The organism is Thermomicrobiales bacterium (assembly GCA_037045155.1).
In the GTDB taxonomy this organism is placed as follows: domain Bacteria; phylum Chloroflexota; class Chloroflexia; order Thermomicrobiales; family CFX8; genus JAMLIA01.
In genome coordinates, this window is sequence record JBAOIG010000003.1 from 1,035,630 (window position 1) to 1,266,315 (window position 230,686).

General features: G+C 64.5%; 203 protein-coding genes, 2 tRNA genes, 1 pseudogene and 1 riboswitch (2 of these 207 only partly in view). Of the genes and pseudogenes, 114 read left to right on the forward strand and 92 right to left on the reverse strand.

The window, feature by feature from the left end; translation table 11 throughout:
* Nucleotides 1-223 carry the start of a branched-chain amino acid transaminase gene (locus V9F06_08080; GenBank protein MEI2617572.1) on the reverse strand. Its footprint begins 704 nt before the window's first position, so only the first 223 of its 927 coding nucleotides appear in the window; its start codon is at nt 221-223; its stop codon lies off the left edge, out of view.
* Between the two features lie 286 nt (nt 224-509).
* Here V9F06_08080 and dprA point away from each other — a divergent pair, with 286 nt between their 5' ends.
* Nucleotides 510-1,622, forward strand: coding sequence for a DNA-processing protein DprA (dprA, locus tag V9F06_08085; GenBank protein MEI2617573.1), 1,113 nt, complete (start codon nt 510-512; stop codon nt 1,620-1,622).
* Between the two features lie 66 nt (nt 1,623-1,688).
* Nucleotides 1,689-2,780, forward strand: coding sequence for a mannose-1-phosphate guanylyltransferase (locus V9F06_08090; protein MEI2617574.1), 1,092 nt, complete (start codon nt 1,689-1,691; stop codon nt 2,778-2,780).
* A 34-nt stretch (nt 2,781-2,814) separates the two neighbouring features.
* Here V9F06_08090 and V9F06_08095 read toward each other — a convergent pair whose 3' ends face one another.
* Nucleotides 2,815-3,153, reverse strand: a complete 339-nt coding sequence (locus tag V9F06_08095; GenBank protein ID MEI2617575.1) for a hypothetical protein — start codon at nt 3,151-3,153, stop codon at nt 2,815-2,817.
* On the opposite strand from V9F06_08095, the gene topA reads away from it, so the two are divergent.
* From topA to V9F06_08150, 11 genes are all read left to right on the forward strand, one after another.
* A complete protein-coding gene (gene topA, locus V9F06_08100) occupies nt 3,131-5,275 on the forward strand; it encodes a type I DNA topoisomerase (protein MEI2617576.1) in 2,145 nt (714 codons plus the stop codon). The genes V9F06_08095 and topA overlap by 23 nt on opposite strands.
* Nucleotides 5,276-5,437: 162 nt before the next feature.
* Nucleotides 5,438-6,070, forward strand: a complete 633-nt coding sequence (gene hslV, locus V9F06_08105; protein ID MEI2617577.1) for an ATP-dependent protease subunit HslV — start codon at nt 5,438-5,440, stop codon at nt 6,068-6,070.
* A complete protein-coding gene (gene hslU, locus V9F06_08110; GenBank protein MEI2617578.1) occupies nt 6,067-7,446 on the forward strand; it encodes an ATP-dependent protease ATPase subunit HslU in 1,380 nt (459 codons plus the stop codon). Before hslV ends, hslU begins: the two co-directional genes overlap by 4 nt.
* A 36-nt stretch (nt 7,447-7,482) precedes the next feature.
* Nucleotides 7,483-8,220: a glycosyltransferase family 2 protein gene (locus V9F06_08115; GenBank protein ID MEI2617579.1), complete on the forward strand. Its 738-nt coding sequence runs from the start codon at nt 7,483-7,485 to the stop codon at nt 8,218-8,220.
* A gap of 28 nt (nt 8,221-8,248) precedes the next feature.
* Nucleotides 8,249-9,208 carry an ROK family protein gene (locus V9F06_08120; protein MEI2617580.1) on the forward strand — a complete coding sequence of 320 codons (960 nt, stop codon included), beginning with the start codon at nt 8,249-8,251 and terminating at the stop codon, nt 9,206-9,208.
* Between the two features lie 382 nt (nt 9,209-9,590).
* Nucleotides 9,591-10,532, forward strand: a complete 942-nt coding sequence (locus V9F06_08125) for an ABC transporter permease (GenBank protein MEI2617581.1) — start codon at nt 9,591-9,593, stop codon at nt 10,530-10,532.
* Nucleotides 10,533-10,535: 3 nt separating this feature from the next.
* On the forward strand, nt 10,536-11,465 hold the full coding sequence (locus V9F06_08130; protein MEI2617582.1) for an ABC transporter permease: 930 nt from the start codon (nt 10,536-10,538) through the stop codon (nt 11,463-11,465).
* 75 nt (nt 11,466-11,540) lie between these two features.
* Complete coding sequence (locus V9F06_08135; GenBank protein ID MEI2617583.1) at nt 11,541-12,581, forward strand: ABC transporter ATP-binding protein; 1,041 nt, start codon at nt 11,541-11,543, stop codon at nt 12,579-12,581.
* 40 nt (nt 12,582-12,621) lie between these two features.
* Nucleotides 12,622-13,635, forward strand: coding sequence for an ABC transporter ATP-binding protein (locus V9F06_08140; protein ID MEI2617584.1), 1,014 nt, complete (start codon nt 12,622-12,624; stop codon nt 13,633-13,635).
* Nucleotides 13,636-14,211: 576 nt separating this feature from the next.
* Nucleotides 14,212-16,074, forward strand: coding sequence for a peptide ABC transporter substrate-binding protein (locus tag V9F06_08145; GenBank protein MEI2617585.1), 1,863 nt, complete (start codon nt 14,212-14,214; stop codon nt 16,072-16,074).
* A 223-nt stretch (nt 16,075-16,297) separates the two neighbouring features.
* The gene (locus V9F06_08150; protein MEI2617586.1) at nt 16,298-17,251 is read left to right on the forward strand and encodes a branched-chain amino acid transaminase; all 954 of its coding nucleotides are present in this window, start codon (nt 16,298-16,300) and stop codon (nt 17,249-17,251) included.
* 84 nt (nt 17,252-17,335) lie between these two features.
* On the opposite strand, the gene V9F06_08155 is transcribed toward V9F06_08150, so the two are convergent.
* A complete protein-coding gene (locus V9F06_08155; protein MEI2617587.1) occupies nt 17,336-18,697 on the reverse strand; it encodes an aminotransferase class III-fold pyridoxal phosphate-dependent enzyme in 1,362 nt (453 codons plus the stop codon).
* 190 nt (nt 18,698-18,887) lie between these two features.
* Here V9F06_08155 and V9F06_08160 point away from each other — a divergent pair, with 190 nt between their 5' ends.
* From V9F06_08160 to def, 3 genes are all read left to right on the forward strand, one after another.
* The gene (locus tag V9F06_08160) at nt 18,888-19,880 is read left to right on the forward strand and encodes a D-cysteine desulfhydrase family protein (protein ID MEI2617588.1); all 993 of its coding nucleotides are present in this window, start codon (nt 18,888-18,890) and stop codon (nt 19,878-19,880) included.
* Between the two features lie 63 nt (nt 19,881-19,943).
* Nucleotides 19,944-22,424 (forward strand): primosomal protein N', encoded by a 2,481-nt coding sequence (priA, locus tag V9F06_08165; GenBank protein ID MEI2617589.1) that lies wholly within the window; start codon nt 19,944-19,946, stop codon nt 22,422-22,424.
* A gap of 69 nt (nt 22,425-22,493) precedes the next feature.
* Nucleotides 22,494-23,048: a peptide deformylase gene (gene def / locus V9F06_08170; protein ID MEI2617590.1), complete on the forward strand. Its 555-nt coding sequence runs from the start codon at nt 22,494-22,496 to the stop codon at nt 23,046-23,048.
* Here the strand turns inward: def and V9F06_08175 are convergent.
* The gene (locus V9F06_08175) at nt 23,023-23,703 is read right to left on the reverse strand and encodes a guanylate kinase (protein ID MEI2617591.1); all 681 of its coding nucleotides are present in this window, start codon (nt 23,701-23,703) and stop codon (nt 23,023-23,025) included. The two genes, def and V9F06_08175, sit on opposite strands and share 26 nt — an antisense overlap.
* 97 nt (nt 23,704-23,800) lie before the next feature.
* Here V9F06_08175 and V9F06_08180 point away from each other — a divergent pair, with 97 nt between their 5' ends.
* Nucleotides 23,801-25,594: an NFACT RNA binding domain-containing protein gene (locus tag V9F06_08180; GenBank protein MEI2617592.1), complete on the forward strand. Its 1,794-nt coding sequence runs from the start codon at nt 23,801-23,803 to the stop codon at nt 25,592-25,594.
* A 57-nt stretch (nt 25,595-25,651) separates the two neighbouring features.
* On the opposite strand, the gene tatC is transcribed toward V9F06_08180, so the two are convergent.
* The 13 genes from tatC to recG form a co-directional block, all read right to left on the reverse strand.
* Complete coding sequence (tatC, locus tag V9F06_08185) at nt 25,652-26,467, reverse strand: twin-arginine translocase subunit TatC (protein MEI2617593.1); 816 nt, start codon at nt 26,465-26,467, stop codon at nt 25,652-25,654.
* Nucleotides 26,468-26,711: 244 nt separating this feature from the next.
* On the reverse strand, nt 26,712-26,951 hold the full coding sequence (acpP, locus tag V9F06_08190) for an acyl carrier protein (GenBank protein ID MEI2617594.1): 240 nt from the start codon (nt 26,949-26,951) through the stop codon (nt 26,712-26,714).
* 184 nt (nt 26,952-27,135) lie between these two features.
* Complete coding sequence (gene nusB / locus V9F06_08195; GenBank protein ID MEI2617595.1) at nt 27,136-27,609, reverse strand: transcription antitermination factor NusB; 474 nt, start codon at nt 27,607-27,609, stop codon at nt 27,136-27,138.
* Nucleotides 27,610-27,653: 44 nt separating this feature from the next.
* Entirely contained in the window at nt 27,654-29,051 is a 1,398-nt protein-coding gene (accC, locus tag V9F06_08200) for an acetyl-CoA carboxylase biotin carboxylase subunit (protein ID MEI2617596.1), read from the reverse strand.
* A 75-nt stretch (nt 29,052-29,126) separates the two neighbouring features.
* Entirely contained in the window at nt 29,127-29,873 is a 747-nt protein-coding gene (gene fabG, locus V9F06_08205; GenBank protein ID MEI2617597.1) for a 3-oxoacyl-[acyl-carrier-protein] reductase, read from the reverse strand.
* A gap of 8 nt (nt 29,874-29,881) precedes the next feature.
* Complete coding sequence (fabD, locus tag V9F06_08210; GenBank protein ID MEI2617598.1) at nt 29,882-30,781, reverse strand: ACP S-malonyltransferase; 900 nt, start codon at nt 30,779-30,781, stop codon at nt 29,882-29,884.
* An 8-nt stretch (nt 30,782-30,789) separates the two neighbouring features.
* A complete protein-coding gene (locus V9F06_08215; GenBank protein MEI2617599.1) occupies nt 30,790-31,800 on the reverse strand; it encodes a beta-ketoacyl-ACP synthase III in 1,011 nt (336 codons plus the stop codon).
* Between the two features lie 100 nt (nt 31,801-31,900).
* Complete coding sequence (gene rpmF / locus V9F06_08220; GenBank protein ID MEI2617600.1) at nt 31,901-32,107, reverse strand: 50S ribosomal protein L32; 207 nt, start codon at nt 32,105-32,107, stop codon at nt 31,901-31,903.
* A gap of 40 nt (nt 32,108-32,147) precedes the next feature.
* Complete coding sequence (locus tag V9F06_08225; GenBank protein ID MEI2617601.1) at nt 32,148-32,684, reverse strand: DUF177 domain-containing protein; 537 nt, start codon at nt 32,682-32,684, stop codon at nt 32,148-32,150.
* A 140-nt stretch (nt 32,685-32,824) separates the two neighbouring features.
* Nucleotides 32,825-33,340, reverse strand: coding sequence for a hypothetical protein (locus V9F06_08230; GenBank protein MEI2617602.1), 516 nt, complete (start codon nt 33,338-33,340; stop codon nt 32,825-32,827).
* Nucleotides 33,312-33,863: a pantetheine-phosphate adenylyltransferase gene (gene coaD, locus V9F06_08235; protein ID MEI2617603.1), complete on the reverse strand. Its 552-nt coding sequence runs from the start codon at nt 33,861-33,863 to the stop codon at nt 33,312-33,314. Before coaD ends, V9F06_08230 begins: the two co-directional genes overlap by 29 nt.
* 3 nt (nt 33,864-33,866) lie before the next feature.
* Complete coding sequence (locus tag V9F06_08240) at nt 33,867-34,472, reverse strand: RsmD family RNA methyltransferase (protein ID MEI2617604.1); 606 nt, start codon at nt 34,470-34,472, stop codon at nt 33,867-33,869.
* A gap of 3 nt (nt 34,473-34,475) precedes the next feature.
* Nucleotides 34,476-36,956, reverse strand: coding sequence for an ATP-dependent DNA helicase RecG (gene recG, locus V9F06_08245; protein ID MEI2617605.1), 2,481 nt, complete (start codon nt 36,954-36,956; stop codon nt 34,476-34,478).
* Nucleotides 36,957-37,309: 353 nt separating this feature from the next.
* Here recG and infA point away from each other — a divergent pair, with 353 nt between their 5' ends.
* Nucleotides 37,310-37,510: a translation initiation factor IF-1 gene (infA, locus tag V9F06_08250; GenBank protein ID MEI2617606.1), complete on the forward strand. Its 201-nt coding sequence runs from the start codon at nt 37,310-37,312 to the stop codon at nt 37,508-37,510.
* Nucleotides 37,511-37,681: 171 nt separating this feature from the next.
* Here the strand turns inward: infA and ggt are convergent, their stop codons facing one another.
* The 4 genes from ggt to V9F06_08270 form a co-directional block, all read right to left on the reverse strand.
* Nucleotides 37,682-39,358: a gamma-glutamyltransferase gene (gene ggt, locus V9F06_08255; GenBank protein ID MEI2617607.1), complete on the reverse strand. Its 1,677-nt coding sequence runs from the start codon at nt 39,356-39,358 to the stop codon at nt 37,682-37,684.
* An 82-nt stretch (nt 39,359-39,440) separates the two neighbouring features.
* Complete coding sequence (locus V9F06_08260) at nt 39,441-41,042, reverse strand: amidohydrolase (GenBank protein MEI2617608.1); 1,602 nt, start codon at nt 41,040-41,042, stop codon at nt 39,441-39,443.
* Nucleotides 41,043-41,099: 57 nt separating this feature from the next.
* A complete protein-coding gene (locus V9F06_08265) occupies nt 41,100-42,095 on the reverse strand; it encodes a uroporphyrinogen decarboxylase family protein (GenBank protein ID MEI2617609.1) in 996 nt (331 codons plus the stop codon).
* Between the two features lie 16 nt (nt 42,096-42,111).
* On the reverse strand, nt 42,112-44,067 hold the full coding sequence (locus tag V9F06_08270) for a S9 family peptidase (GenBank protein MEI2617610.1): 1,956 nt from the start codon (nt 44,065-44,067) through the stop codon (nt 42,112-42,114).
* 135 nt (nt 44,068-44,202) lie between these two features.
* Here V9F06_08270 and V9F06_08275 point away from each other — a divergent pair, with 135 nt between their 5' ends.
* The 4 genes from V9F06_08275 to V9F06_08290 all read left to right on the forward strand — a co-directional run bounded on the left by V9F06_08275 (nt 44,203) and on the right by V9F06_08290 (nt 48,427).
* Nucleotides 44,203-45,141, forward strand: coding sequence for a pyridoxal-phosphate dependent enzyme (locus V9F06_08275; GenBank protein ID MEI2617611.1), 939 nt, complete (start codon nt 44,203-44,205; stop codon nt 45,139-45,141).
* 27 nt (nt 45,142-45,168) lie between these two features.
* The gene (locus V9F06_08280) at nt 45,169-45,705 is read left to right on the forward strand and encodes a DinB family protein (GenBank protein ID MEI2617612.1); all 537 of its coding nucleotides are present in this window, start codon (nt 45,169-45,171) and stop codon (nt 45,703-45,705) included.
* An 88-nt stretch (nt 45,706-45,793) separates the two neighbouring features.
* Entirely contained in the window at nt 45,794-47,059 is a 1,266-nt protein-coding gene (locus V9F06_08285) for an FAD-binding oxidoreductase (protein MEI2617613.1), read from the forward strand.
* 246 nt (nt 47,060-47,305) lie between these two features.
* Nucleotides 47,306-48,427 (forward strand): GDSL-type esterase/lipase family protein, encoded by a 1,122-nt coding sequence (locus V9F06_08290; GenBank protein MEI2617614.1) that lies wholly within the window; start codon nt 47,306-47,308, stop codon nt 48,425-48,427.
* Between the two features lie 21 nt (nt 48,428-48,448).
* On the opposite strand, the gene V9F06_08295 is transcribed toward V9F06_08290, so the two are convergent.
* The 4 genes from V9F06_08295 to V9F06_08310 all read right to left on the reverse strand — a co-directional run bounded on the left by V9F06_08295 (nt 48,449) and on the right by V9F06_08310 (nt 52,281).
* Nucleotides 48,449-49,387 (reverse strand): arginine deiminase family protein, encoded by a 939-nt coding sequence (locus tag V9F06_08295; GenBank protein ID MEI2617615.1) that lies wholly within the window; start codon nt 49,385-49,387, stop codon nt 48,449-48,451.
* Nucleotides 49,388-49,427: 40 nt separating this feature from the next.
* Complete coding sequence (gene ricT / locus V9F06_08300) at nt 49,428-50,306, reverse strand: regulatory iron-sulfur-containing complex subunit RicT (GenBank protein MEI2617616.1); 879 nt, start codon at nt 50,304-50,306, stop codon at nt 49,428-49,430.
* A gap of 173 nt (nt 50,307-50,479) precedes the next feature.
* On the reverse strand, nt 50,480-51,529 hold the full coding sequence (locus V9F06_08305) for a hypothetical protein (protein MEI2617617.1): 1,050 nt from the start codon (nt 51,527-51,529) through the stop codon (nt 50,480-50,482).
* The gene (locus V9F06_08310; protein MEI2617618.1) at nt 51,526-52,281 is read right to left on the reverse strand and encodes a nuclease-related domain-containing protein; all 756 of its coding nucleotides are present in this window, start codon (nt 52,279-52,281) and stop codon (nt 51,526-51,528) included. The genes V9F06_08305 and V9F06_08310 overlap by 4 nt, the downstream gene beginning before the upstream one ends.
* A 216-nt stretch (nt 52,282-52,497) precedes the next feature.
* Between V9F06_08310 and V9F06_08315 the strand changes: the two genes are divergently transcribed.
* From V9F06_08315 to V9F06_08345, 7 genes are all read left to right on the forward strand, one after another.
* Nucleotides 52,498-53,403, forward strand: a complete 906-nt coding sequence (locus V9F06_08315) for a glycosyltransferase family 2 protein (GenBank protein ID MEI2617619.1) — start codon at nt 52,498-52,500, stop codon at nt 53,401-53,403.
* 2 nt (nt 53,404-53,405) lie between these two features.
* Complete coding sequence (locus V9F06_08320; protein MEI2617620.1) at nt 53,406-54,164, forward strand: glycosyltransferase family 2 protein; 759 nt, start codon at nt 53,406-53,408, stop codon at nt 54,162-54,164.
* Nucleotides 54,161-55,093 carry a glycosyltransferase family 2 protein gene (locus V9F06_08325; GenBank protein ID MEI2617621.1) on the forward strand — a complete coding sequence of 311 codons (933 nt, stop codon included), beginning with the start codon at nt 54,161-54,163 and terminating at the stop codon, nt 55,091-55,093. Before V9F06_08320 ends, V9F06_08325 begins: the two co-directional genes overlap by 4 nt.
* Nucleotides 55,093-56,187 (forward strand): glycosyltransferase family 4 protein, encoded by a 1,095-nt coding sequence (locus V9F06_08330; protein ID MEI2617622.1) that lies wholly within the window; start codon nt 55,093-55,095, stop codon nt 56,185-56,187. Before V9F06_08325 ends, V9F06_08330 begins: the two co-directional genes overlap by 1 nt.
* Entirely contained in the window at nt 56,184-57,701 is a 1,518-nt protein-coding gene (locus V9F06_08335) for a glycosyltransferase family 39 protein (GenBank protein MEI2617623.1), read from the forward strand. Before V9F06_08330 ends, V9F06_08335 begins: the two co-directional genes overlap by 4 nt.
* A 126-nt stretch (nt 57,702-57,827) precedes the next feature.
* The gene (locus tag V9F06_08340) at nt 57,828-58,871 is read left to right on the forward strand and encodes a L,D-transpeptidase family protein (GenBank protein MEI2617624.1); all 1,044 of its coding nucleotides are present in this window, start codon (nt 57,828-57,830) and stop codon (nt 58,869-58,871) included.
* A gap of 65 nt (nt 58,872-58,936) precedes the next feature.
* Nucleotides 58,937-59,170, forward strand: coding sequence for a hypothetical protein (locus V9F06_08345; protein MEI2617625.1), 234 nt, complete (start codon nt 58,937-58,939; stop codon nt 59,168-59,170).
* 15 nt (nt 59,171-59,185) lie between these two features.
* Here the strand turns inward: V9F06_08345 and V9F06_08350 are convergent, their stop codons facing one another.
* The 4 genes from V9F06_08350 to lysA form a co-directional block, all read right to left on the reverse strand.
* Complete coding sequence (locus tag V9F06_08350) at nt 59,186-59,434, reverse strand: YggT family protein (protein ID MEI2617626.1); 249 nt, start codon at nt 59,432-59,434, stop codon at nt 59,186-59,188.
* 109 nt (nt 59,435-59,543) lie between these two features.
* Nucleotides 59,544-60,977, reverse strand: a complete 1,434-nt coding sequence (obgE, locus tag V9F06_08355) for a GTPase ObgE (GenBank protein ID MEI2617627.1) — start codon at nt 60,975-60,977, stop codon at nt 59,544-59,546.
* A 92-nt stretch (nt 60,978-61,069) separates the two neighbouring features.
* Nucleotides 61,070-62,728, reverse strand: a complete 1,659-nt coding sequence (gene rpoD, locus V9F06_08360; GenBank protein ID MEI2617628.1) for an RNA polymerase sigma factor RpoD — start codon at nt 62,726-62,728, stop codon at nt 61,070-61,072.
* A gap of 69 nt (nt 62,729-62,797) precedes the next feature.
* A complete protein-coding gene (gene lysA, locus V9F06_08365; protein MEI2617629.1) occupies nt 62,798-64,138 on the reverse strand; it encodes a diaminopimelate decarboxylase in 1,341 nt (446 codons plus the stop codon).
* 242 nt (nt 64,139-64,380) lie between these two features.
* On the opposite strand from lysA, the gene V9F06_08370 reads away from it, so the two are divergent.
* Complete coding sequence (locus V9F06_08370) at nt 64,381-65,808, forward strand: class II fumarate hydratase (GenBank protein ID MEI2617630.1); 1,428 nt, start codon at nt 64,381-64,383, stop codon at nt 65,806-65,808.
* Nucleotides 65,809-66,132: 324 nt separating this feature from the next.
* On the opposite strand, the gene V9F06_08375 is transcribed toward V9F06_08370, so the two are convergent.
* Nucleotides 66,133-69,078, reverse strand: coding sequence for an AAA family ATPase (locus V9F06_08375; protein ID MEI2617631.1), 2,946 nt, complete (start codon nt 69,076-69,078; stop codon nt 66,133-66,135).
* A 190-nt stretch (nt 69,079-69,268) separates the two neighbouring features.
* Between V9F06_08375 and V9F06_08380 the strand changes: the two genes are divergently transcribed.
* Nucleotides 69,269-70,153, forward strand: a complete 885-nt coding sequence (locus V9F06_08380; protein ID MEI2617632.1) for a polyphosphate kinase 2 family protein — start codon at nt 69,269-69,271, stop codon at nt 70,151-70,153.
* Between the two features lie 7 nt (nt 70,154-70,160).
* On the opposite strand, the gene dnaE is transcribed toward V9F06_08380, so the two are convergent.
* From dnaE to V9F06_08395, 3 genes are all read right to left on the reverse strand, one after another.
* The gene (dnaE, locus tag V9F06_08385) at nt 70,161-73,727 is read right to left on the reverse strand and encodes a DNA polymerase III subunit alpha (GenBank protein ID MEI2617633.1); all 3,567 of its coding nucleotides are present in this window, start codon (nt 73,725-73,727) and stop codon (nt 70,161-70,163) included.
* Nucleotides 73,728-73,861: 134 nt separating this feature from the next.
* On the reverse strand, nt 73,862-74,155 hold the full coding sequence (locus V9F06_08390) for a hypothetical protein (GenBank protein MEI2617634.1): 294 nt from the start codon (nt 74,153-74,155) through the stop codon (nt 73,862-73,864).
* 21 nt (nt 74,156-74,176) lie between these two features.
* A complete protein-coding gene (locus tag V9F06_08395) occupies nt 74,177-75,403 on the reverse strand; it encodes a DNA polymerase Y family protein (protein MEI2617635.1) in 1,227 nt (408 codons plus the stop codon).
* 187 nt (nt 75,404-75,590) lie between these two features.
* Between V9F06_08395 and V9F06_08400 the strand changes: the two genes are divergently transcribed.
* On the forward strand, nt 75,591-77,594 hold the full coding sequence (locus V9F06_08400) for an ABC-F family ATP-binding cassette domain-containing protein (protein ID MEI2617636.1): 2,004 nt from the start codon (nt 75,591-75,593) through the stop codon (nt 77,592-77,594).
* Between the two features lie 68 nt (nt 77,595-77,662).
* Nucleotides 77,663-78,280, forward strand: coding sequence for a dephospho-CoA kinase (gene coaE, locus V9F06_08405; GenBank protein MEI2617637.1), 618 nt, complete (start codon nt 77,663-77,665; stop codon nt 78,278-78,280).
* A 27-nt stretch (nt 78,281-78,307) separates the two neighbouring features.
* Here coaE and V9F06_08410 read toward each other — a convergent pair whose 3' ends face one another.
* The gene (locus V9F06_08410) at nt 78,308-79,525 is read right to left on the reverse strand and encodes a hypothetical protein (protein MEI2617638.1); all 1,218 of its coding nucleotides are present in this window, start codon (nt 79,523-79,525) and stop codon (nt 78,308-78,310) included.
* A gap of 101 nt (nt 79,526-79,626) precedes the next feature.
* The gene (locus V9F06_08415; GenBank protein ID MEI2617639.1) at nt 79,627-79,977 is read right to left on the reverse strand and encodes a hypothetical protein; all 351 of its coding nucleotides are present in this window, start codon (nt 79,975-79,977) and stop codon (nt 79,627-79,629) included.
* A gap of 167 nt (nt 79,978-80,144) precedes the next feature.
* On the opposite strand from V9F06_08415, the gene prfB reads away from it, so the two are divergent.
* Nucleotides 80,145-81,264 (forward strand): peptide chain release factor 2 gene (gene prfB / locus V9F06_08420; GenBank protein MEI2617640.1). Its coding sequence is split into 2 segments (ribosomal slippage): nt 80,145-80,213 and nt 80,215-81,264, totalling 1,119 coding nucleotides; the frame shifts between segments, so codons are not numbered across the junction.
* Nucleotides 81,254-82,522: a peptidase MA family metallohydrolase gene (locus tag V9F06_08425; GenBank protein ID MEI2617641.1), complete on the forward strand. Its 1,269-nt coding sequence runs from the start codon at nt 81,254-81,256 to the stop codon at nt 82,520-82,522. Before prfB ends, V9F06_08425 begins: the two co-directional genes overlap by 11 nt.
* Here the strand turns inward: V9F06_08425 and V9F06_08430 are convergent.
* The 4 genes from V9F06_08430 to V9F06_08445 all read right to left on the reverse strand — a co-directional run bounded on the left by V9F06_08430 (nt 82,519) and on the right by V9F06_08445 (nt 89,099).
* Nucleotides 82,519-83,571, reverse strand: a complete 1,053-nt coding sequence (locus V9F06_08430; GenBank protein MEI2617642.1) for a M20/M25/M40 family metallo-hydrolase — start codon at nt 83,569-83,571, stop codon at nt 82,519-82,521. The two genes, V9F06_08425 and V9F06_08430, sit on opposite strands and share 4 nt — an antisense overlap.
* A 160-nt stretch (nt 83,572-83,731) precedes the next feature.
* Nucleotides 83,732-86,329 (reverse strand): DNA mismatch repair protein MutS, encoded by a 2,598-nt coding sequence (mutS, locus tag V9F06_08435; protein ID MEI2617643.1) that lies wholly within the window; start codon nt 86,327-86,329, stop codon nt 83,732-83,734.
* Between the two features lie 210 nt (nt 86,330-86,539).
* Complete coding sequence (locus V9F06_08440; GenBank protein MEI2617644.1) at nt 86,540-88,921, reverse strand: SMC family ATPase; 2,382 nt, start codon at nt 88,919-88,921, stop codon at nt 86,540-86,542.
* Complete coding sequence (locus V9F06_08445) at nt 88,857-89,099, reverse strand: AAA family ATPase (protein ID MEI2617645.1); 243 nt, start codon at nt 89,097-89,099, stop codon at nt 88,857-88,859. The genes V9F06_08440 and V9F06_08445 overlap by 65 nt, the downstream gene beginning before the upstream one ends.
* A gap of 234 nt (nt 89,100-89,333) precedes the next feature.
* On the opposite strand from V9F06_08445, the pseudogene V9F06_08450 reads away from it, so the two are divergent.
* Together V9F06_08450 and V9F06_08455 are read left to right on the forward strand one after the other, a co-directional pair.
* Nucleotides 89,334-90,224: pseudogene (locus tag V9F06_08450) on the forward strand (hemolysin family protein).
* Between the two features lie 18 nt (nt 90,225-90,242).
* Nucleotides 90,243-90,566, forward strand: a complete 324-nt coding sequence (locus V9F06_08455) for a transporter associated domain-containing protein (protein ID MEI2617646.1) — start codon at nt 90,243-90,245, stop codon at nt 90,564-90,566.
* A gap of 6 nt (nt 90,567-90,572) precedes the next feature.
* On the opposite strand, the gene V9F06_08460 is transcribed toward V9F06_08455, so the two are convergent.
* Complete coding sequence (locus V9F06_08460) at nt 90,573-90,848, reverse strand: DUF5808 domain-containing protein (protein MEI2617647.1); 276 nt, start codon at nt 90,846-90,848, stop codon at nt 90,573-90,575.
* 251 nt (nt 90,849-91,099) lie between these two features.
* Between V9F06_08460 and rny the strand changes: the two genes are divergently transcribed.
* The 8 genes from rny (at nt 91,100) to V9F06_08500 (ending at nt 97,587) form a co-directional block, all read left to right on the forward strand.
* The gene (gene rny / locus V9F06_08465) at nt 91,100-92,632 is read left to right on the forward strand and encodes a ribonuclease Y (protein MEI2617648.1); all 1,533 of its coding nucleotides are present in this window, start codon (nt 91,100-91,102) and stop codon (nt 92,630-92,632) included.
* Between the two features lie 642 nt (nt 92,633-93,274).
* Nucleotides 93,275-93,559 carry a stage V sporulation protein S gene (locus tag V9F06_08470; GenBank protein MEI2617649.1) on the forward strand — a complete coding sequence of 95 codons (285 nt, stop codon included), beginning with the start codon at nt 93,275-93,277 and terminating at the stop codon, nt 93,557-93,559.
* An 11-nt stretch (nt 93,560-93,570) separates the two neighbouring features.
* Nucleotides 93,571-94,431, forward strand: a complete 861-nt coding sequence (locus tag V9F06_08475) for a PHP domain-containing protein (protein MEI2617650.1) — start codon at nt 93,571-93,573, stop codon at nt 94,429-94,431.
* A 111-nt stretch (nt 94,432-94,542) separates the two neighbouring features.
* On the forward strand, nt 94,543-95,256 hold the full coding sequence (gene ispD, locus V9F06_08480; protein ID MEI2617651.1) for a 2-C-methyl-D-erythritol 4-phosphate cytidylyltransferase: 714 nt from the start codon (nt 94,543-94,545) through the stop codon (nt 95,254-95,256).
* Entirely contained in the window at nt 95,253-95,735 is a 483-nt protein-coding gene (ispF, locus tag V9F06_08485; protein MEI2617652.1) for a 2-C-methyl-D-erythritol 2,4-cyclodiphosphate synthase, read from the forward strand. Before ispD ends, ispF begins: the two co-directional genes overlap by 4 nt.
* Entirely contained in the window at nt 95,732-96,184 is a 453-nt protein-coding gene (gene dtd, locus V9F06_08490) for a D-aminoacyl-tRNA deacylase (protein ID MEI2617653.1), read from the forward strand. Before ispF ends, dtd begins: the two co-directional genes overlap by 4 nt.
* A gap of 24 nt (nt 96,185-96,208) precedes the next feature.
* Nucleotides 96,209-96,553 carry a hypothetical protein gene (locus tag V9F06_08495; protein ID MEI2617654.1) on the forward strand — a complete coding sequence of 115 codons (345 nt, stop codon included), beginning with the start codon at nt 96,209-96,211 and terminating at the stop codon, nt 96,551-96,553.
* Nucleotides 96,550-97,587 carry a hypothetical protein gene (locus tag V9F06_08500; protein ID MEI2617655.1) on the forward strand — a complete coding sequence of 346 codons (1,038 nt, stop codon included), beginning with the start codon at nt 96,550-96,552 and terminating at the stop codon, nt 97,585-97,587. The genes V9F06_08495 and V9F06_08500 overlap by 4 nt, the downstream gene beginning before the upstream one ends.
* An 87-nt stretch (nt 97,588-97,674) precedes the next feature.
* On the opposite strand, the gene dnaK is transcribed toward V9F06_08500, so the two are convergent.
* From dnaK to V9F06_08520, 4 genes are all read right to left on the reverse strand, one after another.
* Nucleotides 97,675-99,588: a molecular chaperone DnaK gene (gene dnaK / locus V9F06_08505; GenBank protein ID MEI2617656.1), complete on the reverse strand. Its 1,914-nt coding sequence runs from the start codon at nt 99,586-99,588 to the stop codon at nt 97,675-97,677.
* Between the two features lie 55 nt (nt 99,589-99,643).
* On the reverse strand, nt 99,644-100,186 hold the full coding sequence (locus tag V9F06_08510; GenBank protein MEI2617657.1) for a nucleotide exchange factor GrpE: 543 nt from the start codon (nt 100,184-100,186) through the stop codon (nt 99,644-99,646).
* A gap of 22 nt (nt 100,187-100,208) precedes the next feature.
* Entirely contained in the window at nt 100,209-101,249 is a 1,041-nt protein-coding gene (gene hrcA, locus V9F06_08515; protein ID MEI2617658.1) for a heat-inducible transcriptional repressor HrcA, read from the reverse strand.
* 117 nt (nt 101,250-101,366) lie between these two features.
* The gene (locus tag V9F06_08520; protein MEI2617659.1) at nt 101,367-103,583 is read right to left on the reverse strand and encodes a bifunctional (p)ppGpp synthetase/guanosine-3',5'-bis(diphosphate) 3'-pyrophosphohydrolase; all 2,217 of its coding nucleotides are present in this window, start codon (nt 103,581-103,583) and stop codon (nt 101,367-101,369) included.
* A gap of 358 nt (nt 103,584-103,941) precedes the next feature.
* Between V9F06_08520 and V9F06_08525 the strand changes: the two genes are divergently transcribed.
* The 8 genes from V9F06_08525 to V9F06_08560 all read left to right on the forward strand — a co-directional run bounded on the left by V9F06_08525 (nt 103,942) and on the right by V9F06_08560 (nt 113,881).
* Nucleotides 103,942-105,891: a molybdopterin-dependent oxidoreductase gene (locus V9F06_08525; protein ID MEI2617660.1), complete on the forward strand. Its 1,950-nt coding sequence runs from the start codon at nt 103,942-103,944 to the stop codon at nt 105,889-105,891.
* Nucleotides 105,892-107,778 carry an NAD(P)H-dependent oxidoreductase subunit E gene (locus tag V9F06_08530; protein MEI2617661.1) on the forward strand — a complete coding sequence of 629 codons (1,887 nt, stop codon included), beginning with the start codon at nt 105,892-105,894 and terminating at the stop codon, nt 107,776-107,778.
* On the forward strand, nt 107,775-108,761 hold the full coding sequence (locus V9F06_08535; GenBank protein ID MEI2617662.1) for a 2Fe-2S iron-sulfur cluster-binding protein: 987 nt from the start codon (nt 107,775-107,777) through the stop codon (nt 108,759-108,761). The genes V9F06_08530 and V9F06_08535 overlap by 4 nt, the downstream gene beginning before the upstream one ends.
* Nucleotides 108,745-109,614: a formate dehydrogenase accessory sulfurtransferase FdhD gene (fdhD, locus tag V9F06_08540; GenBank protein ID MEI2617663.1), complete on the forward strand. Its 870-nt coding sequence runs from the start codon at nt 108,745-108,747 to the stop codon at nt 109,612-109,614. Before V9F06_08535 ends, fdhD begins: the two co-directional genes overlap by 17 nt.
* Nucleotides 109,615-109,774: 160 nt before the next feature.
* A complete protein-coding gene (glp, locus tag V9F06_08545) occupies nt 109,775-111,025 on the forward strand; it encodes a gephyrin-like molybdotransferase Glp (GenBank protein MEI2617664.1) in 1,251 nt (416 codons plus the stop codon).
* Nucleotides 111,022-111,489: a hypothetical protein gene (locus V9F06_08550; GenBank protein MEI2617665.1), complete on the forward strand. Its 468-nt coding sequence runs from the start codon at nt 111,022-111,024 to the stop codon at nt 111,487-111,489. Before glp ends, V9F06_08550 begins: the two co-directional genes overlap by 4 nt.
* Nucleotides 111,486-111,890 (forward strand): hypothetical protein, encoded by a 405-nt coding sequence (locus V9F06_08555; protein MEI2617666.1) that lies wholly within the window; start codon nt 111,486-111,488, stop codon nt 111,888-111,890. Before V9F06_08550 ends, V9F06_08555 begins: the two co-directional genes overlap by 4 nt.
* Nucleotides 111,891-111,913: 23 nt before the next feature.
* Nucleotides 111,914-113,881, forward strand: a complete 1,968-nt coding sequence (locus tag V9F06_08560; protein ID MEI2617667.1) for a S9 family peptidase — start codon at nt 111,914-111,916, stop codon at nt 113,879-113,881.
* Nucleotides 113,882-113,886: 5 nt separating this feature from the next.
* Here V9F06_08560 and V9F06_08565 read toward each other — a convergent pair whose 3' ends face one another.
* The gene (locus tag V9F06_08565) at nt 113,887-115,551 is read right to left on the reverse strand and encodes an AarF/ABC1/UbiB kinase family protein (GenBank protein ID MEI2617668.1); all 1,665 of its coding nucleotides are present in this window, start codon (nt 115,549-115,551) and stop codon (nt 113,887-113,889) included.
* Between the two features lie 159 nt (nt 115,552-115,710).
* Here V9F06_08565 and mptB point away from each other — a divergent pair, with 159 nt between their 5' ends.
* The gene (mptB, locus tag V9F06_08570) at nt 115,711-117,240 is read left to right on the forward strand and encodes a polyprenol phosphomannose-dependent alpha 1,6 mannosyltransferase MptB (GenBank protein MEI2617669.1); all 1,530 of its coding nucleotides are present in this window, start codon (nt 115,711-115,713) and stop codon (nt 117,238-117,240) included.
* Here mptB and V9F06_08575 read toward each other — a convergent pair.
* The 4 genes from V9F06_08575 to V9F06_08590 all read right to left on the reverse strand — a co-directional run bounded on the left by V9F06_08575 (nt 117,206) and on the right by V9F06_08590 (nt 121,224).
* A complete protein-coding gene (locus tag V9F06_08575; protein ID MEI2617670.1) occupies nt 117,206-117,811 on the reverse strand; it encodes a phosphatase PAP2 family protein in 606 nt (201 codons plus the stop codon). The genes mptB and V9F06_08575 overlap by 35 nt on opposite strands.
* 123 nt (nt 117,812-117,934) lie before the next feature.
* Nucleotides 117,935-119,389: a M20/M25/M40 family metallo-hydrolase gene (locus tag V9F06_08580; GenBank protein MEI2617671.1), complete on the reverse strand. Its 1,455-nt coding sequence runs from the start codon at nt 119,387-119,389 to the stop codon at nt 117,935-117,937.
* Nucleotides 119,390-119,512: 123 nt separating this feature from the next.
* Nucleotides 119,513-120,217, reverse strand: a complete 705-nt coding sequence (locus V9F06_08585; GenBank protein ID MEI2617672.1) for a MoaD family protein — start codon at nt 120,215-120,217, stop codon at nt 119,513-119,515.
* Between the two features lie 104 nt (nt 120,218-120,321).
* Nucleotides 120,322-121,224: a YihY/virulence factor BrkB family protein gene (locus V9F06_08590; GenBank protein ID MEI2617673.1), complete on the reverse strand. Its 903-nt coding sequence runs from the start codon at nt 121,222-121,224 to the stop codon at nt 120,322-120,324.
* 106 nt (nt 121,225-121,330) lie between these two features.
* Here V9F06_08590 and V9F06_08595 point away from each other — a divergent pair, with 106 nt between their 5' ends.
* Nucleotides 121,331-121,612 (forward strand): hypothetical protein, encoded by a 282-nt coding sequence (locus tag V9F06_08595; protein MEI2617674.1) that lies wholly within the window; start codon nt 121,331-121,333, stop codon nt 121,610-121,612.
* Nucleotides 121,613-121,631: 19 nt separating this feature from the next.
* On the opposite strand, the gene V9F06_08600 is transcribed toward V9F06_08595, so the two are convergent.
* Nucleotides 121,632-121,704 (reverse strand) — tRNA-Arg (locus V9F06_08600).
* 160 nt (nt 121,705-121,864) lie between these two features.
* Between V9F06_08600 and V9F06_08605 the strand changes: the two genes are divergently transcribed.
* A complete protein-coding gene (locus tag V9F06_08605; GenBank protein MEI2617675.1) occupies nt 121,865-122,905 on the forward strand; it encodes a lysylphosphatidylglycerol synthase transmembrane domain-containing protein in 1,041 nt (346 codons plus the stop codon).
* On the opposite strand, the gene V9F06_08610 is transcribed toward V9F06_08605, so the two are convergent.
* The 5 genes from V9F06_08610 to V9F06_08630 form a co-directional block, all read right to left on the reverse strand.
* Nucleotides 122,894-123,250, reverse strand: coding sequence for a hypothetical protein (locus V9F06_08610; protein ID MEI2617676.1), 357 nt, complete (start codon nt 123,248-123,250; stop codon nt 122,894-122,896). The genes V9F06_08605 and V9F06_08610 overlap by 12 nt on opposite strands.
* Nucleotides 123,251-123,282: 32 nt before the next feature.
* Complete coding sequence (locus V9F06_08615; GenBank protein MEI2617677.1) at nt 123,283-123,999, reverse strand: metal-dependent hydrolase; 717 nt, start codon at nt 123,997-123,999, stop codon at nt 123,283-123,285.
* 33 nt (nt 124,000-124,032) lie between these two features.
* Nucleotides 124,033-125,628: an amidohydrolase gene (locus V9F06_08620; protein ID MEI2617678.1), complete on the reverse strand. Its 1,596-nt coding sequence runs from the start codon at nt 125,626-125,628 to the stop codon at nt 124,033-124,035.
* 61 nt (nt 125,629-125,689) lie between these two features.
* Complete coding sequence (locus V9F06_08625) at nt 125,690-126,091, reverse strand: endonuclease domain-containing protein (GenBank protein MEI2617679.1); 402 nt, start codon at nt 126,089-126,091, stop codon at nt 125,690-125,692.
* A gap of 69 nt (nt 126,092-126,160) precedes the next feature.
* Nucleotides 126,161-127,789, reverse strand: a complete 1,629-nt coding sequence (locus tag V9F06_08630; GenBank protein ID MEI2617680.1) for an amidohydrolase — start codon at nt 127,787-127,789, stop codon at nt 126,161-126,163.
* A gap of 161 nt (nt 127,790-127,950) precedes the next feature.
* Between V9F06_08630 and V9F06_08635 the strand changes: the two genes are divergently transcribed.
* On the forward strand, nt 127,951-128,499 hold the full coding sequence (locus V9F06_08635) for a YIP1 family protein (GenBank protein ID MEI2617681.1): 549 nt from the start codon (nt 127,951-127,953) through the stop codon (nt 128,497-128,499).
* 52 nt (nt 128,500-128,551) lie between these two features.
* Here V9F06_08635 and V9F06_08640 read toward each other — a convergent pair whose 3' ends face one another.
* From V9F06_08640 to V9F06_08660, 5 genes are all read right to left on the reverse strand, one after another.
* Nucleotides 128,552-128,962: an RDD family protein gene (locus V9F06_08640; protein MEI2617682.1), complete on the reverse strand. Its 411-nt coding sequence runs from the start codon at nt 128,960-128,962 to the stop codon at nt 128,552-128,554.
* A 251-nt stretch (nt 128,963-129,213) separates the two neighbouring features.
* Nucleotides 129,214-129,876 carry an RDD family protein gene (locus V9F06_08645; GenBank protein MEI2617683.1) on the reverse strand — a complete coding sequence of 221 codons (663 nt, stop codon included), beginning with the start codon at nt 129,874-129,876 and terminating at the stop codon, nt 129,214-129,216.
* Nucleotides 129,877-129,880: 4 nt separating this feature from the next.
* Nucleotides 129,881-130,684, reverse strand: a complete 804-nt coding sequence (locus tag V9F06_08650) for a polysaccharide deacetylase family protein (GenBank protein MEI2617684.1) — start codon at nt 130,682-130,684, stop codon at nt 129,881-129,883.
* On the reverse strand, nt 130,685-131,512 hold the full coding sequence (locus tag V9F06_08655) for a creatininase family protein (GenBank protein MEI2617685.1): 828 nt from the start codon (nt 131,510-131,512) through the stop codon (nt 130,685-130,687).
* Between the two features lie 61 nt (nt 131,513-131,573).
* Complete coding sequence (locus V9F06_08660) at nt 131,574-132,761, reverse strand: aminotransferase class I/II-fold pyridoxal phosphate-dependent enzyme (protein MEI2617686.1); 1,188 nt, start codon at nt 132,759-132,761, stop codon at nt 131,574-131,576.
* A 143-nt stretch (nt 132,762-132,904) separates the two neighbouring features.
* Between V9F06_08660 and V9F06_08665 the strand changes: the two genes are divergently transcribed.
* Both V9F06_08665 and V9F06_08670 read left to right on the forward strand, forming a co-directional pair.
* Entirely contained in the window at nt 132,905-133,897 is a 993-nt protein-coding gene (locus V9F06_08665; GenBank protein ID MEI2617687.1) for an ADP-ribosylglycohydrolase family protein, read from the forward strand.
* The gene (locus tag V9F06_08670) at nt 133,894-134,589 is read left to right on the forward strand and encodes an HAD family phosphatase (GenBank protein ID MEI2617688.1); all 696 of its coding nucleotides are present in this window, start codon (nt 133,894-133,896) and stop codon (nt 134,587-134,589) included. Before V9F06_08665 ends, V9F06_08670 begins: the two co-directional genes overlap by 4 nt.
* A 28-nt stretch (nt 134,590-134,617) precedes the next feature.
* Here the strand turns inward: V9F06_08670 and V9F06_08675 are convergent, their stop codons facing one another.
* Nucleotides 134,618-135,103, reverse strand: a complete 486-nt coding sequence (locus V9F06_08675; GenBank protein MEI2617689.1) for a phosphoribosyltransferase family protein — start codon at nt 135,101-135,103, stop codon at nt 134,618-134,620.
* A 202-nt stretch (nt 135,104-135,305) separates the two neighbouring features.
* Here V9F06_08675 and dnaJ point away from each other — a divergent pair, with 202 nt between their 5' ends.
* The 15 genes from dnaJ to thiL all read left to right on the forward strand — a co-directional run bounded on the left by dnaJ (nt 135,306) and on the right by thiL (nt 150,562).
* Nucleotides 135,306-136,445, forward strand: a complete 1,140-nt coding sequence (gene dnaJ, locus V9F06_08680) for a molecular chaperone DnaJ (protein MEI2617690.1) — start codon at nt 135,306-135,308, stop codon at nt 136,443-136,445.
* 58 nt (nt 136,446-136,503) lie between these two features.
* Nucleotides 136,504-136,574, forward strand: a tRNA-Gln gene (locus V9F06_08685).
* 58 nt (nt 136,575-136,632) lie between these two features.
* Nucleotides 136,633-138,075 (forward strand): bifunctional UDP-N-acetylglucosamine diphosphorylase/glucosamine-1-phosphate N-acetyltransferase GlmU, encoded by a 1,443-nt coding sequence (gene glmU / locus V9F06_08690; protein ID MEI2617691.1) that lies wholly within the window; start codon nt 136,633-136,635, stop codon nt 138,073-138,075.
* Between the two features lie 15 nt (nt 138,076-138,090).
* The gene (locus V9F06_08695; GenBank protein MEI2617692.1) at nt 138,091-139,029 is read left to right on the forward strand and encodes a ribose-phosphate pyrophosphokinase; all 939 of its coding nucleotides are present in this window, start codon (nt 138,091-138,093) and stop codon (nt 139,027-139,029) included.
* Between the two features lie 32 nt (nt 139,030-139,061).
* Complete coding sequence (locus V9F06_08700; protein MEI2617693.1) at nt 139,062-140,381, forward strand: hemolysin family protein; 1,320 nt, start codon at nt 139,062-139,064, stop codon at nt 140,379-140,381.
* Entirely contained in the window at nt 140,378-140,917 is a 540-nt protein-coding gene (locus tag V9F06_08705) for a biotin--[acetyl-CoA-carboxylase] ligase (protein ID MEI2617694.1), read from the forward strand. The genes V9F06_08700 and V9F06_08705 overlap by 4 nt, the downstream gene beginning before the upstream one ends.
* 162 nt (nt 140,918-141,079) lie before the next feature.
* A complete protein-coding gene (locus V9F06_08710) occupies nt 141,080-142,297 on the forward strand; it encodes an acyl-CoA dehydrogenase family protein (protein ID MEI2617695.1) in 1,218 nt (405 codons plus the stop codon).
* A gap of 111 nt (nt 142,298-142,408) precedes the next feature.
* Nucleotides 142,409-143,599, forward strand: a complete 1,191-nt coding sequence (locus tag V9F06_08715; GenBank protein ID MEI2617696.1) for an acetyl-CoA C-acetyltransferase — start codon at nt 142,409-142,411, stop codon at nt 143,597-143,599.
* A 100-nt stretch (nt 143,600-143,699) separates the two neighbouring features.
* Nucleotides 143,700-144,236 (forward strand): gamma carbonic anhydrase family protein, encoded by a 537-nt coding sequence (locus V9F06_08720; GenBank protein MEI2617697.1) that lies wholly within the window; start codon nt 143,700-143,702, stop codon nt 144,234-144,236.
* A 30-nt stretch (nt 144,237-144,266) separates the two neighbouring features.
* Nucleotides 144,267-145,043: an enoyl-CoA hydratase-related protein gene (locus V9F06_08725; GenBank protein MEI2617698.1), complete on the forward strand. Its 777-nt coding sequence runs from the start codon at nt 144,267-144,269 to the stop codon at nt 145,041-145,043.
* A 62-nt stretch (nt 145,044-145,105) separates the two neighbouring features.
* Nucleotides 145,106-145,858 carry an electron transfer flavoprotein subunit beta/FixA family protein gene (locus V9F06_08730; protein ID MEI2617699.1) on the forward strand — a complete coding sequence of 251 codons (753 nt, stop codon included), beginning with the start codon at nt 145,106-145,108 and terminating at the stop codon, nt 145,856-145,858.
* A 100-nt stretch (nt 145,859-145,958) separates the two neighbouring features.
* Nucleotides 145,959-146,939 (forward strand): electron transfer flavoprotein subunit alpha/FixB family protein, encoded by a 981-nt coding sequence (locus V9F06_08735; protein ID MEI2617700.1) that lies wholly within the window; start codon nt 145,959-145,961, stop codon nt 146,937-146,939.
* A 23-nt stretch (nt 146,940-146,962) separates the two neighbouring features.
* Nucleotides 146,963-148,264: an FAD-dependent oxidoreductase gene (locus V9F06_08740; protein MEI2617701.1), complete on the forward strand. Its 1,302-nt coding sequence runs from the start codon at nt 146,963-146,965 to the stop codon at nt 148,262-148,264.
* A 93-nt stretch (nt 148,265-148,357) separates the two neighbouring features.
* Nucleotides 148,358-149,503 (forward strand): glycosyltransferase family 1 protein, encoded by a 1,146-nt coding sequence (locus tag V9F06_08745; protein MEI2617702.1) that lies wholly within the window; start codon nt 148,358-148,360, stop codon nt 149,501-149,503.
* Nucleotides 149,504-149,524: 21 nt separating this feature from the next.
* Nucleotides 149,525-150,562, forward strand: coding sequence for a thiamine-phosphate kinase (gene thiL, locus V9F06_08750; protein ID MEI2617703.1), 1,038 nt, complete (start codon nt 149,525-149,527; stop codon nt 150,560-150,562).
* A 7-nt stretch (nt 150,563-150,569) separates the two neighbouring features.
* On the opposite strand, the gene V9F06_08755 is transcribed toward thiL, so the two are convergent.
* Nucleotides 150,570-150,902 (reverse strand): hypothetical protein, encoded by a 333-nt coding sequence (locus V9F06_08755; protein MEI2617704.1) that lies wholly within the window; start codon nt 150,900-150,902, stop codon nt 150,570-150,572.
* A 452-nt stretch (nt 150,903-151,354) separates the two neighbouring features.
* Between V9F06_08755 and V9F06_08760 the strand changes: the two genes are divergently transcribed.
* The 4 genes from V9F06_08760 (at nt 151,355) to V9F06_08775 (ending at nt 153,907) form a co-directional block, all read left to right on the forward strand.
* Nucleotides 151,355-151,687, forward strand: coding sequence for a hypothetical protein (locus tag V9F06_08760; protein MEI2617705.1), 333 nt, complete (start codon nt 151,355-151,357; stop codon nt 151,685-151,687).
* Between the two features lie 188 nt (nt 151,688-151,875).
* Nucleotides 151,876-152,163 carry a hypothetical protein gene (locus tag V9F06_08765; protein ID MEI2617706.1) on the forward strand — a complete coding sequence of 96 codons (288 nt, stop codon included), beginning with the start codon at nt 151,876-151,878 and terminating at the stop codon, nt 152,161-152,163.
* A 137-nt stretch (nt 152,164-152,300) separates the two neighbouring features.
* The gene (locus V9F06_08770) at nt 152,301-152,711 is read left to right on the forward strand and encodes a hypothetical protein (GenBank protein ID MEI2617707.1); all 411 of its coding nucleotides are present in this window, start codon (nt 152,301-152,303) and stop codon (nt 152,709-152,711) included.
* Nucleotides 152,711-153,907 (forward strand): AAA family ATPase, encoded by a 1,197-nt coding sequence (locus tag V9F06_08775; protein MEI2617708.1) that lies wholly within the window; start codon nt 152,711-152,713, stop codon nt 153,905-153,907. Before V9F06_08770 ends, V9F06_08775 begins: the two co-directional genes overlap by 1 nt.
* 204 nt (nt 153,908-154,111) lie before the next feature.
* Here the strand turns inward: V9F06_08775 and V9F06_08780 are convergent, their stop codons facing one another.
* Nucleotides 154,112-154,366: a hypothetical protein gene (locus V9F06_08780; protein MEI2617709.1), complete on the reverse strand. Its 255-nt coding sequence runs from the start codon at nt 154,364-154,366 to the stop codon at nt 154,112-154,114.
* Nucleotides 154,367-154,493: 127 nt separating this feature from the next.
* Here V9F06_08780 and V9F06_08785 point away from each other — a divergent pair, with 127 nt between their 5' ends.
* A complete protein-coding gene (locus V9F06_08785) occupies nt 154,494-155,621 on the forward strand; it encodes an FAD-binding oxidoreductase (GenBank protein MEI2617710.1) in 1,128 nt (375 codons plus the stop codon).
* Nucleotides 155,622-155,803: 182 nt separating this feature from the next.
* Here V9F06_08785 and ileS read toward each other — a convergent pair whose 3' ends face one another.
* The 3 genes from ileS to V9F06_08800 all read right to left on the reverse strand — a co-directional run bounded on the left by ileS (nt 155,804) and on the right by V9F06_08800 (nt 161,120).
* Complete coding sequence (gene ileS / locus V9F06_08790; GenBank protein ID MEI2617711.1) at nt 155,804-159,034, reverse strand: isoleucine--tRNA ligase; 3,231 nt, start codon at nt 159,032-159,034, stop codon at nt 155,804-155,806.
* Between the two features lie 518 nt (nt 159,035-159,552).
* Nucleotides 159,553-159,822, reverse strand: coding sequence for a GlsB/YeaQ/YmgE family stress response membrane protein (locus V9F06_08795; protein MEI2617712.1), 270 nt, complete (start codon nt 159,820-159,822; stop codon nt 159,553-159,555).
* A 95-nt stretch (nt 159,823-159,917) separates the two neighbouring features.
* Nucleotides 159,918-161,120 (reverse strand): amidohydrolase, encoded by a 1,203-nt coding sequence (locus tag V9F06_08800; protein MEI2617713.1) that lies wholly within the window; start codon nt 161,118-161,120, stop codon nt 159,918-159,920.
* Nucleotides 161,121-161,539: 419 nt separating this feature from the next.
* Between V9F06_08800 and V9F06_08805 the strand changes: the two genes are divergently transcribed.
* Nucleotides 161,540-162,709 (forward strand): YgeY family selenium metabolism-linked hydrolase, encoded by a 1,170-nt coding sequence (locus V9F06_08805; protein MEI2617714.1) that lies wholly within the window; start codon nt 161,540-161,542, stop codon nt 162,707-162,709.
* Entirely contained in the window at nt 162,706-163,377 is a 672-nt protein-coding gene (locus V9F06_08810; protein ID MEI2617715.1) for an NUDIX domain-containing protein, read from the forward strand. The genes V9F06_08805 and V9F06_08810 overlap by 4 nt, the downstream gene beginning before the upstream one ends.
* Nucleotides 163,378-163,396: 19 nt before the next feature.
* Here V9F06_08810 and V9F06_08815 read toward each other — a convergent pair whose 3' ends face one another.
* The 3 genes from V9F06_08815 to V9F06_08825 all read right to left on the reverse strand — a co-directional run bounded on the left by V9F06_08815 (nt 163,397) and on the right by V9F06_08825 (nt 165,290).
* Entirely contained in the window at nt 163,397-164,650 is a 1,254-nt protein-coding gene (locus tag V9F06_08815; GenBank protein ID MEI2617716.1) for a hypothetical protein, read from the reverse strand.
* A gap of 61 nt (nt 164,651-164,711) precedes the next feature.
* Nucleotides 164,712-165,026: a matrixin family metalloprotease gene (locus V9F06_08820; GenBank protein MEI2617717.1), complete on the reverse strand. Its 315-nt coding sequence runs from the start codon at nt 165,024-165,026 to the stop codon at nt 164,712-164,714.
* A gap of 87 nt (nt 165,027-165,113) precedes the next feature.
* Complete coding sequence (locus V9F06_08825) at nt 165,114-165,290, reverse strand: hypothetical protein (protein MEI2617718.1); 177 nt, start codon at nt 165,288-165,290, stop codon at nt 165,114-165,116.
* Nucleotides 165,291-165,602: 312 nt separating this feature from the next.
* Here V9F06_08825 and V9F06_08830 point away from each other — a divergent pair, with 312 nt between their 5' ends.
* Nucleotides 165,603-166,733, forward strand: a complete 1,131-nt coding sequence (locus tag V9F06_08830) for a P1 family peptidase (GenBank protein MEI2617719.1) — start codon at nt 165,603-165,605, stop codon at nt 166,731-166,733.
* 39 nt (nt 166,734-166,772) lie between these two features.
* Here V9F06_08830 and V9F06_08835 read toward each other — a convergent pair whose 3' ends face one another.
* Nucleotides 166,773-168,203, reverse strand: a complete 1,431-nt coding sequence (locus V9F06_08835) for a rhodanese-like domain-containing protein (protein ID MEI2617720.1) — start codon at nt 168,201-168,203, stop codon at nt 166,773-166,775.
* Between the two features lie 131 nt (nt 168,204-168,334).
* Between V9F06_08835 and V9F06_08840 the strand changes: the two genes are divergently transcribed.
* Nucleotides 168,335-168,967 carry a hypothetical protein gene (locus V9F06_08840; GenBank protein ID MEI2617721.1) on the forward strand — a complete coding sequence of 211 codons (633 nt, stop codon included), beginning with the start codon at nt 168,335-168,337 and terminating at the stop codon, nt 168,965-168,967.
* Here V9F06_08840 and V9F06_08845 read toward each other — a convergent pair.
* Nucleotides 168,938-169,258, reverse strand: a complete 321-nt coding sequence (locus V9F06_08845) for a hypothetical protein (protein MEI2617722.1) — start codon at nt 169,256-169,258, stop codon at nt 168,938-168,940. The two genes, V9F06_08840 and V9F06_08845, sit on opposite strands and share 30 nt — an antisense overlap.
* Before the next feature lie 34 nt (nt 169,259-169,292).
* Nucleotides 169,293-169,811 (reverse strand): hypothetical protein, encoded by a 519-nt coding sequence (locus tag V9F06_08850; protein ID MEI2617723.1) that lies wholly within the window; start codon nt 169,809-169,811, stop codon nt 169,293-169,295.
* A 185-nt stretch (nt 169,812-169,996) separates the two neighbouring features.
* On the opposite strand from V9F06_08850, the gene V9F06_08855 reads away from it, so the two are divergent.
* From V9F06_08855 to V9F06_08880, 6 genes are all read left to right on the forward strand, one after another.
* Complete coding sequence (locus tag V9F06_08855) at nt 169,997-171,673, forward strand: ribonuclease J (GenBank protein ID MEI2617724.1); 1,677 nt, start codon at nt 169,997-169,999, stop codon at nt 171,671-171,673.
* 67 nt (nt 171,674-171,740) lie between these two features.
* Nucleotides 171,741-171,851: riboswitch (TPP riboswitch) on the forward strand.
* Nucleotides 171,852-171,974: 123 nt separating this feature from the next.
* Nucleotides 171,975-172,766, forward strand: coding sequence for an ABC transporter ATP-binding protein (locus V9F06_08860; GenBank protein ID MEI2617725.1), 792 nt, complete (start codon nt 171,975-171,977; stop codon nt 172,764-172,766).
* Nucleotides 172,763-173,605 carry an ABC transporter permease gene (locus tag V9F06_08865; GenBank protein MEI2617726.1) on the forward strand — a complete coding sequence of 281 codons (843 nt, stop codon included), beginning with the start codon at nt 172,763-172,765 and terminating at the stop codon, nt 173,603-173,605. The genes V9F06_08860 and V9F06_08865 overlap by 4 nt, the downstream gene beginning before the upstream one ends.
* Before the next feature lie 41 nt (nt 173,606-173,646).
* Entirely contained in the window at nt 173,647-174,756 is a 1,110-nt protein-coding gene (locus V9F06_08870) for an ABC transporter substrate-binding protein (GenBank protein MEI2617727.1), read from the forward strand.
* A 281-nt stretch (nt 174,757-175,037) separates the two neighbouring features.
* On the forward strand, nt 175,038-175,274 hold the full coding sequence (locus tag V9F06_08875) for a sulfurtransferase TusA family protein (protein ID MEI2617728.1): 237 nt from the start codon (nt 175,038-175,040) through the stop codon (nt 175,272-175,274).
* Nucleotides 175,275-175,289: 15 nt separating this feature from the next.
* On the forward strand, nt 175,290-175,532 hold the full coding sequence (locus V9F06_08880) for a hypothetical protein (protein MEI2617729.1): 243 nt from the start codon (nt 175,290-175,292) through the stop codon (nt 175,530-175,532).
* Nucleotides 175,533-175,714: 182 nt separating this feature from the next.
* Here the strand turns inward: V9F06_08880 and V9F06_08885 are convergent, their stop codons facing one another.
* The 7 genes from V9F06_08885 to V9F06_08915 form a co-directional block, all read right to left on the reverse strand.
* Nucleotides 175,715-176,725, reverse strand: a complete 1,011-nt coding sequence (locus V9F06_08885) for a sugar kinase (protein MEI2617730.1) — start codon at nt 176,723-176,725, stop codon at nt 175,715-175,717.
* A gap of 2 nt (nt 176,726-176,727) precedes the next feature.
* Nucleotides 176,728-177,372, reverse strand: coding sequence for an Lrp/AsnC family transcriptional regulator (locus V9F06_08890; protein MEI2617731.1), 645 nt, complete (start codon nt 177,370-177,372; stop codon nt 176,728-176,730).
* A 126-nt stretch (nt 177,373-177,498) separates the two neighbouring features.
* Nucleotides 177,499-178,800, reverse strand: a complete 1,302-nt coding sequence (locus tag V9F06_08895) for an FAD-binding oxidoreductase (protein ID MEI2617732.1) — start codon at nt 178,798-178,800, stop codon at nt 177,499-177,501.
* Between the two features lie 90 nt (nt 178,801-178,890).
* A complete protein-coding gene (locus V9F06_08900; GenBank protein ID MEI2617733.1) occupies nt 178,891-180,198 on the reverse strand; it encodes a hemolysin family protein in 1,308 nt (435 codons plus the stop codon).
* Nucleotides 180,199-180,255: 57 nt separating this feature from the next.
* Nucleotides 180,256-180,741: a J domain-containing protein gene (locus V9F06_08905; protein ID MEI2617734.1), complete on the reverse strand. Its 486-nt coding sequence runs from the start codon at nt 180,739-180,741 to the stop codon at nt 180,256-180,258.
* A gap of 92 nt (nt 180,742-180,833) precedes the next feature.
* Nucleotides 180,834-182,954 carry a S8 family serine peptidase gene (locus V9F06_08910; protein MEI2617735.1) on the reverse strand — a complete coding sequence of 707 codons (2,121 nt, stop codon included), beginning with the start codon at nt 182,952-182,954 and terminating at the stop codon, nt 180,834-180,836.
* Between the two features lie 108 nt (nt 182,955-183,062).
* Complete coding sequence (locus V9F06_08915) at nt 183,063-183,923, reverse strand: TIGR00730 family Rossman fold protein (protein ID MEI2617736.1); 861 nt, start codon at nt 183,921-183,923, stop codon at nt 183,063-183,065.
* Nucleotides 183,924-184,167: 244 nt separating this feature from the next.
* Between V9F06_08915 and cysS the strand changes: the two genes are divergently transcribed.
* From cysS to V9F06_08935, 4 genes are all read left to right on the forward strand, one after another.
* Nucleotides 184,168-185,367: a cysteine--tRNA ligase gene (gene cysS, locus V9F06_08920; protein ID MEI2617737.1), complete on the forward strand. Its 1,200-nt coding sequence runs from the start codon at nt 184,168-184,170 to the stop codon at nt 185,365-185,367.
* A 123-nt stretch (nt 185,368-185,490) separates the two neighbouring features.
* Nucleotides 185,491-186,096, forward strand: coding sequence for a DUF3105 domain-containing protein (locus V9F06_08925; protein MEI2617738.1), 606 nt, complete (start codon nt 185,491-185,493; stop codon nt 186,094-186,096).
* Nucleotides 186,074-187,372, forward strand: a complete 1,299-nt coding sequence (locus V9F06_08930; GenBank protein MEI2617739.1) for a hypothetical protein — start codon at nt 186,074-186,076, stop codon at nt 187,370-187,372. Before V9F06_08925 ends, V9F06_08930 begins: the two co-directional genes overlap by 23 nt.
* 83 nt (nt 187,373-187,455) lie before the next feature.
* On the forward strand, nt 187,456-188,844 hold the full coding sequence (locus V9F06_08935; GenBank protein MEI2617740.1) for a glutamine synthetase family protein: 1,389 nt from the start codon (nt 187,456-187,458) through the stop codon (nt 188,842-188,844).
* On the opposite strand, the gene V9F06_08940 is transcribed toward V9F06_08935, so the two are convergent.
* The 3 genes from V9F06_08940 to V9F06_08950 form a co-directional block, all read right to left on the reverse strand.
* Nucleotides 188,841-190,949, reverse strand: coding sequence for a glycosyltransferase (locus V9F06_08940; protein ID MEI2617741.1), 2,109 nt, complete (start codon nt 190,947-190,949; stop codon nt 188,841-188,843). The two genes, V9F06_08935 and V9F06_08940, sit on opposite strands and share 4 nt — an antisense overlap.
* A 160-nt stretch (nt 190,950-191,109) precedes the next feature.
* Nucleotides 191,110-192,330 (reverse strand): hypothetical protein, encoded by a 1,221-nt coding sequence (locus tag V9F06_08945; protein ID MEI2617742.1) that lies wholly within the window; start codon nt 192,328-192,330, stop codon nt 191,110-191,112.
* A gap of 183 nt (nt 192,331-192,513) precedes the next feature.
* The gene (locus tag V9F06_08950) at nt 192,514-192,930 is read right to left on the reverse strand and encodes a hypothetical protein (protein MEI2617743.1); all 417 of its coding nucleotides are present in this window, start codon (nt 192,928-192,930) and stop codon (nt 192,514-192,516) included.
* A 184-nt stretch (nt 192,931-193,114) separates the two neighbouring features.
* Here V9F06_08950 and V9F06_08955 point away from each other — a divergent pair, with 184 nt between their 5' ends.
* From V9F06_08955 to V9F06_08970, 4 genes are all read left to right on the forward strand, one after another.
* Nucleotides 193,115-195,844, forward strand: a complete 2,730-nt coding sequence (locus V9F06_08955) for a S8 family serine peptidase (GenBank protein ID MEI2617744.1) — start codon at nt 193,115-193,117, stop codon at nt 195,842-195,844.
* Between the two features lie 141 nt (nt 195,845-195,985).
* Nucleotides 195,986-197,716, forward strand: coding sequence for a trypsin-like serine protease (locus tag V9F06_08960; GenBank protein MEI2617745.1), 1,731 nt, complete (start codon nt 195,986-195,988; stop codon nt 197,714-197,716).
* A gap of 312 nt (nt 197,717-198,028) precedes the next feature.
* Nucleotides 198,029-200,254, forward strand: a complete 2,226-nt coding sequence (serA, locus tag V9F06_08965) for a phosphoglycerate dehydrogenase (GenBank protein ID MEI2617746.1) — start codon at nt 198,029-198,031, stop codon at nt 200,252-200,254.
* A 125-nt stretch (nt 200,255-200,379) separates the two neighbouring features.
* A complete protein-coding gene (locus V9F06_08970) occupies nt 200,380-201,399 on the forward strand; it encodes a dipeptidase (GenBank protein ID MEI2617747.1) in 1,020 nt (339 codons plus the stop codon).
* 7 nt (nt 201,400-201,406) lie between these two features.
* Here the strand turns inward: V9F06_08970 and V9F06_08975 are convergent, their stop codons facing one another.
* Complete coding sequence (locus V9F06_08975; GenBank protein MEI2617748.1) at nt 201,407-202,033, reverse strand: thermonuclease family protein; 627 nt, start codon at nt 202,031-202,033, stop codon at nt 201,407-201,409.
* A gap of 89 nt (nt 202,034-202,122) precedes the next feature.
* On the opposite strand from V9F06_08975, the gene V9F06_08980 reads away from it, so the two are divergent.
* Nucleotides 202,123-202,680: a peroxiredoxin-like family protein gene (locus tag V9F06_08980; protein MEI2617749.1), complete on the forward strand. Its 558-nt coding sequence runs from the start codon at nt 202,123-202,125 to the stop codon at nt 202,678-202,680.
* On the opposite strand, the gene V9F06_08985 is transcribed toward V9F06_08980, so the two are convergent.
* Entirely contained in the window at nt 202,677-203,915 is a 1,239-nt protein-coding gene (locus tag V9F06_08985) for an MFS transporter (GenBank protein ID MEI2617750.1), read from the reverse strand. The genes V9F06_08980 and V9F06_08985 overlap by 4 nt on opposite strands.
* Before the next feature lie 117 nt (nt 203,916-204,032).
* On the opposite strand from V9F06_08985, the gene V9F06_08990 reads away from it, so the two are divergent.
* Entirely contained in the window at nt 204,033-204,422 is a 390-nt protein-coding gene (locus tag V9F06_08990; protein MEI2617751.1) for a VOC family protein, read from the forward strand.
* A gap of 53 nt (nt 204,423-204,475) precedes the next feature.
* A complete protein-coding gene (locus tag V9F06_08995; protein ID MEI2617752.1) occupies nt 204,476-205,279 on the forward strand; it encodes an alpha/beta fold hydrolase in 804 nt (267 codons plus the stop codon).
* Between the two features lie 43 nt (nt 205,280-205,322).
* On the opposite strand, the gene V9F06_09000 is transcribed toward V9F06_08995, so the two are convergent.
* Nucleotides 205,323-206,831 carry a PLP-dependent aminotransferase family protein gene (locus V9F06_09000; protein MEI2617753.1) on the reverse strand — a complete coding sequence of 503 codons (1,509 nt, stop codon included), beginning with the start codon at nt 206,829-206,831 and terminating at the stop codon, nt 205,323-205,325.
* 28 nt (nt 206,832-206,859) lie between these two features.
* On the opposite strand from V9F06_09000, the gene V9F06_09005 reads away from it, so the two are divergent.
* The 3 genes from V9F06_09005 to V9F06_09015 all read left to right on the forward strand — a co-directional run bounded on the left by V9F06_09005 (nt 206,860) and on the right by V9F06_09015 (nt 210,480).
* A complete protein-coding gene (locus V9F06_09005; GenBank protein MEI2617754.1) occupies nt 206,860-207,957 on the forward strand; it encodes an SIS domain-containing protein in 1,098 nt (365 codons plus the stop codon).
* Nucleotides 207,958-207,978: 21 nt separating this feature from the next.
* A complete protein-coding gene (locus V9F06_09010; GenBank protein ID MEI2617755.1) occupies nt 207,979-209,076 on the forward strand; it encodes an SIS domain-containing protein in 1,098 nt (365 codons plus the stop codon).
* A 123-nt stretch (nt 209,077-209,199) separates the two neighbouring features.
* Nucleotides 209,200-210,480, forward strand: a complete 1,281-nt coding sequence (locus V9F06_09015; GenBank protein ID MEI2617756.1) for a lamin tail domain-containing protein — start codon at nt 209,200-209,202, stop codon at nt 210,478-210,480.
* Between the two features lie 82 nt (nt 210,481-210,562).
* Here V9F06_09015 and V9F06_09020 read toward each other — a convergent pair whose 3' ends face one another.
* Both V9F06_09020 and V9F06_09025 read right to left on the reverse strand, forming a co-directional pair.
* Nucleotides 210,563-211,564 (reverse strand): ring-cleaving dioxygenase, encoded by a 1,002-nt coding sequence (locus tag V9F06_09020; protein ID MEI2617757.1) that lies wholly within the window; start codon nt 211,562-211,564, stop codon nt 210,563-210,565.
* Nucleotides 211,565-211,584: 20 nt separating this feature from the next.
* Complete coding sequence (locus tag V9F06_09025) at nt 211,585-212,040, reverse strand: MarR family transcriptional regulator (GenBank protein MEI2617758.1); 456 nt, start codon at nt 212,038-212,040, stop codon at nt 211,585-211,587.
* Between the two features lie 130 nt (nt 212,041-212,170).
* On the opposite strand from V9F06_09025, the gene V9F06_09030 reads away from it, so the two are divergent.
* Complete coding sequence (locus V9F06_09030) at nt 212,171-213,187, forward strand: proline racemase family protein (GenBank protein ID MEI2617759.1); 1,017 nt, start codon at nt 212,171-212,173, stop codon at nt 213,185-213,187.
* Here V9F06_09030 and V9F06_09035 read toward each other — a convergent pair.
* Nucleotides 213,123-215,072: a glycoside hydrolase family 15 protein gene (locus V9F06_09035; GenBank protein ID MEI2617760.1), complete on the reverse strand. Its 1,950-nt coding sequence runs from the start codon at nt 215,070-215,072 to the stop codon at nt 213,123-213,125. The two genes, V9F06_09030 and V9F06_09035, sit on opposite strands and share 65 nt — an antisense overlap.
* A 417-nt stretch (nt 215,073-215,489) precedes the next feature.
* Between V9F06_09035 and V9F06_09040 the strand changes: the two genes are divergently transcribed.
* The 7 genes from V9F06_09040 (at nt 215,490) to V9F06_09070 (ending at nt 222,036) form a co-directional block, all read left to right on the forward strand.
* Nucleotides 215,490-217,502 carry a S16 family serine protease gene (locus V9F06_09040; GenBank protein MEI2617761.1) on the forward strand — a complete coding sequence of 671 codons (2,013 nt, stop codon included), beginning with the start codon at nt 215,490-215,492 and terminating at the stop codon, nt 217,500-217,502.
* A 188-nt stretch (nt 217,503-217,690) separates the two neighbouring features.
* A complete protein-coding gene (gene tsaE / locus V9F06_09045; protein MEI2617762.1) occupies nt 217,691-218,221 on the forward strand; it encodes a tRNA (adenosine(37)-N6)-threonylcarbamoyltransferase complex ATPase subunit type 1 TsaE in 531 nt (176 codons plus the stop codon).
* A complete protein-coding gene (gene tsaB, locus V9F06_09050; protein ID MEI2617763.1) occupies nt 218,208-218,945 on the forward strand; it encodes a tRNA (adenosine(37)-N6)-threonylcarbamoyltransferase complex dimerization subunit type 1 TsaB in 738 nt (245 codons plus the stop codon). Before tsaE ends, tsaB begins: the two co-directional genes overlap by 14 nt.
* Complete coding sequence (rimI, locus tag V9F06_09055; GenBank protein MEI2617764.1) at nt 218,942-219,604, forward strand: ribosomal protein S18-alanine N-acetyltransferase; 663 nt, start codon at nt 218,942-218,944, stop codon at nt 219,602-219,604. Before tsaB ends, rimI begins: the two co-directional genes overlap by 4 nt.
* Entirely contained in the window at nt 219,601-220,740 is a 1,140-nt protein-coding gene (tsaD, locus tag V9F06_09060) for a tRNA (adenosine(37)-N6)-threonylcarbamoyltransferase complex transferase subunit TsaD (GenBank protein MEI2617765.1), read from the forward strand. Before rimI ends, tsaD begins: the two co-directional genes overlap by 4 nt.
* Nucleotides 220,733-221,536 carry an inositol monophosphatase family protein gene (locus tag V9F06_09065; protein MEI2617766.1) on the forward strand — a complete coding sequence of 268 codons (804 nt, stop codon included), beginning with the start codon at nt 220,733-220,735 and terminating at the stop codon, nt 221,534-221,536. Before tsaD ends, V9F06_09065 begins: the two co-directional genes overlap by 8 nt.
* 59 nt (nt 221,537-221,595) lie before the next feature.
* Nucleotides 221,596-222,036, forward strand: coding sequence for a hypothetical protein (locus V9F06_09070; protein ID MEI2617767.1), 441 nt, complete (start codon nt 221,596-221,598; stop codon nt 222,034-222,036).
* A 6-nt stretch (nt 222,037-222,042) separates the two neighbouring features.
* Here V9F06_09070 and V9F06_09075 read toward each other — a convergent pair whose 3' ends face one another.
* Nucleotides 222,043-223,332, reverse strand: coding sequence for an MFS transporter (locus V9F06_09075; GenBank protein MEI2617768.1), 1,290 nt, complete (start codon nt 223,330-223,332; stop codon nt 222,043-222,045).
* 705 nt (nt 223,333-224,037) lie between these two features.
* On the opposite strand from V9F06_09075, the gene V9F06_09080 reads away from it, so the two are divergent.
* Nucleotides 224,038-224,403: a nitroreductase/quinone reductase family protein gene (locus tag V9F06_09080; protein MEI2617769.1), complete on the forward strand. Its 366-nt coding sequence runs from the start codon at nt 224,038-224,040 to the stop codon at nt 224,401-224,403.
* A gap of 102 nt (nt 224,404-224,505) precedes the next feature.
* The gene (locus V9F06_09085; protein MEI2617770.1) at nt 224,506-227,412 is read left to right on the forward strand and encodes a DEAD/DEAH box helicase; all 2,907 of its coding nucleotides are present in this window, start codon (nt 224,506-224,508) and stop codon (nt 227,410-227,412) included.
* A 39-nt stretch (nt 227,413-227,451) separates the two neighbouring features.
* Here V9F06_09085 and V9F06_09090 read toward each other — a convergent pair whose 3' ends face one another.
* The 3 genes from V9F06_09090 to V9F06_09100 are packed head-to-tail and all read right to left on the reverse strand — an operon-like array spanning nt 227,452 to nt 230,274.
* A complete protein-coding gene (locus tag V9F06_09090) occupies nt 227,452-228,024 on the reverse strand; it encodes a flavin reductase family protein (protein ID MEI2617771.1) in 573 nt (190 codons plus the stop codon).
* The gene (locus V9F06_09095) at nt 228,017-229,123 is read right to left on the reverse strand and encodes a glycosyltransferase family 4 protein (GenBank protein MEI2617772.1); all 1,107 of its coding nucleotides are present in this window, start codon (nt 229,121-229,123) and stop codon (nt 228,017-228,019) included. Before V9F06_09095 ends, V9F06_09090 begins: the two co-directional genes overlap by 8 nt.
* Before the next feature lie 17 nt (nt 229,124-229,140).
* Complete coding sequence (locus tag V9F06_09100; protein ID MEI2617773.1) at nt 229,141-230,274, reverse strand: glycosyltransferase family 1 protein; 1,134 nt, start codon at nt 230,272-230,274, stop codon at nt 229,141-229,143.
* 163 nt (nt 230,275-230,437) lie between these two features.
* Between V9F06_09100 and trxA the strand changes: the two genes are divergently transcribed.
* Nucleotides 230,438-230,686 carry the 5' portion of a thioredoxin gene (trxA, locus tag V9F06_09105; protein MEI2617774.1) on the forward strand. Its footprint extends 75 nt past the window's final position, so 249 of the gene's 324 nt are visible here — the first part of the coding sequence; the start codon lies at nt 230,438-230,440; its stop codon lies off the right edge, out of view.

Consider the following 230,686-nt stretch of genomic DNA (forward strand, 5'->3'; position numbering starts at 1 on the left):
CCAGCGCGAGATTCGACCTCAGGATCCGCGAGCTGTTCATCAGGCGGCGAGTGTGATCCGGCAGACGAAAGATGTTGATCGTCTCGCCACTGACATCCAGATAGCCACGAACTCCGCCGAACGCCCCGGTTCCATACTGCAGCGCGTGAGTCGCGATACTGACTTTCGCCTGGTCGGACGGGACGATGTTGCCTTCGAAATAGGCAAATGGCTGGAGATGCATCTCCACGCCGGTCTCCAATCTTCTTCCACACATGCGGGTCGCCCATCCCGGGCGGACGTCCTGCCCGGTCTCGCCACGCTGGGGCGCGGAGGCCGGGTCGCCGGCATTCTAGCACCGGTCATGGCGTTCGTCGTGCCATAGTATTATCGTCAGTCACAACCTTCGTCCGCCTCCGAGTGGTACTCGCGCGTCTCGCGCTGAAATCCCAGCTGATTGACTGTCGGTTCGACGGCTCCGTATAACTGCGCGGCTCACTGTCAGATCTTTGGATCCATGGAGAGAGACGATGTCCGACACCCTGAATGACGATGCGCGCGAGGCAAAGGAGCTGACTCCATGGTTGGGGTTTCAGCGAGTGCCGGGCATCGGGCCAGCCCGGCTCGGCCGGCTTGTCGAGCTCTTCGGTTCAGTCGCGTCTGCCTGGGCGGCGCCAACCGACGACCTCCGGGCAGTCGGAGTTTCAGACGAAATGATCCGGGCGATTGATCGGGTGCGCAACACACTCGACATCGAAGCAGAGCTCGGCCGAATGCGCCGCGCCGGCGTCCGCGCGATCCCGTTGAACAGCGACGAATACCCGCGCCTTCTGCGCCACGTAACGTCGTCACCGCCACTACTGTTCACACGCGGGCAGCTCGCGCCAGAGGACGATGTCGCGGTCGCGATTGTTGGCACGCGGCGCTCGTCGAGCTACGGAATCCATATGACGACGATGCTCGCGAGCGGTCTGGCCGCCGCTGGAGTCACGATCGTGAGTGGGCTAGCCCATGGCGTCGACACGGCCGCTCACCGCGCTGCGCTGGAGGCGGGCGGTCGAACAGTTGCTGTTTTCGGAAGCGGGCCAGACGTTATCTATCCGGCTCAGAACAAGGATCTTGCCAGGCGAATCATCCAGTCGGGCGCAGTAGTCAGCGAGCACCCTGTTGGCGTCAAGCCCGACGCGCGGAACTTCCCCGCCCGCAATCGCATCATCAGCGGGATGTCGAGAGGGGTTCTCGTCGTCGAGGCGCCAACCCAGAGCGGCGCGATGCTCACTGCCTCCTTCGCTGCCGACCAGGGACGTGATGTCTTCGCTGTCCCCGGGCAGGCAACTTCTGACAAGAGCGCGGGCTGCCACGCGTTGATCCGCAACGGCGCGACCCTTGTCACGAATGTAGAACAGATCCTCGAACAACTCGACCTCGCGTCCGCGAAGACGCAGAGGCAGACCAGAATGGTGCTTCCCGAGACTCCCAACCAGCGCATCCTCTATGCGGTGCTCAGCACCGAACCTCAACATGTCGACGACATTTGTCATACTTCGGCGCTGCCGATCCATGAGGTGAGCGGCACACTCCTGGAGATGGAGCTCAAAGGATTGATCCGGCAGACGGCGCCCCAGCATTACGTTCGGGCATGATGGATCCGGCATCGGAAGGACGTCCTGGGGAATGCGCGAAACCGCATGGCGACAAAGGATCGGGATGTGACAGAACAATTCTTCGCCGTCATCCCAGCCGGGGGCAGTGGCACCAGGCTCTGGCCGGTCAGCCGCGCGAATCGACCGAAGTTCCTGCTGCCGCTCCCTGGTCCACGCACCATGATCCAGGCGACCGTCGATCGGCTCGCGGGGGTTGTTCGGCCAGAGAATATCCTCGTGATCACCGGAGCATCGCATGTCGACGAGATCCAGCGGCAGCTTCCCTCTCTCGACGCCGAGCAGATCATTGCCGAGCCGCTGCCTCGCGGTAGCGGCCCTGCAATAGGGCTCGGCGCGGCGATCGCGCTGGCTCGTGACCCCGACGCGATAGTCGGGTCGTTCGCGGCCGACCATGTCGTCACCGAGAATGACCGTTTCGAACAGGCCGTTCGATCCGCCATCGAGATCGCGAAGCGTGGCTATCTGGTGACGATCGGGATCAGGCCGAGCTATCCGGAAACCGGGTATGGCTACATTCACTCCGGTGCAGAAATCGGCACGCAACACGGCATCGATGCCCGTGAAGTCGATCGATTCAAAGAGAAGCCCGATATCGAAACGGCCGAACGCTACGTCGCATCGGGCGAGTACCTCTGGAACGCCAGTATGTTCGTCTGGAAGGCGGGCGTGCTGATGGAAGAGATGCGGCGCTACCTCCCCGACCTCGCGGACGCGCTGGAGCGCATCGCCCGCGACTGGGACACTCCCCGCCGTGAGGCAACCCTTTCGGCGATCTGGCCGACGGTCCCCGACATCACAATCGACCACGGTATTCTCGAACATTCGACGCGGGTTGCAGTCGTCCCGGCGTCGTTTGGCTGGACGGACCTTGGAGACTGGAACGGGCTTGGCGCGATGAGCGCTGGATGCGACGATGATCCAGACGAGAATCTCGCGATCAATGCCGAGCTGATCGTGCACGACTCCCGAGGGAGCTTCATTTTCGGCCAGGGGCGACTCGTTGCTCTTCTGGGTCTGGAGAATGTTGTTGTCATTGACACGGACGACGCACTGCTGATTTGCGATCGGTCGCGCACCCAGGAAGTCAAGCAGATCGTCGAGCAGTTGCGGGCACGGGGCTCGACAACGTTGCTATAGTCAGAGAATCGACGCCGTTCGCGCCATGACAACATCACGTCACACGAACACCGTATCGACAGCGTTTGCTACGACGTAGTTGGGTAGAAATGACCACGAAAACAACCGCGACAAAGACGACGAAGACCGCGACTGAAACAGCTCCCGCGAAGAAGACCACGGCGAAGACCGCGGCTGGAGCAACTCCCGCGAAGAAGACCGCGGCGAAGACCGCGGCTGGAGCAACTCCCGCGAAGAAGACCGCGACGAAGACGACGACCGGGGCAACTCCCGCGAAGAAGACTGCGGCGAAGACCACGACGACGAGGAAGACAGCCTCGAACGGGACGACCGCGACCAGCGGCCGGCTTGTGATCGTCGAGTCGCCGGCCAAAGCCCGGACGATCGAGAAATACCTCGGTCGGGGCTACTCGGTGCGAGCCTCGATGGGTCACGTCCGCGACCTGCCGAAAAGCACGCTTGGTATCAACATCGACGACGACTTCGCGCCGAAGTACACAGTTCCGCGGGACAAGTCGAAGACCGTCAAGGATCTGAAGGCGGCTGTCCAGAAAGCGCGCGAGGTGATCCTGGCGACCGACCCCGATCGCGAAGGAGAGGCGATAGCCTGGCACTTGGCCGAGGCAACCCAGCCGGACCCAGCCAAGGTCAAGCGCGTCGTATTCAACGAAATCACCCCCGACGCCGTCCGGGCGGCGATGGAGCATCCTCGCGCGATCGACATGGACCTCGTCGATGCGCAGCAGGCGCGCCGCGTGCTCGACCGATTGGTCGGCTATAGCATTTCGCCGCTGCTCTGGAAGAAGGTGAAGCGCGGACTATCCGCCGGCCGCGTTCAGTCCGTTGCGCTGCGCCTCGTCGTCGAGCGAGAGCGTGAGATCGACGCGTTCATTCAGCGCGAATACTGGTCGGTCGAGGCCGAGCTGAATAAGCACGGGGCCGCGGTGACGAAAGCCAACGTCTTCGTTGCCAGTCTCGCGAAGATTCACGGTGACAAGGCCGAACTGCCCGACCAGGACACGACCAACCAGGTGTTGGCGGGACTTGACGGCGCAGAGTATGTGGTCGCCGACGTCCAGACGAAGGAGACCCAACGTCGTCCATCGCCGCCGTTCACCACGAGCACACTCCAGCAAGAGGCATCACGCAAGCTGAAGTTCGGAGTGCGGCGAACAATGCAGATTGCCCAGGAGTTGTACGAGGGTGTCGATCTCGGCGCTGAGGGGGCGCAAGGGCTCATCACCTACATGCGGACCGACTCGACCAACGTCGCGTCGATCGCCCAGCAGATGGCGCGGGAAGCAATCACGGCGAAGTTCGGCGCAGAATTCCTGCCGGAAAGACCGCCCGTTTACACGCGGCGCGCCAAGGGCGCCCAGGAGGCGCACGAGGCTATTCGCCCCACCGACCCGCGCCGTACCCCGGAGATGGTGAAAGGCTATCTGAGCGGGCCGCAGCTCCGGCTGTACGATCTGATCTGGAAGCGCTTCGTCGCCAGCCAGATGCGCAACGCGATCTTCGACGCCACCGGCGTCGATATCGACGCCGGCCGGCCGGGCGAAGACAAGCCGTATCGCTTCCGCGCGACCGGCTCCGTGATCAAGTTCGCCGGATTCATCCGCGTCTATCGCGAGGACCGCGACGACGACGAGGTGGACGAGATCGACCGGGCCGCGTTGCCAGCGCTGACGGCCGGAGCCATGCTCGATCTCCTGAGGCTGACACCCGAGCAGCACTTCACGCAGCCTCCCCCGCGCTACACCGAGGCAACGCTGGTCAAGGCGCTCGAAGAGAACGGCATCGGACGTCCAAGCACGTATGCGCCAACTATCGCGACGCTCGTTGCTCGCAACTACGTGACAAACGAGGCAAAGCGGCTCACGCCGACCGAGGTGGGGACTGTCGTCAACGACATCCTCGTCGAGCACTTCCCGTCGATCGTCGACATCGGCTTCACCTCAGGGATGGAGCAGGAGCTGGACGAGATCGCGTCGGGAGAGCGGCAGTGGGTGCCGGTGATCCGGGAGTTCTACAGTCCATTCCAGGAGACATTGCAGCACGCCGAGCAAACCATGGAGCGAGTCAAGGTTCGAGACGAGCCGACCGACGAGGTCTGCGATCTATGCGGCAGGCCGATGGTGATCAAGCTCGGCAAGTACGGCCGATTCCTCGCCTGCACCGGCTTTCCGGAATGCCGGAACGCAAAGCCGCTCCTGGTTCGAATCGGCGTCAACTGCCCGAAGTGCCATGTTGGTGATGTCATCGAGCGCCGAACCCGGCAGGGTCGTGTGTTCTACGGCTGCAGCAACTGGCGCAAGGACGACCCCGCATCTTGCGACTTCACATCGTGGCTCAAGCCGACCGGCGAAACCTGTCCGCAGTGTGGCGAGCCGCTGGTCTACACCAATCGCAAGGAGACCGAGGTCAAATGCGCATCGTGCGGCTTCAGCCGCCGAGCAACCAGAGCTCGCGTTGCCGACGCGGTCCCTGCCTGACGATTACGCGCCAGCCATCAAGCAGCTGGTGGCTGGCGCGCCGTCTTCCTCCGCGAGATCGACCAGGTTGCCGTCACTGATTGAGTAGAATTATCAGTTGGCGCAGCGTGGCCGATGGAATCATGCTGCCGCACACATACAGGATTGGCAGTGATTTCGAGCGTGAGCTTCCAAACCCAATCTCCGACCCGTTGGCACGCAACCACGATCCTCGGTGTCGTTCGCGACGGTCAGGTCGCGATTGCTGGCGACGGCCAGGTTACCTTTGGTGACATGATCGTCAAGCACGGCGCCCGCAAGATCCGGACGCTGCACGATGGCACAGTCATCGCCGGCTTCGCAGGGGCCGTCGCCGACGCAATGACGCTCTTCGAGAAATTCGAAGCGCAGCTTCGCGAGTGGAAGGGCGACCTCCGCCGAGCCGCGGTTGAGCTCGCCAAAGAATGGCGCACCGACCGCTACCTCCGAAGACTGGAAGCGCAGCTTATCGTCTCGGACGGCGAGACTCTGTTGATCCTCTCCGGCGAAGGGGACGTGCTGCAACCCGACGACGGCATCGCCTCGATCGGCACCGGCGCGCCATATGCAATGGCCGCGGCGCGAGCGCTTCGCGACCACACCCAACTGACCGCGCAGGAGATCGTCGAGCAGTCGATGAAGATTGCCTCGGAGCTGTGCATTTACACAAATTCGCAGATCACGGTCGAGACCATTCGACTCGAGCCCGACGACGAACATCCCGCCGAGGACGTATCCGCAGAGGACGTATCCGCAGAGGGCGAGGCGGGAGCATGAGCGACATGACGCCAAAGATGATCGTCGCCGAGCTCAACCGCTTCGTCGTCGGGCAGGACGCTGCCAAGCGCGCGGTGGCGGTGGCACTACGCAATCGCTGGCGCCGGCAACAGCTCCCGGCCGATCTGCGCGACGAAGTGATGCCGCGCAACATCCTCATGCTGGGCCCGACTGGCGTCGGCAAGACCGAGATCGCCCGAAGAGTCAGCCGCATCGTCAACGCGCCATTCGTCAAGGTGGAGGCGACGAAGTACACCGAAGCCGGCTACGTCGGCCGCGATGTCGAATCGATGATCCGCGATCTCGTCGAAGTCTCAATCACGATGCTCCACGACGAGCAAATCGAGGCTGTCCGTGAGGAAGCGAACAGCGCCGCCGTCCAGATATTGGTCGACCTGCTGGTCGACCAGCTCGAGCAGGAGGCTGCTACCGGAGCATCCGCCGATGAAACACCCGGCGAGGCGCCATTGTCGCCAGCCGCGAAACGCCGGCGGACGCGACGCCGCAACAGGGTGATCGAGCAACTCGGACGGAACGCGCTGGAAGAAGAGACAGTCGTCATCGAGGTCCAGCCGGAGGATGACCCGTTCCTGATGCCGGTCGAGATCATCACTGGCGTGGCGCCCGACGATCTACCCGAAACGCTGCGCGACATCATGCGCGCGTCTGGCCCACGCCGGCAGCGGCGCAGGGTCTCGGTCGCCGAAGCACGACGGATTCTTGTCCACGAAGAGGCCAGCCGGCTTGTCGACCTCGACGCAGTTATTGAGCAGGCTCTGAAGCGCGTCGAGGAGACCGGGGTCGTCTTCATCGACGAGCTCGACAAGACAATCAACGACGGCGAATATGGCCCGGATGTCTCCGGCGAAGGAGTCCAGCGCGATCTGTTGCCGATCATCGAAGGATCGGTGGTTCCTACGCGCTATGGACCCGTGCGGACCGATCACATCCTGTTCATCGCCGCCGGCTCATTCTCGGCTCACCGCCCGAGTGACCTGATCCCGGAGCTCCAGGGTCGATTTCCGATCCGCGTCGAGCTCGATAGCCTCGACGAGGACGATCTCTACGCGATCCTGACGACGCCTGAGAATGCACTGGCGAGGCAGACGACCGCGCTGCTGGCGACGGAAGGCGTGACACTGCAACTGGGCGAGGATGGGCTCCGCGAGATCGCGCATATCGCATCCGAGGTGAACATCCGAACTGAAGACATCGGCGCCCGTCGGCTGTACACGATCGTCGAGCGCGTGCTGGAAGAAATATCGTTCGACGCGCCGGAATGTGCCGGCCAGTCGCTCGTCATCGATGCCGCCTACGTCCTCGAGCGTGTCGGAGATATCGCAGCCGACGACGACCTCAGCAACGCAATTCTTTAGGCGCTTGCCGCGAAACGCCACAGGGAGAACGGGGACATGGGGTCAACGCCACTAGCGCCCGACATGATTATCCCAGCAAGAAGCGAAGACGATATTGTCTTGAGCGTGATCGTGCCTGTCTACAACGAGGAGCGCACGATCACTGAAATCCTTCGCCGGGTTCGGGCGGTCCCTATCGCGAAGCAGATCGTCGTGGTGGACGACTATTCGACCGACGGAACGCGATCCCGGCTCTCCGAGGAGGCAGCACACAGCGACACAATAGTCGTCTTGCACGAGCGCAATCTCGGCAAAGGCGGGGCTGTCCGGACCGGGCTGGCGCACGCGACGGGCGATATCGTGCTGATCCAGGATGCCGACCTTGAGTACGACCCGCGCGACTACCATGCTCTGATCCGCCCGATTCTCGAAGGGCGCGCGAAGGCGGTCTACGGCTCCCGTTTCCTCGGCGAGCATAAGGCGATGTACTTCTGGCACGCGCTCGGCAACAAGCTCCTGACGCTCGTCACGAACGTCCTCTTCGATACGACGCTGACGGATATGGAGACGTGTTACAAGGTCTTCACCGCTGACATTGCCCACTCGCTCGACATCCAGCAGATGCGCTGGGGTATCGACCCCGAGATCACGGCGAAGATCCTTCGCGACGGTCATCGGATCTACGAGGTGCCGATCTCCTACAATGGGCGAGAATTCTGGGAGGGGAAGAAGATCTCGTGGAAAGATGCCTTTGTTGTCCTGCGGACGCTGCTGCGGTATCGCTTCTTCCGCTAGTCGGCAAACAAGAGGTTGGAGGGTAGCGATGGCTCGTCTCGCACTGGCCGTCGACCTGGGGGGCACGAATCTGCGCGTTGCCGTTGTCGATGACACCGGCGTCATCCAGGACGAGGCACAGCAACCAACTGATGCCGCCGAAGGGCCACAGGCGATCGTCGAGAGAATCGGGGAGTCGGTCAACGAGATGGCCTCGAAGGCCCAGATCCCGACCGATGTCCCGATCGGCGTCGCTTCGCCCGGACCGCTCGACCCGCGCACTGGCATCGTCTACTTCTCGCCAAACCTGGCTGGCTGGACAAACGTTCCGATCTCCGAGTGGCTTCGCGCAAAAACCGGTCGCAACGTGCTCTTGAGCAATGACGCCAACGCCGCTGCCCTGGGCGAAGTCTTCTTCGGCGCGGGCCGCGGTGTGCGCAACCTCGTCTACGTCGGCCTCGGCACCGGTGTCGGAGGTGGGGTGTATTCCGAGGGATTGCTGATCGACGGCGCCCGCGGGATGGGCGGCGAGCTCGGTCACGTCACCGTCGATCTGAACGGTCCTCGCTGCACGTGCGGATCCGCCGGTTGCATCGAAGCGTATTGTTCGGCCTGGGCGCTGACGCGCGATGCGCACGAGCTCATCGCAAGCGGACGGGGAGCAGCGATCCTGAAGGCGGTCGGCAGCGACGCGAACGCCGGGCCAAAGGCGATCGGCGAAGCCGCGCGACAAGGAGACCCAGCAGCCATCGCGCTGCTAGATCGTGCCGGGCGGGCTCTGGGCGCTGGGCTTGCCAACTTCGTGAACATCTTCAACCCCGAGATCATCGCGCTCGGCGGTGGTGTCGCCCAGATCGGCGACTTGTTGATCGACCCCGCGAAGCGCGCGCTGGACGCATTTTCCATGCCGATCATTCGAGACAGTGTCCGATTTGTGCCCTCCGAGCTGGGCGTAAAGACCGGGATTTATGGGGCGGCGGCACTGTCATTTTATGACGCCCGGCACTAGGCCGGCCTGACGAGATCGTCATTTCCACCTGATCGATGCCTACTGCCGCTTGACACCGCTTTTCGCATCCGTGTATAGTCCGCCCCGAACGAATCGCACTACCAAGCTAGATCGTCTCGGCTCGACCAGCGCCTCGGAAGGCGGGTTAGCCGTACGCAGTCAGAACCGAACGTCGCCAGATCCCGCAACGAAGCGAGATCGACACGGCGTCAGGCGGTCAAACTGGATGAGTGACTGACCCGGCAGGGGGTTACACGCAATCCATTTGGACCGACGACTGCTCGATCGTCCTCGGGCGAATGCCCGATCGTTCCCGTAACGCGAGTGCCCCGTCCGGATTGCGGCCGCTCAGAGGAGGGAATCCCCGAAGATGTTCGCATTCATGATTAAACGTTTCCTCTGGTTCATACCAACCATTCTGGCGATCGCATTGGTTACCTTCATCATGATGAATCTCACCCCTGGCTCTCCGTTTCAACCCGCCGGCGCAAACAACCTCCGCGAAGACATCATCAAGCAGATCGAGAAGCAGTACGGCCTGGACAAACCCCTGCCGGTGCGCTTCGTGATCTACCTCGGAAAGGCGGTTCGCGGGGATTTCGGTGAGTCATACACTCGCCGGCCACAGAAGGTGAACGACATCATTCGCCGCGGCTTCCCGATCTCATTTCAGCTTGGCGCGATGGCGTTGCTCGCCGCGTCGATTGGCGGCATCATCCTCGGCGTCCTCGCAGCCGTGAACCAGAACGGCTGGATCGACTACCTTTCGGCGACGTTCGCCATCATGTTCTATAGCGTCCCCAGCTTCGTCCTCGGCATCCTTCTGTTACTGCTCTTCGTCATCTGGATACCCAACTGGACGGGTGTGCGCCTGTTTCCGTTGGGCGGCTGGGATAGTCCCAGGGCGTGGGTATTACCAACGATCGCGTTAGGAGCCGGCCCGTTCGCCCAGCTTGCTCGATACACCCGATCCAGCATGATCGATGTCATCCGCTCCGACTACGTCCGAACAGCTCGCGCCAAGGGTCTTGCCGAGCAGAAGGTCGTCCTCAAGCACGTACTGAAGAACGCGCTGATCCCGGTGATCACCCTGATCGGCCCACTGTTCGCCGCGCTTGCCACCGGCTCGTTCTTCGTCGAGCAGGTGTTCAACATCCCGGGAATTGGCAAGTTCTTCGTCGTCAGCATGGCTTCGAAGGATCAACCGATGATCATGGCGGTCGTGCTCCTCTATGGCACGTTCCTGGCCGTGATGAACCTCGTCGTCGACATCCTGTACGGGGTGATCGACCCGCGCATCCGCATGAGCATCCGAGGAGATTAACGGATGGCAAGCCAGCAGGACCGCAACGCAGACGCCATTTCACAAGCGCAGCTGCTCGCAGAAGCTGCCGAGGTCGTGCCGGCTCGCCAGGCCAGCCTCTGGGGGGATGCCTGGCGACGACTTCTGAAGAACAAGCTAGCCGTCGTTGGCCTCGCCACTGTGATCCTTCTCGGCCTCCTCGCGGTCTTTGCGCCGTTGTTGGCGCCGTATGGGCCGGCGGAAGTCGTCTCACCGGATCTCCGGCTGATGAAGCCCTCGTGGAACTTTCCGCTCGGGCTGGACCAGAACGGGCGCGACATGTACAGCCGCATGTTGTACGGCGCTCGCGTCTCATTGCTCGTCGGGGTCGTTGCGCAGTTGATCGTCCTCGGGATCGGGGTGCCGATCGGAGCAGTGGCCGGCTATTACTCCGGAACCGTCGACAATGCCCTCATGCGAACGGTCGATGTCTTCTACGCGATTCCGCAACTCCTGCTCGTGCTGTTGATGGTCAATATGCTCGGGCCCGGGATGAAAAACATCTTCATCGCGATCGGCCTCACGGGCTGGGTGACGATGGCTCGTCTCGTTCGGGGGGTCATGCTCACGAACCGGGAACAGGAGTATGTCAAAGCATCGAAGGTTGCCGGCGCTGGCAGCGGCTATATCATCTTGCGCCACATGTTACCGAACAGCCTGACGCCGATTATTGTCGCGCTGACGTTCGGCATCCCGCAGGCGATCTTCATCGAAGCATCACTCTCGTTCGTGGGCGTCGGGATCCGGCCTCCACAGCCATCATGGGGGCAAATGGTCGGCGCGGGCCAGCAATATATCCAGTCCGTCCAGCACCTGATGTTCTTTCCGAGCCTGGCCATCGCGATCACGATGCTCGCGTTTACGTTCCTCGGCGACGGCCTGCGCGACGCACTCGACGTCAAGATGAACGACTGAGCCACGGGGGCGAGAAGGGGACGCTGGTGACGCTACGCGGCCGATGCCGCGCTTGCAGGACGAGGTGGGGTACCGTTGGCTAAGAATGTCCTCGAGGTGAACAACCTCAAAACCCAGTTCTTCACACGAGCCGGTATTGTCTACGCGGTCGACGGGGTTTCCTTCCACGTCGGCGAAGGTGAGACACTTGGCATCGTCGGCGAATCGGGCTGTGGCAAGAGCGTCACCGCAACATCGATCATGCGGCTGATCCCGAGCCCACCCGGAAAGATCGTCGACGGCGAGATACTGCTGTCCGATGCCGATGGGACGGTCGACCTGCTCGAGCTCTCGGATAGCGAGATGCGCCACGTTCGCGGCAACAAGGTCGCGATGATCTTTCAGGATCCGATGACATCGCTGAACCCGGTCCTGACCGTCGGCGACCAGATCTCGGAGCCGCTGATATTGCATCTGGGATTGAGCAAGAGCGAGGCGCGACAACGCGCAATTGACCTGCTCAAGCGCGTCGGCATCCCGGCCGCCGAAGATCGGATCAACGCGTACCCGCACCAGTTCTCGGGCGGCATGCGCCAGCGCGTGATGATCGCCATCGCGCTGTCATGCAACCCCAAGCTGCTGATCGCGGACGAGCCGACGACAGCGCTCGATGTCACGATCCAGGCGCAGATTCTCGAACTGATGATGCACCTGAATCAGGAATTCGGGACGGCCATCATCATGATCACTCACGACCTCGGAGTGGTCGCTGAGATCTGCGAACGCGTCGTCGTCATGTACGCCGGCCAGGTTGTCGAGACCGGCGCAGCAAAGGATCTCTTCACGAACCCGCAGCACCCATACACGATCGGGCTGCTCAATTCGGTCCCGCAGATCGGCGAAAAGGTCAAGGACACTCTTGTGCCGATTCCTGGTCTGCCGCCAGATCTTCTCGCGCCGCCGATCGGCTGCCGGTTCCGGCCGCGGTGCCGGTTCCGCCAACCGAAGTGCGAGGAGTCGCCACCGCTGGCAGTGGTTGCGCCCGGCCAGATGGCGCGCTGCTGGTTCCCACAGGGGCGAGGAGCAATCCCGCCGACCGACGCGGCCGTCTCAACTCCGGCCGCTGCGCGAGACTGACAGACGACGGCCGGAAGTAATTCGGAGAATCGAGACAAGCGTGGCGACTTCAGTCCAGGAAACCACCGCAGAAAAAGCCGCGAACGAGGACTATATCCTCGAAGTGAAGAACGTGAAGAAGCACTTCAGGATGGGCGGGGGGATGCTGTCTCGCGGCAACGAGATGAATATCCGGGCCGTCGATGACATTTCGTTCTCGATCCGCCGTGGCGAAACATTCGGGCTGGTCGGCGAATCGGGCTGTGGAAAGACGACGCTCGGCCAGACGATCATCCGACTCTACAACCCGACAGCCGGACAAATCGTCTTCAACAATGCCGACATCTCCGCTCTCAACGCCGCCGACATGCGTAAGCACCGTCGTGGCATGCAGATGATCTTCCAGGATCCGTCGGCATCGCTGGATCCACGTATGACTGTCGGTTCGATCATTTCCGAGCCACTCAATATCTTCGGCATCGGCTCACGCGAAGAGCGAAGAGACCGCGTCCGCGAGCTACTGCGTGTGGTCGGGCTGAATGCGTACTTCGTGAATCGCTATCCGCACGAGTTCTCGGGTGGCCAGCGGCAGCGGATCGGTATCGCGCGGGCGCTCGCACTGCAGCCAGAGCTCGTTATCTGTGACGAGCCGGTGTCGGCACTGGACGTTTCCGTGCAGGCCCAGGTGTTGAACCTGTTGCGACAGCTGCAGACGGATTTCAAGCTAACGTACTTGTTCATTGCCCACAACCTCGCCGTCGTCGCGCACATCAGTGATCGGGTCGGCGTCATGTATCTCGGCAAGATGGTCGAGATCGGTGAAGCCCGCGCTATTACCGAACGGCCGAAACACCCGTATACCCAGGCGCTGATCTCGGCGATTCCAGTCGTCGATCCAGGCCGAAAGCGCGACCGGATCATTCTCGAAGGGGACGTGCCAAGCCCGGCCAACCCACCATCGGGCTGCCGGTTTCACCCCCGGTGCCCGATTGCCCAGCCGTATTGCTCCGAGGTCGAACCTCAATTGCGCGAGCTGGAGCCGGGGCATTGGGTCGCCTGCCATTACGCGGAGTAGGCGCGTGTCGGTGTCAGGCACTGTCGATCAGGCACGCGCGCTCGCAGAATCAGTCGCGCGTGACAGGTTACGTGAAAATCTCGACAATCTGGGCAGCGATCTCTTGCCAACCCGCGCGAGGGTGTGTTACATAGATTACGTCGTGCCACAGGGGAAGTCGGGGGCCAACACGGTTGCATCACGTATGCCACTGTCCTCGCGTATGTCGGCTATTGATAGTCCGCGCATGGGTACAGTGAGCGTCGAAGGAATGCAATCGGCCCGCCGGGGTGGTCGACACGTTGTGGGGCTGTTGGCTTCCTGGGGGCAGGCGGATCGGCTGGTCTGGAGGGAACCAGATCCAACTCACAATACGTATACCCAGGTACTACCACCAGACACATCAGCTCGGCCGAGAGCGTCCAGAGAGAGGAGGGCGAGGCTCCGCGAGCATGTAACGTCACCAGTGTCCCGAATCGGACAAGTTGACCGATCGCAGACAAGCGGCTGAGATCGTCCACGCGCGAGAGTCGCGCGAAACGCGACCACGGATGGGGTGGGACGCCTTCAGCCAGCAACCAGGAGGAGTAACCGCGAATGGTTGTCATCGACAAAGAACAGATTCGACTGCTCGAAGAGCGTCTGCGCGGCGTTGGCGTCGATCGCCGAACGTTTCTCAAGTTCGCGTCCGCGGCCGCGGCCGCGCCGATGGTAGGAACAATCCTCGCCGCCTGCGGAGGGAGTAGCTCCACGCCGACCGCGACGACCGCCGCCGCCGCGCCAACCGCGACGACTGCTGCCGCCGCCCCAACTGCGCCTGCTGAGGCAACCAAGGCCATCGAAGCGACCAAGGCGCCCGAGCCGACCAAGCCTGCGGCATCGCCAACCACCAGCACGACTGCCGCGCTGGATGCAAAGCAGATCATTCACACCATCGGGGCTCGCTCTGACCCGTCATCAAACGACTTCAATGCCGATCTGTATTGCGGTGGCACAGCCGAGATCTGGGCCGGCCTGCTGACGTATGACGTCGACTTCAACGTGATCCCCGACTGGGCCGAGAAATGGGAGCACAACGACGACGCGTCGCAGTGGACCTTCTACCTCCGCAAGGACAACAAGGGTTTCTCCAACGGCGATCCGGTGACTGCCGACACATTCATCGGCTCCTGGGCCCGCCTGCTCGATCCGGCGACGAAGGGCGCCTACGCGTCGATCCTCTTCGACATCAAGGGCGCCGAGGACATCAATCTGAATGGCGCAGCCGCCAGCACGCTCGGCTGCAAGGCAGTTGATGACTGGACGCTCCAGGTCGACATGGTCGGTCCGCGTGGCATGTTCCCGGTCATCGTTGGCTACGCCGCGACGATGCCCACCCACCTGCCGTCGGCAGCCAAGGGCGGCAACTTCACTGACCCCGGCGAGGTCGGGCACCCGATCATCGGCAATGGGCCGTTCGTCCTCACTGCGTGGAAGCACGACGAGGCCCTGACACTCGTGCGCAACCCCAACTACTGGAACACGGACATCAAGCTCACGGATGTCGACTGGCGGATTATCCCGGCCGAGCAGGGAATGCTGCCCTTCGAGGCAGGCGATGTCGACTGGGCTGTCGTCCCTGGCGCCGATCTGCCGCGCGTCCAGGCCGATTCGGTGATGAAGAGTCAGGTTCAGAAGTGGGTCGAGCCGCTGATCTGGAAGATCCTCCCCGGCACCAACGTCAAGCCGTTCGATGACATCGAGCTGCGACGCGCGCTCCAGCACGCGATCGACAAGGACCGGATCAACACGCTGACCAACGGTGGCGGCGACCCGGCCTACTGCCTCGTGCCGCCAGGCATCTTCGGCTTCTTCGGCGAAGATTTCAAGGAGTTCTCGGACTTCGATGTCAAGAAGGTCAAAGAACACCTTGACAAATCAACGTTCGCCGGACAGACACTGCCGAAGGTCACCATGATCCTTCGCAACGAGGCGCAGCTGAACTCGACCATCATGGTTGAGGACATCGCGGCTCAGGTGCTGGCCAACATGGGGATGCAGATCGAGCTGCAGATCATGGACTTCCAGCCATTCCGGGCTCTGCAGTTCCAGAACACCTACGAGCTGTGCTGGATCCGCTGGTACTACGACTATCCGGATCCGAACAACGGCTACTTCGATATGTTCTACTCGAACAAGGAGTCCGGCAAGCGCCAGGCGTGGTCGAATACGGAGTTCGATGACTGGACGATCAAGGGCAAGGAACTGGCCAAGCCCGAGGATCGACTCAACGCCTACAAGAACTGCGAGCGGATCATGAACGAGGATGTAGCCTACATCCCGATCGTGTACCGCAACGCGTACGACGTCTACAAGGACTGGGTCAAGGACGTCCCAGTCAACAAGCAGGGCTACTGGATTCCGAATGGCAATATCTTCGTCAACATGTACCAGTACGTGTACGTGTCGGGACGCAAGTAAGAGCCAACCAGCAGCCAGATCCGAGATCGATGGGAGAGGGGAGCCTTATGGCTCCCCTCGACCGTTTCTGGCGTAACCGTTATCGCGTATCCGGCGATTGGACGGCTTGGATGATGCCGATTTGGCCGTTTCTCGTCTCGGATTGTCTGCTATGCTACCAGCGCAACGGCCGATTGGACGGCGGACGTATCCGCCGGACGGGAATCGAGAAGGGATCCTGCTTGTGGCGACTGGGAAACCGACCTATCTGTGGTGGAAGGGCCAGAGGATGGCCTGGGACGATGCAAATGTCCATGTGACCGCGCTCGGCTGGTCAACTGTCGGGGCCATCTTCGAGGGCATCCGCGCCTACTGGAACGCCGACCACGACGAGCTCTACATCTTCCGTCTCGACGAGCACATGGACCGCTTCCGGAATTCCATGAAGCTCGTCCGCCTCGACGAGACCCACGATATGGAGACTCTCAAAGAGGCGATCGTCGATCTGTTGCGCGCAAACGAAACGCGCGAAGACACCTACATCCGCCCGCTCGCCTATCGCGGCGGCGATGGACGCGGCGGCTTCAGCGGGGTCGGTGGGACGACGGAAATTCTGATCAACACCAACCCGAGCCCGTCGCATCTGTTCTCCGGTCAGGGCAAGACCGCCTGCATCTCCTCGTGGCGGCGCATCTCGGAGAACGTGATGCCCCCGCGAATCAAGAACATCTCCAACTACCGCAACGGGCAGCTAGCCAACATGGAAGCCGCCCAGAATGGTTACGACACCGCATTGATCCTGAACGAGAACGGCAAGGTAGCTGAGGGCGGCGGCGCGTGTGTCGCGTTCATCCGCGACGGCAAGTTCGTCACGCCGGGCGTCACCCAGAGCATCCTGGAGAGCATCACGCGCGACGCACTGATGCAGCTCGCCAAGGATGAGCTCGGACTGACGGTCGAGGAGCGCGAAGTCGACCGCACCGAGCTGTACATCGCCGATGAAGTCTTCATGATGGGCACTGCCGCCGAGATCACGCCGATCGTATCGGTGGACCATTATCAAGTCGGCACCGGCGAGATCGGCCCAATTACCCGCAAGCTCGAAGGGCTTCTCGACGACTGCTTCCGCGGCAAGACCGGCATCCGGCCCGAGTGGCGGACCACGGTCGGCGTCGGCGCAGCAGTCGCGGCCGACTAAATCACGGTAGCGCGACAACGAACGACGAGCGGGGCGGCAATTGCCGCCCCGCCGTTGTGTCTGGTTCGTGTTATGTAGCGTCCTCTACAGCAGACCCTCGGCATGCATCCGGGCGATCGTGCGCCCAAACCCTGCCACGGTTGCATCGATATCGTCGGCAGAGTGAGCGGCGCTGAGCCAGCCCCCGCCAAACGTCATATCGGTGCCTTCGAGCATCATCCCCGAGACGAAGCTACTCTTGTGCTTGCCAACCAGGCCGCTCTTGAGATCCATCAGCGACCTCCCGGCCGGCCGGCGAATGTCACCCGCATGCATGTTGTCGCAAGTCTTGCCGAGCACGAGGTGGAAGACCGATGATTCGCCGTAGCAGAACCCCGGCAGACCCTGCTCAACGAGTGTTGTGTTGAACCCGATCCGGAGCCGCGCGGCCATCTCGTCGGATGTCCGTTGCACCTGCGGATCTTTCACGAGCTCCAGGCATGCCGCTCCAGCGACCGCCGAGAGCGGGTTGGCATTGTACGTGCCTGGGTGTGGGATCTTCTTGTGCTTCGGGTCGTCGCGAAACTCGAACACGCTCATGATGTCGCGCCGGCCACCGAAGCAACCGCCCGGCAGCCCGCCAGCGACAATCTTCGCCAGTGTCGTCATGTCCGGCTTGACACCGAACCGCTCCTGCGCGCCTCCCGGCGCCCAGCGGAAGCCGGTGATGACCTCGTCGAAGATGAGGATCGTATCGTACTTCTCAGTCAGCGCGCGGAGGTCCTTCAGGAAACCCTCGGCCGGCGGCAGCGTCGCCCAGGATGCTCCACTTGGCTCGAGGATCACGCAGGCAACATCGCCCTGCTGCAGGTACGCTTCGACCTGGTCGAGATCGTCGATCGAGGCGACCAACGTCAGCGCAACCACCTCGGGCGGGATGCCGGGCAGATCAGTCTGGTCGAACGGCGGGCGTTCTCCGCGCTGGACGTAGTCGTGCCAGCCATGGAAGTGCCCCTCGAACTTGAGCACCTTGTTCTTGCCGGAGAACGCGCGCGCGGCGCGGATCGCCAGCATCGTCGCCTCAGTGCCAGACGAGGTGAACTTGAGACGCTCCAGCGACGGAATGAGCTGCTGGATCTTGTCGGCCCAGATCAGCTCCTGATCGTGGCTGGCGCCGAGGTGCGTGCCACGGTCGAGCTGGGCCTTGACGGCCGCAACGACGTCCGGATGGTTATGACCGAGGATCAGCGAGCCGTGACCGACGGCGTAGTCGGTCAGCTCGTGGCCGTCGACATCCCACTTCTTGGCGCCCTGGGCGCGTTCGATGTAGATCGGGAACGGCTTGACGTACCGCGCATCGTGCGTCACGCCGGCCGGCATCAACTCGAGTGAATGCATCGCGCGCTGGCGCGAGCCGCTGAACTCGTCAATGAACTCTTGCTCGATCGTCTTCGTCTTCTGTGCCATCTCGCTGGCCTCCTCCTTCGTCCGGACGGCCCTGCCGGGTATCAGGGTGCCATTATCGCGAAGGCTCGGCTGCCTGTCCATCCAGACATGCCGGATTACCGGCGCAACCCTCGGTTCCACGCAGCGCCGCGATATCGGATACGATCAACAGAAGCTCTAGACTGGACGAACGAGGGAAGGAAACGACGCAATGGGACTCTCCGCGCACCCGCGATTTCGGCTGGCGGCGCTGCCAACGCCACTACAGTACGCCGAGCGGCTGACTGCCGAGCTCGGCGGGCCGAAGATCTATCTCAAGCGCGACGACCTGACCGGGCTGGCGATGGGCGGCAACAAGACGCGCAAGCTGGAATACCTGGTCGCCGACGCGCTGGCAAACGGCGCAACGCACCTGATCACCGTCGGCGCAGCGCAGTCGAACCATGCCCGCCAGACGGCGGCAGCGGCGCGGCTGGCCGGACTCGGCTGCCATCTCGTGTTGAACGCGAGCGACCCCGAGCCAGACGTGCAGGGCAACCTGTTGCTCGACAAGCTCCTCGGCGCTACGGTCCACATCGTCACCAGTGGCGCAGAACGACAGGCGAAGGTCGATGAGGTCGCGGCCGATCTGAGCGACGAGGGGGGCGTTCCGTACGCAATCCCGGTCGGCGGGTCGAACGGCATCGGCGCGCTCGGCTACGTGGCAGGCATGCTCGAGCTCGCCGAACAACTGTGGCGCGCCGATGTGGCGCCGAAGGCGATGTACTTCGCAGCTGGCAGCGGCGGCACCCAGGGCGGCATCGTCCTCGGCGCGCAGACGCACGGCCTGGATTTCGCGCTCAACGGCGTGCTGGTCGAAGGCAAGAGTGCGGATGGCATCGACCGCGCCGTCGAAGTCGGCGGTTGGGCGGCCGCCGAGCTCGGCGTCGGGGCGCCACCACGCGAACGGTATCTTGCAGACGACGGACACGTTGGCGAGGGCTACGGTATCCCGACCAAAGAAGGCATCGAGGCGATCCAGCTACTGGCGCGAACCGAGGCGGTGCTGCTCGATCCGGTGTACACATCGAAGGCGTTCGCCGGGATGGTTGCCGACATTCGTGGCGGCGTGTATTCGCCGGACGACAGTGTCATATTCCTTCACACGGGTGGCTCACCAGCCCTCTTCGCGCAGCGTGACCTGCTGCAGGCGGCGTTGAGCTGATTCTCAGACGCGGCCGGCCTGTGCCGGCCGCGTCGGCTTGCGGGCGGATGTACACTCCTCAATATGAACACATGTTCTATACCCTTGCCTGGCCGTTATGTCGAGGTCGCACCGAATGCGCGCCTCGCAGATCGTCGCGCAACACTCACCTATCGCGTGCCGGAGGCGCTCGAAGCCTCGACTGAGGTCGGCCAGCTGATCTGGGCTCCACTGAAGAAGAGGATTGTGCTCGGGATCGTCGTCGAGCGCCACGACCGCGAGCCGGCCACTGAACATATCCGCGACATCCATGCGCCTGTTGAACCGACGTTCTGCCTCACCCCACTGCAATGGAGGCTGGCCGTCTGGATCGCAGAGCAGACAGTCTGCACGCTCTACGAGGCCGCATCGGTGATGCTGCCCCCCGGCGTTGGCTCGCGAGCGGTCGAGTACCTGTCGCTGAAACGACAGCCCCAGACCGACGAGATCGACACGTTGACGCCGTCGCAGAAGCGCCTCGTCGCGTTCCTCAATGCCGAAGGGGAGACGACACTGGAGCGGGCTCAGCGCGCTCAGCAATCGTCGCTACGGACGATTGTGCCGGCGCTCGAGGAGCGGGGCATCGTCCAGAGAATCGCGCGGGTCCGCAACCGGCCAGAGCCAAGGATGACACGCGCCGAGCAGGTTCGCCTTGTCCCAGACTCCATGCCCCCGCCGGAGCGGGCACATCGCCAGGTCGAGGCGTTGGCGTGGCTCACGCCTCGCTTACGAGCACGACCCGACCTCGCGATGCCGATTGAATCGATCGTAGCCTCATCGGACATCACTCGCGCGACGCTGCGCGCGCTGGCGGCGCGCGGCTGCATCATCATCGAACCGCTCACCGAAGCCGCTACGGACCATTCGGGAGGCAGCGGGGCGCCGCCCCTGACGAATGAGCAGTCGGTCGCCTGGGAGCAAATTCGCCCGCGCCTCAATCGGGAGGCTGCCGCGCTGGCCATACTCCTACACGGCGTCACCGGCAGCGGCAAGACCGAGCTCTACCTCCGTGCCGCGGGGACGTGCCTCGCCAGCGGTCGCTCAGCGATCGTGCTGGCGCCCGAGATCGGACTCAGCAGCCAGATTGCTCAGCGATTTCAGGCGCGCTTCGGAAACCGCGCGATCATCCTTCATTCGGCGCTCGGTGACAGCACGCGGGCGGCAAACTGGCAGCGAGCCGGCGGTGTTGACCCCGTCGTCGTCATCGGCCCACGTTCGGCGTTGTTCGCCCCGCTACACGATATCGGCGTCATCATCCTCGATGAAGAGCACGATAGCTCGTACAAGCAAGACAGCATCCCTCGCTACCACACCCGTGCGGTAGCCGAAGAGCTCGCGAGCTACCACAACGCCTTGCTCATCCTCGGCAGCGCGACACCAGACGTCGAGACGTTCTATCGCTCAACCACGGCCGGCTGGCAACGTATCGAGCTTCGCGAGCGTGTCGGCCAACGTGTGGCGGCTGGCGGCGGGCAGTTGATCGCCCGCCCGATCCCACTTCCAGACACCGTGGTCGTCGACATGCGGGCAGAGTTACGCAGCGGCAACGAGTCGATCTTCAGTCGGCGGCTGATGGAGGTCGTCAGTCAACGGATCATGGCCGGCGAACAGATCATGCTGTTCCTGAATCGGCGGGGCATGTCGACGATCGTGCAATGCCGATCGTGCGGCGAAGTGACCCAATGCCCCTACTGCGATATCCCGTTGGTTTACCATCGCACTAGCGGACGAGTTATTTGCCATCGTTGCGGACATCGTCGTCTCGCGCCGGCGCGCTGCGAAGTGTGCGGCAGCGACGCCATCGGCTACTTCGGCGCCGGAACACAGCGGATCGAGAGTGAGGTTCAACGGCTGGTCCCCCACGCTCGGGTTGTGCGCTGGGATCAAGACGCACTTCGGGGCGGCGTAACCCATGAGTCGCTGCTTCGCCGCGTCCTGAATCACGAGGTCGACATCATCGTTGGCACCCAGATGATCGCCAAGGGGCTGGATCTTCCAGACGTGACGGCGGTCGGCGTCATCAATGCCGACACATACCTCTATTTGCCCGACATCCGCGCCGCCGAGCGCACATTTCAGATGGTGACCCAGGTGGCTGGTCGAGCAGGTCGGCGCGTCTCGGGAAGCGAGGTCGTGCTCCAGACTTTTTCACCGGAGCACTACGCCATCAGCAATGCCGCCCGCCACGACTACGCCTCCTTCTACCGCGAAGAGATCGCCTTTCGTGCTCGCCATGGTTATCCCCCATTCAAGCGTCTGGCGCGACTGGTGATTCGTCACACCGACGAGGATCGCGCGCGAGGAGAGGCCGAGGCGCTTGCCGGAGTGCTGGAAGCCGAGATACTGAGTCGACCCGAGATCCAGGGAATCGATATTATCGGGCCGGCGCCGACCTTCTCCGCGCGCGTGCGAGGCCAATACGGATGGCAGATCATCATCCGCGGTGGTGAGCTCCTGGAGTTGCTGGCCGACCTGAACCTGCACCCGGGCTGGACGATCGACATCGACCCGGTCAATCTCCTGTGACCGGGATGGCCGAAACACCCTGCTCCCCATCGGTATAATTCTCCCAGGAGAAGGAGACGGCGACGCGGAATGACGACCCTCAAGCTTGTAACTGAACCAGATCCACGATTCGGCGCAATCAGCGATCGGTTGCGCGGGCCATTCGACAAGGTCACGAAATTCGACGAGTCGCTTCGTGACATCGAACACGATCTCTATGAAACGCTGGACGTGGCGAATGGCGTTGGACTGGCCGCGCCACAGGTCGGCATCCGACAGCGGATCTGTATTGTCCGAGTTCCCGCCTGCTACGAGTACGAGGATTCGCCTGAGACGCGCCTCACGCTGATCAATCCCGAAATCGTGCGGGCTGGCGGTCAGGAGATCGACGTCGAAGGATGTCTGAGCTTCCCGGATCTGATCGGCGATGTCCCTCGCTACCTGGCGATCACCGTGCGGGCGCACGACATCAACGGCAAGGTCGTCAAGATCAAGGCTCGTGACTATGTGGCTCGGGTCATGCAGCACGAGATCGACCATCTCAACGGCGTGCTCTTTTTTGATCGCATGACGGATTGGTCGACGCTACACTACCCGCAGTCTGACAAAGCAGAACCCGTCACAGCGAGACCTCCCGCTGATTGACCTTGAGTTGCTCAGCAGCGAAGATCGCCATAATGTCATCTATCGCCCTGTCAACCTGATCTTCTTCGTTGAAAACGCGGTAGTCGAATTGATCGACGCACGATAGCTCGTTCGTTGCCGTGTCGATTCGCTGCAACACAGCATTTCGAGCATCGGTCTTGCGCGTCCACAGCCGCCGGGTCAGCGCCTCCATATCGGTGGGCATCAAGAAGATCATGATTGCGTCACCCGTGAGCGCCCGGATCGTTGCGGCGCCCTGGACATCCACCTTGATGATCGCATTCCGCCCAGTGCGCAGTGCGGCACGGACTCCACTCTTCGGCACGCCATACAAGTTGCCGTACACCTCGGCGTGCTCCATGAACTCCCCATCATCGAGGTGTCGCCTGAACTCGGCGGGAGTTATGAAGAAATAGTGCACACCATCGATCTCACCCGGCCGCCGCGGGCGCGTCGTCGCGGTGACCGCGAAATAGAAATCGGGCAGGCGCAGACGAAGTTGATCGATGATCGTATCCTTGCCGACGCCGGACGGCCCTGATATGACGTACAGGCGTGGTTGCGCCGAGGCACGGATCTCGGCGATCAGATCATTACCACGGTAGCCCATCGACCCGGTCGACCCGAATTGCTCCGTCAGACGTCGATCAATCATTCGCTACCTGCTTCCGGATCAGCGGCGATGCGACGCCGACACCCGCTTATTCGTGTTCGAGCAATACCGCTCGCGAGATAGCCTGTTGGAGATGCCCGTGTACGATGTGCTGACGATCGCTGCGATCGTCGATGAATGTGACAAACTCCTCATCGGCGCGAGAATCCAGCAAGTGCTCCATGTCGACGCCCGGACCATCGCGTTCGAAGTCTACGCCGGCCATCGCCGGCGCTGGCTCGTTATGAGTATCCACCCGGACGACGCGGGCTTCTGGCTCTCGACCAAGCGGATCGACGCGGATCCAGAGCGTGTCTCCCCTCTCCTGCTGTTGCTCCGAAAATACGCTCGCGGTGGCCGTATCGTCGCCATCTCGCAACCACCGTTCGAACGCATTATCCGACTCAGTATAGCCAAGCCCACCAGAGCGACCAACCGGGATGACGACATCGAGGATGACAACGATGATATCGATCTCACAACCACCGAGCTCTATGTTGAGCTGATGGGCCGGCGCTCCAACATCATCCTCGTCGACGACGAGGGGCGCATCCTCGATTCGATCAAGCGCGTCTCGCCAGAAATGAGCCGGGTTCGCACCGTCCGGCCACGTCAGATGTACATTGCGCCGCCGCCGCAGAACAGGATCGATCCGGCGCAGGCAAACGCGGCTTCGCTGACAGGTAGCGAACAACCCCAGACGATCGAACGACAACTGATCGCGACCTTCCACGGCATGAGTCCAGCGCTCGCGCGCGAAGCCGCGTATCGGGCCGGCCTCGACGCGACCGCCAGCATGACGACTCTCGACGATAGTGAACGTCAGCGCCTGGCAACCGCCGTCCGTGGGCTGTTCGAGCCGCTGGAGACGGGCGCATTCTCGGCATGGACGTATCAACAGACCAACGGACGCTCCGACTTCTCGTCGGTCGAGCTGGCTTCGCTGGCCGCCAGTCCCGACGTCGAGGCGACGCCGGCTGCCAGCGTGCTGGAGGCCGCCGAGCAGATCGCGCGATCCGAGCGGCCCGAGGCCGCGCCGCAACGCCACGCCGCCCGCCGCGAGCGGCTGCTGGAAGAGATCGACCAGGCACGCGCGCGCATCGACAACCGGCTTCGCTCACTCGCGGAGCAGGCAGCTCGCGCCGAGGAAGCGGAACTGTGGCGAGCGATGGGAGAAGCGATCTACATTCACGTTGCCGAAATCGTGCCCCGTCAGGAGGTTCTGCGAACGGAGGACGGGCTCGAAATCCCACTCGATCCATCGCTGACGGCCAGCCAGAATGCCCAGGAGCTCTTCGAGCGATATCGCAAGGCTCAGGCAGCCGAGCACAACGTCCCGCAACTCATGGAGGCAGCGCGTCAGGAGCTCGCCTACGTCGATCAAGTTCGCGCAATGGCGACGCTCGCGGAGGGATTTGATGATATCGAGGCAGTACGGCTCGAATGGATTGAGCAGGGAGTAGTCGCCGCCAGGGCGCCATCGCGGGCAAACCGTCCCCGTCCATCACGGGAGGCTCGCCGGCCGCGGACGTTCAGAACGCGCGACGGCGACACGATCCTCGTCGGCCGAACCGGGCCGCAGAACGATCAGGTGACATTCACCATCGCGGCGCAAGGCGACCTCTGGCTCCATGTGCGGAACATGCCGGGCGCCCACGTTATCCTCCGCAGCCACGGTCCCCACCACAACCGGGCGATTGAGACGGCAGCCGCGTTGGCAGCATGGTATAGCGATGGACGCGGATCGACTGCCGTTGAGGTGGACGCCACCGAACAGAGAAACGTCCGGAAGGTCAAGGGCGCCGGGCCAGGGATGGTCACGTATCGCAACGAGCGGACGATCAACGTCCGACCCGCCTCAGAGCGCGAACTGGGGTTAGAGCCGCTCACCTGACGAGATCGTCCCGCCACTGCCAGGGGCGGGACGATCTCACGTCATGTCCTGTCGAGGTCAGGCCTCTTGCGTCATCTTCCCGCGTCGCGCGATACGGGATAGCAAGATACCGACCTCGTAAAGCAGATACGTTGGCAGCGCCACCAGCATCATGTTGAACGGGTCTGGTGTCGGGGTGATGATCGCAGAGACGATCATCGCTAGAAGAAATGCGTACTTGCGAAATTTCCCGAACAGCTTCGGCGTTGTGACACCGATCAGCGTCGTCGCATACATGAGCACTGGCAGCTCGAAGATCAGGCCGACTCCGAGCATCAGTGTCAGATAGAACGACAGAACCTCCGACGCCCGCGGATTCCATTCGAAGACACCCGAGCCGAACTGGGACAGGAACGAAAGCGCGCGAGGGACGAGCAAGAAGAAGGCAAACGCCACACCAGCCGCGAACGAGACCATGACGAACGGGATCGCGATGATCACATACCGTCGTTCGCTCGCGGTCAGGCCCGGCGAGATAAAGCCCATGAGTTGATAAATCAGCACCGGCATCGCAATGGCAATCGCGATATAGAGCGCGACGCGCATATAGACGGTGAATGGCTCGGTCGGGCTGATCGCCTGCAAGCCACTGACGTTCGCCTGCTCCCGAATTGTGTTCATGACCGGGAAGGCGAGCCAGAGCCCGACGACGAGCGCCAGGAGTATGGCCACCGCGGACTTGAGGATCCGGGAACGAAGCTCCTCCAGGTGCTCCTGGAGGGTCATCTCGACGAACTCCTCCTGGGTCTGGGGCGGAGGAACAGACTGCGGCGTTTGAACCCGGTTGCGCCGGCCGCGCGTCGGCAGCGGAACACGGTCGAGGATGCTTGCCATGTCGTCTCACGATCTCAACGGGCAAGGCTGGACTACCTCGATGAGGCGCCATCAGCCTCTCTCACCTGCCATAGCGAGCAACGCCGCCGGAATATAGGTCTACAGTCCGAGCACTATCATCGGACGCTGACTGATTGTACGTAACTCGGCGCGCCGCCGGCAAAAGAGAGGGCGTCGAGAGCGTTGCCGCTCGACGCCCTCTCAGTACAGACTACGTCGCCGGCCGCCCTTGCGGCCGTCTCAGTTATGCGCCGTCGTGATCCTGGATGAACTCCATCGCGTCGCTCACCTTGACGATCTTCTCGGCATCCTCATCGGAAATCTCGACGCCGAACTCTTCCTCGAGCGACATAATGAGCTCCACCAGATCGAGCGAATCGGCGTTCAGGTCCTGCACGAACTCAGCATCCGGCGTGACCTTCTCCAGGTCGACACCAAGCTGCTCGGCCACGATCGCCTGAAGCTTGTCAAAAGTGGCTGACAACGCGACTACCTCCCACTGTAGAGTCGAGCCAGCGGCCGCTAGCAGCCGTGGCATGGGACGACTCGTCCCCCTGATGTCCATGCGATCGTGTCACTCGTCTACCGCACCACGGTGGCAGGCCCCCGACGACACGATACGACTCCCCACGTTCCGGCGTATTATGCCTGAAATCCAGGACCACTCGCTATGTACCCGGCAAGTCCGCGCGTGGTGACTCTTCAGAGATGCCAAGCGATGTCCCGCCGCGCGCAATCGTGCCAAGGACGCCGTTCACAAATCGGCTGGAGTTATCCCCGCCAAACGCTTTCGCCAGCTCGACTGCCTCGTTAATCGCGACCTTGAGCGGAACATCCGACTCATATCGCAACTCGTAGATCGCCACGCGCAGGATGTTGCGATCGACGGCAGGCAGCTGAGAGACGGGAAAGGCCGGCGCGGCTATCCCGATCTCGGTGTCAATCTCCTCCCGATGCTGAGACACACCTGTCACGAGCCGCTCCAGGTAGTGCCTGACCATCGGCGGGATGCTCAGGTCGTCCGCATATCGCCGTGTCACGTCGGGCAACTCGTGCCCGGTCAGATCCCCTTCGAAGAGGATCTGAAGCGCGAGCGTCCGCGCCTGTCGGTTCTCAAACCCCAGGCTTTTCCGGCCTGACATGGACAGTCCTCCACCCCGGCTCGGAATCTTCCGGGCGACGGGAATCAAACGATCGGGCAGGCCAGCCCTGGCAGGCTCTCGAGTATCCCGGCCGAATTAACGTTGTTCAGTAGTTCACCGATCAGACCTGTGTGCACCTTGCCGGCTCGAAAATCGGCATGGTTCAGGACGAAATGGTGAAACGGGATCGTCGTCTCGACGCCGCTGATCACCGTCTCGGACAGCGCCCGTCGCATTCGCGCGATCGCGTCATCGCGTGTCGGGCCCCAGGCAATCAGCTTGCCGATCATGGAGTCATAGTTCGGCGGGATCCTGTAGCCACTATACAAATGTGAATCGATCCGGATACCCGGCCCCCCCGGAGCGTGATAGCCGGTGACAATGCCGGCCGACGGGGTGAAGCCCGTCAGTGGGTTCTCCGCGTTGATTCGACACTCGATCGAGTGGCCGGTCATCTGGATATCGTTCTGGCTGAAGGATAGCGGTTCGCCGGCTGCGACACGGATCTGCCAACTGACGATGTCAATGCCAGTCACCATTTCAGTCACCGGGTGTTCCACCTGGATACGGGTATTCGCTTCGATGAAGTAATACCGCTCCTCCGAATCGACGAGGAACTCGAAAGTCCCCACTCCGGTGTACTTGATCGAGCGGGCCAGCTTGATCGCCGCCTTCTCCAGATTGGAACGGAGCCGTCGGGAGATATTCGGGGCGGGCGCCTCCTCGATGAGCTTCTGGTGGCGGCGCTGAAGAGAGCAATCCCGTTCACCGAGCGAGAGCACCTTGCCATGATTGTCGGCAATGATCTGCACTTCGATGTGCCGGGGATTCTCGAGGAAACGTTCGGCGTAGACAGCGCCGTTGGCGAACGCCGCCTGGGCCTCAGCCTGCGCGAGCGGCAGCAGCCGCAAGAGATCACGCTCATCACGGGCGATTCGCATGCCGCGCCCGCCGCCTCCCGCGGCGGCCTTGAGCATCAGCGGGAATCCGATCTCCCGGGAAAGCTCACGGACATCGACGGTCATCGGTAGCGGATCGGGGGTCCCGGGCAGAACCGGAACACCGGCCTTCTTTGCCAGCTGACGCGCTTGCACCTTGTCGGCCATCATCGAGATCGTCTCGGGCTCAGGTCCGATGAACGTCAGATTCACGTCCCGGCAAACATCGGCAATGTATGCGTTTTCGGCCAGGAAGCCGTAGCCCGGATGGATGGCGTCGCAGCCAGTCATCAGCGCGGCGCTGATAACCGACGGGATATGGTTGTACGATTTCGCCGCTGGCGCAGGGCCAATGCAAACTGCCTCGTCTGCAAGCCTGACCGGCAGGGAATCGCGATCGGCTTCGCTGTATGCAACGATAGCCGGCACACCGAGCTCGTGGCAGGCGCGCAATATGCGGAGCGCGATCTCGCCCCGATTAGCGATCAGAATCTTCTCAAACATCGGTCACCTATGAGCATCGCGGGACCGACAGTCCATCTGCCGTCCGGCGACGATTGCGCTGTCCCTGTCGTCCTGTTACATCGCCATCCCGCCGTCGACGGAGAGGGTTGTCCCGGTGATGTAGCGTGCGGCCGGCGAGACGAGAAAGCCGACTGCGCTGGCCACGTCCTCTGGCGCGCCGAAGCGCCCAAGCGGGATGCGTTCCAGCATCGTACTCTTGACGTCGGCGGAGAGCACATCGGTCAAGCGTGTTTCAATGAATCCGGGAGCGACGGCGTTGACGGTGATGCCGCGAGACCCGACCTCGCGGGCAAGCGACTTGGTGAAGCCGATGAGTCCTGCCTTCGCGGCCGAGTAGTTGGTCTGCCCAGCGTTCCCGATGATGCCAACTACCGACGTCAGATTCACGATCGACCCGCTGCGTTGGCGCATCATCGGGCGGATGGCAGCCTTGCTGCAGAGAAACGCGCCCTTGAGATTCGTCTCGAGCACGGCGTCCCAATCATCCTCGCTCATCCGCATCAGAAGCGTGTCGCGGGTGATGCCGGCGTTGTTAATCAGCGCATCGAGCCGGCCAAACGTGCTCAGTGTCTGGTCAATGAGCCCGGCAACATCGGACGCGATGGTGATGTCAGCTCGCACCGCGAGTGTCTGTGCGCCCAACGCGCCCAGCTCGTCGCAGAGCTCAGCCGCCACGCTCTCATCGCCGCGATAGTTGACAACCACCGCGAATCCATCCCGCGCGAGCTCGTGGGCGATCGCCCGGCCGATGCCGCGGACCGCGCCGGTCACAATCGCAATTCGCTGCCCGGTGTCCTGCATGCTCTCCCTCAGCTCCTGGTAGCCGTCGATGCCAGCAGACGATCCGACGCCACCGTCGTCACCGATTTGTTGATCCGGCCGATTAGCCCACTGAGCACCGAACCCGCGCCGATCTCGTAGAAGTGCGTCACGCTGAGCTCGATCATCGTCTCAACCGAGCGCATCCACTGCACCGACGCGCAGATCTGGTCGACGAGCTCACGCCGGATGTCGTCTGGATGGACGATCGGTTCGGCAGTCACGTTGGAGACGAGTGGCACGCGCGGCTTGGTGACCGCTGTCCGGTCGATATCATGCCCAAGCGCTTCGGCCACTGGCTCCATCAGCGACGAATGGAACGCACCGTTGACCGGCAACCGCACAATACGGCGAGCGCCACGGGCCTTGGCAGCGATTTCTGCGACCGCGATCGCGTCTTCCGAGCCGGACAACGTAATCTGGCCCGGCGCGTTGAAGTTCGCGATCTGCGTCCCGGTCTCGTTGGCGACGAGCCCCAGCGCAGTCTCATCAAGACCGAGGATAGCGATCATGCTACCGAGCGCATGTTCCTCCATCAGCTCGCCTCGACGGCGCACCAGCCGGATTGCATCTGGCAGCGTCAGCGCATCCGCGGCAACGAGTGCCGAGTATTCGCCGAGTGAGTGGCCCGCGACGTAGTCTGGTTCGGGCAGCAGATTTTCGGCGTGAAGCGCGCGAAGTGTTGCCACACTGGTCGCGACGATGGCCGGCTGCTGATTACTGGTGCGCGTGAGCGCCGCCTCCGGGCCATCCCAGCAGATACGCGAAATCGAAAATCCAAGCGCCGCGTCTGCCTCGGCAAACGCCGCGCGAGCATCTGCGTCCGCCTCGGCGACCGCCTGACCCATTCCGACTGCCTGCGAGCCCTGGCCTGGAAAAACCCAGGCCACGCCCGCGCTCATACCCGGGCCAGCCGGGCGACGCCTGTCGATCCCCACCGCACTACCCCCGCTGCCCACGTCAGGCCGCCGCCGAATGCGACGACGACCACGTTCATCCCGTCACGAATCGCGCCCGCCTCAAACGCCTCGACCAGACCAATCGGCACCGACGCAGAAGATGTGTTGCCGTAGTCGTGGACGTTGACCCAGACACGGTCTCGCGGCAGCTCAAGTCGCTTCGCCGCAGCATCGATGATCCGCAGGTTTGCCTGATGCGGCACGAGCAGATCGACATCATCAAACGTCAGGCCGGCGCGCGCGATCGCCTCCGCGGCCACCTCGCCCATGACCTTCACCGCAAAGCGATACACCTCGGGTCCGTTCATTCGAATGAACGGACGCTCCATCGTCCGATTGCCGTTGAGCGCGACCACGCTCTCGGCGTCGCCGAGCGTCAGATGATGGCCTGCCGATCCATCCGCGCCAAGCGCGATCGAGAGGACTCCCTCATCCGCATCGCTAGCTTCAAGCACTACCGCCCCGGAGCCATCGCCAAACAGCACACACGTGCCCCGATCGGTGTAGTCGAGAAAGCGTGAGTTGATATCGGTGCCGATGACGAGAACCCGCTTGTAGAGGCCGGACTCGATGAACTGCGTCGCAGTTGCCAGGGCGTATACGAAGCTGGTGCAAGCTGCGTTCAAGTCAAACGCGGCGGCGCGACGCGCGCCGATCTGGTTCTGTACTTGACAGGCGATCGATGGCATGTACTGATCTGCGGTGAACGTCCCGACAACGATCAGATCGAGCTCAGCGGGGTCCAGGTTCGCCTTCTCGCACGCAAGCCTGGCAGAGGCGGTGGAGGTCGAGGTAACCGTGTCCGTCGACTCGGCGATTCGTCGCTCGCGGATCCCAGTCCGTGAGACGATCCACTCGTCGTTCGTGTCGACCATTCTGGAGAGGTCGTCATTGCTGAGCACGCGCTCGGGCACGTACATGCCCCAGCCGGTTATTGCTGCACGCGGCATCTGCAATGGCCTCCTCCACCAGCCCGCATGCTACTCGCCAGCATGGGCACTGGACGCGTCGCGCGCGACATCCTCGCGCGCGGATCGCACGATCGCAGGCTCAGTCGTTCTCGCTGCGCCGCTGCTTGACCTTGATCTCCACGACCTGACGACCAGCGTAATACCCACAATGCGGGCAGATATGATGCTGACGCTTGACCTGGCGGCACTGCGGGCACATCATCACGGATGGCGTCTTGATCTTGTGATGCTGGCGATGAAGACCCTGCTTGGCCTGAGTTCGTCGTTGTTTTGGAAGCGCACCCATTCGATTCGTCCCCTTACTTGTTGATGGCGCGTTGGCGCCGTCACGTCAACCTTGTTGTTTCATTCTCTTCGAGCAACCCACCGAGGACGCGGAAACGTTGGTCGCCGGCATTGTCGTCGTCTTCGTCTACCCGCGCGATCCCGGGGCAATCCTCATCACAGATCGGCTTGATCGGCAGATCGAGAATCGCCACCTGCCGAAACGGCTCACTCAAGTCAAGCTCGTGCGACTCGTCGATTACGCCCAGCTCTTCGGCCGGCGCTGGTTGCGCGACAGGAGTACCGCTCCTCACATCGATCAATGGTCGGTACTCGTGATCGAACTCGGCCGAGAACGGCTGATCGTACATCTCGAGACACCGAGCGCATTCCACGATTGCCGTGCCGGCAACCGTCCCCGTCGCCAGAAGCCCGTCGCCGATCCGGGTCAGCCGCACGCGAGCTGTGACATCGTGCGACATGGTGTCCTCGTCCAGCGCAAACCAGCGGAGCGTGAGGTCGTAGGTGCGATACGCACCGACGTCCTCCTTCATCAACTGGGCGACATTGATCCGTGTGTCGTCCTTGAGCTGCATCATTCGCCTACTCTTGAGACCCCACGAAGCATCCTGACCCCGTCACTCGAAGGCACGCACAGATAGTCGCGCCCGCGCGCAACCTGAGTAGTATAGCCATCGGGTGACGGGCCGGTCAATGACCGGCCAGCCGCCGATCAGGCTCAATCGGATAGTCGCGACCGCGCTTCCGCGATCTCCGAAAGGTTGCGATTCATGGCCGCCTCGACATCATCGAGCATTTGCTGGGCGAACCGCTTCATCTCGATCATGGCCGAGTCAGCGTTGTCGTGCGCATGGCGGAGGACGTTTTCGCCAACATAGCGTGCTTCGGCGGTCAATCCACGTTCGCTGAGCAGGTACTCTGCTCGCTCGCGGGCGGTGGCGACGACCCGCTCCGCCTCATCCTGCGCGCCGAGAATAATCTCCTGGCGCTGCTGGATGACGCGACGGGCTTGATGCAGCTCGGCGGGAACGGCCTGACGAAGCTGATCGAGGAGAAGGAAGAATTCGTTCTCGTCGATCATGACCTTGCCCATCACACGCCGACCAGCGACGACCTGTGATTCGAGCCGTTCGATGATGTCCATGATGCCAGGGCTGGCCGGCGTCTGTCGATCGTTTCGTCGCGGTCCATCTGACGTAACGAGGTCAGATCCCGCCGCTGGGCGTGTATACATCGGCCGATCTCTCTTCCGAAACTGCTTGCGTGTCACAGGACAGAAAGCGCTCGCCGAGCGCCTCGACGACGGGAGGGGGGACGAGCGTGCTGACATCGCCGCCGAGTGAGGCGACCTCTCTGATGAAGCTGGATGAAATGAACGAATAGTTCGAGCTTGTCATCAGACAGATAACCTCCAACTCTGGCGCGAGGTGCTGGTACATATGCGCCAGCTTGAACTCGTACTCAAAGTCGGATACGGCCCGCAGGCCTCTCACGATCGTCTGTGCTCCCACGCTTCTAGCGTAGTCTACGGTGAGATTTTGGAAGGTGTCAACGTCGATATTGTCCGCGCCGTCGATACTCTCGCGAACGAGCCTGACCCGTTCATCAACGCTGAACAGATGCCGTTTGTCCCCGTGAGTGCCGCCAGTGTAGACGGCGATGATCAAGCGGTCGAACAATCGCGCGGCCCGTTTCGCGAGATCCAGATGACCGTTCGTGATCGGGTCGAAGCTTCCCGGATAGACCGCTACTCGCATCCCTCACCCCTCTACCGATGGTTCCTCCACAGTCGCCGTCGGCTGATCCTCATCCGTCTTCAGCACCACATCGTAGACCGCGAAGCACGAACCCCCATGGCAACGCTCGCGCAACTGCACGAGGGTCCCCAGCCGCTCGGGCATCTCGACCCGCGGCGAATGGCCAATGGCGACGATCGTCCCATCACGCACCGCGCCTGACTCCGATAGCGCCACCAGTGTGGCATGAATCTCGGGGTCGGCGTAGGGCGGGTCGAAGACGACGAGGTCGTACGGTTCACGAGCGGAGCGGATCGCCGTCAGAACCGCGATCGGGTGAACCTTCCCACGGTCGACAAAACCAACATGTGACAGATTATCGCGAATCGCGCGGATTGCGTGCTGGTCGCGATCGACGAAGTCGCACCAGGTAGCGCCGCGAGACAGTGCCTCGATTCCGACCGCGCCAGAGCCAGCGTACAGATCGAGCACACGCTCGTACTCGACGCCGAGCGACGCAAGGACCGAGAACAGCGCTTCCTTGATCTTGTCGGCCATCGGCCGCGTCACGCCTTCAGAACGCGGCGCCTTCAGTCGCCGGCCTCGTGCCTCGCCGCTGATCACTCGCATCGTCTAGCTCACATCCACGATCGCGCGGGCCCAGAATGCATCGACGCGCGCTCGAAGCAGCGCGTAGCGGGCGCTGCCGAGCGTGGGATCCTCCTCAAGGATCCGCTCGGCGACGGCGCGAGCGCGTTCCAGGTCGCGCACGTCGGCAAAGGCGGCCAGCTCCAGCTCGGGCAGGCCGCTCTGGCGCGTGCCAAGAAAATCACCTGGGCCACGGAGCTCAAGGTCAATCTGAGCCAGCCTGAATCCATCCTGCGTATCCACCATCGCCTGTAAACGGGCGCGTCCGTCGTTGCTCGCATCACCCGAGACCAGAAGACAATGCGACTTTTCGGCGCCACGGCCGACGCGACCGCGAAACTGGTGTAGTTGGGACAGACCAAAGCGGTCAGCGCCATCGATCATCATGACGGTCGCGTTGGGAATATCGATACCAACCTCGATGACCGAAGTCGAGACGAGGATATCCAGGTCATGGCTACGAAACCTGGCCATAACTGCATCCTTCTCGGCCGGCTTCATCCGACCGTGAAGCAGCCCCAACCTCAGATCAGGGAATACCTCGCCGCTCAGTCGCTCGTGCTCGACGACAGCAGCCCGGGCATCGACTGCTTCGGACTCTTCCACCAGCGGGAAGACGATGAAGGCCTGCCGGCCCTGCTCGACCTGTGAACGCACGAATCGATATGCGTCGCTACGCCCGCGTTCCTCCACCCAATACGTCTCGATCGGCTGGCGACCCGGCGGAAGCTCGTCGAGTGTCGACACATCGAGGTCACCGTGTAACGTCAATGCCAGCGTGCGAGGGATCGGTGTCGCCGTCATGACCAGCATATCCGCGGAGGCGCCTTTTCCGCGCAGGAGCGCTCGCTGCTCGACACCAAAGCGGTGCTGCTCGTCGATAATCGCCAGCCCGAGGCGCGTGAACTCGACCCCTCCCTGAATCAGCGCATGAGTGCCGATCAACAGGTCGACTTCGCCTGTCGCCACCTGGGCGTAAAGTTCGGCGCGCTGCGCGCCGCCCACACTGCCAGTGAGATAGCCGATCCGCGGCCGGCGCTCCTCCGGCAGCAGATCGAATACCTGCCGCAACCCCCGCGCGTGCTGCTCGGCAAGGATCTCGGTCGGCGCCATTAACGCAACCTGAAAGCCATCCCGAATCGCGACCCAGGCTGCCAACGCGGCAACAATCGTCTTGCCTGAACCGACATCACCCTGCAACAGGCGCGTCATTGGCTGTGGCTGGGCCATGTCATGCAGGATCTCGCCGGTGGCGCGATCCTGCGCGCCGGTGAGACGGAACGGCAACACGCCAATGAAATCCGCCAACGCCTGCCGGTCAACCGCGAATGCAGTGCCCGGCTGTGATTGCCATTCGTGCTTGCGGCCGAGAAGTCCAAGCTGGAGCGACAGGAACTGATCGAACGCGAGCCGATGCTGGGCGGCATGAAGGTTGTCCGCCGCCCCCTCGCGTGACTCGCCATCGGGGAAATGCACCCACTCCAGCGCCTGCCACAGATCGCTCAGCCCTTCCGCCTCCCGAAGGTCGCGCGGCAGCGGATCGACGATCAGATCCCGTGTCGCGTCCAACGCCAATCGGACCAGGGGTCGAAGCATCTTCTGGGAGAGGTTCTTGACCAGCGGATAGACCGGAATAATCCGTCCGGTGTTGAGCGTCTCCTGGCCGAGTATTTCCCACTCGGGGTTCTGCAGGCAGAGGTTGCCGCGCATCTGCTCCACTCGTCCGGACATCGAGACCGGGACGCCAGGGAAGAGCTGCCGCGTGACCCACGGGTTGAACCAGAACGCATGAATCCGCCCGGTGCCGTCGTCAATGACGGCATCCACCAACTCTTTGCCAGTCGCAGTCCGACGCTTCTCGATCGAGGACACGACGCCCTGAATCGTCGTCATCCGGCCAAACAGGCTGCTCGCGATCGGCTGAACGTTGCCGTAATCGATATAGCGACGAGGGTACAGATGGACAAGGTCGCCGACCGTCTCGACTCCGAGTTGCGCGAGAAGCTTCGCCCGCCCTTCCGCAACCGCCGGCAACAGCCTGACTGAGTCGGCCAGAGACGCGATACGGACGGGTGACGCCTTCCCCGAACCGGGCTTCGCCACACGAGCCGGAGGCGACGCCGTCGGCCGGCTTGTCCGAGGTTGCGCCTCCGTAGCGGGCGAAGAGGACTCCGCAACTGGAGGTCGCTGCAGATCGCCAAGGATGCGCCGCGCCTCGGCGATGACGGCCGGCCGGTTGGCCGCCGGGACGGAGGAATATTCCGCGAGGAGCGCTTCAAGGTCCTGGATGCGACCTCGTTCATCGGCGTCGGCGATCCGCAGCAGCCGTGCAACTCGCTCACCGACGAACCGCGCAATGCCGTTGCTTGCCGCGTCGTCGCGATAGCCCTTGCGCTCCTCGAGCCCAAGCACCTTATCGATCTGGACCATGTCCGGGGCATGCCCGATGTCGTGCCGTGTATCCATACCTGAAGTCTTCGCGAGGCTGGTGAGTGGTGTCAACTATGCGAGCCAAACCAGTTTGGTGGCGCGCTCATTCACGCCCCAACCTTGATACGGATCGTGATATAGTTGTGAGTAGTTTCTGACCTGTTCGGATGGGTCAGGCGATCGCCCTGGCAACCTCCGACCATGGTATCTCGCCAGCGCGATGGGGCGCCAACACAGGGCGGCGCGCCGCTGAATCGAGACGTAGATTACGCATATGCCAGGAGGTTTTCATGGCGAGAAAGACGCAAAATCGGAGGCCTGCGCGCGCGCCCGCGCCGGCAGCAACCGCAACGCCCGACGGTCCACGCACGCGAGCCAACAGCGATGCTATTGCGGTGGTGGGCCGCGTTACTGATGCGTTGCCTAATGCGATGTTCGGCGTTGAGCTCGAGAACGGACACACCGTTCTGGGCCACCTGTCGGGCCGTATGCGGAAGAACTTCATCCGCGTGCTCCCCGGGGATCGGGTCACGGTCGAGCTCTCCCCCTACGACCTGACGCGAGGCCGGATCACATACCGGCACCGGTAGCGTAACGACTCCGGGGCGATCCCAACGCGAAGTACTCCGGGCTGGCGTAATGCCTCCGGAGATTCTCGTTTACCATCGATACCGCACGAACCTCCCGGGTCGCGTCGATACTTTGTGGCGCGGCAGTCGTCGGCAACACCGAGAAGGCCGCCGCGCCCGACGATCCGATACTCAGGCCCACATCGCCTTCGCGACATCGGCCTCTACACGGGCGTCACCACCAGAGAAGCCCATTGGAGCGCCGTCAGCCCGCCAGCAGGCTGCGCCATCCATATTCCCGCTGTCGGGGTCGATCAGGATGCCGTTCATCCCACCGGCGACCTTGAGCGGAGTCTCGACGACGTGGCCGCGATGCTCCAGCTCAGCCTTGAGGTTCGCCAGGTCGTCGAACCCCGTCTCGATCTCCAGCGCCGGGCCACGATCCCACAGCCGTGGCGCTTCGACCGACTCCTGGAGTGTCATGCCGTGGTCAATGACATTGATGATGCCCTGCATGACAGTCCCGAAGATCCGCACCCCACCGGGAGTCCCGATCGCCATGAACGGCTTACCGTCCTTCAGCACCAGCGTCGGCGACATCGATGAGAGGATGCGCTTGTCCGGCGCGATCGAGTTCGTCCGGCTCGGCGTCGGGTCCATCAGATGCATGCAGTTGTTGAGCAGCATCCCGGTTCCCGGCACGGTCACCTTCGAGCCGAACCCGCCATTGAGCGTCTGGGTCGTCGCGACGATGTTGCCGTCGGCGTCGGCGGCGCAGCAGTGCGTTGTCGACACGCCCTCGCCCTCGGGCGCGACGGCCGCGACATACTGCTGAGCCCGCGCGAGGTCGATCTGGCCGGCACGCTCGGCCGCATACGACTTCGAGATGAGCCAGTCGAGCGGGATGTCGGTTGTCGCGGGGTCGGCCATGTAGCGGAACCGGTCGGCAAAGGCTATCTTCATCGCCTCGGCGATCAGATGAACCGTATCAGGCGAGCCGAAGCCCATTGCGCCAAGATCGAAATGCTCCAGGATATTCAGCATCTGGATGATATGCGCGCCGCCCGATGAAGTAGGACCCATTGAAACGATCTCATAGCCGCGATAGGTTCCAACAACAGGCGGGCGCTCGAAGATACGGTAATCGGCAAGATCTTCCATCGTAATCAATCCACCGTTGGCAGCCATGTCAGCGGCGATCGCTTCACCAAGCGGGCCGCGATACAGGTAGTCCGGCCCGTGCTCCGCGATTGCGGCGAGTGTATCGGCATAATCCGCGCGCACGATGCGGTCATCCACGGCAGGGATCTGGCCATCCGGCAGGAAGACGGCAGCGCTGGCAGGGAAGCGCGAGAGATTGTCGCGCTCCATCTCGACCAGCTGCGACAGATACGGGCTCACCCGAAAACCAGCGCGGGCGTAGCGAATCGCTGGCGCCATGACCTCGGCGAGTGAAAGTCGGCCATAGCGCTCGACTGCGGTCGCCCAACCGAGCAACGTGCCGCCGGTCGCAACCGCGAGGTAGCCGGTGCTGTTGAGACCACCGACGACGTCGTTGTCGAGATTCCCGGGGATCGGTTCGAACATGTCGGCGCTGGCGCGACGTGGGACGGTCGCATAGTTGTCGATCGTCGTGCAGGTTCCGTCGGCCAGCCGGATGTTGATGAATCCTGCGCCGAAGATCGTCGTCATCATCGGCTCGACGACCGACAAGGCGAACATGGTCGCGATTGCCGCGTCAACTGCGTTGCCGCCCAGCACGAGAATCTCGTTACCGGCGAGTGACGCGAGGGGGTGATTCGATGTCACCATCCCCTTCGCAGCCGTTGCTGGCTGCTTCTCGGTCGCCCGCGTTGTCTTACTTGCCACTGAGACTCCTTCCGCGACATGGGGAGAGGGGTACGGGCCGCGCGGGAAAAATCTCGCCGCCGCGCCCCGCACCCCGATGAGCTCACCGCTCGTATACGACCTCACCGCCGATGATCGTCGTCGTGACGCCCAGATCGGCCAGGGTGGACGGATCGACATCGCGCGGATCCTGCTCGAGGATCGCGAAGTCGGCGAGCATCCCGGCCTTGATCTGCCCCTTGATGTCCTCCTCGAACGTCACGTGCGCCCCGGCGACGGTGTACATCTCGAGCGCCTCTTCGACGGTGACCGCCTCCTCCAGCGCATACGACTGATCGGTTCCGGTGCGTTCGGTGACGGCTGCCTGGATCGACTTCATCGGGACGAACGACGACACCGGGCAATCCGACGAGAACACCGGTCGAATCCCGCGGTCGAGGAACGAACGGAACGGATACGTCAGCTGGATGCGCTCCATGCCCAGGTGCCGGATGAATCCGTCGCCATATTCGAGAATGAAGACCGGCTGCGTGACAGGAATGACGCCCAGCCGCTGGATGCGGTCGAGGATATCGGGCCGGCAGATCCCGCAATGCTCGACGCGGTGTCGATGATCGGCGCGTGGGTGAGCGGTGAGCGCCTTCTCATAGGCGTCGAGCACCCAGTCGATGCCACGGTCGCCAATGGCATGGACTGCGATTTGATAGCCCATCGCATGAGCGCGCATCACGTAGTCCTCGAACTGCTCCTTCGGCATCATTGTCAGCCCGAGGTTGTCGTCGCGGGGGTCGTTCAGAAACGGCTGGGTGACGGCGGCGGTGCGACCGATCAACGAGCCATCGATGAATAGCTTCACCGGCCCGATCCGCAGCCGGTTACTGCCAAATCCCTGGAGTGCGCCGAGCCCATCGAGCTGGTCGATCAGTGTCTCGCGGATCATCATGCTCGTTCGCAGCTTCAGCACGCCGCGCTCCACCGCGATCTGATATGCCCGGACATGGTTCGCCGTCAGCGAGCCAGCATCTTGCGACGAGGTGATCCCCGAGGCGACGTAGGCGTCGTTACAGCGCCGCAGCGCCTCGATGTGATCCTCGACGGTCGGCACTGGAATCTGATCGCGGACAGGTTGTTGTGCGGTCTCGTGGAGCACGCCGGTTGGTTCGCCATGCTCATCGACAACGAAGTGACCACCCTGTGGATCGGGGCTGCCATTGCGGATGCCGGCCATGTCGAGCGCCTTCGAGTTGACCGCCGAGAGGTGACCGGAACCATTGACGATCATCACCGGGTGCTCGGTGGTCGCCGCATCGAGGTCGTGGCGGTTGGGATGACGGCGTTCGTCGAGCTTGTTGTCGTCATACCCACGACCGATGATCCACTGGCCGGCCGGCGTTTCGGACGCCTTCTCGCGAACCGCAGCGACGATGTCACCGATCGACTTCACGGTCGGAAACGCAGCGTCGATCTGACCCAACGCTGTGCCGTAGCCGATCATGTGATTGTGGGCTTCGTTGAAGCCGGGAATCATCGTCCGTCCCGCCAGGTCAACCCGACGGTGACCTCGCGGCAGCGCCGCCTCAACCGCCTCACGACTCCCCGCCGCGACGATAAGCTCGCCAACGACGCCGACCGCCTCGACCTCTGGCTGGCTCGGATCCATCGTCAAGATCGTCCCACCCGTATAGAGTTGTGCTTCTGTCCTCACTCGTGCTGTCCTTCCCCAAGGTATTGCATCGCGCCACCACAATCCAGTCGTCGCTCGTTATGTCGCCTTCGCTGCCTCGACGGCCGCGCGCAGGTTCATCGCCGGCGTCGCGACCGGGATGACACAGCCCGGCGCGATCATCAGCCGGCGGTTGCCGGTCGCGTCGCGCGCCTGGGCGACATCGGCTGCGACCGCCTCGGGCGTCATCCCGGCGATCGCTTTCTCGTTGATCCCGCCGGCTACACAGCAGTCAGGGTAGTTGCCCTGCACCGTGGCCAGATCGGGGCCGACCGCCCGGTCATGCCAGTTCAGCATGTTGCATGGATAGCTGGCCATGAGGTGAAAGAACGTGTTCGCGCCGTGGATATGGACCATCGTCACCTGGCTACCGGCCGCGACTGTCTCTTCCAGCACCTCGAGATCGTAGTTCGTGCCGAAGTCGAGGTACTCGGCTTCAGTCAACACATCGGCGGTCGCCAGTTGGCTGGCGAAGAAGACACCATCCGCGCCGGCAGCCAACGACGCGCGCGCCATCTCGACGGTCACATCCCGAATCGCGACGAGTGCCTGGCGGACGACATCCGGGTGAGAGCGCAAGTGCTCGACAACTCGCCCGGCCGACATCTTGTTGGCGATCGTCAGCGGACTGAAGATCGTCTGCACAACCGGCACATCCGGCCCGACTGCCTCACGCACCAGCGCACAGGCACGCACGACTTCCGCGTTGAACCCGGCATCAACTGGCACCGGCGCGATCCGTCTCCAGTCTTCGGCCGTCTCGATCGGGTACTTCGTTGTCTCGCGGGTGCCGCCGGCCGCTCCCTGGTATTCGCTCTCCGCCCCCCAGTCGATCGTCGCATAGTCGCCGGGCGGCATGAGCTTGATGAAGTCGAGCGCGTACGATTCCTGCCAGGCGCGCGTAACCGCGGCCAGGTCGGCGGCTGACTGATCCTGGTTCGGGAAATGCCGCCAGATACTCACCGGCGGCCTGTCGACGGCCTCGCCACGTAGCGCGGCATCCACCCGCTCTCGTGGCGTCATTTGCTGGCTCACCGTGTCTGCTCCCTTCTCACCTCGACTGCTCAACCGCGCCAGCGCTGAGGTAGCGCTCGTACCAGGCGATGACGCGATTCATCAGATCGATCTGATGCTTGCGCTCGCGAATGCTGTGCCCCTCGCGTGGGTAGGTCACGAACTCGACCGGCAGACCGAGACTCCGCAGCGCGACATACATCTCCTTGCCCTGCATCGGGTTGACGCGATCATCCGCCGCGCCGTGGAGGATCAGAACCGGCGTCGTAACGTTGCGAATGTAGCGGATCGCCGAGCGTTCCCAGAATGGCTCCGGGTTCTGCGCGGCGGACTCCGAGAAATACGAGAGATTGGCGCTCGGGATATCGCCGATGTAGTTGTCGGAGACCATATTCGGCAGGCCAGCCCCCATCACCGCCGCCTTGAACCTCGTAGTCTGGCTGACAGTCCAGGCAGTCATGTAACCGCCCCAACTCCAGCCGCCGATGCCAAGACGATCGGGATCGGCAATACCGCGCTCGATCAATGCATCGACACCAGTCATCATGTCACGGTACTCGCCGCCACCAATGTCGCCCGCGTTGGCGTTCATGTACTCCGAGCCACGCCCGGTGCTGCCGCGCGGGTTCGGCAACAGCACTGCGTAGCCACGGCCGGCCAGCATCTGTCCCCAATCGTGCCAACTCCCGTGGAACCAGCGCGACCAGGCCCACGTCGGCCCGCCGTGCACGAGCGCAATCGTCGGGTAGCGCTGGCCCTCGACGTAGCCATGCGGCAGCACGAGCAGGCCCCCGACTTCGATCCCTTCATCACTCGTCCAGCTCACGCTCGAAACGGTCCCTAGCGCCGCTGTTGTGATCCCGTTGTTGAAGTCAGTCACCTTGCGCAGCGCGCCGGCGCGACCGTCAGCCACCTCGGCGACGTGGACATTTTCCGGCTCGACCCCGGTCTGCCAGACGAGTCCCAATCGCCGGCCATCGCAGCTGACACTCGCAGGCACGTCCGCCCAACCCTCCTGTCGCGACAGGAGTGGCGACATCTCGCCATCCCAACTGAGCCAGTGGGCGGCGAAGTCGACACCCTCGGCACAGGAGAGCACGAGCGAGCTGCCGCCATCCGGCGACGAGAGTCCTTCGACCGTCCCGCTGTACCCTTCAGTCAGACAGACACGGTCGCTGCCGTCGGCGTTGATCCGATAAACATGCTCACCATGAACGACCTGGCCTGCGGAGGATCGGTAGACGAGGTAGCGTCCATCCGACGACCAGGTGAGATCCGAGGCGACGCCGGTCAGCGTGCCGATCGATGTTGGTTCACCACCCCCTCGGGGAATGATCTCCAGCTCGTTCTCGGTGAAGAGATCGTCGATACGCGCGTTCCCTGTGGCGCAGATCACGAATCGCTCCGCGTCCGGCGCCCAGGCGTACGAGCGAACCTGACGCGCGTCGGGAGAGACACAGGTCGCAGTCTTCGCGTCCGGATCGATGACCCAGAGCCGCTGGTACTTCTGTTCGTGATCCCAGACGTTCGCGTCGTCGCGGTCCTCCTTGCGCTTCTTCTCCTCCGCGGTCTCTGGTTCGGTGAAGAGCACGGCCAGGAAGCGGCCATCCGACGACCAGGTGAGACCGCTGAGCTCTCCCTGTTGATCGAACACGCGAATACCCTCGCCACCGTCGGCTGGCATCACGTATACGCTCGACTTGCCCCGTTCGGCGCGATCTGAGAGAAACGCGATGCGGCGGCTGTCCGGCGACCAACGCGGCGCGCGATCGTTGGCCAGTCCGCTGGTGAACTGACGGGCTGCGCCTGCCGACGTGGAATCGAACGGCGCTATCCAGAGCGCAGCCTGCTCGTTTTCGCCATCCTTGCTGGCCTGGTCAACGACAAAGACGACGGCTGTTCCGTCCGGCGCAAGACGCGCGTCGCCGACGCGTGTCATCGTCGCAAGCTGCTCCGGCGTGAGCGGCTGCGGCTCGGTGCTGGTTTCGGTCACGGCGGCGGTATCCCTTCGATATAGTCTCATCAACTCCGCCCGGTATCGTCGCTCAGGATCACTACCCGCGCAAGCCACGACTGATGACTTATCATGACTGTCTGGCCACCGACCTGGGGTTGAGAAGGACGCCAAATGCGCTTTACGCTAGACGACATCCTTGCCGCACGACGGCGGCTCGTGGACGTGGCGATCCGCACCCCGCTGCTCCAGCTTCACGAGGTAGACGACGTCTGGCTCAAGCCGGAGATCCTCCAGCCGATCGGGTCATTCAAGCTGCGCGGAGCGCACAACGCGATTGCAGCGCGGTTGGAGGCGGGGCCACTCGACGAGGTAACGACGCTCTCCGCCGGTAACATGTCGCAGGCGGTCGCGTGGTCCGCGCGCCGGCTGGGGCTACGGGCGACCGCGATCATGCCGGAGAGCGCCCCCGAGTTCAAGAAGGCCGCGACACGAGGCTACGGCGCTTCAATCGAGCTGATTCCACGACCTGAAGTGATGGCTGCGATGCAGGACGGCCGGTTCAATGACCGTCCGGGCTTCATTCATCCATTCAACGACCCGCTGGTTGCGGCCGGGAATGGGACTATCGGGCTGGAGATCCTGGAAGACCTGCCGGATGTCGAGACGGTGATCGTGCCGGTCGGCGGCGGGGGTCTGGCCCTCGGGATCGCGTCTGCCATAAAGGCCAGCCACCCGGATGTCCGCGTCTTCGGTGTCCAGCCGCTCGGCGGCAGCGCTCTGGCCGTTTCGCTGGCGGCCGGTGAGCCACGCACCACGCCCTACGACACGTTCGTCGACGGCGCGGGCGCGCCATTCGTCTCGGCTGATGCCTTCCCCGACTTACAGCAGATGCTTGCTGGCTGTCTGACGCCAACCGATGACGAGACGAAGTCGGCCATCGCACGGCTCGCGCTCAGGAACAAGCTGGTGACAGAGGGGGCCGGCGCGCTGGCTGTCGCCGCTGCACTGGCTCTGTCACGCACGGAGCGCGGCCGGACGGTCTGTATTCTCAGTGGGGGAAGCATCGATCCTCCGCAGCTCGCCGAAATCCTCCGGCAGCATGGTGGCTAGTCATCCGTATCCGAAAGACTTCCTCTCATGACCCAACCCGAATCACGCCGACAGCTCACGCTCACCCTTCCCACGGCAACAGACCCAGCAATCGCGCAGTGGCTTGCCGCGGCGCAGGATGCTCGCGCACGCACCCTGCAACTGCTGGATCGGGTCGACGACCCCGCGCTCGACTGGCAGCGCGACGATGAAAACACGATCGGCACGCTGCTCTACCACATCGCCGCAATCGAAACAGACTGGCTGTACGTCGAGGTGCTGACCGAACCATTCCCGGATGACATCGTCGCCCTGCTGCCGTGGGACGTGCGTGACGCCAGTGGCCGGCTGACGCATGTCAGCCGGCGAAGTCTCTCTGAACATCTGACGGTTCTCTCTGCAATCCGTGACCGCCTGATCCTTGGTTTCCGGGAGATGACGATCGAAGACTTCCTCCGGCCACGCGCGCTGCCCGAATACGACGTGACGCCGGCGTGGGTGCTCCACCATCTGATGCAGCACGAGGCGGAACATCGGGGGCAGATTCATCTGCTTCTCACGGCATACACCGGCCGCAACATCTGACGAACGCGCGACATCGGGCGGAGTCGTGTATTCTCGCGCCACGCAGCCCGGATCACGGGCACAAGAAAGACAAGGAGCCGGAGGAGACATGTCGTCGACTGGACGAACAAGTGAACCCCTGTCGTACTGGCACGCCACCGGAGCGCCACTCGTGCCTGGCGACTCATTGCCCGAGGCAACCGATGTGGTTGTCGTTGGAGGCGGAGTTCTGGGTGTCTGGGCAACCTACTGGCTGGCGAAGGCCGGCGTTGACGTCACGCTGATCGAACGCGACGCGATCAGTTGGGGAGCCACGGGTCGAAACGGTGGGTTCGTCGGCGCGGGTCTGGTCGCCGGCATCGGGCCGACAGCGGAGCGCATCGGCGAGCAGGCCGCATGGGACCTCTGGAAGCTCACCGAGGATGGTTGTGAGATCGTCCGCCGGGTGGTCGCCGAGGAAGGAATCGACTGCGACTACCGGGTGCCAGGTTCGCTCGGCTTCATCCTCGGCGACGCCGACCTCGATGCCAGGCGCGCTGGTCTGGGCGAGCTCGCCGCGCGGGGCATCACAGCCGAAGTTCTCGATCGCGACGCGCTGCAGAATCTGGTGAAGACCCCGCTCGGCGACGAGATCGCGGGCGCTATGTTCCAGCCGAATTCCGCGGCAGTCCATTCGTCGAAGTATCTGTCGGGCGTCGCTGCGGCAGCCGGCCGGCATGGCGCGCGCCTCTGTCGGGCGGCGGTCACCGCGTTGGAGGCAAGCGGGAACGGCGCCCTGGTGATCACCGATCGCGGCTCGGTTCGAGCTGGCCGGGTCATCGTCAGCGTCAACGCCTGGACCGACGAGCTCGTCCCGGCACTGTCGGGGCTCGTTGTGCCGGTTCGCGGCCAGATCCTCTCGTACGAGCCATTGCCTGAAGTGTTCACGACCGGCGGCGGAGCGGCGGTCACCCCGACCGGCGAGTACTGGCAGCAGACGCCCGACGGTTCCATCGTCATCGGCGGCTGCCGAGACGATGCGCCGAACAAGGATGTCGGGGTTCGCGACCCGGTCCCGACGTCGGGCGTCATCTCCCGAATCGAAGAGGTACTCCCCCGCCTCTTCCCAAAGCTTGAAGGACTGCGGGTCGCCCACACCTGGGCGGGGCTGATGGCGTTCACCAGCGATTTCCTGCCGGTCGCTGGCCCCGCGCCGGGCATGCCCGGCGTCTGGGTAGGTGGTGGATTCTGCGGAGGCGGGATGTCGTTCGGGCCGCGCCTCGGGCAGCTGCTCGCCGAGGCCGCAACAACTGGCGCAACCCCGGCGTCAATCGCGCCGCTGAGCGCCGAGCGTTCCTCGCTCACGCAGTTGACCGACACGGCGATGTACGAGTAGCGGAAGACATGGATCGGGAAGGGCGGACCCGCCCTTCCCGACTCGCGTGATGGCCCCCACAATCGCGCTCTACCATTACTGCAGCCGCAGATCGGGCATTCCGTCGACGGCTCGCGTTGCCGCGCCTGTTATCACAGTTGAGGGTTGACATCGATTGATATGGCGGTAGGCTGGTGGAAGCCGGGTTTACGCTCGACAGCATCAATCCACTGCATCGCTACCGGGAAATCAAAGGAGCGTTCATCAATGCGGTCGTCAGCCTCCCCACGGCTCCTGCTTGTCATCTTCCTCCTCATGACCTCCCTCGCATGGGCTGCGCCTACCGCGGCCGCGCGAGGAGGGCTACCGCGATCGGTGGACTATTGGGCGCTCGGCGACTCGATCGCCGCTGGCACCGGGTTGGGTGACGATGCGGCGGGTCTTTCGCTAACACCATGCGCCCGATCGTGGGATCGCGCGTACCCGGAGCGCGTTGTCGCGGCGCTCGGCGCGCAGATCTCCGACGTCCGGTTCCCGGCGAGCCAGTTCCTCGCGTGCTCCGGCGCGCGCGTCACCTACGACGCGCAGGGAGCGGTCGATCGATGCTTCCAGAAGTACTGGTTTAACGCAGATTGCAAAAACAAGTCGTTGCACTACCAGGTGGATGCCGTCGTCGCGCGTCTGGAGTGGAACAGATTGACGCACGTCACGCGCCCAACGGTCGTCACAATCACGGCCGGCGCGAACGATCTCGATTACACCGACCCACTGACTGTGTATCAGGCAATCTCATGGGGAGACGACTGGTTCAACGCGTACGTCCAACAGCGGGCAGAGGGAGTTCGGCTCGGAATGACGGCCGAGATCGCGCGACTGATCCGCTACCCGAACGTGACGGTCGTCGTGACCGACATCCATAACCCGTTCAATACCGACAGCTTCCTCTTCCATCTTCCCGGCAGCCAATGCACCGTCGCGCCACCTCCATATCAGGGCGCCGCATCCTACGATTGCTACCAGCGGACCGAGACTGCCATCCACGCTGTGAACCAGGCGATCGCCATTGCCGTCAGCCAGACACAGAGAACTGGATCGGTCGGCTCGGCGACGATCCACGATCTGTTCCATGGGCACGAGTCGCCTCAGGCGAGCGGCCCGGCCGGCGTAACGCAATGTGGGCTAGCGTCGCCGGGCGTGGCCGACACCTGGGTGCAGTACGCAACCGACCCGGATTCCAACTCACGACCGTTCCTGTTCAATGGTCTGGCCCAGGCGCTGATCCCCGGAACGATCCAGTGGACGGGTGACTGCATCCACCCGAACAACGCGGGGGCGCAGCAATATGCGAACGCCGCCACAAGCGCGATCGTTCAGATGCTCTCTCGGTAGCGGCCACGACGGCGAGCGGTATCAGACAGCGTCGCGCTTAAGGAACCCTGTCATGCAATGGACGCCGCCGCCGGCCTTCATCAGCTCGCTGATGTCCACCTCGATGACTTCGAGGCCGGCCTCAACGTAACGTTCCGCCGAACGGACGCCGCCCTTCGGCATCAGCAGCTTGCCGGGCTCGATCGCGACGAAGTTCATCGGCATTAGCTCGTGCGCTTCTTCCTCGACCACCGGCACGATCCTGAAGCCTCGTTCCTGGAGCGTCCGAACGACCGGCGATGGTGTCCGGTAGGGCCAGACAATCGCGACATCGGTATCGGCAAGAGCCAGGACGCCGTCGAGATGCATCGCGCCCCAGGCAAGCTGCACCCGAATTACTTCCTTGACGCCGATCTCACGCAACATCCGCTCAACCTGGTTTGCGCCTTCGGTGTTCGTCCGTAGTCCCTCCGCCAGGAAGCAGAGGTCATCGTCGACCCAGAGACAGTCAGCGCCCTCGAAGGTCCCGGAGCCATGGACGGACATCAGAATCGGCACGCCGTTGCGAGCTAGCGCTTCGGCAACGAATCGTTCCTCGCCCGCGCGGACGGTCGACGCGGGTCTGGTGATGATCGCGCCCTCCGGCGTCATCAGCATCAGGTCGCGGATGAACATCTGGTTCGGCTTGTCGTTGCGGCTATTCTCGACGTAGTAGACGCTGACGCCGTTCGCCTCGTAGGCATCAGCCATCGCGTCGTGCTGTGCGCGCGCCAGATCCGGGTTCAGGTCAGCTCGCATCTGGACTGCATCGAAGTCCACGATGTCATCGAGCTCCGATCCCGGCCGGCGCAGCAGCACGGATCGGAGCCGGCCCACTTCCGATCCGGATCCCCAGTCTCCCCAGTGGCCTGGCATATCGGCGCGCATGTCGTTGGCGCGCTGCGACCATTTCTCACCACCGTATGCGGCAGTCAGGCTCACGCTTGATCCCTTCCCTAATGACGACCGATCGCGAAGGACTCTACTGCGGAGGAGTTTCCACGCTCGAATCGCGGCGCGGACGACGTCGGCGATTACGCATCTCCCGCGTGGGTTCACCGACGACGATAACCCCGTCGGGCGACAGCGTCACGGACTCACCAGTCTCAAGGCGGACCGTCACAGTCTCCTTGAGGATCTGCATGGCGTGAATGTAGCCGGGACCCTGCTCGGTCATGACTTCCTGGCCAAGCCGCGGCAATCGGGAACGCAGCTGCCGATACTGTTCCTGTTCGTAGGAGAGACAGCAGAGCAAACGACCGCAAATACCCGAGAGCTTATCGAAATTCGGAGACAGGTCCTGATTCTTGGCCATCGTCATCGAGACGTCGGCGAACTGCGGAAGCCAGGTTGAGCAACAGAGGGGCCGGCCGCAGCGGCCGAGACCGCCCAGCAGCCGCGCTTCGTCTCGCGGGCCAACCTGCCGCAGCTCGATCCGGCAGGTGAACCGGCGAGCAAGATCGCGCACCAGCTCACGAAAGTCGACTCGACCGTTGGCCGAGAAGTTGATCGTCAGTCGCGAGCCGTCAAAGGCGTATTCGGCCGAGATCGGCTTCATCGCCAGCCCATGGTCGCGCGCCATCGCCGCAAACGTGCGCAGCGCGTCGCCCTCGCTTTCCCTGCGACGGTCGGACTGATCCAGGTCGTCATCAGTCGCGCGACGGGCAACCGAGCGAACTTCGCCGTCGAGCAGCGCAGCGATCACCTGTTGCGGCGCGATCACCACCTGGGCCAACTCGGCCCCGCGGGTGGTATCGACGATGACCCAGTCGCCCGATTCCATCGTCACGCCATCTGGATCGACGTAGTACGTGCGACCAGAGTCGCGGAAGCGCACCCCGGCGACCTGACGCTCGTCCATGTCGATTTCCGCGCCCTCGATCGATGGGAGCGCGTGTTCGCATCCATCGCATCCGCAATCAGCGATCATGAGGGTCGCTCGGAACCTGGACGCGACGGGCGCAAGCATCACTCGCTCACGGAACCGCCGCCTGGCATCCTCGTAGGACGGCTCTCGTTGGGGTTCGCAGCAGCTCAATCCGGCCATTGCATCACCATCGCATGCAGCGCAATCCGCGCCTGAGCGTTATTCGAAAGGTCGATGAGACACTGCCGGCTCGCATCGAGCGCGCGATGGAGGTCGCGCAGCTCGTGACTGGCCGCCCATGGCGGCAACCGGTCGGCAAGGTCAGGAAATACTGTGCTTTCCGGCAGGCCGGCGCGGCTGAGCAGGGCGTCGCGCCAGACGCCGGTGATCGTATCCAGCAGCGCAAGCGTCTGGTCGCGTCGCCGGGAATAGTCCCGCGCTACAGCGCCGCTCAGGGCAACGCGGCCGACCGGAGTCGTTACGTGTTCCCACGCCATCTCGACCATCTCTCGGTACGCAGTCATCTTCGCCGGGGTTGCCGCCATGTCCAGAGCCCAGCCGACTCGCCCGTGAGCGGCGCGAGCGACCCGCTCTGCAGAAACTGGCTCGACGCCACACTCACGAAGGGCTGCCGATATACGCTCACGCGAGACACTGCCCAACTCGATGACTCGACACCGAGAGCGGATCGTCTCGGTGACACGGTCGGCCGACTCGGCGACCATAACGATGACCGCAAAGGGCGGAGGCTCCTCGAGCGTCTTCAGGTAGGCGTCGATCGCCGCGTCGGAAAGGAGGCCAGCGTCGTCGATGATCTGCAGCTTGTAGCGTCCGAGCACCGGGCGAGTGATGATGTCTTTACGGAGATGATGCACGGAATCGATCGAGAGTTCCTGGCGTGGCGTCGAGCGATCTGGTCGTCTCTTCGGTGGCACCGTAATATCCTGCCAGGCCATATTGACGACGGTGACATCCGGGTGGCTGCCTCGTATCGTCCTCCGGCAATTCTCGCAAACCCCGCAAGGTCGCTCGGACGCCGCAGCGGTGCAGTTGAGTGCCCGGGCGAAGGCAAGCGCCAGCGTCGTCTTTCCGCTACTGGTCGGCCCGGTGATCAGATAGGCGTGGCTGACATGGTCCGCCGCAACCGCGTATGCCAGGGCCTCGACCTGCTCGTCATGGCCGATGATGGCCCAGCGATCGCTGGCCGGCGTGCTCATGCCGCGCGCACCTTCTTCTTCGGTCTCGATGAAGCTGAGAGATTCGTCTCGATGTCCTCTCCCTGCGAGAGTGCTTGCGCCAGATCATCGCGGCCCTTTGTGGAAATGGTCGCCTCGTTTTGTGCCAGCTGTCGAACGTAATCGTGCAGCTCAGCCGCATGGAGGACCGGTAGTGTCGGATTCTCGATATCGACCTCGACTTTGTCAGCGACGAATACAATCGCGCCTGTGACGTTCGTCGCGAGCTGCTTTGTCTCAAGGAACGAGGTCAATGCCTTGATCTGCTCCTCGCTTTCGATCGTAGGATTGCCAAGCTGCGGGCCGCCCAGGAGCAACATGCGAGTCAGTGGATTACCGAGCTTGCGCCAGGTGCGCTCCTTGACCTTGACCGACCCGGTTACCTCACGTGATGTCAGCGCCAGCACGCCGTTTGGCATGATCAGCACGTGATCCGGCCGGCGCCCCGGCACGTCGGGGTAGTGGACGATCGTGTAGCGGTCGTTGAGCCGATTGAGGTCGGCGTCAATAACCTCATCGTTCCGCGGGCGACGCGACCAGCGCGATAGCTGCTGCATGCCACCATTGAAGAAAATGAACCCGACGGCCAGGCCGGCCGTCGCCAGCAGAAAGAGGGATGGGTAGAGCAGGGTGATGACCCAGGAACCGATCAGCAGCCCGAGACCACCCGCAACGATCAGCTTGCCGGCGCGCTTGCGGCGCTTGATGTATCCGGTGTTCCGCACGATACGCATGGGATGCGACCGACCCCTCCCGGCCACACCCGGCCGGCGCGTGGCTGGGCGCGGCGTAGTTGATGCCCGACTACATGTCGCAGGCACGACGACGGACGCCAGCGCACGGCATCGCATGGAGTCTAGCACGGGCGCTCGGGCCAACCAAAGCCCGCTCGGTCTCCACCCGATCGCTGCCGAATCCGCCCGCATCCCGGGTGATCCGGAGCCGACCCGATGAGGCTCGATCTGTCGATCATCGTCGTTCACTGGAACGTCCCGGCATTGCTTGACTCCTGCCTGCGCTCGATCGCTGCCGAGCGTGAGCGCGCGGCGGAGCTTACGTGCGAAACGATCGTCGTCGACTGCGCGTCGCCGTCGGACGCACACCGCGCCGTCGTCGCCAGGCACCCCGGTGTGACACTGGTCGAGCTGGCCGAGAACCGCGGCTATGCCGCGGGCTGCAACGCCGGGATGGCGGCCGGGCAGGGCGATGCGGTTCTGATCCTCAACCCCGATGTCGAGCTGGAGGCCGGTTCGCTCGCCACGCTGCACGATGGCTTGCAGATCGCCGAGCACATCGGGATGACCGCGCCGTTACTGCTCAACCCCGACGGATCGCAGCAATCGGCCGGGTACTCCTTTCCGCAGCCAGCCAGCTTGCTGCTCGACTTCCTGCCGATGCCGGCCCGCTTGCTGGAATCTCCGCTCAACGGGCGCATGCCGACGGGAGATGGAGCGCAACCGATCCGCATCGACTACCCGCTCGGCGCGGCAATGTGCGTCCGACGAACCGCGGCAGACGACGCCGGGCCGTTGGACGAGGGCTATGGGATGTACAGCGAGGAGATCGACTGGGCACGACGATTCGCCGAACGACGCTGGACAATACTGCTCATGCCGAACGCGCGAATCATCCATCACGGCGGGCGCTCAACCGCGCAACGCCCCGACGCCATGCGCGAGGCTCTCTGGGCCAGCCGGGCACGCTATGGAGGCCGGTGGTGGGGAGCGCGGCAGCGCAGGCTGGCGGCGACACTCGTGTCGTTCGGAACCCGGCTGGACGACCGGCATGCCGATGAGCAACGAAGGGCTGCCAACTCGCGCATTCGCGAGACCTTCCGCGAGGCGGCGAGACCGTGACGATGCGCGACGATCTCACCGCGATTGTCCTGACACTCGACGAGGAGGGGCATCTCCCCGGCTGCCTGGCATCGCTGGCACAACTGACGCAGAAGGTGATCGTCGTTGATTCCGGCTCGTCCGACCAGACCGTCGACATCGCTCGCGCAGCCGGAGCCCACGTCACGACGCGTCGGTTCGACGGTTATGCCAGTCAGCGCAACGCAGCCCTGCTGCTGGCCGACACGCCATGGGTCCTCTTCCTCGACGCGGATGAGCGACTGACGCCAGAGGGCGCGATCGAGCTCACAGCATTCCTCGACGATGCCAGCGAAGAGGTTGTCGGAGGTCGGCTTCCACGCTACAACATCGTCTTCGGTCGAGCGCTCCGCGGGGGAGGCTGGTGGCCCGACCATCAGACACGCCTGCTCCGGCGCGCCAGCGCTCGTTATGACGAGCATCGCCAGGTCCACGAGGTTGTGATACTGGACGGGCAGGCGGTCGATCTCGTCACACCATTGGTGCACCTCAACTATGAGACCCGCGGAGAGTTCGTCCGCAAGCAACGGATCTACTCCCGACAGGCAGCAGCCCAGTTGGTGGCCGGGGGCCAAATCCCCCGACGGCGGTCGTATCTTTCCGCTCCAGCTCGCGAGCTTGTGCGACGATTTGTCATGCGCCACGGCTACCGGGACGGATCTACTGGTCTCTTCCTCGCGCTGGCCCTGGCGTACGAGCAAGCGAGAATCGTCTGGCTCGTCCGGCATGGAGCGCGCCGATGACTCCGAAAGTCGACGCTGTCGTCGTCTCATACAACGTCCGCGACTTGCTCGTGGAGTGCCTCGCGTCGCTCGTTGTGGCGCAAGCCGCCGGCGAGATCGCCCGGATCGTTGTTATCGATAACGGCAGCAGTGACGGAAGCGCGGACGCCGCACGTCGCGCCGGCCCGAACATTCAGGTCGTTGAGGCGGAGAACCGCGGCTATGGCGCCGGGGCCAATGCGGGCATTGCGCGTAGCGACGCCGAGTACGTGTTGGTGCTCAACCCGGACACCGTCATCCCGGCCGGGTCGATCGCGACGCTGACCGCCTGGCTGGATGCCCATCCATCGCACGCGGTCGTCGGGCCACGCCTCCGCCGGCCAGACGGCTCGATCCAGTCGAGCCGACGTCGCTTTCCGCGCCCGTGGACCCCGATCTTCGAAAGCTCGGTCATTGAGGAATGGTGGCCGAGGAACCCGGTCGCCACGAGCTACCATCTGTCCGACAGGTCAGACGACGTTGTGCAGGATGTCGACTGGATCGTTGGCGCGACGATGCTCGTCCGGCGAGCCGCACTTGAGCAGGCCGGCGGGTTTGACGAATCATTCCGCATGTATGCTGAAGAGGTCGAATGGTGTTGGCGGTTTCAACGACACGGTTGGCGAGTTGGCTTCGTTCCAACTACCGAGATCGTCCATCATGAGGGGGCCAGCGCGGCGCAGGATCTTCCGCGCCGGTTGGCAGAATTCAACGCCAGCCGCGTTCAATTGACCGGGCGACTGTACGACAGGCACTGGGAGTCCGTCGTCCGCGTCGCGATTCTGCTGGATTACGCGATCCGGCTATCGCGCGAATCTGCCAAGTGGCTGCTCGGGAATCGACGCCAGTTGCGCATGGAGCGAATGAGGTTCTACGCGGCAGCGCTCCGCCGAGGGGTACGAAGAGGCTGATGGCGGACATCCACGTGTTGCTCGTGACCGGCGAATACCCACCGATGGCCGGCGGAGTCGGCGACTATACGGAACGCCTGGCGGCATGGCTAGCCCGGGAGGGCGTCGAATCAACGATTCTGGCGCCAGTCGGACAGCGGGAGCAGGTCATCGGCTTCGGCAAGTGGGGTTGGCCGGCGGCGCGGAAGGTCGCTGATATTGCGACCCGGGTTGGCGCGAACGTCGTCCATATCCAGTATCAGGCCGGCGCATTCGATATGCACCCATCGGCGAATCTGCTGCCGTGTCTACTGCGCGACAAGTTCCCGACCCTGACGACTTTTCACGATCTCCGTCCCCCCTACCTGTTCCCTAAGGCCGGGGTCCTCCGGCGTTTCGCGATACTGCGCATGGCCCGCGCATCCACACGAGTTGTTGTGACAAATCCATTCGACGCTGCGACGTTAGCCGGCCGAGGAATCGACGCGATCGAAATCCCGATCGCGCCTAACCTTCCGCCTCCCGACCTCGATCTCCCTGTCGATCGCGATACGGTCGCGTTCTTTGGACTGCCCAGCCGCGCGAAGGGGATTATCGAGCTGATCGAGGCGATCGGCCTCATCGATCCTGTCCGCCGGCCACGCCTCATGATGATCGGTGACATGGGGACGGCATCCGCGAACAACGACCTCGTCCCGCTCGCCGAAATCGAGCAACTGGCAGCCGATCTGATTGTTCGCGTCGACCGCACTGGCTACCTCCCAGCACAGCAGGCAAGCAACGCGTTGGCCCGATCCGGCGTCGTTGCTCTCCCATTCCAGCATGGCGCCAGCTTGCGCAGCGGGTCGCTGCTGGCTGCCTTGCAATCAGGGAGGCCGGTCGTCACGACCGAGCCACATGCGCCAACTTCGCTGAACGATGTGGGCAGAATGCCGCAACTGCAGATCATTCCACGCAACAACATCGGTCGTTTGAGCGGCGCTTTGGAGGCCGCGCTGGCGGCAGAGGACGGAGTCGGGCCGCTCCCGTGGCCTTATCGCTGGCCGTCGATCGCGGCTGAGCACGCGAGCCTGTATGCGTCGGTCATCGAGGGTTGGGAGCTCCGGGAGCGATGATCGCAGTGGCGCGCGAACGATTCATCGCGAAGGCTGTCGCGCATGCCGCGTTGATCCACTACCTGGCTTTCGCGGCTGTTGTCACGGCTGGCGCATGGCTGCGACTGACCGGGCTGGGTCGACAGAGCCTGTGGTTCGACGAGGTCGATGTCGTCGTCCGCGCTCAGCGGTCGTTCGACCAGGTGCTGCGAACATTCGTCGCAGCCGGTGAAAACGGCCCACTCTACAACGTCATGCTGGCAATCTGGGTGCGGATGGCTGGCATCTCGGAGGTCGCGGTGCGGTTACCCTCAGCCGTCGCCGGCGTCGCAACGATTCCGCTGCTCTATCTGTTGGCGAGGCGAGTCGCTGGCAGTCGAGTCGGGTTGCTGGCGGCGGGACTGCTGGCGATCTCGCCTTATCACATCTGGTACTCGCAAGAGGCCAAGATGTACACGATCGTCGTTCTTCTCTCGGTGCTATCGACCCTGTTCCTCGCCGAGGCGCTGATCCGTAACCGCGCCGTGTGGTGGATCGTCTACGTCGTGATGACCAGCCTGATGTTCTATACCCACGTCGCAACGGTGCTGGTGTTCGTCGCCCAGTCGGGGTACGTGATCCTCACGAGGACAAGGTGGCGCGGACGAGAACGCGGTTGGCTTCTGGCCGCCGCGGCGCTGACCCTGCCGTATGTCCCGATCGCGCTATGGGCGATCAAGGTCATTGGCGGTGGCGTGGCGACCTGGCAGCCAGATGTCAGCCTCTGGGACGCAGTCCGCATCCTCGGCGTGAAGCTGGCCGTCAATCGCTCCACACCCGGCATCGAGCGCGGGGGCGCGATCTTATATGGCTTACTGGCCGGTGGAGGGATCCTCACGCTGCGCTGGCAGCGGCGGCCGGCCCGATGGTGGCTGTTGCTGAGCGCGCTGGTCGTAGTTCCAATCGCCGGGCTATGGGCCGTCTCACTGCGACAGTCTGTATTTTCTGACCGCTACGCGATCGTCGCGCTGCCGGCCTACCTCATCCTCGTGGCTGGTTCCGTCGGGGCACTGATCGCCGGCCGTCGCGCCTGGCCCCTCGGGTTGCTCAGCCTCACGCTTCTGCTGGCGTTTGCCTGGGCGCCGATCCGCGATGTCGATCGAACGCACGCGGCCGTCAAGGAGGATTGGCGCTCGGCCTACGCCGACATCGCGCGTCGCGCCGAGCCAGGTGACGCGATCATCGTCCATCCGGGCTATCTGATTACGACGCTCGACTACTACGCACAGCGCGAACCGTCGCTGCGACAATATCCGGTTGCGACGATCCCGACCTTCAAGGTCAAATGGCTCACGCGCGACCTGATGATCGAACAGATTCGCGACCAGGTCGGCGGAGCCCAACGCCTCTGGCTGGTCGAATCGCCTGACCGCGTTCCCGACGAAGACCCCGACAACGTGCTTGGTTCGTGGTTAGCAACGACCGGGACACTCCTCTACTCCCACGAAGTCACCGGCGTGCGGGTATCGCTCTTCGAGATGCCACCGGGCTGGTAACACCACGCCCTCATGTGTGACTGCCAGTCGCACCAATGTCGTGGCAAATCCTTTTCTTGCAGGAGCTTCTGTGGCTTACTATCGTACGTACACGTACGTACACTGCCACAAAAGGAGTCTCCCCGGATGCGGAGTATTGTCGCCAGCGTTATCGTGTTCCTGGTTGTCACGATCGTGCTGCTGCATCGCACCTCAGCACACGACGCCGCGACGCCTCCCTCCAGCGCGATAGCTCCAGCGACCGCGACGGCTTCAGCCTCTCCGCCCCAGGCATCGATGATGATCGGGCAGCCCGCGACCCCGCCTTCGGCCCTTCAACCGACTGCCTCGGTTGCCCCTGTCGCGACGAGGCCAGCGCCAACTGCGACACCACAAGCGAACCCTGAGGCATCACCGGCTGATGACAACGAAAGCTCAGCGACCACCAGCCATGAGACGGAAACCGAAGAGTCGGCATCGACTTCACGCACGCAACTAGCCGCAGACCCGTCCGAAGTTGACTCACTGCGATCGGGTGGCTGGGCTGACGCGATTCAGACACTGGATGGCGGCGTGATGGCAATGGTCATGTCCGGTTCCGCCAACGTTCGCTCGGCGCCGACGGTCAACGCGCCGGTCGTGGCGGAACTCCACACCGGCTGGCCGATCGCGCTCTACGGGGTTGAGGTCGGCGGCAGCGCGGCCGGCACCGATCTCTGGTACCGCACCTGGTCAGGCAACTACATCTCGGCCGCGACAGTGGGGCCATTCGTCGCGCCGCACGCTCCTGAAACATTCGCGGGGCACTGGGTCGAGGTGAACCTCACGACGAACTATGTCATCGCATGGGTCGATGACACGCCGGTGTACGCCGCGACCTCGATCACCGGGAAGCCGGGTTTCGAAACGCCGACCGGGACCTTCTCGATCTTTCGCCGCAACGAGATCGACACGCTCGATAGCGCGACGACCGGGATTGCGGAGGGCGACGTGGAATCCTACCGGTTGGAGAATGTCCCCTGGGTCCAGTATTTTGCGGACGGCGGATTCGCCCTGCATGCGAATTACTGGAGCGACCCGTGGGAGTACGGTTATGCCCGTAGCCACGGGTGCGTCAATCTGATGGTAGATGACGCCGCCTGGTTCTGGCAGTTCCTCTCGATCGGGTCCACTGTCTCGATTCACGAGTAATTCACGGCATCCGTTCTGCGACGCCCGTTGGAGGACACGCCTCGCAACACGGATGGAGCATGCCGATGTCCGAAGCACCATCGATCGACAGCCCCGACGACGCCAGCCGGCCACCAGTCATGTCTGAGTTGACGATAACGCAAGCCCACGAGCTCGAACGATACTACGAGCTCAAGAATCGCTCCGAATGGGATCAGCGCACGCGAGATTACGGCTGGTCGTCCGAAGAAAGCCAGCGAGTCTGGGGCTGGTTTGAAAATCGAGCCGGAACGCGAAGGAGCTTCGACCGCGACCTCTAGAGGTCAGGCGCCGATTCACACCTGGGCAAGCATTCGAGCCAGAACCTGAAGGAGGAGGATCGCGAAGATCGGCGAGATGTCGATCATACCGATCCGCGGCACCACAGATCGAATGGGGCCAACGATCGGCTCGGTCAGCTGGACGAGAAAGCGGGAGATCGGGTTCGTCCCCTGTGGGTCAACCCACGAGATCAGGGCGCGCCCGACGACTGCCCAGGTCATGACCTGCAGAAAGGTAATCGCGATCTGGAGAATCTGCGTCAAGCCCGGCACCTAACCACTCACCAAAACGCCGCCGAACGGTCTCGGTGGCGTAACCTTGCAGCCGAATAGTATCAGTTTGTTCCTCGTGGACCTATCAGCGGCCGGCCCGTCAGGGTTGTTTCTGCTGTGCGCTCCGCCCGCGCTGGCGGCGACGGTGGCCGGATTTCTCGATCTCACCCTCGAAGCTGTCCTGCAACCGCTCGCGATGCGTTCGTCGGCGCTTTTCGTCGGCGTCACCGTGTTCCATCGCCGCCTGATCCCAGATCAGTTCCGCTTCGCCGATATGGATGACATCGCCGGGCTCGACGCCCAGATCCTCGAGCTTGTTCGAGATCCCCGACGCCTCGAGAATGCGTTGAAACCGGTCGGCGGCGTCCTCGCTGGAGAAATCGGTCATCACCAACGTGCGCTCGATCTTGCGCCCGCGCACCACGAAGTGGTGGCTGGACACGCGCTCGGCGACCCAGGCAGTGTCGTCCAGCTCATCCAGCGTGTAGATGCGGCGACTCTCCACCGGGACCAGATCTGCAAGTCGCGGGATATCCTGGAGGCGTTCCTTGATGGCAGCCATCATCTCCGGAACTCCCGCGCCGGTCACACCCGATACGTCGAAGACCCTCTCAACCCGGCCGTCCAGCGCCTCATGCAATCTCGGCAGATTCTCGCGGGTCTCGGCAAGATCGATCTTGTTGATCGCGAGGAACCGTGGCTTGGCGCCAAGCTCATCGGAATAGGCAACCAGCTCAGCATCGATGATCTCAAAGTCGTCGATCGGGTCACGTCCTTCGAGGCCGCCGGAGCCGTCGATGACATGCAGGAGCAGGCGCGTGCGCTCAACGTGACGAAGGAACTCGTGGCCGAGGCCGACCCCTTCGGCCGCGCCCTCGATCAGACCGGGGATATCTGCCAGGACGAAGGTTTCGCCACGACGTCCGCCTACCTCGACGACGCCAAGGTTCGGCTCGAGCGTGGTGAACGGATAATCTGCGATCTTCGGACGCGCGGCGCTAGCAGCGGCCAACAGCGTCGACTTTCCGGCGTTCGGAAAACCAACCAGACCCACATCGGCAATCAGCTTGAGCTCGAGCCGGATCCAGCGTTCCTCGCCTGGCTCACCCAGCTCAGCAATGCGCGGCGCCTGTCGAGTCGAGCTCGTGAAGTGCGAGTTGCCCAGCCCGCCCCTGCCCGCGCGCGCGACGACGATCTCGCTACCCGCCTCGACCAGGTCGGCGACTGGTTCGCCGCTCTCGTCGTCGATGACGATCGTGCCGGGAGGAACGTCAATGTACTTCGTCTCGCCATTCTTGCCGTGCATCTTCTGGTTGCGGCCGGCCTGACCATGGCCGGCACGGAAGTGCGAGGCATACTGAAATGGCAGCAACGTCGCCAGGTGGGGATCGACCCGAAGAATCACGTCGCCGCCCCGACCGCCATCCCCGCCATCCGGGCCGCCCATCGGAACGAACTTCTCACGTCGAAACGAGGCGACCCCACGGCCGCCATCACCAGCAGTGACCTGAATACGCGCGCGATCAACCAGCACCCGAGTGACTCCCTCATCCAGCAAGGCCAGTGTCCGGCCTTCGTGTTGCGCCGGAAGCGTGCCACATCCGGCACTCGAGGCCGTGATAGAGACTATTCGAGATAGTCGCGCAGCTGGCGGGACTTGGTCGGGTGACGGAGCTTGCGCAGCGCCTTCGCCTCGATCTGGCGGATGCGCTCGCGGGTGACGCCGAATTCCCGGCCCACTTCCTCCAGTGTCCGGCTACGACCGTCCTCCAGACCAAAGCGCAGCTCAAGCACCCGGCGCTCGCGTTCGGAGAGCTGGCTCAGGACGCGCTCCATCTGCTCCTTCAACATCTGTTGTGACGCGGCATCGGCAGGCGCGAGCGCCTTCTGGTCCTCGATAAAGTCGCCGAGGCTGGAGTCTTCCTCCTCACCAATCGGCATATCGATCGATATCGGCTCCTGTGAGATCTTCTGGATATCCCGCACCTTCTCAGGCGTGAGATCCATCTCACGGGCGATCTCCTCGGACGTCGGCTCGCGCCCAAGCTCCTGCTGTAGCCTCCTCGATGTCCGGATCAGCCGATTGATCGTCTCGACCATGTGGACCGGTATGCGGATGGTGCGCGCCTGGTCGGCAATCGCTCGAGTGATCGCCTGACGAATCCACCAGGTTGCATATGTCGAGAACTTGAATCCTTTATGGTGCTGGAATTTCTCGACGGCGCGGATCAGCCCGAGGTTGCCCTCCTGAACGAGGTCGAGCATCGACATCCCGCGCCCGACATACTTCTTGGCAACGCTGACGACCAGCCGCAGATTCGCCTCGGTGAGGTCTGTGCGGGCCACATCGCCTTGCTCAACTCGCTGCAGGTAAGTCTGGCTCATCTGTGGCGCGGCTTCGGTCAGCAGCGCAGATGCCTCGTCCTGGTCGATCATTGCGTCCGGCGCGGCGATCCGGCGCTGGATGGAGCGCGGCAACAGGTCCCACTCGACCCGGCGACGGCGTAGCTCCTCCTCAAGCGCTCCGGTGGTGATCCCGAACCCGTCGGCAACGGACTTGAACAACGCATCCGGAAGCTGGGTTATCGGCAAGACAGCGGCAAGCATCCGCATCTTCGAGTCGGCGCGCTGGTCGGGGTAAGCCTCCTGGTAGAGCACCTCAGCAAATCGCCAGCCTTCGGAGAAGGAGAGATACACAGTTCGGCCGATTTGCTCGGCGAACTCGCTGACAGCCTGGCGGATGCGGATATCGGGTCTCTCGGCCCTGCCTTCGGTGAGTCGCAACGCCAGGCGCGCCAGGTGGTCCCTTCGTTCCATCCGCTGTGCCAGATCGACCTCTTGTTGGGCAGTAAGCAGTGGCACACGCCCGATCTCGCGAAGGTACATACGCACTGGGTCGTCGAGGCTGACACCTGAGAGGTCGATATCAGCGATCCGCCTGTCGACGAAGAGATCAAGGCGGCTCTCCCCTTCATCTTCATCGGCATCCTCGGCATCGGCGCTCGGGCTGTCGATCTCATCGGCGACATGACTGTCACCACCGATCGAAATACCGAGCTCCGTGAGCCGCGCCTCGACCGCGTCGCGTGTCGCTCGATCCTTATCGACATCGACGAGTTGGCGAATGTCATCCCAATTCAGGGCGCCATTCGCTTCGGCACGCCGGACGAGCTGATTCACCAGCGATTCATCCACCTCGAAAGCGCCCGGTGGCGGGTCAGCTATGGGGCCGGGATCTGCCTTACGGTCGTCTCGATTGCTCAGATTGTCGGTGTTGTCTGGCACGAAGGGGTCTCCCTGGAGCTACTGGATGAGACTGACCGGTGAACGCCGATCTGTAATGCTGGTCGATCGTCAGCCCGGCGCTTCCCGGGTGACGGCTGAGGGAGGCGGCGCATCGTCGATATCGCGCCGGAGCAGATCGTCGACCGTCTCCCGACGCTGTGTCAGGCGGCTCTCGCCATCTTCAACGAATACAACGGCCGGACGTAGCGACTGGTTGTAATTGCTGGCCATCGCCAGACAGTACGCGCCGGCTGCCGGAATCGCCAGATAATCCCCTCGGGCGAACGGTGGCAGCGCGACACGCTCGATGAGAATATCGCCCGACTCACAATACTTGCCGGCAATCGTCACAGCCGCGAGGTCTCCTTCGCTCGGCCGGCCGACGAGCTCGGCAGTATACGCCGCGCCATACAGCGCCGGGCGGATATTATCCGCCATTCCGCCATCGACGGAGACGTATGTCCGGACGCCAGGAATCTCCTTGCGCGCGCCGATCGTATAGACCGCGACGCCGGCCTGACCGACAATGGTGCGGCCAGGCTCGATTGTCAGCACGGGCGGGGATATTCCGTACTGCGCGGACGACTCTCGAGCGCAGGCTGCCAACGCGGCAACATACTCCTCCACTCGTGTATCGGGATCCGTCGCTTCATATGGGATACCAAGGCCGCCGCCAGGGCTGATCTCGCCGATCTCGACGCCATGGGCATCACGCATCTGTGCCGCGAAACCGAACAGTGCTTCTACGGTGTCGACGAACGGATCGATCTCGAAGATCTGCGAACCGACGTGAGCGTGGAAACCGTTCAGCTGGAGCCCCGGAATTCGCTGGATTCGGCGGACGGCCTCCTCCGCTTGTCCATTCTGGATCCCCAGCCCGAACTTCGAGTCGGGAATACCGGTCTTGCGATAATCGTGGGTATGAACATCGATGCCGGGGTTGACCCGCACCAGCACTGCCTGCGGTTGTGGGCGGCCGGCAGCGAGCTCCGCCAGCATGTCGATCTCGTCGAAATTATCGACGACAACCGTGTCGATCCGGCTATCAAGCGCTAGCCGCAGCTCCGCGGCCGTCTTGTTATTCCCGTGGAAGTGGATCCGATGTGCCGGGAAACCACAGGCGAGCGCGTACGCGAGCTCCCCGCCCGAGACGACATCAAGCCAGAGTCCCTCGTCAGCGATGATTTCGAGCAGTGCCCTGGACATCCCGGCCTTGCCGGCATACACAACGCGCGGACGAACCCAGGCATCTGCGAACGCGCGACAATATCTTCGACATTGCTCGCGGATCGTCGCTGTGTCGAAGACATAGAGTGGCGTGTCGTAGGTGTCCACTAGCTCGGAGAGTGAGACATCAGCGATCCGGAGTGCGCCACTGGAATCGCGCATAGCCGTCATGGGCCAGAGCATCAAGCCCCCTTTTTCGTATCTCCGCGCCGGGTCGGCTTCGAAGAACCCGAAGAGGACGCCGGCCCGTCTGCGGTGATGCAGTCGTCCGAGCCGCGGCGTGATCTCTCAAGTGGCGCAAAGTATACGCCCGCTCGTGCCTCGATACGGGCAGAACTGGCAGTCTCCATCGCTCGGTTTCGTACACTACGATCGACGGCCCGCCATGGACAGGGCGGGGAAGAGAGACCCGGGAGGGAACGAGCATGGCGGGGGACACGAGTCAGGCCACGAGGACCGAGCGCGACTCGCTGGGCGAGCTGCAGGTCCCAGCGGACGCGTATTACGGCGTCCAGACGATGCGAGCGCATCACAACTTTCCAATCAGCGATCTGCGCTTTCCGCGACGGTTCATTCGCGCGCTGGGGCAGATCAAGGGCGCGGCTGCGCGAGTCAACAACGACCTCGGTATCGTCGATCCGCGACTCGCGGACGCGATCGTCCGGGCAGCAGCCGAGGTTGCCGAGGGGACGTTCGACGACCAGTTCATTCTCGACATCTTCCAGACTGGGTCTGGCACGTCGACGAACATGAATGCCAACGAGGTTATTGCGTCCCGCGCCAACGAGATCCTCGGCGAAACACGCAATGGAACGACTCCGGTCCACAAGAACGACCATGTCAACGCCGGCCAGTCGTCGAACGATGTCATCCCGACTGCGATCCACCTGGCGGCCCTGTCGGCAATTGCCGAGGATCTTCAGCCAGCGCTGGAACGGCTCGAGACATCGCTAAGAGCCAAGGCCGGCGAGCTGATGCCGGTGATCAAGACCGGGCGCACGCATCTGCAGGACGCGACGCCAATCCGCCTCGGGCAGGAATTTCTCGGCTATGCGGGGCAGATTGAGCGAGGTCGAGCGCGCGCAGCGGAGGCGATCGGGGAGCTTCGCGAAGTGGCCCTCGGTGGCACGGCAGTCGGCACCGGGATCAACACGCACGCGGAATTCTCCGACCGTGTCTGCCGCATTCTGAGCCACGAGGCCGGGGTTGAGATCGTTGAATCCACGAATCACTTCCAGGCACAGAGCACGCTCGATGGCGTTGTCGCGGCCAGTGGCGCGCTGAAGACGATCGCGGTGTCGCTGCTCAAGATTGCCAACGACATCCGCTGGCTCGGCTCCGGGCCGCGAGCTGGCATCGGCGAAATCGAGCTTCCCGCGGTCCAGCCTGGCTCGTCGATCATGCCGGGCAAGGTGAACCCGGTCATTGCAGAGTCGGTCGCAATGGTCTGCGCACAGGTGCTTGGCAACGACGTCACAATCAACATCGCCGGCCAGTCAGGCAATTTCGAGCTGAATGTGATGATGCCGGTCGCCGTCTACAACCTGCTTCAGTCAATCGAGCTGCTGGCCACCAGCTGTGAGAACTTCGCCGAGCAATGCATCGACGGGATCGTCGCAACAGGCCGCGGACCCGAAATGGTCGAGCGGGGCCTGATGATCGGCACTGCTCTCGCGCCGATCGTCGGCTACGACGCCGCGGCCGCGATCGCGAAGGATGCCGCAAAGACCGGACGGACAATCCGCGAGGTCGCGCGGGAGCAAACCAGTCTGTCTGACGCTGAGCTCGACCGTATCCTCGACCCGGCGCAGATGACCGAGCCGGGGACGACGCTGGCCGGTGGCGGGGGCTGATCGGACAACAGAGTCCGACTGCTTGCTCCGGAAGAGGTGATTCCCGACGAGGTCCGCCTGACCGCTGGAAGGCGGACCTCGACAGGCCGGCCGCAAGACGTCCCGGTCCCACGACCCACCGTTGGGAAATCAGCGCTGACCAGGAACGCGACACCGAATACGGCGCCGCGGACAGCGCAACGAGGGAACATCGTCGTACCCTCATGGGAGCCTGGTATCAAGTAACCGGTCTTCGACGCGGCTGGGAAGCTCCCGGGTGAACGGTAAGCCACCGTCGATTGTCAGGGTATCGTGTAATGTACGTATTTTCTATCGCTGAACGATCTAAATGAGATGCCGTTCGACGCCGATTCTCGTCGCCGCAGCGCGTGCCGAGACGCCGAGCTTGCGGTAAATCGACGACAGATGCGTCGTCACTGTTCGGCGGCTGACGCTGAGCTCGTTCGCGATGTCGCCGTCGGTCAGCCCTTTGGCGACAAGCCGCAGGACTTCGGTCTCACGCCGGCTGAGATGGCGCGGCTCGCCGCCATTCTCTGCAATACCCCACCACCCCCGAGTTCGAGAAACAAAGCCCGACCAGGACGTTGCGCCAATCTGGGCGAATGTGTCGACCGCCTCGTCGAGTGTCGAACGCGCCGCCGTGCGGTCACCTCCACGGTTCTGTAGCTCGGATAGCATGATCATCCCGATCGCCTCCTCGAGGCGATGTCGACACGCCCGCGCCAGATCAATCGAGCTATCAAGCTCGATTCGCGCCTCGGCGACCCGTCCTGCGTGTATCAACGAGCGGGCGAGCAGCCGGTGTGCCGTCACCAGCACAATGGGCTGGCGTGGCGACGATGCTAGCTGTACCGCCTCGTTCGCATACCGGTCGAGATCCGGGAGGTTGGCTGTGGCGAACGCATGGACGGTCCGTGCCACGGCCAGCTCCGCCCGACCCGACACAGCGCCGCTCCAGTTCAGCCAGCGCTCCATCGCATCGATCCAGATCGGCGCTTCCTCCGCGACGCTCCAGAGCACGCAGCGCAACGCGGAGAGATAGAGCAGTTGAAACCCAGCAAGATAGTGGGTCGTGCCCGGGAGGGTCGCCGCGCCGGCCGGCAGAATCTCTGCAACGACGCGAGACAAGAGCTCGCGATCCTCCGAGTGAATGGCGATCGTCGCCAACGCCGGCACGACAATCCAGTTCAGGCGGTCGGCCGGGTTGATCTGCCCGGCTGTCTCCCGCACCGCTTGCCAGTCGCCTTCAATCACCCGAAGCGGAAGAGTTGTTATAGCAGCAGGGGGCATGCCGCCCGAGGGCACAGCGCGGCTCCAGACATCCGCTGCCGCGCGCGCTAGCCAGTCACGCCGCCCGATGTCATCGGCGTAATACGGCAGCGACACAAAGAGCAGTTCGTCAAGATACGACTCACCAAGCTGGTGGCCGAGGCCCACCGAGCCGTAGGCCTGTCGTGCGGCTTCAAAGGCTTCACTCGCGGCCGCAGGCTCGCCGAGCATCGCAAAGCTGATAGCTCGGCCAGTGTAACCGTCGCCAATCCCCGACCGGCTCAGCCCCGGACTCCCGACCGCGGCCGGGGACGAGGCTGGATCGAGGCTATCGGCGAGCGTCAACGCGTCGTGAACGTGGCCGGCAAGGCCGAGCCAGGCAATCAGGGCGCCGCGATGCTCGCCGTATTCGCGCGAACCAAAGCTCTCGACGATCTGCAAGCGACTGTAGTCATCGTCGCTCAGGTGTTCGATTTCAGCAATCGCAGTAGCCATCTCGGCGATGCCAGCTTGCACCTGCCGCAACCAGCATCGCACGAAACCGCGATGGTAGTGCGTTCCAGCAAGAAGCGCCGCGTCGTCCATCGTCAGGGCAACTGAATGAGCCTCGTCAAGCAGGTCGAGAGCACGGTGAAGATCGAGAAAGCGCCACATGAGCGCCGCACGGTACAGTAGCCAACCGACGGCGGCGTCACGGCCCGGGATACCCCGAGTCAGCGCAATCGCGTCCTCGAAGCGCGCCGCCGCAGCGGCCCAGTCTCCCGCCCGCTGGGCCTGCTCAGCAGCTCGCACGAGCCACTCCGCGCCCGCCGGGTCGTGCGCCTGATACAGGTGAGTCGCCACCTCGTCGACGTCGGGATGACCAGCGCTGGCCAGAGCCAATCCAATTCGTTGGTGGAGATCCTGGCGGCGTGTCAGCCCGATACTGTCATAAACCGACTCCCGACCGAGCCTGTGATAAAAGGAAATTGAGCCGGTGGCGGAGACGTCGCGCAGCACATACAGCTCGATTGACCGGTCAATCGTCTGGCGAAACGTCTCGTCGTTAACTCCCGACAGCTCCTGCCAGAGCGGGAAGTGGGCGGGCATGATGTCCTCACCGATCACCGCCGCGATCTCGATCACATCGCGGCCAGCATCGCCAAGTACTGCGATCCGGTTATCGACGATCTGACGGATGAGGGGCGGGATGAGAAGCCGATCCAGCGCCCCGAGACGCCAATCGCCTCCACCGCTCGTCGCCGGAGCCAGCACACCTTCGTCTCGTAGTGTCCGGAGCAGCTCCTCGGCAGCCAATGGAGTCCCCTGGCTCGCGGCGTGGACGTAGTCGGTCAGGCGATCGATATCGGCAGGGGCGAGTGGTTGCCCAACTGTAATGAGCTCGCGTAGCGCCGACCGATCGAGGCGACGCAGCGTGATATGCGTCGCAGCAGACTCACGGACGAGTGAAGGGAGGTGTTGGTAGAGAGGGTGCCCCCGCCCGATATCCACATCGCGGTAGGTCGCAACAATCAATATCGGCATGTCGACGATCTGCCTGGCCAGCTGTCGTAATAGCTCAAGGCTCTGAGGATCTGCCCAGTGGATGTCTTCGAGATGGATGAGGACAGGCCCACGCTGCGCGATCGTCGCTATCCATGCGGCCAATCTGTCCAGCCAGCGCGCGAGGTTATCATCGGTCTGTGAGTCGAGGGCCGGCGCGGCCAGGGCAATAGCATCCGGCGAACGTAGCACATCGCGCCAGATCAAGAACGACGGTGTCTCGCTCAGCTCGTACGCACGACCGATGAACGAGATCGGCGGCTCGTCGGAGTGATCCAATAGAAATTGTCGGACAAGCGCCGTCTTACCGATACCGATTTCTCCGCCGACCAGCGCGAGCAATCCGCGACCCGACCGTGCCGAGCGGAGCGCATCATCGAGGATCTGCAACTCCTGGTCGCGTCCAACTATTCGAGCCCGGCGCTCAGTAGCATTGGATCTATCGTGTGAGTCAGCCATGCGATCGAGCCACGCTCCGAACCCATCTTTCTGGTTTCTCTACGGAACACGTGGCGAGGAGAGCCATCGTCGGGAAGTATAGCGGACGATTTCTCCCTGCTCGGTTCGGCACTGCGGACTTTCGACTATCATCAACTCCGTTAATCGTCAGCCACGTCGCGTCAGCCTCGAAGAACGACAGGAGCCAGCAATGATGGACGATCACCATGTGGCGGAGGCCGTGACGGCAACGAACAACGAGTCAGCCATCGAAGAACCTCCGACCCTGCCTGCTCTCCCCTACCGGGTTGCGCCTGGGACGCGCGTGCGGCTGGACGAGATCAATCCCGACGACATCGGGAATATCGCGACCAAGAAGAAGGCCAAGAAAGAGCTAAAGAAGCTCGTCGGCCAGCTCACATCCCTGCAGGAACGGCTCTACGCCGAGAATCGTCAGAGTTTGCTGGTCGTCTTGCAAGCGATCGACACCGGCGGTAAAGATGGCGCCGTTCGTGGAGTATTCAGCGGAGTCAACCCCGAGGGCGTGCAGGTCTGGTCGTTCAAAGCGCCGAGCGTCGAAGAGCTCGAGCACGATTTCCTCTGGCGCATCCATCAGCGTACCCCGGCTCGACGGATGATCACCGTCTTCAATCGCTCGCACTATGAGGATGTGCTGGTTGCGCGGGTCAAGCATCTCGCGCCGGAAGCAGTGTGGCAGAAGCGGTTCGCGACGATCAACGATTTCGAGCGGATGTTAGCCGAGAACGGCACGACGATCCTCAAGTTTTATCTGCACATCTCGAGGGATGAGCAGAAGCGTCGCTTGCAGTCACGGCTCGACGACCCCGACAAACACTGGAAGTTTGAGCTAGCGGATATCACGGAGCGCGGGTACTGGGACGATTACACGGTGGCGTTCGAGGACGCGATCAGTCGCTGCTCAACCGACCATGCGCCCTGGTTTGTCATCCCGGCCAACGCAAAGTGGTTCCGAAACGTCGCGATCGCCCGGACGGTCGTCCGAACCCTGGAGGCGATGAACCCGCAGTTTCCTCAGAATCCCCAGAATCTCGACGGCATCGTCATCCCGGATTGACCCGCCGCTAGTGGAAGTCGTGCGAGGCCGGCGCGGCAAGGCGCAGCTCGGTCAGCTGCTCATCACTGATATCGCCCGATAGCTCGCCGAGCCGGCCGGCCTGCGAGAGCAGAGCTGCGATCGGCTCGGTCACTTGTGGGCCGGATGCATGTGGCCGGTCGATTGCCACGACATCCTGAGCGATGATATTGACCGTTCCGTCGCGGAGCTGCAGCCGGCCGGTCACGATCAGAAACGGATAACCACGGACAACGGCGCGGTGCTCCTCGTAGACCGGCTGATGAACGATGACATTCGCCAGACCGGTCTCATCCTCCAGCAACATGAACATCAATCCTTTAGCCGTGGCCGGCCGTTGGCGGCAGACGACCAGCCCGGCCAGCCGGACGAGACCGCCGTCGCGTCCACGCTCGAGGTCGGCTGCCCGGACGAGTGGCTGCGGCAGGGCCGGCCGCAGCAGGGCGAGTGGGTGGTGGTGGGGGGAGAGGCCGAGGATATCGTAGTCGGCAATCATTCGCTCCCAATCGGTCATCCCAGCCAGCGCAACCATGTCCTGCCCGGACGGCAGGTCGAGCGCCAGTTGACAGGCGGCCGGCTGCTTGACCGGGCCGACGCGCCGGTCGGGCAAAAACAAGCCAAGTTGCCAGAGCAGCTCGCGGCGACGCAGGCCGAATGAATCGCAGGCGCCAACGATGATGAGATGCTCAACTGCCTCGCGCCGCAGGCGGCTACGACGAGCCAGGTCGATCAGCGACTGGTATGGCCCACCCCGCTCCCGCTCCGCGACGATTGCCCGAGCGATCTCCTCGGAGAGACCGTCCACATGGCCGAGGCCGATCCGTACCGCCTGACCTTCGACAGCGCAGGGGCCGGCGCTGCGGTTGACATCTGGCAGGAGAATGCTGACGCCATGTCGTTTAGCGTCGTTGGCGAAGGCATGCGGCGGATAGAAGCCCATCGGCTGGTTGTTGAACAACGCGCAGGTAAATTCGGCCGGGTAGTAGAAGCGCAGCCAGCATGACTGATAGGCCAACACCGCAAACGCCGCGGCATGGCTCTTCGGGAACCCGTATGCGGCGAAGCCGAGCAGCTTCTCGAACACGCGCAGGGCGATCGTTTCATCGACTCCCTTGCCGGCCGCGCCATCGCGGAACTGATCCCAGAGCCGATCCATCGCTGCCAGCGAGCGCTTGCGGCTCATCGCCCGGCGCAGCGAGTCGGCCTGGCCAGCGCTGAAGCCGGCCAGCGCGACTGCCACTTCCAGCACCTGCTCCTGGTAGAGGATGCCGCCATAGGTCTCGCGCAGGACCGGCTCCAGCAACGGGTGGTCGTAGGTTGCAGTGACGCGCCCCTCGCGGCGCAGCTGCTGGCGAGCTCGGATGTAGGGGTTGACCGCGCCGCCGATGATCGGGCCAGGCCGGACAATCGAGACTTGAACGATCAGGTCTTCCAGGTTGCGAGGCTGCGTGCGCAGCAGGCTCTGGATCTGGGCGCGACTCTCGATCTGGAAGACACCGATCGTGTCACCGCGGCAGATCATGTCGTAGACCTCGCTGTCCTCGAAGTCGATCCGCGACAGATCCACTTGTCCCTTGCCCGTCTCAACAATCAGCTCAAGACACTCTTCGACGAGCGACAACATGCCGAGGGCGAGAAAGTCGATCTTGATGAAGCGGGCGTCGTCGCAGGAGTCCTTGTCCCACTGGCAGACGTAGCGACCCTCCATCGCGGCCGGCTGGACTGGAACCAGCTCGACGAGCGGTTGAGACGAGATGACCATGCCGCCGGAGTGCTGGGTGACGTGACGCGGAAGACCCGCGATCTGGGTCGAAAGGTCGATCAGCTCGCGCCAGAGCGGCGCGTCACGGCGCGACTGGAACTCGGGCAGGCGCTCCATCTCCTCGGCCAGATGGTCGGCTGAGGCGCGTTCGCTGAGCTTGGCCAGGCGATCGAGATCGGTGGCCGGCAGACCGAGCACTTTGCCGATGTCACGGATCGCGCTACGGATGTGGTAGGTCGGGAAGGCACAGACCAGGGCAGCGCGATCGTTGCCGTAAACCTCGTAGATGCGGGCGATCAGCCGCTCACGGATCTCACGCGGGAAGTCGAGGTCGATGTCCGGCACCGACGCCATCTCCTCGTTGAGGAAGCGGCCGATGTAGAGGTTGTGGCGCAGCGGGTCAATATGCGACAGGCCGATCAGATAGCAGATGATCGAGGAGACGCTCGACCCACGCCCGCGTCCCGGCGGCAGGGCGTTGTTCGCCCGCGGCCCGTTGCCACGCACCTCGACGGCCACTTCGCGCGCCAACCGCATGATATCGCGGTAGACGAGGAAGAATCCTGCCAACCCGTGCTTGCGAACCAGCGCCAGCTCATGGTCAAGCCGCTCCCGCGCCGCCGGGTCATCCCCGTATCGCTCAACGAGCAATGCGTGACAGTCGCGGGCGAGGATGGAATCCGGGGACGAAGGGATAAAGGGTTGGGGGCGGGGGACGAGGGACGGGGGACGGGAGTTGTTGGGGTTGTGGGTATTGGAAGTCAGGCGCGCGGGATTGACTACCGACCCTGGAATCTTGTCATCCCGAGCCGCAGCGAGGGATCTCTCCCTCGTTCGCTCGCACCGGCACGGGAGAGATTCTTCGGCTGCGGCCTCAGAATGACAAGACAAGGAAATGGCTGCCGACCGACTGGGCTCGCCACCCTCGACATCCCACACCCCAGGTTCCACGCCCCGCTCCTCCTCGTCCCCCGCATACTCCGGAAACCGGTAGTGCAGGTCTCGCGTGAGGTTGAAGCTGGCGCAGCGCTCGGCGATGCGGAGGGTGTTGGCCAATGCCTCGGGGTAGCGGAGGAAGCGACGAGCGACGATGGCGTGAGGCTGGAGGAAGAATTCGGAGTTTGGCCGGCGTAGCTGGTGCGAGGCGTCCAGCGTCGTCCGGTTGGCGATAGCGACGAGGACGTCCTGCAGGCGGTGGCGGTCGCGAGTGGCGTAGTGAACGTTGCCGGTCGCGACGTAGCCGAGGCCGGCCTCGTCTGCCAGATGGACCAGCCGGGCAATCCGGGCGACGTCGCCGTGCGCGAGATTGTGCTGCAGCTCAACGAAGACATCCTCAGGGCCGAACACCGCGCGGTACTCATTCAGCAGGCGGCGGGCGGCATCAAGCTGGCCGGCATCGACCAGCCGGGTCAACGCGCCATTGCGACAGCCGGTCAGCAGAATCAGCCCCTCGACGTGCTCGCGCAGAACGTCCCAATCGAGGCGCGGCGCCAGCCGGGGGCTGGTCAAATGGGAATGGGAGATAAGTCGTGAGAGATTCGCGTAGCCGGCCTGTGTCTCAGCCAGCAACGTCAGGTGCGAGCCGTCGGCCATCGTCAGCTCAGCACCAGTGATCGGCTGGATGCCAGCGCCACGCGCCGCCTGAGCAAACTCCATCGCGCCATGCAGCCCGTCGTGATCGGTCAGCGCCAGCGCGGCATAGCCCAACTCTGCCCCGCGCTCGACCAGGTCACCCGGCAGCGACGCGCCGTCGAGGAAAGAGAACGCGGAGTGCATGTGCAGCTCGACGTACATGGCGAGGGCCGATCAACCGGCGGGCGGGTGCGAGAGGCCCGTGTGTTGAACCGGAGCAGCGGCCTGCGGGACAGGCCGGATCCTGTCCGCACGAACCCATCGCGCGCTCATCATTCTCCCCAGCGTCCCACCCGCTAATAGCTCTGCTCGAACCATTCGCCTGTGACGAGGTCCTGATAGATCGTTCGTGAGACGCCCCCTTCCAGAACGACCAAGAAGTAGCGCCGGCTGATTTCCTCGCGCCACCACTCGTCGTCGATCCGCCAGACATCGAGGACGCTGGCTACTCGCAGGCGCTGCCGGCGGCGGATGACGCGCCGTGGCAGACCCCGCTCATCGGCCTCGACCTCCAGCTCCTTCGGCTGATTGAGCGTCCGAACCAGGCTCTCGGGATCGGATCTCTTCCTCCGCCGACCAGACAGCGCCATCTCCTGCCTCCCCGCGCCCGGCTACTCACGAGCCAACAACCCCCAGCGGCGCTCGGGGATGCGCGACCATGGCTCGACTGGCGTCAGGCTGAAGAGCGGCGAGAGGCTATAGCGCTGCTTCAGCTCATCGACTACCTCGTCGATATCCTGCTGGCGGCGACGGCGCAGGTCGGACTCGAACAATTGCCGCTGGCGGGCGTAGATAGTCGTCAGGCCGGATAGTTCGAGTGCAATTTCCTCGACTGGCCCCTCGACGGTCAGTCCGGCCAGCCGGCCGGCCAGCAGTCCTGCAAGCCGCTCGGCGTCGCCGATTGCGCCCTTGAAGACAACCACCCGCTCCCAGGAGCGCTGGCCTTCGATCAGCAGCTGGATCCGCGCTTGCCGCGCGCCGCGGCTACGCATCGCATGGCGAGCGCAGATCCGCCGGGCAAGCTGGCGCACGCCGAGCAGCAGCGCATCGATCTGCACGGTTGGCGCTGGCAGCGCCAGCCGCTCAACAACCTGCTCAACCGGCTCGAGCGGTCGGAAGGGAGCGCTATCGATCCCGTTGGCGAGCTCCCAGGCCCGATAGCCATCCGGCCCGAATTGCGCCTGTAGCTTGCCGGCCGGCAGGCGGGCAATATCGCGCAGGGTATAGAGGCCAAAGCGCTCCAGCCGGCGAATCATCTCTAGCGACACTGGCAAGACATCAACCGGATTGCGAGCAAGGAAAGCACGCGAATACACCTCGGGAACCAACCGATAGCCGCCCGGCCGGGCACGCCGCGCCGCGACAGCAGCGACGAACTTGTTCGCCCCCAGACCCAGGCGCGGCCGCAATGCTGGCGGCGCCGCGCCGAGCAGTCGTTCGACGACGCCCTCTAATCCGCCATAGAGCCGCTCCAGACCGCGCAGGTCTATCCATGCAAGGCCGGGTTCACCCTGCTCGATGCCGGGGCTGACATCGAGCAGGGCATCCAGTATCTCGGCGAAGACGGAGGCATAGTAGACCGGGTCGGCGCTCAGAATGACCGCCCGCGGGCAGGCGTTGATTGCGTCACGAACGGTCATGCCGAGCCGGATGCCCTCGGCCGTTGCTTCGGGCAGGCACTCGACAATCAGACGCCGCTGGGCAGTGGCGTCGGTCAGGGCCAGCGGCAGCCCGTCCAGCTCGGGATGTCGTACACTTTCGATCCGGAGTGGAAAATCCGGGACGACGATACAGGCAATGGCAAGGTTGGTCATGGCATTGGTTTGCCACTTATCCACCACGGTACTGCTCCTCAGATGTTCCTGTCCTCAGGGGCCATCTACCCGTCCGTCCACAGATTAGAACACATGTTCTAATTTTACAAGGTGTGACTCATTGTCACCCAGGCGGACAAGCGGGATCGCCGCCCCATGACGACCCGACCAGACATCGACACCAGCAGTAATCGAGGAGGACCAGCCCGGCATGGCAGCCAGCACGATTCTTACCGTCCAGGGCGCGGCCAAGCGCTTCGGCACCGAGACAATCTTCTCCGGCATCACGTTTCAGATCAACGAGCGCGAGCATGTCGCGCTGGTCGGCACCAACGGGGCCGGCAAATCCACCCTGCTCAAGATCGTCGCTGGCATCGAGGACGCGACTCAGGGTGAACTGACGTTTCAGACCGGTCTCCGTGTCGCCTATCAGGCGCAGGAGGCCAGCTTCACCGCCGACCGCAGCCTCTATGACGAGGCGCTCGACGCCTTCGCCCACGTCCGCGCCGCGGCGGCCAGAATGGCCGAGATCGAGCAGGAGATGACCGGAGCCGATGGGGATCGGCTAGAGACTCTCTTCGACGAATATGGGCGGCTCTCGACTGAGTTCGAGACGCACGGCGGCTACGAGATGGAGCACCGCACCGCCGCTGTCCTCCATGGCCTCGGCTTCCCCGAAGAGATGTTCGACGATCCAGTCCGTCAGCTCTCTGGGGGACAGAAGACGCGCGTTGCGCTGGCCAAAGCGCTACTCTCCGACCCGGACCTGCTGATGCTCGACGAGCCGACGAACCACCTCGATCTGCAGGCAATCGAGTGGCTGGAGGAGTTCCTGCGTGGCTGGAACCGGGCCTTCATCGTCGTCTCCCACGACCGCTACTTCCTCGACAAAGTAACAACCCGCACGCTCGACCTGGCTTTCGGCCAGCTGGAGGACTACCCCGGTGGCTACAACCGCTACCTGAAGCTGCGCGAGGAGCGCATGGCGCGGCGACTGAAAGAGTACGAGGAGCAGCAGGAGTTCATCGCCCGAACCGAGGAGTTCATCCGCAAGTACAAAGCGGGGCAGCGCTCGAAGGAGGCACGCGGGCGAGAGACGCGGCTGGCCAGGCTGGAGCGGCTGGCGCGCCCGCAGGAGCACGAGAAGCTGAACCTTCGCATGCGCTCCGAGCTGCGCCCCGCCAGGATCGTACTGACCGTCAAGCCGATCACGATCGGATATCTGCCGCGCCCCGAGATGGGTGAGACCGAGCCGGACGTCATGGTCCAGACGACGAAGGAGCTGCAGATCGAGCGTGGCGACCGGGTGGCGTTGCTCGGGCCGAACGGCTCGGGCAAGACGACGGCGCTCCGGACGCTGGTCGGCGAAATGCCGCCGCTAGCCGGCCGGCTCGAGCTAGGAACGAACGTCAAGATCGCCTACTACGCACAGGGGCACGAGGGCCTCGACCAGTCGCGGACCGTCCTGGAGACGCTGCTGTACGACAAGCCATTGGGTGAAGAGGCCGCGCGGACGCTGCTGGGGCGCTTCTTATTCTCCGGAGACGATGTCTATAAGCCGGTCTCGGCCCTCTCTGGCGGCGAACGCAGCCGGCTGGCGCTGTGCAGGCTAACGCTGGAACGAGCCAACGTCCTGATCCTCGACGAGCCGACCAACCACCTCGACATCGGCGCTCGCGAGGCGCTCGAGGAGGTACTGGACGGCTACGACGGGACGATGGTGTTCGTTTCCCACGACCGGTACTTCATCGATCGGATCGCCAACCGGATCTGGAATATCGAGGATGGCGACATCGCAACCTATCTCGGCAACTACACCGACATGCAGCGGCACCGCGCCGCTCGGCAGGACGGCCACGGGACGATCGCCCCGCCGGCCGCGCCTGTGCGTCTGACCGCCGAGCCTGAGCCAGAACCCCTCGCGCCAGCCGAAGCGTCTGCACAACCTCGCGCCAGCACTCGGCAGAACGAGCGAACACTCCGGGACGCGCAGAAGCGGCTCAACACGACTGAACGCGAGGTCGGCCGACTGGAAGCACGATTGAACGATGTTTCCGACGAGATGACTCGCGCCGGCATCGACCAGGACATGGACGCCGTCACGCGCCTCGGCGCTGAGTATGCACGCCTCGAGGCCCAGCTCGAGGCTGCCTATGCCGCATGGTCCGGCGCCACTGCCGCGCTGGACGCCATCCACTCAGTAGCCGCACAATAGCGCCCAGCAAACGACACCCCTTCTCCCAGCGTTGGGAGAGGGGGCAGGGGGATGAGGGCCGCCATCACATGCGCCGCAAGCACGTCATCGGACTGACCGGGAATATCGCCACCGGCAAATCCACTGTTGTCGATATGCTGACCGACCTCGGGGCCGAGGCGATCGACGGGGATCGGATCGTCCACGAGCTGATGGGGCCAGGTTCGCCGCTGGCGAACGATATCCGCGCGCGCTTTGGCGAAGAGACAGTGAACGCGGATGGCAGCATCAACCGGCCAGCGCTCGGCGCGATCGTCTTCTCCGACCCAGCGAAGCTCCGCGATCTGGAGGCGCTCACCTGGCCCCCGGTCGTCTCGCGCAAGCGTACGGCGATCAACGAGCCCGGCCCGGACGTGCTGATCCTCGACGCGATCAAGCTGTTCGAGGCCGGCATGGCCGACGACTGCGACGAAGTCTGGGTCGTCACCGCTCCCCGTGAACGGCAGATCGAACGGATCATCGCGCGGAACAAGGTGGACCGCGTCGAAGCCGAGCGCCGTATCGATGCCCAACCCCCGCAGGAGGAAAAGGTCGCCCGCGCCGATCTCGTCATCGACAACGGCGGCACGCTGGAAGACACCCGTCTCCAGGTTCTCGCTGCCTGGCAGCGGCTCATCGCTGCGGACACCGCCGCCACACCCGGCTGACCGGGCCGGCGATTCCGTGGGGTTACGCTAGCTCCCCGGCAGCACCTGAACCGACGTCACAACGATGATCGGCTTGCCGGCAAAGGCGGCCACAGCAGGATGGGCCGGATCGAAGCCGGCAATATCCGGCGGGCTACTCGGATCGAAGCGAACGACCGCGCCATTGACGACGATTGTCACGCCGGGGACGACCGTCGCTGGCAACTGATCCAGGCCGCCAACGACCATCAATCCTCCGTCGGCGCCGATCGAGATCGCCCGGTCGGTCAGCCTGGCGACGACCGTGTCGATCACGGTCACCGTCTTGCCTTCCCAGGTGTCCGGCTGAGACAGAATCTCCTGAGAGGTGGCAGTCGGCGCTGACGCAAGCACCGCGACCACGTCGCTCACGAAGACCGGCTTACCCTTGTATTGGTCGAACTCAGGGCCGGAGAGAAACGCGAACGGTTCTCCAAGGTTTGCGATCGTCGCGGAATCGAGCTGAACCACCCGCCCGACGACCTGGACACGAGCTTGTGTGGCCATCTGGGCTGGGACGGCGGCGAACGGCGTTGCGACAAGCATGCCGCTGGCCGCCGGTTCCGCGCCGGCCGGCGCCATGACGAACGCACGGGCGTCGATGACCGACGAAATCTCACCGCCAACGGCAATCGTGCGACCCTCGAAGCTCGCGGCATCGGCGACGATCTCGCCGACCGGCACAGCTCCCGCCCGGATCGCCCCGACCACCAGCGATGATTCACCGGCGAAGCGCGCCACATCAAGGCCATCGAGACTGATATCCAGCTCGCTGGCGGCCTGCTGCGCGTCGAACAGCTCGACCCGGCCAGCAACCTCGACGAACTCATCGACGGTCAGACCCTTTGGAATAGCGCCAGCGACGCCGAGGATGAGCAACTGCTGGCTGGAATCGGTGATGACGACAGCGTTATCACTAAGAACTGTGTCGACGTAGCCGTGCGTCAACACCGTCTGACCCGTGTGACCTGAAGGGTCGGAGAGCAGTTCCGCGACCGTCGCCACCGAGCCGGACAACGTCCCTGGCGTTGCCGAAGATCCGACACCCGCGCCCGGAGTGCCAGGGTGATTCGGAGCCACCGTCGTCGCTGTTGCGGACGCTTCTACACCAGCCTCAGGGGTTGCGGTCGCATTCGTGTCTGAGTTTCGCGAGCATGCGCCGCCCAGCAACAGCATGGCCAGCAGCAGAGCGGCAGGGGTGAGCCATCGCGGGTTACGGGAGATCACGTCGGACTCCTCCTCGCGTCAAGCCGGCCGGTCGCAGCCGGGGCGCCAACTGTGGATGGATACCAGATTCGATAGCGCCGCGTCGAGCGTCGGACTGCGGCTTATCCCCCACCGTTGTCGTCGCTCCAGCCTGGCGGGGGAACCCAGAAGAGCGTGCGCAGGGCGTAGCGCGGCGAGCGCGGCATCTCGTCAGCCGCGCGGGTCGGTGGGTCACTCGCGCCGATCAGCTCCCAGCCACGGGGCAGAAGCAGCGTTGCGATTGTCTCCTGCGTCCACTGATCTGCTTCGAGGTAGAGATCCGGCCGGCCGACAGGATCGAGCTCCGGCTCGACCTCGACCTCGCGGACGATGTCGATGCCCATATCCGTCTCCAGGTAGACGGTGACACGCACCAGCGCCTCACCATCGACGACGACCGGCACGCAGAGCCCCTCGACTTGTCCGAACTTCATCTACCACCTCCGCGAGCCGGCCACTGATGTGATCATACTGTCCCTCGCGATGCGTCAGCGCCGCTCGGCGGCGATTGCTACACTTCAGCGCGACGAAGCATCCGAACAACTTGTACTGTGCGTCGACGCCAACACTCGCGCCGCCACGAATGAAGGATAGCCAGACGATGGAACAGAACCTCCGAGACACGCTCGAAGGGATCAAGCTGCGGCTCGACGAGATCGGGGTGCGTCTTTGACTTACCTGAGATGCGCCGCGAGCTAGGAGAGCTCGAGGCACAGTCAGTTGTGCCGGGCTTCTGGGATGACGCCGGCCGCGCTCAGCGTCTGATGCAACGCCTCACCGGCATCCGCAACCAGATCGACGAGTGGGAGCGGATGAGCCAGCAGGCAGTCGATCTGCTTGAGCTTTACGAGCTGGCAGAGGACGACGAGGAGATGGTCGCTGAGATCACTACTCAGACGAACCAGCTTGCCCATCAACTCGACCAGATGGAGATCCAGCTTCTGCTCAGCGGCGAGCACGACGAGAGCAACGCCCTGCTGGCGATCCACGCCGGGACAGGCGGTATCGACGCGCAGGACTGGGCCGAGATGCTGAGCAGGATGTATCTACGCTGGGCCGCCAAGCGTGACTTCTCGACCTCGATCCTCGACTGGACCGAGGGTGAAGAAGCGGGCATCAAGAGCACGACGATCGAGATTCGCGGGCGTTATGCCTACGGGTTACTGAAAGGCGAAGCCGGCACGCATCGGTTGGTTCGCCTATCGCCATTTGACTCGGCGCACCGACGCCACACCGCGTTTGCGCTTGTCGAGGTGCTGCCGGAGGTCGAGAACGACTCCGAGGTCGAAATTCGCGATGAGGACATCCGCCTCGACACGTATCGCTCCTCCGGGGCCGGCGGGCAGCACGTCAACAAGACCAGCTCGGCGATCCGGATCACCCATTTCCCGACCGGCATCGTTGTTACCTGCCAGGACGAACGCTCACAGCTCCAGAACAAGGAGTCGGCGTTCAAGATACTGCGCTCGCGGCTGGTTGAGCTGAAGCTCCGTGAGCAGGAGGCCGAGCGCGCCAGGCTCAAGGGCGAACACGTCACCGAGGGGTGGGGAAACCGCATCCGATCTTACGTCTTGCAGCCGTACACGATGGTCAACGACCACCGAACGGACTTCTCGACGAGCAATGTGCAGGCGGTGCTCGACGGAGACCTCGACCCGGCGATCGAGTCATACCTCCACCAGCAGCTCCAGGACCAGCAGGAGCAGGTGCGTGCGGACTAGTCTGCGCGCGTTCGCGCTCCTGATCCTCGCGCTTTCCGCCGTCGTTGTCGCCGCGCCACGATCGACGCGAGCTGCAAACGTCAGCTTCGTCGACATGAGCGCAACCTCGATATTCCAGCGATCGATGACGTTCAATCTCACCGCCGAGGCGACCTCGCCGATCGTCGAGGTCGCGCTCTTCTGGCAGCCGGCCGGCGACCGGGTGTTGCAGGCCGCCTACCCTTCGGTCGAGCCCAACCGGCGGATAGTGGTGAGTCATGACGTCGATACGAACGCGGATTATCTGCCGCCGGGGCTCGACATCATCTATCACTGGCGAGTGACCGAACAAGATGGCGATGTCACGGAGTCTCAACCCCAGACGCTCTTCTACATGGATGACGGGCTGGACTGGAACCACGTGACCGACGGGCTGGTCACCGTCTACTGGCATCGGGGAGACCAGAGCTTCGCGCATGACATCGTTGAGACAGCCACCCGCGGGATCGACCGGCTCAGCGAGAAGTTCGGCGTCGTCGCCAGCGAGCCAATCCGGCTCGTCATCTACGGCGACAGCCGCTCGTTCAGTCGAGCGCTGCCGCCGAACTCAGCCGAGTGGATCGGCGGCCAGGCGCATCCGGAGTGGAACCTGATCGTTGCCGAGATCGACCCGGGTAACGCCGCGGCGGCCGAAGTCCGTCGGATGGTGCCACACGAGATATCGCATCTCATCCTGCACCAGGCGACGGCGAACCCGTTCAACACACCGCCCAACTGGCTTGACGAAGGACTGGCAGTCTATAACCAGGAGACTCCTGACCCGCAGTTTCGGGGTGTGCTCGATCGGGCAATCACCGAGGGACGGTTGATCCCCGTCCGCGCGCTCAATTCCAGCTTCCCGAGCGATCCCGATCAGGCGATCCTGTCATATGCTCAGAGCGGATCGATTGTCGCGTTCATTGCCGACGATTTGGGCGAGGAGAAGCTGGCGGCCCTGGTCGCCGTCTTTCGCGACGAGGTGTCCTACGCTGAGGCAGTTGACCGCTCACTCGGGATGACGATTGATGAGCTGGACTCCGCATGGAAGGCTTCGCTTGACTACCAGGGGGACGCTCCGCCGGAGACAAGTACCCCGGCAAAAAGCGGCGGCAGCGAGCTCTCACGTAACCAGTGGTTGGGTGTCGTCGCTTGCACCGGTCTCTTCGCGCTGGCCGGGCTGGCCCTCGGCATCGTCGGCGTCGTCAAAGCCGGCCGGTTCGGGCGTGGCCCGCGAGCTTAGCTGTTCGCGCCAGGCGGCGTCGTGACAAACGCGGCCAGCAGGCGCAGGGAGGCGCCGAGGTCGCGGACGTCGATCATCTCGAAGGCGGAGTGCGTGTAGCGTGTGGCCGGGCCAAGCAGGGCAGTCGGGATGCCTTGCTTGATCAGCGCCGAGCCATCACTTCCGATCTGCTCGTAGACGGCGTGCTGAATCGGGATATCGTTCGCGGCGGCGATATCGGTCAGCCGGTCGATCAGCCGGACATCGTAGTGGACGTGGGCGTCTTTGTAGACGAGTGTTGGGCCGGCCCCGAGGTTCGTCGGCATCTGGCCCGACGAGACGGTGGGGATATCACCAACCAGCCCGTTGTCCAGGGCGATTGCCAGATCGGCATCAATCTCACGGCCGAGCGAGAGCGAGCCGACGAGCCCGATCTCCTCCTGGATCGTCGCCGCGAAATACAGGTCGTAGGTCAGATCATCGGGCGCGACCACATCCAGCAATGCCGTCATCAACGCCAGCGCGACGCGGTCGTCGATGGCCTTGCCATACAGCCGCGTGCCGAGCCGGCGGGCCGGCGGGTTCCAGACGACGCTCGCGCCGACGTGAGCGCCCAGCGCCAGCGCCTCCTCGCGCGACGATGCCCCGATGTCGACGAACAGATCGTCGAGATCCACTCGCTCGTGCTCGCGCTGGCGCGCTGTGAGGATATGGCCACTCGCGGCGGCGAAGAGACCCTCGATCCGCCCGCCTCGGCCGATGACAAGGGCCGGCTGACCAACAGGAAACCGATGGGTAACGTTCGTGCTCGGCGCCTGGCCATTCGATAGCCAGAGAAACCCCCGCTCATCGATCGAGCGGACGACGAACGACAGCTCGTCAGCGTGCCCCTGGATCAGAAGCGCCGGCCCACTGCCGCCGACATGGGCGAGCAGGTTGCCAACCTTCGTCTCCCAGACCCGCTCGCACTTGCCCGCCCAGCGCTCCCGGAGCCAGTCCATCACTGCTGTCTCTCGCCCGGTCGGCCCGGGGATCGCCATCAGCTCGACCAGCATCGTCTCGATGTCCATTCGCGCGCCTTCCTCTGTCCGATTGACAGGCCGGCAACCTGTCCGTCGTTCTGTCATCCACCGCCGGCCACCTGGATGATGTAGACCCGCTCCACGTTCAGCCACTGCGCGCCAGGAGCGATGCCCCGATCGCGACACATCGTCACCTGCAATAGCGCTACTAACCGGTATCCCGGTCGCTCGCCAGGCGTTGGAGCTCGTAGAGGGTCGTCAGCGCATCGAGCGGAGACAGGCCATCGACTTCAAGCTCACGTAGCCGAGCAACCGCAGGGTGAACGCCGCCAAACATCGTCAGCTGCACGGGCGTCGCGGATTGGGCAAGCACGGACTGGCGTCGGTGGTCGGCTGTGCTGGTGGCGATCGCATCGCGCTCAAGCTCAGTCAGCACCTCGCTGGCCCGCCGCACCACCTGCTTCGGCATCCCTGCCAACTGAGCGACATAGACGCCGTAGGACCGATCTGCGCCGCCGGGAACGACGCGATGGAGGAAGGTCACCCGATCCCCGGCCTCCAGGACATCCAGCCGGAAGTTGCGCACGCGCGGCAGTATGTCAGCCAGTGCGGTCAGCTCGTGGTAGTGGGTTGCAAACAGGGTCTTGCAGCCCAGCCGCGGAGTGTTGTGGATGTACTCGACAATCGACGTTGCGATCGCAAGCCCATCATACGTGCTCGTTCCCCGGCCGATCTCGTCCAGCACGACCAGCGAGCGCGAGGTCGCGTGGTTGAGGATCGCCGCGGTCTCCAGCATCTCGACCATGAAGGTCGATTGTCCACTCGCGAGATCGTCCTGCGCGCCGATGCGGGTGAAGATACGATCGACTACGCCGATTCGCGCCCGTGTTGCTGGCACGAACGATCCGACCTGCGCTAGCAGGACGATCAGCGCAACCTGTCGGAGGTAGGTAGATTTGCCGGCCATGTTGGGGCCTGTGAGGATCGCGATCCGGCCGTCTGCGTCGGACAGGCGGACATCATTCGGCACAAACTCGCCGCGTGGCATGTTTGCATCGACGATCGGGTGACGCCCCCCGTCGATCTCCAGCAGATCGTCGTTCACCAACGACGGTCGGGTGTAGCCACGTTGCGCCGCAATCTCGGCCAGGCCGGCCAGCACATCGAGCGTCGCGACCGCCCGCGCCGCATCGCGGATACGGACTGCCTCGCCGACGACGACGGCATTCAGCCGGCCCCAGGCATCTGCCTCGGCCTGACTGATGCGCTCCTCGGCGGCAAGCACGCGCTGTTCGGCCTCTTTCAGATCCGGTGTTATGTAACGTTCGGCGTTGACCAGCGTCTGTTTACGCAGATAGTCATCCGGAACCGGCTCCCGGCTAGCGTTCGAAATCTCGATGTAATAGCCGAACACCTTGTTGAAGCCGACCTTCAGCCCCTTGATCCCTGTCCGCTCTCGTTCTCGCTGTTCCAGCGTGGCGATGTAGGTTCTATCGCGGGCCAGCAACTCGCGTAATCCATCGAGCTCGGCACTGTAGCCGGAACGGATCACCCCGCCGTGGGAAAGCAGGCTGGGCGGATCGGCCGCCAGGGCGCGCCCGATTTCGTCGGCAGCACGATCGACGACGGGTATATCGCGGACGATCGGCGGTGGCCCGCTACGACCGACCAGATCCGCAAGCCCCGGCAGCCGGCGCAGCGACCCGCCGAGCGAAGCCATCTCGCGAGGCTGGGCCTGCGTGTTGACGACACGGTTGATAATCCGCTCGATATCGCCGATGCCGCGGAGCTGATCGCGGAGCTGACTCCGCAGTAATGCATCCTCGACCAGCCACTCTACCCCGTCGTAACGCTGCTCAATATCATCGCGCTCAAGCAGCGGCTGACCAACCCACTGACGCAACAGTCGCCCGCCGAGTGGGCTGCGGGTCGCGTCGAGCGTCTGGACGAGTGTCGTCCCACCTCCACGCGATGTCGATTCAACGAGCTCGAGATTGCGTCGAGTCTGCGCGTCGAGGCTCATGAAACGAGCGGTAGAGTAAGTCGACAACGTCGTGATCTGCCGCAGGCTGGCGATCTGAGTGGATTGCAGATAGGCCATCAGCGCCCCAGCCGCCCGCGCTGCCAGTGGCGCATCTTCACAACCAAATGGCTCCAACGTGGTAACCCCGAAGTGCTCGCAGAGCGTCTCGCTTGCGGCATCGAGCCGCCAGCTACTGGCGGCGACCGCCGAGCGAGTGACTTCAGCGGGGATCAGGGTTGCCAGCGGATCGTCGTCGCGACAGAGGAGCTCGGCGGGCTGCAGTCGCAACAGCTCGCGTCCGATCGCGTCGGCCAGCGCGCCATCGCCAGCGTCCAGCTGGGTCGTAGCAAACTCCCCGGTGGTCAGGTCGGCGTACGCCAGCCCGGCGCGCTCGCCATCGCTGAGCAAGGCGACGATGTACGAGTTCCCCGAACCAGGAACAAACGCGGGGTCTGTGACTGTCCCCGGCGTGACAACGCTTGTCACCTGCCGCTCGATCAGATCACGACCATTTGGCTGGGTGAGCTGTTCGGCAATCGCGACCTTGTGGCCGGCAGCCAGCAGCCGGGCGACGTACCCCTCGGCTGCGTGGTACGGAATGCCGGCCAGCGGTATCCGGTTCCCCTTGCCCATCTCGCGGGATGTCAGCGTAATCCCGAGCACTCGGGCGACCGTCTCCGCGTCGTTATCGAACGTCTCGTAGAAATCGCCAAGCCGGAAGAACACGATGATATCCGGATACTGACGCTTGATCGCCAGGTACTGACGGCGGACGGGGGTCATCGGGCAGCCGATCGGCTCGCTCGACGAGCGTTGTTCGTGGCGTGGCTTCGTGCCGGCATGTGCCCCCCTGCTTCGGTCACGACATGGTGACCAGGAACAACTGCCCGACGACCAATGCTGGTCCAGGCGGCATGCGTGATTCTCCTCATCCCGCGGCGATTGTCAGGCGGAGGCAAGCCCGTTCCGCATGCCAGCTTGACCAACAGCACATCAGCAGACGGTCACCTGTGAGCCGCGGTCGGTCTTGACGACATCGATCCGGGTTGGGAACAGCTCGCGGATCTCGCCGATGTGCGTGATCACGAGGATCGTCTGGAAATCATCCTCGATCGAGCGCAGCGCCTCGATCAGCCCGTCGCGTCCGCGGGCGTCCTGCGTGCCGAACCCCTCGTCGATGACGAGCATGTCGATACTTGCGCCAGCCCGGCGAGCCAGTAGCTTCGACAGAGCGACCCGGATTGCGAAGTTAACCCGAAACGCCTCGCCGCCACTATAGAGCGCGTACAACCGTTCGCCGGCCTCGTCGCGGATGATGATGTCGAGCGTCTCCGCGACTGAATCACGCGACTGTAATTGACGCTGCGAGCGGAAGGACACCTCGAGCTGGCCGGTCGACATCTGGCGAAGCAACCGATTGGCTTCGTCCTCGAGCTCCGGCAGCACGCCCTCGACGATCATCGCCTGGATGCCGTTGCGGCCGAAGGCTTCCACCAGCACCTTCGTCGCGCCGTAGTCAAGCTCCAGCCCCGTTGCCTCGCGATCCAGCTCATCGCGATGGTCCTGCAGCCGATCAAGCGTGTTGATGCGACCATCCAGATGGCCCTGCCGCGCGATCAAAGCGTTCTTCTCTCGCGTCAATCGGTCCAGAGCATCGTTCGCGGTGTCGTATCGATCGCGTAATCCCGGATCGCGTGGGTTCTCGCGCCTGATCCGCTCCAGCTCTCCAACGGTCTCGGAATGGGCCGCTTCGCGCTCGGCAATCTGCATTCCGATTTCGGCGATGACCGCCTCAGCCTGATTCGCGCCCGAACGCGCGTCGACCAGCTCGGCCCTGCGGCTGGCAAACGGAGCGAGCTCACGCTCATTCCGCGCCGCGTGCTCTGCCACCCGAGCATCGTAGCCAAGCGCTCGACGCGCCGCGAGCACTACGATCAGTTGCGATCGCGCACCGGTGGCGAAATCGCCCGCGGTCAATCGTGTCTCGAGACGCTGCTCCTCGGCAATCGCGAGTTGCAGGCGTTGCTCTTCGGCTTCGCGTCCGGCAAGCTGGCCGATAATCTGGCCGATCAATGCGACCCGGCCGGCGTTGTTGTGCGCGACCTGCTCTAGCGCCTTCTGCTCCAACTTCAGTCGCTCGCCCTGTTCCTGAAGCTCTTGCAGCATCACCTCGTTCGCCTGCCCCCGCTCGCGAAGCGATTGCCCCTCGCCCATCCAGCCCTCGCGGATCTGATCGCGGTCGTGCTCGCTCAACGGCCGGCGACAGGTCGGGCAGATAGCATCGATCTGGTCGAGCCGGCCAAGATTCTCATCAATACCCCCCAACTGGGCGAGTAGTTGACGGTTGCCGCCATCGACACTCGAATACTGGCGGCGCAACCTGGTGAGATCCTCGTCGATCCGGGCCAATCGTGCCGTCGGGTCGCCGGCCTCGTCCAGCTCGGTCTGTAGTGTCACTCGCTCTTTCGACCGCTGGTCGAGCCTTGCCAGCTGTTCGTTAGCGGATCGCGCCTCGTGGCGGGCGGCATCGACCGCCCGGCGCAACAACGCCTCCTCGGCGTCAATCGCGCGCTGCGCGTCGTGGGCTATCTGCTGCTGGGCCTGATCGTCACGCCCAAGCGCTGCCAATCGACCGACTTCCGCGCCCCAATGCTGGGATTCCTTCCAGCCGCGCTCGATCTCATCTGCCTGCGCCAGCACCACGCTGAACCGCTCTCGCGCCGAACGTTGCCCGGCCAGTCGCGACCGCAGATCGCCGAGCTCCCGCTCCTCGCGATCCGCCTGCGCCGCCCTCTCAGCGATCTGACGCTGGACAAGATTCTCGGTCTCCAGCTGCAGCCTCAACAGCTGGGTCTGCTGCTGGGCGATGTCCAGCTGCTGCCCGAGGTCAGTCAGCTGCCTCATGGTGACGGCGAGCTCATCCATGACCGATGGTCGTTCCGTCAGCTGGCTATCGAGCTCGTCCATCTGGCCCCGGATCGCAGACAGGCGTTCGCGCAGGGCGCGCTCCTCCTGCTTCGAGAGCTCCTGGAGGTCGTCATACTCGCGCAGATTGAGGATATTGCCGAGGATCTTCTTACGGTCGCGCGGGGGCTTTTCGGTAAACGAGTCGGCTTTGCCCTGCAGGATGAACGCAGAGTTGACAAATGTCTCATGATCCAGATTGAGCAGCCGGCTGATCTTCTCCTGGGTGTGGCGGGCAGAGTCACCGGTGATCTGCGACCAGGTGTCGTCCCCGGGGGCGCGCGCCTCGAGCTCAATCGTGAGCCGGCCGGCGCCGTGTGTCGACCGACGGCGGAAGACACGGTACTCACGGTCCCCGAGCCGGAAGACGAACGTGACTTCCATCTCGATCGCGCCGATCGAAGATGACATCCCGGTCGCTGGGTGTCCTGGTCTCGCCCCAGAGCGCCCAGGTGATCGCGTCGAGCAGAGCGGACTTGCCCGCTCCGTTATCGCCCGAGAGACACGCGATCCGGATATTGGTGAAGTCGATCGTCGCTTCGTCACGGTAGCTGAGGAAATTCCTCAGCGTGAGCTGTAATGGAATCATGGCACTCTACCCAGGTCGATAGTGAGGCAAGAAAAGCCTGCCCGTGTCGGTCAAGTATACTGTTGCCAACCGCGAACGAACGCGAAGAGAGTGAGGCTCTTTCCCCGCCGATGCTGGATATCACCTGGCGCCTGCTGGTGGTTCTTTTCCTCGTGTTGCTGAATGCGTACTTCGTTGCTGCGGAGTTCGCGCTGGTGAGCGTGAGACGGACGCGCATCGAGCCAGCTCGTCGCCGAGGGAAATATGCTGGCCCGGATCGTTCACCGGGCACTGAATGACCCGAACCGGTTCATCTCGGCTGCCCAACTTGGCATCACGATGGCGAGCCTTGGACTCGGCTGGGTCGGCGAACCAACACTGGTGCGGTTGATTGGGCCGGCGCTGGACTCCTTCCTCCCGCAACAGCTCGTATTCATCTCGTCACACGCTCTCGCGGTCTTCTTTGCCTTTGCGCTGATCACGCTTTTCCACCTCGTCCTTGGCGAGCAGGTGCCGAAGATGCTCGCCTTACAGCGCCCCGAGCCGGTCATTCTGGCGACCGCTCAGGTCACCGAGCTCGTCTCGATCGTCTTCCGACCATTCATCTGGATCGTGTATTGGGCGACGGAGCTTGTGCTACGACCACTCGGGCTGCGCTATGAGGGAGAAAAGCACCTCGTCTACACAGTCGAGGAGCTGGAGATGCTCGTGACAGCGTCCGCCGAGGGCGGACAGCTCGACGAGAGCGAGCAGGAGATGATTCACCGCGTCTTCACGTTCGCCGACCTCGATGCCCACCAGGTCATGGTTCCGCGAACCGAGGTCGTCGGTGTGCCGGTCGATATCACGCTTCCGGAGCTCGCAGATATGGTCGCCCTTGAGGGACGTTCGCGGTTCCCGGTCTATCGCGGCTCGATCGACGACATAGTCGGCATCGTCTACGTCAAGGACATCATCAAGGCTCTTCAGCTCGATGCCGCAGAACCATTCCACGTCCGAACGATCACCCGCGAGGCGCTGATCGTTCCGGAAAGCCTCGCGGTGGACGAGGTGCTGGCGGACATGAAGGCGCGACGCATGCACATGGCAGTTGTCATCGACGAGTTCGGCGGCACGGCCGGGCTGATCACGCTGGAGGATATCCTCGAGGTCATCGTCGGCGAGATGCAGGACGAATTCGAACGCCCGGAAACCGATATCGCCATCGCCGCGGACGGCACGGCGCGAGTCAATGGGCTGGTTCTCATCAACGAGTTCAACCGGCGACTGGACGCGACCATCGATGACCCCAATGTCGCTACCATCGGTGGGTTCGTCTTCGGTCACATCGGCCGAAAGCCAGAGCTGGGCGACGAAATCGTCACCGAAGGGCTACGCTTTCGTGTCGAGGCGCTCGATGGTTTGCGCATCGCTCAGCTGACTGTCATTCCAGTTGGGTCGGCAGGGGAGCGGTCAAGTCGCCGGGATGACGCCACGCAGCACGGGTGATCGTGCCTACGCGATCAACAATCCGAGCCTGCGGACAAATTGACGGACATTGATCGTCCAGCCGACGCCCCAGACACGAGGAACAAGCACGCGTTCGTCCTCACGATTCCAGGCTCGTTGGCGCACCCGATCAGGCGTCGGGAGACGAAAGTCGTACGGCACGCCGAGCGCTTCGCCGTGCCAATCGCGATCTTCGGGCGCTCGCCCAAGCTGATCGACGAGCGCTACCCCGACGACCACGGCCAGCGCTATCCCTGCCAATCGACGGATTCGCCGTATCATGATCACTCCTGTTAACACGGAACCGCCGGCCGGCCAGCACGCAGAATAGCGCAGGGCGAGGCGCTCCGCTCCGTGCGTACGTACGTAGTCACCTTGACACTGTCCCAGTCCGGCTTCTAAGATCAGTCAGACACTGCTTGAGTTGTTCAGCCTGAAACAACGGTTGACCCGCGATCAAGCAACGCGCCAGGGTCGGCGCGGTTCTCGAACGTTACCAACTGAAGCCCAAATGGAAACAAGGAGCAACGAGAATGGAATATGTTCTCATTGCGCTCGCTTCCGCGGTGCTGGGCGGCGCCATTGCAGCATTGCTGACGAGAGCTCACTTGCAATCGAGCGCAAGCTCGATGGTCGGCAAGGCGAACCTCGAGGCGCAGCGCATCACTGAGGAAGCAGAAGCGCAGCGACGCGAAACAGTTCTTGAAGCCAAGGACGAAGCGATCCGGATCCGCAACGAGATGGATCGCGAGGTTGCTAACCGACGCCGCGACACCGAACGGATGGAGCGGCGGATCGAGCAGAAGGAAGAACAGTTCGATCGCAAGACCGAACAGGTCGATCGTCGGGATCGCAACCTGGAGCGTCGCGAAAAAGAGCTCGACCAGCGCGAAGGCGAGCTCAAAACCTTTCAGGATCGCCAGGAAGAGGAGCTACAGCGGGTCGCCATGATGACGACCGACCAGGCCCGCGAGGTTCTGCTCCGGCAAACCGAGGATGACATGCGCGATATCCTCAATCGTCGGGTCCACGAGCTCGAGCAGGAGGCCAAGGCAGAAGCAGACCGCCGCTCACGCAAGATCCTGGCGACAACCATCCAGCGTATTGCCAGCGACTACATCGCCGAATCGACCGTCTCGGTCGTCCCTCTCCCGAGTGACGACATGAAAGGACGTATCATCGGCCGCGAGGGTCGTAACATCCGGGCGCTCGAACAGGCGACTGGCTGCGACCTGATTGTCGATGACACGCCCGAAGCGGTCACACTCTCCGGGTTCGACCCGGTGCGGCGAGAGATCGCCCGACGGGCGCTGCTCAAGCTGATACAGGACGGACGGATCCATCCGGCTCGGATCGAGGAGGTCGTCAACAAGACTCGCCTCGATCTCGAGCAGGTCATGCGCGAAGAGGGCGAGAAGGTCGCCTACGAAGCCAATGTCCAGGGTCTGCACCCGGATCTGATCAAGCTGCTGGGACGGTTGAAGTACCGCACCAGCTATGGCCAGAACGTCCTGGCTCACTCTCTGGAAGTGTCGTTGGTCGCCGGGGCACTGGCAGCCGAGCTCGGCGCAGATGTCAATGTCTCGAAAACGGCCGGCCTCCTCCACGATATCGGTAAGGCGGTCGATCACGAGGTCGACGGCCCCCACGCCCTGATCGGCGCAGACATCGCCCGACGACTGGGCCGCTCGGCTCGGATCGTCCACGCGATCGCCGCGCACCACGGCGAAGAAGAGCCACAGACGGTCGAGGCGTTCATCGTCGCTACCGCCGACGGCATCAGCGGCGCTCGACCCGGCGCCCGGCGTGAGATGGTCGAAACCTACATCAAGCGTCTGGAAGCTCTCGAAGCAGTCGCGAACTCGTTCGACGGAGTCGAGAAGTGCTTCGCTATCCAGGCTGGACGCGAAGTGCGGATCATGGTTCAGCCGGAGAAGGTCGACGACCTGGCCGCCGCAAAGCTGGCCCGCGATATCGTCAAGAAGATCGAAGAAAATCTGGAATATCCGGGACAGATCAAGGTGACTGTTATCCGGGAGACACGAGCTGTCGACTACGCACGCTAGTTCCAATCCAGGACACTATCTCGGAAACGCCGCGGTCAATTGACTGCGGCGTTTCCTTTTCTCCACGCTCCGCGTGGTTGACGGTTCGAGCATCATGATGGTATGACTACCGTGACGCTGGGCCGTTGGCCGGTTGCGGTGGTTGGCGCACAACCACGCGCAAGCGCAACGGTATGGGGAAAAGCGTCGTTGGGGGATGGTGTAGCTCCACGTATCGCGGACGAATCCAATGCTGTCCGAGACGGCAGCGAGCGTCGCGAGGTCACGCTGGTCGATATAGCCAGCGGCTTCGGGCTCGCCTTGGCACATCCGTCACGACAGACAGCTTCCGAAAGATTCAGTCTCCCGCCCAAGCCACATCAGCGACGGAGGTAGAGGACTGGAGTAAACGAACAAACACGCACAAGCGCTCATGCTGCAATGCACGCTTCAGAACAACGTTACTGGCACAGAACGGCATCGCCGTCCTGATGGAGGATTTTCATGGATCGGTTCTTCAGCAAGTTGGACCTGCGCGATATCAAGATCGACCCGGAAGCGAAGTTCCCGCCGGATGGCGACTCCCTCGCAGAAGCTGACTACAGCGATAATCACGCGAGTTGGGACGACGCCGAGAATGCCGGCGCGGCGACAACCCAGACGATCGTCAAGGTTGAGCAGCGCAACGGCGAAGTCCTGAAGGTATCCGCGCGTTCCCGGCCCAGCGCCGTCGCTGGCGCAATCGCGGGCGTCGTACGCGAGTCCGGGCGAGCCGAGGTGCAAGCCATCGGCGCCGGGGCCACGAATCAGGCAGTCAAGGCGGTTGCGATCGCGCGTGACTACCTCCAGGAAACCGGCATCGAGGCGATCTGCCTCCCCGCCTTCATCGACGTCACGATCGACAATGAGGACCGCACGGCCATCCGACTGATCGTTGAGCCGCGATAGGGCGCGTTCCGGTGACAAGCCCGCGTCCTCGCCGGGCGGATTTTCACACTCATTCGACGGCATCCGACGGAACTCTCGCCCCCGCCGATCTGGTTTACCAGGCCTCCCGGCGGGGGCTCACTATTCTGGCGTTGACCGATCACGACACGACGCTCGGGCTGGCTCCGGCGATGGCGGCCGCTGCCGACCTGGGCATCAGGCTGATCCCGGGGATCGAGCTATCGACCGATGTCGAGCACGGCGAGATCCATATCCTCGGGTACGGTATCGACCCGGCCGACGCCACGCTCCAGACGACACTGGCGACCTTACGACAGGCGCGCGAGTCTCGCATCGACCGGATGGTGGCGCAGCTGCGGTCTATCGGCATCACCCTGAACCGGGATGCGATCCAGCCAAACACGCCCGGCGGATCGATTGGCCGCCCACATGTCGCGCGCGCAATGGTTGACGCTGGCTATGTTACGTCTGTCCCGGAAGCATTCGCGCGCTTCATCGGCAATGGCAGACCAGGCTATGTTCCCTCGCAACGGCTGACACCAGCCGAAGCAGTCCGCCTCATCGTCGCCGCGGGCGGGCTGGCCTTCCACGCCCACCCGCTGACGTCGCCCCTCTTCCCAGGCAATCTGGACGATCTCATCGCCGCGGGGCTGGCCGGCCTCGAGGCATATTATGGTGAGTACACTCCATCCCAATGCAAGCGGCTCGCCGCGATCGGGCGGGCGCACAGGCTGCTCCTCAGCGGCGGGAGTGACTACCACGGCGACCAGCTCAAGCACGGGCGCGACCTCGGCGAGGTAGACATCCCCGATCGTGTGACGCAGGCGTTGCTCGCGGCACTCGCCGCTCGCACGCGGCACGGGCTGAGTTGAGGCGTTCTTCGACTCTGCTAGACTGCCGCGCATACTCGTTAGCTCGGTCATCTCCGACCGGCGATCTGCCCGCCACGACGACAATCGCCTCCAGAATGGATCAGCTTCGCTGTGCATGAGGGAATCGACAACGAATCGACGCTGCCTGCCGGGCCAGTTGCCGCGATTGTCGTTGCGGCCGGCTCGGGCACACGCTTCGGTGACAGTGAGAAGATCTTTCTCGATCTGGCGGGCCGGCCGCTTCTACTCTGGTCAGTGGAGCGCCTGGCTCGGCACCGGACAATTGAACAGGTGGTCGTGGTTCTCGGCGTACACACCCACGACCGCGGGAGAATGCTGCTCGATAGCGCAGGACTGACAGGTGTTGTGACCTGCGCTGGCGGCGCGACCCGGGCGGACTCCGCGCGATCCGGACTGGCGCGCCTGCCTGACGCCGGCATCATCCTCGTCCACGATGCTGCCCGTCCCTTGCTGGACGCTACACTGATCGACCGGGTCATCGCCGCCGCTCGCCAGACCGGCGCTGCGATCCCGGTCATCCCGGTCAGCGACACCCTGCACCGGAGAGCGGACAGGGGTGTCTCTGGCGGGGTTGTCGATCGAGACTCGCTGGCGGCCGCGCAGACACCCCAGGCTGCGCGGCGCGACTGGCTCGCGAACGCGCTCAGTCACACCGGCCAGTCAACCGACGAAGGGGGCATGTTGCAGCAGGCTGGATATCCTGTCGCGCTGGTGGCCGGGGACACACGCAACCTGAAAATCACCTGGCCAATCGACCTCGTCATCGCGCGAGCGATCATGGCTGCCGGAGAGGAGGCTGAATGATTCGCGTCGGTATCGGCTACGATATTCATCGCTATGCCGCCGGCCGGCGCATGGTGCTCTGCGGAGTGGAGTTCCTCGACGAGGAGGGGCTCGAAGGTCATTCCGACGCCGACGCAGCGCTGCACGCCGTGACCGACGCGATTCTCGGCGCGGCCGGCATGGGCGACATCGGGGACCACTTCCCGCCGGGTGTTGAGGCGTGGCGCGACGCCGATAGCGGCCGGCTGCTGGAACTGGCGATCGACATCGTTCGATCGCGCTTCACGTTGGTGAATATCGACCTGACGATCATCGGCGAGCGCCCCAAGGTGGCGCCCCGCCGCGCCGACATGCGCATACGACTAGCAACGCTCACGGGATTGCCGGCCGAGCGTGTCAACATCAAGGCAACGACGAACGAACAACTGGGGGCGATTGGCCGCGGCGAAGGGCTCGCCGCGCTGGCCGTCGCGCTGCTGGAGGAGCGGACAGGGACATGAGAGCGGTCGTCCAGCGAGTGCGACGGGCGTCGGTCAATGTCGGCGACGAGCGAGTTGCGGAAATCGGCCACGGGCTGTTGGTCCTGCTCGGCGTCCACACCGGGGATACTGCGGCGGAAGGACGACAACTGGCCGCGAAGATCGCCAACCTGCGGATCTTTGCCGATGAGGCCGGCAAGATGAATCTTTCAGCGCTCGATCTGGGGCTGGAGATCCTCGTTGTCTCTCAGTTCACCCTCTATGGCGATGTTCGCAAAGGGCGTCGTCCGTCGTTTGTCACCGCTGCGCCGCCCGATATTGCCTCGCCGTTGGTCGATCTCGTCGCCGCCGAGTGTCGGGCATTCGGGCTGGCGGTTTCCACCGGTGTTTTCGGAGCTGAGATGCAGATCGGGCTCGTCAACGACGGGCCAGTGACGATCTGGATCGACACCACCAACCTCCCTCGCTAACAGGAAGACCGGGGGCAACAACCGATGACGCGCGACGATGAACAACCCGATGCTGGGGCCGACGATCTTCCTGAGTGGCTTCGTGAGAAGCCAGGCGCCGCTGGCGACATCAACCTGCCGGACTGGCTCGATATGCCGGAGGATGAGGACGAGCTCGACCTCGCCCGCGACCGTCAGCCGCCCGATATCGCCGTCCCGCGAGTCTCGCCGGCCTGGGTCGTGCGCGAACCCGCATCTGAGGATTCGCCGTTGCCGCCGAGCGGGCCGGCCAATGTCATGCCCCGATCCCGGCGACTGTTGCCGGGAATCGCGCTCGCGGCAGTGTTGATCATCGTGATGCTACTCGTCGGTTGGCAGCTTCTCGCGTGACAGTCGGCGATCTTTCGGCGCGAGGATTAGCGCTGGTCATCGATATCGCCGACGACGCACTCCGCGGTGTTCTCCTGGCGCGCGTCGAGGGGCAGGCTCGATTCATCACGTCTGCACGATGCGAGCGACACCCATCACTCTCCGCGACGGTTGAGCTTCTGTCGGAGCAGCTGGCCATCCAGACAGGTCTCGCCGTCGCGGATATCCAGAGGGATCCACTCTTCGTCTCTACGAACCCCGACGATCTGACCAATCGGTCGCTAGCCGTCTCCGATCGCCTGTCGATCATCGAGCAGTCCTGCGCGGCAGCCGCTCAGATACGTGACGAGCCAGTCGGGTATCTCGAATCGCGGCTCGCAGATGGACAAGTCGTCGTCGTTCGCGCGACCCCATCGGGCCGGCCAGAAATCCATACGAAACCGGTTTCAGCGCCAAGGCCCGGCGATCCGTCCGCTGCGCTCGCGGCTCAGATCGAAGAGATCCGCCTCGTGTGGAGGGCAACCGGTGGGGGCGTCGGCCTGCTCATCGCCGGTGAGCCATTCTTGACCATGGAACCCAGCCTCGTGTTGCTGACGCTGGCTGACAGCGTTGTTCCAGCCAGCGAGCAGATGGATATCGTCATCGACGCTGACGGACTGGCGCCTGTCGCCGGATTGCTCGCAGACGAGGCGCTTGTTTCCGTCGTCCAGCACGATCTGCTACTCCCATACGGGCGCGTGCTGACAGTGCGTGGCGCTGGGGAGTCCGGGACGCTCGCTATCAGGGGGGCAGTCACCTACGCCGCGACGGTGCGGGCCAGGTTCAGCCTGTCGTGGGGTGGCGTTCGACGAATCGCGCCGAAGTCGCGGCAGGGCGGAACCATCACGATTGCCGGACAACCTGGCGCGACGATCAACGGTCAGCGAATCTATGAGGTCGACACGACGGCGCTTGGCAAGGCCGGCCTGCTTGTGGATGCCCGTGACCCGGAGCGTATACCGGCGGCGAATCCAGACCTGCATGTGTCCTGGCTCGCGGAAGCCGCAGAACTCTGAACAGCATCGTCTGGTGGCCAGACACGAGCGGCCCGTTCTCCGGTTGGAGAACGGGCCGCTTTCGTCAGCGATTAATGGTAGCGGGGATCAGCCGACCTCGCGGAATTCGCCCTCGACGGTCGTCTCGTCCTCGTTCTTGGCCTGCGGTTCCTCGGAGGCGCCATCCGGGCCGGCCTCGTGGCCAGCGGCCTCCGCCTGCTCGTACATCGACGCGCCAGCCTTCGAGAGTGTCTCGTTCATTTCATCGTAGGCTGACCGCAGCCGATCGATGTTCTCGGGGTCGTTGGCCAGGATATCGCGGACTGTGGCGACCTTCTGCTCGAGGTCGAGCTTGACGTCGCTGGAAACTTTGTCGCCGTAGTCCGAGAGTGTCCGCTCGGCCTGGTAGACCATCGCCTCGGCCTGGTTGCGGAACTCGATCGCCTCGCGCCGGGTTCGATCCTCCGTCGCGTGCGACTCGGCCTCCTTGACCATCCGGTCGATCTCGTCCTTGTTCAGGCCGCTCGACGCGGTGATCGTCACCTTCTGCTCCCGACCAGTTGCCTGATCCTTGGCCGAGACGTTCAGGATCCCGTTGGCGTCGATATCGAAGGTCACCTCGATCTTGGGGATTCCCCGCGGCGCGGGAGGAATGCCGTCCAGGATGAAGCGAGCCAGCGTCTTGTTGTCGGCCGCCATCGGCCGTTCCCCCTGGGTGACGTGGATCTCGACCTGGCCCTGGCTGTCCGAGGCGGTCGTGAAGATCTGGCCCTTGCGAGTCGGAATCGTCGTGTTGCGCTCGATCAGCGCGGTGGACACCCCGCCGAGCGTCTCGATCGACAGTGTCAGCGGAGTGACATCCAGCAGCAGGATGTCTTTCACCTCACCGCCGAGGACGCCAGCCTGAATTGCCGCGCCAACCGCGACAACCTCATCCGGGTTGATGCCCTTGTGCGGCTCCTTGCCAAAGAAGTCCGTTACCGCCTTCTGAATAGCCGGCATGCGGATCTGGCCACCGACGAGCAGGATCTCGTCGACATCGCTCTTGCTCAGCCCAGCGTCCTTGAGGGCGGCATCCATCGGCCCGACAGTGCGCTTGATCAGATCGTCGACCAGCTGCTCCAGCCGCGAACGCGTCAGTGTGACGTTGAGGTGCTTCGGGCCACTGGCGTCGGCGGTGATGAACGGCAGGTTGATGTCGGTCTGCTGGGTCGAAGACAACTCGATCTTCGCCTTTTCTGCGGCCTCCTTGAGCCGTTGCAGCGCCATCCGGTCGCTGCGCAGATCGATGCCTTCCTGCTTCTTGAACTCGTCCGCGAGCCAGTCGATGACGCGCTGGTCGAAGTCGTCACCCCCAAGGTGGGTATCACCGTTGGTCGCGAGGACCTGGAAGACGCCCTCGGAGAGGTCGAGGATCGAGATGTCGTAAGTGCCGCCGCCGAGGTCGTAGACGGCGATCTTCTCGTCGCCTTTTCTATCGAGGCCATAGGCCAGCGCCGAGGCAGTCGGCTCGTTGATGATGCGCAGAACCTCGAGGCCGGCGATCTGGCCGGCGTCCTTGGTCGCCTGTCGCTGGCTGTCGTCGAAATAGGCCGGGACAGTGATGACCGCTTTGTCGACCTTCTCGCCGAGATAGGCCTCAGCGTCCGCCTTCAGCTTCTGCAGAACCATCGCGGAGATCTCGGCCGGCCGATACCAGCGGTCGCCCATCTTGATCTCAAGGCTGTTACTGCCGCCCTGGCGCACGTCATACGGGACGAGCTTCAGATCGCGCTGGACTTCCGGTTCGTCGAAGCGCCGACCGATGAAGCGCTTGACCGAGAAGATCGTGTTCTTCGGGTTGGTGACCGCCTGGCGCTTGGCAAATCGGCCGACCAGCCGTTCGCCGTTCAACGACATCGCAACAACGGACGGCGTCAGGCGCTCGCCCTCGGCGTTTGTGATGACTGTCGGCTCGCCGCCCTCGATCACCGCGACGACGGAGTTCGTCGTTCCCAGGTCAATCCCGATAGTTCGTGCCATATGACTTGTCCTCCTCAGAATGACTCCGGTGCGGCCCGCTGCCGTCCCGGCTCTGCTATGCCTCTGGGCTGTTGCCCGTGTTGTTCGGGTTCGCGCCGACCTTCACCATGGCCGGCCGAAGCACCGAGTCTCGAACCAGATAGCCGCGCTGAAATTCCTCGACGACGGTGTCCGCCTGTTCGGCGCCTTCATCGACCATGATTGCGTCGTGCCGGGCGGGGTCGAACGGGTGACCAATGCTCTCCATCGGCTCGACGCCCTCACCGCCCAGCAGATTCCAGAGCTTTCGCTCGACGAGCTGGATGCCCTCGAACCAGGGATCTGCTGCAATCACCTCCGGCACCGACTTCAGCGCCCGCTCGAAGTCGTCGGCGATCGGTAGCAGCTTGCGGACGATATCCTCGGCCGCGCGCTGACGAGAGAGCTCGCGCTCCTGCTCGATCCGCCGTCGGTAATTCGCGAACTCAGCGCGCGAGCGCTGAAGGGTATCAAGCAGTTGCGCGGCGTCGATCCGGAGCTGGTCCAGCTCCGACAAGTCATCCGGCGCCGGGCCGGGCTCCCCGGACACTCCGGGTGAAGGTTGGACGTCCTCTACCACACTGTTCCTCCAAGTCCGATAGTTACGCATCTTGTGCCGTATAGAGATCGCGCATCAGGTCGCTCATCAGCTGTGCCATGTAGCGCACCGATGAAATCGACCGTTCATATGGCATCCGGCGTGGCCCGAGAATACCGAGCAGGCCGGTGACCTCCTGGTCGACGCCATAGGTAGCGACCACAACGCCGAATGGCCAGAGTTCTTCCGAGCGGTTTTCCTCGCCGATGAAGACCTGAATATCGTCGCCGTAGGTCACCTGCGGCAGCAGCTCCGAAAGCAGCGCGCCGCCACGCAGCAGATCGAACAACCCCTGGGCCGCGTCTGACCCGGAGAATTCAGGCTGTTGCAACGCGTGTTCCACGCCGTGGTAATGCAGCTCAGTAGCGCTGGCCTGGGTCGAAGCCAGGGTCGAGACCACATGCTCACAAACCACGCGGTCCAGCCCGGAGAGACCACCACTCCTGCTGCGTGCCTCCTCGGCAGTCAGGTTCATCAGCAGCAGGTTCAGACGATCGGCGCACGCGGAGAGGTTTTGCTGGCCGACTTCGTCGTTGAGATGTAGCACTCCCTGGCGGACGGTACTCTCCTGGGTGACAAGGATCAGCAGCACTGACCTGTCGTTGAGCGACAGCAGCTCGAAGTGACGCAGGCGCGACATGCTCGGCTTCGGCGAGGTGACCAGCGACACGTTCTGGGCAAAGCCGGAAAGGACGCTCGCCGCGAGCTGTAGCCAACTCTCCAGTTGCGTCTCGACCTGCCGGAACTGGTGGCGGATCATGATCTGGTCGTTCGGCGGCAGCGCCGACTCAACAGCATAGTTCTTGACGTAGAAGCGGTAGCCACGATCGGTCGGCACTCGGCCGGCCGAGGTGTGCAGCTGGTGGATATAGCCCATGCGCTCCAGCGAGACCATCTCGTTGCGGACTGTCGCCGACGAGATACGCAGCGGGTAGCGCTCGATCAGGGTATGCGACCCGACTGCGCGGCTGCCCTGGACGTATTCCTTGACGATCAATCGCAGAATCTCGCGTTGGCGGAGCGTCAGCTCGTGCTCGGACGACATGCTTCTCTCACAGACTTAGCACTCTCCGTGGGCGAGTGCTAACGACTGAAAAGGATAGCAGTTGATACGACCAGTGTCAAGGTTGCCGGTGGCCAGGCTGGGAGCGCGATCGTCACGCTAGCGGGGGGCGCTGCCGGCTGAATCGGTGAGCTCGCGACGAACATCAAAGACACCGCGAATGCCCTCGACGCGCTGAAGGATATGGCTCAACTGCTTCACGCCGGCCACATCGATCGTCATGAGCACCGTGACGGTTCGATCCTCATGGACTTTGGTGAGGACGCTCAGCAGATTGACGCGCTCATCGGCGACGAGGCTGGTGATATCGCGCAAGAGCGCGACACGATCCCAGGCTTCTATCCGGATTGCGACCGGGTAGGACCGCGCGGCCTGTTCGCCCCAGGAGACCGGGACCTTTCGGCCGTCCTCGTCCACGTTCCTCATGTTGCTGCAATCGGCGCGATGCACGGTGATGCCACGACCACGGGTGACATAGCCGACGATCTCATCGCCATAGACCGGTTTGCAGCAGTTTGCGAGCCGCGTATAAAGATCGCCAACCCCCATGACCTGCAGATTCAATGGTTGCTGCGTCGGGATGTGGCTGGGCGGCGGGGTGAGCACCTCGGGCTCGCGGGATTCAACCAGGCGGGTGGCTATCTGCTGCGGGGTGATGCCTCCGTAGCCGACCGCCGCGAGGAAGTCATCCAGTCGCTGGTAGGAGTGAAATTGCCGGGCGATGTCGTCGAGCTTCGCTTCGATGCCGAGCCGCCGCAGCTCTCGCTCGAGAATGTCACGGCCCTGGACGATGTTCTCGTCGCGCTCCTGGCGCCGGAACCACTGGCGGATCTTCTCTCGCGCGCCGGCCGTCTTCACGTAACCGTTGGAGGGCATCAGCCAGTCCCGGCTCGGGCCGACTTTTGTCTTGCTTGTCATGACCCGGATGACCTGGCCATTTTGCAGCTTGTAATCGAGCGGCACGAGCTGCTCGTTGACCTTTGAGCCAACGCACTGATGGCCAACCTCGGTGTGAATGCGATAGGCAAAGTCGATCGGCGTGGCGCCGGCCGGCAATTCGACAATATCGCCGCGAGGTGTGAATACGTAGATCATCTCGCGGAAGACATCGGACTTCAGCGACTCGACGAACTCCTGCGCGTCGACGACCTCGTCGCGCCAGTCCATCAGTTGACGCAACCAGCTGATCTTCGCCTCGAGATTGGCGTCGACCTTACGGCCCTCTTTGTAGCGCCAGTGCGCGGCGATTCCGTACTCGGCGATGCGGTGCATCTCGGCCGTGCGGATCTGAATCTCGATCGAATGTCCCTCGGGGCCGAGAACCGCTGTGTGGATCGACTGGTACATGCTCTCTTTCGGAGTAGCGATGTAATCGTCAAACTCACCCGGGATCGGCCGCCACAACAAATGAATCACGCCAAGCGCGCCGTAGCAGTCCTGCTTCTCGGAGACAATGATGCGAAGGGCCAGCACGTCGTAGATCTCATCGAAGCGCGCGTCCTTGCGCTTCATCTTCCGATAGATCGAATAGACATGCTTCTCGCGACCAGTGATCTCGGCCCCGATGCCGGACGCGTCCAGCGCCTTGGTCAATTCGGTTCGCACCCGCTCGATATATGCCTCGCCGTCCGTCCCACGTCGCTCGAGGGCGCGGACAACACCGAAGTACGCCTGCGGGTCGAGATAGCGAAACGAGAGATCTTCCAGCTCCGATTTGATCTGCCAGATACCGAGTCGGTTGGCCAGCGGGGCGTAGATCTCCATCGTCTGCTGGGCGATTCGCTGCTGTGAGGCAGGCTTGAGATGATCGAGCGTGCGCATGTTATGCAGGCGGTCGGCCAGCTTGATCAGCACGACACGGACATCGTCGGCCATCGCCAGGAACATCTTGCGAAGGCTCTCTGCCTGGCGCGCGGACTCACGAGTGGCTCGGTCATCATCGCTCTCGCCGGACCATGGTATCTGGCTTAGCTTGGTGACTCCTTCGACCAGCGCTGCGACCCGCGGCCCGAATTCCCGCTCGATATCGCCGATCTGATAGTCGGTGTCCTCAACGACATCGTGCATGAGCGCCGCCGCCAGTGTCTCCGGGTCGAGCTGCATCTCGGCAAGGATCATCGCGACGGCCAGCGGATGGACGATGTACGGCTCGCCAGACTTGCGAGCAACTCCGTTGTGGGCCGACTCGGCGAAATGGTAGGCGCGCTCAACGAGCGAGGTGTCCATCCCGGTGTTGTCTCGCCGGATGATCTCCAGCAACGAGTCAAGGTTGGGCTGAACGTCCTGCTGCAGGTCCTGTGAAGCTGGAATAGCCATAGTCACCGCCGTCGATTCGAGTCGTCCCGGCGCCGTTCGGCAAAGTCCCGACTGGTCGTCTGGATACAGTCGTTGCGCGATCTAATTGTGCCAGATTCCGCAAGCTGATCGCGGCGTCTCGCGACCGTGTCTGATGGAGTGTTCCCACGCCAAACAGACGACCGCAAGCCAGAACATCGCCTCGCCGGCCAGGAGGGTGCGTTGCCGTTTCTGGCACGCGGCGCTATCCTGAACCGAAGGGCTCGCGTCCGCGCGAGTCACCGTCTCTGGGTTTACATGTGCGTCCCCCGAAGCCCATGGCATCGCGACCATTCAAACAGGTCAACGAGGTGTCGTGCGTAGCGGGAAGGAGAAGGATATGGCGAAGCAGATGCGGTACACGCGCCTGACGCAACCCCTCGTCCGCGAGGCGGGAGCGTTACGGCCCGCTAGCTGGGATGAGGCGCTCGACCGTGCCGCAGCCGGGTTCCGTGCAGCCATCGAGCAGCGTGGTCCGGATGCGTTCGGGATGTTCTCCTGCTCGAAGGCGACCAACGAGGTCAACTATCTCGCGCAGAAGTTCGCTCGCCAGGCGATCGGCACCAACAACGTCGACTCCTGTAACCGCACTTGACACGCGCCAAGTGTCGTCGGTCTGACGGCAGTATTTGGCGCCGGTGGCGGGACTAGCTCGTATCAGGAGGTTGAGAACACCGACCTCGTTATCCTCTGGGGATCGAACGCGCGGGAGACGCACCCGATCTACTTCCACCACCTGCTGAAGGGCGTCCGCAATGGCGCACGACTGTACGTCGTCGACCCACGCAGGACGACCTCCGCGCAATGGGCCGATACCTGGCTTGGTCTGGATGTCGGCTCGGATGTCGCTCTCGCGAATGCAGTCGGACGCGAGATCATCGCCGCCGGTCTGCACAACCCGGCATTCATCCAGCGCGCGACGACCGGCTTCGAGGAGTATCGCGCCGGGGTAGAGCCATACACGTTGGACTATGCCGAGCGCATCACCGGGGTGCCGGCCGCTGCAATCCGCGACCTTGCCCACGCCTATGCGCGCGCTGACCGAGCCCAGCTCTGCTGGACGCTCGGCATCACCGAGCACCACAACGCTGTCGATAACGTCTTCGCGCTGGTCAACCTCGCGTTGCTGACCGGCCACGTGGGCCGCTATGGATCGGGGCTGGTGCCACTCCGCGGACAGAACAATGTCCAGGGTGGCGGCGATATGGGCGCGATTCCCAACAAGCTGCCGGGCGGTTACGACGTTGAGATTCTCGCCGAGCGCGAGCCGTTCGAGCGCACATACGGCCATCCGATCCCGGCGAAGCGCGGCTGGCACCTTTCGGAGATGTTCGACGCAATGGAACGTGGCGCGCTGACAACGCTCTACATCGTTGGCGAGAATCCCGCCCAGTCCGAGGCCGATCAGCACCGAACGATCCGGCTGCTCAAAGGGCTCGACCATGTCGTCGTCCAGGACATGTTTCTGACGAAAACCGCTGAGCTGGCGAGCGTCGTCCTGCCGGCCAGCGCGTCATGGTGCGAGTCGGAGGGGACTGTCACGAGCTCCGAACGACGCGTCCAGCGCGTCCGCAAAGCGCTCGAGCCGCCCGAGGGCGCCCGTGAGGATGGCGCCATCATCATGGATCTGGCCCGTCGACTCGGGTATGACTGGCACTATGGATCGTCGGAAGACGTCTGGAACGAGCTGCGTGAGCTATCGGAATGGCACCGCGGGATGAGCTACGCTCGTCTTGAGGAGCTTGACGGGCTGCAGTGGCCTTGCCCGACCGAGGATCATCCCGGGAGCAGATATCTTCACGAGCGCCTCTGGCACGACCCTGTCGAAGGGCCGCGCGCGGCGTTCCATGCAGTCGATCACACACCGCCTGTCGACGAGCTGACGGATGAGTATCCGGTCCGCCTGACAACTGGCCGGCGGCTCGATGGGTTCAATACCGGCGTCCAGACGGGCGGATATACGTCGCCACTTCGCAAGGGTGAGACGATCGATATTCATCCGGTCGATGCCGACCGGATCGGGATTGTCGAAAGCGAGAACGTCCTCGTGACATCACGCCGGGGGTCGATTGAAGTGCCGGCCCATCTCGATCCGACTCTGCGGCCGGGTCTGGCGTTCATGTCGTTCCATTTCTCGAATCAATCGGCAACCAACATTCTGACGATCGATGCCGTGGACCCGGCATCCGGCACCGCCGAATTTAAAGCGGCTGCGATCCGAATCGAGAAGCTCGGCCTCGAAGCCGCGTCGAAGACGGTCGAGGTCGCGGCAGCAGTGGGGGAGGATTAAGTGGACCTCCATCTGATACCGGGGGCAATCGCGGACGACGCCGAGCGCGGCATCATCGACGAGCTGCTCGGATCACCGGAGACACACTGGGGCGGGGCAGACGAGCGCTCGCCCTATGAGGGCCACGTCGGGCACGGCGGCCACGAGTTGCGCGATCAGCGCCACCTGCTGTTGCCGGCCTTACAGGCGCTCCAGCTCCGCGTCGGCTACATCAGCCCGGGCGGGTTGAACTACGCCTGCCAGCGGCTGGGCGTCGCGCCGGCCGAAGCCTGGGGTGTTGCCAGCTTCTACGCGCTGCTGGCGATTGAGCCGCGACCACCGGTCGTGGCCCACGTCTGCGACGATATCGCCTGCCGGATGCGAGGCGGGCTCGAAATCTGCGCTGCGCTTGAGCAGCGGTTGGGGCCAGCCGGGGCGCCGGCCTTCAACGGCGCTGTCACCTGGCACACAAGTCCATGCCTCGGGCAATGCGAACGGGCGCCGGCCGTGCTCTTTCAGCAGGCAGGCGAGGCGCCAGTCGAAGTGGTCATCGCGCCGGCCGACATCCCGACAACGCTAGCCGGAATTCTGGACGGGCCCGGACAGATCGTCCCCCGAAGTGGCGGCGCGACATCGGCGCCGCAAGCAGCCGACCCTGAGGAACACGGACTGCGACTTCTGCGCCGAGTCGGACGAGTGGATCCGACGAGTATCGACGCCTACCGCGCCAGTGGCGGGTATGAGGGTCTGCGGGTGGCCTTCGCGATCGGCCAGGAAGGGGTCATTCGGGAGGTGACCGAATCGCGGCTGATGGGCCGCGGGGGCGCTGCCTTCCCGACCGGCCGGAAGTGGAACGACGTCGCCCGCGCGCCTGGTCGCCCGCACTATCTGATTTGCAATGCCGACGAGTCTGAGCCCGGCACGTTCAAGGATCGCATCCTGATGGAGGAAGATCCGTTCGCCGTTATCGAGGCAATGACGATCGGCGGCTACGCCACCAACTGCGACCATGGATTCATCTACATCCGCAGCGAATACCCGCTTGCTGCGCGACGGCTGCAGGACGCGATTGACAGCGCCCGTCATCGCGGGCTGCTCGGCGACGACATCATGGGTTCAGGCTTCTCGTTCGACATCACGATTCGTCGTGGATCCGGCGCTTATATCGCGGGCGAAGAAACGGCGCTCTTCAACTCGATCGAAGGTCTACGCGCCGAGCCACGCAACAAGCCACCGTTCCCAACCCAGGCCGGCCTGTTCCGAAAGCCAACGCTGGTCAACAACGTCGAGACGTTCGTCAATATCCCCGATATCGTCCGCTTCGGCGGGCCGGCCTACGCCGCGATCGGCACGGCTGGATCAACGGGCACACGGTTGTTCTGTCTCGCTGGAAGGGTAGAACGACCGGGTGTCTATGAGTTCCCCTTTGGCGTCACCCTACGACAGGTGATCGAGGCGGCCGGCGGAGTCAAGGACGGTGGGACACTGACCGCCATCCTGTTCGGCGGCGCAGCTGGAACCTTCCTGACACCGGACGAGATCGATGTCCCGCTGTCCTTCGAGGGGACTCGCGAGATCGGCGCGTCACTCGGCTCAGGCGTCGTCATGCTCTTCGATGACACAGTTGACCTCGCGGACACGGTGATGCGCATCGCGGCATTCTTCAGAGACGAGTCCTGTGGGCAATGCGTGCCGTGTCGAGTCGGCACCGTGCGCCAGCAAGAGGCGCTCCAACGCCTGGCCGCTAGAGCAACAATCGGATCCGCGGCAGACGAGCACCAGCGCCTTACGGACCTCGCGACCGTGATGCGCGACGCGTCGATTTGCGGGCTGGGCCAGGCTGCGGCAAACGCGGTCCAGTCGGCGATTGAGAAGCTCCCGGTCTTCCAGAACGGACGAACCCCATGACAACACTGATCACACGCGCCCAACTACTGCGTCGCACGGTTACGCTGCAGATCGATGGTCACGAGGTGACTGTCCCAGAGGGGACGACCATCCTTGACGCAGCAAAGCGGGTCGCGATCGACACGCCAACGCTGTGCTACGGAGAAACGCTGACGCCGGTAAACGTCTGCCGCGTCTGCGTTGTCGAGGTCGAGGGCTCACGGGTTCTCGTCCCGGCCTGTTCCCGGCCGGTCGAGCCGGGCATGGTCGTCCACACCGACAGCGAGCGCGTCCGCCATAGCCGCAAGCTGGTCATGGAGCTACTCGGCTCGTCGGTTGATATGGGCTACGCGAGCAACGAGGTCCAGGGCTACTTTGAGACGTATTCAGCCGAGCCCGAACGTTTCGGACCAGCTGCGCCGCCGGAGACGCTTGGCCCCCGCGACTCGGCACAGGCCGGCCACCACGAGGATGCGCCTGAAGGCTACGCCGCGACGGTCGACCAGCCTGCCAAGATCGACAACGCGCTCTATATCCGCGACTACTCGCGCTGCATCCTGTGCTATCGCTGTGTTGAGGCGTGCGGCGTCGATCACCAGAACACGTTCGCGATCGCAACCGCCGGCCGGGGGTTCGAGGCCCGTATCTCCACCGAGCTCGACCTTCCGTTGGGTGATTCGGCCTGCGTCTTCTGCGGCAACTGCATCGAAGTCTGCCCGACCGGCGCATTGATGTTCACGACCGAATACGAGATGCGCCAGAACGGCTCCTGGCACGAGGAGGAGCAGACCGTCACGGATACGATCTGCCCGTACTGCGGCGTCGGCTGCACGCTCTCGTTGCACGTACAGGACAACCGCATCGTCAAGGTGACCTCCCCGGCCGACCATGACATCACACTCGGAAACCTGTGTATCAAGGGGCGCTTCGGCTGGGAATTCGTCCAGAACCGCGCGGAGTCATCCCCGGGCGATGGGGCGAGGCCCGATGGCGCGGGCGACTGAGCAGGCAGCGCAGGCGCCCATCCGCGTAATCCGAGTCTCCGATGGCGGCAACGACGCCGGCAACGATGCCGTCGCAGTCGAGGAACCAATGGAGATCCGGCTCGTGCGGGAGTCGGCCGGCGGATCGATCCGCCGGCCGATCGCAGTCACGATGCGGACTCCCGGAGATGACTTCGAGCTCGCGGTCGGCTTCCTGTTCGGCGAAGGGATCGTTCGCGCGCGAGAGGATATTCTCGATATTTCCTACTGCCTCGATGATGACGTGCGTGAGGAACAGTATCTCAACGTTGTCTCGGTCACCGTCCGACCAGAGCTACCGATTGATCTCGCGCGTGTCGAGCGCAACTTCTATACGACTTCCAGCTGCGGGGTCTGCGGCAAAGCCTCGCTGGAGGCGCTGGAGCTGCAGGCCTGCCAGCCAGTGGCATCTGGTCCATTCGCTGCGCCGGCCATTATCCGCCAGCTGCCCGCCCGGCTCCGAGCCGCTCAACCGGTCTTCCGCACCACCGGAGGGTTGCACGCCGCCGGGCTGTTTGACACAGACGGCACGTTGATCGACCTCCGAGAGGATGTCGGCCGGCACAACGCACTCGACAAGCTGATTGGCCGGCAGGTGATCCTGGGCAGAGCCCCGCTGGATACGCAGATCATGCTGCTGAGTGGTCGGGCCAGCTTTGAGCTACTCCAGAAGGCGCTGATGGCACGGATCTCGATCGTCGCAGCGGTGGGCGCGCCATCCAGCCTGGCGGTCTCGCTGGCAGAGCGATTCAACATCACCCTTTGCGGCTTCGTCCGCGACGACGGCTTCAATATCTACACCGGGGCCGAGCGGCTGGGTTTCGAGCCCGAATGACGCGCATGCCGCAACAACGGGCTCTCCTCGCCCTGGCAATCGTCATGGGTGTGACAATAATCGCTGGTAACCGCTGACTCGTGCAGGCAATCCGTCGCGAATGACGAAGAACGGCTATCATTCCGCGGGTCGACTCGCGGAGCTTCAGAAAGATGGCGTCATGCCAGGATCGACAACCGAGCGAATGCTGCACCCCGACGAGGCGCGGGCGATTGTGATGGCACATGCTGTCCCGCTCACCCCGGAGATCGTGACACTCGTCGCGGCCGGTGACCGCATCCTGGCCGAGGCACTCGTCGCAGATATAAGCCTTCCGACGTTCCCGGCCGCGACGATGGACGGCTACGCCGTCATCCATGACGATCCCGCGTCGTCACGGCTCATCCTCGGATCTGGCTTCGCGGGTGACGCGGCGACAGTCACAGTCACGCCAGGAAGCGCGGCGAAGATCATGACCGGCGCGCCAGTGCCGGATGGAGCCGACGCAGTGGTGCCGGTCGAACGGACCGCGAGCATCGACGGTCGGGTGGAAATCCAGCAGTCGTCGGTCCGGATCGGTGAAAACATCCGGCCAATCGGCGCCGACCTGCGTGCCGGCGAGATGCTCATTCCCGCTGGCGCCCGGATCGGGCCGGCCGAGCTGGGGTTGCTCGCGTCCCTCGGACACGCCGGCGTTCGTGTCGGGCGCGCTCCGCGGGTGGCTGTCCTGTCGACCGGCAACGAGCTGGTTGATCCGGGCGAACTGCCAGGGCCAGGTCAGATCCGCGATTCAAACCGATTCTCACTGGCGCTTGCCGCGCGGCGGGCTGGCGCGGACGTGATCCAGACCGCGCGTCTTGCCGACGACGAAGCGGTGCTGCGCGCCGCGATCGAGCACGCCATCGCCGACGCAGACGTTGTGCTGACCAGCGGCGGCGTCTCGATGGGCGACAAGGACCTCGTCAAGCTGATCCTCGACGAGATGGCGACGGTGCATTTCCGGCGGCTATTCATGAAGCCCGGCAAGCCGCTCACCTTCGCGACCGTGTCTCGCGGGCCACGCGAGGTACTTCTATTCGGCCTGCCCGGCAACCCGGTTTCATGCCTCGTCGGTTTTCATATGTTCGTCCGGCCAGCTCTCCGAGCGCTGCAATCCGCGCCGCCCGATCGCGACGCGACCGTGTCGGTGACCATCGACCGGGATGTCGCGCCATCCGACCGAATCGAGTACCAGCGGGCGATCGTGAGCGTGTCGCCAGATGGCACGCTCGTCGCTCGCAATACGGGATCGCAGATGTCGGCGCGGCTGATGTCGTTCATCGGGTCGAATGCGTTCCTCGTGGTGCCGCCCGGCGACTCTCCGCATCCTGCCGGAAGCCGGCTGGAAGCGATTCTGGTCGACCCGCCACGCCCATTGACAGAGGACGCATGAGGCTAGGCGGACGCAACCTCGCGCTCATCCTGCTCGCGATACTGGCGATCCTCGCCGGGGTGAATATCCTGGTGGCTTCCAGCCACTTCGTTGCCGCATATGATGCCTACGATCGGCTCGAGCTGTCGCTGAGTCAGTTTCATTTCACCAGCCCGGATGATCCGGTCCAGACAGAGTTTGTCATCAACAACCCGAGCGGGGAGCAGATGACTGTCCTCGCGATTGAATTACGGGTGCAGATTGGGGTCCACGACATCGGCGGGGGCGAGGCCAGGCCGAAGACCGTTCTTCGAAGTGGAGAGTCGATGACCGTTCCGATCGAGCTCGCGCTCAATGACAAGAATTATGTCCGCACCGCCAATCAACCAATCGACTGGAGAGTCTCCGGCCGCGTTCAGGTTCAGCTGAAGCCACAGCTCGACCCGGTCTGGGTTCCGTTTGTCGTGCGGTACTTGCCGGAATGAGATCGTACATTCGCCTCATCATCGCGACGCTGCTGGCCAGCGTGGCCAACGCCGGGATCGTCGCCAGCACGACGACGGACCTGCGCGACCTGATGCCTGTCCACATCAGCGATATCTGGCTGCTCCCTGGTCTTGTCCTGGTTGGCACACTGCTGACTCTCGCGATCGGTGATCTGGCGCGAAGCGCGTTCGCGCTGATTGCGGCCGCAGTGCTTGGATCGACGCTTTTCGGCATGGCGATCGCCTCACCGGGGTTTGCGATCCCCGGGGTTCGGGTTACGCTGATCGACCGAGCAACGAACTTCGGCCTGCTTGCGCTGCTCATGACGTTGCTATTTGGCCTATCCGGCATGGTCGTCGCCTGGATGATCGAAGGATTGATCGGCCGGAGCGAGATATAACAGCGGGGATGGAGACCAATACGATGGCAAGTGACGTGGCGGCGCGATCGGTAACGCCAGAGGATCTTTTTCGGATTCAGACAGTGAGCGAGCCTCAGGCATCGCCGGATGGAACGCTCATCGCCTTCACCGTAACGCGGACGGACCAGAAGGAGAATCGCTACTATTCGGCGATCTGGCTCGCGGCCGTCGATGGGAAAGAGTCCTGGCGACTCACATCGGGCCAGCATCGCGATGGATCGCCACGCTGGTCACCGGACAGCGCCACCATCGCCTTCGTCTCCGACCGCAACGCGGACGAGAAGGGCAAGGGGCAGATCTGGACGATCCCGACGACGGGCGGCGAGCCAGAACGCCTGACAACGCTCGCCCGGCCGGTCGAGGAATTCGCCTGGTCGCCATCCGGCACGCAGATCGCGCTCGTTTCGAAGGTGCGAATCGGCCCAGAGCGACCGGATACGGATGTCAGGGTCATTACGACGATTCGCTTCCGGTTCGATGGCGAGGGCTTCCTCGACGACCACTACCGCCAGATCTTCCTGGTTAATGTTCCGGGCGGAAAGGCGCGGCAGCTCACCGACGGCGCATTCGAGCACCAGCACCCCGCGTGGTCGCCGACCGGCCATGAGATCGCATTCAGCAGCAATCAGGACGACGGCTGGGAACTCTCGAGTACTCGCGACATTCATACGATCCGGCCAGCCGGGCGCTCGGTGCGCAAGGTCACCGATGGGACGGGCAGCTTTCGGCGTCCGTCGTGGTCGCCGGATGGCGCCACCATCGCCTGTCTGGGGACGCGCAACCTGGGGAGTGATGCGCCACGGACGGAGTTGTTCATCGTCCCGGCGGGCGGCGGCGCGCCGGAGTCCATGAGCGCGAGCCTCGATCGAGGGCTGGCTGACCAGGCAATCGGCGACATGGCTGCCTTCCCTGAGGCTCCGCCTCGTTGGGAAGCGGGTGGTCGATCGCTGCTGACGCCATGCAGCGACGAAGGAACCGTCCAACTCGCCCGAATCGCGGCGCCAGACGGCGGGGTAACGCTCCTGACTGACGGACGCCACCGGGTCAGCGGCGCATCGCCCCTGCCGGGCGGTGATCTCGCGATCACGATCACGACAGCGACAACGGTCGGGGATATCTGGATTCGCGACGCGGATGGAGGCTTGCGCCAAATCACCAACCTCAACGACGAGTGGCGCGAGCAGGTGGAGCTCCCGGATCCGGAGCCATTCCGCGTCGCGAGCGCCGGCGGGGTCCAGGTCCACGGCTGGGTGTTGAAGCCGCCGGGCTTCGACCCTGCCACGAAGTACCCGCTGCTGCTGGAAATCCACGGCGGACCGTTCGGCATGTACGGTGAGTCGCTGATGCATGAATTCCAGGTGTTGGCGGCGCGCGGCTATGTCGTCCTCTACACGAACCCACGAGGTTCGGCCGGCTACGGCGATGAATTCGCCGGCGCGTTGTATCGTGGGTGGGGCAAGCACGACCTGCCGGATCTGCTGGCGGCCGTCGACTGGGCGATCGGGCAGGGATACGTGGATCCCGAGCGATTGGGCGTTCTCGGCGGGTCCTACGGCGGCTTCATGACCAACTGGGTCATCGGCCATACAGACAGGTTCAAGGCAGCCGTCACTCAGCGCTGCCTGTCGGATATGTACTCCACCTTCGGCACCGACGACATTTACTTCGCGGCGTCCGAGCAGACAATTGGCGGCGACCCATGGGATGATCCCGATATCTATTGGGAGCTATCCCCGATCACATACGTCGATCGGATCGAGACGCCGCTGTTGATCGAGCATCAGGAGCAAGACATGCGCTGCCCGATCGGGCAGGCTCAGCAGCTCTTCATCGCGCTCAAGCGACGCGGCAAGACCGTTGAGATGATGCTCTACCCCGACGAGAGCCACGGCATGTCGCGCACCGGTCAGCCGAAGCATCGGATCGAACGGCTCAATGCGATCCTCGACTGGTTTGACCGCTACGTCTAAGCCGGTCAGCGCCGGCGGCGCATCAATATCAGAAAGAGGATGCCGCCGGCCGCGACTGTCACCGCAGCGCCGATCCAGAACAGCGGGCCAAGCCAAGCCTCGACACTGCTTGGCCGATAGATCGCCAGCAGCACGCTCAGGCTGATCAGGCTGGTTCCGATAAGCCAGGCAACGACCAGCCGGTTGACGAGCGCCTGCAAGTCGCGTGTGTACTTCTCCGCGTCGATGACGCGGATCGCTGTCTCGAAGTTCCCACTCTCCAGAATATTGATCAATCGGTCGAGCCGTCGTGGCGCCTCCAGCAGGAGCTCGAATGCATCTTCGGCGCCCGACAACAGCCGAGTCCCGAGCTCGGCCGGCTGATACCGTCCGAAGACCGCCCGCCGGGCGTATGGCGCAGCGACCTTGACGGGAGTGAAGTCGGGATCGAGCCGCTTGGCGGTCGCCTCATGCATCCCGAGCGTCTTCATCAGTAGCGCCAGATCGCCGGGAAGTCGCAACCGATGCTCGCGAATCAGCCCGGTGATGTCACGGAAGACAACTTCGATGTCGATCTCACCGACCGACATACGCGCGTATCGGCCGATCAGTCGCTCGATGTCACGAGTCAGCGCGGGCCGGTCGAATCGCCCATGGATGATGTCGAGACCGATTGCCGCGTCGATGATGCGCTCTGGATCTTCTCGCGTCGCCGCCCACAGCAGCGACATCAACTGCCGCGAGACTCGAGCGCTGAGGCGGCCGACCATGCCGAAGTCATAGGCGGCAATACGCCCGTCCGGCTGGACCGCGAAGTTGCCGGGATGCGGATCAGCATGGAAAAAGCGGTATACAAACACCTCGTCGAGGATGATCCGGGACGCACGACCCGCCAGCTCCTTACGATCGATGCCGGCCGCGTCCAGCGCAGCAAGGTCGTTGATCCGCAGGCCGTCGATCCGCTCCATCGTCAACACGCGCGTTGTCGTGAGATCCCAGAGCACCTCGGGAATGATGACGTCGCGACTGTTGGCGAAATCCGCGCGGAACGTATCGGCGTTGCGACCCTCGCGGAGATAGTCGAGCTCGTTGCGCAATGTCCAGCTGAACTCCTCGGCCAGATCGACCAGGTCGTACTGCTCGGCCAGAGGGGAGTGGCGTTGCGCAAACGCCGCGAGCTGTTGAAAAACCTGCAGGTCCTCGTTGATCTGTTCCGGCACGCCGGGCTTCTGAACCTTGACGACAACCTGCCGGCCGCCGGAGAGCGTCGCAGCGTGAACCTGGCCGATCGACGCTGACGCCAATGGGACACGGTCAAACGTCTCGTAAAGTTGCTCGATCTCCAGCTCCAGCTCCTCCGTGATGACAGCGACAATGGCATCTGCATCGACCGGAGGAGCGTTCTCGCGCAACAGAATCAGCTCTTCGATGTATTCCGGCGGCAGAAGATCGTCGCGCATCGACAGGATCTGGCCGAGCTTGATGAACGTGGGCCCCAGCTCCTCGAGCGCGAGTCGCAGGTGTTGTGCCTGTGACACCCCGTTCTCACGCCCGCGCCGAAAGCCAATCCGGCCGAGGACGGGCACGCGATCTAACCCGAATTGCTGGATGAGCCACCAGAGCCCGTGATGTGACACAACCCCGGCAATCTCGCGGTATCGGTGGTGATAGCGGAGCATACTGACGCTCATCGCGCGACCTTTCGTGGGGTTGGCTGGGCCACCCTGCCGCCGTCATCTTACGTTGTCCGCGTACAGGCTGTTCCAGCGGAATATGTCGGGACCCGGCGCTGGTAGGATAGCGACGCTGAAGACAGCGCCGCAGCACTCGTAACCGCCGGAAGGATGCCCATGCGCCGGTCGCGGATCGACGCCACTGCCGACCGCCACACTGGCGTTCCCGCGTCATCCGCGGCTGCTCTGGTCGCGCTCGGCGGTCTGGGCGTCGGGATGATCGTCCCGGCAATGTACCTGGCCAGGCGGTATCCGCTTGCGCCTCACGCCAACGAGCTCACCGATCTCGGGAAGCTCTCCGGCTACACCCATGCATCGTTCTGGCGCTTTGTCATGATTCTGCTCGTCTGGTTTGTCTGCTACACGGCCGGCATCCTCGTCGCCCGGCGTTGCGACCAGCGCGGGGCGTTCGCGGTTGCCCTGGTGACGGCAGCGGTGGCCGGCCTGCTTCTGGTCACAATGTACCCGGTCAATGCCACCGACATGGCGATGTATGCCGCCCGGTCGAGATTGTTCACGACCTACCATGTCGACCCGATTGCCGTCACACCCGACACGTTCTCGTCCGACCCGTGGATGAGGCTGGTAAGCGCGGAGTGGTCGGGGCACACGTCGCCGTATGGACCGCTCTGGACGCTGATCGCCGCGCCGATCACCTGGCTGGCGGGTGACAACCTCCTTCGTGCCCTCCTCGGGTTCAAGCTGTTGGCGTTCAACTGCTATCTCGCGACGGGTTGGCTGATTGCGAAAGCGTTCGCCGCGAGGCAGGACGCTCGGCCGGCAAGCGCCGCGCTCGTCTATCTCTGGAACCCGCTGGTCCTCTGGGAGGCTATCGGAAATGGACACAACGATGCGGTCGTTGCGCTGCTACTTGTCGCGGCCATGGCGGCCTGGCTGCGAAGACGACATCTCTGGGTCATCCCCGCGCTCGTTGCCGCGGTCTTGCTGAAGTACGTCGCGGTTATTCTGCTCCCGCTGGCGCTCGTGGCGGTCGTAACTGAGGCCAGGAAAAATGGCACATTGCGCCGCGTGCTGGCTGGATCGACGATCGTAAGCGTGGGGATCGTCGTGGTGGCGCTGGCGCCGTTCTACGACCTGGCGGCGATCCGTGAGAGCGTGCAGTCGCAGGGCGCGTTTTTCGCGACCTCGCCCGCATCGGTGGCAATCCACTGGCTCCAGAGCCGCGTTGCAGAGCAGACGGTGCTTCGCGCTGTCCAGGCAATCGGGCTCGCGGCTGTTGGGGCGACAATGCTCGTCTGGCTTCGACGCATCATCGCGCTACCAGCACGGCTGCCTCTCGCGGCATTCGAGGTGATCTTCGTATTCCTGCTGCTGGCGACAACCAACTTCCGAGGCTGGTATCTGATCTGGCTCGTGGCGCTGGCCGCTATGGCCGCCAGCAACTGGGCCGTCGCACGCTCCGTCGCATGGTCGGCCGGCGCGATGGCCGCGTATCCAATCCTCATCTGGATCTGGGGCTGGAGAGAATACACCTTCACCCGTGTCGAGCTGATCGTCGTTGCTCTGATGTTCCTGCCGCCACTGACCGTATCAGCGGCGCAGGTTGCGACGTGGTTCTGGAACCAGCGCAATACCGCCGGCTCAGTTCGTCTCAGCCCGACGATTCCGGACGATACCGCCAACTGACGAACGCGAAGAGGGCGAAGAGCTCTGTCAGCCCCCAGAGCAACCCCCCAACCACATCCGACGGCCAGTGCGCTCCGGAAGCGACCCGGCTGTAGCTCGTCGCGACGATCGCCGCTACAGCGAGCGCGCGAACGGCGAGCCGGATCCAGCGGGGTTTGAAAAGCGCCGGAGCAACACACCATACAACGCCGGCCAGCAACACGACGCCGGTAACATGCCCGCTCGGAAACCCGTTGCCGCTGCTCTGCCGCAGGACATCAACCTGATCCGGGGTCGGTCGAGGGCTGCCGATGATGAGCTTGAGCAACAGATTCAGCGGCCGCAGCAGGACAACGCCCGCGAATAGCCAGGCAACGTCCGGCCGGCCCCGGACGAAGAGCCAGATCGCAACGACCAACGCGACCGGGATCAGGACCGCCGATGACCCGACAACATGTCCGAATAGCTCGATCCAACGCGAGCCGGCAAACGGGTGACGCTGAACAGCGGCGGATATCCGCTGGTCCAGCGCAAACGTGCCGGGCCCGGCCGCCGCGATCGAAGAGCGCGATTGCCAATAGCAAACAGGCAAACGCTGTTCCGCGGACCACGGAACAGCTGGGTGCATCTCTCATCTGGCCTCGCCACGACAGCCAACGACCGGGTCCGGTTGCAGCGCGGAGAGGGGATTGACCCTCCCCGCGCGGTAATCCGCTCAATCGTGCGCGACGACGGTGTCCCACGCCAGAGCGACGAGGTAGCGGGTGATCGTGACGATCGTGTTGAGATCAATTGACTCGTTGATGTTGTGCGCGCCCGACTTGCTCGGGTCTGAATCCGGGTGGCCCGGCATGAACCCGTATGCGACGTTGCCCAGGGGACGGACAAAGCGCGAGTCGGTAAAGCCGACGGTCAGTCCGGGCACGAACTCGACATCGTCGCGGCCAATCGCATGCCGAGTAGCCGCCATCACGTGATCGGCCAGTTGGGAATCGTAAGTGGAAGCGTTGGAAATAGCCGTCTCGATGACCTCGACGCGAACACCGTCCAGGCCTGCCAGCAGCGATTCGATCTGCTGCTTGACGTAGGCTGCGCTCTGATGCGGCAGCGACCGGACGTCGCAGGTAATCAGGCAGTTCTCAGCGACCGAGTTCGACTTCACCCCTGCGTTGATCATCGTCGCGACGAGCGTCATCCGGCTGGCCGCGCGCAAGTAGGAGGCGAGGCTCGGGTTCGACTCGTCGATCTGAGCGAGGACCTGCTCCAGGTTCGCCGTCGTCACCGGCTCTCTGATGCCGGCCAGTGTCTCCAGGTTGCTGAAGGCAGCGTTGTCGACCGACACCTCTGGCTCGTAGCCCCGGATACGACGGGTGACTTCCTCGGCCTTGTAGATTGCGTTGTCCGCTTTCCATGGCTGCGAGGCGTGGAAACCGCGGCCGGTGACATGGATGTGGATCTCCATCCGGCCTTTTTCGCCAACGTTGATCGGGTAGATCAATCGACTCCCGGAGCGAATCGGCGCACCGCCACCCTCGTTGACGGCGAAATCAGCCTCCATCAGCTCAGGATAGTGCTGGGCCATCCAGCCGAACCCGTAGGCGCCACCGGATTCCTCGTCGGAGCAAACCCCCAGCACAAGCTCGCCATTGAACCGCACGCCGGCCCGCTTGAGGATGATCATCGCCATTGTCTCGGCGGCGACGGTGGATTTCATGTCAGCCGCGCCGCGGCCCCAGAGCCGGCCCTCGTCGATCTCGCCGCCGAAGGGCGGATGGGTCCACTGCGAGACGTCCTCGACCGGAACGACATCGATGTGGGACATCATCAGCAGGCGCGGACGCCCGCCCGGCTCGCCGATGCGGGCGACAATATTGCCGCGGTTCTCCCCGGGTGTGTAGATCGTCGAGTCAATTCCATCGCCTGCGAGCTTGTCACGCAGCAGCTCGGCGGCCGGCAGCTCGTTCCCTGTGCGAGTTGTCCCGCTGCCATCGAACGGCACAATCGCCTCTGGATACTCCTCGCCTTCGGCAGGCTTGCCAGTTGGCGGCCAGGGTGGCTCGGCATTGCGTCCGGTGTTGACACTCGCAACCTGGACGAGCTGTCGTGTCAGCTCGACTACCTCGTCACGAGCGTCGTCCACCATCTTCAGCAGGTCATCAAGCGTCGGCATCTCTGGTTCCCCTCCCGGCATCCCCGGCACGGGCAGGCGCCCTGCCCCACGATCCGCCGCACTCTAGACGGGATCGCGATGGCACGCAAGCCTGCGGGACAGCGAGAAGAGTCCTTCACGCCGTTATTCAGGAGCGGTGAGGCTCTGCCGAACCTCGGCCTGATAGGCCGCCTCACTCCCGATCCACACCTCGCCGTCGGCGTAGGCTTCCTTCTTCCAGATCGGGACGATCTCCTTGATCCGCTCGATACAGTAGGCGCAGGCTTCGAATCCCGCGCCCCGGTGGGCAGATGAGACGGCGATGACGACACTGGTTTCGCCGATAGCCAGCCGGCCGGTGCGATGCTCGACCGCGATCGCCAGCAACGGCCAGCGCTCGCGCATCTCGCCGCAGATCACACCCAGCATCTTCTCGGCAGCCTCGGCATACGCCTCGTAATCCAGCCAGAGGACAGGCCGGCCGCGCGCGTTGTCGCGGACAACCCCGGCAAACGTCACAATCGCACCCGCGCCAGCGTCGCTGACCCGAGACTCAAGTCTCCCCGCGTCGAGCTGCTCACTCGTGACGCGGACATGGTCATGGCTACCACCGGAGACGGGAGGGATGAAGGCGATCTCGTCGCCATCGGCCAGCACGTCGCCCCGCCCGACATACTCCTGATTTCGCATGACCATTGATGCGCGGAAGAGCGGCGCAATCTCGGGGTACTGACGCTCGACGTAGGCCAGCACATCGGCGACCGTGCTCCCCTCAGGCAGATCGGCCGATTGCTCGGACTCACCAATTCGCTCGCGGACAATCGCGAAATATCGTAACGACACCTTCATCAGAACTAACCTCCGAGCAACGGCGATCGGGCCAGCTGCATCCATCTCAGATGGTCAGGCGCCCACTACGCCGACCGTCAACAGCGCGGCGAGCCAGAAAAGGCTCACGGGCCAGGCTCCTCATCGTGCTCATGGATGCCGGCCATCTCCCGGCTGAGCTCGGCCGCGAAGATAACGAGCGCGGCCGCCATATAGATGAATGCCATGAAAGAGATCAACCCGCCAAGCGCCCCATAGACGGCATCGTAGTTTGCGAACTTGGCGACGTACCAGCTGAATCCGATCTTCAATACTTCAAACCCGACGGCAGCCAGCAGCGCTCCTGGCCACAAGTGGCGTATGTTCAGCGAATGGCTCGGCACCCATCGGTAGGCCAGAAGGAAGACGGCGAATGAGAGCAACGCCGGCAGAAGGAAGAATGCCAGTGACCAGGCCGAGCTGGACCAGACGAAATCGAAGCGCACGATCGACCTCGCGCGGATGAAGCTGAGCGTGATCGTCACGAGGGTCGAGGTCAGCAAGAGCAGCACCAGGACGATCATCGAGCCGAGATCAACAAGCCGGCTGGTGACAAGCGACCGTCGGGCTGGAGCGACGAATGCGCGATTCAGCGCCCGCCGGAGCGCGCCAAACATGCCACTCGCGGTCCAACCTGCCGCAACGATCGCGGTCAACGCAACGAGGCTACTCTCCGTGTTTGCGACGCTGGCAACCGCTTTCGCGACGGGCTCGTCCAGGTTAGCGTCTGCGGGCAACATGCCGAGAATACGGTCCGTAACCGTCTGTTGGAGCACGGGATCGCGGATCAGAAAGCCGAGGACCGCCACCGCAAAGATGACGAACGGCACGATCGAAAGCAAGGTGTAGAACGTGATCGCGGCGGCATAGATCGTGCCGTCATGGTCGAGAAAGTCGTTAGCGGCACGGTAGATCAGATTGGACTTCACGATACTGGCAGCCCGGTCGTAGGTCGTTCGGGCTTGACGCAGAAGATCCTGTCTGCGCATTTCGGAATACTACTCCCTGAGCCTGGCGCCGACGCGGCCCGCACCGACGATCCATCGCGACAATGGGCGAACTGCGCCCCGCCCTCGTATGTAAAGGATATCGCCCATGTCCGACCAATCATTCGCGCTCGAAGGTGGATCTTCTCTGGCGGTAAGCGAATCCGTGGTCATGCTCTCCGATGGAGAGCGCCTCACGCACGTCGATTGTAGCCAGATCACCGGCGTCAGTCGTGGAGGCGCCGAGTTGATCGTTACCCGTCGCGAAGAGGATCCACTCAGACTCCGCGCCGCCACGATCACTGACGCCCGCGCAATTGAGCAGGCCCTCGCGACATGTTGCGGGGTCAGCCCGCTTTATCGCAGACGGTGGAATCCGAATAGCGACTGAACAAGCGCAACCAGACCAGTGCCCCCGGCAGGACTCGAACCTGCGACATGCGGCTTAGAAGGCCGCCGTTCTATCCCCTGAACTACGAGGGCGACGACGCACGCGGGGCCGGCCGACGAAACGCCACCGGGACATGATTCTATCCCAGTTGACCAGGGCGCTCCGCACGACTGGTGGAAATCGGCAACCCGGAGTCGAGTATGCTCGTGTGGTGATGGTCCGGATCCGCTCCGCATGGAGATCACCCTCCAAATGATGTCGACAATGCGAAACCCACGGTTCTGGATCGGCATGCTCGTCAGCATCGTGGCGTTGGCTATCATCGCAAGCCGCGTAAACCGGCACGAGGTCGTCGAGGCTTTCCGCGACGCGAACTACTGGATGCTCATCCCGGCAGTAGCAATGTCGGTCGTCTCGCTTCTCCTACGTACCGCGCGCTGGCAAACACTATTCCACCCGCTGCGGCCTCCCGCAGGCCAACTGTTCGGCATCCAGATGGTTGGCTACACCGTGACCGCCGCTTTGCCACTACGGTTGGGCGATGTCGCGCGAGTCTATCTGGTCGGTCAGATGGATGGGATCAGCAAGGTTCGCGTGGCAGCAACCGTCATCATCGAGCGCGTGCTGGATGTCTCGACGATTATCATCATCCTGGCGGTACTGATTCCCTTCGTTCCTGTGCCGAATGAAGCCCGGATCGCAATGACGGTCGGCATCGTCGCTATATCCGCCATCGGGCTGTCTATCGGTCTCAGCTGGACACGCCGCGACGCACTCCTCGTTCTTCTGACACGCCGGACGAATGCGTCCAGCGGGCGTGTCTGGGCGCAAATCACACAACTATCCCGTTCGGCGATCGATGGATTTGGGGTCCTCGGTAGCTTTCGAGCGGCTTCAGTAGCCATCGGCTATTCGGTCGTGACGTGGCTTGCTGAGGGGATCGCACTCTGGGCGATGCTTCGCGCGTTCGGCTTGCCGAGCACGCCGACGGCGGCGCTATTCCTGTTGACAATGTCGGCGTTATCGATGGTGATCCCGTCGTCCCCCGGCTTCGTCGGCATCTACCACGCTGTGCTCGTGGAGTCGCTGGTGAGCGTCTACTACGCACCGCGCGGGCCGGCCGTATCGTTCGCGATCCTGACACATCTGGTTATGTTTGCTCCGCCGGTCATCTTCGGCGTCATCTATCTGATCAGAGAGAAAAGAATCTGGGACGAGCTGCTACGCTGGGGCCGAACCGGACGCGCGGACGATACTGGGCAGGAGCCGCCTGCCGCGCGACTACCCGGTTGATTCCTCGTCGACAGCCGGAGCAGTCTTGTTGCGCAACGACGCAGCGTAGTCAGCAAGATGACCCGAGAGCTGCTCGCCAAAGCCGGAGATCGTCACCATCGTGACCTTGGCCTTGCCGACGTTCGGCTGCACCAGGATCTCGGCGGTGACGCGCGGCAGCGAGCCCTCGCGACCACCCATGACGAACACCTGATTCGGCCGGCCGGTTCGCGCCGACCGGTAGCCGCGCTCGATGAAGAACGAGACAGCGCCATCAAGCACAGCGTCGGCCGGCTGGCGGGCAACTGCCTTGCGCTGGAACGTCGTCCGCGCCATCTCGGCCGATGCCAGCTCCCTGTCGGTCATAGTGCGCTCCTCTGCATCTGGTGGCTCCGTGATTACACCTCAACCTTCCATGACTCTCCCGGCGCGAGGATCACACACTTCACCTTCGTCTGCTCCTCGACCTTCGTCCGGAACTCCTCGGGATCCTGCCGAATCGGAGGGAAGGTATTGTAGTGACAGGGGATGACGACCTTCGGTCGGATGAACTTCACCGCCTTGACAGCGTCGTCCGGTCCCATCGTGAAGAAGTCGCCGATCGGCAGAACGGCAACATCGATGCCCTCGTCACCGACGAGTTGCATGTCCAGGAACAGCGCGGTATCCCCGGCGAAGTAGATCGTCTTGCCGCCGAACCGGACGATCAGGCCGCACGGTTGTCCCAACGGGCCACCCTCGGAATGCGTCGATGTGTGCCACGCCGGCGTGAGCTTGACGGTTCCACCAGGAAACGCCGCCGTGCCGCCGTAATTCGGGGTAATCGTCTCGCACCCCTTGCCGGCAAGATACCCACTCAGCTCGACCTGCGCCACAACCGGACAGCCGGTCATGTCAGCCAGCTTGACGGTGTCGCCAACATGATCGTCATGGGCATGGGTCAGGAGGATTGCGTCCGGTCGGATGTCCTCCGCGCGCACCGTCGCCGCCGGGTTGCCGGTGATAAACGGGTCGATAGCGATGAGCTTGCCCTCGGACTCGACAGTGAATGCCGAATGCCCGATGAACCGCAACGTCACCTCAGGCGCTGGCTGATCCGGTTTGTCTGCTGTCATGGCATACCCCTTCTCTTGTCTGAGAGAGCAACCTCATCGCTGGAATACGATTCGCCCGCCGGACATCGTCAGGTCGACCTGAACTTCGTGCAGCTCCTCCGGCGCGATCGCCTTCGGGTCGCGGTCGAGCACGATGATGTCGGCCAGCTTGCCCGGCGTCAGACTGCCCTTGATCCCTTCTTCAAACGAGCCTCGCGCCCCATTGAGCGTGTACATCTCCAACGCCTCAGCAACGGATACGCCCTGCTCGGGGCCGACCTTGTCGCCATCCAGCGTCAGACGCGTTACCGCAGCACGGATGCCAACCCACGGATCGGCCGGTGTGACCGGCGCGTCGGACGAGCCGATCGTCAGGATGCCGCGGTCGATCCAGTCGCGCGCCGGATAGGCCAGCTCCAGCCACTGCCTCGAGAAGTTCCGGATATACGAGTCGCCGAGGTAGTGAATGAACGATGGTTGCGGGACGGCGACGAGCTTGAGCGCGACCATCCGGTCGAGCAGGTCCTCGCGCATCATCCCACAGTGCTCGATCCGCCAGCGAGCGTCCTCCTGCGGATGCGCGGCGAGCGCCTTCCCCATCGCGTCGACGATCATCTCGATCGCACGGTCGCCGATGGCGTGAGCACAGCACTGGAAGCCGACCGCAGCAGCGCGCATGAATCGGTCATCGAGCTCCGCCTGGGTATAGACCTGGATGCCGAAGTTGTCCGGCTGGTCGGGGTAGGGGATCGACATCGCCGCCGTGCGACCACCACCGGAGCCGTCCTGGAACACCTTGGCCGGCCCGATGCGCAGCCACTCGTCGCCGAAGCCGGTCTTGATGCCGAGCGCGGCGAGATCGTCGAGTGTGTCGTCGATCAACATCATCGTGTAGGTGCGAACGGGCAGCTCACCCGCGTTTCGCAGCTCCTGATAGGCCAACAGCTCTTCGGAGCGGCGGATGCTAGCATCGACCCACGAGGTGATGCCCATCGAGAGGTACTTCTGGCCCGCGACAACGAGGTTGCGTTTGATTTCGTCCTTCGTCGGCTCAGCAATGAGATCCAGAACGAGCCGCTGTGCGGTCTCGCGCAGCACGCCGGTCGGCTCGCCGCTGCCGTCGTGGTCGATCTCGCCGCCTTGTGGATTCGGCGTGTCGCTGGTGATCCCTGCCAAACGCAATGCCGCACTGGAGGCGACGCCAATGTGGCCACAGGTGCGCGTCAGGTAGGCCGGCCGGTCGCCAACAACGGCATCGAGGTCGTGCCGCGTCGGGTGCCGCATCTCGGCGACGCGTGTGTCGTCGTAGCCCCAGCCACGCACCCAGACGTTGGGCGCAGCGCTCGTTGCGGCCGCGCCGAAGCGCCCCATGATCTCGGCAATCGACGAGACCGACTGCGCGGTCGCATCCACCAACTGGAGATTCTCGCCGTAGGACGGCGGGTGGCAGTGGTTATCGTTCAACCCTGGCATCAGCACGCGCCCGCCGAGGTCGATGACCTTCGTGTTCGGCCCCGTCAGACCGGCGACGTCATCGGCGCTGCCGACAGCGAGGACGCGATCGCCGAGGATGGCGACCGCCTCCGCGCGCGGCATGGCGCGATCGACGGTGTAGACGATTCCGTTCGTGAAGATGACGTCTGCTGGCATTGGAGTTGGCCCTCACCCCCCTGCCCCCTCTCCCAACGTTGGGAGAGGGGGTGTTATGTCGCTACGTCTGTGGCTCTCGCTTGCCGCCCCTGGATGCTGCAGTCAGGATGGCATCCAGGACGGCAGCGTGTTCGTGGATCACCGCATCGTTGCTGAAGCGTACGACGTGATAGCCGTAGTGTTCGATCTGTTCCGTACGAGTCGCGTCGTATTCTCGTTGGTCCTTATGGACCTCTCCATCTACCTCAATGATCAGTCGGATTTCGGGACAGCAGAAGTCAACGATATACGGACCCAGTGGATGCTGGCGACGGAACTTCAGACCGGCGAGACGACGGGCGCGAAGACTCTCCCACAACAGCGCCTCGGCAGGCGTCATATGCTGCCGGAGCACACGCGCCATCCCGTCGCCCTCGCGACGCGTCCCGCGTATTCTGCCGCTCGTCGTCTCACGCCTGTCCATGCGTCGGACTGTCTCCTGCGTACTCCCCCTCTCCCAGCATTGGGAGAGGGGGTCGGGGGGTGAGGGCCTTTACCGGCTATACACCACCCGCCCGTCAGCGACGGTCATGTCGACTTGAACACCGCCGACGGCGCCGGGATCGACCTTCGACAGGTCTGTCTCGAAGACGACGGCATCGCCCACTTTGCCGGGAGCAAACGAACCCTTGATGTCCTCCTCGAATGAGGCATACGCGCCGTTCCAGGTGTAGGCGCGGACAGCCTCTTCCAGCGAGATCGACTCCTCTGGCCAGACTAGCTCGCCGTCAGCGGTGCGTCGGGTCATCATCGTCTGCAGACCCAGCACGGCGCTGATGTCGACGACGGGCGCATCGGTCGAGGCTGCGGCAACGATGCCGTGCTCGTAGAAGGTGTTCATCCCATAGGCGTAGCGGATGCGATCGCGGCCGAGATTCTGGAGATAGGCGTCCTTGAAGGCGTAGAGGAATGTCGTGCCAGGGATCGGCACTGCCCCAACGTGCTTGATCCGCTGGACGAGGTCGTAGTCGATGATCGAACAATGCTCGATGCGATGGCGATGGTCGGCGCGCGGCGCTTCGGCCAGCGCCTCCTCGTAGGCGTCGAGCAGCAAAGAGATCGCGGCATCACCGATCGCGTGGGCGCAGCACTGGAAGCCGGCCTTATGCGCCTTGATGAAGCGCTGCTTGACCGCGTCGAGATCATCATCCATCCACAGTCCGAGGTTGCTCTCCTCGCCAACGTATGGCTGTGACATTCGGGCCGTGCGCCCGCCGATCGACCCGTCGATGAAGAACTTCGCCGGCCCAATCCGCAACCACTCGTCGCCGAAGCCGGTCTTGATCCCAAGCGAGATCAGATGATCGAGCGTTTCGTCGATCATCATCATCAGGTAGGTGCGCAGCGGAAGCCGGCCCTCCTGCTGAAGCTCGATGTACGCTCGCATGTGCTCCGGCGTGTGAACGCCCGCTTCGGCCCAGCTGGTCACCCCTTTGGAGAGGTAGTCGGCGCCGGCCAGCAACAGGTAGTCCTTGATCTGCTCGGTCGTCGGCGCCGGAATCTGCTCCTGGATCATCTGCAACGCAGCCTCGCGAACGACGCCAGTCGGCTCGCCGTGCTCGTCGCGGTCGATCGTGCCGCCCGGAGGATCGGCAGTATTGCGGTCGATGCCGGCCAGCGCCAATGCCCGCGAGTTGGCGACGCCGATATGGCCACAGGCGCGGACGACGACGACGGGGTTATCCGGCGATACAGGATCGAGGTCGTGGCGGGTCGGGTGGCGCTGGTCGCCCAGTCGGGCCTGGTCGTAGCCGCGCGCCTGGACCCAGAGGCCGGCCGGCGTCTCACGCGCCCTCTCGGCGACCCGCGCGACGATGTCCGCGACAGTGCGATTCGGCGGGGAGCCTGCGTCGACGTTGTGCTTGGCGGCGCCGGTGTAGAACGGATGGCAATGGGCGTCGTTCATTCCCGGAGCGATGGTGCGCCCGTTCAGGTCGACGACCTCAACGCCGTGCCCGGCCCACGCCCGCGCCTCATCGTCGCCACCGACGGCGACGACCTTGCCTAGCCTGATCGCGACTGCGCTCGCCGGTGGCGCATTCAGCTCGCCGGTCAGCACATGGCCGTTGATGAAGATGATGTCACCCAACGCCTTTGCGCGATCGTGGTTCCAGTCCTGCACTGTCCGCTCCCTTCCGATGATTCAGCATCCCGGCCGGCATCATACGCCAGCAAGCGGCGTGGTCGCGCCGCTCTGGACATGGCACGGGATTTCGACGAAGATAGTGACATCGTGGACGAACAGAAACGGCCGACGGGATCCGTGAAGAAAGGGGCGCAACTGTGCAGCCTGCCGCTGGAACCTCGCTTGTCGATCGGATGATCGGCGTCCTGAAGCTCGATGTGGCGACCTACGAGTCGATCGAACACGATCGCGATGCGTTGACCCAGGCGCTGACCGTCGTCGCCATCGCTGCCGCCGCCAGCGGCATCGGAGGAATCCGCGACAACGGACTGCTGGGCCTCGTCGGCGGCATCATCAGCGCGATTGTCGGCTGGATTCTGTTCTCGTTCGTGGCCTACGTCGTCGGGACGAAGCTGATCCCGGGAGAGAACACTGTCGCCACTCCCGGTGAGCTCCTCAGAACGATCGGTTTCGCTCAGACGCCGGGAGTGCTGGCGATCTTTGGCCTGATCGGCTCGTTCGGTTCGCTGATCGCGTTTGTCGGTGGCATCTGGGGTATCGTCACTGCGATCGTTGGGTTGAAGGTAGCGCTGGAGATGTCGACGGGTCGCGCGATCGCGACCGGGCTCATCGCCGGGTTCATATCCGCGTTCGTCGTCGTGCTACTGCTGCTCCCGTTCGGTATTGCAGCGATGGTGTTCGCCTGAGGCTGAGATGATCGGCAGCCGGCCGATGCCCTCGGCCGGCTGCCCCTCGGCACTACTTGTTGACGACCAGCGTGCTCGCGAGCAGATCGTGGAGCGCCTGCTTGCGTGACGTGAACGCGGCCATGAGATAGCCGATGCTGAAGATGACGCCCGAGAGATACTTGGAAAAGAACCGGCCGGTGGCGCGGGCAAACGTCACTCGTTCGCCCTGCAGGTCGGTCACAATGATCCCGAGGGCACGCTTGCCGATTGTCGCCTGGCGCTCGGAGCTCTCCTGGAGCGCGAAATATAGCCACCAAAGGACGATCGCGATCATGGTGCCCGCATCCTCATTCACTGCAACGAGAAGGATTGTTGCCAACACGAGGATAACGTCGTCAATCAGTATCGCCGCGAACCGTTTCAGAAACCCGGCGTATTCGACACCGGGCAACGCGACAGCGCCAGCCGACGCCTGATACACAGGCGGGGCACTGGATTGTGAAGCCGTCAGCGACGAAGCACTCGACGCTGTAGACGCCACCGTTTGTCCGCAGGACGCACAGAACTGGCTGCCATCGTCCATCCTCGCGCCACAGTTCGAGCAGAACATCGCGCCTCCTGTCTATACATGAAACTGCGTGTAAGCAGATGTCCCGTATTTTACAAGGCTGGCATTCAATACACAAGTGATGCGTGTGTCGAGCAGGCGCAGTTAGCGCAGCGCGATCGCGCTTACCGCTTGACCACGAGCGTCCCGGCAATGAGGTCGTGCAGCGTCTGCTTTTGGGCGGTGAACGCGGCCAGGATGTAGCCGAGGTAGAAGAACACGCCCGAGAGCAGGCGGGCGAAGGAGCGGCCGGTGGCGCGCGCGAAGCTCAGCCGCCGGCCGTGCTCGTCGGTGACAACGATCTTCATCGCCCGCTTGCCCACGGTCGCCTGTCGCTCCGAGCTCTCCTGGAGCGCGAAGTACAGCCAGTGGGAGACGAACGCTGTGAGCGCGACGATCGTGCCGACTGCGAGATCAGTCGCGTCCGTCGAGCCGCCGGCCATATAGACGATGATCGCCAGAACGATCCCGATGACCCACCATGCAACCGCCAGGATGATCCAGTCGATGATGATCGCGACGAAACGCTCGCCAAACGTCGCGTAATTGCCAGTCCCCAGTGGGATCTCCGCGGGCTGCCAGCCCGGCCAGGATTGTCCGACAACCGGTTTGGGCGGGGCCATAGGTGTCGTCACGGCTGCAGGCGCGCTATCCATCGCTGCCTCCGGGGCGACCGGCGCGGGCGACGGCAGCGTCCCAACCGTTGCGCCGCAGTTGTGGCAGAAGCGAGCGCCCGGCTCCAGTCGCGCCCCGCATTGGGTACAGAATGTCGCCGTGGTCCGCTCCATCTCGCTACTCCCCTCCTCGCTCGAGCCACCAGCGCGCCACCTGATCGGCGCGGGCAATCCAGATGTCACCAAGATCGATCGCGTAGTCAAGCAGATTCGCAAGCGCCCGCGAAGGACCGGGCCGGCCGCTGACCCACGGATGCAGCGTCAGGCAGAGCAGCTTGCCCTCGTCGCGCAGGACGTCGAGATCGTCGCGCCAGAACTCGGCCGCATGACGGGGGTTGACCGTCCAGTCCACGAAGTAGGTGTAGTCGTCATAGAAGCGCGACGGCGGGAGCTGGACGACTGGCGAACCAACTGGATCGGGCCGCTCGACCCAGGGAAGATCGGCGCGGGCGATGTCCATCTGCCAGGTCAACCCGAGCTGCTGGACGGCGCGGGCCGTATCGTCGTTGTAGCGCCAGGCCGGGGTCTTATGTCCAACAGGGCGAATACCAGTGACGTTTTCGATCGCCGCGATGGTGCGGCGCATATCGTCGAGCTGTTCATCGAGCGACATCGGCGTGTAGTAGCGGTGATCCCAGGAGTGGATCGCGCTTTCGTGGCCAGACGCATGGGCGCGCGCGACGGCGTCCGGCCGATCCTCGACGCAGCGGCCGACCCAGCAGAACGTGCCGGCCACCGACCGGTCGTCCAGCAGCTGGATCAGCCGCCAGACGCCGGTCGCGACATCGTATTCGGTCTGTGACCGCCAGAAGAAGTCGTTGGCCCCGTGGTGATTGGCCTCACCGTAGGCGCCGTCGACATCGATGCTGACGATGAGCGCCGACCGGAAGCCGGCCGGCCAGCGGCCGGATGATTCGCTCACCTATTCCTCGTCCTCGTCGTACTCGTCGTACTCGAAGTCGAGCTCCGCGATCGGCGACCACGCGACGAGCTCCTCGGTAAACGCAACAAAGTTGCGCAGCCCGCTGTCGACGATATCGTTGCCGTATTCCAGCGTCGCGCGACGCGCGTCGCCCAGCGCGCCGTTGTGGGTGTACTCATCAAAACGGTAGGGAACGCTGACACCATAGCGCCCGAGTGTGTTTCGGAACTCGTAGGTCAGGTCGGTCAGCTCGCCAGCGGCAAGCGCGTCCGTCTTCACCACTTGTGGCGCAAGCGCCATGGCGACGGAGGTCTCCATTTCGCAGGCATGCCCGGTAATCCCAGTTTTGTCATGCTTCTCGGCCAGCCCTGGATCGGCAAACGAGAAGTAGGAGCAAGCGCCGATGAAGGTCGGATCGATCTCTTCCTTGATCCGCACGGTCGCAATGTTCATCGCCGGGATATTGCCACCGTGGCCGTTGACGATCAGGAAGCGCTCGAAACCATGGTCGTGCAGCGATGAGACGACTTCGGCGAGGACCTGAATGAACGTATCCGAGGACAGCGTGATGGTTCCGGGAAAGTTCATGTGGTGGAACGAGACGCCCCACGGCATCGGCGGCGCGACGAGCAGCCGTGGGTAGGCCATCTCACTGGCCCGTCGGCAGAATTCGTACGACGCGGCAATATCCATGCTCACCGACAGGTTCGGCCCGTGCTGCTCGTTGGAGCCGACTGGCAGCAGGACGATCTCGACCTTATCGAGGATATCGTCCACCTCTGGCCACGACAGATTCGCAAGGACGAGATCCTTTGGCGATTCGCTCATCTTCTGATCCTTTCCGAATTCGGGCTAGTCCGACAGACTATTGACCCGTTGCAGATTGCCGTTACTTTCGCATCAAACGCGCCCGCGGGGAAGCATCGTCGCCCGCCGGAGATGCCGTCGCCTCGAGGGCTTGCTCGAAGTCGGCGATGATGTCGTCCACGTTCTCGCAGCCGACCGAGACCCGGACAAGATCGTCGCGGTGCGGCCAGACCAGGGTGAAGACATCGCCAAGGCTGACGGCGTGGGCGCAGAGTTGCAGCTTATCGGCGAACCGGTTCCCCTGCTCGATACCGCCGCGCGTGCGGAACGAGAGCATGCCGCCATATCTGCCACCGGTCAGACGCTTGGCCAGCTCGTGTCCGGGATGCGACTCCAGCCCGGCGTAGTTGACCAGCTCGACTTCGGGCTGGCGCTCCAGGAACCGAGCAACCTCCATGGCGTTCTGGCAATGACGCTCCATTCGAAGCTCCAGTGTCTTGACGCCACGTAGCAGCAGCCATGAGTTGAACGGGCTGATCGGTGACCCGAGGACCTGAACCTGGCGATTGATCGGCTCGACGAGCTCCTTCGTCCCGGCGATAACACCAGCCAGCGCGTCGCCGTGGCCACTGATGTACTTCGTCGCCGAGTGCAGCGAGAGGTGCGCTCCATGCTCGAGCGGGCGGAAGAGGTACGGGCTAGTGAAGGTGTTATCGACGATCAGCAACGCGCCGCCGTCGCGGGCGATCTGCCCGAGCGCCGGCACATCGGCGATGCGAATCGTCGGGTTGGCCAGAAATTCGGTATAGAGGATCCTGGTATTGGGCCGCATCGCGGCGCGGACAGCATCCAGGTCGGTGATGTCGACTCGTGTGACCTCGACGCCGAAGGCCGGCGCCTCCTCGGAGAGAAAGATCTCCGCCCAGTGATAGACGTCGTCCGAGGCGACGATATGGTCGCCGGCCCGCGCAAAGGCATTGAACGCGCCGGCGATCACCCCCATGCCGGAGGCCGCCGCGACAGCCGCCTCGGCCCCTTCGAGAATCGCCATTTTGTGCTCGAAGGCGGCCGTCGTCGGGTTACCGCCACGGGTGTAGACGTACCCCTCGCGCTCGCCGGCCATGATCTCGGCCTTCTGGTCCAGCGAATCGAACACGTACGTCGCGGTCTGATAGATCGGCGTGTTGTGCGCCCCGGTTGCGGAGTCGTGGTGCTCGCCAGCGTGGATTGCCCGCGTCGAAAATCCCTGCCTGTCGCTGAGATCTGCCATCTGATCCTCCCATCGTGATACGTGAGCCATGTTGATGGGATGGTGCCATATCGGCGGTCAGGGACGTGGGACCTGCTTGACACGATCTCGCCAGGCTGCCTACAGTCTCCGACGGACACAGCGACGAGGAGGCACAGCGAGCAATGGCAGACGAGGCGAAAGCGCCGGCAATGAACGACCGGATTATCGGGACCCTGGTTGGCATGGCCATTGGCGATGCTCTCGGGCTGGTCGGCGAATCACCGCTCGCCAGACGACCAGTGACGGGCTACCAGCCAGTGCGTGACGCTGCCGGGGCGACAATCGTCGAGGCCGGCCAGTTCAGCGCGCATACGGAGCTGGCCCTCTGCCTGGCGGAGAGCGCGATCGGCAGCGGCGGATTCGTCGACCCGACCACAGCCGGCTACCGGTTCGCACAGGTGCTGCGTAGCGAGCACGGTCACCTCGTCGACCCAGTTACCCGCGCGGCGCTGGAGCTGGCCTTGGAGTCCGGAGAGTTTCAGGCCGGGTTGAGCGATGCCGGGCAAACCAGCCCGGGGCCGGCCGCGCGTATCAGCCCGGTCGCCCTCGTCCACTCGCTTGGCCACCTCAATGTCGAGCTCTTCGTCCGCGAAGTGACGCGCGCGACGCTCATCACGCACGCCGATCCTCTGGCGACCAGCGGCGCGCTGGCGATGGCCTGGGCGGTACAGGTCATCGTTCGTCGCGAGACGACGCCAGAGCGGCTCATCGCCGAGGTTCTGGCATTCATTGACGAGGATGACATCGCCAGCCGGCTGCGTGCCGCCAATCGGCTATCGGGCAACGATCCCGCTGAAATCGAACAGGGTGTCCACACTCTGAATCGCGATGGATCGCTCTCCGACGCCGTCGCGACGGCGCTCTACCTGTTCAGCCGGCTGAGCGGCTCGTTTGAGGCGGCAACGTTGGCGGCGGCAAACGCCGGCCCCGGCGCGGCGGCGATCGGCGCAATGACCGGCGCGCTGGCCGGCGCCTGGCTGGGCGGGCACGGCATCCCGGGATCGCTGGTCGAAGGGCTCGATGGCAGAACCTACTTGATGATGGCCGCTCCGGCCCTGTACCGGACCGCCCAGCGTCGTGGGGGGATCTTTCTTCCCATGCACCAACAGGCATGAGCATCCGGGAGATCTCGGCAGTCGTCTTCGACCTCGACGGGCTGCTGGTCGACTCCGAGCCGCTTCAGGCATGGGCGTGGGATGCCTACGCGCAGCAATTCGGAACGTCGCTACGCGATGACGTGCTTGAACGCATGCTCGGCCTCCGCGCGGTGGACGCAGCGCAGATCTTCGTCGACCTGCTCCGCCTCCCGGTCCCGGCCGATGTCGCGATGCGCGAGCGTGATGAGCTGTTTCTGGAGGCGGCGCGCGGCCAGATCGACGCGCGGCGCGGCGCTTCCGCGCTGCTCGAGGCGCTTCGGGAGCAAGGCGTCCCGCTGGCGTTGGCAACCTCGGGGCACCGACGATACGTCGACCTGGCGCTCGCCAGCGCCGGATTGTCCGGCGTGTTCGATGTTGAGGTTACCGGCGACCAGGTCGATCGAGGGAAACCGCACCCGGACATCTATCTGAGGGCTGCCTCGATGCTCGGGGTTCCACCCGAACGTTGCCTTGCGCTGGAAGACGCGCCGAATGGTGTCCGTTCCGCGCGGGAGGCCGGCATGCTCTGCTTCGCGATTCCCGAGGCCGGCTCACCCAACGGAGTAGAGGACGCCGACGAGATTCTCGGCAGCCTCGGGCAGGTGCTGTCGATGCTCGAGCCACCTGCTCCGTATCGGCTAGCCGCGTCGGCGCGTCCCGGGCAGCCGTAGAGCCAGCGAGTGCGGAGCGCCCGAATGGCTACCGCTCGTCGTCCCACGGGTAGACGATCCAGTCGTCGGTGAGCTCGGCATAGTGGTCAGGAGCGTCGCCGGGGTAGCGCGAGGATCGCGGCTTGAAGTGGAGCACAGCCACCTCGGGCCGGCCACCAGCGGCGAAGACGCGGTCGCGAACAGCGACGGCGGTGCGCCCGCTATCCCAGACATCATCGATAACAAGGACCGACTTGCCGCGCAACAGCTCATCGGCCGGGAATTGAAGGAAGACCGGCGAATCGAGCGTGACGCCGATGCCGGTGTAGAACTGGACAGCGGCCACGATGATGTTGCGAATGCCCAGCTGCTCGCTGATCAGACAGGCGGGGATCATTCCGCCCCGTGTGATCACGAGCATCGTATCGTAGTCATCTCTCAGGCGGTCAACGATCGCCTCGACATTCCGCTGGACGTCGTCCCAGCCGAGGATCCGCTTCAGCGGCTCGACCCGCACCTGCTTGACCTCTGCCATATACTCCCACACTCCTGGATTCATCAGATGTCGGACATTTCCCTGAATGCTACCCGCTCGACCACTCAGGGCGCTACGCCGCGCGCTGCCGCCGCCAGCAGGTGGCCGTCGATGCTATGATTTCGTGTCGGCGTGGCGCAAGCCGCGAGGCTGGGGTCTGACCTCGCCGATAGACAAGATTGCCACAACAGAACAGCTACGGGTGAACGACGCGATGGAGCAAAAGCGCGACTACTACGAGGTGTTGGAGGTCTCCCGCACCGCGTCAGCCGAAGAGATCAAGCGGGCCTACCGACGGTTGGCGCGCAAGTACCACCCCGATATCAACAAAGAGGATGACGCCGAAGAGCGGTTCAAGGAGATCAACGAGGCCAACGAGGTTCTTAGCGATCCCGAACGCCGAGCCTCGTACGATCGCTTTGGTCACGCTGCGTTCACCGGCGCTGGCGCTGGCGCGACGGGCGACCCATTCGGGTTCGGCGGCTCGCCATTCGGAGACTTGTTCGAGACCTTCTTCAGCGGCGGTGGTTCCAGCGGCCGGCGGCAGCGGCAGGTCCCGCGCGGCGGAGACATCAAGGCAACGATCACGCTCACCTTCGAGGAGGCGGTCTTCGGGGTCGAGAAAGAGATCGAGGTCACTCGATACGAGCCGTGCGACGACTGCCATGGCACCCGCATGCGCGACGGCGCGACGCCGCAGACGTGCCCTGTCTGCAACGGCAGCGGTGAGGTCCGGCGAGTTCAGAACACGATCCTCGGCCAGTTCATGACGGCAACGGCCTGCGATCGCTGCGGGGGCGAGGGAGTCATCGTCTCCGACCCCTGCCCGACCTGTCGCGGGCGTGGCCGGCAGTCGAAGAAGCGCAAGATCGTGGTGAACGTCCCGCCGGGCGTCGACGAGCAATCGACGCTGCGTCTCAGCGGCCAGGGCGAGCAGATTCGCGATGGGGTGCCCGGCAACCTCTTCGTCACGCTGAAGGTCAAGCCGCATCCGCAACTGGGACGAAGCGGCAAGCAGATCCTGTTCGATCTCCCGGTCACTGTCGCGCAGGCGACGCTGGGCGACGAGATCGAGATTCCGTCGGTGGACGGCCCGCTGGAGTTCGTTCTGCCGGCCGGCACCCAGCCGGATCAGCAATTCAAGCTGCGCGGCAAAGGCGTGCCGGACATCCGCGGCGGGGATCGTGGCGACCAGATCGTCGCCGTCCACGTCGTCATCCCACGCGACCTGACCCTGGAACAGCGCCATCTGTTCGAGCAGCTCGACGCCTCGTTGGGGCGTGAGATCGAGATGCCGAAGGAAAAGGGCTTCTTCTCGCGCTTGAAGGAAGCGCTCGGGTAGCCGCCGAGATCCGGAATCAGACGGCCAGCAGCCATTTGCTACACTAGTGCATAGTCGGTCGCGGGTGGTGAAACGGTATCACAAGGGCCTTTGGAGCCTTTATTCCAGGTTCGAATCCTGGCCCGCGAACTACCACTGTGGCAGTGGTAGCGCGGCCGGCGGCAACCCTCAGTGATGATCGGGGCCCTTGGACTCAGACGGCAGTACATCCTCCACGGAACCTCCGGATAGCCGGCCAGATGAAGGCGGGAATGCGGACGTCGCTGTCGTCATCCTGACGGCGGGCCGTGGCACACGCATGCGGTCGGCGCTGCCGAAGGTGCTCCACCCCATTGCCGGACTTCCGATGATCGAGCATGTGGTCCGCGCCGCGGAAGCGATCCAGCCCGGCCAGATCGTGCTGACGATCGGGCCAACCTCCGCGTCGCTTCGCGAGCCGTACACCGATCGCGCCGATATCGCCTGGCAAGCCGATCCGCTCGGCACCGGCGATGCCGCGAGGGCCGCGCTACCCGTCCTGCGCGATGACATCGCGTGGGTCATGGTGATCTTCGGCGATCATCCGATCGTCGATCCAGTGACGCTCCAGCAGCTTATCGACCAGACCCGCGCCGCGGAACCGATCCTGTCGACCGTCGCCGTCGTCCTCGACGAACCCGGGCCGTATGGACGCTACCGAACCACCGGCAACCGCATCGTCGCGATCGTCGAGGCCCACGAGGATGATCGGGAATACGACGGACCGGTTCCAGTCAACAGCGGCATGTGCCTCATCCGCGCTGGATGGCTGCGCGAGCATGTCGGCCGGCTGACTCGTAGCCCCAAGGGGGAGTACTACCTGACCGAGCTGGTGGCGCTGGCCGCTCTGACGGAATGGCCGCGAGACCAGGTCCTGCTGGTGCGGGCCGAACCAGAGGTGGCCTGGGGGATCAACGACCGGACCGAGCTGGCGCGCGCCGAGCGGGTCATTCGCGAGCGCATCCTCCGGCGTCACATGCTGGCGGGCGTCACGATCGTCGACCCGGCCAGCACATGGATCGATGCCGACGTCACGATCGGGCAGGACACGCGGATCGAGCCGGGGACGACGCTGCGCGGCCGAACCACGATCGGCGCTGGCTGCCGGCTGGGGCCGCAGACGGTCATCGAGGATGCGGTGCTGGGAGACGACGTGACCATCAGGGCGTCGTGGATCGAGCAGTCGGAGATCGGAAACGGGACGGATATCGGCCCCTACTCTCACCTCCGGCCGGGCGTGCGGTTGGCAGCCCATGTCCATGTCGGGAATTATGTCGAGATGAAGAACGCGCGAGTCGGCAGCGGCACCCAGATCGGACACGTCAGCTACCTCGGGGATGCCGAGATCGGCGAGCGCGTCAACGTCGGCGCCGGAACGATCACCTGCAACTTCGACGGTCAGAACAAGCACCAGACGACGATCGGCGACGATGTCTTCGTTGGAAGCGACACGATGCTGGTTGCGCCGGTCGAGCTCGGTGACGGCAGCCGAACCGGGGCAGGCTCGGTCGTGACGAAGCCAGTCCAGCCGGGGCAGCTCGTCGTCGGCGTGCCAGCCCGACCGATCCGCCGGACGAGGCGGGGCGCCGCCGCTGACAAGCCCTCGGAATAGAAGCAGAAGGAGAGCATGGACGGACGGCTGCAGGTCTTCGCTGGGAATGGAAATCGATTGCTGGCCGAGCGGATCATGGGCGAGCTCGAGTCGTCGCTCGGGCGCGCCACCGTCGACAGCTGGCGCAACGGCGAGACTCGGGTCAAGCTGGAGGAGAACGTCCGCGGGTCCGATGTCTTTGTCATCCAGTCGCTCTCGAACCCGGTGAACCATCACCTTGTCGAGCTGCTGATCATGATCGACGCCATCCGCCGCGCATCGGCGTCGCGAGTGACTGCCGTCATCCCGTACTTCGCCTACGCGCGGCAGGAGAAGAAGACGAGCGGCCGCGAGCCGATCAGCGCCAAGCTGGTGGCGAACCTGCTGGTGACGGCCGGCGTCAACCGCATCCTCACGCTGGATCTGCACGCCCCGGCCATCGAGGGCTTTTTCGACATTCCGGTTGACCACCTGCGGGCGACGCCGATCCTGGCCTCGCCATTTCGACGCATGGACACCAACGGGCTGGTTGCGGTCAGTCCGGATTCTGGCGGCGTCGTCCGGGCACAGGAGTTCCGACTGCGGGCCGGCGGCGGGCTGGCGATCATCGCCAAGAACCGCCCCGCGCCGGACGACACCGAGGTGATCGAGATGGTCGGCGACGTTGACGGCAAGACGGCCGTGCTGGTGGACGACATGATCTCGACCGGCAGCACGCTCGTCCAGGCCGCCGAGATGCTGATGCAGCGCGGCGCGGCTGCGGTCTATGCCGCGGCAGTCCATCCGGTCTTCGCCGGAGACGCGCTCAACATCATTCACCAGTCGCCGATCGAGAAGGTCATCGTGACCGACTCGCTGCCGACTCCGACCGGACCCGGCTCCGACAAGGTCGAGACGCTTACTGTCGCGCCCCTGCTCGCCGAAGCCATCATGCGGATCCATAAGGATCTGTCGATCAGCGCGCTGTTCGGCTGAACGCGCGGACGTCCTAGCCTGGAGAGGGCTGTTTGAGTACCAACCAATGGACAGAGCTGGCGGTTGCCGTCGTTGCATTGCTGCTTTCGGCGGTTGCCACCTGGGCTGAGATCAGCCTCGTCGCAGTCAGTCGCGTCGATGTCCGTCGCCTGTTTGACAACCGACTATCCCGCGAGGACGCGATCGCCATCGAGCGGACGCAGCGGCTGCGATCGGCCGTCTTGCTGATCGAGGTGCTGGCCGCTGCCATCGCAGTTGCTCTGTTCACCTGGGTGTTTGCCGACCTGTTGGGCGACCGCGGGCTGCTGTGGGGGCTGCTGACCTCGTTGGGGATTCTGCTCGTCGTTGGCCGGCTGATTCCGCGGATACTGGCGAATGAGGAGGCGAGCAGCGAGAACGACCTGCCGCACAAGGTCGGGCGGGTGCTCGCCCTGCTGTTCGCGCCGATCGTCCGGCCGGCCGAGTGGATCGTGACGCTCTTTGGCGGCAATCGTCGACGCCGCTATGAGGCAGAGCCGCCGGCCGATGAGGCCACGGAAACCCCCAGCGCGCAGCATCCCTCCGACTGGGAGCGATCCGAGCCGTACCCGATCGAAGAGGATGAGCAGGACATGATCTCCGGCATCCTCCACCTTGAGGAGGTGACGGCCCGGCAGATCATGGTGCCACGAATCGACATCGTCGCGGCTGGGCGAGAGATGCTACTCTCCGAGGCAGTCGATGTTGCGATTGGCGCTGGCCACTCACGCATTCCGGTCCATGGGCACAACATGGACGAGATTCTCGGCGTGATCTACGCCAAGGATCTGCTGGCATATGTGAACGAACCGCACGATGGGATCACCGTCGAAGCGCTCATGCGGCCGGCCTACTTCGTGCCGGAGTCGAAGCGGGTGGACGACCTGCTCCACGAGCTCCAGCAGCAGAAGATTCACCTTGCCGTCGTTGTCGACGAATACGGCGGGACAGCCGGCGTTGTCTCGATCGAGGATATCCTCGAGGAGATCGTCGGCGAGATCCAGGACGAGTACGACCGCGAGACGCCCCCGTTCGAGATCATCAGCGACGACGAGCTGATCGTCGATGGCCGGCTGACGATCGACGACCTGTGCGACGAGATGGAGCTCGACTGGGACGGGCCAGAAACTGGCACAGTCGGCGGCTTTATCCAGCGCCAGCTCGGCCGGATCCCGGTGCGCGGGGAGACTGTTGAGACCGACAGTATCCGGCTGACGGTGCTGAACGTCGAGCACCGGCGCGTTCGCAAGGTGCGCGTCGAGCGGCTGAGCGAGGCGACCGAGACCGGCGCTACCGACGACGGCGCGACGACACCCCCTGCCGATCAGGCATGACGTGGACCCGGATCGAGCGACACGCGGAGCTGGCGTCGACGATGGATCGCGCCCGCGAGCTGGCCGAAGCAGGCGCGCCGGCCGGCACGGTGGTCGTCGCGGATTTCCAGACGGCTGGTCGTGGCACACGCGACCGGATCTGGCTCGCCCCGGCCGGTTCCTGCCTGATGTTCACCATCATCAGCCGCCCGACCATCGGGCCGGCCTCACTGGCCGATATGCCAGCGCGGGTCAGCGAGGCGATCTGCGGCTACCTGCGGGCGACACTCGGGCTGGCATGCGAGGTGAAGCCACCGAACGACATCGTCGTTGACGGCCGGAAGCTGTGCGGCGTCCTCTGCGCGTCGAAGATCGTCGGCGAACGGGTCGAGCACGTGCTGATCGGCATCGGGCTCAACACCCGGATGAGCCGCGATCAGCTTCCGTTGGAGACGGCGACGAGCCTGCTGATCGAGACCGGCGGATGCCCAGGCCACGATGAGCTGCTGGACGGCTTGCTCAGCGCCCTGGAGGAGGCGACCAGCGACGCGCGCTGAGGGGTGGTGGGGAACCAGGCGAGCGGACATTACGTGTTCTCCGCCCGGCGTCGCGACGCGAGTACAATTGCGCTAACTGACGGGCCGCGCGGCTGCGACGGGCTCACAACAACTGGGATGATCCCGCCAGCCGGGCGACAGGGGAGAAGAGGCAGAGAGCAGATGGACTTCAAGCTGACCGACGAGCAGATCCAGGTTCGCGACATGGTGCGTGAGTTCGCCGAGAGCGAGGTCGCGCCGCACATCCAGGAGTGGGAAGCCAAGGGCGAGTTCCACCCGGAAATCCTGCGGAAGATGGGCGAGCTGGGAATCCTCGGGCTGCCCATCCCGGAGCGGTACGGGGGTGGCGGGTTCGACTATGTTTCGCTGGCGCTGGCCTGCGAAGAGCTTGAGCGGGTCGACACGTTCCTGCGCGTGATCATGAGCGTCCACGTCGGCCTCAACAGCCTGGCAATGCACCAGTGGGCGAGCGAGGAGCAGAAGCAGCGCTGGCTCCGTCCGCAGGCGGAAGGCACGAAGTACGCAACTTTCGGCCTCACTGAGCCGGGGGCAGGCTCGGACGCCGGCAACATCGCCACGACCGCCGTCCTCGATGGCGACTCCTACATTCTGAACGGCGAGAAGATGTGGATCTCGCTGGCCGACGCCGCCGACCACTTCCTCGTCTTCGCCAGCCTCGACCGATCGAAGAAGCACCATGGCCTCGTGGCCCTCTTCCTTGAGCGCGGCATGGAAGGCTTCACGACCGGATCGATCAAGGGCAAGATGGGCGTTCGGGCCGGCAATACCGGCTGGCTCGCCTTCAACAACGTCCGCGTCCCGGTCGAGAATCGCATCGGCGAGGAGGGCGAGGGCTTCAAGATCGCGATGTCGTGCATCGACCAGGGCCGCTTTACGGTCGGCGCGGGCGGTGTTGGCCTCATCCAGGCCAGCCTCGACGCCAGCCTGAAGTACTGCCACGAGCGCGAAGCATTCGGGCAGGAGATCGGCCAGTTCCAGCTGATCCAGCAGAAGATCGCCTACATGGTCGCCGGGCTGGAAGCGTCACGACTGCTCGTCATGCAGGCGGCCGAGCTGAAGAACCGCGGCATTCGCAACACGCGCGAGACGTCGCTAGCCAAGTGGTACGCCTGCGATGAGGCGCTGAAGGCCGCCGAGGAGGCGATCCAGATCCACGGCGCCTACGGGTATTCCAACGAGTACCCCGTTGAGCGCTACTACCGCAACGCCCGCGGCGCGGTGATCTACGAGGGCACGCGCGAGATCCACCAGCTGATGCAGGCCTCCTACGCGCTCGGATACCGGGTGGACAAGCCGCTGCGCTGCCCGCAGCCGCCGGCCCAGGCGTTCGAGGAATCGCAGGAGCTCGTCAAGGCGTAACGGACCGGCCGGCCGGATCGAACGACACGACAGACACGGACGGCCAGCCAACCCGGCTGGCTGTCCCCGCGTTCAGGCCCGGCACACCCGGGCGGAAGGGATCGGCTTTCGATGGGACGCAGCGTCATTCTGGGCGGCGCGCGGACGCCGTTTGGCCGCCTCGGCGGCGCGCTTTCGGGTATGACCGCCGTTGAGCTGGGCGCGCTGGCCGGCTCGGCCGCGATCGAACGCGCCGGGGTGACCGGGGCGGATATCGAGCACATCATCATGGGCGAGGTGCTGCAGGCCGGCGTCGGGATGAACCCGGCCCGCCAGGTCGGCTTCAAGATCGGCCTCGATCGCCAGGTGACCGCCGACACGATCAACAAGGTTTGCGGAAGCGGCATGCGCGCCGTGGCGCTGGCCGATCTGCTGATCCGCGCGGGGGAGAACAAGATCGTCCTGGCCGGCGGGATGGAGAGCATGTCGAACGCGCCCTACGCCCTGCGGCAGGCGCGCACAGGCTACCGGATGGGCGACGGCGCGCTGGAGGACCTGCTGATCCACGACGGGCTGACCTGCGCGGTGGCCGGGGTCCACATGGGCGTCCACGGCTCGAACGTTGCAGCCGAGAACGAGTGCAGCCGCGAGCAGCAGGATGCGTTCGCGCTCCGCAGCCATCAGCGCGCTGTCGCCGCGATCGAGTCCGGCAAGATGGCCGAGGAGATCGTCGCAGTCGAGCTGAAGGACCGCAAGGGCAACGTCACCCGCGTCGAGCGCGATGAAGCGCCGCGCGCGGACACGTCGGCTGAGGCGCTGGCGAAGCTGCGGCCGGCCTTCGACCCGAAGGGGTCGGTAACGGCGGGCAATGCGCCGGGCGTCAACGACGGGGCGGCAGCGCTGGTGGTGACCAGCGAGGAGGAGGCCGCGGCTCGTGGGCTGAAGCCACTGGCGACGATCGTCGCGACCGGCGTCTCCGCCTGGGACGTGCCGTACCTCGCCTACGTCCCCGAGATGGCGGCGAGGGACGCGCTGGCCAAGGTCGGCATGACGATCGAGGAGATGGACGTCGTTGAGATCAACGAGGCGTTCGCGAGCGTTACGCTGATCGCCTCAGCGCGGTTGGGCATCGACGCGAACTCCGACCAGGTCAACCCGAACGGGGGCGCGATCGCCCTCGGCCATCCGGTCGGCGCATCCGGCGCGCGACTGATTCTGACGATGGCCAACGAGCTGAAGCGGCGCGGCGGCGGCTATGGGCTGGCGGCGATCTGCTCCGGGCTGGCCCAGGGCGACGCGATGATTATCCACGTCGAGGGATGAGGGGCGGGGGTTTACCTCGGCCTGCAACCCACATCGCTCTCGTCCGACACACGATACCCCCTCTCCCGGCGGGAGAGGGGGACAGGGGGTGAGGTCCCGCATGCTCAACCCATTACGGGCATATCGCGACCAGACGCCGAGGGTTGCGGAGGATGTGTTCGTCGCGGATAACGCGGTGATCACCGGGGACGTCGAGATCGGCGCGGGGTCGAGTATCTGGTACGGCGTTGTGATCCGTGGGGATAGCGCGCCGATCAGAATCGGGGTGCGCTCGAATGTGCAGGACGGGTCGATCGTCCATGCCGACGAGGGGTCGCCGGTCAGCATCGGGGACGATGTCACGATCGGGCACCGGGCGATCGTGCACGGCACAACGATCGGTGACGGATCGCTGGTGGGCATGGGCGCGATCCTGCTGAACGGGTCGGTCGTCGAGCCGGGCGCGGTCGTCGGGGCAGGGGCGCTGGTCCCAGAGGGCGCCACGATCGAGGCAGGCACGGTTGTGATGGGCGTGCCGGCCCGGCCACGGCGCACACTCTCGGAGGCAGACCGCGAGAGGATCGTCGAAGGCTCACAACATTATGTCGCTCTGGCAAGGGAATACAAGGCCGCGCAGGACGACACGGGGAGCAGCTAGCCGGCGGGGCCGGGAACACCTGGAGGAGACATGGCAGTCCGAATCGAACGCGACGGCGCTGTCGCGGTGGTCACCATGAGCCGGCCGGAGGCGCTCAACGCCTTCAACACGGAGCAGCTTCTGGCGCTGCGCGACGCGGTCGCCGAGGTTGCGGCGGACCAGTCGATCCGCTGCGCGATCCTGACTGGCGAGGGGCGAGCGTTCGCTGCCGGCGCGGATATCAAGGAGATGGCGGAGAAGACGCCACAGCAGGGGCTGGCGTTCGGCGCGCTCGGCCACGGGATCGGCAGGGCGATCAACGCCGCGCCACAGCCGTGGATTGCCGCGATCAACGGGCACGCGCTCGGCGGCGGCTGCGAGATCGCGCTGGCCTGCGACATCCGGCTGGCAAGCGAGACGGCGACGCTGGGTCAGCCCGAGGTCGGCCTGGGCATCCTGCCCGGCTGGGGCGCCACTCAGAGGTTGACGCGTCTTGCCGGGCCGGGGATCGCCAGCGAGCTGATCTTCACCGGACGCCGGCTGAAAGCCCCGGAGGCGCTGATGCTGGGGCTGGTCAACGCCGTCTACGCACCCGGCGCGCTGATGGACAAGGCGCGCGAGATGGCGGCGACGATCGTCGCAAACAGCCCGACCGCCGTCGCAGCCAGCAAGCGGATGATCGCGCTGGCCTTTGATGGCGCGCTCGACAACGGCCTGACACGCGAGGCCGAGACGTTCGCGCTGCTATTCGGCGCCGCCGACCAGCGCGAGGGGATGGCAGCATTCATCGAGAAACGGCCGGCCGAGTTCACCGGCGAGCGGGATTGAGACGCGCGAGGGCGAGCTGACGCTCCTTCCGCACACGCGCACAGGTAAGGGGAAGAGCCACCGTGAAAATCCTTGTCCCGGTCAAGCAAGCGCCGGACCCGAACGCTATCCGATTCGACGCCTCGGGCGCTTTCGCAGCCTCAACACCGCGTGTCGTCAACGAGTACGACCAATATGCCATTGAGGAGGCTATCCGGCTGAAGGAAGCCGGCAAGGCAACCGAGGTCGTCGTGATGACCGTCGGCGCGGCCACGGCGAGGGACGCCATCGCTCGCGGGTTGGGGATGGGCGCCGACCGTGGGGTGCTGGTGATCACGGACGACGCGGATCTGACCGCCGGTGATGTCGCGGCGATCGTCAGCACAGAGGCGCGCGATGGCGGCTACGACCTGATCATCGTCGGGCAGGAGACGAGCGACGGGGGAAGCGGCACTGTCGGCCCGCTGATCGCCGGCCTGCTCGATCTCCCGCTGGTGTCGAACGTCGTCCAGCTCGAAGCGGGTGATGGCACGCTGACACTCGGGCGCGAGGTGGAGGACGGCCGCCACATCGTCGAGACAACGCTGCCGGCGGTCGTCTGCGCGCTCACCGGGCTGAACGAGCCACGCTCTCCATCGCTGAAGGGGATCATGGCGGCGCGCAAGAAGCCGGTCGAGGAGAAGCAGGTCTCCGACTACGCCGTCTCTGACGCTCACGTCTCGTGGGGCCGGCTCTACGCCGAGGCGCGAGTCGTCGAAGGCACGATCATCGAGACGGACGCCGAGAGCGCGGCGAAGCAGGTTGTCGCGATTCTGCGCGAGAAGAAGTTGGTTTGACGAGGGGACGAGGGATGGGGATGAGGGGGCTGTAATGCTGGCCTGCGTCATGGTCGATCCTGCTGGTTGGTGAGACAGAGATAGAGAGTGGGGGTGGGATATGGCGAATGGGGTGCTGATCGTCGTTGAGACGAGCGCGGGGGTGGTTCGGGAGGCGTCGCTGGAGCTGATCGGGCCGGCGCGAGCGCTGGCCGGCGATGGCGGCGTGACCGCGCTGGTGATCGGCAGTGGTGTTGGCAGCGTGGCGGCGGATGTCGCCGGCCGTGGTGTCGACCGCGTGCTGACCGTGGACGACCCGCTGCTCGAGCGGTACACGACCGAGGCGTATGCCAGGGCGATCGACGCGGCGATCGCGCAGGACGGGCCGCGACTGACGCTGCTGGCCGGCACGACGTCCGGCCGCGACCTCGGGCCGTATCTCGCGGCGAGGGCGGGCGGCGACTGCCTGTCGGACTGCGCAGCGCTGCGCTGGGATGGCGATAGTCTGGTCGGCACGCGGCCGGTCTATCAGGGCAAGATGCTGGTCGATGTCACAGTCGGGCCGGGCAACGCCACGTTTGCGGTGCTTCGCGCGGGGGCGAACCCGATCGCCGGGGCAGCGGCGCAGACTGCGAGCGTCGAGCCACTGGCCGCGGACCTGGATCCGGCGAGTCTGCGCGTCAGGCTGCTGGACGTGACGACGCCGCCGGCCGGAGACTCGAGCCTCGATAGCGCCGAGACGGTCGTCGTTGGCGGGCGTGGCGTCGGATCGGCCGAGGCGTTCGGGATGATCGACGAGCTGGCGGCGGCGCTGGATGGCGCAGTCGGCGCGACGCGGGCGGTCACCGACCTGGGTTGGCGCCCGCACCACGAGCAGATCGGCCAGACTGGCAAGGTCGTCCGCCCGAGGCTGTATATCGGCGTCGGGGTCAGCGGGGCGGTGCAGCACACCGTCGGGATGCAGGGCTCGGAGACGATCGTCGCCATCAACCGGGACCGGGACGCGCCGCTGTTCAAGCTGGCTGAGATCGGGGTCGTCGGCGACCTGCACGAGATCGTCCCCGCGCTGACGCGGGAGATACGGGCCGCGCGAGGCAAGTAGCGCGCCGGGCGAAGACGGGAGAGATGGTGGACGAGGAGCGATTCGACGCGATCGTCGTTGGGGCCGGGCCGGCCGGCGTGTCGGCCGCGCTGACGATGGCGCGGGCCGGTCTGGAGGTCGTCCTGCTGGAGCGCGGCTCCTTCGCGGGCGCGAAGAATGTCATGGGCGGCATCCTGTATTCCCAGCCGACTGCCGAGATCGTGCCGGAGTTCTGGGAGCAAGCGCCGTTGGAGCGTCCGATCATCGAGCAGCGCTACCTCCTGCTGACTGACGACTCCCATATCGGCCTGACCTACCGGACCCAGGCGTTCGCCGGAGCGCCGTACAACTCCTTCTCGGTGATGCGGGCGGACTGGGATCGCTGGTTTGCCGAGCAGGCCGAGGCCGAGGGGGTGTTCCTCATCCCGGAGATGGTCGTCACCGATCTGCTCTGGCGCGAGGGGCGTGTTGTCGGCGTCCAGACCGCCGGCGAGGGAGGCGAGCTGGAGGCCGACGTCGTCATTATCGCAGACGGAGCGAACTCGCTGCTGGCGCAAAAGGCCGGCATGCACAAGGAGTGGCAGCCGCACGAGCAGGCGCTGGTTGCCAAGGAGCTGATCCGGCTGGACGAGAAGACGATCGACGATCGGTTCAACGTCGCCAACGGCCACGGCGTCGCGATGGAGATCTTCGGCGCATCAACGGCCTACATGCTCGGCTACGGCTTCATCTACACGAACAAGGACACCCTCTCGATCGGAACCGGGGCGTTGCTCTCGGACCTGATGGAGAGCGGGCTGAACGTCAGCGACATGCTGAACAGGTTCAAGGAGCATCCGTCGATTGCGCCACTGATCGCGGGGGGCGAGATGGTCGAGTATTCGGCTCACCTGATCCCCGAGGGAGGGTGGCATTCGCTGCCGACGCTCTACATCGACGGGGCGCTGGTCTGCGGCGATGCGGCGATGATGGTGAATGCGATGAACCGCGAGGGGTCGAACTTCGCGATGATCTCCGGCAAGCTGGCCGGCGAGACAGTCGTCCGGGCGAAGGAGCGCGGCGACTTCTCAGCGGCGACGCTCTCCTGGTATCGCGAGCTGCTGGACGACTCGTTCATCATGAAGGATCTGCACAAGGTCAGGAATGTGACGGCGTTCGCCCACGAGCGGCCCTACCTGCTGCGCGACGTGCCGGAGACAATCTCCAGGACGTTGCAGACCTACCTGCGGGTGGATGGCGTGCCGAAGAGCGACAAGCAGAAGGCGATGCTGAAGCTGGTGATGGGCGCGATGCCCCGCAAACGGACGCTGCGGGACGTGCTGGCGGCGCGGAAGGCGCTGACCTGATCTGTCCTCCGTGTCGATCCGTGCTACCCTTGGCGGTCGTGCTGCCTCGCTTGTGGCACACCGGACTCGCTCGACTGACCACCAGACGGGGCCATGCGCGTCGGATTCATCGGACACCTTCTGTCGTTCGAGCCCACCTACCGGCAGGCCGGCGTCAGCCGCTACGCTGAGGCGCTTGTGCGCGAGCTGCCGGCCGTCGATCCGACGCTCGACCTCGTCGTCTTCACCGGCCCGGACCAGCCACCCGAGGAGCGCGAATTCCCCGACGGGATCGACTGGCGCCACTCGCGGCTGCGAACGGGCCAGCCAGTCCAGCGGATCGCCTGGGAGCAGACCGTTGGCCTGACGATCGGCCGGCGCTGGCGGCTGGATGTGATCCACGCTCCGGTGAACGTCGCGCCGCTGATCACCGGCGTGCCGCGCGTTGTCACCGTCCACGACCTGGCGTTCCACCTGTTCCCCGAGCAGTACCCCGGCCGGAAGCAGCGGTACCTGAGGACGATGACCCGGCTCTCGGTGCAGCGCGCCGCGCGGGTGATCGCCGTCTCCGAGGCGACCCGGCAGGACATCATCCGGCTCTATGACGCCGACCCGGAGCGGGTTGTGACGGTGCCAAACGGGGTGGGCGACGAGATGCGGCCGCTCGGCGCAGACGAGGTCGCGGCATTCCGCGCGCGGCAGGGGCTGACGGGGCCGACGCTGTTGTTCCTCGGCACGCTTCAGCCGCGCAAGAATCTGGAGACATTGTTACGCGCATGGGCGCGCACGGCGGGGGAGACGGGCTGGCAGCTGGTCGTTGCTGGCGCGGCCGGCTGGCATCATGAGCCGATCTTCGATCTCGCGCGCGAGCTGGGCATTGCCGACGCTGTGCGGTTCGTCGGGTTCGTGCCGCCGGAGGATCTGCCGCTCTGGCACAACGCCGCGGACGCGTTCGTCTACCCGTCGCTGTACGAGGGGTTCGGGCTGCCGTTGCTGGAGGCGATGGCGTGCGGCACGCCGGTGGTGACGTCGGAGACGCCGGCCCTGCGCGAGGTGGTCGGCAATGCCGGGCTGATCGTCGGCCCACGCGATGTGCCGGCTCTGGCGCAGGCGCTGCTCCAGCTGGCCCGCGAGCCAGAGCTGCGCGAGGAGCTGGCTGCCCGCGGGTTGCGCCGGGCCAGCGAGTTTTCGTGGCGACGAACGGCCGCCGAGACTGCCGCCGTCTATCGCGCCGCGGCGGGGACGACGGATAATGGGTAAGCGTTCGATGGAGGAGGCAGCATGACCGGTGGCCGGCCGGTGTCCCAGGTCGGGGAGTTTGAGCTGATCCGCTCGATCAGCAACCTGATCGCGTCGTCGCGCGTGAAGTCGTCCGGGGTGCTGCTGGAGGCTGGCGACGACACCGCCATCTGGCAGCCGCGCCCTGGCCGGACAGTGGCGCTGACGACCGACGTGCTGGTCGAGGGCGTCCACTACCGTGCCGATTGGGCGACGGCGGGGCAGATCGGGCATCGGGCGCTGGCGGTGAACGTGAGCGATCTGGCGGCGATGGGGGCCAGGCCACGGGTGGCGCTGGTCGCGCTCGCGCTGCGAGGGGACGAGACGGACCGCTGGGTCTTCGACATGTACAGGGGGATGCTGGCGCTGGCCAACAAGCTGCACGTCCGGATCGCCGGCGGGGACATCGTCCGCTCGCCACACGCGCAGTCGATCTCGGTGACGGCCATCGGCGAGTTGCGCCCGGGGCAGGCTTTGCGTCGAGACACGGCGCAGGCCGGCGACATGATCGGCGTCACCGGAGCGCTCGGGCTGGCTGCCGGCGGGGTGCGGCTGCTGGAGGACAACGACCGCGCCGCCGATGGCGCTCCGGCGATGCTGGCTGCGCACCTGGAGCCACGCCCGAAGGTGCTGGCCGGCCTGTTGCTGGCGCGGGCCGGCGTGCGCTGCGCGATGGACCTGTCGGACGGGCTGATGGGCGATCTGCCGAAGATCTGCGAGGCGAGCGCCGTCTCAGCGATGTTGCAGCAGGACGACCTGCCGATCCCCAACAGCCTGCGCTGGGGGTTCCCCGACTGGTTCGACCTTGCGCTACGGGGCGGGGAGGATTTCGAGCTGCTCTTCACTGCGCCGCCGGAGACGTTCGCCCGCGCGGCCGACCTGTTCCGCCGCTTCGGGCTGCGGCCGCCGCACGTCATCGGCGAGGTGACCGAGCCGGCCGGGAAAGACCAATCCATCTCGATGCGCTTCACCGACCTGCACCGCGCCGTCATCGAGCCAGGGGCGTTCGACCACTTCGCGAAGCGGCCCGCGCTGCTGTAGCGCCGGGTCAGCGGCTGGTGACGTAGGCGTCGATATCGGCCGGCCGCTCCCAGTCCTGCTGGCCGACCATCTCCTCCGGCACGTTCAGGAAGATCTTCTCCAGCTGGGTGTCGACCGAGTGGATCATCCGCTCGGGTATGTAGACATCGTGGTCGTGGGTGAAGAGCTCGCGCGCCAGCCCCGGATCGACCAGGAAGATCTGGTGGCCACGGGCATCCGGCATGTCGGTATTCCGGTGATAGACCTGCCTGAGGTGTCCCACCTTCTTGTGGTCGCTCGTGTAGACGCCATAGCCCTTCAGCATCGCGTAATCCTCGTGCGTCGTCGGATACCAGGCCATGCCCATAACGATCCCTGTCCTTTCCGAACCCTGCGAGCGCAGTGTCGCCCTGCCGATGACGATGCACGCGGGGTGCCATGGCGGGGGACGGGGGACGGGGGACGGGGGACGGGGGCGAACACGAGGTTCGCCATCCACGCGGGGGTGTCGCCACGGCCCAGAGGGCGCCCAGCAAGGACAGGCCCAGGCCTGTCCCTACGCGGATCATCTCGCCCCCCGTCTCAGCGCCGCGAGGGTGGCGCCCATGGCCCAGAGGGCGCCCCGGCAAGGACAGGCCCAGGCCTGTCCCTACGCAGCTTTCGGCGCCTCCGTCCCCCATCCCCCGTCCCTCGTCCCCCGTCCCTCGTCCCCCCGAAGCAAAATGTCCCATTTTTTCGTCCAGAACTCGTTCGAATAGTAGGGGGAGTGTTTCCCCCGGCTGCGCGGACGGCGCGATACGGAAAGGCGGACCCATGGAACGGACGTTTGAGATCGACCCGGCGATCACTGAAGAGATCATCGCGCTGGGGAGCGATCTGGGGTTGAGCAACGAGCTGGGGGCGCTGCGGCTCGTCTTCTATCGCCTGATGGAGAGCGCTGGCGACGCCTGCGACCGGCAGTTGGTGCAGAACATCACCTCGATCGCCACCAGCATCGCGCGGATGGTCCAGTACGAGGCGCGGCGGCGTGAGGGGGAGGACCGATGGGAGCTGGATCGGGAGATCAGCCGAGCGCTGGATGAGCTGGACGAGGCGTGGTCCACCCGCGACGACGAGGATCCGTTTGCATTGATGGCGATGCGGTAAGTGGGTGGCCGGCCCTCGCCAGTGTCCAGAGGGCGCCCAGCAAGGACAGGCCCGGTCCTGTCCCTACGAACCCCTCATCCTCGTCCCCCGAAGCAAAATGTCCCATTTTTTCGTCCAGAACTCGTTCGAATAGTAGGGGGAGTGTTTCCCCCGGCTGCGCAGACGGCGCGATACGGAAAGGCGGACCCATGGAACGGACGTTTGAGATCGACCCGATCGTGCACTGGCGGATCGTCAATCTCCACAAGAATCTGGGGTTGAACCCCGAGGGTGGCAACGTGGGCTACGCGATCCGCTACCTGGAGGTGGGCGACGACGGATGGGCCGACCCAGCCATGATTCGGCTCGCCCTGTGTTCGGCCAGGGACCAGCTGATCGACACGCGGTCTGGGGCGCGTGCGCTGGGCGTCTGCGCTGACCTGGACGAGGAGATCGGCCGCATCGTGGACGCGCTCGAGCCGTACACCGTCGAGTAAGGAGCGACGGAGGGACGGGGGGATGGGTTCGTAGGGGCAGGACCGGGCCTGTCCTTGCTGGGCGCCCATCCCCTCTCCCAACCTTGGGAGAGGGGGGAGTCATTCCCATCCCTCGTCCCTACGCTAAGGAGATTGCGATGGCGCTTCGTTGGGGACACTGGCAGCCGCGAGACGAGGATCCGGAGATGGAGAGGCTCTGGGCGCTGCTGCTCAACAGGATCTGCCCGCAGCCATTGGTGACGGTGCTGGAGGACGGCAGGGTGACGCTGGACGACCGCTGGCTGGACGAGCTGGCGCTGGAGGATCTGGAGGAAGGTCTGCGGCGGGCCGAGCTGCGGCGGACGCTGGAGGACCGGCGCCGGCCGTGGCTCGAGTCGCTGATCCGGACGCTGTCGACGCACATCAGCGCCGCACACACCGCCATCGCCCGCGAGAAGGCCGCGCCAGTGGAGCTGCGCTGGGGGCCGGAGGAGCAGCTCGAGGTCGCGCCGCCGCTGCCGAAGAAGCCGAAGAATCCCCGATTTCACGGGGCGAAAGGAGGACGTTGATGAGCCTGTCTGCGCTGCACGACCATACGCACAGCGCGTGGGACACGGACCGCGCGAGACGATTCGCAGACCTGGGCATCGTCGAGCTGAGCCGCTACAACGAGCCGGAGGCGCGACGCTATCGCGTGGCCGACCTGGTGCCGGCCGACGCGACGACGAGCCTCTACGCCGACGGTGGCTCCGGCAAGAGCCTGCTGGCGGTCCACCTGGCCAGCCACGTGGCGCTGGGCCAGCCCTGGCTGGGGCTGGAGGTCGGCCAGTCGCCGGTGCTCTACGTCGACGCCGAGCTGGACGTGGCCGAGTTCGGCCGGCGCGCCTACCGGGTGGCTCGGGGGATCGGGCTGGAGCGCCCGCCGGCCGGCCTGCACTACCTGCGGGTGGAAGGGTCGCTGATCGACGACGCGCAGATCGACCGCGTGGAGCAGGCGCTGGCGATCACCGGCGCGGGGCTGATGGTGATCGACTCGCTGATGGCGGCGACCGCCGGGGCCGACCTGGAGCGCTCGCACGACACCGTCTCGCTGTTCACCCTGCTGCGGCGCTGGGGGACGGTCCTGGCGATCGACCACGTGCCCAAGCTGCAGGCCGGCGGCAACTTCGGCCAATCAACACAGTTTGGCTCAGTGTTCAAGCGCAACCTCTCGCGCTCGGCGCTCCAGCTGATCCAGGCGGACGCCGGCGGGCTGTGGCTGCGCCAGACGAAGCACAACTTCGGCCCGAAGGCCGCGCCAGTGGGGATCGGCATGGAGTTCGGCGCCGGCGTCGTCAGCATCGAGCGCATGGCCATCGGCGACGACCGCCTGTCTGGCATCACCGACCACCTGCCGGCCCTGGAGCGTGTGGCGCGCGAGCTGGGCCAGCACCCGGCCGGCATCACGCCGGACGAGCTGGCGACGGGGCTGGAGCTATCGTCGAAGACGGTGCGGAACTACCTCACGACACTCCGGCAGCAAAAGCGAGCGCGGTCGGACAGTGGGCGGTGGCTGCTGTGTGAAGACAATTCCCAAATTCCCAATCCCTTAGGGGTCAGGAATTTGGGAATTGAGAACCCGAAGGAGATCCCCGATCAGGCGTTCTGCAGCGTCTGTGGCAAGCTGCTGCCGCTGCCGGAGGACCGGGAACGCGGCTATCACACGCGCTGCGCCTCTGCTGCGGGGCCGCCTGTCGATGATGGCGAGTTCTGGATCGATTCCTAATTCCCAACCCCTTAGGGGTCAGGAATTTGGGAATTTGGGAATGACCGTCGCGGCAGACCGGCAGCCACCCCATATGGCTTGTCATCCTGAGCGCGCACGCGAAGGATCTCTCCTGCGTTCGGGCTGGCATCGAGCGGGTAGGGAGATGCTTCGCTGAGGCTCAGCATGACAAAGGGCGGGGTCGGCAGCCACCCGGCTGGCTTGTCATCCTGAGGCCGCAGCCGAAGGATCTCTCCTGCGTTCGACTGGCATCCAGCATGGGGGGAGATGCTTCGCTGAGGCTCGGGATGACAATACCCGAAGATAGATCAGGTCGACCGAGTCGCTGGCGACGTAGCCGCGCAGGATGTCGAGGTTGTCGCCCCAGTACAGATCGCCCATCGCCGGCCGGCCCTTCGCTGACAGGTGCAACGTGTGCGCCCGAGCATCCGCGAAAACGCCGCCCCTGTCAATGCTCAACTCGGCAGCGCCCGCAGGACGATTCCCAAATTCCCAAATTCCTGACCCCTAAGGGGTTGGGAATTGGGAATCGCGGGACGAGCGTCCCGAGTACCATTACCGACAACGACAGGGAGGGTGGTGAGGCATGACAGTCGGTTCCTCGTATCTCAAGGGCGCGGCAGTAGTGGTCATCGGCGCAGGGGCGGTCGGGTCGGTGACGGCGTACCGGCTGGCGCAGGCCGGCGCGGCGGTGACCGTCATCGAGCGACGCTACCCGGGGGCCGGCACGTCCGGCAGCACGTTCGCCTGGCTGAACTCGTTCGGCAAGACCCCGCGCGATTACCACCGGCTCAACCTGCGCTCGATCGGCGAGCACCAGGACCTGGCCCGCGAGCTGGGCGGCGACTGGGTCCACATCGGCGGCGGCATCACCTGGGCGCACCACGACGACCGCGACCACGCCGAGCCACTGCGCGAGCGCGTGCGCAACCTGCATCAGTGGGGGTACAGGGTGGAGACGCTCAGCCCCGAGCAGGTGATGCGCGAGCTGGAGCCGGACCTGTTCATTGACCCGGACCGCGTCGAGGAGGTCTACGTCGCCCCGCATGAGGGCTGGCTGAATGGCGTCGGCCTTTGCCACGGCGCGCTCAGCGCGGCAGTCCGTCGCTACGGAGCGCAGATCGTCCGTGACGAGGTCGTCGGGCTCGTGGTCCAGTCCGGCGCAGTCGAGGGGGTTGTGCTGGCCAGCGGGGAGCGCCTGGCTGCCGACGCAGTGATCAACGCGGCCGGCCCCGACGCCGCCCGGATCGCCGCGCTGGCGGGGGTCGATCTCCCCGTCGATCGGCAGCCCGGCCTGCTCGTCGTCACCGAACCTGCGCCAGTGTCGCTCCGCAGCGTCGTGCATGCGCCGGAGACGTTCGTCCACCACGACGGTGGCTGGCGCCTGCTGCTGCACCGCGACGACTACGACGCGCTGGTCGAGACGGAGCAGCCCCTGCCGGCCGGCGACCCGTTCCCGCTACAGGCGATCGCCAACGCAGCGAAGATCCTGCCCGGCATCGCCGGAGTGCGGCCCGACGGGATGCGCCTCGGCGTCCGCGCCATGCCGCGCGACGGGCACCCGATCATCGGCTTCGACGCGGGCGTGGCCGGCCTCTACCACCTCGTCATGCACAGCGGCATCACCCTCTCGGCCATCGTCTCCAACCTCGTCCGCGACGACCTCCTCGGCCTGGAAGTGCCGGAGCTGACGCCGTACCGGCCGGCGCGATAGCGAGGAGGGGACCTCACCCCCCTGCCCCCTCTCCCGTGGGGAGAGGGGGTGTCATCACCCGGGCGGGTTTGGGTGCTGCTGTGGACGCCTCCCCTGTGAGGGGAGACGAGCACGAACGGTTCGCGCCCCAACCCACCCCTTCTCCCGTGGGGAGAGGGGGCAGGGGGTGAGGTCCCCCTCGCCTACCGCTCGTCCAGCAAGCTCCCGATCCGCGTGATTCCGATCGTGACCTTCTCGGCGCCGACCTTGACCTCGGCCTCCCAGGCTGCGGCCTCGACCCAGCCGGGGGCGGCCTCGCGGGCCAGCGTCTCGGCGGCGATGTCCTCCAGGTGGCGTTCGATCGCCTCGGCTACCTCCGTGCCGGATTCCGTCTGCCAGGCCAGCCGGATCGTGTCCTCAACCCGCAGGCCGGCCTCCTTGCGCGCGTCCTGCACCCCGCGGATGAAGTCCCGCGCCAGCCCCTCGTGGATCAGCTCCCGCGTCAGCGTCGTGTCCAGCGCCACCAACAGATCGCCCTCTTCGGCGACGTTGAACCCCTCGCGCTCGCGCACGTCCACCAGCAGCTCGTCCGGCGTCAGCAAGTACGCCTCGCCGCCGGCCACCAGCTCCAGCGATTCGCCGGCCCGCACAGTCGCCGCCACTCGCGCCGGGTCAGCCTCGGCCAACGCCGCGCGGATCCCGCCCAGCGCCTTGCCGTACTTCGGCCCCAGCAGCGAGAGATTCGGCCGGATGACGTAGGTCGCGTAGACCGACGGGTCGTCGATATGCCCGAGCGCCTTGACGTTCAGCTCGTCCAGCAGCTGGTCCTGCATCCGCTCGATCGCCGCATACGTCTCCGGGTCGCGGGCCCAGACGAGCGCGGCCGGCAGCGGCTGACGCACCTTGACGCTGGCCTTGTTGCGCGCCGAGCGGCCCAGGTTGACTGCCGCCAGCAGCGCCGCCATGTCGCGATCCAGCGCCGCGTCCACCTTCGCGGCGTCGGCCACCGGGTAGTCCAGCAGGTGCACCGAGACGGTCGCCTCCGGGTCCACCGAGCGCACGAGGTTGTCGTACATCTCCTCGCTGGTGAACGGCAGGAACGGCGCGAGCAGCATCGTGAGCGTCACCAGCGCCTCGCGTAGCGTCTGGTAGGCGGCAGCCTTGTCGCGGTCGGCCTCCGTCTTCCAGAAGCGCCGCCGGTTGCGCCGGATGTACCAGTTCGACAGCTCATCCACCACGAAGCGCTCCAGCACGCGGGTGGCGCCCTGCGCGTCGAAGTCGTCCAGGCAGGCCCGCACGTCGTCGACCACCCCCTGCAGCCGCGAGAGGATCCAGCGGTCCAGCAGCGTCCGCTCCTCCAGCGGCACGGCGTTGGCCGGGTCGGTCGGATCGAAGCCATCCAGCGCGGCGTAGTTGGCGAAGAACGCGTAGGAGTTCCAGAGCGGCAGGATGAATCTGCGCCGGACCTCGTCGCCGATGTGGTAGCCGAAGTTCAGGTTGACCGTCGGATTGTGCGAGCAATACAGCCAGCGCATCACGTCGGAGCCCATCTTGTCGGCGGCGTCATCGAACCAGATCGCGTTGCCGGCGCTCTTGTGCATCTCCTTGCCGTGCTCGTCGCGCAGCAGGGCGAAGCCCAGCACCGTCTTGTACGGCGGCTCGTTCACCAGCGCGGTCGATTGCGCCAGCATCGAGTAGAACCAATTGCGGAACTGCCCCGGGAACGACTCGGTGATGAAGTCGGCCGGGAACCAGTGCGACCACTCCTCGCGGTCCTCGGTGTATCCCATCGTGCTGAACGGCACAATCCCTGCGTCTAGCCACGGGTTGCCGACGTCCTTGATCCGCGAGGTCGTCGCCCCGCACTGCGAGCAGGCGATCTTCACCGCGTCCACCCACGGGCGGTGTGGCGAGTGCCCCTCGAACTCGACCCAGCCCTCGACGGCCCGCTCGCGCAGCTCATCCTTCGAGCCGACCACGTCGAAGTTCCCGCACGACTGGCACTCGTAGATCGGCAGCGCCAGGCCCCAGTAGCGCTTCTTGGAGATCATCCAGTTGTCCATGTTGCGCAGCCAGTCGATCTCGCGGTCCTCGCCGAAGCCGGGGATCCAGCGGATCTCGCGGGTGATCTCCTGCATCCGCTCGCGCATCGGGTCGACGTCGATGAACCACTCGTCGACCAGCCGGAAGACGAGGTCGGTCTTGCAGCGCCAGCAGGTCGGGTAGCGGTGGGTGTAGTCGTGGTCGCGGTAGAGGATGTCCTTCTCGCGCAGATTGCGGACGATCGGGCCGGCCACGTCGCCGACTGCCATGCCGGTCAGCCAGTCGAAGCCGTCGATGTAGACGCCGAACTCGTCGATCGGCGCGACGATCTGCAGGCCCTGCTCCTTCGCCAGCCCGTAGTCCTCCTTGCCGCAGCCGGGCGCGATGTGGACGATGCCGGTGCCCTCGTCGGCCGCCACGTCGTCCCAGAGGATCACGCGGTGCTGGACGCCCTGCTCGGCCGGCAGCTCGTCGAACGGCCCGCGATAGACCCGGCCGGCCAGCTCGGCCCCCTTCAGCTCCGCGAGGACCTCATACTCCCCCCGCAACGCATGCCGCGCCGCCTCCCTGGCCAGATACAGCACACGCCCCGCGCTCTCCCCGTCCCCCGTCCCTCGTCCCCCGTCCCTGATCTTCACATAGTCGAGGTCGGGCCTGACCGCCGCTGCCACGTTCGACGTCAGCGTCCACGGCGTCGTCGTCCAGACCAGCAGGGCGGCGTCCTCGTCCACCAGCGGGAACTCGACATAAACGGAGCGATGGGTGCGATCCTGATAGCCCTCGACCAGCTCCATCTCGGACAGGCCGGTGCCACAGCGCGGGCACCACGGCATCACGTCGTCCCCCTTGTAGATCCAGCCGCGCTCGTGGCAGGTCTTCAGGAAGTGCCAGATCGTGTAGTTGTTGACGTCGGACATCGTGTAGTACGAGTTGTCCCAGTCCATGAAGTTGCCGAGGCGCTTGGTCTGCTCCGTCTGGATGCCCGAGTACTTCCGGACGCGCTCCTTGCACAGGTTCACGAACCGGTCGATGCCGAACTCCTCGATCTCGCGCTTGCTGCCGAGGCCCAGCTCCTTCTCGACCTCGACCTCGACCCAGAGCCCCTGGCAGTCGAAGCCGTTCTGGTAGCGCTGCTCGTGGCCGAGCATCGTGTGGTAGCGGACCCAGAGGTCCTTGTAGGTGCGGCCCCAGGCGTGGTGGACGCCCATTGGGTTGTTGGCCGTGATCGGCCCGTCGAGGAACGACCAGCGCGTGCCGGAGCCGTCGTTCTTCGTCAAATACTGCTCGACCACGCCGCTGGAGTACCACCACCCCAGCCGCTCGCGCTCCATCGCCGGGAAGTCCGCCCTGGTGTCGACCTCCCGAAACATCCTCGCCGGTGCGTTCGTCACGTGTCTGCCTCCCTGTAGGGGACCTCACCCCCGGCCCCTCTCCCGCGGGGAGAGGGGTGTCGTGTGTCGAAGTAGGCTAGTGCGACGTAGACTCCTCCCCTGCCAACCCATCACACCCCCGCTCCCCGCGGGAGAGAAGCGCTGGATCGGCAGCGCAGGCTGCCAACCCATCACACCCCCTCTCCCCACGGGAGAGGGGGCGGGGGGGGTGAGGTCCCTCGCTCCCCCCCAAAACGAAAAAATCCCGCCCTCGAATGAGGACGAGATTGCTCCCGCGGTACCACCTCGCTTGGCCGGCCCCCTCTGGGGACAGCCCGCTTCTGGCGCCGCTGGTAACGGGGCGGCGTGCCCGGCCACGTCTACTGGGGCGTGTGCCCGTTCGGGTGGCGGCTCAGGAAGGATAGTCGGCGGCGGCGCCCCATGCCCGGCTCGCACCAGCCCGGACTCGCTGAGGGACGGCCGGCCGCCGACGTGGTTCCGTCGTTGCCGTTAGGGAAATCGTAGCAAACGCGTCAATACTACGAGCGCTGGCTCCGGTCCGGCGTGACCCGGTTGATGACCCACAGCAGCGCGAACGAGCCGAGGAATCCGACGACGATCGACCCGATCCAGTTGACCGCGTTCAGCCCGATCAGGTTGCCGATCCAGCCGCCGAGCCAGCCGCCGACCAGCCCGATCACCAGCGCGCCGCCGATCGTCGCTGGCTGCGTCGGGATCGAGCGATAGATAGCGAACATTGCCGCGGCGCCGGCGATCAGCCCTGTAATCAGCCAGATAATCAAATCCACCTGGTTGCCTCCTTGCTACACCGGCGCGTCTCGCGATTCAGTTGGGGTTGCCTGAGTGCCAGTATAGCGCCCGCCTGTCGACGCGTATACCCGCTCTAGCCCTCCGCGTTCGCCTCCAGCCAGCGCAGCGCCGCCTTCGCCATCATCTCGACGCCCAGCGGCAGCGAGCGCTCGTCGAGGTCGAAGCGCGGGTGATGGTGGTCGAAGTTCTTGCCCGTCTCGTCGTCGCGGCTGCCGACGAAGAAGAACGACGCCGGGATGCGGTCGGTGAACTCCGAGAAGTCCTCCGAGCCCATCAGCGGCGGGCCGGTGATCACGTTCTCTTCGCCGATGATCTCGGCCAGCGCCTCGTGAACGATCGCCGTCACGCCCGGGTCGTTGATCGTCGCCTTGCCGCCCGTCCTGTACTCGACCGTCGCCGAGCCACGCATCGCCTCGGCAATGCCCTCGATCAGCTTCGGCAGCCGCTCGGCCATGTAGTCGCCGACCGCCGGGTCGAACCAGCGCACCGTCCCGCGCATCGTGGCGGAATCGGCGATGATGTTCCCGGCTGTCGTCCCCGCGTGCAGCGTGCCAACCGTCACGACGGCCGGCTGCTGCGGGTCGACCTCGCGCGCCACCAGTGTCTGCAGCGTCGTCACGACCTCGGCCGCGATCACCAGCGCGTCGATCGTCTTGTGCGGTGTTGCGCCGTGGCCGCCCCGGCCCTGGATCGTCGCATGGAACCCGTGCGCGCCGGACATCGCCGGCCCGGAGATCGCCGCCGCCATGCCGACCGGGTAGTAGCTCATCAGGTGCAGCCCGATCGCCGCGTCGACCGTCGGGTCCTCCAGCACGCCATCGGCGATCATCGCCCGCGCGCCGCCACGGCCCTCCTCGGCCGGCTGGAAGCAGAAGACGATCGTGCCGGGGATCTCGTCGCGCTTCGGGTAGAGCAGCCGCGCCACGCTCATCAGCATCGCCGTGTGCCCGTCATGGCCGCAGGCGTGCATCACGCCCGACACCGTCGAACGGTACTCAACGTCGTTCTGCTCCTCGATCGGCAGCGCGTCCATGTCAGCGCGCAGCAACAGCGTCTTGCCCGGCCGGCCGCCCCGCAGCACCGCCTTGACGCCGGTCACGCCGATCCCGGTGCGGACGTCCTCGTAGCCGATCGCCCGCAGCCGCTCGGCGACGATCCCACTGGTGCGCACCTCCTCCAGCCCCATCTCCGGGTGCCGGTGGAAGTCGCGCCTCGTCTCGATCAGCTCCGGCAACCACTCTTCGATCTCTTCGCGGAATGTCTCAGTCACAACCATCCGAACGCCTGTCCCTTCCTGTCTCACGCGGTAGGTCGTCAACGTCAGACCGCCCAGTCGTTCGAGGCGTCAACTACCATCCTGGCTTGTCATCCTTCGCGTACGCGCTCAGGATGACAAGCCGACGGGGTGTCCAGAGCGGCAACATCCCCCTTCCTTTGTCATTCACTGCCCGGAGGGCGTCCGCGCAGCCGAAGAATCTCCCCACGCCGGACACGACCCAACACGGGAGAGATTCTTCGCTCCGCTCAGAATGACAAGCCGACGGGGTGGCTGCCGCGCCACACGACCTGACAGCTTGACGCTGACGACCCACTTAACCTTCAGACCACCGGGGCTATCGTAGCAGAGTGCAACGCGACTCCATCTCGTATCCTTCCAGCGAGGATGATCGACGCCACGCAGGGAGGCTGACTGATATGACCGGCTGGGATGACGTTGTCGAGCTGACCAGGCGGCTGGTTGCCGCGAAGAGCTTCACCTCGGTCGGCGAGCAGGAGGCAATCGAGGTCGCCCGCCAGGCGATGGTCGCGCTGGGCTACGCCGATGTCCAGATCGACGAGATCGGCAACCTCACCGGCCGGATGGGCGGCAGCGGCGCTGGCTGCATCGTCTTCGACGGCCATATCGACACCGTCGGCGTCGGCGACGAGTCCGCCTGGGCCAGCGACCCGTTCGTCGCCGCAGAGCGCGATGGCCGGCTCTACGGCCGCGGCACGTCCGACATGAAGGGCGCGATCGCCGCCATGCTCGTCGGCATCGCCCGCCTCAACCACGACCCGGCCCCCTGCGACGCGATCGTCTCCGTCAGCATCGCCGAGGAGGCGGTCGAGGGGTACGCCCTCGGCAAGGTGCTCGACCGCTACCCGGCCCGCGCCGTCGTCATCGGCGAATCCACCAGCCTGCACCTCGCCACCGGCCAGCGCGGCAGGGCCGAGATCGTCCTGGAGACGTTCGGCATCCCGGCGCACTCATCCACCCCACACCTCGGCCGCAACCCGATCCGCGCGATGGGCACGCTCGGCAACGTCATCGCCAACCTGCCGCCGCCGACCGACGACTTCCTCGGCCCCGGAACGATCGAGATCACCGATATTATGTCTCACCCCTACCCCGGCCTCTCGATGATCCCCGAGCGCTGCGTGGCCACCTTCGACCGCCGGCTGCTGCTGGGCGAGACCGAGGAGGACGTGCTGGCCGAGATGCAGAGCATCGTCGACGCCTACACGCAGAACGACCCGACCCTCAAGGCGCGAGTTGCCTTCGGCGTCGACCGGTTCCAGACCTGGACGGGCTACGAGGTGGACGCGGTCAACTTCGCCCCGGCCTGGCGCACGCCCGACGATCACCCGATCGTCCAGGCAGCGATGAACGCGCTGGTCAGCGCCGGCCTGATGCCGATGCACACCCACTACGCGTTCTGCACCAACGGCAGCGAATCCGCCGGCCGGCGCGGCATCCCAACGGTCGGCTTCGGCCCCGGCAGCGAGGCAGAGGCCCACCGGATCGACGAGAGCGTCGAGATCGCGCATCTCACCGCCGCCGCCACTGGCTACGAGTACCTCGCCCGCGAGCTGATCCGGCTGTGACCACCGATCCGCAGGACGAGCTGTTCGATATTCTCGACGCGGAGAGCCGGCCAACCGGCATGGCGAAGCCCCGCCGCCTCGTCCACCGCGACGGCGACTGGCACGGCGCGATCCACATCTGGATCGGCGCGATCGTGGCCGGCGTGCCGACCGTCATTTACCAGCGACGCTCGCTGACGAAGGACACCTGGCCCGGCGCGCTGGACGTCGCCGTCGGCGGCCATATCCGCGCTGGCGAGACGCTGGCCGAGACCGTCCGCGAGGCCGAGGAGGAGCTGGGTCTGGCGCTCACGCTGGACGACCTCACCCCAATCGGCCGGCGCTTCACCGACTGGAGCGCCGACGGCGTCATCGACCGCGAGGCGCAGGAGGTGTTCGCCCTCCGCTGCGACCAGCCCCTCGCCGCCTACCGACTGCACCCCGAGGAAGTCGCCGCCGTCATCGCCATCGACATCGACGCGGCCGAGTCCCTCTTCACTGGCCACGTCGATGCCATCCCGGCCTGGGAGCATGCTCGCGGCGCCGCCGAGGACCACCCGATCACGGTCCACCGCGCTGACATCGCCGGCTATGGCGCCCGCTACCCCCTCGCCGCCCTGGCTGCACTCCGCGCCGTCCTCCGTGGTGAGACGCCCGAGCCGTTCGAGTTGGGCGCAAGCGAGCAGTAGCCGGCTTCTGGTTCAGCGGCTAGCGCTCGTTCTCAACGAGCTCCTGGATGCGCGTGACGAACGCGGAAGCGGTCTCGGGAGGAAATGCTGCAACAGCCTCCGGATACTGACTTCCCGCCTCTGCCATACCATCCGCCGGGAGCGTAAACCACCACGGGTGGCCATAGCTTGTTGCCATGTACTCACGTCCGGCGTCGAAGTCCTCGAGCGGCCTGACAAAGAACACGTAGCGCTGACCAGCCACGAGCGGGATAGCTCCGAACTGCGCCTTCATCGCGGCGATCTCTGCCTGAGTCGTTGGGGGCGCCGCTGGTCGGTCGCCGGAAGCGCTCCGTCCCTCCATCTGAACGACGGGGAGGACCGAGGGCCCCTGACCCTTCAGATACGCCTCAACCGAGACCTCATACACCTGCCCCAGATGGAATCGTTGGCTATCTGGCTGACTATGGTTCGTCACGTCACGAGCGAGATTCACAATCTCGCCAGGAGCAATGACGGTTCCAACGAAAATGAACGGGGAGACATCGACCAACTGCTCCAGGCTGCCCACAATGATCGGGTCGACGAGTGAGCCAGTGGGGTCGACGGAAGGCGGTGTCGGCGCGACTGGGACTGGTGTCTCGCGTGACTCGGCGCCGTCGCCAGCGATGAGCTGTTCGACAATTCGAACAAGGTCGGCCGACGGCATCGCCGGTATTACGGAACGCGCCTCAGGCCAGAATGTGTCGGGCTGCGCCTGGCCATCCACCGGGAGAGTGAAGCGCCAGGGATGGCCAGCGGCTGTCGCGACGAGGTTGCTCGACGGGTCAAACCCCTCGATCGGTCGGGTAAAGAACAGATAGCGCTGTCCAATCCGCATCGGCGTGTACTCGCTGAACTGGGCCCGCGCCTGCGCGACCATCGACGGTGATAGCTCCGCCGGCACGTTGCCGTCCTCGACGGAGAGGACACCTTCAAGCTGGACCCCGTACAGCATTTCGGGGCCACGCTCGGTGAGATACCGCTCGACGGCGACGCCATAGGTCTGGCCGAGGTGGAAGATGTGGTCGTCGGGCTTGCTGTGATCATCAACATCCCGAGCCATGTTCACGATTCCACCGCGCGTCACAACCGTCCCGATGTAGATCTGCGGTGAGTTGCGGACCAGCACATCCAGTGACGGAACAATCACCGGATCCATTCGCACCTGGGTCACGCTGGGGGGTGTCGATTCGCCGCACCCGGAGAGGGCCAACGTGAGGATGACCACCGCGGCGCCAAGCAACCTTGCCATCACGATCTCCTATCCGATAATGCTGAGGACGAGATGCTGAACGAGATTTGGAGGCCGTCGGCTACGGCACGCCGTACTTGGCATTGATCGCATTCACATCATCCTGCCAGGGGCTGAAGATGACTTCGCGATTCCGGCCGGTGCGCATCAGCGCGTTGGAGACATCGGAGTGATCGATGCCCAGGCAATGACCCATCTCATGCCCGGCGGTGCTGCGCTTTTGAAGATCGGGCCGGCTTCCCGAGTTGGAGTAGGCGGTATTGCCGAAGAGGTAGCAGCGAGTGATCTCGTTTGTCTGCTGGTTCCAGTACCACGATTGCGGCCACTCCATGTAGCCAGCCGCGCCGTCGCCCGCGTTGTAGTACGTGTTCAGCACAACCGCTCCGGTTGACGGATAGTAGTGCCAGCGTGGCTTCGTGTTGCGCGTGTTTCAGTCATCGCGGGCTTGCTCGAAGGCGGTCTTCTACAACGAGGCGCCTTGCAGATTGCTGCCCCAGCGATAGGTCACCGGGACAGTTCCATCAAGCTGGGTTGACCACCACCAGGGAAAGTTCACGAACGCGAGCGTCGACTGCGCGATGAGCAGGAGACAGACGGTGGTGACGCCGATAACAACATGTCGCCTGCACGAATGTGACATCTGGAATCCCTCCTCATCATACAATCCGACGTCGACTGCACTTCAGCGAGGTCCGCATTACGGGGGAATGTGTTCGGTAGTGTAGCACAGGCTCAGCGCATCTGTCAACTTTCGTTGTTTGCGCAGAGTTCTCCTGGTGGGTAGCGCAACGATTTCATAGTGCGCATGTCGTCGCCAGGTTGCGCCGGCTTCGATCGTGCTATCGAAGCCGAGGTCGCCACATCGATTGCCTACGGTCGCTCATCGACACTCGGGACTATCCGTGGATAATGGGCCCCGTGAAGAATTTGGAGAACGAAACCGGAGAGACGCATGTCGACAGAGTCTGCTCGATCGCCCCGCCTGCGAGACCTCGGCATCAGCATCGGCACGCTGCCGACCGGCCCGCTGAACGCCATCACCGACGTCCCCGGCGTCCGCGTCGGCGTCACAACGCTGATCGAGGGGGACGGCCCGCTGGTCGTTGGGCAGGGACCGGTTCGCACCGGGGTCACTGCCATCCACCCGCACGAGGGTTCGACCTTCCTGGAGCAGGTGCCCGCCGCGATCGACGTCCTCAACGGAGCTGGCGAGATGACCGGTCACGCGCTGGTGGATGAGTACGGCCTGCTCTCCTCGCCCGTGCTGATCACCAACACGCTCTCGGTCGGCGCGGTCCACCAGGCAACCGTCGAGTGGATGAGCGAGCAGCACCCCGAGATCGGCCCGCGCGAGTGGGTCGCCCCGGTCATCGCCGAGACCTACGACGGCGCACTGAACGACGTCGCCGGCCAGCACGTCCATCGCGAGCACGTCCGCGCAGCGCTGGATTCGGCCACGGCCGGCCCGGTCCCCGAGGGCAACGTCGGCGGCGGCACCGGCATGCTGCTGTTTGGCTTCAAGGGTGGCACCGGCACGTCGTCCCGTCAGATCGAGGTCGATGGGAAGATCTACACCGTTGGCGTCCTCGTGCAGGGCAACTTCGGATCGCTGCCCGATCTGCTGGTCGATGGCGTCCCGGTCGGCCGCGTGCTGGAGCCGACAATCGGCGAACGCAACCTGCGCTTCCGCCGCCAGCAACGCCGCGAGGGCTCGATCATCACGATCATCGCCACCGACGCTCCGTTCTCCGAACGCCAGCTGGGCCGGCTCTGCCGGCGCGGCATGCTCGGCCTTGGCCGGGTCGGCTCAACCGCCGGGCACGGCTCCGGCGACATCCTGCTTGCCTTCTCAAACGCGCCGGAGAATCGCGTCCCGCGGTGGCCGGCCGGCCCACTGCTGCAGACCACGAGGCTGGCCGACGAGTGGATCGGGCCGTTCTTCTCCGCGACGATCGACGCCACGTCCGAGGCCGTCCTCAACGCGATGGTCGCTGCCGAGACGATGACCGGCCGCGACGGCATCACCGCCCACGCGCTGCCACACGACGAGCTACAGGCGATCATGCGACAACACGGGCGGTAGGGCCGGCCCTTTACCGGCGCCCACAGCAGGGCTGGGGACTTACTCCCCCTCTCCCAAGGTTGGGAGAGGGGCGGGGGGTGAGGGCCGTCCCCCATCCCTACGCTGCCCCCACGCACCCATCCCGCCAGACAGGTTCGCGACGTTCGCATGGCCGCGTTGCTTCAGCAGACTCGTCACCAGGCTGCTGCGGTAACCCGCGGCGCAGACGACGATGATCGGTTGCTCGGGGGCGCCATCAAGCATCTCCCCCTGAAGGAGCTGTTCGGCCGACACATTCAGCGCGCCGTCGATGTGGCCGAGCGCAAACTCCGCTCGGGTTCGAACATCGAGCACCCGGGCGCCGCCAGAAGCGATTCGCGGCGCGGCCATCTCAACGCTCATCTGCTCGATTTGCTGTACCGGCAGGCCGGCCGCTTCCCACGCATCCCGGTCGGCCACGACGTAGCCGCCGATCGCATCCAGCCCGATCCGGCCCAGCTGAATGACCGCCTCGCGCACGTCCTCCCGGTCGGCCACGACCAGCACGATCGGCCGGTCATACGAAGCAGACCAGCCAGCCCAGTTCGGCAGGCTCGATCCTACGCCGATATTCAGTGACCCCGGCAGGAAGCCGGTCCCGAACTCCTCTGCCGGCCGGACGTCGATCAACGTCACTGCTCCACGCTCCCCGGCCAGGATGGCGCGTAGCTCAGTCGGGTCCAGCTCGTCCGGCTGCGGTGGGCCGCCGAGGATCTGCGGCCCGCGCTTGTTCAGCTGCTTCATCACCGGAAAGTAGACCGGGGAGGCCGGCAGGTCATCGAGCATCAGCCGGATGAACGATTCCTCCGTCATCGGCTGAAAGGCGTAGTTGAACCGCTTCTCCTGCCCCATCGTCGTGCTCTCGGCATCGCCGATCGCCTTGCCGCACGCCGAGCCGGCCCCATGGCCCGGGTAGACGACGATGTCGTCGTCGAGCGCCATCAGCTTCTCGTGGATCGTCCCATAGAGCGCAGTCGCCAGCCCCTGGGTATAGGTCGCGCCAAGGAGATCTGGCCGGCCAACCGCGCCAACGAAGAGCATGTCGCCGCTGAACAGCATCGGCGCGCTGTCCGGCTCGGCTTCGTTGCCCACCAGGATGCAGATGTGCTCCGGCGTATGCCCCGGCGTCAGCAGGATCTCCAGGCGCAGCTCGCCAACCTCCAGCGTGTCTCCATCATGGACCGGCTGATGCGGGAACTCGTTCTCGCCGACGGCGCTGAGGAACATCGTCGCGCCAGTTCGTTCGGCCAGCTCACGGGCGCCGGATGCGTAGTCGGCATGGATGTGCGTTTCGAGAATATGGGTGATTGTCAAGTCGTGCGCAGAGGCCAGATCGAGATAAACCTCGACATCGCGGCGAGGGTCAATCACCACTGCCTGTCGGGAGTGAGCCGAGCCAAGCAGGAACGATGCCTGCGCGAGACCATCGGTATAGATCCGCTGGAAGAACACGGGAGACCTCACCTTCACTCACGGATTGCACACGCGCCGGCCGCGCGACGCCAGACGGGAAAGGTCGATGATACGCTTGGATCACGATGACAGCATCAGCTGGACGATCAACCGAAAACGACCGGGGGTCCTTGCCGTTCGGACCGGGCCTCGTTGTCGTGATCCTCGGCCTGTTACTGGTCGCGGTTGTCGCCGCCGGTGTCTGGCTGAACCATCGCGACCGCACGCCGGCCGAATCAGTCGTGACAATCGCCGCGCTCCGCGCCGACCCAACGCGCTACGACAACCAGATCGTCCATATCGAAGGGCAGGTTGAGGACGTCCGCGAGGCGCCATTCCTCTCCCAGTACGCACTGTACACCCTTCGCGATGAAACCGGCTCGATGCGTGTCCTGACCCAGCACGGCGCCCCGCCCACGGGCGCTCCAACCCGGCTGGTTGCTACTTACCATGCCAGCGTCACGCTCGACGACGAGTTACGCGCGATCATCCAGGATCGGCTCGGGGCCGCGGCCGGCGAGCTCACGCGACTACTGCCCGGCATTCCACTCAACGTCGTCTTTCTGGAGCAGGAGCGATACGAGCCGACGTCGTCCCGGCGTTCCCCGGCGCCCTTGCGATTGTTTGCCACGCAGCGACACGCCTCGGCGTCGTCGATACGCTATGTGGCGAGCAGGCACGACGACCGAACAGTCCACCCGGTCGCATTCCGAATCGGTTTAGCTGGGGGCAGTTCAGCTCTGGTTACGGTGGAGGGCCGCTGAATCTGCTGTCATCGCGGTCGGATCTTTGACCTTCTCGCGGAAGATGTCGCGAAGCTCGGCTTCCCGGGCAATCTTGGCTTCCTCGCCGGCCACCCGCACTGCCTCAAGGCGAGCCTTGATCTGATCGACGATCCCCGGCCTCGGCTCGACGTCCCCGACGACCCGGGCAACGCCGTCCGGTCCGCTCACCTCGAGCTCGACGCCGGCCTGCATCTCCAGCAGCTTCGACGCTGCGACGCCGACGCCAGTTCCGATCGCTGTGCCCACCAGGATCTTGATCCCGTTATTCACTGTGATCTCCTTTCCCGATCGGCCATTTCGGCGATCAGCGCGACCGCGAGCGTAGCAGCAGCAACAACAGCGCGACAACCCCGCCGAGCGCCCCGCCCAGCGCGGCAGCCGACGCCGGCGTCAGCAGCGGCTCGACTGGCCCGTCGGCGTGGCCGGCGAACAGTACGATGCGCGAGCCCTCGACCGTCGCCCGGTCGGTGCTGAGCAGGACAATCGCGCTGTCTTTGACTCGCGCTTCCTGAGCCACCACCTGGACGGCGCTCGATTTCAGCAGCACGACGTTGTCTGCGCCGATCGTCAGCGCGCCGGACTGGTCGAGCTGAGCAGACTTCGTCTCTAACGCCTTCGCGCCAGAGCGCTCCATCGACACACGCTCGGCGGTGATGCGCTCTGCGCCAGACCGATCGAGCAGCACCGTGGTCGCCGCGATATCACCGACATCGACCTTCGTCGCCTGCTTCGCCGGAATCGAGACTCTTCCTCCCGGCTGCTTCCAGATCGTGTCTCGCACGCCGGCTTCGCCGTTCTGGTTGTCCTGTCGCTCGTCACTCATCCATCACCGCCGCCAGACACTCACGAACGTCCACCAGGCCGGGGGACAACCGCATCTTACGGATCCTGGCATGCGAGCGTCAACGCGTGTTTGTGTCGCAACGAGGAAATCAGCGCCGCGCGGTATGCTTGAGGAGAATTGATGTAAGCCGGCCAGTGCGGCACGGCAAGGAGGACAATCGACAGATGGCTCGACCGCGAATGCGCGCAATTCCCCTCGGCGGTGTCGGCGAGGTTGGCAAGAATATGATGGCTATAGAGTACCGGGGCGACCTGGTGCTCATCGATGCCGGAGCAAAGTTCCCCGAAGAGGAGCAGCGCGGCATCGACCTGATCATCCCCGACACGACCTATCTCACCGAAAATCTCAACCGCTTCCGCGCTATCCTGCTGACCCATGGCCACGAGGACCACATCGGCTCACTCCCGTATCTCGTCCCGCAACTGGATAGCATCGCGCCGGTTCCCATGTACGGGTCCCGGCTGGCGCTAGCGTTTGCGCGGAACAAGCTGGAAGAGGCCAAGGCAGCGCACCTCGTCGATTTCATGCCGATCGATCCGGGCGTGAAATATCGTATCGGCCACCATATGGAGGTCGAATTCATCCCGGTCACCCACTCGATCCCCGGATCCATGGCGATCTCAATCAGCACGCCAGTCGGCCGGATGATCCACACGGGCGACTTCAAGTTCGATCCGACGCCGCCGCTCGGTCCGCACACCGACGAACGACGCCTGCGCCAGATGGGGGACGAGGGCGTTCTGGCCCTGTTCTCCGACACCGTCCGCATCGAGCGCGAGGGCAGCACGCCGAGCGAGGCGATCGTCTCCGAGACACTCGACCGGATCATCGGCCAGGCGCAGGGGCGCGTGATTCTGACATCGTTTGCGTCAAACATCCTCCGGCTGGAACAGGCAATCGAGAAGGCTGCCCATCACGGTCGGAAGGTCGCCGTCGTCGGGCGCAGCATGGTCCAATCGGTCGACGTCGCCCGCGACCTCGGCTATATCAACCCACCCCCCGGAGTCATGCGCCCGGTGGACGAGGTCACCAAGCTGCCGAAGAATCAGGTTATGATCCTGACCACCGGCTCGCAGGGTGAAGCCTCGGCCGCGTTGGCGCGAATGGCCAGCGGCGACCACCCGCAGCTGCGGATCGCCGAAGGGGACACGGTGATCCTGTCCGCCACACCCGTACCGGGCAACGAGGAGACCGTCTCGCAGACCATCGATAACCTGTTCCGCCGTGGCGCAAACGTCTGCTATTCCGCGATCGAGCCAAATGTCCACGTCTCCGGCCACGCCGCCCGTGACGAGCTGCGGCATATGATCGAGTTGTTGCGCCCGAAGTTCTGCGTCCCGATCCACGGTGAGTACCGTCACATGCACCTGTACAAGCAGATGGCAATCGAGACCGGCATCCCCAGCGCCAACATCCTGATCCCCGAGTCGGGCGTGCCGATCTCGTTCTCACGAATCGACGCGCGCAAGGATCCAGCCGTCAACGGCGGGTCGGTGCTGGTCGACGCGCTCGGCAACGACCGGTATCGCAACGTCGTGCTACGTCGAAGGGACGAGCTGGACACTGTCCAGGTCATCATCGCGACCGTCGTCGTGGATCTCACCCGCGGCGCGATCATCGCCGGACCCGAGCTGACCGGGATCCGCTTCGATGACGAGGACAGCCGTAAGCTGATCGCTGGCGCCGAGGCCGAGCTACGCAGCTACCTCGAGCGGCAGCTCCGACGGGGCGGCATGTCCTACGGCTACCTGGTCGGCAAGGTGAAAGACATCGTCGCGCGCTACGTGTACCAGAAGGCCAAGCTGCGCCCGATGATCCTCCCGGTCGTCACCGAACTGTAGGCAGGACGCGGGCGTCCTTGACGCCCGCGACATTCCCTGATTCAATCGGAGCCACAATCGAACGCTCCGGGGGAGCGACGGGGGCTTGGGGAGCCAGGCTGAGAGGGTGGCCAGTCCGCCACCGACCGTAGGACCTGACCTGGGTAATGCCAGCGTAGGAATGTCTGCACTCGCGACGCGTTGCGGGTGAACGCTTCGGACACGACGAACGCTGGGCGATGGCGCCGGCGTTTTTTGTTGCCAGCCACCGCCCAGCGCTTGTCCCCAGGCCAGGATCCCGCGACGAGAATCGACGGGAACCGTGGCGACGATATCGACAAACAACGAAGCAATTACCCTGCGCGGCGTCGGCAAGACGTTCGGCGCGACCCAGGCTATCGAGGACGTCAGCCTCTCAGTCGGGCGTGGCGAGATCGTCGCTCTTGTCGGACCGTCCGGCTGCGGCAAGAGCACCATCCTCAGCATCATCGCCGGCCTGGTCGACCCGGACGAGGGCGAGGTCCGGCTGGATGGACGACCTGCGCTTCCGCGGCCCGGGCGGGTTGCGCTCATGCCGCAACGCGATGCCTTGTTCCCCTGGCGCACTGTTGTCGACAACGCCATCCTCGGCCCCCAGATCGCCGGAAGCGACGTTGGGGACGCACGCAAGCGGGCGCGCGACTTGCTGCCACGCTTCGGTCTCGATGGGTTCGGCGACCACTACCCGGCAACTCTCTCCGGCGGCATGCGTCAGCGGGCGGCGTTCCTGCGCACAGTCCTCATCGGGCAGGACACGATGCTCCTCGACGAGCCGTTCGGCGCGCTCGATGCCCTCACCCGCCGCTCGATGCAGGAGTGGCTACTCGATCTCTGGGAAGACATCGGCGGCACGATCCTGCTGGTTACCCACGACGTCGAGGAGGCGCTGCTCCTTGCCGACCGTGTCGTGGTCATGACTGCCCGCCCGGGCCGGATCAAGCTCGTCGAGCGTGTCACCCTCTCGCGGCCACGCGAGCCGAGGATGGTCGATCTCCCGGAGGCAATTGCCCAGAAAGCCCGGCTACTCGCTGCCCTCCACGACGAGGTTGCGTTCGCGATGGGATCGAGTCGGTGACAAGCGCCCAGCGAGAACGCGCTCTGCCAGCCACCCGCGCGGAACCGGGCACGACCAGGCGGCGGAGCATTCCCTGGCGATCCGTCGCCGGAGTGCTGCTACCCGTGCTGGTGATTGCGGTGTTGATCGTCGGCTGGGAGATTGGAGTCCGGATCGCCGGCACGCCGCGGTGGTTCCTGCCGAAGCCAAGCGACATCGTCCGCGAGATGATCGAATCCCGGGCGCTGCTCTGGCGCCACACGGTAACGACGCTGCAGGAGATGTTGGTCGGGCTGGCGTTGGCGTTCGTCCTCGGGATCACGCTGGCCATCGCGATCGTCGGCTCGCGGCTGGTCGAGCGGGCCGTCTACCCGTTGGTGATCGCAAGCCAGGCGGTTCCGATCATCGCGCTCGCGCCGATCCTGCTGGTCTGGTTCGGCTACGGGCTGACGCCGAAGGTCATCGTCGTGGTGCTGACCTGCTTCTTCCCGATCGTCGTCGCCACGGTCGGAGGCCTACGGGCAGTCGACTCCGACGCCGTCGCGCTGCTCCGCAGCATGGGCGCGAGCCGGTGGCAGCTGATGCGGATTGTCCGCCTCCCGTCGGCCCTTCCGGCGCTGCTGGCCGGCACGCGGATCGCCGCTGCATGGTCGGTGATTGGCGCGATCGTTGGCGAGTGGGTCGGCGCGTCGGCCGGCCTCGGATACCTGATGACTCGCTCGGCGTCGCAATTCCAGACACCGCGCCTGTACGCAGCCGTCACGATCGCCGCGCTGCTGGGAATCGCGCTGTTCGCACTGGTGTCGCTCATCGAGCGGCTTGTCCTGCCGTGGCAGACCCACGCCCGGCGCGGAGATTGAACCGGCAGGTTGCCGGCATGATGAGAGGAACGAGGAGATCGATGCATACCCTGATTTTCCGGCAACGCTGGATCGTCGTGGCCGTCGCGGCGCTGCTTGCTGGCACTCTGTTTGCCGGGTGCGGCGGCAACGCAGCCACCGGGTCACCAGCCGGGTCGGCCGCCACCACGACGACGAGCGCGACGGCCCCGGCCAGCGCGCCGGCAGGCTCTCCGGCCGGCACGCCCGGCGAGGCGACCAAGGTCAGTATCGCGCTGGACTGGTACCCGTGGTCAAATCACACCGGGCTCTACATGGCGCAGTCTACCGGCGCATTTGCCGACCAGGGAATCGAACCGAACATCTACGTTCCGTCCGACCCGACGACAGCGCTGCAGCTCGTCGCCGCCGGGCAGGATGACTTCACGATCTCATATCAGGCCGACGTGCTGATCGCCCGCCAGCAGGGCCTCGACGTGGTCTCGATCGCAGCGCTCGTCCAGCATCCGCTGAACACGATCATGACGCTGCAATCGTCCGGCATCACCGAGCCCGCGCAGCTGAAGGGCAAGACGATCGGCATGGCCGGCGTGCCGAGCGATGACGCGCTGCTCAAGACCGTTCTCCAGTCGGCCGGGCTGACACTCGATGACGTCAAGACGGTGAACGTCGGCTTCGATCTGATGCCGGCGCTGCTCGGTAAGCGCGTGGATGCCATCATCGGCGCGTATTATGTCCACGAAGCCATCCTCGCCCAGCAACAGGGTCAGCCGGTCAACGCCATCAACGTCGCGGACTTTGGCGTGCCGGACTACTACGAGCTGCTTCTGGTAACCAGCGGCGAGATGATCCGCGACCATGCCGACGTCGTCCAGCGGGTCGTCAACGCCGTCGTGGCCGGCTACGCGGCAGCCGCCGCCAACCCGGACGAGGCGATCGACCAGCTCGTCAAGGCGTACCCCGAGACCGACGCGGCAGTCGAACGAGAGGGCATCAAGCTGATCATCCCGATGTGGACCGACGGCGGCAAGGTCCCGTTTGGCTCCCAGACGGAGGAGCGCTGGACTTCGTACGCCGACTGGCTGCGCCAGCACGACATCCTGGCCGGCGACGTCGACGTTACCAAGGCGTTCACCAACACATTTATCGAGCATGCCCACATGGGGCACTAGCACAGGCCAGCAGTATGGCCGGGAGCGATATGTTCGCCGCTCCCGGCCATGCCGACAGTCCCACCACGACTCTGGGACTGTGCAGGCGGCGGTGGCACGCCTAGTATGTCGGAGACCGATCCACCGGCAGCCAGATCGTCGGGATCTGGCGCGGCGGGTGCGTGTTCGTAGAAGGAGATCGCAAGAAGCACGCTCGAGTTCTCGGCCATTTCCTCACGTCCGCCGATTCCCCCAGAAGAACCTCCCCGATCCGCAACTGCCTGTTTCACTGGGAGACTGCGATGACGAATCATCTCGATGTCCGAGGGCAGACCTGCCCCGGGCCAACCACCGAAACCCTCAACACGCTCAAGCTTCTGCCGGATGGCGCGACGCTCAACGTCGTCAGTGACTACCTGCCGGCCCGCTACACGATCCCGTCACTGATGAACGACCTGCGCTACCCGACAATCGTCCACGATAACGACGACGGCACCTTCACCGTCATCATTCAGAAGGTCACGGGCGTCGCGTCATAACACGGAGGGTTCCACATGACAGCCAAGCTACTTTGCGTCGGGCTGCACGCGACCGACGACCAGACTCTGGCAGCGCTCCCGTTCGTCACCGCGCTCGGCGCGAAATCCGGCGGGATCGACGTTGAGATTGCCCTCGTCGGGGAGGCCGTCTACCTGATGAAGGACGAGGTCGCCAGAAGCGTCCACGGGGTCGGCTTCCCTCCGCTCAGCGAGCTGCTCGAGAAGACGATCTCCGCCGAGATCCCGATCTGGATTTGAGGTGGCTGCTCGGTCGCCCGTGGGGTGACCCCAGCCGATTTCGAACATAAGGGCGGCAAGTTCATGGACCCGGTGCGGTTCGCCCAGCTATCCACCGACCGCAACCCGTTGACATTCTGATTCACGTTCCCGGAGGGGCGGCGCAGCGCGCTGGATCGCCTCGCCACCCTCCGGCAACCAGCTTAGCGGTCTATCGCGTGGGCATCCCCGTCGACGAGATCGATCGCTTCCGCCAACTCCTCGGCGGTAACAATCGCGAAGTCGCCGGCAATGGTCATCTTGAGTGACGCCAGCGCAACACCGGATCGCAACGCCCCGGGCAGGTCGTCCGGCTCGTCCAACCAGCGATGGAGCAACCCTGCCGCGAACGCATCGCCCGCGCCGACAGGGTCGATCGGCTGTACGCTTGGCGCTGCCTGGTGAACGGCCGCATTCGGCGCTGCTCGCGAGATAGCGACCGCGCCGCCGGCCCCGGCCGTCACAACGACGACGCTCGCAGTGGTGTAGTCGAGCAACGCTCTGGCCACGTCGGCCGGCGGCCCAGCTATACCCCAGATCGTGCGCGCGTCGTCGATCCCGCAGAGCAGCAGCGTGATCCGTTGCAGCAACGGGGATAGCCCCTGCCGAGCCTCCGCTGGGTTCCAGAGTCTGCTGCGGAAATTGACATCCAGCGCCACCGGAATGCCGGCATCGACTGCCTCGTTCGCAAGGTTGACGCACATTGCCGCCGCGCTGCCGGAGAGCGCCGGGGTGATGCCAGTGAGATGGAGCGCGCCCGCCGCGCGAACGATCGCCGGATCGATCGCGCTGGCGTCCAGCGCGGCAATAGCCGAGTTCTCCCGGTCGTAGAGGACGCGGGTCGGGCGCGGCTGGCTGCCGGTGTCCATGAAGTAGACGCCGGCCCGCGCGTCAGCAACCCAGACGACCGGCGACACGTCGACGCCGTGCATGCCGATCTCCCGGGCGATCCGACGGCCGAGCGCGTTCTCCGGCAACGCGGAGACCCAGGCGACTTGCCGGCCGAGCCGCGCAAGCGCGACGGCAACGTTCGACTCCGCGCCTCCAACCGTGACGTCGAGGGCAACCGCCGACTCCAGCCTGATGCCCGCCGGGGTCGTCAGCCGGATCATTGATTCGCCGAACGTCAGCAGATCCCAGCCCGGCCGGCCGGCCGCTGGTCGTGGCCAGCCCAAGCTTAGACCGAGACTGGCTCTCGGTCTTCGACCGGAATCTGCGCAACGGCGTCGTCCTTGCCGTTGCCGACGATCGACGATGTGAGGTCGGTCGACCACTGATGGCTCTTCTTGACCACGCGCATGCAGACCGACGTCTCGATCCGGGTAATGCCTGGAACGTGCGCCAGATGGTCGGTAACGAAGAGGAACATCTCCTCCTGGTTACGGAAGGATGCGGTCAGCACCAGATCGCTAGCGCCGGTCGTGATCGCCAGCCACATTACCTCGGGCATCGTCGCGATCGCGTTTGATGCCTCAACGAAGCTTCGCGGTTCAACAGTCACCGAGATGACCGATGTCAGCGCATAGCCCAGATGCTCCGGGTCGACCGATGCCGCGATCTTCAGTACTCCGCTATCGGTGAGTCGTCGCACGCGGTAGCGCACTGTCGCCTCGGGAACATCGAGCCGCCGGGCAACCTCGCGATTCGAGCGACGCCCATCCTCACGGAGCAAAGAGATGATCTGCCTGTCGAGCTCATCCGGCTGGATCACCGATCGCGGCCGCGTCGTATCGTCGGTGACGCGCCGCTTGGCCGTGCGGCGTCGATCCGACGATCCCTGCTTCGCGCGCCCCTGCGCGCGTCCGGTTCGTTCCTCACTCATACCTGTCAATACTCGCGTTTCTGCTGTGATTCTCCAAGGCGTCGCGTAATCCACGCGCGCACCGTCACGCACGCCCACCGTGAACGCCGGGCGTGCCGTCCTGTATGCGCAAGTCTACTCCGAAAATCAATCCTCGGCAGATGATTCGGAACGGATCGCTCCCGACTCGCTATAGCTCTTGGGGTTACTCTTCTCCCCAGCGGTGAAGGGGTTGTCCCAGGAAACCCCACGGCTGGCGAAACGGCTCGGGTCGAACGGTGTCAGGTCCAGCTGCTCTGGTTCACCCGCCACGCGCTGTGAGACCGCCTTGCCCGCCGCCACCGCCATCCCGAACCCGCCGCCGTTATAGCCGGCGCTGACATAGAGGCCATCGGCGGACCCGTAGCTCCCGATCAGCGGCAGCCCGTCTGCGGTGAAACCCATGATCCCCGCCCAGGCCCGGATGACCGGGACATGCCCGACCCCGGGGAAGATACCACTGAGGCACTCCGCAATGCCCGACACGACCGGAGCGGTCACGCGCTCCTCATAATGGCCCAGTCCTTCGTCGATGTCCAACCGGCGGTATCCACCGCAGAGCAGTTGGCCGGTCGCCGTCTGGCGACCGTACTCCTTGTCGAAGTTTGTCCCGAACGGCATCGGCAAGACCGGCCCGACCGACTGAGTCACCAGGATCTGGCCCCGCGCCGGCACCACCGCGCCGGCCGGCAGATCATGCAGGATCTTCGGCGTCCATGCGTTGGTCGCAACCACGACCGCGCCGGTGGCGATCGTCCCGGCCGACGTCCGCACGCCGGTCACCCGGCCGTTACTGGTGAGGACCTCCTGGGCCGGCGTCCAGGGAAACACGAGGGCGCCGTTTCGTCGCGCTCCGTTCGCCATCGCATGAACCAGCGCGAACGGCCAGAGGTGTCCGCCGCGGCGGCTGAGCTTTGCGCCAAGGACCCTCTCGCTGACCACCGGGACGATGTCGGCGAGCTGTTCACGATCGAGCAGCTCGACATCACCGCCGGCCTTCGACGCTGACCCATGGGTCGCGACGAGGTGGTCCCACTGCTCGTCGGTCATCGCGATATCGAGGCTGCCTTCGAGCCGCAGCGAGAAATCCTCGCCCAGCTCAGCGGGCAGCTCCTCCTGAATCAGCCGCAGGTTCTCCGTGTTGAGCTCGAAGACCGCCCTGCCGACCTGCGTCGGCACCATCGTCCCGCCGCCGGTCATCCCACCATTTCGGCCGGATGCGCCGGAGCAGATGCCACGCATCTCGACGAGGACGACCTTCTTGCCTCGTTTTGAGAGTTGATACGCGGCAGAACAACCAGCTACTCCGCCACCAATCACCACCACGTCGGCTTCAGCCGGCAGCGGTCGATCCAGGTCGAATCGATCCGCCCAGCTGGTCGACCCACGCTCGTTCCGCTCCTCGTTCACGAGAACCTCCCTTGTCGTCCACGACGGTCCGGGGCCATCCATATCGTAACGGTTTCGTGGCAGCCACGCGAGTGCCGTAACCGTTCAGGGCTAATTCGACGCATCATCGATCGTAATCAGCACTTTATCGACCCGCAGCCCGTCCATATCGACGACCTCGAAGCGGTAGGCCCCCCATTGCCAGGAATCACCTTCCGCCGGCACGCGCCCCAACTGAGCCATCATCAATCCGCCGACCGTGTGGAATCGACCCTCGCCAGCGCCGGGCAGGCTGCCAACCCTCAGCAGATCGCGCAACTCGATGGTGTCGAGCTGACCATCGACGAGCCAGGAACCATCGTCGCGCACAACGACCTCCGGCGCAGTGAGGCCGGCCAACACGTCGAGATCACCGATGATCGCCTCAAACACGTCGGTGAGCGTGATGAGCCCCTGGATCGACCCAAACTCGTCCACAACGAATAGCCGGTGAGCGCCTGTCACTGTCATCTGCTTGAGCACGCCGAGCAACGAGGCCGTTTCCGGGACGTAGCGCGGCGGTTCGAGGCTCGCGCTGACGTCGAGCGGCCTGTCCACCACGAGCTTGCCGGCCAACGAGTGCACAGTCACGATTCCGCTGAGTCGATCCAGATCTCCATCGTAGACCGGGTAAGTGTCGTATCGCGCAGACGCAATCCGCGCGCGATTCTCTGCTTCGCTGGCGGAGAGGTCGACGCCGACGACCTCGTGGCGAGGTGTCATCACCTGCCCTGCAATCAGGTCGCCGAGATCCAGCACCCGACTGAGGAGCGCCTGTTCGGCAACGTCGAGCACGCCAGCCTGGGTGGCGCGATCGATCAGATGCTCGACCTCTTCCTCAGTAACATCTGCCTCGCTCGCGGATGGAACCCGCAGCAACCGCAACAGAGCCTCGGTCGAGACACTTAGCAACCAGACGATCGGGCGGGCAACCATCGACAGGACGTGCATTGGCCTTGCGACCGCCGCGGCGATCCCCTCCGGGTGGCGCAACGCCAGGCGCTTCGGCACCAGCTCGCCGACAACCAGCGAGAGATAGGTGATTGCCGACACGACGAGCGTCAAGGCAACCGCCTCGCTGTGTCCGCCGACCAGCGGCAGCTCGGACAACCCCGGGATGAGTGCGCGAGCGATCCGAGCGCCACCGAAGGCGCCGGCCAGAATCCCGACCAGCGTAATGCCGATCTGAACTGTCGACAGGAATCGATTCGGGTGCTGGGCAAGCTCGATGGCGGCCTCCGCGCCGGCGCTCCCGGCATCGGCGCGCTGGCGCAACCGGAACGGGCGCGCCGAGACGACCGCCAACTCCGACATCGCTAGCACTCCGTTGATCAGCACCAGCACCAGCACCAGCAGAATCTCTAGCCAGATCGAGCTCATCGACGCCCTTTCAGCACATCTCGAAGAAAAAGATGGCCGCTCTCCGGCCGGCAACGCTCAGCCGACGAGGCCACTCAGCATCGTCGGCAGCACAAATACAATCAGCACAATGACCAGCACGATCAGCGCAAACGCAGCAGTCGCGCCCAGTATCTGACCCACCGCCAGATAGTAGGCGCGACGTTGCTCGCGGACGACGTGCAGAGTCGGCGGCTTCGGAGTCGCATGAGCCAGCCCGGTCTGCCCGGGGCGCATCGACGTGTACTGCTGCATGAGGGTATCCGACAGCACTGTCGCGCGGATCTGCTCGTCGTACTCACGCCGCAACTCCGGTCGCGACAGCACCGCGTAGGCAGCGTTGATCAGCTTGGCGCGCTCCTCGGCCTTCGCGCGCTGGAGGGGATCTCGCACGCGATCCGGGTGCGTGAGTCGCATCAACGCCCGGTAGGAGCGACTGATGTCCTCCCGCGAAGCGCCGTAGGCTACGTCCAGCACCAGGTAGTAATTGACGGTCGGGTCATATCGCGGTCGCGCCGCAGGCACCTGTCGTCAATCCTCCACCCGCGGGACAATAACGATCCACAACGCACGAGCGCACAGAGTGTAGCGCACGCAGGCCGTCTGACCGCGCAGGGCTAGTTGAAGATGCGCAGCAGCCGGCGCACAGTGGCCGTGTCGATCGACTGGCCCGATAGCGCCGCGGTGCGTCGCGCCGCATCAGCCGACGCGACCAGCGGCACGCCGTAGCGCCACTGGTAGTAGTGCTGCCCGACGTTGCCCATCTCGACCCGCCAGCCGGGGTCATTTGAGGGGGTATAGGTCAGGCAACGCCGCTCGAAGCACTGGATCAGAACGTCGGAGTAGATATCCTTGAGCTTCACCTGCGTCCAGTACGCCTCGGTAATCGGATACCCCGTGGCGTAGAACCACGGATCGAACAGCCGGCCTGTCTGGGGCCCATCCGGCGTGACGATCACGCCGCTGCTGTTGAGATAGTCCCAGAATACACTGGCGACACGGTGACCGGTCGCGGTAACCAACTCACTTCCAACGACGCCGTACGCGCCGTAGGCAGCATCGGCGCTGGTCGTGCCATCTCGCGCGATGGTCGTCACGATCAGATCACCCTGGGCGACGGCCGGCCCGGCAAGGAGACCCTCGAACGACGCATACGTCGGGCCTCGGTCGTCGTCCGGGTCGCCAGCAACGTTGACCTGGGCCGGAGAATGCGTCTCGAAGGCGGCATCGCCGATCTGCATCTGACCGGTGATCAACTCCTTGACGAGCAGACCGTTCGTGACGTACCACGGGTTGGATCGGTCACCGAGCGGGTCGGTGATCTCCATCCTGCTCTTGTCGAAGTAGTAGACCAGTCGGCTGCCGTGCTGGGAATCGCTGTATGGCTCGATCTCCCAGGTTCTGGCGCGCTCGCCCCAGAGCCAGGTGCGCGACGACAGCCCGCTCGCCACCGCGCTGTCGCTGCGGGTCCAGGTCGCCTGAATCTGCCCGTGAACTGCCGCCCGCAGCGCAGCCCCGACGTCGAGGATTCCCGCGCCGGTGCCGGCCTGCCGGCCAGGGGCGCCACTATCGGCGGCGGTCGTGGTCAGAATCGTCCGGATATCCTCCGCCCCCGCGCCAGGATCGACCGCTTTGATCAAGGCGACGGCTCCGGAGACGATCGCAGCCGAGAACGATGTGCCCGACACAGGAGTGTTGTTCGAATAGAAAACATCGGCCCAGTAGTTGCCGTAGAGCGCGTCCCAACCGGGAGAGTAGATCGAGACACCCGGCGCAGCCAGATCGATCCGCGACACTCGCGAGGTGAACGAGGCCGGGTTGCCGGCTGCATTCACCGCGCCAACCGCGATCACCTCGTCGTAATTCGCGGGGTAGCTGATCGCGCTGACGCTGTTGCCGCCAGCCGCGACAACGACCACGCCGCGGTCACGCGCATATCGCATCGCGTCACGCTCGGCCTGAACGTACTCGTCCGACCCAAGGCTGAGATTGATGACATCTGCCCCGTGATCGACCGCCCAGTAGATGCCGGCGATCTCGTTGGCGACATCGATCTCGCCACCGTTGCTGACCACGCGGATCGGCATGATTCGGACATCCATCGCGACGCCGGCCGTGCCAATGCCGTTGTTCCCTTGCGCCGCGATGATCCCGGCAACGTGGGTGCCGTGCCCGCCGATATCCGCGGTGTTATCCGTCCCGTCAATCGCGTTGTAGCCAGGTGTCAGTCGCTCGATCAGATCGGGGTGGGTCGGGCTAACGCCACTATCGACAACTGCCACGACCACCGAATGAGCCCGGTTCGGATCGCCGATGTCGCCGGTCGTGATATCCCATCCCTGGGTCGCATTGATCTGGTCGAGCCAGCCCCTCTGCTTGCCAAGGTCCGGATCATTGGGCTCCCAGGCGAGGAAACGCTGCACATTTGGCGCGACCCCGGCCACGCGCGGGTCGCCGAGCAACGAGCGCTGGGCTTCCGCGGCCTTGCGGGGGCTATCGAACGTGGCCAGGATGACCGTTCCGGCCGGATCGAGGGACCGAACAGCGCGGGCATGTTGCACGGCGGATCTCGCGCCGGGTTCCCGAAGCTGAACAACGAGGCCGGACGATGGAAACATCTGGTCGGCCGCGAGCGCCGTAGGCGGGCTGGCAAAGGAGAAGAAGCCGCCAGTGACGAGGATGGCCACCAGCGCGAGCTGCAATCGCGGGAGAATGCCCGACGCGTGGCGTCGCACCATGAATCGCTCCAAGAAAAGCCGTACCAGCCTCCGCGGCCCACACCGCAACCCGGTGTCCGGGATCGCATGCGGTGAATGGTCAGATGTACCAGATCCCGTAGCCGGGCGCTAGCCGCGCCCGCCGTCGGCGATGCCGAGATGGCGCGCAGCCGACTTGTCCTCGTGGCCCCAGCACTGCTCGTCGTAGCAGCTCGTGATGACAGCACAAGCCTCGTCCGCAGAGTCGGTTACGATCAGTCGTCGCAAGTCTGCCGTCGCGATCTTGCCCTCCGCCAGCATCGTGTCGCGGATCCACTCCAGGAGACCGCCCCAGTAGGACGACCCGAACATGACGACCGGGAAGTTGTGGATCTTCCCTGTCTGGATCAGCGTCAGCGACTCGAACAGCTCATCCATCGTGCCGAACCCACCGGGGAAGATGACGAACGCCTCAGCGTATTTGACGAACATCGTCTTGCGGACGAAGAAGTAGCGGAAGTTGATCGCGATCTCGACATACTCGTTCAACCCCTGTTCGAACGGCAGCTCGATATTGCAGCCGATCGACTGACCACCTGCCTCGACGGCGCCGCGATTGGCCGCCTCCATAATGCCCGGCCCGCCGCCGGTGATAATCGCAAACCCCTTCTCGGCCAGCAGCGCTGCCAACCGCCGCGCCTCCTGGTACATCGGGTCGTCCTCGCTCACGCGGGCGGACCCGAAGATCGTCACCGCCTTGCCGATCTCGGCGAGCGTGTCGAATCCGTGGACAAACTCACCCATGATCCTCAGCACCCGCCAGGGATCGGAATGAACGAATGCGTTTGCCTCAGGCGTATGCGTCGCACGCTTGAGGAACAGCTCGTCCTCGGTCGCCCTGCCCTGCCGGGTTGATTGATTGAGCGAAGGGTTGGCTCGCATTCGCGAGGTTGGCGCCCACGCCGGTGGAGCATCCGTGCCCTGCGGTTGCCGCTGTTCGCCATCGTCCATATGCTCACCCTGCCCTTCTGATGCGACTTCCGGCCTCTTGTCCAACTAGACATAAGGTTTACGTAGTGCCGCTGGCCACTACTCAGCCGGCCCTCCGCGTGGGATACTCCCATTTTGCCGGCCTGCCCGGGAATATGCTGCGTCGACGCGATGTTCGACACGGCAGCCGGAACGTTGCGCGAGGGGGCCACGTGCCGGTCGCCCCAATGGACATTGTGATGCAAGTTGAGGACGAGGAGCGTTGGTGAAGCTCTACGATACGCTGTCCGGCAAGAAGGTCGACTTCACGCCACTGGATGGTCACACCGTGCGGATGTATGTCTGCGGCGTGACTCCCTACGATACGACTCATGTCGGTCATGCAATGACCTATCTGACATTCGATGTCCTGAACCGCTATTGTCAGTATCTCGGCTGGCGGGTGAAATACGTCCAGAACGTTACAGACATCGATGATGACATCCTCAAGCGCGCCAATCGCGACCGCGATCGCTGGGACACGCTTGGCGACCGCCACACGCGTCGCCTCGTCGAGGATCTATCGGCGTTGGGCGTCCTCTGGCCCAATCATTTCCCGAAGGCCAGCGAGGAGATCGAGCAGATTATCGAGCTGACCACTTCGCTGGTCGAACGCGGGTTCGCCTATCCGAGTGGCTCCAACGTCTACTTCCGCACCCGGGCCGACGAGGACTACGGCGCGCTGGGGAAATACACGCGCGAGCAGATGATTGCGTTGTCGGCCGAACGTGGCGCGAATCCGGACGACCCGAACAAGGAAGACCCGCTTGACTTCATTCTCTGGCAGGGCACTCAGCCCGGCGAGCCCGCCTGGGAGAGCCCGTGGGGGGCAGGCCGGCCCGGCTGGCATATCGAATGCTCGGCGATGGCCACGAGATACCTCGGTCCGCAGATCGACATCCACGGCGGCGGTAGCGACCTGATCTATCCGCACCACGAGAGCGAGATCGCCCAGTCGCAGCACGCCTGCGGCGCCGAGCCGTTCAGCCAGGTCTGGATGCATATCGGCATGGTCCGCTACCAGGGCGAGAAGATGAGCAAGTCGCTCGGCAATCTCGTGCTCGCGCGCGATGTTCTCCGCATCCACACGCCCGACGCCCTGCGACTGTACCTCCATTCGCATCACTACCGCGACTCTTGGAACTATCGCGACACCGGGCCGGCCGAGTTCGAAGGCGTCGCCAGCCTGTTGAAAGAAGCGGCCCGCCTCGATTCACGACACGGGTACGACTTCGAGGCCGCCGGCTTCCGCGCTCGCTTCCTCGAAGCCCTTGATGATGATCTCGATACGCCCAAGGCGATCAATTGTCTCAAGGAGCTAGCCAGCGAGATCATCACGCACACTGGCGAGGGGGACAACGTCCGTGGCGCTCAGGCGCAGCTGCGCGAGATGGCGGGCATCCTCGGCGTCCAGGGCGTTCGCTAACGTCGCCCGTCGCGGCGGCATGCCACGATCTCAGTGGTATGCCGCCGCGATGGTACGCTTGCCGGCGGTATTTGGCGCCGGCAGTCGGCGCGAGGCGCGAACGCTGCGCTGTGGAACGGGATCATGGACACGAGCAGTCAGGTTGGCGCCGCACAGGTACATGGCGAGCGCAACACCTCGGCGATCCGCCGCTACAAGATCGCGATTGCCATCGGGTTGGCGCTGGTTATCGCGTTCAGCTTCTTCAACGTCTATATGCAGGACCGGCGGCCGGGTCTGCCGAAAGAGATCGAGGGCGTCACGAAGTTCGACAACCTGCCGAACGGTGTCGTTGCCGGCCCGATCACCTATGACCACACCCCGCCGGCGGGTGGACTACACGATCAGTATGCGCAGCTCTGTGGCTACTATCGTGTCCCGGTTGAGGATCGCAACATCGTCGCCTCACTGGCTACCGGGGCGGTCTGGATTGCCTACCGACCGGACTTGTCGAACAAGGATTTCGAGGCGCTGAAGACCGCGTCCGACGGTGTGCTCGATGTGCTGATCACCCCGTATCCCGGTCTGGAATCGCCGGTCGTGCTCACTGCATGGGGTCGCCAGTTGGCAATTGACGACCCGCACGACGAACGGGTGAAGCTGTTTGTCTATGTCTACAAGAACCGCGAATGGGCGCCCGAGCGAGATAAGTCCTGCTCCATCGGGGTTGGCCTCCCGGCTCCGCAGTAAGCTGGACGACCCGCGTTGCGTCCCTCGCGCCATCGCCATCGCGCTCGGCGTCGTCTTCTTGTTGCAGATGGCGGGTCTCGCTATCCATGCCATGCCCGGCGACCTGGTTCTCTATTTCGATTACGCCAATCACATCAAGGATGGGCACGTCCCCTATCGCGACTTTCAGATGGAGTACCCGCCCCTGGCGCTCGCGCCGATTCTCCTCGCGTTCGTTCCGAGCCATATCGTCGGCGGGTTCTTCACAGGATTCGAGATTCTTTTCGCAATCGAGAGTTACCTTCTCGCTCTTGGCGCCGGGCTGATCGTCTGGTCCCTCATACAACGACTGCTGCCAGAGGAGTCGCTGCGGCAACATCAGCTCCGCCTTGGCGCCTACGTCGTCGCCTTCCCGCTGCTGGGGCAGTTGGCGATCACGCGGTTTGACCTCACCCCGACGTTTCTGACGCTTGCCGCGGTCGCCCTCTGGCTACGCCGCACTCCGCGCGCCGAGGCCGGCGCATGGCTCGTGCTGGCGCTCGCGGTCGGCGTCAAGCTCGTGCCGGTTATCGTTGCCCCGCTGCTGGCGCTCGATCTGCTATCCCGCCGCGGGATACGAGCCACGCTCCTCCAGGGGTTCGGGTTCACCGGGGTGCTGGCGCTCCTGATGTTGCCGGGATTCGCGCTCAGTCGATCCGGCTACGCGGCCGCCTACACCTACCAGATGGATCGGGGCATCCAGATGGAGTCGCTCTACGCCAATGCGTTGCTGTTGCTCAGCAAGATCGGCCGGGTCGAGATCGTCACCGCTCACGCATGGGGATCGTTCGAGTATGTCTCAACCTGGACTGCGCCCTTGCGGACAGTGTCCTCGCTCGTCCAGATTTCTCTCCTGACCGCTGTCTACGCAGGGTTCGCATTCGTCCGATTCCGGACGCGTGATGATGACCGACACGACATCCGCCTGGTCACTGCTGTCACGCTCGTCCTGCTGACGTTCGTCGCGACCGGCAAGGTGTTCTCGCCGCAATACCTCATCTGGCTGATGCCGTTCGTCGTGCTCCTGCCCGGCCGGCTCGGACGCCGAACGATCGCGCTGTTCCTGCTCACGCTCGTCGCCTCACAGCTCATCTTTCCCTGGTTCTATAGCCCGCTGCGCCATCAGGCAATCTGGGCTGCGCTCCTGCTGACGGCGCGCAATCTGATGATCATTGCGCTGCTGGGATTGGTTGTGACGATACTGGTTAGCCTGCGAAGTCCGCGCTCGGAAGCCGCACAATCCGTAGAGCAGGCCTAGGCAACGCGTCCGCCTGACAGGACTCGCTGGGCACGCTCTGGGTGACGTTCGAGAAAGATTCGATAGGATCCAATGGAGGGTAGATGGCAGCGACCGTGCGCGAATTCCCGGGACAGCCAACGCCGGACCCCACCGCCGATGAGATATTAGCGGCGTGCCAGGAGGCCGACGTCAAGTTCGTCAACCTCCAGTTCACCGACATCATGGGCGTTGTCAAGATGGTGACGATCCCGGTCGAGGTCTTTCCCGACGTGATTGCGAACGGTCAATGGTTCGACGGCTCGTCAATTGCCGGGTTTGCCCGGATTGCCGAGAGCGACATGTTTCTGATGCCGGATCTCTCGACCTTCGCCGTCATTCCGTGGGAGCGCGGCCGCAACACGACTGCCCGCGTTATTTGCTGGGTCCATCGGCCGGACGGAGAGCTCTTCCCCGGCGACCCACGCGCGGTTCTGTTACGGCAGGTCGAGCGTCTCGCCAATCTCGGGTTCGTCTATCACACCGGCCCCGAGGTGGAGTTCTTCCTGTTCCGCACCAACGGTGACGCCGTCACCATTACTCCAGCCGACCGGGGCGGGTACTTCGATCTGTCGACTGATCCCGCCGCCGAGGTGCGCAAGGATATGGTCCGCGCGCTTCAGGCAATGGGCATCGCTGTCGAGGCAACGCATCACGAGACCGCCATCGGCCAGCATGAGATCGACTTCGAATACGCCGACGCGATGACCACCGCCGATCAGGCGATCACATTCAAGTTCACTCTCAAGGCGATTGCCCAACAGCACGGGCTACATGCGACCTTCATGCCCAAGCCGATCGAGGGCGTTGCCGGGTCTGGAATGCACACCCATCAGTCTCTGGCCCGGCTTGAGGCAGGCAACGTCATCGGTGAGAATGTGTTTGTCGGCAAGGACGACCCGTATGGCCTGTCGCCACTGGCCCGCCAGTTTCTGGCCGGCCAGCTCGCCCATATCCGCGCGATGACCGCCGTGCTGAACCCGCTGGTGAATTCGTACCGGCGCCTCGTGCCGGGCTTTGAAGCGCCGGTCTACGTTTCCTGGGCTCGCCAGAATCGTTCCGCGCTGATCCGGGTGCCGACCACCCGAGCGGGCGGGCAAAACGCGACAAGAATCGAGCTTCGCTGTCCCGACCCCGCCTGCAACCCGTATCTCGCCTACGCCGTCATGCTGGCGGCCGGCCTGGACGGGATCGAACGTGGTCTGGAGTTGCCCGAGCCAGTCGAGGAAAACCTGTACCTGTTCACCGATGACGAGCTTGCCCGCCGCAACGTCGGCACGTTGCCGGCCACTCTCGGCGAGGCCATCGCCGAGCTCGCCCACGACGATGTCGTCCAGGCCGCCCTCGGCCAGCACGTCTACGAACGTCTCTCCGAGGCGCAGACTCAGGAGTGGCGCGCGTTCTGCCAGCACGTCACCCACTGGGAACGCGAACGATACATGGAGATCTACTAGCCGCCGGGCTGAGCTATTCCACCGATGAAATGGGGCAGGGTTACTCGCTCTGCCCGGATGGTTGCGAGCTCATCAATCGGAAGCAACATCGCATCGACTGCCGACCGGGGCACGGGGACGAGCCAGGATTCGCGCTCTTCCCAATTACAGCTGAGTATCACGCTCTGCTCGTCGTGACTGAGGCACATGCCACACGTGTATTCGACCCCCACCTGCGTCAGGTTGAACGCTCGCGATACCCGCGTGATGACAAACGACGAGTCCATCTCCACAAAGCGGTGGAGGTAGACCCGATGCCCTCCCACGATGGCGACTTCATGAATAGTGTAGAGATATCGGCCGCCAACCGGGATGAGCTGTGACGACCCCCGAAAAAGGCTCAGATCGACTGTCGCAGGCGCCTGATGCACGACGCGGCACTGTCCATTCTCCGGATCTGGCTCGAGCACCAGGGTCGGGTCACTCGAGTAGAGAAGAAGCAACCGGCCATCATGGATGAACGGGACCCAGTTCTTCTCAACCGGCTGCCGACCGGCGAACTCCAGCGGAACCAGATGGTCGATCCGTGGGCCATTCGGGTCGATCCGGCCAATGACGACACGAGGCAGATGGTACGGGTCGAACTGGGACGACCCACCTGAGAACCACCATTCTCCACGCCACTGGATCAGCCTGATGTCCTCAATGCCGACGACAAACGCATCAGCCTGTGGCACGGTGACTCGCTCGTCGACGATCGAATCATCGACAACCGCAGCAGAAGCCGTGCTCAGCTGGCGATCCAGCGTCAGCCATGCGTTGCGCGTGCGGTACTTCCCGTCTGGATCGCGGCTGATATAGACGGTTGCGCCGTGTTGGTGGTAGTTGACCAGCCGATTGAGGACCACATAACCTTCGTCGGTGCGACAGATCGAGCTGTTCGCTGGCGCGTAGTTCGGCGCGGAAATCTGGTACGGAATCTCGGTTCGACGCGCGTCGGCGGATGCGATCGGTCGCGTGTAGTACGTCAGGTTGGAGGCCGCCTGATCCTGGGTATGCGAGGGGACATTCCGGCTACGAAGCAACGCGTCGCAGGCGGCGGCCCCGCGATCGTGCTCGCCCGTGTAGTAGGCGGAGATCGAGATCTCCTCGGTCGGACCGCGATCGTAGGCCGCGCCATCGAGGAACAGCGTGTCCTGTTCCGGGAATGGGATGGAAAGGGCCCGCTCCGCCGCCAGCATCGCGATCTGCGACGCGCCGCGGATTCGCGCTGCGCGGGCGAGCTGGTAGAGCGGCTCGGCCCGCGATGGCCGCCTTTGCCAGGCGTTGAGCAGGCCGGCAACTGCCCGATCCCACTCCGCGAGCTCAAGCGCACAGAGGCCGGCACGAAACGCCGCGTACCATCCCTCCTCTTCCCACCCGTCCATCCCGGCGCGGCGCTCGTAGAGCGCGCGAGCATCGGCATATCGATGGCTGTCGAAATACGACTGGGCGAGATAGAAGACGGTGCGCGGGTTGTCTGGTTCGGCATCCAGATCAGCCTCGAGGAGTCTGATGTCGCGCTCTGTCTTGTCCGCCTTGGAGCCGCCGTCACCGATGTCCTGGATCCAGGCAGTGTCGAGACGGATCGACCGAGCGCTGCCGGTAGCGGACCAATACTCGTGTGTCGCTCCGACGCTTCGCCACGGAAGCGCGAGCTTTGCGAGGCGCAGGTTGTCGTACTGAAACGCGTCGTTGCCCTGGCGAATCCTGAACGCATCGGCGGTCAGCGCCTCGCGCGCGAAGCTCGGAGTCAGATGAAGCACCATGTCCGCGTCCAGGAAGAGCGCGTAGGAGCGCTCCAGTTCCCAACCAAGCTCCTCGGCGAATGCCCTTGTCTCCGAAAACGACCGGCTGCGATTGACGCCGAAATTCACCCACTCGTGACTGCAAAGCCGCAGCGGCTTGCCGGCCCGCGCCAGTGCCTGTTCGGCGATGGCTGGTGTGTCATCGGTCGAACCGGTGTCGCAGATACAGGCAGCGTCAATCAGGGGCAGCGCGGCATCGAGGCATCGTTGGAGAATCCTTGCCTCGTTCCTGACGATCATGCAGAGGACAATCCGAACCGTCGAGCTACTTCCCGTCATTGCCAACCAGTCTCGATTCAGTCTGTCGCACAACAAGCCGAGCCGGAGCCCAGAAACGTCTGGACTCCGACCCGGTCGATCCTGTCATGCCATCACGGCCGATATCACAGCTTGCAATTACACCTGTGTCGAACCATCCACGTTCGGGCGCATCAGGGGCCTATGGACCGTACGGCCCGGTGTCGCCGGTTGGGCCGGTGTCACCGGCCGGGCCGGTCTCGCCAGCCGGGCCAGTGTCGCCGGTTTGTCCAGTGTCGCCGGTCGGGCCAGTGTCACCCGTTTGGCCGGTCTCGCCCGTTTGGCCGGTCTCGCCCGTTTGGCCAGTGTCACCGGTCGGGCCAGTGTCGCCCATTTGGCCAGTGTCGCCGGTAGGCCCTGTCTCACCTGTTAATCCGAGGTCGCCGGTCGGGCCAATCGGGCCGGTGACCCCGGTTGGACCGGTCGGACCGGTGTAACCAGTCGGACCAATCGGACCGGTGACCCCGGTTGGACCGGTCGGGCCGGTGACTCCGGTCGGGCCAGTCGGGCCGGTGTAGCCTGTTGGACCAATCGGGCCGGTGACTCCGGTTGGGCCAGTCGGGCCGGTGTAGCCTGTTGGACCAATCGGGCCGGTGACCCCGGTTGGACCGGTCGAGCCGGTGAAGCCCGTTGGGCCACTCGGGCCAGGCATGCCAGTCGGGCCGGTCGGGCCTGGAAAGCCGATCGGGCCAGTGGCGCCGGTCGGACCAACTGAGCCAGTGACACCCGCTGCGCCGGCAGCACCGGTTGGTCCGGTCGGCCCGATTAGACCCTGAGAGCCAGTCGGACCCTCTGCGCCCGCCGCGCCACCAGTGCCCATTATTCCAGTCGGGCCAGTCGGACCGATCGCGCCGATGAATCCCGTCGGGCCGGTCATGCCCTGGAGTCCTGTTGCCCCGGTCGGCCCCGTTGCGCCTGTCGGGCCAGTCGGCCCGGTCGATCCCGTCGAGCCAGTCGGGCCGAGAATACCTGTGAATCCGGTCGGCCCCGTTGCGCCGATGGGACCAGTAGGCCCGGCCGGCCCGGTCGCGCTCCAGAGCACCTCGACTTCGTACGGCAGGCAGCCACGCCCATCCAGAGGGAATCGCATGATGCCGCTGCGCGGCTGAACGCAGACTCGCACCATCCCCTCGATGACAACCGGGGCTGGCGGAGTTGGCCACGACCCCGGGCGAGTGACCAGGCCGGCTGCTCCGGCCGTGCTATCTTTCTCTTGCGCGCTGACCACCCCTGGAATCGAGGCGGCGATCGTCGTCACGATCGCTCCGCCCGTCAGCCTGCGAATCAGCTGGCGGCGAGACTGTGGCCTCTTGAGAAATCGCGCTGAGCCATCCTCGCCGTGTTCGTCCTCGGCAGACCCCATCGAAAACCACCTTCCCCCTGTGGCATCGACAACATCGTCCCGCACACAGCCATCCCCTATCCGGTATGGTCGCCGACGATGTATGTACGCACGGTAACACGGTAGGGCGTGCCCTCAGGGATGTCAAGCGACGGATCGTTGCGGTGAGGCAATTCGGGGGCGGCGCGATCGGTCGTCAATCGACTATGCGTTCAGCCGCTCTCCCGACCCGGCAGGCTGGGGGTGAACAACGCGGAAACGCGAGCGCCCGATCTCCGCATTATCGACGCTGACGATCACGACGTATGTTCCCGCCTTCGGGAACGACAGGTGCAGCCCGGCAGCGAGCTGGACGCGTTGCGGCAGCACGTCGTCTACCTCGGGTGGCCGGCCAACCTGAAACTGGACATCCGCCGTCGCGATCGTCGAGGTACCTTCCTGATCCACAACCTGGATGCGCGCCGTCTTCCGCGGATTCGTCCCAGCGCCCGGAATGCGAAAGGCGATCGCCAGTCCGCAGGGCTGGTTCACCGGGAACGGGCTGGAGACGACGAGCGTATCCCAGCCACCGCCGAGGACGTAGAGCTTCCCATTGACGATCTGTGCTGCGTCGGCCAGCATCACCCAATCGAGCTGGAATTTTTTCTGGTGTCGGTTCCACGCGCGCTCCCTTCCACCCAGCGATTCTCCGTCACAATACCCGATCATCGCCACGCATGGTGGAAGCAACCATCCCGAGCGGCTATGCTTGCCTCTGCGTTCCACGAGCCGGACGCTCGATCACTCTCCCAGGAAGGGATCTCTGGTGCGGAGACGGTTCAGCCCCCGCCCGGTGATGCTCGTCATCGCCTGCATCCTGCTCGTGCTGACGGCCCTCCCAGTTGAGGCCGGCAACGGCGGCGCCCCCGATCGCGATTCACAACATATCGGCGCGCTCAAAGACCAGGTGCTGGACTCGGAGCTCGTCCGGATCTCCCGCGACTCGCAAATCGGCCGGCCGACCTCGGAAGCTCACGGGGCCCAGTTCAGCGGCGGCCGCGTAGCAGTCACACTCCAGGTAGCTGGTGATACGGCGGCGACCGCCGCAGCACTTGTCCAACGCGGCATCAGCGTCGCGAACATCGGCCAGCAGTCAATCGAAGCATTCATCTCACCCGAAGATCTTGCCACCCTCGCCTCGATCCCCGGTGTCCAGCAGGCCCGAGCGTTGCAGCCGCCGATCGGGCTGACCGTCGTCAGCCAGGGGGCAGCGATCATCGGCGCGCCACAGTGGAATCAGCATGGCTACACGGGCGTCGGCGTGAAGGTCGGCGTCATCGACCTGGGGTTCACCGGCTTCAGCGCGCTGATCGGCAGCGAACTGCCAGTTCCAACCACTCACTGCTACCGAGGAATCGGCCAGCCCACCAGCGATATGAGCGCCTGCGAGCAGGGGGGCGTTCACGGCACTGCCGTCACCGAGACGCTGATGGATATCGCGCCGGACGCCTCGCTCTACATCGCTAACCCACAGTCGCTCCTCGACCTGCACGACGCGGTGAGCTGGATGATCTCCCAGGGGGTAACCATCATCAACCACTCGGTCGGCTGGACATGGGAGGGCCCCGGCGACGGCTCCTCTCCCTACCCCGACGGCGCGCTGGCGGCGGTCGACCAGGCTGTCGCCGCCGGCATCACCTGGGTGAACGCGGCCGGCAACGAGGGGCTGTCAACCTGGACCGGCCCATGGTCGGACCGTGACGGCGACGGGGTGATGGAGTTCAGCGGCAACGTTGAACGTAATGCCATCTCGGTCCTCTCCGGCAACGAGATCATTCTTCAGGCACGCTGGCAGGATAGTTGGAGCAACGCAGCGACGGATCTGGATCTCTACCTCGTCTCCGCGTCGGGCGAGGTGCTGCGCGCCAGCGAGAAGCCGCAACGGGGCCTCGCCGGCCAGACGCCATTCGAGTTTCTGCGCTTCACTCCGACGACGACCGGGCCGTTTTATGCCGTTGTCCGCCTGTATGGCGGGACGCCACCTGCCTGGGTTCAGGTGCAGGAGTTCAACGGGTGGTCGCTTGCATATTCGGTCCCAGCAGGATCGATCGCCAACCCCGCCGAGAGCGCGAGCACCGGCATGCTTGCCGTTGGCGCCAGCCCCTGGAATCAGCCCCATGTCATCCAGCCGTTCAGCAGTCGCGGGCCAACCCGCGACGGGCGGATCAAGCCAGATGTCGTCAGCCTCGACTCCGCCGACACCGTCACCTATGGACCGTCCGGATTTCCCGGCACGAGCCAGGCATCGCCGCATATCGCCGGCTTGGCCGCGCTCGTCGAGCAGCGCTTCCCGACCTATCACCCGGACGAGATCGCCGCGTTCCTCAAGGCACAAGGCGACCGCAGCGCCACGCCCGACAACACCTGGGGCGCGGGTCTCGTGCGGCTGCCCGACATCATGGATGGACAGAACCCGACGCCGGCAATCGTCACAACAACCCCGTCGGCGCTGTTCCTCGGCACTCACCCGCCGATGCTGACAATCAGTGGCGCAGGCTTCGTCTCCGGAGCCGTCGCGCGCGTCAACGGTGAGGATCGCGCGACGACGCTCATCTCGCCGGCGGCGCTCAGCGTCACACTCGTCGAGCGGGACATAGCCGCGATCGCGACGCTTCGTGTCACCGTCTTCAACCCCGAGCCGGGGGGCGGGATATCAAACGGTGTCGACGTCAAGGTTCTTGACGCGCCGACCGCCGATACCTCGGCGTTCATGCGCACCTGGCAGCGCACCGACGAGCCAGTTCGCCAGATGGCCGTCGTGCGCACGTGGATGTGGGGCGACGATCCATTCACCGGCCCGCTGATCGAGCCTTACGCAGAATCTCCCGGCAATCAACGGGTTGTTCAGTATTATGACAAGAGCCGGATGGAGATCACCCACCCGGACGCCGACGCGCGGCAGCTCTGGTACGTCACCAACGGTCTGCTCGTGACGGAGCTAATCACCGGCCAGATGCAGGTTGGCGACGCGAGCTTCGAGCCACATGACCCGGCAGCGATCAACGCGGCCGGCGACCCCGATGGCACAACCGGCCCAACCTACGCGACATTCGCCGGCCTGCTCGACACGCCGCCACTCGATGACGGCGCGGTGATTGTCCAGCAGGTAGACCGCGCAGGAACGGTAACCAGCGATCCCAACCTGGCAGGCTACAGCGTCACTGCGGGGTTCCATGTCCAACAGCCGGGCCTCGATCACCGTGTCGCCTCGGTCTTCTGGGAGTTCATGAACTCCGACGGGCTGATCTATCGCGACGGGGAGTACGTCGTCGACAAACTCTTCGAGAACCCGTTCTACGCCACCGGCTACCCGATCACCGAGGCGTATTGGACGTGGGTCAAGGTCGGCGGCGTCGAGCAGAACGTCCTCATCCAGTGCTTCCAGCGTCGTTGCCTCACCTACACGCCGAGCAACCCTGACGGCTGGCAGGTCGAGGCCGGCAACGTCGGCCGCCACTACTACCAGTGGCGGTATGGGATGCCGCCGCCGGAGTGAGCAGGACCGAAACAGCACCAGCAACATTAGGTGCTAAGCGTCATTCTTTAGGTGTCGTCATCTGTTGATTTTCCCCACCCGACCTGCTACAACGAGCTGCAGATATTGTGTTTACTGGCCGGTGAGCAGGAGGCGAACCATATGCGCACCATGCGCGTAATTGTCATGATGATGGTCGTGGTAATGCTCGTCGGTGGGCTACCCGTCGCCGCCGCGGGAGCGAACGACGGCGACCCGAATCTTCCGCGGACATTTCCCGAGCTTGACACTCCTGAGCGTGTTCCGGATAGCAAACCCTTGGAAGTCCGGGCGACGACCGGCCTTCGCGCGACGACGGCGTCGACCCTCGCAGCGCGGGCGGGCGGGATCGCCGCCGCCAGGACGGTGTTTCCTCCTGACGACCGGGTACGGGTTTCGCCAGCCGTTGCCGAAATCGTCTTCATCATAGCGTTCGATCTCAACGACGATCCTCTCTGGACGTGCACTGGCTCGATGATCGGTCCGGCCATGGTCGCGACGGCCGGACACTGCCTATACGTGCCGGGAGCTGGCTGGCCGGCGAATTTCCTTATCGTGCCGGGAGCGGACGGCGAGCGCGCGCCATACGGAGTCACCCTGGCGGATCGATTTGCTGTCCCCCGTGGCTGGTCAGAAGCAGGCGACCATGACTACGACTGGGGCATCATGACGCTCTTCGACCCGATCGGCAATGCAACCGGCTGGCTCGAACTCGGCGTCATGTCATCCGCGTCGCTCTCGTCGCCCGATCTCAAGCCGTTCACCTTCGGCTATCCGGGCGACAAGCCGTTCGCAACGCAATGGTCGGCGACGAAGCCAGCGCTGACCGGCGTCACCGACACGCGCGTGTACACAGATCTCGACGCGTACCAAGGTCAGAGCGGTTCACCGCTCGTCCGGTCCAGTGACACACGGGTATTCGCGATCTTCAGTAATGAGCAGTCGAATGCCAACGTCGCGACTCGTATTCGACAGGACATGATCGACAGCATGTCGACGGCTTGCGCGAATTGGGGCTGCACATTCTCCTACTGGGTCGAGCCAGTGTCGAACGTGCCGAACCCCGCCGATGCCTTCGCCCGCACCTGGGCGCGAACCGACCAGCCGGTCGCAACCGGCGCGGTCAGTCGCACATGGATGTGGGGGCCTGAGCCGTTCGGCGCCGGCTACGAGCCGTATGTCGAATCCCCTGGTGGGCAGCGCGCGGTCATCTACCTCGACAAGAGCCGGATGGAAGTCACCAACCCATACGGCGACCAGAGCAGCCCCTGGTACGTCACCAATGGCCTCCTCGTCGGCGAGATGGTGACCGGCCTGCTTCAGGCTGGAGACCAGAAGTTCGAGCCACGCAACCCGGCGGCTGTCAATATCGCTGGCGATATCGACGATACGGTCGGCCCGATGTACAGCACATTCCGTGGGCTCCTGACCTCCCCGGCGCTGTTTCCCGGGCAGTCAGTAAATCAGCGAGTCGATCGCATGGGTAACGTCTGGGTAGACCCGAACATGGACTGGTACGGTGTCACTGCCGCCTATCTCGTCGAGGTTCCCAACCTCCGCCATACCGTTGCATCGCCATTCTGGGCCTTCATGAACTCGAGCGGGCTTGTGTTCGATGGCAACAGCACGACCTGGGCGCAGCTGTTCGAGAACCCGTTCTATGCCACCGGCTATCCGATCGCAGAGGCCTACTGGGCAACGGTCAAAGTCGGAGGCACCCAGCACGACGTCCTCATCCAGTGCTTCCAGCGTCGTTGCCTCACCTACACGCCGAACAATCCCGACGGCTGGCAGGTCGAGGCGGGCAATGTCGGGCAGCACTACTACATCTGGCGTTACGGCCGTATGCCGTAGACCGGACTGGCAACCAGATCCTCGGAGAGCCGGGAGGAGCCGAAGACCTTCCGGCTTTCCGTCTATCCCGACGTGTATCATTCATGGTTGCGGTAGCCGGCGCCTCCGGCAGGTTAGCGATTCCGGAAAGTAGTCGATCTCATGTTGCGATGCCTGTACACGTTGTCGTCTCGTCGCTCGATCGAGTGGTGGACCGGATATTCGTCCAGTCTGTAGGCCGAGGAGTTGACGTCCGCCGTCCTCCTTCTGGCCACACCTGAACTCCGGACCCCTCGTTACGAACGACACCGACGCGAAAGGCAGGCTCTCAAGATGGCTTCCCACACCCAGCAGACGATTATTCTGGCGATCGACCTCGACGGCGTTCTCACCGAGCACCCGGCGGCGCTTGCCCAGGCCGCCAACGCCCACTTCAACCTCGTCCTTCCCGACTCGGCCTTCGTCGACTCGACCGGCCACGCCGTCTCGCTCGCCGTCCGCGAGTGGGTTTACGGACCGGATGGGCCAGCGACGCGGCTCTCCCCGAATCCACAGGCGCGCGAATTCCTCCGACGTGTCGTCGGCAAGCTTGGGCGTGAAAACGTCCAGATCGTCACCGCCCGTCCACCCGCGTCATTAGAGATGACGCTCGACTGGCTGCGAAAGCACGAGCTCGACTACTGCAATGTCATCATCGCCGACGATAAGGTCGCCGTCGCGCGTGAGCTGGGGGTGACCCACGCGATCGAGGACTCGATCCGCCACGCGCGCTCATATACCGCGGCCGGCGTCACCTGCTACTTCCTGCCGAACGGTCTCGGCGTCCAGCCGCGTGGGATCGATCACGCTGCGACCGACCTGGCCGACATCGCTGCGCGTTTGCTCGACGCCGCCGTCCACGCCACCGAAGCCGAACGGACGAAGGTCGTCATCAGCGACCAGATCGACGCCGGCGCCCGCGAGCGAATCGCCCGCGCCGCCGAGATCATCGACGTCGACGGCACGAACGTCGACGCGCTCCACGCCGCCATCGCTGACGCCGACGCGCTGATCGTCCGCTCGGAGACGCAGGTTGACGAGACAGTCTTTGCTTCCGCTCCACGACTGCGGGTCGTCGCGCGGGCTGGGGTCGGGGTCGACAACATCGACGTCGACGCCGCGACGCGGGCCGGCGTGCTGGTGCTGAACGCGCCCGGGGCGAACGCGACCTCGGCGGCCGAGCACACCGTGGCGTTGATGCTGGCCATCTCGCGCCAGATGATCGACGCGAACGCAACGCTCCACGCCGGCCGGTGGGAGCGGAAACGTTACCGGCCGTTCGACCTGGCCGGCAAGACGATCGGCATCGTCGGGCTGGGCCGTGTCGGCAGCAAGGTCGCCCAACGGCTGGCCGCGTTCGAGGCACGTCTGATCGGTTACGACCCCTTCATCCCGGTCGAGCGCTTCCAGGAGATGGGCGTCCGGCCGGCGTCGTACAAGGAGCTGCTGGCCACCAGCGACATCGTCACCTTCCATGTGCCATCGACCGACGAGACGCGAGCGATGCTCGGGCCAGACACCTTCCCGCTGCTGCGCCCCGGGGCGATCGTCATCAACGCCGCGCGCGGCGACGTGGTCGACGACCGGGCGTTGGCCGACGCGCTCGATGCCGGAATAGTCGCGGCGGCGGGCGTGGACGTGTTCCCCCACGAGCCGGTGACGTCATCGCCGCTCTGGGGCCGGCCAAACGTCGTGCTGACCCCACACATCGGCGGCAGCAGCGGCGCGGCGCTGGCCGCCGTCGGCGAGATCATCTCGCGCTCGACGCTGGCGGCGCTTCGCGGCGAAGCCGTCGCCAATGCGGTCAACCTGCCGACGGCGACGTTGGAGAGCGCGGAGCTGGCGCGACTGACGCGCGTTGCGGGAGCAGCCGGCCACTTGCTCGGTGTCCTCTCGTCTGGCATCCCCGAAGCCGTCATCATGCGGATTCACGGCGAGGTTGTCGGGGCAGTCGCCGAGCACGTGTTCCTGGCGGCGCTTTCTGAGGGGCTGCAGCACTGGACAACGACGCGTGTCACGCCGGTGAACGCTCGGATCGTCGCCGAGCAACACCGCATCGCAGCCCGAATCGTCGCTGCCGATGGGCGACAGCCTGCCCCGGCCGACGCAATTGACTTCAGCTTCGAGGCGGCCGGAGACGGCGCGCACGTTGTCCGCATCCGCTGGTCTGGCGGCTCGGCCGGGATTATCGAGGTGGATCGCTTCTCGCTAGACCATCCGCTGGCCGGCGATATGCTGATCACCCACCATCGCGACCGACCGGGGATGATCGGCCATGTCGGCATGATCCTCGGACGTCACGATGTCAACATCGCCGGCATGCAGGTTGGGCGGCACTACCGGGGCGGCGAGGCAATCATGGTATTGAATGTGGACAACGCCATCCCGCAGGATGCGCTGCTCGAGATCCTGTCGATCGACGATGTCCACTCCGCGTGGGTCGTCTCGCTGCCCGAGCCGGAGCCGGCCTGGGTCCAGGAGACGCTCCAGCCGAACGTCGCAGTCGCCGCGCCGGGCTGATCAATCTCGCGCTACTGGGATATGTCACATCCAGTGGGCCTCAGGCGTCGATCTTCGCCAGCCTGCCGACTGGACGCGTTACGATGCGTGAGGCAACCGCAGCGTTTCGGGAGGAAGGGTGAGCGATGATCGACTCCGCGGCGCCACGGCTCCATGACGACGCTATCGTCGTGGACGCGCACTCCGACGTGTTTTGCGATGTAACCCGACGGAGGCTGCTCGGCGAGACGCAGGTCCTCGCCCGCCTTCATGTCCCGGTCTGGCGCGCGGCCGGCGTCAATGTCGTCGTCACGACGCTCTTCACCGAAGAGGAGCACAAGCCGGACCGAGCGCTACGGCGAGCCGTCACGCTGATGGGCGCCGCTCTGGCCGACATCGACGAGACGCCGGACGTCGCGCTCTGTCGCACGCGCTCGGAGATCGACGCCGCGCTCGCCGCCGGCCAGATTGCCTTCATTCTGGCGATGGAGGGCGGCGAGCCGATCCAGGACGGCATCGAATCGCTGCGGATGTTCTACGAGTTGGGCGTTCGTGTCCTGGGGCTGACCTGGAACCAGCGCAACCTGCTGGCGGAGGGGGTCGGCGAGGCGCGGGCCGGCGGTGGGTTGACTGAGTTGGGCCGCGAGATGGTCGCCGAAGCCGGCCGGCTCGGCATCCTGCTCGATGCCTCGCACCTGTCGGTGAAGTCTTTCTGGGACGTGATCGAGACAAGCTCACGTCCGGTGATCGCGTCGCACTCGAACGCGACAGCGTTGTGCTCCCACCCACGCAACATCGACGACGACCAGATCCGCGCGATCGTCAACACAGGCGGGTTGGTCGGAATCAACGGAGTTCCCGGATTCATCGCCGACAATCCGACCGACGCAAGCCTCGACCGGATGCTCGACCATCTCGACCACATCGCGTCGGTCGCCGGAGTTGAGAACGTCGCGCTTGGGCCGGACTTCGTCGATTATCTGCGGGTCGGGCCGATGGCCCCGTTCGACGCCGAGCCGGAAGCCACGATCGTAGGATTCGCAACGATAGCTGATATGCCGAACGTCACAGCCGGCCTGCTGGCGCGCGGCTACGATGAGACCGCAGTGCGAGGCATCCTCGGTGGCAACGTGCTGCGGGTACTCGATACCGTCATGTGCGAGTAGATCGGGTTCACTGAACGGGGCAACTCCCCCAGAGCCCGCGGGACTCTTCGCGTGCCCGGCGTTCGGCGGCGCGGAACTCGTCGACATGGGCGACATTGGGGGGAAATGTCGAGACAGTTGCATACCCGTCCTCGATCAGCCGCAGGTTGACGAAGATGCGTTCCCCGGTCGCCGGGTCGCGGACGTAGACGTAGCGCAGCAGCCGCCCAAAGCGGTCGCGGTCGCCGACATCACGGACGAGCTCGACATCCTGGCCTCCAACGAGCCGCTGGTTCGCCTTGCTCGCCTCGGGGCCGAAGCACTCGACCGGGGAGTCTGGCCGGACGGTCTCGGGCGTATCCATGCCGATGTAGCGCAGCCGCTCGACCTTGCCGCCGATCTCGACCATGATCGTGTCGCCGTCGACGACCCGCTGGACACGAGCCATCTCGCCGGTCACGCCCGGCCCGGCCATGGCAGTCGGCGTCGTCCGCCCGCCCGTTCGAGCCGTCTGGGTGGCGCGCGCGCCCAGTGAGGCGCTGGTCGAAGTCGGCGCGCCGCCTGGCGCGCGTGTCGGGGTTGCCGATGGCGACTCGCAAGCCGCGACGAGCAGCGCCGCCAGCAGCGCCAGGACAATCCATAGACGTCGAGTCACCGTTGCTTCTCCCCCTCAACCAGAGTCTGCCATGCCGGCCCTCGCCAGGGCGCGTAGGATTCAATCAGACAGCGCGAGGGGAGTAATCAATGCGAGAGCCGATAACAACCGCGATCGACATGCCGCTTCGGACACCTGCCGGCGAAACGGTCCAGATGTCCGACATCTGGCGCACAGGGACGACCGCATTCACATTCATCCGCTACCTGTCCTGTGTGTTCTGCAAGGAGCAGGTCCGCTCCTATAAGTCGTCAGCGAACGCGCTTAGCCGTGCCGGCCTGCGGGTAGTCATCGTGACTCCAGCCTCGGTTGAGGACACCGCGTTCTTCGCCGCTGGCCTCGACCTGCCGTTCCCCGTCTATTGCGATCCCGAGCAGGCAGCCTACGCCGCCTACGGGTTTGAGAAGGGCTCGATCGGTCAGCTGATCAACCCGCACATCATCGCGCGAGGCGCGCAGGCAACGCTCCGCGGCAATTTCCTGGCTCTTCCGAAGGGGGGAGATCCTCGCCAACTGCCGGGAACCGCGATTATCGCGGAGGACGGACAGCTCCTCCACGTCCACATCGCGCATGACGCCTCCGACTACCTCAGCCTCGACGAGCTGCTGGTGGTCGCCCGACATCTCGGGATTCAGGCGGGCAGCTAACCGCCGGGCGGAGCGCCCGTCCCGAACGCCGTGTCGTCCGCCACACGCGTTTCGCGAACCAGTAGCGCGAGGATGAGGGATGCGGACAAGCCGACGCCGGCCAGAATGAACGACGTGTACTCGAAGCCGACCGCATCGGTCAGGCTGCCAACCGCCAGCGGCCCGCCGGCCCGGCCGGTGTCACCGATCAACCGCCAGAGCCCGAGGAATTCGCCGGTCGCGCCGGGCGGCGCGAGGTCAGCGCCGAGCGTCATCATCGTTCCGGTTCCCAGACCGTTGCCCAGCCCGATGATCGTCGCCGCGGCCATCAGCGTCAGGTAGTCGGTCGTAAAGGGGATCAGGACCATCCCGACCGCCATGATTGCAAACGATGGGACTGCGGCGACCTTGCGGCCGAAGCGATCCATCAGATAGCCGGCCGGGATGAAGAGGATCATGTCAACGCTCGACGACGCCGACTGGATCAGCCCGACCTGTCCGGCATTCAGGCCCAGGATAGCCAGGCCGTAGAACGGGATGATCGTCTGCCGGCCGGCGCGAATCATCTGCGCGAAGGTCTGGGCGACGCTCGCCGCGCTCAGGTCGCGCCAGCTTGATCGCACCATCTCACGAACCAGCGCCCAACGCACATGTCGCTCGGCGTGGACCGCGACGTGCGTGTCCTGGACGAATATCCACGACACAATGAGGGCGACGATGCCGAGAAGGCCGGCGACGAGGAACGATGCAGTGAGACCAAACCAGGTGCCGATGAGCCCGCCAATGGCTGGCCCGCCGAACACACCGATCCGGTTGATGCCCCCGAAGACGGAGATCGCTCTCCCCCGCTGGCGCGGGTCGATCGCTTCGGTGATGAATGCGTGCCGCGAAAGCCCCCACATCGCCGTTCCGACGCCGGCGAGCAGCCGCAACGCGATGAGCTGGTTAACGCTGGTCGCGGCAACGAGGGCAAGCGTCCCGAAGCCAACGAGCGCTGCGCCAAGGAGCATCGTTGGCTTCAGCCCGACCCGGCCAAGTAACATCCCTGCCGGCAGATCGGCGATCAGTGTTCCGATCCCGGCCGCGGCCAGCACGAGGCTCGCGACGGCGAACGAGACATCGAACGAGAGCGCAAAGGCCGGCAGCGTCGGCAGCAGAAGCCCCTCGGCAAAACCCAGCAACGCCGTGGGGACGTAGACGGGCAACAGTAGCGCTCTCCGTGACGCGCGCTGCTGAGTCCGTCGATCGATATCCATCGGTCAGAAATACTCCCCGGAGCCGGCAGCCCGCGCCACCCAGCAGTCGAGGATCGTAACATGTACATTGGCCGGCACAACCACCGGCAGGCGACGAAGGAAAGGACAGGCTTGACGATGCCCAGCAAGTTTCGGCTCGAGCACGTGGCAATCCCCGCCCACGGCGCGCTTTTCGAGGAGACGGTCAACTTCTACCACGAGATGTTTGGCATGCAGATGATTCGCGACGTTCGCGGCAACGGCCAACACTTTGCCTTTCTCTCCGATGGCCAGGGCGGGGTGATCGAGGTCCTCGACGTTCCCGGCCCTCCACTCCCTGCCCCATCGCATCTCGCGTTCATGGTGCCGTTGTCGGAGTTCGAGGCAACTCACGACCGCCTCGCCGAGCAGGGCATTGCGTTCGACCCGATCGTCGAAAACACGTCCGGCGATCTCATCGCCTACTTCCGCGACCCCGCCGAGAACACCGTTCAGCTTATCGGCCGCAAGGATCCTTTGGGGCACTAGACTGCACCGCAGGATGCCCGGCGCGACGAACGATCGAAATGGAGCAACAGTAGATGGCGCAAGCGACGATTGGCGATGGACGAACGATTCATTATGACGAGTGGTCAGGCGAAGGCATGCCAGTCGTGCTGATCACCGGGCTAGGCGGCTTCCGGGCCAGCTGGCGGCCCGTCGCCGAGCAGCTTGCGCCGGAGTTCCGCGTGGTCGCCCCGGATAATCGCGACGCTGGCGAGAACGATCCCGAGGATCTGGACTACACGATCTCGGACATGGCCGGCGATATCGCCGCGCTGCTCGCCGTGCGTGGAATCGAGCGCGCGTCCGTCGTCGGACACTCGATGGGCGGCTTCATCGCGCTTCACCTCGCGACGGAGCATCCTGAGCAAGTGGCAAAGCTGGTCCTCGTTGGCACGTCGCCGGCCGCCGGGCTAGCGATTGGCCAGCCATTCCCGCCGCCGCCTCACGAAAGCTGGATCGTTGATCCGGTCGAACGCTCCATGGCGGCGCTGCCACAGTCCTACGCGCCCGGGTTCTTCGACCTCCACCCGGAGAAGCTGGGTGAGTTCTCCGAAACAGGGCGCGGCAACCGCATCACGCGTGACGGCTACGCCCGGCAGGCTGCCGCAATCAACGATTCACACGATGTCCGGCCACAGTTGGCTGGTATTACCGCGCCGACCCTCGTGATCCACGGCGAGGTGGATTCGACCATCTCGGTCAAGGGTGGCCGGCTCCTGGTGAACGGCATCCCTGGCGCTGAGATGCTGGTCTACCCTGGCGTCGGACACCACCCGATGCGCGAGGATCCGGCGCGATTCATCGAGGATCTGCGGGCATTCCTCCGCAGGGCTGACTGAGCCCGTCAGACCAACGACGCGCGGCTCGGGTTCCGACCAGAGGTCAGTGCGTCAGGCATTCCCGGAGAATCGTCGCGCCGGTGACGATCTCCGGGATCTCTAGCCCGCCATAGCCGAGCAACAGCCCGTTTGGAGGCGTGCCGCCGTCAGCGTAGCCGGCCAGCGTCGACACTACGACCCCGCGCTCTCGGGCACGTTGCCGGGTGGTCTCAGCATCGAGCGCGGGATCGAGCTCGAGAAACACGTGGAGCCCGGCCTCGAGTCCACGCAACGTCACCCGATCCGCAATCGGAGCAAGCGCGTCGGCGAGCGCCGCGCGCTTCCCGGCATAGACGCGCCGCATCCGCCGAACGTGACGATCGAGGTTGCCGTCGGCAATAAACGCTGCAAGTGCCCGCTGGAGCGGCCAGGCGGTGTGATGATCGACCAGCCGCTTCATCCGGACGACCCGGTCGCGCAGCGGCGCCGGGCCAATCAGATACCCAACCCGCAGCGATGGGGCCAGCAGCTTCGAGAATGTGCCGACATAGGCGACTCGGCCGGCCTGATCCAGGCCGGCCAGCGCGGGAAGTGGCGGGCCATCGTAGCGGTATTCACTATCGTAATCGTCCTCGATGACCAACGCGTCTGCCTCCAGAGCCCACTCCAGCAGGGCCATCCGCCGCGCCAACGACATCCTGACACCGAGCGGGTACTGGTGCGATGGGGTGACGTAGGTAAGCAACGGCGCCGGTCTGCTCGCCGAAAGCAGATCGACACGCAGCCCGTCGTCATCCACTCCGATCGGCACGATTCGAGCGCCGCTCGCCACGAGAACAGCGCGGGCTACCGGATAGCCCGGGTTCTCGAAGCCGACGCTATCGCCAGGGAGTAGTGTCGCCCGCGCGACCAGGTCGAGCGCCTGAATCGCCCCGGACGTAACCACGACATCCGACGCGTCGCAGATAACGCCACGCGAGCGACGGACGTAGGATGCGATCGCCTCGCGCAACAGCGGTTCGCCAGCCGGGTCGCCATAGCCGGTCGGGACCGGCTCGGTCGCGACAGCCTGCCAGACACGCCGCCAGGCGTCGGCCGGCAATTGATTCGTTGTTGGCTCGCCCAGGCGAAAATCAATCGTGCCAGGTTGCTCCGGGTCGGCCGGCGGCAGATCCGGTAACGGACGCAACCAGCGCGGCGTCCCGCTCGGCGCCGGGATCGCGCGGCCCGACATGGCTTGCAGATCGCCCGCGACATAGGTGCCGGACCCATGGCGGCCCTCGATATACCCCTCGGCGAACAGCTCGTCGTAGGTAGCCAGCGCGACGTTACGCGACACTCCCGTTGCCGCCGCCAACGCCCGGGTCGCCGGGAGCCTGGCCCCGGCGGTCAGCCGGCCATCGAGGATCGCGCGCCGGAACTGCGCCGCCAGCTGCTCGTGCAGTGGCGCTGCGGCGGCACGGTCAACCTGGATCGGGAGATCAAGCTCGCTTGTCAGAGAGTGGCTCCATTCGATTCGAACCGAGTGGCCCTGTACATAGAACCACTTCAGGATATGCTGAAAACAGATCAATGACGATTCGTGAAGGGGTCAGAATTCGATGAGCGCGACCGAACGGCCGACGAGCCATCCATTCAACATGCACCGGCATGTCTTCGACCAGCCCGACGCGATCGCCTCGGCGGTCGCAGCGAACCAGACTCTGGTCGAACGCTTCGCCGCCGAGGTAGCAGGCAAAGATCGACTCTGGATCGTTGGCATTGGCACGTCTTACCATGCCGCGCTGATGGCCGAGTATTTCATGCGCGCCTTCGGCGGCGATCTGACCGCGATCGCCTGCCACTCGTTCGATTTCAGCCTCTATGGCCCGACGCTGACCGATCGCGACGCGGTCATCGTCCTGAGCCACACTGGTCGCAAGAACTACAGCGTTGAGGCGTTAGCCCGCGCGGGGGCTACCGGCGCCACACTGGCGCTGATCACCGGCGAGGAGGGCGCCGCTCGCCACGCCGGAATGGAGTATCTCTTCACGACCGTCCCGCCAGAGGGCTCCTCAACCTACACGATCTCATTCACGACTGCCCTCGGTATTCTGGCGGCCATCGCGGCGGCGATCGGCCAGCGGCGAACCGCCGCCCCGACTCTCGATCGCAACGTGCTGCCTCAGGAGCTCCCCGATGCGATGCGTGGCGCGCTCGAAACAGAGTCGCTGGTGAAATCCCTCGCCAGCGCCCACGTCGCCCACCGGAAAGTCTGGCTGGCCGGCGCCGGGCCGGCTGGCGTGATGGCGATGGAGGCGGCGCTGAAGATCAAGGAAGCCGCCTATATCGACGCCGAAGGCATGTCCACCGAGCAGATGCTTCACGGGCCATTCCAGTCAGTCGAGCCAGACGATCTGATGATTCTCGTTGCCCCGGCGGGTCCGGGCCAGGCGCGGACGCTCGACCTCGCAGCCGAAACGAAGGAGATCGGCCTCGATTTCATCGTCGTCAGCGACGGGTCGCCGGCCTCGCTACGCGCCGACGCGGCCGGCTGGATCGTCGTTCCCGAGATCGCTGAGCCGTTTTCAGCGCTGACGACACTCGTCCCGTTGCAACTGCTGGCCTACTGGTTCGCGCTCGCTCGCGGAACGAACCCGGACCGCTTCCGGCTCGATGACGAGCGTTTCGCGCGTGCCTACGCGCTGACGAAGCTCTGAGTGAGAAAGGTTCATAGTCTAATGAGCACCGCTGACAGACCAACGACCCACCCGTTCAATATGCACCGGCATGTGTTCGACCAGCCGGAGGCAGTCGCCGCCGCCGTCGTCGCGAACCAGCCGCTGGCCGAGCGCTTCGCCGCCGACATCGCGGGCAAGGACCGACTCTGGATCGTTGGCATCGGCACGTCCTACCACGCCGCGTTGATGGGCGAGTTCTTCATGCGCGCCTTCGGCGGAGGCCTGACCACAATCGCCAGCAATTCGTTCGACTTCACCCTCTATGGACCGGAGCTCGACGAGCGCGACGCCGTCATTGTCCTCAGCCACTCCGGCCGGAGGAACTACAGCCTCCAGGCACTCGATCGCGTCCGAGCGACGAAGGCGACGCTGGCGCTGGTCACCGGCGAGGAGGGCGCTGCGCGACACGCCGAGATGGAGCATCTGTTCACGACCGTCGCGCCGGATCGTTCGGCGACTTACACGATCTCGCACACGTCCGCCCTCGCTGTCCTCGCCTGCATCGCGGCAGCCATCGGCCAGCAGCGCACTGGCGCGCCGACGATCGACGCCGGGTTGCTGGCATCCGAGCTGCCGGCGGCGATGCGCGGCGCGCTGGAAACGGAGTCGCTGATCCGCTCGCTCGCCGAAGCGCACGTCGGTCACCGGAAGATCTGGCTGGCGGGGGCCGGGGCGGCCAGCGCGACCGCGATGGAAGCGGCGCTGAAGATCAAGGAGGCCGCCTACCTCGACACCGAAGGCACATCGACCGAGCAAGTGCTGCACGGGCCATTTGCGGCGGTCGAGCAGGGAGATCTGATGGTTCTTGTCGCGCCAGCCGGCCTGGGACAGGAGCGGACGATCACGCTTTCCGATGAGGCGAAGGAGATCGGGGTCGATCGAATCATCGTCAGTGATGGGACGCCAGAGGAATTGCGCGAGGGCGCGGCCGGCTGGGTCGTCGTGCCAGCCATTGCCGAGCCGTTCTCGGCGATAACGACGCTCGTGCCCCTGCATCTGCTGGCCTACTGGTTCGCGGTGACCCGGGGGACAAATCCCGATCGCGCGCGACTGGACGACGAGCGCTACGCGCGAGCGTTTGCCATGATGAAGTTCTGAGTCCGACCGTCTCAATTTCCTCACACCTCCTCCGCGCTGCTGGTGGAGCCATGGTCGGTGTGGCACGGTTCCTCCGTTCGCACACGCGCCGCCAGCCGCGGCGACAACGGAGGGGACAATCTCATGCTGTCACGAGCGATGCGGGCGCCGGTCGTCGCGTTCGCGGCGATACTGGTTTTCGTCGCGTTCGCGCAGGCACAGGCGTCCGCCGAGCAGCCAGCCAACGACGCCTTCCAGCGCACCTGGGCCCGAACTGACCAGCCAGTTGTCAACGGAGCGGTCGCCCGAACCTGGATGTGGGGGCCGGCCGCGTTCACCCCAGCGATGCAGGAGGACTACGCCCAGGCGAACGGCGGCAAGCGCACCGTTCAGTACTTCGACAAGAGTCGGATGGAGCTGGCGACCGATGCATCGGTTGCCACTGACAGCCCGTGGAGCGTGACCAATGGGCTGCTGGTTGTCGAGCTCATCACCGGCAAGATGCAAGTCGGGGATAACACCTTCCAGCAGCGCAATCCGGCGCAGATCCACATCGCGGGCGACCCGGGCGAGAACAATGGCCCGACCTACGCGCAGCTCGCGCCGTTGCGGTCGGCCGGCGCTACGCCCGAAGGGCAGACAATCGTCGCGACGCTCGACGCGAACGGACATGTCGGCGTATCGACGACGCTCGGCCAACTCGGCGTGACTGCCGCCCATCGCGTCCAGCAGCCGGGGGTCGACCATACCGTCGCCTCGGTGTTCTGGGACTTCATGAACTCCAGCGGTCTGGTTTCCACGAACGGGCAGCTCGTGGAAGACCGCCTGTTCGAGAATTCGTTCTACGCCACCGGCTATCCGATCACCGAGGCATACTGGACGACCGTGGCGGTGCAGGGCAACGAGCAGCAGGTGCTGTTGCAGTGCTTCGAGCGGCGCTGCCTGACCTGGACACCGGGCAATTCGGATGGCTGGAAGGTGGAAGCCGGCAACGTTGGCCAACACTACTACGAGTGGCGCTACGGCGAGACAACGCCAGTTGGCCCGACACCATCGCCAACGCCCTCACCGACGCCATCACCATCTCCAACCCCGCCGCCAGCGAATAGCGACTACGTCGTCGTGATCGCATCGATCCAGAATACCGGGACGAAGAACGAGGAGATCAACATCTGGAACAAGACTCCCCGTGAGAGCTCGGTCAATATGGCCGGCTGGACCTTGTCCGATGCCTCGGGCCACGTCTTCACATTCCCGGACATCACGGTGAAGGCGGCCTTCTTCGTGACCGTGAGGACGTGCACGGGAACCGACATCATCAAGCACAACTGGGCGATTTTGCACTGGGGTCTCTGCCAGAACGTCTCCGGCGGGGTCGTCACATTGCGCGATGCCGCCGGCCAGGTCGTGGACACGCACCCATAGGGTCACCATCGCGCCACGCAGGCAGCGCAAGGGGCGGGCATGGCGCTCGCCCCGTTTCATTTCTGTCGGAAGCAGACTGACGCTACTGAAGTCGGCTCGCCAGTGGTTCAAGGACGATTGACTCGATCGGCTTCAGTCCTGCCTCGATCTCGAGCCGACGTGGCGCGAGGAACGGCGGCAATGCCAGCGATTCACCCAGATGCGCCGCATCCTCGTCAACCGCGAAGCCTGGCCCGTCGGTCGCCAGCTCGAACAGCACGCCGCCCGGCTCGCGGAAGTACGCTGACTTGAAGTAGAAACGATCGATTACCGGAGTAATCGGGATGCCGACAGCGGCCAACCGGTCTCGCCAGGCGAGGTGCTCGGCATCGTCCGGCGCGCGCAGCGCAATATGGTGGACACCGCCCGCGCCGATCATCGCCCGTCGCGGAAGGTCTGGCCGCTCGATGAGCCGAATTTCCGCGCCGGGACCACCCGGGCCAACCTCGTAGGTCACCGCGCGATGGCCGGCCTCGTCATATTCAGCCACTTGCCGGAAGCCCAGCAGAGTCGTGAGAATTGCCGCAGTCGGCGCCAACGACCGGAGCGAGAGCGTGACCCCGTCCAGACCGCGAATCGCGTAGTCGGCCTCGACTGGGCCAGCAACCCATGGCTCGCCCGGCGCAACCGGCGCGGTGGCTCCATCGACAAGGTCGTCGACGATCTCCAGCGACTGGCCTTCCGGGTCGACAAAGCGGATGAATGCCCTCCCGCCGCGCTCTTTGACCTCGCCAACCGGCACGCCGAACAACTGCAGCCGCTCACGCCAGCGCTCGACAGCCTGCGCTCCGGGCACACGCAACGCCGTCGCGGAGACCATTCCCCCGGCCGGCGTGTGGCGGCCGGCGAACGCCCAGTCGAAGAACGTCAGGTCGGTGCCAGCGCTGCCGTGCTCGTCGGCGTAGAAAAGATGATAGGCCGTTACATCGTCCTGATTCACCGTCTTCTTGACCAGCCGCATGCCGAGCACCTGCGTGTAGAACGCCACATTGGCCGAAGCGTTCGCCGTCACCGCCGTGACGTGGTGGATGCCACCGAATTCCATTGTCGAAGCCCTCTCTATCGTTATCGGCCCGGCACAGCCGGCTGTTGGCCGGCCCGTCCGAGTGTCCGATCCAGATCCCGCAGCAGCCGGCGCAGCGTCTCTTTGTCCTCACGACAGAGCCCGCTCAGCTGCCGAGTGATCAGCAGTTCATGCACGGGCAACACCTCGTCGCGAAGCGCGTGCCCCCGACAAGTCAGCGCCAGCCGGCAGACCCGACCCTCGGGCAGCCGCTCGACCAGCCCCGCCTGGGCCATGCGATCCACGAGTTGCGAGATATTCCCCTTGGTGACGAGCAACCGGTCCGCCAGCTCCTGCTGGGTCAGCCCCTCGTCCGCGCCGATCTGCGCAAGCACATCGAACTGGGCGAGTGTCAGCCCATGCTGGCGCAGCTGGGCGGTTGCTGCCTGTTGTATCTGATGGTAGACACGCGCCAACCGCAACCAGGTCACAACCGCAGCATCATCTCGTTCGTCCATCGGGCCTCCTTCGCCACTGCCGCTAGTATATGCCTAAACTGTTTAGATATCAACTATCGTGTTTGACGACGCGAAGCGTATAGTTCCCGCGGCGACGGCGTGTGCATGACGGCGAGACGAGAGTGGGCGAATGAAGACGACGCGAGTACTGACGACGATCGAGGCGCACGCCGGCGGAGAGCCGCTGCGGATTGTCACCTCCGGGCTTGCTCCGCTCCGAGGCCACACGATCCTCGAGCGTCGCCAGGAGATGCTCGAACAGCACGACGACGTCCGGCGTGCGCTGATGTGGGAGCCGCGCGGCCACGCCGATATGTACGGCGCGATTCTGACACCACCGGTCACACCGGATGCAGATTACGGCGTCCTCTTCATGCACAACGAGGGCTACTCGACGATGTGCGGGCACGGCATCATCGCCTTGACCACGGTGCTGATCGAGACCGGGCAGTTCCCCGCCACTGGCGAGCGGACGACGATCGGATTCGACAGCCCTGCCGGCTTCATCCGCGCCGTCGCGACCGTCTGCGACGGGCGAGTCGTCGAGGCCACCTTCGAGAATGTTCCGTCGTTCGTCTATGCCGATGCGGTCGAAGTCTCCACCAACCGTGGCACGTTCACGACGCCGGTCGTCTTCGGGGGGGCGTTCTACGCGTTGGTCGACGCCGAGGCTGCAGGGTTACGCATCGATCCGAACGACATTCGCGAGCTTATCGACTTCGGGATGGCGATCAAGCACGCCATCGAAGCTCGCATGGACGTCGTCCATCCGCTCGAGCCGGAGCTTCGCGACATCTACGGGACGATCATCACTGGCCCGCCGAGTGCGGGGGCTGATGGCCGGAATGTGACCATCTTCGCTGACGGGGAGGTCGACCGCTCGCCATGCGGGACGGGCACCGCCGCGCGGCTGGCATGGCTCTACGCCACTGACGCCCTCGGGCTGGGTGAGCCCTGGATTCACGAGAGCATCGTCGGGACGCGCTTCACCGGGCGAGTGCTGCGTGAGACGGACGTCGCCGGCCGGCCGGCCATCGTGCCGGAAATCGGCGGGCGCGGCTACCTGACCGGGACCAGCACCTTCACGATCGACCCGGACGACCCTGTAGCCGGCGGCTTTCTGGTCCGCCCGGGATCGAGCCGGTAACGTGGCCGCTTTCGGCGTCGGGCGCCTGGGCCACGTTGCCACGGGCGCGTCCGAGATTCACGATCGCGTTGATCAACCCCAGGTGCGAGAATGCCTGGGGGAAGTTACCCAGAAACGCGCCGGTCGCTGCCTCGATTTCCTCTGAGAACAATCCCAGGTCGTTGCCTCGCGCAAGAAGCTTTTCCAGAAGCTGCTCGGCGCGATCGAGCTCGCTGAGGCCCACCAGGCAATCGATCAGCCAACATCCACAGAGGACAAAGGCGCCCTCGTGGCCGGCCAGCCCATCGATGTTTGTCTCGCCGGATTCCGAGGAATATCGCCAGACCAGTTCGTCCTTGCTGAGCTCGGCGATCACCCGTTCGATCGTCGCCCGCATCACCGGGTGATCGACGTCGATGAAGCCCCGCAGCGGAAACGACAGCGCCGAGGCATCTAGCACATCGTCATCGAACGCCTCGCTGAAGTAGCCACCAGCGCTCACCGCGTGGCTCATCACATCCGCATGGATGCGGGTGCGGAGCGCATGCCACTCGTCGTACGGGGCGTCGCGGCCGTCCTTCTTCGCGAGACGGATGGCGCGGTCGATGGCCACCCAGCACATGACATTGGCGTAGGTCATGCGCCGCTCGTCGCTCCGCACCTCCCAGATGCCGGCGTCGGGCTCCTGCCAGCGCGCTTCCACCACCTCAGTCAGCTTGGCGAGGTATTCCCACAATCCATCGTTGATGACACCGCCGAAGCGCCGGTGAACCCAGGCGGCATCGAGCACTTCGCCAAAACGGTCGAGCTGGCGCTGGGCGTGAGCGCCGTTACCGATCCGGACTGGCGACGAGCGGCGATAGCCCTCCAGATGATCCAGGATCTGCTCGTCGAGATCGCTCTCGCCGTCGACGCGGTACATGATCTGGAGGGAGGCCGGGTCATCCCGCGTGACATCGATGACCCACTGGAGAAACCCCTCCGCCTCATCGCGGTATCCGATCGAATGGAACGCGTGCAACGCATAGCTGGTGTCGCGGATCCACGCATAGCGGTAATCCCAGTTGCGCCCCCCGCCGAGAGACTCGGGCAGCGACGTTGTCGCGGCCGCGGCCATCGCGCCACTCGGGACATTGTTGAGTAGCTTGAGGGTCAGCGCGCTGCGGCGGACGGCTTTCGCCCACGGTCCGTCGTAACTGCAACGCTGCGCCCACCGTGTCCAACCCTCGATCTCGCGAATCACCAGATCCTGTGCTGTCCTCTTTGACAGATCGCTCCAGACAACTGTCGCTGTGTCATGGTAGTTCGCCGAGACAAACTCCTGGTCACCTGCAACCACGCTGAAGCGCGCGACCAGTCCGTTGTCGCCAGATTCCAGCGGTATCGTTGTCGCGACTCTCAGCGCCCCGGACTTTCCGCAGACCACGGCGCCCTTGTGCGGGATGATCTCCCAGGTCGGCTGTTCGCGTCCGTAGTTGAACCTGGGCGCCAGATCCATGCGCATGCGAACGACACCCTCGACGCCCCGCACGACACGGACAATCATCCCGTCGCGCAGTCTCTGCGAGATGCCGAAGTCCGAGCCGAACGCAATCGACGGCATCAGGTCGACCAGTTCGACGACACCATCATCCGTCTCGAAGCGCGTGACGAGCACATTGGTGTCGTCCATGTACGAGCGCGAGACGCGCCACGACGCCTCCGGCGCGATCTGCCAGAAGCCACCGCGCTCGGCGTCCAGAATTCGCGCAAAGACGGACGGGGAGTCGATGCGGGGGAAAGGACACCAGTCTATCGACCCATCCGCGCCGACAAGCGCCAGAGTCTCCCCGTTTCCGATCGCGCCATAAGCCTCGATCGGGAGATAGCCATCGTGGTCCCGGCGTGCGCTCCAGCCGTTGGCCATCATGCCTCCTGGTTGCATTGGCGCGCCGGTCGAATGCCGGCCGGCAGATATCGGCGCAAGACACCGTGTCGGAAGGAAGACGTTGCCAGCGACCGGCCCGGCTGATGCCCGTCCGGATCGGCGTGCCCCGCGCGAAAGCATACTGGCAATAATACGACCAGGTGATATCGAAGAATCGTAGATACTCGTATACTGCGGCTATCGAATCGGGATCACCCCGGGGCGCATTGCTTCGGAATCGGCGCTAGCGCCTGGGCCTCATTCACGGCACATGACGTCAACCCCACCAACTGGAACATGGTGGCGGGAACGTGATGGTGGATCGGCCGCACCCAGAGGTTGCTCGCCAGGCCGGGAGCATCGGCCGGCAAGGAGATCGTCGTTGGTTCCCATTCTCCCCCCGAAAGGAGGAGCTCGATGCGCAGGGCAACGCGGCTTACGCACGTGGTTCTGGTGACGTTCCTTCTCACGATCACGCTCTCTGCCTGCGGAGGGAGCAGTGAAAAAACTCCGACGAGCAACGCATCACCGACGACCAGTAGCGCTACAACCGCTTCCCCGACGACTGCGCCGACGACCGCGCCGACAAAACCCGCTGCGCAGGCATCCCCGACCGCGGCGATGCCGACTGCGCCAGTCGCCAGTGGCCCGGTCGAGGTCGACGCGCTCTGGTTCTCGAGTGACGGGACGACGGCCCAGGGCGGCACAAGCCGCGTCAAGGTATCCGTCCAGGAAAAGGACAGCTCCGATCTGCGCGTAGGGTTCTTCGAATCCGAGGTCGGTGGCTCTGGCCAACAGTGGCAAGCCGCCGGATGGATGGCGGTGATCACCGCCTCGCTCCTGCTCTCGAAGGATCCATCGAAGTATGAATTCTCGTTCGATGTCGCTGGTCGCATCGACGGCCCATCGGCCGGCGCGCTGATGACCGCCGCCGTCATGGCCGGTTATCTGGGGAATGACATCAAGTCCGATGTGACGATGACCGGAACGATCAACCCCGATGGCACGATCGGGCCAGTCGGCGGCATCCCCCAGAAGCTCGAGGGCGCCGCTGCGGCCGGCAAAAAGACGGTCCTCGTCCCCGGGGGGCAACGTTACGACTATGACATGGTCGCTGGCCAGTCGGTCGACCTCGTTCAGGCGGGACAGAAGCTTGGCATCGCGGTCAAGCTGGTTCCCGACATCTACACTGCCTATCAGGAGCTGACCGGAGAGAAGCTGCCGGAGCCGGTAAGTGTCGGTCAGGCGAGCTATCCGCCGGCCGCGTTCGACAAGTTCCGCGCCGGCACGACGAGCTGGTATGCCAACTACCAGCGCGAGCGAACGGCGTTCACCGCGCTGCCGGCCGATATCCAGTCATATCGCCAGGGCACGATCGACGTCGCCGACAACTATGCGTCGAGGGCCGACCAATTCCTCGCCGAAGGCCAGGTTGCGGCCGCCTACGAGAACTCCTTCCAGGCGGCGGCGATGGCACGGGTGGCGCGCGAGGCGGCTGAGCTTGACAACATCTACGCCAGCCAGGGGCTCGATCCACTGATCCAGCGTCTGAACGCAAGCGCATCTGCGTTGACGCGCTTCGACGCGGTGCGTCAACGATTGGAAGCTGAAACCCCGCGCACCGCATCGGACACGATCGCAATCATGGAAGGTTTCTCGAGCCTCTCCGTCGCTCAGGGTCTGGTCTTCCAGGCGGAAGCCACGATCGATTCTCTGAAGAATGCGACGGATCCGGTCGAACAGGACATCCTCAATGGGATCTACCGCGCCAATTACTTCTACGTGTACGCGGACCAGTATCTGCAGCTTGCCCAGGATCAGGTGTCGATCGGCACCGGCTTCGGCTCATCGCCGACCCCCGATCCGGCCGTCCTGAAGACGATCTCCGACACACTACGACGCGGCGCAGAGGCGAATATCAACTACTTCGAGGAGCTCGTCATCGCCCCGTTCGCGCAACAGTACGGTGTTTCGGCGGATGTCGCCAAGGGGTATTTCATGCAGTCAGACTCCGGCTATCTCACTGCCGTCGCAGCCGTTCAGGGCGCGGACTCGCTGGCCGGCCAGGTTATCAAGCCAGACGCGAAGTCGTGGGTCTATCTCGGCTCCGCCCTGACCGCCTATTCGCAATCTGCGAGCCTGATCGCCAAGTACTACTCACTCGGGGCTCGGGTAGATGATTCGGGCTACATTACGAGTTTCGATCGCCAGTCGTCGCTGGCCGACATGCTCGACCTCGCCGACCAGCGCGCGAAGACCTGGGTCAACTCGATTGCCGACGAAGACCCGATCGAGTCGCTCTACTACTACGACAACGCCCGGATCTTCCGAACCGGCAACGCGAACGATCAGTTGTCCGCGCTCAACGCATACTGGCAGTCCGCGATTCTCTCGGCGACGCTCTCGGCATTCACCGGCGGCATCAAGTAACGCGGCAGACACGGCAACACCGACGCGGCGGAGTGGAGCAACCCACCCGCCGCGTCTTCTTGCGGACGTCACTCGAATATCGCTGGCAGCCATGACCGAGGGCTCTGGCGCACATATCGCCACGACCGGACACACCAATCGGGCGGACGAACGGCGGGGTACGCTATGATCTTCGTTGAGGAGGCATCGTGACTGCCGCGCGCGCGCCGATACTGGATCTCATCGCCCATAGTCCCGAACAGACACGCGCCATTGCCGGCCAGTTGGCACGCCACCTGGAGCCGGGCCAGATTGTATTGCTCAGCGGGTCACTCGGCGCGGGGAAGACCACGTTCGTCCAGGGCCTGGCCCGCGCACTGCAGGCGGGCGATCTGGTGCAAAGCCCGACGTTCACGATTGTCGTCCAGCACGAGGGAATATTGCGGGATGGCCGGCCGGTTCGCATCTATCATATGGATCTCTACCGGATGACTGGATCCGGCGATCTTGACTCAATCGGTATCGACGACTATCTGAACGACCCTGACGGCATCGTCGTGATCGAGTGGCCGGATCGCGCGCCGGGCTGGTTGCCAGCCGAGTACATCCTCGTCACGATGGAGATGGTAGCCGACACAAAGCGAGCCATCCGGATCTCGCCGTCGGCGTCGCCGAGCGCCACGCGCGAGCGGCAGGCGATTGAGCGCACACGGAGGGAGGTCGGCAGTGGCGCAGGGTGACGCGCGGGGCAACTGGCTGCTGGGGATCGAGACATCCTCCGATGTCGCGTCGATTGCCCTCGTGCCGACCGCGAGCGGCGTCGGCCACGGCGCGGAGCTTTCGTGGCCAGCGCCACGCAACCAGACCGCGACGCTACTCGCGCAAGTCGACCACGTGCTGCGTGCCTGTAACCTGGAGCCAGAGGCGTTGGGCGGCATCGTCGTGGCCACGGGTCCGGGCGGGTTCAATGCGTTGCGTGTCGGGATGAGCGTCGCGAAGGGGTTCGCCTTCGCCCTTGATCTTCCCATCTTCGGCGTTGGGACGCTCGATATTGCCGCGCAGGCATTCGCCCACTGGGGCTTGCCGGTCCGGGCGTTCGTGCCGGCCGGCCGGCGGCGTGCCGTCTTCGCCGATTACCTGCAGCTGGGGCAGACACTCCGGCTCTCTGGCGAGATGGGTAACCGACCGATCCCGGCGCTCGCAGCCGATCTCATGTCGCCGACCGTGCTCACCGGCGACCTGACGATTGAAGAGCAGGATGCCCTTCGAGAACAGCCCAACGTTGTCCTGCCCTCTGCCGGCTTACGCCAGCGGCGCGCGTCGTTCATGGTCGACCTGGCGCTCCCCCGCTGGCAGGCGGGCGAGCCAGACGACCTGACGCAGCTCGAGCCGATCTATGTCCATCAGCAGACCGGCGCAACCGGCACAATGGCGCACCACGCCGACACGGGGACTCGCGAATGAGCTACTACATCGCCCCGATGCGGATTGACGATATCACCGAGGTCTCGCGGGTCGAGCATCTCTGCTTCACCAATCCGTGGCCGCAGTCCGCGTATCGCCGCGAGCTACGCAACCCCGGCAACAACGCCTATATCGTCCTCTGGGAACACGACGACTCCCGCCCATCAGACACATCGGACGAATCGCGCGGAGCGCTCTCGATACTGCCGTTCTTCCGCCGCAGCGAGCGGGCGCACGATGACCGAATCGTCGGGTTCGCCGGGATGTGGATGCTCTACGATGAGGCGCACGTCACGACGATCGGCGTTACCCCCGACCTGCGCGGGAAAGGTCTCGGCGAGCTGATGCTGATCCGGCTGTTCGAAATCGCTGGCGAACGCACCGCGGAGTGGGTTACGCTCGAGGTTCGCGTCTCAAATGCCAGCGCCCAGGCGCTCTACCACAAGTACGGCTTCAGCCAGCAGGGCCTGCGACGACGCTACTACAGCGACAATGGCGAAGACGCCTCCATCATGTGGTCGCCATCGATCCGCACCGATGAGTACCGCCAGCGCTTCGCCGAGTTGCGAGACAAGCTCCACGAGCGCATGGCCGGCCAGCTGATCTCACCGCCGCGGCGTGATGACGGCGACGACGGCCGGATGGAGTCCACCTCATGAACATCCTGGCGATCGAGACATCCTGCGACGAAACCGCCGCTGCCGTCGTGCGTGGCGGGCGGTGGGTGCTGTCCAATGTTGTCGCGTCGCAGATCGCGTTGCATGAGTCGTATGGTGGGATCGTGCCGGAGCTAGCCTCGCGGCAGCACGTGACGGCAATCGTCCCGGTTCTCCGGGAAGCACTGGCGACGGCCGGCGTCGGGCGAGACGATATCGACGCGATCGCGGTGACCGAGGGGCCGGGCCTGGCCGGCTCACTGCTCGTTGGCATCAACGTCGCCAAGACGCTCGCCTTTGCCTGGAAGAAGCCGCTCATCCCGGTCAATCACCTCGAAGGGCATATCTACGCCAACTGGCTGATACCAGCCGACGCCGATCCGGGCAGCTACCCACCACCCTCGTTCCCGGCGGTCTGCCTGATTGTCTCCGGCGGTCACACCGACCTGCTGCTCGTCCATCGCCACGGGGTCTACGAGATCCTTGGGCGCACGCTGGATGACGCGGCCGGCGAGGCGTTTGACAAGGGCGCCCGCATCCTCGGGCTCGGCTATCCAGGCGGACCAGCGATCCAGCGCGCCGCCGAAGGGCGCCGGCCGCTTGAGCAGCTCCCGCGCGCCTGGCTCGGCGATCGCTACGACTTCTCGTTCTCCGGCGTCAAGACCGCGCTACTGCGCGCCGCGGAGCCCTATCGCAAGCAGGCCCCGCCGCCCGGCCGCGGAGCGAAGCAGGCACGAGGCAACGACGAGCCGTTCGTCCGTCACGAGCCGCCGGCCTATTCGCCGAACATGCCAGTCGGCGAGCTGGCAGCCGCCTACCAGGACGCGATTGTCGATGTGCTGGTCGAGAAGACGGCGAACGCCACCCAGCAGGAACGCGCCCAGAGTGTGATGCTCTCCGGCGGCGTCTCCGCCAATGCGCTCTTGCGCCGCCGGATGGAGGCGCGTCTCCGACCACTCGGCGTTCCGTTGTTCATCCCCGAGCTCCAGTACTGCACCGACAACGCCGCAATGATCGCCGGGGCTGCCTATCAGGTTCTTCGCCGCGGAGCGCTGGCCGGCTGGGAGCTCGACGTCCGCGCGCAGTTGCCATGGGCCGCGATCCCGGGGATCAAGATCATCGAGCGCGCCCGTGGTTGAGGCCGGCTGGCAACGCGAACGCGACATTGCCTCGCAGGCTGCGCGCGAGGCGGGCGCGTTGCTGCTCGATCGGCTCGGCGCAGCCGGGCAGGTCGAATTCAAGTCCAGCGTCGTCGATCCGGTGACCGCCGCCGACCGCGACAGCCAGGCGCTGATCGCCGACCGACTTCTGACGGCGTTCCCCGACGACCTACTCCTCGGCGAAGAGGATGACGCGCGTGACACCGTCGCTGGTGATGGCCGCCTCTGGATCGTCGATCCGCTGGATGGCACAGTCAACTTCGTCCACGGCTACCCGGTCTTTGCCGTCTCGATCGCGCTGTATGCCGACGGCGCCGTTCAGGTGGGTGTTCTCTACGATCCAGGGCGGGACGAGATGTTCGTGGCCACACGCGGCGGCGGCGCGACACTCAACGGCCGGCCGATCGCCGTCTCCGACACCCCCACGCTGATCGCGGCGATGGTGGCGACCGGCTTTCCCTATGACCTCGAAGAACGCCGGGCGGTGCTGCCGCTCTTCGATACGCTCGTCCAGCGCACCCAGGCGGTGCGGCGCGATGGCTCGGCGGCGTTGAATCTCGCCTACGTCGCCTGCGGACGCTTCGATGCGTACTGGGAGCGCAACGTCCAGCCGTGGGACATTGCCGCCGCAGAACTGTTCCTCGAGGAGGCCGGGGGCCGGCTGACTGGCTACGACGGCGACGCCTTCAGCCTGTGGGCCGGCGAGGTTGTCGCGTCCAACGGTTGCATCCATGACGCGCTGCTTGCCGTTATCGCAAGCGTCGCAGCGGAATAGCGGATACACTCCTGCCTGCGCGGCTACGCCGCGACGGTCAACAACGCGAAGCAGGGACGATGGACAACGCGTTCGAGCTGTATCACGATCGGATCATCGAGGCCATCGAGCAGGGCGAGGTCGTCTGCCTGTTCTTTCCTCGGTTGGGCAAGACGCTGATCATCGACCCGCGCCACTCCGACACAGCCCCGCCGGCCATCTTCATCGAGAACATGGTCCGGTCCCCGCGCGAACGGCTGGAGAGCCTGCGCAGGCTGCGGCCGGAGTTCTCCCTGCCAGAGGAGATGCGGCTAGTGCCATGGTTCGGCTTCGTTGGGTCGCTCGATGACGCTGGCGTGACTAGGGCGCTGCTGCGCCGCTGCACGGAGGCCGGCGACCTGCGCATGGCCCGCGCCTGCACAGCGGCGCTGCGCGAGCTGCGCCGAATCGAGCACCAGATCATGCGAGCGATCATTCGTGGGGAGAGCAGCCGGACGATCTGGGAGCGGCCGCGCGCCTGACCGGGATCAGCGCAAGGCCCGGACGCGCGGGACGCGCAAGTAGGCGTAGAGCGCGAGCAGCACGACGCCCATCCCCATCACGCCGACCGTCACCTGGACGCCGATCCACTCACTGGCGAAGCCGGCCGCGACGGTTCCGAGCGGGACCATGCCCCGATTCAGGAAGAAGATGCTCATCACCCGGCCACGCATCTCGTCGGACGAATGCGTCTGCAACAGTGTCGTATTCAGCGCCATGTAGCCCGTCTGGCCAAGCCCCACCCCGAACAGCAACGCGAACGACAGCACGGGGATCGTCGACTGGCTGAACAGGACCAGCATCGCCCCGAACACCACCATTACCAGCAGCATGATCCGGCCGCGATGATGACCATCGCGCAGCGCGGCGACAGTGAGCGCGCCGCAAAGCGCGCCGATTCCGGTGAAAGCGACAAGGATGCCGTATCCCTCGTTGCCGATCCCGAGCACGTCGTCGGCGAAGATCGGCAGCAACGTCATGTATGGCATGCCCAGCAGCATCGGCACAAGCGCCAGCACCACGAGAGTCCGCAGCACCTCGTGACCCCGCAGGTAGGAGAGCCCCTCACCGATTGATGCCAGCAGATTCTTGCGCGCCCGGACGACCATCGGTGGGATCGACATCATTGCCAGCGTCACGATGAGGATCGTAAACGACATGCCGTTCAGGAAGAACACGCCGCCGGTGCCGACGAGGGTGATCAGAATGCCGCCAAGCGAGCCGCCGAGGATGCGGGTGAGGTTCATCGTCGCCGAGTTCAGCGCGATCGCGTTTGCCAGATGCTCGCGGTCGACGATATCCGACAGTAGCGCCTGCCGCGTCGGGAGGTTCACACTCAGCATCACCCCGCGCAGCGCCGCGATTGCCAGCACATGCCAGACGGCAACCGTGCCCGTCCAGACGAGCGCAGCCAGCAACAGCGCCAGCACCATCGCGAACGTTTGAGTGATCTGCATCAGCCGGCGGCGCTCCATGCGGTCGGCCATCGCGCCACCGAAGAGCGTGAAGAGCAGGATCGGAAAGGCGCGGAAGAAGGACATGATGCCCAGGTAGCCACCGCTGCCGGTCAGCTGCCACATCAGCCAGCCGATCGCGATCTGGTCCATCCAGTCGCCAGTGTTGGCGATTAGCGAGCCGATCCAGTAAAGACGGTAGTTGCGGTGACGCAGTGAGGCGAACATCTCGCCCCGGAAACGCGGCAACGCGACATCGGCGGACTTCTGCCCGCCGGGAACGCGCGATCTCCACCAGGCCGGCCGAAACCGCTCGCCGGACACTCAACCCCCCGCTCACGTAGCTGGCAGGGTAGCGCGGCCGGCGAAGCCCCGTCAAGCGTCAGGGGGTTGGCGACGCACCCGGCTACAACTATCCCGACAGCGACGACGATGCCGAGTAGCCGCCAGCGCATCGCAGTCCTCCTAACGGTAATGCAGAGTAAAGCAGACGTTGGAACAGGCCGATAAAGATCAGGAGCACAGCGCACAGGAACCGCGTGCACGTGTGTCTTGTCAAGTGCAGCGACTCGCACGAAATGCCATGCAACGTAGTGCGACAGCCACCTCCGCCGTCTGTCATTCTCGCGGGTTCCCCGCCTCCTGTCATTCTGAGCCGCAGCGAAGAATCCGTTCCTCCCCATCAGCTGCGACCGAACGCAGGGAACCGGATCCTTCACTGCCGGGTGCCCTCTGGGCGTCGGATGACAGAGGAAGGGGTGGCAGCCGGCCTGACATATTCATTGCGGTCGAACGTGGGGGATGTCATCCTGACACTCTATGCTAGTCGCTGCACTGAGCGACCGGGGGACACACCGGTGCGGGGATGGCTCATCGCTCGTATCATTGCAGCAACGTTTGCAAGAGCGTTCGTCGGTCGTCCATCCCCATCCGCAGGTGGATTCGGGATCCGCGACGGACACAACACCGACATACGAACAGCCTGAATGCGCATCAACGGGTTGACGCGCTATGGACGGGAATGGCTTGGTGGACCAGCGAATTCGCGACCAGCTGAAGAACGGCCAGCGGATCGACATCACGACGACCGGGCGCAAGAGCGGCCGGCCGACGCGAATCGAGATCATGTTCCAGAACATCGACGGGACTGTGTATATCTCCGGCGTGCCGGGAAGGCGTGACTGGTACGCCAACGTGGTCGCCAACCCAGCCTTCATCTTCCATCTCAAGAGGGACGCACAGGCCGATCTCCCCGCCCATGCCCGTCCGATCACCGATCCCGACGAGCGCCGCGTCGTGCTCACGAAGTTCACCGCCAACTGGAGCCGTTCCAACGATCTGGATGACTGGCTCGCCCGATCCCCACTGGTAGAGGTGACGTTCGACGAAGGGTGATCGGCAGGACCGAAGCTTCGTGAGCCTTTGGAGCGTCAACGTATACTCGGACAGCATGGCCCACTCTGCAGGCCACCAATACCGCTGACGACCAAGGATGACATGAGCTCCGACGGCATACTCGACCAACCCTCCGAGACAGTGGACGACCGCGAGGCGACGATCGCCCAATTCGCCACGCTCTACCCGTTTCCGCTCGACGACTTCCAGCGCGAGGCAATCAACACGTTCCTCAACGGCGAGTCCGTCATGGTCGCCGCGCCGACCGGGACAGGCAAGACGGTCGTCGCGGAGTTCGGCGTCTATGAATCGTCGCGGCGTGGCGGCAGGGTGATCTATACGACGCCGATCAAAGCGCTCTCGAATCAGAAGTTCCGCGACCTGCGCGTCTGGTACGGCGACCGGGTAGGACTGCTGACCGGGGATGTCTCCGAAAATCCGCAAGCGCCGATCGTCGTGATGACGACGGAAGTGTTGCGCAACATGCTGCTCCAGACCCCATGGGACCTGGAGCCGGTCGACTGCGTTGTCTTCGACGAGGTTCACTACATCGCCGACCCGGAGCGTGGCACCACCTGGGAAGAGGCGATCATCCTCTGCCCGGACCACATCCAGCTGATCTGCCTGTCGGCGACTGTCTCCAACGCGGACGAGATCGCCCAATGGATCTCGCGCACCCACCGGCCGATCCGGTTGATCACCCACACCGAGCGCGCCGTGCCGCTGGCGCTCTCCTACTACCTCGACAAGAAGCTGCGCCCGGTCATCGACCACAATGGCGAGATCGTCGCCGAGTACCCGAAGGCCGGCGGCGAGGTGCGCAAGCGAATGCAGCGCGGCGGGCTGTCGCCCGACCAGCGACGCAAGGCGGAGCTCGACGAGCCGCAGCCGTGGGAGATCCTGCTGGCGATGGCGTCGAAGGAGATGCTGCCGGCCATCTACTTCCTCTTCTCGCGCCGCGATTGCGAGAACTACGCCCAGCGCTTCTCGATGATGCGCCCGAACCTCGTCCGCGACGACGAGACGCGCGGGCGAATCAACGCAGTGATCGATGTCTATCTCGGCTCACTCCGCCCCGAGGACCAGGAGCTCGAACAGGTTCGGGCCATCGTCTCGCTGGCGTCGCAGGGGATCGGCTTTCACCACGCGGGCCTGCTGCCAATCCTGAAGCAGGTCGTCGAGGTGCTGTTCGGCCGTGGCTTGATGCAGGTCGTCTTCGCCACCGACACGCTGGCGCTCGGGGTCAACATGCCGGCCCGCTCGGTCGTGATTGGCCGGATGACGAAGTGGGACGGGCGCAATCGACGACTGCTTACGCCGAACGAATTTCAGCAGATGGCCGGCCGCGCCGGGCGGCGTGGGATGGACGCCAAGGGCAATGTGATCGTTCCGCACTCGCCGTGGATCCGCTTCAACGAAATGATGGACATAGCCACCGGTGATCTGCACCCGGTGATCTCATCGTTCGCCATTCGTTACAACACGGTCCTCAACCTGTGGGATCCTCCACATGGCAATCGAGTCCGCCAGATGCTCCAGCAATCTCTCTCGCAGTTCCAGGCGGCCGGCCGCGTTCGCGAGCTGGAAGACGACATCGTCGATCTCGGCGCGCGGATGCAGGAGCTCCCCCAAGGTTGCCTGATCGGCCTGGATGCTGGCGACGAGCTGCTGGAGGAATACCAGGGGATCAATCATTCGATCGACGCACTCCGCGGCAAGGAGCGCGGCGTTCAGCAGGACATGCGCAGCCTCTCGACACTCGAGGAGACGCCGCCGTGGCCCCAGCCTGGCCGGCAGGCGCTGCGCCGTGTCTTCCGCACCGCCGAACCCGGTCTGGTCGTCCATACCCGAGACCGCGGCTGGGGGGTCTATCTCGGCCGGTCGTCCTCTGGCGGCATCGGCCTGTTCCTCTTTGGCGACGCCGTCGAGCCGCTCAGCGAGTATCGATTTATCGACTATATGCCGTCTCCACAGCACCGCGTCGATGTCCCGCCCGAGCTGGCGGCGATTGCCGAGCCGGTGTCTGACATTCGCGCAATCGCTGACGGCGCTGTCGAGCGCGTGCGCGAGGACCTGGCGACGCTGCCGTTGCCGGATCTCGATGCCGAGTCGGCCGCCTACCGCGCGGCAGTCGGGGAGCGGCACGAACGCGCCCACGCGCGACTGGCAACCGACCTCGGGGGAATCCAGGAGCAGATCGGCGAGCTCCACGAAGCTCGCGCGGTCCACCCATGCCACGCCTGCCCGCGCCGGAAGGAACACCAGAACAACATGCGTCGGGTCGACGCGCTTGCCCGCGAGCGCTCACGCGCCGAGGCAGAGCTGAAGGCGGAACACGAGGCGGAGACGGAGCGCGTGCGCGGGATCATCGCCGGCATCCGCAACGTTCTGCATCGCTTCAACTATCTCTATCGTGGCTACCCGACCGCCAAGGCGGACCTGCTTGCCGATGTGTTCGATTCGAACGGGCTGGTTGTCTGCGAAATGGTCGATCGCGGGATGGTGGACAAGCTGGAACCAGCCGACGCCGCCGAGGTGTTCTCCTGGTTCGCCTACGACCGTGATTCGCGATTCACGAACGACTACAGCCTGCCGAACCATCTTGTCCTGTTACGTCGCCGACTGGAGGACATGGAGCAGCAGATCCTTGCCACCGAGCGACAGAACGGCCTGTTTATCTCCCACGGCCACAACCTCGGCTTCTATGGCGCGATGCGCGCATGGTGTCGTGGCGCGACGATGGCAGAGATCACCGAGACGATCCACCTTTCCGAAGGCGACATGGTCCTGTCGTTCAACAAGACGATCGACCTGATGCGCCAGGTTCGGGAGATGCTCTCGAACAGCGACCCCACCCATCCGCTACGCGACACGCTCTTCGGGGCCGAACAGCTCGTCCGCCGTGATATCGTCGCGCAATCCCTCGCGCTCGGCTTCCTGCCGATCGAGGAGGAGGAGACGACGACAGAGATCGACGACAACGTCGACATCGCCGACGAGGCGGAATAGTCCTTATCGATCTCGGGACAATCGGCCGTCGCCCGATCTCTATCCCTCTTCGGGCTCGAGGCGGGCGCGATATGGCCGGGCAAGGGCGGCGTAGTAGTCGGCGCGCAGATGGTGCAGGACCCGGCCCGCCTCGGTCTCGACAATCCAGCGACCGTCGAACGCTTCGGCCATTGCCGAGACTGCGAGTGGCTGGCCGACGAACAGATCGTGGTCGCCAAAGCGCGAGCAGGCGACCACGCCGCACTCGATGTGTGCCACGCACTCCTCGATCAATGGCGCTTCGACAGCCAGCGCGTCGATCGGTGTGAGGCCGGCGGCGACGAGCTTGTCTCCATCCCGGCCCGACTGCATCCCGCAGCGGTGGACAGCGACGAGCAGATCTGCCGTCGGGAAGCTCAGCGCGAAATGTTCGCTCTTCGAGACATACTCGTGCGTCAGCCTGCCTGGGTGGATCGCGACCGCAACGAGCGGCGGATCGAAGCTGACCGGCGCCATCCACGCCACCGTCATGACATTATCGCTGGAGCGGAACCGGCTGGTGAGCAGCGCCACAGGACCCGGTTGGAGCAGCCGGACAGCGTCGATTGCCTCACGAACAACCTTCTCAGCCATCGACTTCGTCCTGCGGCCCGGGAGTTCCGATCACCTCCCGGTAGAGCTCAACCGTCTGGGCAGCAATCTGACGTTGTGTGTACTGCGCGAGAACGCGCTGTCGCCCGGCCTCCGACAATCCACTCCGAAGCGACGGGTCATTCAGCAGCTTGCCAAGCTGCATTGCCAGCGCGGCGACATCCCCTTCGGCGAACGTCAGGCCGGCGTCGCCGATCACGTTCGGGATCTCGCCGGAATCCGACCCAACAACCGGGACGCCGCAAGACATCGCCTCCACGATCACCCGACCGAACTGCTCTTTCCAGTTTGGCCGGGTCCGCGACGGGACAACAACAACGTCCATCTCGTGGAGGAACGCGGGAATCTTCGCGCTCGGCATCGTGCCGCGAAACGTCACGCGATTTCCAAGACCACGCGCGCTCGCTCGCGCCTTGAGGTCGTCGAGACTCTCACCCGCGCCAACGATCACCAGCCGCGGGTGGTGTGGCAGGAGCGCGATGGCGTCGATCAGTGTGTCCACGCCCTTCTCGGGGACAAGTCGCCCGTAGTAGCCAATCGTCGGCGGTCGTTCGGAATCCGACGGCGCGCGACCCGGCGCGAAAATCTCCGGATCGACGCCGAACTGCGGGATCACCTCGACTCGTTTGCGAAACCCCTTCCGCCGCAGAACATCGACCGCATCGGCATTGCCGGCCAGCCCGGCGCTGGCGTGGCGGTAGGTATAGAGCTCGAAGAGCCGGAACGGAGGCGGGTAGCGCCGGTACAGATTCTGCCAGGTGAAGAAGACCGTCTTCGCGCCAACCCGTTTCGCCAGAGTCGTCGCCTGGGCGGCGACAAGGTTATATGGCTCTTCGTCAATGTGGATCAGATCCGGTTGGAAGCGTTGGACAACCTTGCCAAGTCCGGGGTAGAAATGCAGGTGATGCCGGCCATTGAACGCCATCTTCTCGACTTCGAGCTGATAGCCCTCGGTGAACAACCGATCCAGCTCCAGCGTCCCGACCCGTCCCTCAACCCACTTCGGCGGCACGACGACCAGCAGCTCGAGGTCGGGCGCAGCTGCCATCTCCTCGAGCTTCTTCTGATAGACCCCGGTCACGAGCGCCTTGGACACCATCAGAACGCGCAGCGGTTACCCCCGTCCAGCACTTCTCGATAGGCGTTCGCCGTTTGCTCGGCGGTTCGCTGCCAGGAAAAACGCGCGGCTTGCCGAAGCGATCGTGCCGCGAGGTCAGCCCGCAACGCCGGGTCTCCGCAGACAGCGACCAACGCCCGGCCGATCACCTCCGGCTCCGGATCGATCAGCAGGCCGGCATTGCCGACGACCTCTGGCAGGCTCGTGCGGTTTGAGCAGACAACTGGCGCGCCGCACGACATCGCCTCCAGTGGATTCAGCCCGAACCCCTCGTAGGCAGATGTGAACGCGAAGACCGCACAAGATCGGTACAGGTTGATTTTATCCGATTCGCTGATGAATCCGGTCCGGACTACCTGTCTTCGCAGCCCAAGCGCATCGATCGGCCCATCGAGTGACGGATAGAGGAGGGTGTTATCGGTGTGTGGCCGGCCGGCGATGACCAGCGAGCAACCGTCCGGAAGCGACGGTAGCGCGAGAGAGAAGCCATGGACCAGCGCCGGGAGCTGCTTCCGAACATCGTAGCCGCCAACGTTGAGCACGAACGGTCGCGAGATCCCGAGCCGCGCGAGCGTCTCGTCGACCGCAGCCTCGTCGTCGGGTGTCCGAGCGGGGGTCATGCCCTCGTGAGCAGCCAGCAGCGTGACACGGATGCGGTCTGGATCGATACCAAGCCTGGCGACGATATCCGATCTCGAATACTCGGAGTCAGTGAGGATCAACGCCGCGCGACGGACGGCCCGGCCAACGAGCCGCAGGTATCCGCGCATCTGACGTGATCCGCCATACTCCGGGATCGCCAGTGGGATAACGTCGTGGACGGTGACGACATGTGGGACGCGTTGGAGCAACGGCGCAGAAAGATACGGAACGTGCACCAGCCGCACACCGGAGCGACGGGTCGCCGCAGGCAGGCCGGCCTGCTCCCAGTAGAGCTTTCGCGCCTTGGCCGGGAGGCGACTCCCAGGCATCCGGCCGTGGGTGACATGGTCGGACGGAGTTGACGCGCTCTCAACCACCGTGTCGGACGGCGCGAGCAGCACGGGCTCGATACCCAGCTCGCCGTCATTCAACGCCCGCCACAGGTGGGTGGCGTACTGTCCGGCGCCGGTCATCGGTTGCTCGAAGAAAAGCGCGTCAAATCCCACGCGCGAAGAGGCCGTCATGGCTGGCGAGTATAGCAGAGCCTCATCGGGCGAGATCATGGCGTCGGCGCTGCGTTAGAATACGATGAGCGCTCGATACGCGCTCGCTCATGTTGCTAGGAGGAATGAGTTCATGTCCAAGCCTGTGGATGTCACCGATTCGACGTTTGCCGATGAAGTGATCAACGCCGATACCCCCGTCCTGGTCGATTTCTGGGCAGCCTGGTGCGGCCCTTGCCGCGTCGTTGGTCCGATCCTCGAGGAGATCGCCAGCGAGAAGGACGGCAAGCTGAAGATCGCCAAGGTCAATATCGACGAGAACAATCAGATGGCCGCGCAGTTGGGGATCAGCTCGATCCCGACAATGATCCTCTACAAGAAC

Bases quoted from the DNA above. Each gene is read 5' to 3' on its own strand.
- V9F06_08585 (MEI2617672.1), bottom strand. From the start codon at position 120,217: ATGAAGGTGTCGTTACGATATTTCGCGATTGTCCGCGAGCGAATTGGT.
- V9F06_08380 (MEI2617632.1), top strand. From the start codon at position 69,269: ATGATGGACGATCACCATGTGGCGGAGGCCGTGACGGCAACGAACAAC.
- V9F06_08340 (MEI2617624.1), top strand. From the start codon at position 57,828: ATGCGGAGTATTGTCGCCAGCGTTATCGTGTTCCTGGTTGTCACGATC.
- V9F06_08240 (MEI2617604.1), bottom strand. From the start codon at position 34,472: ATGCGAGTGATCAGCGGCGAGGCACGAGGCCGGCGACTGAAGGCGCCG.
- priA (MEI2617589.1), top strand. From the start codon at position 19,944: ATGAACACATGTTCTATACCCTTGCCTGGCCGTTATGTCGAGGTCGCA.
- V9F06_08595 (MEI2617674.1), top strand. From the start codon at position 121,331: ATGTCCGACCAATCATTCGCGCTCGAAGGTGGATCTTCTCTGGCGGTA.
- V9F06_08825 (MEI2617718.1), bottom strand. From the start codon at position 165,290: ATGTCACATTCGTGCAGGCGACATGTTGTTATCGGCGTCACCACCGTC.
- V9F06_08130 (MEI2617582.1), top strand. From the start codon at position 10,536: ATGGCAAGCCAGCAGGACCGCAACGCAGACGCCATTTCACAAGCGCAG.
- coaD (MEI2617603.1), bottom strand. From the start codon at position 33,863: ATGCGAGTAGCGGTCTATCCGGGAAGCTTCGACCCGATCACGAACGGT.
- V9F06_08985 (MEI2617750.1), bottom strand. From the start codon at position 203,915: ATGGATATCGATCGACGGACTCAGCAGCGCGCGTCACGGAGAGCGCTA.
- V9F06_09040 (MEI2617761.1), top strand. From the start codon at position 215,490: ATGCGCAGGGCAACGCGGCTTACGCACGTGGTTCTGGTGACGTTCCTT.
- V9F06_08715 (MEI2617696.1), top strand. From the start codon at position 142,409: ATGGGACGCAGCGTCATTCTGGGCGGCGCGCGGACGCCGTTTGGCCGC.
- ricT (MEI2617616.1), bottom strand. From the start codon at position 50,306: ATGGACGAGCGTCAGGTCGCCGGGGTGCGCTTCCGCGACTCTGGTCGC.
- V9F06_08950 (MEI2617743.1), bottom strand. From the start codon at position 192,930: ATGCTGGCCGACGCAGCACAGATCGTCAATGGGAAGCTCTACGTCCTC.
- V9F06_08275 (MEI2617611.1), top strand. From the start codon at position 44,203: ATGCGCTTTACGCTAGACGACATCCTTGCCGCACGACGGCGGCTCGTG.
- V9F06_09035 (MEI2617760.1), bottom strand. From the start codon at position 215,072: ATGGCCAACGGCTGGAGCGCACGCCGGGACCACGATGGCTATCTCCCG.
- V9F06_08590 (MEI2617673.1), bottom strand. From the start codon at position 121,224: ATGCGCAGACAGGATCTTCTGCGTCAAGCCCGAACGACCTACGACCGG.
- V9F06_08175 (MEI2617591.1), bottom strand. From the start codon at position 23,703: ATGATTGATCGACGTCTGACGGAGCAATTCGGGTCGACCGGGTCGATG.
- V9F06_08655 (MEI2617685.1), bottom strand. From the start codon at position 131,512: ATGAGCGAATCGCCAAAGGATCTCGTCCTTGCGAATCTGTCGTGGCCA.
- V9F06_08325 (MEI2617621.1), top strand. From the start codon at position 54,161: ATGACTCCGAAAGTCGACGCTGTCGTCGTCTCATACAACGTCCGCGAC.
- V9F06_08760 (MEI2617705.1), top strand. From the start codon at position 151,355: ATGGAACGGACGTTTGAGATCGACCCGGCGATCACTGAAGAGATCATC.
- accC (MEI2617596.1), bottom strand. From the start codon at position 29,051: ATGTTTGAGAAGATTCTGATCGCTAATCGGGGCGAGATCGCGCTCCGC.
- rimI (MEI2617764.1), top strand. From the start codon at position 218,942: ATGAGCTACTACATCGCCCCGATGCGGATTGACGATATCACCGAGGTC.
- V9F06_08725 (MEI2617698.1), top strand. From the start codon at position 144,267: ATGGCAGTCCGAATCGAACGCGACGGCGCTGTCGCGGTGGTCACCATG.
- V9F06_08520 (MEI2617659.1), bottom strand. From the start codon at position 103,583: ATGGCTATTCCAGCTTCACAGGACCTGCAGCAGGACGTTCAGCCCAAC.
- V9F06_09030 (MEI2617759.1), top strand. From the start codon at position 212,171: ATGAAGACGACGCGAGTACTGACGACGATCGAGGCGCACGCCGGCGGA.
- V9F06_08710 (MEI2617695.1), top strand. From the start codon at position 141,080: ATGGACTTCAAGCTGACCGACGAGCAGATCCAGGTTCGCGACATGGTG.
- hslU (MEI2617578.1), top strand. From the start codon at position 6,067: ATGAGCGACATGACGCCAAAGATGATCGTCGCCGAGCTCAACCGCTTC.
- V9F06_08565 (MEI2617668.1), bottom strand. From the start codon at position 115,551: ATGAGCGTCAGTATGCTCCGCTATCACCACCGATACCGCGAGATTGCC.
- V9F06_08225 (MEI2617601.1), bottom strand. From the start codon at position 32,684: ATGATGCAGCTCAAGGACGACACACGGATCAATGTCGCCCAGTTGATG.
- thiL (MEI2617703.1), top strand. From the start codon at position 149,525: ATGACCGGTGGCCGGCCGGTGTCCCAGGTCGGGGAGTTTGAGCTGATC.
- V9F06_08770 (MEI2617707.1), top strand. From the start codon at position 152,301: ATGGCGCTTCGTTGGGGACACTGGCAGCCGCGAGACGAGGATCCGGAG.
- mptB (MEI2617669.1), top strand. From the start codon at position 115,711: ATGCGCCGGTCGCGGATCGACGCCACTGCCGACCGCCACACTGGCGTT.
- V9F06_08455 (MEI2617646.1), top strand. From the start codon at position 90,243: ATGCAGGACGAATTCGAACGCCCGGAAACCGATATCGCCATCGCCGCG.
- V9F06_09100 (MEI2617773.1), bottom strand. From the start codon at position 230,274: ATGACCGGCGCCGGACAGTACGCCACCCACCTGTGGCGGGCGTTGAAT.
- V9F06_08535 (MEI2617662.1), top strand. From the start codon at position 107,775: ATGACAACACTGATCACACGCGCCCAACTACTGCGTCGCACGGTTACG.
- V9F06_08670 (MEI2617688.1), top strand. From the start codon at position 133,894: ATGAGCATCCGGGAGATCTCGGCAGTCGTCTTCGACCTCGACGGGCTG.
- V9F06_09070 (MEI2617767.1), top strand. From the start codon at position 221,596: ATGGACAACGCGTTCGAGCTGTATCACGATCGGATCATCGAGGCCATC.
- ispF (MEI2617652.1), top strand. From the start codon at position 95,253: ATGATTCGCGTCGGTATCGGCTACGATATTCATCGCTATGCCGCCGGC.
- V9F06_08605 (MEI2617675.1), top strand. From the start codon at position 121,865: ATGATGTCGACAATGCGAAACCCACGGTTCTGGATCGGCATGCTCGTC.
- V9F06_08160 (MEI2617588.1), top strand. From the start codon at position 18,888: ATGGGACTCTCCGCGCACCCGCGATTTCGGCTGGCGGCGCTGCCAACG.
- fdhD (MEI2617663.1), top strand. From the start codon at position 108,745: ATGGCGCGGGCGACTGAGCAGGCAGCGCAGGCGCCCATCCGCGTAATC.
- V9F06_08345 (MEI2617625.1), top strand. From the start codon at position 58,937: ATGTCCGAAGCACCATCGATCGACAGCCCCGACGACGCCAGCCGGCCA.
- V9F06_08990 (MEI2617751.1), top strand. From the start codon at position 204,033: ATGCCCAGCAAGTTTCGGCTCGAGCACGTGGCAATCCCCGCCCACGGC.
- V9F06_09085 (MEI2617770.1), top strand. From the start codon at position 224,506: ATGAGCTCCGACGGCATACTCGACCAACCCTCCGAGACAGTGGACGAC.
- V9F06_09015 (MEI2617756.1), top strand. From the start codon at position 209,200: ATGCTGTCACGAGCGATGCGGGCGCCGGTCGTCGCGTTCGCGGCGATA.
- dtd (MEI2617653.1), top strand. From the start codon at position 95,732: ATGAGAGCGGTCGTCCAGCGAGTGCGACGGGCGTCGGTCAATGTCGGC.
- V9F06_08855 (MEI2617724.1), top strand. From the start codon at position 169,997: ATGGCTCGACCGCGAATGCGCGCAATTCCCCTCGGCGGTGTCGGCGAG.
- rpmF (MEI2617600.1), bottom strand. From the start codon at position 32,107: ATGGGTGCGCTTCCAAAACAACGACGAACTCAGGCCAAGCAGGGTCTT.
- V9F06_08940 (MEI2617741.1), bottom strand. From the start codon at position 190,949: ATGACGGGAAGTAGCTCGACGGTTCGGATTGTCCTCTGCATGATCGTC.
- V9F06_08870 (MEI2617727.1), top strand. From the start codon at position 173,647: ATGCATACCCTGATTTTCCGGCAACGCTGGATCGTCGTGGCCGTCGCG.
- V9F06_08495 (MEI2617654.1), top strand. From the start codon at position 96,209: ATGACGCGCGACGATGAACAACCCGATGCTGGGGCCGACGATCTTCCT.
- V9F06_08125 (MEI2617581.1), top strand. From the start codon at position 9,591: ATGATTAAACGTTTCCTCTGGTTCATACCAACCATTCTGGCGATCGCA.
- V9F06_08230 (MEI2617602.1), bottom strand. From the start codon at position 33,340: ATGTATACACGCCCAGCGGCGGGATCTGACCTCGTTACGTCAGATGGA.
- V9F06_08675 (MEI2617689.1), bottom strand. From the start codon at position 135,103: ATGGCAGAGGTCAAGCAGGTGCGGGTCGAGCCGCTGAAGCGGATCCTC.
- V9F06_08805 (MEI2617714.1), top strand. From the start codon at position 161,540: ATGACCGGCTGGGATGACGTTGTCGAGCTGACCAGGCGGCTGGTTGCC.
- V9F06_08625 (MEI2617679.1), bottom strand. From the start codon at position 126,091: ATGGACAGGCGTGAGACGACGAGCGGCAGAATACGCGGGACGCGTCGC.
- nusB (MEI2617595.1), bottom strand. From the start codon at position 27,609: ATGTCAGGCCGGAAAAGCCTGGGGTTTGAGAACCGACAGGCGCGGACG.
- V9F06_08560 (MEI2617667.1), top strand. From the start codon at position 111,914: ATGGCAAGTGACGTGGCGGCGCGATCGGTAACGCCAGAGGATCTTTTT.
- V9F06_08915 (MEI2617736.1), bottom strand. From the start codon at position 183,923: ATGGACGATGGCGAACAGCGGCAACCGCAGGGCACGGATGCTCCACCG.
- coaE (MEI2617637.1), top strand. From the start codon at position 77,663: ATGCGCCGCAAGCACGTCATCGGACTGACCGGGAATATCGCCACCGGC.
- V9F06_08155 (MEI2617587.1), bottom strand. From the start codon at position 18,697: ATGGCACAGAAGACGAAGACGATCGAGCAAGAGTTCATTGACGAGTTC.
- V9F06_08900 (MEI2617733.1), bottom strand. From the start codon at position 180,198: ATGAGCTCGATCTGGCTAGAGATTCTGCTGGTGCTGGTGCTGGTGCTG.
- V9F06_08460 (MEI2617647.1), bottom strand. From the start codon at position 90,848: ATGATACGGCGAATCCGTCGATTGGCAGGGATAGCGCTGGCCGTGGTC.
- V9F06_08935 (MEI2617740.1), top strand. From the start codon at position 187,456: ATGGCAGCGACCGTGCGCGAATTCCCGGGACAGCCAACGCCGGACCCC.
- V9F06_08925 (MEI2617738.1), top strand. From the start codon at position 185,491: ATGGACACGAGCAGTCAGGTTGGCGCCGCACAGGTACATGGCGAGCGC.
- V9F06_09005 (MEI2617754.1), top strand. From the start codon at position 206,860: ATGAGCGCGACCGAACGGCCGACGAGCCATCCATTCAACATGCACCGG.
- V9F06_08615 (MEI2617677.1), bottom strand. From the start codon at position 123,999: ATGACAGCAGACAAACCGGATCAGCCAGCGCCTGAGGTGACGTTGCGG.
- V9F06_08440 (MEI2617644.1), bottom strand. From the start codon at position 88,921: ATGTCATCTTCGATCGGCGCGATCGAGATGGAAGTCACGTTCGTCTTC.
- V9F06_08550 (MEI2617665.1), top strand. From the start codon at position 111,022: ATGAGGCTAGGCGGACGCAACCTCGCGCTCATCCTGCTCGCGATACTG.
- dnaE (MEI2617633.1), bottom strand. From the start codon at position 73,727: ATGTACGTCGAGCTGCACATGCACTCCGCGTTCTCTTTCCTCGACGGC.
- V9F06_08695 (MEI2617692.1), top strand. From the start codon at position 138,091: ATGGACGGACGGCTGCAGGTCTTCGCTGGGAATGGAAATCGATTGCTG.
- V9F06_08995 (MEI2617752.1), top strand. From the start codon at position 204,476: ATGGCGCAAGCGACGATTGGCGATGGACGAACGATTCATTATGACGAG.
- serA (MEI2617746.1), top strand. From the start codon at position 198,029: ATGGCTTCCCACACCCAGCAGACGATTATTCTGGCGATCGACCTCGAC.
- V9F06_08740 (MEI2617701.1), top strand. From the start codon at position 146,963: ATGGTGGACGAGGAGCGATTCGACGCGATCGTCGTTGGGGCCGGGCCG.
- V9F06_08645 (MEI2617683.1), bottom strand. From the start codon at position 129,876: ATGGAGCGGACCACGGCGACATTCTGTACCCAATGCGGGGCGCGACTG.
- V9F06_09020 (MEI2617757.1), bottom strand. From the start codon at position 211,564: ATGGAATTCGGTGGCATCCACCACGTCACGGCGGTGACGGCGAACGCT.
- dnaK (MEI2617656.1), bottom strand. From the start codon at position 99,588: ATGGCACGAACTATCGGGATTGACCTGGGAACGACGAACTCCGTCGTC.
- V9F06_08660 (MEI2617686.1), bottom strand. From the start codon at position 132,761: ATGGCAGATCTCAGCGACAGGCAGGGATTTTCGACGCGGGCAATCCAC.
- V9F06_08980 (MEI2617749.1), top strand. From the start codon at position 202,123: ATGCGAGAGCCGATAACAACCGCGATCGACATGCCGCTTCGGACACCT.
- V9F06_08720 (MEI2617697.1), top strand. From the start codon at position 143,700: ATGCTCAACCCATTACGGGCATATCGCGACCAGACGCCGAGGGTTGCG.
- hrcA (MEI2617658.1), bottom strand. From the start codon at position 101,249: ATGTCGTCCGAGCACGAGCTGACGCTCCGCCAACGCGAGATTCTGCGA.
- V9F06_08890 (MEI2617731.1), bottom strand. From the start codon at position 177,372: ATGAGTGAGGAACGAACCGGACGCGCGCAGGGGCGCGCGAAGCAGGGA.
- V9F06_08335 (MEI2617623.1), top strand. From the start codon at position 56,184: ATGATCGCAGTGGCGCGCGAACGATTCATCGCGAAGGCTGTCGCGCAT.
- V9F06_08765 (MEI2617706.1), top strand. From the start codon at position 151,876: ATGGAACGGACGTTTGAGATCGACCCGATCGTGCACTGGCGGATCGTC.
- V9F06_08370 (MEI2617630.1), top strand. From the start codon at position 64,381: ATGGCGGGGGACACGAGTCAGGCCACGAGGACCGAGCGCGACTCGCTG.
- tsaD (MEI2617765.1), top strand. From the start codon at position 219,601: ATGAACATCCTGGCGATCGAGACATCCTGCGACGAAACCGCCGCTGCC.
- V9F06_09025 (MEI2617758.1), bottom strand. From the start codon at position 212,040: ATGGACGAACGAGATGATGCTGCGGTTGTGACCTGGTTGCGGTTGGCG.
- V9F06_08320 (MEI2617620.1), top strand. From the start codon at position 53,406: ATGCGCGACGATCTCACCGCGATTGTCCTGACACTCGACGAGGAGGGG.
- V9F06_08970 (MEI2617747.1), top strand. From the start codon at position 200,380: ATGATCGACTCCGCGGCGCCACGGCTCCATGACGACGCTATCGTCGTG.
- V9F06_08705 (MEI2617694.1), top strand. From the start codon at position 140,378: ATGACGTGGACCCGGATCGAGCGACACGCGGAGCTGGCGTCGACGATG.
- V9F06_08815 (MEI2617716.1), bottom strand. From the start codon at position 164,650: ATGGCAAGGTTGCTTGGCGCCGCGGTGGTCATCCTCACGTTGGCCCTC.
- V9F06_08445 (MEI2617645.1), bottom strand. From the start codon at position 89,099: ATGATTCCATTACAGCTCACGCTGAGGAATTTCCTCAGCTACCGTGAC.
- V9F06_08115 (MEI2617579.1), top strand. From the start codon at position 7,483: ATGGGGTCAACGCCACTAGCGCCCGACATGATTATCCCAGCAAGAAGC.
- V9F06_08880 (MEI2617729.1), top strand. From the start codon at position 175,290: ATGACAGCCAAGCTACTTTGCGTCGGGCTGCACGCGACCGACGACCAG.
- V9F06_08145 (MEI2617585.1), top strand. From the start codon at position 14,212: ATGGTTGTCATCGACAAAGAACAGATTCGACTGCTCGAAGAGCGTCTG.
- V9F06_08875 (MEI2617728.1), top strand. From the start codon at position 175,038: ATGACGAATCATCTCGATGTCCGAGGGCAGACCTGCCCCGGGCCAACC.
- V9F06_08775 (MEI2617708.1), top strand. From the start codon at position 152,711: ATGAGCCTGTCTGCGCTGCACGACCATACGCACAGCGCGTGGGACACG.
- V9F06_08580 (MEI2617671.1), bottom strand. From the start codon at position 119,389: ATGCCGACGCTTGATGACCTGCTGAAGATGGTGGACGACGCTCGTGAC.
- V9F06_08800 (MEI2617713.1), bottom strand. From the start codon at position 161,120: ATGGTTGTGACTGAGACATTCCGCGAAGAGATCGAAGAGTGGTTGCCG.
- V9F06_08120 (MEI2617580.1), top strand. From the start codon at position 8,249: ATGGCTCGTCTCGCACTGGCCGTCGACCTGGGGGGCACGAATCTGCGC.
- V9F06_08310 (MEI2617618.1), bottom strand. From the start codon at position 52,281: ATGCGTATCGTGCGGAACACCGGATACATCAAGCGCCGCAAGCGCGCC.
- V9F06_08305 (MEI2617617.1), bottom strand. From the start codon at position 51,529: ATGAGCACGCCGGCCAGCGATCGCTGGGCCATCATCGGCCATGACGAG.
- V9F06_08215 (MEI2617599.1), bottom strand. From the start codon at position 31,800: ATGCCGCGTGCAGCAATAACCGGCTGGGGCATGTACGTGCCCGAGCGC.
- V9F06_08610 (MEI2617676.1), bottom strand. From the start codon at position 123,250: ATGACCGACAGGGAGCTGGCATCGGCCGAGATGGCGCGGACGACGTTC.
- V9F06_08375 (MEI2617631.1), bottom strand. From the start codon at position 69,078: ATGGCTGACTCACACGATAGATCCAATGCTACTGAGCGCCGGGCTCGA.
- V9F06_08400 (MEI2617636.1), top strand. From the start codon at position 75,591: ATGGCAGCCAGCACGATTCTTACCGTCCAGGGCGCGGCCAAGCGCTTC.
- V9F06_08665 (MEI2617687.1), top strand. From the start codon at position 132,905: ATGGCAGACGAGGCGAAAGCGCCGGCAATGAACGACCGGATTATCGGG.
- lysA (MEI2617629.1), bottom strand. From the start codon at position 64,138: ATGCTCTGGCCCATGACGGCTATGCGCGATTCCAGTGGCGCACTCCGG.
- rny (MEI2617648.1), top strand. From the start codon at position 91,100: ATGGAATATGTTCTCATTGCGCTCGCTTCCGCGGTGCTGGGCGGCGCC.
- V9F06_08785 (MEI2617710.1), top strand. From the start codon at position 154,494: ATGACAGTCGGTTCCTCGTATCTCAAGGGCGCGGCAGTAGTGGTCATC.
- fabG (MEI2617597.1), bottom strand. From the start codon at position 29,873: ATGCAGGACACCGGGCAGCGAATTGCGATTGTGACCGGCGCGGTCCGC.
- V9F06_08910 (MEI2617735.1), bottom strand. From the start codon at position 182,954: ATGGTGCGACGCCACGCGTCGGGCATTCTCCCGCGATTGCAGCTCGCG.
- dprA (MEI2617573.1), top strand. From the start codon at position 510: ATGTCCGACACCCTGAATGACGATGCGCGCGAGGCAAAGGAGCTGACT.
- V9F06_08315 (MEI2617619.1), top strand. From the start codon at position 52,498: ATGAGGCTCGATCTGTCGATCATCGTCGTTCACTGGAACGTCCCGGCA.
- V9F06_08285 (MEI2617613.1), top strand. From the start codon at position 45,794: ATGTCGTCGACTGGACGAACAAGTGAACCCCTGTCGTACTGGCACGCC.
- V9F06_08850 (MEI2617723.1), bottom strand. From the start codon at position 169,811: ATGAGTGACGAGCGACAGGACAACCAGAACGGCGAAGCCGGCGTGCGA.
- V9F06_08960 (MEI2617745.1), top strand. From the start codon at position 195,986: ATGCGCACCATGCGCGTAATTGTCATGATGATGGTCGTGGTAATGCTC.
- V9F06_08415 (MEI2617639.1), bottom strand. From the start codon at position 79,977: ATGAAGTTCGGACAAGTCGAGGGGCTCTGCGTGCCGGTCGTCGTCGAT.
- V9F06_08555 (MEI2617666.1), top strand. From the start codon at position 111,486: ATGAGATCGTACATTCGCCTCATCATCGCGACGCTGCTGGCCAGCGTG.
- glp (MEI2617664.1), top strand. From the start codon at position 109,775: ATGCCAGGATCGACAACCGAGCGAATGCTGCACCCCGACGAGGCGCGG.
- V9F06_08735 (MEI2617700.1), top strand. From the start codon at position 145,959: ATGGCGAATGGGGTGCTGATCGTCGTTGAGACGAGCGCGGGGGTGGTT.
- V9F06_09010 (MEI2617755.1), top strand. From the start codon at position 207,979: ATGAGCACCGCTGACAGACCAACGACCCACCCGTTCAATATGCACCGG.
- V9F06_08945 (MEI2617742.1), bottom strand. From the start codon at position 192,330: ATGGGGTCTGCCGAGGACGAACACGGCGAGGATGGCTCAGCGCGATTT.
- V9F06_08430 (MEI2617642.1), bottom strand. From the start codon at position 83,571: ATGGACATCGAGACGATGCTGGTCGAGCTGATGGCGATCCCCGGGCCG.
- V9F06_08830 (MEI2617719.1), top strand. From the start codon at position 165,603: ATGTCGACAGAGTCTGCTCGATCGCCCCGCCTGCGAGACCTCGGCATC.
- tatC (MEI2617593.1), bottom strand. From the start codon at position 26,467: ATGGCAAGCATCCTCGACCGTGTTCCGCTGCCGACGCGCGGCCGGCGC.
- V9F06_08290 (MEI2617614.1), top strand. From the start codon at position 47,306: ATGCGGTCGTCAGCCTCCCCACGGCTCCTGCTTGTCATCTTCCTCCTC.
- V9F06_09090 (MEI2617771.1), bottom strand. From the start codon at position 228,024: ATGGCTGAGAAGGTTGTTCGTGAGGCAATCGACGCTGTCCGGCTGCTC.
- V9F06_08755 (MEI2617704.1), bottom strand. From the start codon at position 150,902: ATGGCCTGGTATCCGACGACGCACGAGGATTACGCGATGCTGAAGGGC.
- recG (MEI2617605.1), bottom strand. From the start codon at position 36,956: ATGGATACACGGCACGACATCGGGCATGCCCCGGACATGGTCCAGATC.
- V9F06_08745 (MEI2617702.1), top strand. From the start codon at position 148,358: ATGCGCGTCGGATTCATCGGACACCTTCTGTCGTTCGAGCCCACCTAC.
- V9F06_08620 (MEI2617678.1), bottom strand. From the start codon at position 125,628: ATGCCAGCAGACGTCATCTTCACGAACGGAATCGTCTACACCGTCGAT.
- mutS (MEI2617643.1), bottom strand. From the start codon at position 86,329: ATGACCCCCGTCCGCCGTCAGTACCTGGCGATCAAGCGTCAGTATCCG.
- V9F06_08330 (MEI2617622.1), top strand. From the start codon at position 55,093: ATGGCGGACATCCACGTGTTGCTCGTGACCGGCGAATACCCACCGATG.
- V9F06_08390 (MEI2617634.1), bottom strand. From the start codon at position 74,155: ATGGCGCTGTCTGGTCGGCGGAGGAAGAGATCCGATCCCGAGAGCCTG.
- def (MEI2617590.1), top strand. From the start codon at position 22,494: ATGACGACCCTCAAGCTTGTAACTGAACCAGATCCACGATTCGGCGCA.
- V9F06_08280 (MEI2617612.1), top strand. From the start codon at position 45,169: ATGACCCAACCCGAATCACGCCGACAGCTCACGCTCACCCTTCCCACG.